Annotated in this window: 189 protein-coding genes, 1 tRNA gene and 8 pseudogenes (2 of these 198 cut by a window edge); 119 read left to right on the forward strand and 79 right to left on the reverse strand. The window is 39.7% G+C overall.

Annotated features, from left to right (window positions below; genetic code table 11):
• A pseudogene (locus KZC02_RS19950) lies at nt 1-71 on the forward strand (heavy metal translocating P-type ATPase); it begins 2181 nt to the left of the window's first position.
• 138 nt (nt 72-209) lie between these two features.
• Here KZC02_RS19950 and KZC02_RS19955 read toward each other — a convergent pair.
• From KZC02_RS19955 to KZC02_RS19970, 4 genes are read right to left on the reverse strand one after another with little or no spacing between them, the layout of a single operon-like run.
• Nucleotides 210-1064: a hypothetical protein gene (locus KZC02_RS19955; RefSeq protein ID WP_221390306.1), complete on the reverse strand. Its 855-nt coding sequence runs from the start codon at nt 1062-1064 to the stop codon at nt 210-212.
• Nucleotides 1061-4729 (reverse strand): ATP-binding protein, encoded by a 3669-nt coding sequence (locus tag KZC02_RS19960; protein WP_221390307.1) that lies wholly within the window; start codon nt 4727-4729, stop codon nt 1061-1063. Before KZC02_RS19960 ends, KZC02_RS19955 begins: the two co-directional genes overlap by 4 nt.
• Nucleotides 4713-5282, reverse strand: a complete 570-nt coding sequence (locus KZC02_RS19965; protein WP_221390308.1) for a condensin complex protein MksE — start codon at nt 5280-5282, stop codon at nt 4713-4715. Before KZC02_RS19965 ends, KZC02_RS19960 begins: the two co-directional genes overlap by 17 nt.
• A gap of 6 nt (nt 5283-5288) precedes the next feature.
• A complete protein-coding gene (locus tag KZC02_RS19970) occupies nt 5289-6488 on the reverse strand; it encodes a hypothetical protein (RefSeq protein ID WP_221390309.1) in 1200 nt (399 codons plus the stop codon).
• Nucleotides 6489-6833: 345 nt separating this feature from the next.
• On the opposite strand from KZC02_RS19970, the gene KZC02_RS19975 reads away from it, so the two are divergent.
• The 10 genes from KZC02_RS19975 to KZC02_RS20020 all read left to right on the forward strand — a co-directional run bounded on the left by KZC02_RS19975 (nt 6834) and on the right by KZC02_RS20020 (nt 17516).
• The gene (locus KZC02_RS19975; protein WP_221390310.1) at nt 6834-7424 is read left to right on the forward strand and encodes a Uma2 family endonuclease; all 591 of its coding nucleotides are present in this window, start codon (nt 6834-6836) and stop codon (nt 7422-7424) included.
• 96 nt (nt 7425-7520) lie between these two features.
• Nucleotides 7521-8672 carry a hypothetical protein gene (locus KZC02_RS19980; protein WP_221390311.1) on the forward strand — a complete coding sequence of 384 codons (1152 nt, stop codon included), beginning with the start codon at nt 7521-7523 and terminating at the stop codon, nt 8670-8672.
• Nucleotides 8673-8771: 99 nt separating this feature from the next.
• Complete coding sequence (locus KZC02_RS19985) at nt 8772-8981, forward strand: heavy-metal-associated domain-containing protein (protein ID WP_221390312.1); 210 nt, start codon at nt 8772-8774, stop codon at nt 8979-8981.
• Between the two features lie 79 nt (nt 8982-9060).
• The gene (locus tag KZC02_RS19990) at nt 9061-9507 is read left to right on the forward strand and encodes an HYC_CC_PP family protein (protein ID WP_409014268.1); all 447 of its coding nucleotides are present in this window, start codon (nt 9061-9063) and stop codon (nt 9505-9507) included.
• 90 nt (nt 9508-9597) lie between these two features.
• A complete protein-coding gene (locus KZC02_RS19995; protein WP_221390314.1) occupies nt 9598-11826 on the forward strand; it encodes a TonB-dependent receptor domain-containing protein in 2229 nt (742 codons plus the stop codon).
• Between the two features lie 90 nt (nt 11827-11916).
• Nucleotides 11917-12489 (forward strand): helix-turn-helix transcriptional regulator, encoded by a 573-nt coding sequence (locus tag KZC02_RS20000; RefSeq protein WP_221390315.1) that lies wholly within the window; start codon nt 11917-11919, stop codon nt 12487-12489.
• A 57-nt stretch (nt 12490-12546) separates the two neighbouring features.
• A complete protein-coding gene (locus KZC02_RS20005; RefSeq protein WP_221390316.1) occupies nt 12547-12789 on the forward strand; it encodes a heavy metal-binding domain-containing protein in 243 nt (80 codons plus the stop codon).
• Between the two features lie 102 nt (nt 12790-12891).
• On the forward strand, nt 12892-13233 hold the full coding sequence (locus KZC02_RS20010; protein WP_221390317.1) for a heavy-metal-associated domain-containing protein: 342 nt from the start codon (nt 12892-12894) through the stop codon (nt 13231-13233).
• 83 nt (nt 13234-13316) lie between these two features.
• Nucleotides 13317-14735, forward strand: a complete 1419-nt coding sequence (locus KZC02_RS20015; protein ID WP_221390318.1) for a hypothetical protein — start codon at nt 13317-13319, stop codon at nt 14733-14735.
• Nucleotides 14736-15002: 267 nt separating this feature from the next.
• A complete protein-coding gene (locus KZC02_RS20020; protein WP_221390319.1) occupies nt 15003-17516 on the forward strand; it encodes a phosphocholine-specific phospholipase C in 2514 nt (837 codons plus the stop codon).
• 94 nt (nt 17517-17610) lie between these two features.
• On the opposite strand, the gene KZC02_RS20025 is transcribed toward KZC02_RS20020, so the two are convergent.
• Both KZC02_RS20025 and KZC02_RS20030 read right to left on the reverse strand, forming a co-directional pair.
• Nucleotides 17611-17994 (reverse strand): hypothetical protein, encoded by a 384-nt coding sequence (locus KZC02_RS20025; RefSeq protein WP_221390320.1) that lies wholly within the window; start codon nt 17992-17994, stop codon nt 17611-17613.
• Between the two features lie 174 nt (nt 17995-18168).
• Entirely contained in the window at nt 18169-18372 is a 204-nt protein-coding gene (locus KZC02_RS20030; RefSeq protein ID WP_221390321.1) for a hypothetical protein, read from the reverse strand.
• A gap of 131 nt (nt 18373-18503) precedes the next feature.
• Here KZC02_RS20030 and KZC02_RS20035 point away from each other — a divergent pair, with 131 nt between their 5' ends.
• Nucleotides 18504-19271: a class I SAM-dependent methyltransferase gene (locus tag KZC02_RS20035; RefSeq protein WP_229253690.1), complete on the forward strand. Its 768-nt coding sequence runs from the start codon at nt 18504-18506 to the stop codon at nt 19269-19271.
• Here the strand turns inward: KZC02_RS20035 and KZC02_RS20040 are convergent, their stop codons facing one another.
• The 4 genes from KZC02_RS20040 to KZC02_RS20055 all read right to left on the reverse strand — a co-directional run bounded on the left by KZC02_RS20040 (nt 19272) and on the right by KZC02_RS20055 (nt 23489).
• Complete coding sequence (locus KZC02_RS20040) at nt 19272-19781, reverse strand: DUF6691 family protein (protein WP_221390322.1); 510 nt, start codon at nt 19779-19781, stop codon at nt 19272-19274.
• A 23-nt stretch (nt 19782-19804) separates the two neighbouring features.
• On the reverse strand, nt 19805-20380 hold the full coding sequence (locus tag KZC02_RS20045) for a YeeE/YedE family protein (protein WP_221390323.1): 576 nt from the start codon (nt 20378-20380) through the stop codon (nt 19805-19807).
• A gap of 133 nt (nt 20381-20513) precedes the next feature.
• Complete coding sequence (locus KZC02_RS20050; protein ID WP_221390324.1) at nt 20514-21896, reverse strand: rhodanese-like domain-containing protein; 1383 nt, start codon at nt 21894-21896, stop codon at nt 20514-20516.
• A 207-nt stretch (nt 21897-22103) separates the two neighbouring features.
• Nucleotides 22104-23489: an MATE family efflux transporter gene (locus KZC02_RS20055; RefSeq protein WP_221390325.1), complete on the reverse strand. Its 1386-nt coding sequence runs from the start codon at nt 23487-23489 to the stop codon at nt 22104-22106.
• A 332-nt stretch (nt 23490-23821) separates the two neighbouring features.
• On the opposite strand from KZC02_RS20055, the gene hflX reads away from it, so the two are divergent.
• Both hflX and KZC02_RS20065 read left to right on the forward strand, forming a co-directional pair.
• Nucleotides 23822-25063, forward strand: a complete 1242-nt coding sequence (hflX, locus tag KZC02_RS20060; protein ID WP_221390326.1) for a GTPase HflX — start codon at nt 23822-23824, stop codon at nt 25061-25063.
• 104 nt (nt 25064-25167) lie between these two features.
• Nucleotides 25168-25242: transfer RNA gene (locus KZC02_RS20065), tRNA-Arg, on the forward strand.
• Nucleotides 25243-25371: 129 nt separating this feature from the next.
• Here the strand turns inward: KZC02_RS20065 and KZC02_RS20070 are convergent.
• Nucleotides 25372-26907 carry an IS1182 family transposase gene (locus tag KZC02_RS20070; protein WP_221389638.1) on the reverse strand — a complete coding sequence of 512 codons (1536 nt, stop codon included), beginning with the start codon at nt 26905-26907 and terminating at the stop codon, nt 25372-25374.
• Between the two features lie 94 nt (nt 26908-27001).
• On the opposite strand from KZC02_RS20070, the pseudogene KZC02_RS20075 reads away from it, so the two are divergent.
• Nucleotides 27002-27580: pseudogene (locus KZC02_RS20075) on the forward strand (amidohydrolase); the annotation flags it as partial.
• Nucleotides 27581-27651: 71 nt separating this feature from the next.
• Here the strand turns inward: KZC02_RS20075 and nhaA are convergent.
• Nucleotides 27652-28830 carry a Na+/H+ antiporter NhaA gene (gene nhaA / locus KZC02_RS20080; RefSeq protein WP_221390327.1) on the reverse strand — a complete coding sequence of 393 codons (1179 nt, stop codon included), beginning with the start codon at nt 28828-28830 and terminating at the stop codon, nt 27652-27654.
• A 322-nt stretch (nt 28831-29152) separates the two neighbouring features.
• Between nhaA and KZC02_RS20085 the strand changes: the two genes are divergently transcribed.
• On the forward strand, nt 29153-29386 hold the full coding sequence (locus tag KZC02_RS20085) for a hypothetical protein (RefSeq protein WP_221390328.1): 234 nt from the start codon (nt 29153-29155) through the stop codon (nt 29384-29386).
• A gap of 201 nt (nt 29387-29587) precedes the next feature.
• On the opposite strand, the gene KZC02_RS20090 is transcribed toward KZC02_RS20085, so the two are convergent.
• From KZC02_RS20090 to KZC02_RS20135, 10 genes are all read right to left on the reverse strand, one after another.
• Complete coding sequence (locus tag KZC02_RS20090; protein ID WP_221390329.1) at nt 29588-30889, reverse strand: DUF5690 family protein; 1302 nt, start codon at nt 30887-30889, stop codon at nt 29588-29590.
• Between the two features lie 3 nt (nt 30890-30892).
• Nucleotides 30893-32263, reverse strand: coding sequence for an aspartate aminotransferase family protein (locus KZC02_RS20095; RefSeq protein ID WP_221390330.1), 1371 nt, complete (start codon nt 32261-32263; stop codon nt 30893-30895).
• Nucleotides 32264-32394: 131 nt separating this feature from the next.
• A complete protein-coding gene (locus KZC02_RS20100; RefSeq protein WP_221390331.1) occupies nt 32395-34059 on the reverse strand; it encodes an alkaline phosphatase family protein in 1665 nt (554 codons plus the stop codon).
• A 147-nt stretch (nt 34060-34206) separates the two neighbouring features.
• Nucleotides 34207-35751, reverse strand: a complete 1545-nt coding sequence (locus KZC02_RS20105) for a SusD/RagB family nutrient-binding outer membrane lipoprotein (protein WP_221390332.1) — start codon at nt 35749-35751, stop codon at nt 34207-34209.
• 18 nt (nt 35752-35769) lie between these two features.
• On the reverse strand, nt 35770-38658 hold the full coding sequence (locus KZC02_RS20110) for a SusC/RagA family TonB-linked outer membrane protein (protein ID WP_229254407.1): 2889 nt from the start codon (nt 38656-38658) through the stop codon (nt 35770-35772).
• Nucleotides 38643-39161: a carboxypeptidase-like regulatory domain-containing protein gene (locus KZC02_RS20115; RefSeq protein ID WP_221390333.1), complete on the reverse strand. Its 519-nt coding sequence runs from the start codon at nt 39159-39161 to the stop codon at nt 38643-38645. The genes KZC02_RS20110 and KZC02_RS20115 overlap by 16 nt, the downstream gene beginning before the upstream one ends.
• Nucleotides 39162-39318: 157 nt before the next feature.
• Nucleotides 39319-40446, reverse strand: coding sequence for a TIGR03364 family FAD-dependent oxidoreductase (locus tag KZC02_RS20120; RefSeq protein ID WP_221390334.1), 1128 nt, complete (start codon nt 40444-40446; stop codon nt 39319-39321).
• Nucleotides 40447-40470: 24 nt separating this feature from the next.
• Nucleotides 40471-41181, reverse strand: coding sequence for an HAD-IA family hydrolase (locus KZC02_RS20125; RefSeq protein WP_221390335.1), 711 nt, complete (start codon nt 41179-41181; stop codon nt 40471-40473).
• 333 nt (nt 41182-41514) lie between these two features.
• Complete coding sequence (locus KZC02_RS20130; protein ID WP_221390336.1) at nt 41515-42093, reverse strand: helix-turn-helix domain-containing protein; 579 nt, start codon at nt 42091-42093, stop codon at nt 41515-41517.
• 365 nt (nt 42094-42458) lie between these two features.
• On the reverse strand, nt 42459-44132 hold the full coding sequence (locus KZC02_RS20135; RefSeq protein WP_221390337.1) for a hypothetical protein: 1674 nt from the start codon (nt 44130-44132) through the stop codon (nt 42459-42461).
• Nucleotides 44133-44469: 337 nt separating this feature from the next.
• Here KZC02_RS20135 and KZC02_RS20140 point away from each other — a divergent pair, with 337 nt between their 5' ends.
• The 5 genes from KZC02_RS20140 (at nt 44470) to KZC02_RS20160 (ending at nt 51803) form a co-directional block, all read left to right on the forward strand.
• Nucleotides 44470-45054 carry an RNA polymerase sigma factor gene (locus tag KZC02_RS20140; protein WP_221390338.1) on the forward strand — a complete coding sequence of 195 codons (585 nt, stop codon included), beginning with the start codon at nt 44470-44472 and terminating at the stop codon, nt 45052-45054.
• A 232-nt stretch (nt 45055-45286) separates the two neighbouring features.
• Complete coding sequence (locus tag KZC02_RS20145) at nt 45287-46141, forward strand: FecR family protein (RefSeq protein ID WP_221390339.1); 855 nt, start codon at nt 45287-45289, stop codon at nt 46139-46141.
• Entirely contained in the window at nt 46098-46274 is a 177-nt protein-coding gene (locus KZC02_RS33375) for a DUF4974 domain-containing protein (protein WP_409014209.1), read from the forward strand. The genes KZC02_RS20145 and KZC02_RS33375 overlap by 44 nt, the downstream gene beginning before the upstream one ends.
• A 167-nt stretch (nt 46275-46441) precedes the next feature.
• Entirely contained in the window at nt 46442-50005 is a 3564-nt protein-coding gene (locus tag KZC02_RS20155) for a TonB-dependent receptor (protein ID WP_221390341.1), read from the forward strand.
• A 19-nt stretch (nt 50006-50024) separates the two neighbouring features.
• The gene (locus KZC02_RS20160) at nt 50025-51803 is read left to right on the forward strand and encodes a RagB/SusD family nutrient uptake outer membrane protein (RefSeq protein WP_221390342.1); all 1779 of its coding nucleotides are present in this window, start codon (nt 50025-50027) and stop codon (nt 51801-51803) included.
• Between the two features lie 67 nt (nt 51804-51870).
• Here KZC02_RS20160 and KZC02_RS20165 read toward each other — a convergent pair whose 3' ends face one another.
• The 3 genes from KZC02_RS20165 to KZC02_RS20175 all read right to left on the reverse strand — a co-directional run bounded on the left by KZC02_RS20165 (nt 51871) and on the right by KZC02_RS20175 (nt 53289).
• A complete protein-coding gene (locus KZC02_RS20165) occupies nt 51871-52233 on the reverse strand; it encodes a hypothetical protein (RefSeq protein ID WP_229253691.1) in 363 nt (120 codons plus the stop codon).
• Nucleotides 52234-52333: 100 nt separating this feature from the next.
• Nucleotides 52334-52951 carry an EamA family transporter gene (locus KZC02_RS20170; protein ID WP_221390343.1) on the reverse strand — a complete coding sequence of 206 codons (618 nt, stop codon included), beginning with the start codon at nt 52949-52951 and terminating at the stop codon, nt 52334-52336.
• A 26-nt stretch (nt 52952-52977) separates the two neighbouring features.
• Complete coding sequence (locus KZC02_RS20175; protein WP_221390344.1) at nt 52978-53289, reverse strand: EamA family transporter; 312 nt, start codon at nt 53287-53289, stop codon at nt 52978-52980.
• Nucleotides 53290-53380: 91 nt separating this feature from the next.
• Between KZC02_RS20175 and KZC02_RS20180 the strand changes: the two genes are divergently transcribed.
• A complete protein-coding gene (locus KZC02_RS20180; protein WP_221390345.1) occupies nt 53381-54019 on the forward strand; it encodes a CGNR zinc finger domain-containing protein in 639 nt (212 codons plus the stop codon).
• Nucleotides 54020-54072: 53 nt separating this feature from the next.
• The gene (locus KZC02_RS20185; protein WP_221390346.1) at nt 54073-54567 is read left to right on the forward strand and encodes a hypothetical protein; all 495 of its coding nucleotides are present in this window, start codon (nt 54073-54075) and stop codon (nt 54565-54567) included.
• A gap of 120 nt (nt 54568-54687) precedes the next feature.
• On the opposite strand, the gene KZC02_RS20190 is transcribed toward KZC02_RS20185, so the two are convergent.
• Nucleotides 54688-55860 (reverse strand): TolC family protein, encoded by a 1173-nt coding sequence (locus KZC02_RS20190; protein ID WP_221390347.1) that lies wholly within the window; start codon nt 55858-55860, stop codon nt 54688-54690.
• Nucleotides 55861-56401: 541 nt separating this feature from the next.
• Here KZC02_RS20190 and KZC02_RS20195 point away from each other — a divergent pair.
• Both KZC02_RS20195 and KZC02_RS20200 read left to right on the forward strand, forming a co-directional pair.
• Nucleotides 56402-57271, forward strand: a complete 870-nt coding sequence (locus KZC02_RS20195) for a cation diffusion facilitator family transporter (RefSeq protein ID WP_221390348.1) — start codon at nt 56402-56404, stop codon at nt 57269-57271.
• 157 nt (nt 57272-57428) lie between these two features.
• Entirely contained in the window at nt 57429-57935 is a 507-nt protein-coding gene (locus tag KZC02_RS20200; protein ID WP_221390349.1) for a DUF6934 family protein, read from the forward strand.
• 266 nt (nt 57936-58201) lie between these two features.
• Here KZC02_RS20200 and KZC02_RS20205 read toward each other — a convergent pair whose 3' ends face one another.
• From KZC02_RS20205 to KZC02_RS20225, 5 genes are all read right to left on the reverse strand, one after another.
• Nucleotides 58202-59068, reverse strand: coding sequence for a GDSL-type esterase/lipase family protein (locus tag KZC02_RS20205; RefSeq protein ID WP_221390350.1), 867 nt, complete (start codon nt 59066-59068; stop codon nt 58202-58204).
• Nucleotides 59069-59225: 157 nt separating this feature from the next.
• Complete coding sequence (locus tag KZC02_RS20210) at nt 59226-59876, reverse strand: DUF3885 domain-containing protein (RefSeq protein WP_221390351.1); 651 nt, start codon at nt 59874-59876, stop codon at nt 59226-59228.
• 6 nt (nt 59877-59882) lie between these two features.
• The gene (locus KZC02_RS20215; RefSeq protein WP_221390352.1) at nt 59883-60506 is read right to left on the reverse strand and encodes a DUF4304 domain-containing protein; all 624 of its coding nucleotides are present in this window, start codon (nt 60504-60506) and stop codon (nt 59883-59885) included.
• 77 nt (nt 60507-60583) lie between these two features.
• Nucleotides 60584-63727 (reverse strand): DUF3427 domain-containing protein, encoded by a 3144-nt coding sequence (locus tag KZC02_RS20220; RefSeq protein WP_221390353.1) that lies wholly within the window; start codon nt 63725-63727, stop codon nt 60584-60586.
• Between the two features lie 32 nt (nt 63728-63759).
• A complete protein-coding gene (locus tag KZC02_RS20225; protein WP_221390354.1) occupies nt 63760-64017 on the reverse strand; it encodes a hypothetical protein in 258 nt (85 codons plus the stop codon).
• Between the two features lie 209 nt (nt 64018-64226).
• On the opposite strand from KZC02_RS20225, the gene KZC02_RS20230 reads away from it, so the two are divergent.
• Complete coding sequence (locus KZC02_RS20230) at nt 64227-65012, forward strand: murein L,D-transpeptidase catalytic domain family protein (protein WP_221390355.1); 786 nt, start codon at nt 64227-64229, stop codon at nt 65010-65012.
• On the opposite strand, the gene KZC02_RS20235 is transcribed toward KZC02_RS20230, so the two are convergent.
• Nucleotides 64964-66166 (reverse strand): L,D-transpeptidase family protein, encoded by a 1203-nt coding sequence (locus tag KZC02_RS20235; RefSeq protein ID WP_221390356.1) that lies wholly within the window; start codon nt 66164-66166, stop codon nt 64964-64966. The two genes, KZC02_RS20230 and KZC02_RS20235, sit on opposite strands and share 49 nt — an antisense overlap.
• Nucleotides 66167-66399: 233 nt before the next feature.
• Between KZC02_RS20235 and KZC02_RS20240 the strand changes: the two genes are divergently transcribed.
• From KZC02_RS20240 to KZC02_RS20255, 4 genes are all read left to right on the forward strand, one after another.
• A complete protein-coding gene (locus tag KZC02_RS20240; RefSeq protein ID WP_221390357.1) occupies nt 66400-67047 on the forward strand; it encodes a phosphoribosyltransferase in 648 nt (215 codons plus the stop codon).
• Between the two features lie 96 nt (nt 67048-67143).
• A complete protein-coding gene (locus KZC02_RS20245) occupies nt 67144-69816 on the forward strand; it encodes a hypothetical protein (protein WP_221390358.1) in 2673 nt (890 codons plus the stop codon).
• Between the two features lie 12 nt (nt 69817-69828).
• Complete coding sequence (locus tag KZC02_RS20250; RefSeq protein WP_221390359.1) at nt 69829-71403, forward strand: T9SS type A sorting domain-containing protein; 1575 nt, start codon at nt 69829-69831, stop codon at nt 71401-71403.
• A gap of 41 nt (nt 71404-71444) precedes the next feature.
• Nucleotides 71445-75698 (forward strand): T9SS type A sorting domain-containing protein, encoded by a 4254-nt coding sequence (locus KZC02_RS20255; protein WP_221390360.1) that lies wholly within the window; start codon nt 71445-71447, stop codon nt 75696-75698.
• A 39-nt stretch (nt 75699-75737) separates the two neighbouring features.
• Here KZC02_RS20255 and KZC02_RS20260 read toward each other — a convergent pair whose 3' ends face one another.
• Both KZC02_RS20260 and KZC02_RS20265 read right to left on the reverse strand, forming a co-directional pair.
• Nucleotides 75738-76451: a YqjF family protein gene (locus tag KZC02_RS20260; RefSeq protein ID WP_221390361.1), complete on the reverse strand. Its 714-nt coding sequence runs from the start codon at nt 76449-76451 to the stop codon at nt 75738-75740.
• 254 nt (nt 76452-76705) lie between these two features.
• Nucleotides 76706-78157: an IS1182 family transposase gene (locus tag KZC02_RS20265; RefSeq protein WP_221390362.1), complete on the reverse strand. Its 1452-nt coding sequence runs from the start codon at nt 78155-78157 to the stop codon at nt 76706-76708.
• Between the two features lie 196 nt (nt 78158-78353).
• On the opposite strand from KZC02_RS20265, the gene KZC02_RS20270 reads away from it, so the two are divergent.
• Nucleotides 78354-79889 (forward strand): IS1182 family transposase, encoded by a 1536-nt coding sequence (locus KZC02_RS20270; RefSeq protein WP_221389638.1) that lies wholly within the window; start codon nt 78354-78356, stop codon nt 79887-79889.
• Between the two features lie 104 nt (nt 79890-79993).
• Here KZC02_RS20270 and KZC02_RS20275 read toward each other — a convergent pair whose 3' ends face one another.
• The 3 genes from KZC02_RS20275 to KZC02_RS20285 form a co-directional block, all read right to left on the reverse strand.
• Nucleotides 79994-81058, reverse strand: a complete 1065-nt coding sequence (locus tag KZC02_RS20275; protein ID WP_221390363.1) for an amidohydrolase — start codon at nt 81056-81058, stop codon at nt 79994-79996.
• 182 nt (nt 81059-81240) lie between these two features.
• The gene (locus KZC02_RS20280; protein WP_221390364.1) at nt 81241-82470 is read right to left on the reverse strand and encodes a multidrug effflux MFS transporter; all 1230 of its coding nucleotides are present in this window, start codon (nt 82468-82470) and stop codon (nt 81241-81243) included.
• A gap of 392 nt (nt 82471-82862) precedes the next feature.
• The gene (locus KZC02_RS20285; RefSeq protein WP_221390365.1) at nt 82863-83075 is read right to left on the reverse strand and encodes a hypothetical protein; all 213 of its coding nucleotides are present in this window, start codon (nt 83073-83075) and stop codon (nt 82863-82865) included.
• A 420-nt stretch (nt 83076-83495) separates the two neighbouring features.
• Between KZC02_RS20285 and KZC02_RS20290 the strand changes: the two genes are divergently transcribed.
• From KZC02_RS20290 to KZC02_RS20310, 5 genes are all read left to right on the forward strand, one after another.
• Nucleotides 83496-85658, forward strand: a complete 2163-nt coding sequence (locus KZC02_RS20290; protein ID WP_221390366.1) for a TonB-dependent receptor — start codon at nt 83496-83498, stop codon at nt 85656-85658.
• A gap of 80 nt (nt 85659-85738) precedes the next feature.
• A complete protein-coding gene (locus tag KZC02_RS20295) occupies nt 85739-86395 on the forward strand; it encodes a hypothetical protein (RefSeq protein WP_221390367.1) in 657 nt (218 codons plus the stop codon).
• A 65-nt stretch (nt 86396-86460) separates the two neighbouring features.
• Entirely contained in the window at nt 86461-87645 is a 1185-nt protein-coding gene (locus KZC02_RS20300; RefSeq protein ID WP_310590331.1) for an ATP-binding protein, read from the forward strand.
• Between the two features lie 13 nt (nt 87646-87658).
• Nucleotides 87659-88723, forward strand: a complete 1065-nt coding sequence (locus tag KZC02_RS20305; RefSeq protein ID WP_221390368.1) for a sensor histidine kinase — start codon at nt 87659-87661, stop codon at nt 88721-88723.
• A gap of 179 nt (nt 88724-88902) precedes the next feature.
• A complete protein-coding gene (locus tag KZC02_RS20310) occupies nt 88903-89655 on the forward strand; it encodes a LytTR family DNA-binding domain-containing protein (RefSeq protein ID WP_221390369.1) in 753 nt (250 codons plus the stop codon).
• A gap of 116 nt (nt 89656-89771) precedes the next feature.
• Here the strand turns inward: KZC02_RS20310 and KZC02_RS20315 are convergent.
• Nucleotides 89772-93078: pseudogene (locus KZC02_RS20315) on the reverse strand (HEAT repeat domain-containing protein).
• Nucleotides 93079-93466: 388 nt separating this feature from the next.
• On the opposite strand from KZC02_RS20315, the gene KZC02_RS20320 reads away from it, so the two are divergent.
• The 4 genes from KZC02_RS20320 (at nt 93467) to KZC02_RS20335 (ending at nt 95973) form a co-directional block, all read left to right on the forward strand.
• Entirely contained in the window at nt 93467-93829 is a 363-nt protein-coding gene (locus KZC02_RS20320) for a hypothetical protein (RefSeq protein WP_221390370.1), read from the forward strand.
• A gap of 49 nt (nt 93830-93878) precedes the next feature.
• A complete protein-coding gene (locus KZC02_RS20325) occupies nt 93879-94127 on the forward strand; it encodes a hypothetical protein (protein WP_221390371.1) in 249 nt (82 codons plus the stop codon).
• Nucleotides 94128-94251: 124 nt separating this feature from the next.
• Nucleotides 94252-94497, forward strand: coding sequence for a DUF1456 family protein (locus tag KZC02_RS20330; RefSeq protein ID WP_221390372.1), 246 nt, complete (start codon nt 94252-94254; stop codon nt 94495-94497).
• A 171-nt stretch (nt 94498-94668) separates the two neighbouring features.
• The gene (locus KZC02_RS20335) at nt 94669-95973 is read left to right on the forward strand and encodes a hemolysin family protein (RefSeq protein WP_221390373.1); all 1305 of its coding nucleotides are present in this window, start codon (nt 94669-94671) and stop codon (nt 95971-95973) included.
• Between the two features lie 19 nt (nt 95974-95992).
• On the opposite strand, the gene KZC02_RS20340 is transcribed toward KZC02_RS20335, so the two are convergent.
• From KZC02_RS20340 to atpA, 7 genes are all read right to left on the reverse strand, one after another.
• Nucleotides 95993-96682, reverse strand: a complete 690-nt coding sequence (locus KZC02_RS20340; protein ID WP_221390374.1) for an SDR family NAD(P)-dependent oxidoreductase — start codon at nt 96680-96682, stop codon at nt 95993-95995.
• 90 nt (nt 96683-96772) lie between these two features.
• Nucleotides 96773-97639 (reverse strand): UTP--glucose-1-phosphate uridylyltransferase GalU, encoded by an 867-nt coding sequence (gene galU, locus KZC02_RS20345; RefSeq protein WP_221390375.1) that lies wholly within the window; start codon nt 97637-97639, stop codon nt 96773-96775.
• A gap of 214 nt (nt 97640-97853) precedes the next feature.
• A complete protein-coding gene (locus KZC02_RS20350; RefSeq protein WP_221390376.1) occupies nt 97854-98849 on the reverse strand; it encodes a mevalonate kinase in 996 nt (331 codons plus the stop codon).
• Between the two features lie 167 nt (nt 98850-99016).
• Complete coding sequence (locus KZC02_RS20355) at nt 99017-99544, reverse strand: YceI family protein (RefSeq protein ID WP_221390377.1); 528 nt, start codon at nt 99542-99544, stop codon at nt 99017-99019.
• 159 nt (nt 99545-99703) lie between these two features.
• Nucleotides 99704-100435, reverse strand: coding sequence for an outer membrane lipoprotein-sorting protein (locus KZC02_RS20360; RefSeq protein ID WP_221390378.1), 732 nt, complete (start codon nt 100433-100435; stop codon nt 99704-99706).
• A gap of 191 nt (nt 100436-100626) precedes the next feature.
• Nucleotides 100627-101511, reverse strand: a complete 885-nt coding sequence (gene atpG / locus KZC02_RS20365; protein ID WP_221390379.1) for an ATP synthase F1 subunit gamma — start codon at nt 101509-101511, stop codon at nt 100627-100629.
• 100 nt (nt 101512-101611) lie between these two features.
• Nucleotides 101612-103186: a F0F1 ATP synthase subunit alpha gene (atpA, locus tag KZC02_RS20370; protein ID WP_221390380.1), complete on the reverse strand. Its 1575-nt coding sequence runs from the start codon at nt 103184-103186 to the stop codon at nt 101612-101614.
• A 288-nt stretch (nt 103187-103474) separates the two neighbouring features.
• On the opposite strand from atpA, the gene KZC02_RS20375 reads away from it, so the two are divergent.
• The 3 genes from KZC02_RS20375 to KZC02_RS20385 all read left to right on the forward strand — a co-directional run bounded on the left by KZC02_RS20375 (nt 103475) and on the right by KZC02_RS20385 (nt 107113).
• Entirely contained in the window at nt 103475-104254 is a 780-nt protein-coding gene (locus KZC02_RS20375; protein ID WP_221390381.1) for an FKBP-type peptidyl-prolyl cis-trans isomerase, read from the forward strand.
• A 12-nt stretch (nt 104255-104266) separates the two neighbouring features.
• Nucleotides 104267-106384 carry a carboxy terminal-processing peptidase gene (locus tag KZC02_RS20380; RefSeq protein WP_221390382.1) on the forward strand — a complete coding sequence of 706 codons (2118 nt, stop codon included), beginning with the start codon at nt 104267-104269 and terminating at the stop codon, nt 106382-106384.
• Between the two features lie 138 nt (nt 106385-106522).
• Nucleotides 106523-107113, forward strand: a complete 591-nt coding sequence (locus KZC02_RS20385; protein ID WP_221390383.1) for a GNAT family N-acetyltransferase — start codon at nt 106523-106525, stop codon at nt 107111-107113.
• Between the two features lie 213 nt (nt 107114-107326).
• Here the strand turns inward: KZC02_RS20385 and KZC02_RS20390 are convergent, their stop codons facing one another.
• The 6 genes from KZC02_RS20390 to KZC02_RS20415 all read right to left on the reverse strand — a co-directional run bounded on the left by KZC02_RS20390 (nt 107327) and on the right by KZC02_RS20415 (nt 113500).
• The gene (locus KZC02_RS20390) at nt 107327-107923 is read right to left on the reverse strand and encodes an HmuY family protein (protein ID WP_221390384.1); all 597 of its coding nucleotides are present in this window, start codon (nt 107921-107923) and stop codon (nt 107327-107329) included.
• Between the two features lie 77 nt (nt 107924-108000).
• On the reverse strand, nt 108001-109395 hold the full coding sequence (locus tag KZC02_RS20395) for an HmuY family protein (protein ID WP_221390385.1): 1395 nt from the start codon (nt 109393-109395) through the stop codon (nt 108001-108003).
• A 33-nt stretch (nt 109396-109428) separates the two neighbouring features.
• Nucleotides 109429-111693 carry a TonB-dependent receptor gene (locus KZC02_RS20400; RefSeq protein ID WP_221390386.1) on the reverse strand — a complete coding sequence of 755 codons (2265 nt, stop codon included), beginning with the start codon at nt 111691-111693 and terminating at the stop codon, nt 109429-109431.
• A 350-nt stretch (nt 111694-112043) separates the two neighbouring features.
• Nucleotides 112044-112496, reverse strand: coding sequence for a YceI family protein (locus KZC02_RS20405; RefSeq protein WP_229253694.1), 453 nt, complete (start codon nt 112494-112496; stop codon nt 112044-112046).
• A 77-nt stretch (nt 112497-112573) separates the two neighbouring features.
• Nucleotides 112574-112912 (reverse strand): n-acetylglutamate synthase, encoded by a 339-nt coding sequence (locus KZC02_RS20410; RefSeq protein ID WP_221390387.1) that lies wholly within the window; start codon nt 112910-112912, stop codon nt 112574-112576.
• A 21-nt stretch (nt 112913-112933) separates the two neighbouring features.
• Nucleotides 112934-113500 carry a DUF1003 domain-containing protein gene (locus tag KZC02_RS20415; RefSeq protein WP_221390388.1) on the reverse strand — a complete coding sequence of 189 codons (567 nt, stop codon included), beginning with the start codon at nt 113498-113500 and terminating at the stop codon, nt 112934-112936.
• A 309-nt stretch (nt 113501-113809) separates the two neighbouring features.
• Here KZC02_RS20415 and KZC02_RS20420 point away from each other — a divergent pair, with 309 nt between their 5' ends.
• The 3 genes from KZC02_RS20420 to KZC02_RS20430 all read left to right on the forward strand — a co-directional run bounded on the left by KZC02_RS20420 (nt 113810) and on the right by KZC02_RS20430 (nt 119434).
• Nucleotides 113810-114664, forward strand: a complete 855-nt coding sequence (locus KZC02_RS20420) for a cupin-like domain-containing protein (protein ID WP_221390389.1) — start codon at nt 113810-113812, stop codon at nt 114662-114664.
• Nucleotides 114665-114744: 80 nt separating this feature from the next.
• Nucleotides 114745-116763 (forward strand): excinuclease ABC subunit UvrB, encoded by a 2019-nt coding sequence (gene uvrB, locus KZC02_RS20425; RefSeq protein WP_221390390.1) that lies wholly within the window; start codon nt 114745-114747, stop codon nt 116761-116763.
• Between the two features lie 229 nt (nt 116764-116992).
• Entirely contained in the window at nt 116993-119434 is a 2442-nt protein-coding gene (locus KZC02_RS20430) for a M12 family metallo-peptidase (RefSeq protein ID WP_221390391.1), read from the forward strand.
• A 25-nt stretch (nt 119435-119459) separates the two neighbouring features.
• Here KZC02_RS20430 and KZC02_RS20435 read toward each other — a convergent pair whose 3' ends face one another.
• Nucleotides 119460-120044 carry a 5' nucleotidase, NT5C type gene (locus KZC02_RS20435; protein ID WP_221390392.1) on the reverse strand — a complete coding sequence of 195 codons (585 nt, stop codon included), beginning with the start codon at nt 120042-120044 and terminating at the stop codon, nt 119460-119462.
• Between the two features lie 118 nt (nt 120045-120162).
• Here KZC02_RS20435 and KZC02_RS20440 point away from each other — a divergent pair, with 118 nt between their 5' ends.
• On the forward strand, nt 120163-120912 hold the full coding sequence (locus KZC02_RS20440) for a DeoR/GlpR family DNA-binding transcription regulator (protein WP_229253695.1): 750 nt from the start codon (nt 120163-120165) through the stop codon (nt 120910-120912).
• A 13-nt stretch (nt 120913-120925) separates the two neighbouring features.
• Here KZC02_RS20440 and KZC02_RS20445 read toward each other — a convergent pair whose 3' ends face one another.
• The 3 genes and pseudogenes from KZC02_RS20445 to ileS all read right to left on the reverse strand — a co-directional run bounded on the left by KZC02_RS20445 (nt 120926) and on the right by ileS (nt 125965).
• Entirely contained in the window at nt 120926-121705 is a 780-nt protein-coding gene (locus KZC02_RS20445; protein ID WP_221390393.1) for a 3-hydroxyacyl-CoA dehydrogenase, read from the reverse strand.
• Between the two features lie 211 nt (nt 121706-121916).
• A pseudogene (locus KZC02_RS33380) lies at nt 121917-122363 on the reverse strand (DUF6934 family protein).
• Nucleotides 122364-122506: 143 nt separating this feature from the next.
• Nucleotides 122507-125965 (reverse strand): annotated as a pseudogene (ileS, locus tag KZC02_RS20455) (isoleucine--tRNA ligase).
• A 170-nt stretch (nt 125966-126135) separates the two neighbouring features.
• Between ileS and KZC02_RS20460 the strand changes: the two are divergent.
• The 3 genes from KZC02_RS20460 to KZC02_RS20470 all read left to right on the forward strand — a co-directional run bounded on the left by KZC02_RS20460 (nt 126136) and on the right by KZC02_RS20470 (nt 129260).
• Nucleotides 126136-126921 (forward strand): AAA family ATPase, encoded by a 786-nt coding sequence (locus KZC02_RS20460; RefSeq protein ID WP_221390395.1) that lies wholly within the window; start codon nt 126136-126138, stop codon nt 126919-126921.
• A gap of 495 nt (nt 126922-127416) precedes the next feature.
• Nucleotides 127417-127770, forward strand: coding sequence for a hypothetical protein (locus KZC02_RS20465; RefSeq protein WP_221390396.1), 354 nt, complete (start codon nt 127417-127419; stop codon nt 127768-127770).
• A 317-nt stretch (nt 127771-128087) separates the two neighbouring features.
• Entirely contained in the window at nt 128088-129260 is a 1173-nt protein-coding gene (locus tag KZC02_RS20470; protein ID WP_221390397.1) for a PepSY domain-containing protein, read from the forward strand.
• Between the two features lie 12 nt (nt 129261-129272).
• Here the strand turns inward: KZC02_RS20470 and KZC02_RS20475 are convergent, their stop codons facing one another.
• Nucleotides 129273-130097, reverse strand: a complete 825-nt coding sequence (locus KZC02_RS20475; protein ID WP_221390398.1) for a family 16 glycosylhydrolase — start codon at nt 130095-130097, stop codon at nt 129273-129275.
• A gap of 281 nt (nt 130098-130378) precedes the next feature.
• Here KZC02_RS20475 and KZC02_RS20480 point away from each other — a divergent pair.
• The 9 genes and pseudogenes from KZC02_RS20480 to KZC02_RS20520 all read left to right on the forward strand — a co-directional run bounded on the left by KZC02_RS20480 (nt 130379) and on the right by KZC02_RS20520 (nt 137774).
• Nucleotides 130379-131331: pseudogene (locus KZC02_RS20480) on the forward strand (bile acid:sodium symporter family protein).
• Between the two features lie 27 nt (nt 131332-131358).
• Nucleotides 131359-131982 (forward strand): DUF4230 domain-containing protein, encoded by a 624-nt coding sequence (locus KZC02_RS20485; protein ID WP_221390399.1) that lies wholly within the window; start codon nt 131359-131361, stop codon nt 131980-131982.
• A gap of 56 nt (nt 131983-132038) precedes the next feature.
• On the forward strand, nt 132039-133400 hold the full coding sequence (locus KZC02_RS20490; RefSeq protein WP_221390400.1) for a glutamine synthetase family protein: 1362 nt from the start codon (nt 132039-132041) through the stop codon (nt 133398-133400).
• A 40-nt stretch (nt 133401-133440) separates the two neighbouring features.
• Nucleotides 133441-134214, forward strand: a complete 774-nt coding sequence (locus KZC02_RS20495) for a glucose 1-dehydrogenase (protein ID WP_221390401.1) — start codon at nt 133441-133443, stop codon at nt 134212-134214.
• Nucleotides 134215-134288: 74 nt separating this feature from the next.
• Nucleotides 134289-135683, forward strand: coding sequence for an aldehyde dehydrogenase family protein (locus KZC02_RS20500; protein ID WP_221390402.1), 1395 nt, complete (start codon nt 134289-134291; stop codon nt 135681-135683).
• 210 nt (nt 135684-135893) lie between these two features.
• Nucleotides 135894-136604 carry a glutamine amidotransferase-related protein gene (locus KZC02_RS20505; RefSeq protein WP_221390403.1) on the forward strand — a complete coding sequence of 237 codons (711 nt, stop codon included), beginning with the start codon at nt 135894-135896 and terminating at the stop codon, nt 136602-136604.
• 53 nt (nt 136605-136657) lie between these two features.
• Nucleotides 136658-137176, forward strand: coding sequence for a phosphoribosyltransferase family protein (locus tag KZC02_RS20510; protein ID WP_221390404.1), 519 nt, complete (start codon nt 136658-136660; stop codon nt 137174-137176).
• Between the two features lie 48 nt (nt 137177-137224).
• Nucleotides 137225-137458 carry a hypothetical protein gene (locus KZC02_RS20515; RefSeq protein WP_221390405.1) on the forward strand — a complete coding sequence of 78 codons (234 nt, stop codon included), beginning with the start codon at nt 137225-137227 and terminating at the stop codon, nt 137456-137458.
• Entirely contained in the window at nt 137448-137774 is a 327-nt protein-coding gene (locus tag KZC02_RS20520) for a type II toxin-antitoxin system RelE/ParE family toxin (RefSeq protein ID WP_221390406.1), read from the forward strand. Before KZC02_RS20515 ends, KZC02_RS20520 begins: the two co-directional genes overlap by 11 nt.
• A 37-nt stretch (nt 137775-137811) precedes the next feature.
• On the opposite strand, the gene KZC02_RS20525 is transcribed toward KZC02_RS20520, so the two are convergent.
• The 3 genes from KZC02_RS20525 to KZC02_RS20535 form a co-directional block, all read right to left on the reverse strand.
• Nucleotides 137812-140019 (reverse strand): alpha-galactosidase, encoded by a 2208-nt coding sequence (locus KZC02_RS20525; protein ID WP_310590332.1) that lies wholly within the window; start codon nt 140017-140019, stop codon nt 137812-137814.
• A 98-nt stretch (nt 140020-140117) separates the two neighbouring features.
• On the reverse strand, nt 140118-142064 hold the full coding sequence (locus KZC02_RS20530; RefSeq protein WP_221390407.1) for a KUP/HAK/KT family potassium transporter: 1947 nt from the start codon (nt 142062-142064) through the stop codon (nt 140118-140120).
• A 93-nt stretch (nt 142065-142157) separates the two neighbouring features.
• Nucleotides 142158-143507 carry an Nramp family divalent metal transporter gene (locus KZC02_RS20535; protein ID WP_221390408.1) on the reverse strand — a complete coding sequence of 450 codons (1350 nt, stop codon included), beginning with the start codon at nt 143505-143507 and terminating at the stop codon, nt 142158-142160.
• Between the two features lie 243 nt (nt 143508-143750).
• Here KZC02_RS20535 and KZC02_RS20540 point away from each other — a divergent pair, with 243 nt between their 5' ends.
• The 11 genes and pseudogenes from KZC02_RS20540 to KZC02_RS20590 all read left to right on the forward strand — a co-directional run bounded on the left by KZC02_RS20540 (nt 143751) and on the right by KZC02_RS20590 (nt 155944).
• On the forward strand, nt 143751-144413 hold the full coding sequence (locus KZC02_RS20540) for a metal-dependent transcriptional regulator (protein ID WP_221390409.1): 663 nt from the start codon (nt 143751-143753) through the stop codon (nt 144411-144413).
• Nucleotides 144414-144512: 99 nt separating this feature from the next.
• On the forward strand, nt 144513-145595 hold the full coding sequence (locus KZC02_RS20545) for an LptF/LptG family permease (RefSeq protein WP_221390410.1): 1083 nt from the start codon (nt 144513-144515) through the stop codon (nt 145593-145595).
• 244 nt (nt 145596-145839) lie between these two features.
• Nucleotides 145840-146799 carry a glycosyltransferase family 2 protein gene (locus KZC02_RS20550; protein WP_221390411.1) on the forward strand — a complete coding sequence of 320 codons (960 nt, stop codon included), beginning with the start codon at nt 145840-145842 and terminating at the stop codon, nt 146797-146799.
• A complete protein-coding gene (locus KZC02_RS20555; protein WP_221390412.1) occupies nt 146783-148219 on the forward strand; it encodes a DUF6056 family protein in 1437 nt (478 codons plus the stop codon). Before KZC02_RS20550 ends, KZC02_RS20555 begins: the two co-directional genes overlap by 17 nt.
• Nucleotides 148220-148295: 76 nt before the next feature.
• Entirely contained in the window at nt 148296-149915 is a 1620-nt protein-coding gene (locus KZC02_RS20560) for a hypothetical protein (protein WP_229253696.1), read from the forward strand.
• A 75-nt stretch (nt 149916-149990) separates the two neighbouring features.
• Nucleotides 149991-150935 (forward strand): glycosyltransferase family 2 protein, encoded by a 945-nt coding sequence (locus KZC02_RS20565; protein ID WP_221390414.1) that lies wholly within the window; start codon nt 149991-149993, stop codon nt 150933-150935.
• A 4-nt stretch (nt 150936-150939) separates the two neighbouring features.
• Nucleotides 150940-152408 (forward strand): annotated as a pseudogene (locus tag KZC02_RS20570) (MBOAT family O-acyltransferase).
• A gap of 106 nt (nt 152409-152514) precedes the next feature.
• Nucleotides 152515-152895 carry a co-chaperone GroES family protein gene (locus KZC02_RS20575; RefSeq protein WP_221390415.1) on the forward strand — a complete coding sequence of 127 codons (381 nt, stop codon included), beginning with the start codon at nt 152515-152517 and terminating at the stop codon, nt 152893-152895.
• An 86-nt stretch (nt 152896-152981) separates the two neighbouring features.
• On the forward strand, nt 152982-154004 hold the full coding sequence (locus KZC02_RS20580) for an aldo/keto reductase (protein ID WP_221390416.1): 1023 nt from the start codon (nt 152982-152984) through the stop codon (nt 154002-154004).
• 95 nt (nt 154005-154099) lie between these two features.
• On the forward strand, nt 154100-154576 hold the full coding sequence (locus tag KZC02_RS20585; protein WP_221390417.1) for a hypothetical protein: 477 nt from the start codon (nt 154100-154102) through the stop codon (nt 154574-154576).
• 45 nt (nt 154577-154621) lie between these two features.
• The gene (locus KZC02_RS20590; RefSeq protein ID WP_221390418.1) at nt 154622-155944 is read left to right on the forward strand and encodes a DEAD/DEAH box helicase; all 1323 of its coding nucleotides are present in this window, start codon (nt 154622-154624) and stop codon (nt 155942-155944) included.
• A gap of 43 nt (nt 155945-155987) precedes the next feature.
• Here KZC02_RS20590 and KZC02_RS20595 read toward each other — a convergent pair whose 3' ends face one another.
• On the reverse strand, nt 155988-156344 hold the full coding sequence (locus tag KZC02_RS20595; protein WP_221390419.1) for a DUF2752 domain-containing protein: 357 nt from the start codon (nt 156342-156344) through the stop codon (nt 155988-155990).
• Between the two features lie 31 nt (nt 156345-156375).
• Entirely contained in the window at nt 156376-156831 is a 456-nt protein-coding gene (locus tag KZC02_RS20600) for an RDD family protein (RefSeq protein ID WP_221390420.1), read from the reverse strand.
• Between the two features lie 158 nt (nt 156832-156989).
• On the opposite strand from KZC02_RS20600, the gene KZC02_RS20605 reads away from it, so the two are divergent.
• On the forward strand, nt 156990-157919 hold the full coding sequence (locus tag KZC02_RS20605; protein WP_221390421.1) for a polysaccharide deacetylase family protein: 930 nt from the start codon (nt 156990-156992) through the stop codon (nt 157917-157919).
• A 122-nt stretch (nt 157920-158041) separates the two neighbouring features.
• On the forward strand, nt 158042-159469 hold the full coding sequence (locus KZC02_RS20610; protein ID WP_221390422.1) for a DUF4153 domain-containing protein: 1428 nt from the start codon (nt 158042-158044) through the stop codon (nt 159467-159469).
• An 82-nt stretch (nt 159470-159551) separates the two neighbouring features.
• Here KZC02_RS20610 and KZC02_RS20615 read toward each other — a convergent pair whose 3' ends face one another.
• Nucleotides 159552-159743 carry a cold-shock protein gene (locus tag KZC02_RS20615; RefSeq protein ID WP_131958299.1) on the reverse strand — a complete coding sequence of 64 codons (192 nt, stop codon included), beginning with the start codon at nt 159741-159743 and terminating at the stop codon, nt 159552-159554.
• A gap of 283 nt (nt 159744-160026) precedes the next feature.
• Here KZC02_RS20615 and KZC02_RS20620 point away from each other — a divergent pair, with 283 nt between their 5' ends.
• From KZC02_RS20620 to KZC02_RS20690, 15 genes are all read left to right on the forward strand, one after another.
• The gene (locus KZC02_RS20620) at nt 160027-161079 is read left to right on the forward strand and encodes a YheT family hydrolase (protein WP_221390423.1); all 1053 of its coding nucleotides are present in this window, start codon (nt 160027-160029) and stop codon (nt 161077-161079) included.
• A gap of 87 nt (nt 161080-161166) precedes the next feature.
• Nucleotides 161167-163071 carry a phosphoglycerate dehydrogenase gene (gene serA, locus KZC02_RS20625; protein ID WP_221390424.1) on the forward strand — a complete coding sequence of 635 codons (1905 nt, stop codon included), beginning with the start codon at nt 161167-161169 and terminating at the stop codon, nt 163069-163071.
• 92 nt (nt 163072-163163) lie between these two features.
• Nucleotides 163164-164234, forward strand: a complete 1071-nt coding sequence (locus KZC02_RS20630) for an aminotransferase class V-fold PLP-dependent enzyme (protein ID WP_221390425.1) — start codon at nt 163164-163166, stop codon at nt 164232-164234.
• A gap of 228 nt (nt 164235-164462) precedes the next feature.
• Entirely contained in the window at nt 164463-165092 is a 630-nt protein-coding gene (locus KZC02_RS20635) for an RNA polymerase sigma factor (protein ID WP_229253697.1), read from the forward strand.
• A gap of 80 nt (nt 165093-165172) precedes the next feature.
• On the forward strand, nt 165173-166291 hold the full coding sequence (locus KZC02_RS20640) for a FecR family protein (protein WP_221390426.1): 1119 nt from the start codon (nt 165173-165175) through the stop codon (nt 166289-166291).
• 240 nt (nt 166292-166531) lie between these two features.
• Nucleotides 166532-170041: a TonB-dependent receptor gene (locus KZC02_RS20645; protein ID WP_229253698.1), complete on the forward strand. Its 3510-nt coding sequence runs from the start codon at nt 166532-166534 to the stop codon at nt 170039-170041.
• Between the two features lie 19 nt (nt 170042-170060).
• Nucleotides 170061-171986, forward strand: a complete 1926-nt coding sequence (locus KZC02_RS20650; protein ID WP_221390427.1) for a RagB/SusD family nutrient uptake outer membrane protein — start codon at nt 170061-170063, stop codon at nt 171984-171986.
• A 27-nt stretch (nt 171987-172013) separates the two neighbouring features.
• On the forward strand, nt 172014-172715 hold the full coding sequence (locus tag KZC02_RS20655) for a DUF3823 domain-containing protein (protein ID WP_221390428.1): 702 nt from the start codon (nt 172014-172016) through the stop codon (nt 172713-172715).
• A 202-nt stretch (nt 172716-172917) separates the two neighbouring features.
• Nucleotides 172918-176460, forward strand: coding sequence for a PVC-type heme-binding CxxCH protein (locus KZC02_RS20660; RefSeq protein ID WP_221390429.1), 3543 nt, complete (start codon nt 172918-172920; stop codon nt 176458-176460).
• 74 nt (nt 176461-176534) lie between these two features.
• Entirely contained in the window at nt 176535-177275 is a 741-nt protein-coding gene (locus tag KZC02_RS20665; RefSeq protein WP_221390430.1) for a ThuA domain-containing protein, read from the forward strand.
• A 158-nt stretch (nt 177276-177433) separates the two neighbouring features.
• A complete protein-coding gene (locus tag KZC02_RS20670) occupies nt 177434-178552 on the forward strand; it encodes a Gfo/Idh/MocA family protein (RefSeq protein WP_221390431.1) in 1119 nt (372 codons plus the stop codon).
• 151 nt (nt 178553-178703) lie between these two features.
• Nucleotides 178704-179552, forward strand: coding sequence for a sugar phosphate isomerase/epimerase (locus KZC02_RS20675; RefSeq protein WP_221390432.1), 849 nt, complete (start codon nt 178704-178706; stop codon nt 179550-179552).
• A 14-nt stretch (nt 179553-179566) separates the two neighbouring features.
• Nucleotides 179567-180637, forward strand: coding sequence for a family 43 glycosylhydrolase (locus KZC02_RS20680; protein ID WP_229253699.1), 1071 nt, complete (start codon nt 179567-179569; stop codon nt 180635-180637).
• 155 nt (nt 180638-180792) lie between these two features.
• Nucleotides 180793-181953 (forward strand): cellulase family glycosylhydrolase, encoded by a 1161-nt coding sequence (locus tag KZC02_RS20685; protein WP_221390433.1) that lies wholly within the window; start codon nt 180793-180795, stop codon nt 181951-181953.
• A 288-nt stretch (nt 181954-182241) separates the two neighbouring features.
• Complete coding sequence (locus tag KZC02_RS20690; RefSeq protein ID WP_221390434.1) at nt 182242-183513, forward strand: sugar MFS transporter; 1272 nt, start codon at nt 182242-182244, stop codon at nt 183511-183513.
• A gap of 104 nt (nt 183514-183617) precedes the next feature.
• On the opposite strand, the gene lysA is transcribed toward KZC02_RS20690, so the two are convergent.
• Nucleotides 183618-184841 (reverse strand): diaminopimelate decarboxylase, encoded by a 1224-nt coding sequence (gene lysA / locus KZC02_RS20695; RefSeq protein WP_221390435.1) that lies wholly within the window; start codon nt 184839-184841, stop codon nt 183618-183620.
• Between the two features lie 48 nt (nt 184842-184889).
• On the reverse strand, nt 184890-185717 hold the full coding sequence (pyrF, locus tag KZC02_RS20700; RefSeq protein ID WP_221390436.1) for an orotidine-5'-phosphate decarboxylase: 828 nt from the start codon (nt 185715-185717) through the stop codon (nt 184890-184892).
• Nucleotides 185718-185825: 108 nt separating this feature from the next.
• Here pyrF and rfbC point away from each other — a divergent pair, with 108 nt between their 5' ends.
• Nucleotides 185826-186374 (forward strand): dTDP-4-dehydrorhamnose 3,5-epimerase, encoded by a 549-nt coding sequence (gene rfbC / locus KZC02_RS20705; RefSeq protein ID WP_221390437.1) that lies wholly within the window; start codon nt 185826-185828, stop codon nt 186372-186374.
• Between the two features lie 53 nt (nt 186375-186427).
• Here rfbC and KZC02_RS20710 read toward each other — a convergent pair whose 3' ends face one another.
• From KZC02_RS20710 to KZC02_RS20730, 5 genes are all read right to left on the reverse strand, one after another.
• Complete coding sequence (locus KZC02_RS20710) at nt 186428-187108, reverse strand: type 1 glutamine amidotransferase domain-containing protein (protein WP_221390438.1); 681 nt, start codon at nt 187106-187108, stop codon at nt 186428-186430.
• Between the two features lie 236 nt (nt 187109-187344).
• Nucleotides 187345-188001, reverse strand: coding sequence for a response regulator transcription factor (locus KZC02_RS20715; protein ID WP_221390439.1), 657 nt, complete (start codon nt 187999-188001; stop codon nt 187345-187347).
• Between the two features lie 5 nt (nt 188002-188006).
• A complete protein-coding gene (locus tag KZC02_RS20720; RefSeq protein ID WP_221390440.1) occupies nt 188007-188867 on the reverse strand; it encodes a sensor histidine kinase in 861 nt (286 codons plus the stop codon).
• The gene (locus tag KZC02_RS20725; RefSeq protein ID WP_221390441.1) at nt 188854-189552 is read right to left on the reverse strand and encodes a hypothetical protein; all 699 of its coding nucleotides are present in this window, start codon (nt 189550-189552) and stop codon (nt 188854-188856) included. The genes KZC02_RS20720 and KZC02_RS20725 overlap by 14 nt, the downstream gene beginning before the upstream one ends.
• Before the next feature lie 22 nt (nt 189553-189574).
• Entirely contained in the window at nt 189575-189979 is a 405-nt protein-coding gene (locus KZC02_RS20730) for a hypothetical protein (RefSeq protein ID WP_221390442.1), read from the reverse strand.
• Between the two features lie 461 nt (nt 189980-190440).
• Between KZC02_RS20730 and KZC02_RS20735 the strand changes: the two genes are divergently transcribed.
• The 3 genes from KZC02_RS20735 to KZC02_RS20745 all read left to right on the forward strand — a co-directional run bounded on the left by KZC02_RS20735 (nt 190441) and on the right by KZC02_RS20745 (nt 191967).
• A complete protein-coding gene (locus KZC02_RS20735) occupies nt 190441-190716 on the forward strand; it encodes a SelT/SelW/SelH family protein (protein ID WP_221390443.1) in 276 nt (91 codons plus the stop codon).
• A 266-nt stretch (nt 190717-190982) separates the two neighbouring features.
• The gene (locus KZC02_RS20740) at nt 190983-191405 is read left to right on the forward strand and encodes an Hsp20/alpha crystallin family protein (RefSeq protein ID WP_221390444.1); all 423 of its coding nucleotides are present in this window, start codon (nt 190983-190985) and stop codon (nt 191403-191405) included.
• 223 nt (nt 191406-191628) lie between these two features.
• Entirely contained in the window at nt 191629-191967 is a 339-nt protein-coding gene (locus KZC02_RS20745) for a hypothetical protein (RefSeq protein ID WP_221390445.1), read from the forward strand.
• A gap of 57 nt (nt 191968-192024) precedes the next feature.
• Here the strand turns inward: KZC02_RS20745 and metG are convergent, their stop codons facing one another.
• Nucleotides 192025-194082 carry a methionine--tRNA ligase gene (metG, locus tag KZC02_RS20750; RefSeq protein ID WP_221390446.1) on the reverse strand — a complete coding sequence of 686 codons (2058 nt, stop codon included), beginning with the start codon at nt 194080-194082 and terminating at the stop codon, nt 192025-192027.
• Between the two features lie 388 nt (nt 194083-194470).
• Between metG and KZC02_RS20755 the strand changes: the two genes are divergently transcribed.
• The 13 genes from KZC02_RS20755 (at nt 194471) to KZC02_RS20810 (ending at nt 208262) form a co-directional block, all read left to right on the forward strand.
• Nucleotides 194471-194971, forward strand: coding sequence for a hypothetical protein (locus KZC02_RS20755; RefSeq protein WP_221390447.1), 501 nt, complete (start codon nt 194471-194473; stop codon nt 194969-194971).
• A complete protein-coding gene (locus KZC02_RS20760) occupies nt 194968-195168 on the forward strand; it encodes a helix-turn-helix transcriptional regulator (RefSeq protein ID WP_221390448.1) in 201 nt (66 codons plus the stop codon). The genes KZC02_RS20755 and KZC02_RS20760 overlap by 4 nt, the downstream gene beginning before the upstream one ends.
• 117 nt (nt 195169-195285) lie before the next feature.
• Entirely contained in the window at nt 195286-195840 is a 555-nt protein-coding gene (locus tag KZC02_RS20765; RefSeq protein WP_229253700.1) for a hypothetical protein, read from the forward strand.
• A 339-nt stretch (nt 195841-196179) separates the two neighbouring features.
• Nucleotides 196180-196737, forward strand: a complete 558-nt coding sequence (locus tag KZC02_RS20770; RefSeq protein ID WP_221390449.1) for a carboxymuconolactone decarboxylase family protein — start codon at nt 196180-196182, stop codon at nt 196735-196737.
• Between the two features lie 34 nt (nt 196738-196771).
• Entirely contained in the window at nt 196772-197005 is a 234-nt protein-coding gene (locus tag KZC02_RS33005; protein WP_310590333.1) for a carboxymuconolactone decarboxylase family protein, read from the forward strand.
• Between the two features lie 13 nt (nt 197006-197018).
• Nucleotides 197019-197339, forward strand: coding sequence for a hypothetical protein (locus KZC02_RS33010; protein WP_310590334.1), 321 nt, complete (start codon nt 197019-197021; stop codon nt 197337-197339).
• Nucleotides 197340-197365: 26 nt separating this feature from the next.
• Entirely contained in the window at nt 197366-200137 is a 2772-nt protein-coding gene (locus KZC02_RS20780; protein WP_221390450.1) for a TonB-dependent receptor, read from the forward strand.
• Nucleotides 200138-200153: 16 nt separating this feature from the next.
• Complete coding sequence (locus tag KZC02_RS20785) at nt 200154-202400, forward strand: FG-GAP-like repeat-containing protein (RefSeq protein WP_221390451.1); 2247 nt, start codon at nt 200154-200156, stop codon at nt 202398-202400.
• An 8-nt stretch (nt 202401-202408) separates the two neighbouring features.
• Entirely contained in the window at nt 202409-203665 is a 1257-nt protein-coding gene (locus tag KZC02_RS20790) for an MFS transporter (protein WP_221390452.1), read from the forward strand.
• Between the two features lie 156 nt (nt 203666-203821).
• On the forward strand, nt 203822-204967 hold the full coding sequence (locus tag KZC02_RS20795) for a DUF3179 domain-containing (seleno)protein (protein WP_221390453.1): 1146 nt from the start codon (nt 203822-203824) through the stop codon (nt 204965-204967).
• 44 nt (nt 204968-205011) lie between these two features.
• Nucleotides 205012-205578, forward strand: a complete 567-nt coding sequence (locus tag KZC02_RS20800) for a carboxymuconolactone decarboxylase family protein (protein ID WP_221390454.1) — start codon at nt 205012-205014, stop codon at nt 205576-205578.
• A 97-nt stretch (nt 205579-205675) separates the two neighbouring features.
• Complete coding sequence (locus KZC02_RS20805) at nt 205676-206674, forward strand: SDR family NAD(P)-dependent oxidoreductase (RefSeq protein ID WP_221390455.1); 999 nt, start codon at nt 205676-205678, stop codon at nt 206672-206674.
• Nucleotides 206675-206855: 181 nt separating this feature from the next.
• Entirely contained in the window at nt 206856-208262 is a 1407-nt protein-coding gene (locus tag KZC02_RS20810) for a lipopolysaccharide assembly protein LapB (protein WP_221390456.1), read from the forward strand.
• Between the two features lie 19 nt (nt 208263-208281).
• On the opposite strand, the gene KZC02_RS20815 is transcribed toward KZC02_RS20810, so the two are convergent.
• Complete coding sequence (locus KZC02_RS20815) at nt 208282-209412, reverse strand: glycosyltransferase family 1 protein (RefSeq protein ID WP_221390457.1); 1131 nt, start codon at nt 209410-209412, stop codon at nt 208282-208284.
• A gap of 90 nt (nt 209413-209502) precedes the next feature.
• Here KZC02_RS20815 and KZC02_RS20820 point away from each other — a divergent pair, with 90 nt between their 5' ends.
• From KZC02_RS20820 to KZC02_RS20830, 3 genes are all read left to right on the forward strand, one after another.
• Nucleotides 209503-210792, forward strand: coding sequence for a pitrilysin family protein (locus KZC02_RS20820; RefSeq protein ID WP_221390458.1), 1290 nt, complete (start codon nt 209503-209505; stop codon nt 210790-210792).
• Between the two features lie 55 nt (nt 210793-210847).
• Entirely contained in the window at nt 210848-211240 is a 393-nt protein-coding gene (locus tag KZC02_RS20825; RefSeq protein ID WP_221390459.1) for a GxxExxY protein, read from the forward strand.
• 166 nt (nt 211241-211406) lie between these two features.
• Nucleotides 211407-212381 (forward strand): glycosylase, encoded by a 975-nt coding sequence (locus tag KZC02_RS20830; protein ID WP_221390460.1) that lies wholly within the window; start codon nt 211407-211409, stop codon nt 212379-212381.
• 100 nt (nt 212382-212481) lie between these two features.
• Here KZC02_RS20830 and KZC02_RS20835 read toward each other — a convergent pair whose 3' ends face one another.
• Nucleotides 212482-213720 (reverse strand): pitrilysin family protein, encoded by a 1239-nt coding sequence (locus KZC02_RS20835; protein WP_221390461.1) that lies wholly within the window; start codon nt 213718-213720, stop codon nt 212482-212484.
• 144 nt (nt 213721-213864) lie between these two features.
• On the opposite strand from KZC02_RS20835, the gene KZC02_RS32020 reads away from it, so the two are divergent.
• Nucleotides 213865-214329, forward strand: coding sequence for a hypothetical protein (locus KZC02_RS32020; RefSeq protein ID WP_229253701.1), 465 nt, complete (start codon nt 213865-213867; stop codon nt 214327-214329).
• A 5-nt stretch (nt 214330-214334) separates the two neighbouring features.
• Complete coding sequence (locus tag KZC02_RS32025; RefSeq protein ID WP_229253702.1) at nt 214335-214982, forward strand: hypothetical protein; 648 nt, start codon at nt 214335-214337, stop codon at nt 214980-214982.
• Nucleotides 214983-215149: 167 nt separating this feature from the next.
• On the opposite strand, the gene KZC02_RS20845 is transcribed toward KZC02_RS32025, so the two are convergent.
• Both KZC02_RS20845 and ispF read right to left on the reverse strand, forming a co-directional pair.
• Complete coding sequence (locus KZC02_RS20845; RefSeq protein ID WP_221390462.1) at nt 215150-216286, reverse strand: amidohydrolase family protein; 1137 nt, start codon at nt 216284-216286, stop codon at nt 215150-215152.
• A gap of 24 nt (nt 216287-216310) precedes the next feature.
• Complete coding sequence (gene ispF, locus KZC02_RS20850) at nt 216311-216817, reverse strand: 2-C-methyl-D-erythritol 2,4-cyclodiphosphate synthase (RefSeq protein WP_221390463.1); 507 nt, start codon at nt 216815-216817, stop codon at nt 216311-216313.
• Nucleotides 216818-217083: 266 nt separating this feature from the next.
• On the opposite strand from ispF, the gene KZC02_RS20855 reads away from it, so the two are divergent.
• From KZC02_RS20855 to KZC02_RS20860, 3 genes are all read left to right on the forward strand, one after another.
• Nucleotides 217084-217410, forward strand: a complete 327-nt coding sequence (locus tag KZC02_RS20855) for a Dps family protein (protein WP_255636934.1) — start codon at nt 217084-217086, stop codon at nt 217408-217410.
• Complete coding sequence (locus KZC02_RS32555) at nt 217373-217555, forward strand: ferritin-like domain-containing protein (protein ID WP_255636935.1); 183 nt, start codon at nt 217373-217375, stop codon at nt 217553-217555. The genes KZC02_RS20855 and KZC02_RS32555 overlap by 38 nt, the downstream gene beginning before the upstream one ends.
• A gap of 141 nt (nt 217556-217696) precedes the next feature.
• Complete coding sequence (locus KZC02_RS20860) at nt 217697-218830, forward strand: MBL fold metallo-hydrolase (protein WP_229253703.1); 1134 nt, start codon at nt 217697-217699, stop codon at nt 218828-218830.
• Between the two features lie 69 nt (nt 218831-218899).
• Here the strand turns inward: KZC02_RS20860 and KZC02_RS20865 are convergent, their stop codons facing one another.
• Together KZC02_RS20865 and KZC02_RS20870 are read right to left on the reverse strand one after the other, a co-directional pair.
• Nucleotides 218900-219373, reverse strand: a complete 474-nt coding sequence (locus KZC02_RS20865) for a hypothetical protein (protein ID WP_221390464.1) — start codon at nt 219371-219373, stop codon at nt 218900-218902.
• 12 nt (nt 219374-219385) lie between these two features.
• A complete protein-coding gene (locus KZC02_RS20870) occupies nt 219386-219844 on the reverse strand; it encodes an RNA polymerase sigma factor (RefSeq protein WP_221390465.1) in 459 nt (152 codons plus the stop codon).
• A gap of 357 nt (nt 219845-220201) precedes the next feature.
• On the opposite strand from KZC02_RS20870, the gene KZC02_RS20875 reads away from it, so the two are divergent.
• The gene (locus KZC02_RS20875) at nt 220202-220858 is read left to right on the forward strand and encodes an HAD family phosphatase (RefSeq protein ID WP_221390466.1); all 657 of its coding nucleotides are present in this window, start codon (nt 220202-220204) and stop codon (nt 220856-220858) included.
• 46 nt (nt 220859-220904) lie between these two features.
• Here the strand turns inward: KZC02_RS20875 and KZC02_RS20880 are convergent, their stop codons facing one another.
• The 3 genes from KZC02_RS20880 to KZC02_RS20890 form a co-directional block, all read right to left on the reverse strand.
• Entirely contained in the window at nt 220905-222563 is a 1659-nt protein-coding gene (locus KZC02_RS20880) for a hypothetical protein (RefSeq protein WP_221390467.1), read from the reverse strand.
• On the reverse strand, nt 222560-223780 hold the full coding sequence (locus KZC02_RS20885; RefSeq protein ID WP_221390468.1) for a hypothetical protein: 1221 nt from the start codon (nt 223778-223780) through the stop codon (nt 222560-222562). The genes KZC02_RS20880 and KZC02_RS20885 overlap by 4 nt, the downstream gene beginning before the upstream one ends.
• Before the next feature lie 376 nt (nt 223781-224156).
• Nucleotides 224157-224705 carry a C40 family peptidase gene (locus KZC02_RS20890; RefSeq protein WP_229253704.1) on the reverse strand — a complete coding sequence of 183 codons (549 nt, stop codon included), beginning with the start codon at nt 224703-224705 and terminating at the stop codon, nt 224157-224159.
• A gap of 248 nt (nt 224706-224953) precedes the next feature.
• Between KZC02_RS20890 and KZC02_RS20895 the strand changes: the two genes are divergently transcribed.
• From KZC02_RS20895 to KZC02_RS20920, 6 genes and pseudogenes are all read left to right on the forward strand, one after another.
• Nucleotides 224954-225565 carry a fumarylacetoacetate hydrolase family protein gene (locus KZC02_RS20895; RefSeq protein ID WP_221390469.1) on the forward strand — a complete coding sequence of 204 codons (612 nt, stop codon included), beginning with the start codon at nt 224954-224956 and terminating at the stop codon, nt 225563-225565.
• 54 nt (nt 225566-225619) lie between these two features.
• On the forward strand, nt 225620-227590 hold the full coding sequence (locus KZC02_RS20900) for a M23 family metallopeptidase (protein WP_221390470.1): 1971 nt from the start codon (nt 225620-225622) through the stop codon (nt 227588-227590).
• Nucleotides 227591-227595: 5 nt separating this feature from the next.
• Nucleotides 227596-228057: a thioredoxin-dependent thiol peroxidase gene (gene bcp, locus KZC02_RS20905; protein ID WP_221390471.1), complete on the forward strand. Its 462-nt coding sequence runs from the start codon at nt 227596-227598 to the stop codon at nt 228055-228057.
• Nucleotides 228058-228155: 98 nt separating this feature from the next.
• Nucleotides 228156-229014: pseudogene (locus KZC02_RS20910) on the forward strand (transketolase).
• Between the two features lie 45 nt (nt 229015-229059).
• Nucleotides 229060-230013 (forward strand): transketolase family protein, encoded by a 954-nt coding sequence (locus KZC02_RS20915; RefSeq protein ID WP_221390472.1) that lies wholly within the window; start codon nt 229060-229062, stop codon nt 230011-230013.
• Nucleotides 230014-230247: 234 nt separating this feature from the next.
• Nucleotides 230248-230686 carry the 5' portion of an RNA polymerase sigma factor gene (locus tag KZC02_RS20920; protein ID WP_221390473.1) on the forward strand. Its footprint extends 104 nt past the window's final position, so only the first 439 of its 543 coding nucleotides appear in the window; its start codon is at nt 230248-230250; its stop codon lies beyond the right edge, outside the window.

Raw genomic sequence — 230686 nt, forward strand, 5'->3', positions numbered from 1 at the left:
GCGCTGCGATGGCTCTAAGTTCAGTATCTGTTGTGACGAACAGTTTGAGGCTACGGAGTGTGAAGTTGTAGAGATGTATTTTTAATTGTTACGCAATCGACTTCATAAGGACGTTTCTTCGGTAGCAAAATTTAGCAGATTTTGAAGCAATGGCGTTCCATTGGAACGGTTAGTAAAAATGCAATAATAATGAAGCCAGTTATAAAATATCACCTGCCAATCATCAGTGCTTCCTGTTCAAGCCCTTTTTTGTATTTATGAAGCAGCGAAATAAGCAACTGAACGTTATCTTCAATCTCATCTGAAACATTGAGCTGCTGCTGATCGTACAATTTTCGGTTACCATATTTTTCGATCAGCTGTTCAATATTCTCAGGAATAAAAAATGAGGCTTTATTACCTAAATGCTTTTTGTACTCCTGAAAATAGATATTGATTCCTGCAAAATCATAGTCGCCAAAATGCCGGTATCCGTTAGGAATATTTTGCAGCCATCTGATCAGATCTTTGCTTTGGCCTTGCGGATAACGGCTCACAAACAATGCTTTTACATCTGGAAATAAGTAACGCTGTTTCTCAATAGCGCAAAAATTCTCTGCATTTTCTACTCCGATAATGACCACATCTGGTGCAGGAATGAATTTTTCAAAATCATAAATAAACTGGAAAATGCCAGGTGTAGGATTAACACTAAAAAAGCTGCTATTTAAAAACGCATCAATCGGTTCATAACTATTTACCAGAAAGCCTTTGAACGTTCTGCGGATAATCGTTTTTGAATCCGCTGCAACCTGCACCAATGCTGCCCGTGTAATTTCTGCATTTCGTAATACTTCAATATACTCCTGTAAATCTGAAATTGAGAATTTATTAAGTAAATAATCTCTTAATGCAGCCGAATTTGTAACATGTAACATACTTTTGGTACGTCCCGATCGCCTGTCTGTTATGATTCCTTCTGCAATTAAATCGTTTACGAAAGCATGTTTTACACTACTTGCCGAAAGCTGTCCGCCTTGTGCAAGTACAAGCAGTTTTTCGGCCAATGGAAGGGGAAGTGTCATAAATCAGTTCCTTTTTTAATAAGCCGTTTGATATTGGTAATACTTCTGCTGTCTTTGGATAAAAGATATGTATAACGGTAATCGCTTGCATTATAAGAAGTTGGAGAGCTATTGATAAGTAATATATTCCGGTCATTTGCAAATTTCAAAATTCCTTTGACATTGTTCGGATGCAATTTGCCAATTTCATCCATCATACAATGCAGCCTGAAATCCTTAAATTTTCTGGATGCATTATCCTTAAAAACATTCAGCAGCATAATATTGATCATCGCTTTCACCAGAATATCTGTTCCTTCCGAACCCACATTGGCAAGTTTTTCAACCCAGCCGCTGTCGTTATCATTTTCCACAATGCGGAATTGCAATTCAAATGAATCGGAAAGGCTGATCTCTTTTTCTTTCCTGTTCATGATTTCTTTTGCAAAATCTTTCAACAGATCAATTGCCTTTTTATTTTGAACATCGCTGTCAACCGTTGAAAACAAATTAGCTGCGCCAAGGCTTAAAGCATGTTCGTCATTGAAGTTTTTGATGGCCAGTAACAAAGTCACAATTCTATTCTGACTGCCGGAAAGCCGTAATTTTATACTTTTGATAACACCGGCAAAATTGCGATCTTCAAAATCACCGTTGATATCCGTAATTACTTTTTGAATCTCACCTTCTTTGGAAACCAGTTCCGTTGTCTCCTTGCCAATTTGCCTGATTAAAGTTGCAAAGCGCTCATTGACACGCTTTTCATATTGAGAAATTTTATCTTCTTCCAGAAATTCATATAGCATTTCGGCAAACGTTATAAATTCATCCCTGTCACTCAGGTTTGTTTTAAAATCAAAAATATTATTGGGAGAAAAATTACTTAGAAACTTATTTCCTGCTGCCTGCAACTCGCTGAACCGGTTTTGTAAGGTATATATTTTAGCGTTTATTAAATCAATCAGCGCTTTAAGGTCCGGCCTGTCTTTTACAGGTTTTTGTAGTTGAATACTGTACATGGATATCTCTGTGTAATTTTCAGTTAGCCGGAATTCTTCAAAAGTTTTGAGGCCATCTTTAATAGTGGAAATCCGGCTTTTCAAGCCATTCAGAACAATATTTAAATTATCAATATCCAGTTTTAATTTTTTTCGCTGCAATTCATATTTTTCCTTTTCTGTTTCCAACTGGCTTTCTTTCAGTTTCTTGTCTGCTTTAAAACTGTCCACATTATCAAAAAGCTCGCGTTTGTCTTTATTGTATTCCGCTACTATATCCCTGTTTGCTTCTATATAATCAAGTTCTTTTTTAATGCTATCCAGTGCATGATCAATTCCGGAAATACGTTCCGTTTCAGCTCCGCCACGTTTCAGATCATCATTTTGCTGTTGTTTTAACTCCGCTATCCTTTCAGCACTTTGTTTCTTTTTTGTTAATATTTCAGCGTTTAATTCTGTAATTTTTTCTGCTATCAGTTGTTCTTCTGCAAATACTTTTTTCTTCTGTTCCTTCTCCTTGTTATCTATTTGCTTCTGGACATTCGATTCAATATTGTTATAATGCGCCTGTTCTTTCAATAATTCTTCTGTTGCAATTACCAGATCCTGCTCAATTTCCTGAATAACTTTTGCTTTTTCGGTTGTGGCTTTTGTTATTAATCCGGTAAGGTTTACTTCATTTTTCTGTAAATCATCTTTTGATTTTTCCAGCTCATATTCTGCCTGATAACCTGCATCTTTCAGTTCCTTTATTTTTGGCTGGTATTTTCTTTTCAACTTATCCGCGTCCTCCTTTTTCTGCTCATTCAGTGCATTCAGACTAATACTGTTCGCTTCTGATTTTTTCTGAACCTGAGATTTTTCACGCTGATAATCAGCAACTGTTTTAACTGTTTTGTTTATTTCATCCAGGTCTATCTTAATACCGAACATGGAATCATTCCCCGATACCAATTCCGGCGAAAGCCCGGTTTGAAACAACACTTTTTCTTCATCTATTACCTTCCCTATTGTCAATTCCCAGCCCGGTACATTGTCGCTCAGCCAGCCGTATAATGAATCTTTGTCCTGTGCCAGTTTAATATCAATAGCAGCAATAGCCATTACAAACTGATCTGCTTCCTGTTTTAGTTTTCCTGCTTTTGTGCCAAAAATAAGTTCTTCCCTTTTCGTATCCAGTTCCCATTGCTTTTGGTATGTTTCTACCTGTTTTTTATAATCAGCAATATCTACAGAAGCAGCTTTAATTTTTTGTTCTAACGTGCCGATCTCAGCTTTCACCAACTCTGTTTCTTTTTCAAAATACCGTTCTAACTGCGCTTTTTGCTTTTGAAGTTTCAGTTCCTGAATAACCTCTTTCTTTTGATCTACCGTATTCAAGGCAGTTTCCAGCGCTATTTTATTCTGCTTTCTTATTTCCTCAAATAGTGCCCTGTATTGGTCATTTATATCATTTTTAAATTGTAGTAATGAGGTTTGCAATCCATGTTTACGGGCTTGTATTTCATTCTCAAAACCCGCAAGCGCATTATTCTGCTGCGTTATCAGTGCATCATAACGATTGCTTATTTCCCTGAATTTTAAGGAAAGCAATTCCTTTTCGTCCAGTAATCTTTTTTGTTCCCGTTCCGAGTCCTGTTTTTTGGATACGCGTTGAATAATGCCGGTTATGTTTAATCTTTCATATTCATCTGCTTTACGTTTTGCCTTTTTCAGGTCGCTGTCCAGATAATTGATAACTTTTTGGATATCTTCTCTTTTTGTTTGAAATCTATCTGCAAGTTCTCCGGCTTTTTTGGACAATATCTGGAATTTAGCTTCTTCACCTGATAATTGTCTTTCCAGTTCCGGTAAATCCTTTTGCTCACCTTCATAGGTCTGAAACAACTGAATAGCAGTTTCCTGTTTTTCCTGATTTAAAAACCTGATTTCCGCATGTAATCGGGCAATTTTTTCAGCCTGCTTCCTTACCGTTATATCACCCGCCTTATTTTTCTCAGTCCACTTGTTAATATCGGCGAGTTGCGTGTCAAAATTGCGGAGATGCAGGTCGTAATTGTCAAGCGGGATCTTTACATCTTCTTCATTCAGAGACATAATGATGGTTTGCTTGATAAACTCGGCATCCAGTTTGGAGTTCAGAAATACATTTTGAATAGTACGCGGAATATTCTGGTACTGGCGGCTTTCTATCAGTGCAAACTTCCTCAGTTCCGAATCCAGGCCTTTGTTGTTTCCATACAAAATGTCGCGGTATTCTTCATAGCGATCAATTTTTCTTGAATAATGGCTTCCATTACGCGTCAGGCTGTTACGGATACTTTCCCATTCCCTTGGTGTCCTGTTTTCATCTATAAAATTTTCCATTTTAAAGGCTCCGTCCAGAAACCGGAAACTTGCTCTTCCCTGCGATTTGTACGCAAGAATGCAATAAGGGCCGGTTTCGCGCATCACTTCGTAAATAATGGAGGAGTTGCCTTTTGGAAAATAATATTCATCAAAAGAATCCTTACTCTTTTCAATGCCCAGTTTCATTTTATCGGCATTGTAGAAAAACAAAATCGCCCGTAATGCTGTGCTTTTTCCAACTCCTTGTGTACCAATAAAATGGACATTTCCATCTATCGCCACTTCGGCATATCTGACTTTGGCACTTTCAATAAAAATGATTTTATTCAGGAATCTCATTGACTACCGTTTCGGGAATGTTGATGGATAATATTAATTGCTCCATGTAATTGAAAGAAGCAAGAGCTTTGTAAGAAGTGGATATTTCGTTTTCAAGATCAATAAAATTGTCTTTTTCCAGAATATCAAGGATCTTGTCAATAATGTCAGCGTGTTTTTCTTTTCCTGGTGTGTACTTTTTCAAGCCTTCCAGTTTGATCTTTAAATCGGCATCAACAGATAATTTTACCAGAATATCGGATGGTGAAAACCGGTAGCCTGAGCCAAAAGAATTATCAAAGGTTTTGAAAAAATCCAGGATATCTATCCATTTGAAAGCGGCTTCCAGTTTCCGTTCCAGATCCGTTTTATTCTCCTTTCTGGTAAACATGAAATACTCGTCACCTTTTTCCAAAATGAAATTGATGGCGATAAAATAATCATATAGATCATCAAAGTTTTCATCGATCACCGTATATAATTTTCGCAGCTTGTCATCCGTACTATTGGAACATATAAACTGCCCCTTGTTCATTAATTCGAATATGTCGGAAGTCTGTTTGGGTAAATGCATGTTCATTTATTTGGGATAAATCATGGCAAATTCTGTATCCTCTCTGCTATTATAAAGATCCGTAATTTTAAATAACGCGTCATATTGAGAAACCATCTGGCAATATATCGTGATGCGCTCATCAAAACTCACTTCTTTGTCAAAATTGTAATTCAAAACGAAGTCGAAAAGATTATTGCTTCCTGCCAGAAATCCATTTTTAACTTCATCCAGATTGATCTGAAATTCTTCTTCAACCTGTGTTTCCAGGTCTTCGTTGGAAATACTACCGGCAAGTGGCTGGGTTACTTTTATGCCCGTCCGGATCCGTTTAGATATTTTCCCGATCAGATCCGGTATTTCATTGTCTGTTTGTAAAACTTCCAGTGATATTTTGAGTGGATATACCGGATTAGGTTCAAAAATTACCGCATTGTTCACAGCCAGTATTTCCTTAATGTTGGTCTTGCTTTTCAGCGTAAACTGATCTTTCAGATATTTTATCTGTCTCAGTTTTTCTATCACACCACTGTGGTATTTGATACGGTTAAGAAATTCTATAATTTGTTTTTGAATGTCGATCAGGTTATGCAGGCATTCATTCAGCTGTAATCTGAGTACGATAATAATGCGGTTTAATTCTTCATCCGCGGCTACTTTAAAGAACGTTTGCTCCTCTTCGCCGGAAATCAGCTGTTCCGTTTGTCCGATCAGCGCATAAATATCATGTCGCTTATCATCCAAATGTTCCAGCTTAGCTTTTTTGATCTTATAATTAGGTTCGTGTTTGAACGTATTATCAATATTCCGGTTCAGGTCAACCACATTTCTCAGGGCAATAATACCTATTTTTCTAAGCGCGTTTTTGACCTGGCGCAGGTAGCCATATTTTCGGGTTTCACTGTTTTCCTGCAAATAATAAAGAATACTGTGTTTGATATTCTGAATATGCTCATTGATATAAGACACATTGATTTCCTCATTTACTTCCAGTATCTGCTCAAAAAATTGCAGAAACTGGTCGTCCAGTTCTAGGTTGTTGCCGTTCTGCCGGATTACAGAATAATGGATCAGCGTTCTTATTTTATCTTCATCGAAGTCAACCAGTTCCAGTGCATGATCATATTTATAAGCAAGGCTTTTCCTTTTTTCAAACAGCGCTATAATTAGCTTGTGCTCGCGGTTGAGTACTACTAACAGTTCCTTAATGGAAGAGAATGTTTTCATATATGGCTATGGCTGCGATAAAAATTAGACATGCAATTTATTGGTTCTTCTTTAAAATTATTGGAAATGAGGAAAGGAAATGAAAATCGCGGATCAGAATCTATGATGTCTGCTAGTGTTAAGTTAAGCATGAAATGGCATTTTCCACCGCCGGCGGACAACTAGGGCACAAATCCACTAAGATTCTTATTTCCAATTTATTATACTTTGTATCTTCGTTTCTTTGTGGCAAACCTCATTTCATTCTTAACCTAACTCGTGGTCAGGAATTGTCACTTTGCTGCTTGGATAAAATGGATAAAAGCTTAAATTTGATAAAACACTATACACAGCTAAACGCCATTCATGCAAACAACAACACTTGTGACCCGCGAAGAATACTTTGATTTACTGGCAAAATCTGATGTGAAACTTGAATATCATTCAGGTGAAATAATTGCTATGGCTGGTGCGCAACCTGCTCATAACCGAATTTGTATAACATTGGCAAGGGCACTAGAAAATTGTTTAGAGTCAGGTAGTTGTATGATTTTAAACAGTGATCAGTTAATTAAAATAGAAGAATGCCAAAAATATTCGTTTCCGGATTTAGTAATTGTGTGCAAAAAGCCCATCTACGAAAAATCGCCGCAAGGAATAGATGCGCTCGAAAATCCTGAAATTATCATAGAAGTTTTATCCGATTCAACGGAAAGCTACGACCGGTTAGAAAAATTTGATTGTTATAAAACAATCCCTTCTTTTCGGGAATATGTATTGGTTTCTTCCAAAAAGAAGAAAGTTGAGGTGATTAAGAAATTAAGCGATGCCGAATGGCTGAGCCATACGTATACGGAAAAGGATGAGAAAATATTGATCAATGAATGTTATATTTTGCTTGCAGATATTTATAACAAAGTAGAATTGCCCGGTCAGGAAATCATTCCCGCTTCATAGAAAAATCCGGTTAATAAGTATGTAACAAACACGTAGGATATCTCTGGTAGTTTTAGAAAATTTGGTGACAATTTGTTACCTAAATTCTTCATTTTCATGAATATGAGCAATGTGTCAGTTTTTCTGGATGTAGCACTTTCCCTAACATTCTTTTACCTGATCGCGAGTATGTTCGTTTCCGGGATCACGGAATTTATCAATACCATTATTGAGAAACGTGCGGCACTTTTGCGCGAAGCATTAAGCAAACTGGAAAACGCATGGGGTGCAGGTGCGGCCGGTTCTATTTTACAGAATCCTTTGATCAGTGTTTTTAAAAAGCAAAACAGCAAGTTATGGTCGGAATCCCTTTCCTACATTCATGCCAATACTTTCGTAAGTGTAATACTTGATAAATTATCAGCAAAAGGCTATCCCGGGAATCTGGATGCACTGAAAATTTCAATTCGCGATTTGGCGAATGGTACTGAATTCAAAGATATTTTAACCTCGATAGGTAACGAGTCAAAAGATATAGATGATTTTAAAGAAAAACTTTCAGAATGGTTTAACCAGTACATGTCTCAGGTTACCGATTGGTATAAGCGCTATAACCGGATTGTGGTTTGGGCAGTAGCTGCATTGGTTTCCATTGTCCTGAATCTTGATTCGATCATTATTGCAAAACGCCTTTACAATGATCCGGTTTTGAGAAATGCGATGGTCGAACAGGCTTTACAGGCGGCTCAGAAAAAAGATTTCAATTCTTTCGAAAAAGATAATCAGCAAAATTTTTTAAGTTATCTCAACAAAAAAGATACGAACCTTGTTAACACAGCCGCCCGGATCAAACCGCAATCAAAGGCAGATTCAAATGCAATTGATACTTTGTTTAAAAAATATGCCGGATTTGAAACCGCTAAAATACAGCCCGAAGACTGGACAGACGCGAAATTTATTAACTATGTCAGGTTAAAGAAACCTTATTTTGTAAAAAATCAATTAGCTATTGTTTCAAAAGAAGAACTCGATCTGTTAAAAGTCAAAGAGGAATATGCCTCTTATCTGCAACGGAATATCAGTACGCTTGGCATTCCTATGGGTTGGAATAAAGGTGCCTGGCATTCGATGAGTTTATTCTGGGCATTCGTAGGCTGGGCATTAACGACCGCCGCACTTTCTTTTGGAGCACCATTCTGGTTTGATCTTCTGATAAAACTGGTTAATATCAGAAACGTAGTGAAACCTGCAAATACAAAAAGTGAGTAATGCAGTAAATCCAAAAACTCTGTAAAACCGTATCTGAATTCTGTAATACTTTCAGTGATTTTGTGCCGATATTTGCGATGAAGTAAAAAACAGAATTACATGGAGACGTTGAAATTCAAAACCAATATAAAATGCGGCGGCTGTATTGCAGCTGTAACACCATATTTGAATGCCGACGAGAATATCGAAAAATGGGGTGTGGATCTGGAAAGTGCTGACCGCATCCTGACAGTTGAAACGGGTCATTCTGCCGGGGAAGTAACCGGACTTTTGAAAAAAGCAGGTTACAACGCAGAGGAAATCGCCTGATAATAAGTAACTTTGATTTAATAGGTCCGGAAAAGCAGTCCGCCGCGAGGCTAATCATTAAAAGCTCAATGCAAAAAAAATCCATCAATCACTCACCATCTTTATGGCCTTTCTGATACTGCTGAGCAGTACCGGATTCGGGCTTATTGAGCATGCGTGTATGATGCGTGGAAAGTCGGTAAAATTTGTTACTGAAAACAAAACCGATACAGTGAAAGCGGTTTCTTCCTGTTGTGCTAAAAGTAAAGCGCTGAAAGAATCTAAAGGTACTATTTTCAAAAAGACCAGTTGCTGTAAAGAAAACCAGAAATTTGAAAAGCTGGATGTAACATCTTCTTTTTCCCAAATGCTAACTAAGTCATTCAAAGCGATGACGGACGGCGTTCTTTGGTCTTCAAAAGCTTTTGTTTTTATTATTTCGGAATGGATTCTTCCATCTTCATTTGAGTCTACCCGGGCTATATCATTTTCTTCGCTTTTTCATGGGCGAAGTATGCTCTCTTTTATACAGTCTTTTTTAATATAAACCGTTGATAATTAGATTTTTGATTCGTGTTTGACTCGCGTCGCGCAGTCAGTTACGCTTAAACTATTCTATCATCGATTTATATTACTGATGACAAAATATCTGGCAGGAATATTATTTTTCCTGATTTCTTCTTCTATTTCAGCCCAGCGTTTAACCGGTTCGGTTAATGAACAGGTTGCAATTACCAAAGCCCTGAAACCGATTACCGGTGCCAATGTGTACTGGTCGGGCACTACACATGCTACGTCTACTGACACAAGCGGAAAATTCACTATCCCCAGGATTACACAGACAAGTTTACTGATTATCAGTTTTGTAGGTTTTAGGAATGATACGATTAAAATCGGATCGGAAAGTGATTTGCAAATTGTATTACGGAATGACCAGACCTTGAATGAAGTTGTAGTTCGAGGCAATTCCACGTCCATTGACCGGCTTTCCCCGCACCAGACTGAAATTATTACTACCCGTGCATTGGCCAAAGCGGCCTGCTGTAATTTATCTGAAAGTTTTGAAACCAATGCTTCCGTGTCCGTATCATACAGTGATGCGGTGACCGGAGCAAAGCAAATCCAGATGCTGGGTTTAAGCGGCACTTATATACAGACAAATATTGAAAATATACCCGGTTTACGCGGATTGGCTTCCACTTTTGGACTGAATTTTATTCCCGGAACCTGGATACAATCCATTGATGTGGGAAAAGGAGCCGGATCTGTTGTAAATGGCTACGAATCCATGACCGGGCAAATTAACATTGAACTGCAAAAGCCGGATTCACGCGAAAAACTGTATCTGAATACGTATGTCAATAGTTTTGGCAGGGCAGAGGCCAATCTGAATCTGGCTCACCAGCTCAATGAAAAATGGAGCACAGCATTGCTGACACACGGAAGTACGCTGCAAAACCGTATGGATAAAAATAAGGATGGATTTCTGGATTTGCCTTTATATACACAGTTCAACGGGATTAACCGGTGGAAATACCAGAGTGAAAAAATGATGGCGCAATTTGGTGTCAAAGCTTTGTACGAAGACAGGCTTGGCGGACAAAATGATTTCCGGCGTGAAATGAAAGGAACTACGCAAGCTTATGGATTTGGCTCAAAAGTGAACCGATATGAATTCTTTTCCAAAATAGCCAGGCTGTTTCCTGACAAACCGTACAAAGGATTAGGCTTTATCGTGAATGCCGCTTTACATGATTCCAAATCGTATTTTGGACTAAATAATTATAATGGCAAACAGGAAACAGTATACGGAAACCTGATATACCAATCTATTATTGGCAGCACGAACCATTCTTACAAAACGGGCATCAGTTATCTTTTTGATAATTATAATGAGAAATACAGGGATATAACGATGCTAAGAAAGGAATCCGTGCCGGGTGCGTTCTTTGAATACACGTATAATAATCTGGATAAATTTGTACTGGTGGCCGGTGGCAGAGTCGATTTTCATAATCTTTACGGAACCCAGTGGACGCCAAGATTGCACTTGAAATACAGTCTCACCAGTAATACTACACTTCGCGCTTCGGCAGGAAAAGGATTCAGGGTTGCTAATCCACTAGCAGAATATTACGGCAACTTGGTGAGTGTAAGAACGGTAGTTTTTCTTGAAAAAATTCGCCCCGAGGCTTCCTGGAATTATGGTGCAAGCCTGACACAAGAATATAAACTGGGAAACATGAACGGAAATCTGATCATTGATTATTACCGTACAAATTTCCAGAACCAGCTGGTAGCAGATTTGGAAAATCCCAGATACATCCGTTTTTATAATTTGAATGGGAAAGCATTTGCCAATAGTTTTCAGGCCGAAGTGAATCTGACTCCTGTTAAACGTTTTGAGCTGAAACTGGCTTACCGGTTGTTTGATGTAAAACAAACGGTTTATGGTGTGAATGACGAAAGTGTTTTGATCCCAAGAATGATGGTAAGCCGGGATCGTGTACTTTTTAACGCCGGATATGCTTTGCCTTATGATAAATGGAAATTTGATTTTACGCTGCAATGGAACGGAAAACGCCGCTTGCCTTACATGGGAATGACCAGTGAAGATATGGGCCACGAAATGGCTATGCCATCTGGTATGTCGCCATCGTTTTATAATCTGAATGCACAAATTACGCGTACTTTTCCAAAGTGGGATATTTATCTGGGTGGAGAAAACCTGAATAATTTTCGTCAGAGAAATCCGATCATGAATGCGGATAATGCATTTGAAAAAGGATTTGATGCCGGAATGGCATGGGGGCCTGTAAGCGGGCGAATGATTTACGCAGGAATGCGTTATAAGATAGTTAGATAATAAAAGGGGTTAAAGGAGGAAGGGTTAAAAGCAAAAGGGCATTATTAATTTACGACGCCGGCCGCCCGGCATTAACAATTGACAATTAAAATGAGGCTGCATATAAAGAATATGGTTTGTGACCGGTGCAAGCGCGTGGTCGGAGAAGAACTTATCAGGATTGGTGTAACACTTACGCATATTGAGTTAGGTGAGGTGGAAACAACAGATATGCCCGATGCTGATAAACTGAAAGAGATCAAATCAGTTTTGGAACAAAACGGGTTTGAATTACTTGATGACCGGAAAGAAGCATTGGTCGAAAATATCAGGACTTTGGTCATTGAAGAAATCCAGTATTTGAAAGGTCACAAACCGGTACAGCAGAATTTTTCCGATTATCTGGCACAAAAAACCGGTTATGAATATTCATACATCAGTAACCTTTTTTCATCAGAAACAGGACAAACCATTGAACAGTACATCATCGCACAAAAGGTGGAGAAAATAAAGGAATGGCTGTCCTACAATGAATTATCACTGAGCGAAATGGCGTGGCGGCTGTCATATAGCAGTCCGGCTCATTTGAGTAACCAGTTCAAAAAAGTTACCGGAATTACACCCGGAGAATTTAAAAGGAGTACGCTTTTACCCAGAAAAGCCTTGGATAAAGTGGGCAAGTGACAGATTTAAAATACATTTAACAAAAAACAACCGAACTTATACAAATCTCTAATTGATATGAAAAAATTATTTTTTGCCTTTTTGATCGCTTTTTGTGCTGCATGTTCCGGGAATACTGATAAATCAGTGAAGGAAGACACGCCAGTAAAAACGGAATTAGTAGCTACAAAAGAATTTGCCTGTCCGATGCAGTGTGAAGGAGAAAAGACATATACAAAAGCAGGGGAATGTCCGGTTTGTAAAATGGATCTGAAGGAAATAGCATTGGCAGAAACCGATTCAACAACACACAAACATTGATTTTAAATTTCCTGGAATGGCTACCTGTTTGTAGAAATGAAAGAATTATATAAACCAAGGCGTGCCGTAGGCACACAACTTTTAATCTAAAATCTAAAAATTATGAAAAGTATACTGATCCCGTTTATTGCCTCATTGCTGTTGATATTCAACATGGCAAAAGCCGAAGACGACAAAGTAGTTAAAATCAGAACCACAGCGGTTTGTGAAATGTGCAAAGCACGCATTGAGCGTACTCTGGGGCTTTCAAAAGGAGTAAAAGAATCCAATCTCGATTTAAAAGACAAGGTGGTAACCGTAGAATACAATCCTAAAAAAACAACAGCCGAAGAGATCAGAGCAACGATTATTAATACCGGTTACGATGCAGACGATATGCTTGCCAATCAAAAGGCACACGATAGGTTACCAAACTGCTGTAAAAAAACGGTTGCACCTCACTGATCACCGAGACTTTCCAAGACTAGGCGTCCCCGACTGGGCGTCCCCGATCCAAAACTTGGAAAGTCTAAACCTTACTAAATTTTATGAAAAACACATTCAGTATACTGGCTTTTGCCGGTATTATAGCTACCGCTTTGCCCGTTGTTGCACAACACGAGCATCATCCCGAACCTGCAAGGGATACGACAAAACACGAAATGCATCACATGCAGGAACATGAAATGAAAGGTCATAACCTGGAAAAACACGAAATGCAGGGCATGGAACACAAAGAGGAAATGCAGCATGCCATACATATGACGCATAATTTTTCACTGAGTTTGCCTATGAACAGAAATGGATCGGGAACGGGATGGCAGCCGGATGCTACGCCCATGTATGCCTACATGAAACATAAGAACCAATGGAATTTTATGTTACACGGAAGTTTGTTTGTGCGGTACACTTCCCAGAATTTCAACAATAAAAATAAAAGAGGTTCGGATTCAAAGCTTAGTTTTCCCAACTGGGTAATGGGAATGGCACAGCGGCAGGTTGGGGAAAACGGCCTTCTGGCAATTCGCGGCATGGTTTCTCTTGACAGGCTTACTGATGGCGGAGCCGGATATCCTTTGCTTTTTCAATCGGGCGAGACCTGGAACGGAAATCCTTTGATTGACCGGCAACATCCGCATGACCTGATTTCGGAACTGTCGGTAGGTTATACCCAGCGAATTAATGATAAACTCGATCTGACGGTTTATGCCGGTTATCCGGGCGAACCTGCTCTTGGGCCAACTGCTTTTATGCACAGAATGTCGGCTTTCAATAATCCGGATGCAGTTTTGGGGCATCACTGGCAGGATGCAACACATATTACTTTCGGCGTTGTGACAGCAGGAGTACGTTATGGAAAATTCAAGCTGGAAGGATCTGGTTTTACCGGTCGTGAACCGAATGAAAACCGGTTTAACTTCGACAAACCGCGTTTTGATTCTTATAGTTACCGTTTACTTTTTAACCCTTCCTCCAATTGGGCTTTGCAGGTTTCCAGAGGATTTATAAAAAGTCCGGAAGCCGGTCATCATGACGAAAACGTGAACAGGACAACTGCATCGGTACAACACAGTAAAAGTTTTAATACTAAAAACCGCTGGATATCCAGTTCGCTGGTTTATGGATTAAATGATTCCGGAAAAAACCACAGGGAAAATTCTTTGCTCGCAGAATCAAATCTGCAATGGGATAAATGGGCATTTTATGGACGTTACGAATGGATTCAGAAAAGTGCAGAAGAATTGGGTCTGGTCTGGTATGACGAAGTGCCGAAAGACAAATTTCCTGTTTCAGCATTTACTTTAGGCTTAAACCGACAATTATTTTCGTTTTCAAATACATTACTGCAAGCCGGAATTCAAGCCAGTTTTTATGCCATTGACAAGAATTTGCAGCCGGTTTATGGAAGAAGTCCCGTTTCTGGCCAGGTTTATTTAAGATTTACTCCGGCCATCATGAGGATGTAATCGACTTTCCAGATATATGTTTCACATTTTGATAACATAACCAAAACATCCACGTAACCTGGTAATCTTAATTTTGCATCCTTAATAATCCACTTATAGGATACGAAATTAAAATTTACGGATAACTATTTATTTTGTTGGTTTTCTTTACACCCGATAAAATAAGTATAAAGCTGTCTTCTGAATTGAGGCAGCTTTTACTTTAAATAGTGTCCAAACTCAGATCAATTTAAATTTCATTACGAAATAAAAAACATCTCAAACACCATGGATTCACGTAGAGACTTCTTAAAAAAAGCAGCACTTTTATCAGGCGCCGGTGCGATGGCTAATATGCTGCCGCCGGTTATTCAGAAGGCTTTGGCGATTAATCCGGAGTTGGGCAGTACCTTTTATGATGCCGAACATATTGTGTTTTTAATGCAGGAAAACCGTTCGTTTGATCACCAGCTCGGTACTTTGCAGGGCGTTCGCGGTTACAATGATCCACGTGCTATCAACCTTCCTGATAAAAATAAAGTATGGCTGCAAACAAATAAAGAAGGTGAAACGTACGGGCCGTTTCAATTAAATGTAAAAGATACCAAGGTGGCCTGGATGGGCTCTATTCCACATGGCTGGTCGGACCAGACAGATGCCATGAACAATGGAAAATATGATAAATGGCTGGACGTTAAAAAAGCGAGAAATAAAGATTATACCAAAATACCATTAACGATGGGTTATTGCGATCGGTCCGATTTTCCGTTTTACTATTCTCTGGCCGATGCGTTTACCGTTTGTGACCATAATTTTTGTTCGAGTATAACAGGCACGCATCCGAACCGTCATTACTGGATGACAGGTACAGTGCGTGAAAAAAATGAGGTAGAATCCGTAGCGCATTTGTGGAATGTAAGCAATTATGAATATCCGGAACTCGACTGGAAAACATATCCTGAGCGCCTTGAAGAACACGGTGTTTCCTGGAAAGTGTACCAGAATGAGCTGACGATGGGATACGGATTAAAAGGAGAAGAAAGTGCGTGGCTGAGCAATTTCGGAACCAATGTGCTTGAATATTATAAGCAGTACAACGTAAGATTGCACGAGGGCGGAATCGCTAATTTGCAAACTAAAAAGGAAAGCATTTTACAGCAAATAGCCGAACTCGAAAAAAAGCCTTCGGATGATAAAGTAACTATGCGGCTGGCTGCTGCAAAAAAAGTACTGGCCAATATTGAAACTGCACAAACAAGATTCACCAAAGACAGTTACAATAATCTCTCCGAACAAGGCAAGGAGCTGCATAACAAGGCATTCACTACCAATATCAACGACGAGTTTTATCATGAACTTGAAATGTTGAAATATGATGATAATGGTACGGAAAGGGAATTGAAAGTACCTAAAAGCGATGTTTTTTATCAGTTTAGGGAAGATGTAAAAAATGATACTTTACCAACAGTTTCCTGGCTGATGCCGCCTGCACATTTTTCTGATCATCCAGGACAGCCATGGTTTGGGCCGTGGTATGTAAGTGAGGCAATGGAAATTTTATTGCAAAATCCGGAAGTCTGGAAGAAAACCATTTTCATATTAACCTACGACGAAAACGATGGTTATTTTGATCATGTTCCACCTTTTGTAGTGCCCAATCCGTACAAAGAGAACACAGGGAAAGTTTCCAAAGGAATAGATCCGAAATTAGATTTTGCAACCCGCAGCCAGCAAACCAATCCTTCGATGAACGAGAGCAGCATCCGGGAAAGTGCGATAGGACTAGGCTTTCGGGTGCCTATGATTATTGCTTCTCCGTGGACGCGGGGCGGATTTGTGAATTCGGAAGTATTTGACCATACTTCGTCTTTACAATTTTTAGAAAACTTTTTAGAAAAGAAATTCAATAAGAAGGTAAAAGAAGAGAATATCACCGAATGGCGCCGTACGATCTGTGGCGACCTTACTTCGGTATTCAGGCCCTATAATGGCGAGAAGATAAACAGCCCTGAATTTTTAAACAAAAAACCCTTTATTGAAGGAATCCATCAGGCACAATTTAAAGAAGCACCAGCCAATTACAAACAGTTAACACCTGCTGAAATTGAACAGATTAATACTGATCCTGCACAATCCCCTTATTTTCCAAAACAGGAAAAAGGTGTGAGATCTGCCTGTGCTTTGCCTTATGAGCTATATACAGATTGTGTTTTTGATAAAAGTAAAAACAGTATCGGACTTTCGTTTAAAGCAGGAAACAAAGTATTTGGCAATAAGGCAACCGGATCGCCATTCAGGGTTTATGCCATCAATCCGTATCAGAAAGAAGAGTTGAAAGCATGGGATTACAGCGTCGCAGCAGGAGATATGTTGCAGGACGAATGGAAAGTTGAAGATTTTGAAAACAGCTGGTATCATTTCAGAGTTTATGGCCCAAATGGTTTTTATCGTGAATTCACCGGAAATGAAAAAAATCCTTTGGTTAAAATCACGTGCAGTTACGAGCCAACCAGACTGAATTCTTCAAAACTGACCGGTAATATGATTGTTACCATAATAAATAAGGATACGAAGGCACATAGTTTAACTCTTTCCGATAACAGTTATAAAACCGGAAATCAAAGCAAAACGATTGCCGCCGGCGCTCAGACAAGTATTGTTTTGAACTTGTCAAAAACATACAACTGGTATGACTTCAGTGTAAAGTTAAAGGGGAATGAAACTTTTGAAGAACGCTTCGCCGGACGTGTGGAAACGGGAATGGTAACAAAGACTGACCCGTTGATGGGTGGAGTGGTTTGATGTTTTAAAAAATCAACTTTACAGAAGTCAACTTTTTAAAAGTTGACTTCTGTAGCTTTTAGAAAGTTGTCAAATCTACCTTATCGAATCTAATTTATGCTATTTCCAAAGGTCGTTCACCAATAAATTTTTTATATAATATATTAAATGAATCATCGTCAATTGGCAAACCGACAGGTTTAGGAGCACCAAATTGCAGAACACCTTGACTATAGCGGTTTAAATATGTAATATAATCAGCTGAAAACAGGGCAACGGATTCTTTTGAAGGGTTATGAATCCGATTTTCTATCAGGTGAATGATCTGTTTAAGCATAGTTTCATAGTCTTTACCACAAAGTTGTTTAGCAATGTCTAATTTGAAGTCTGATGCTTTAAACCAAATTCTTTCATCAGATACAGCCAATAAGCCACCCGCCAGGTTTTCCCCTGAACATGAACTGGTCTGAAAACTTAAAATTGAAATAAATGATTTCATAAATTTTGAAGTTGATATAGTGCTAATTGGCGAACTAATTCAATCCTTTTTGAATCTAACAAAAAAGATTCTATTTTAGGTTGCAACCGTGAGAAAACTTTCCAATCTGATGGGACTTGTTCAAAAGCCGATAAAATATCTTGTTCTAATTGATGAAAATTATTTACCAAAGCTTCAATTAATTCCAGACATATTACCAAGAGATTTTAATAGATTATTACATACCACTTCATAAATTAAACAGTCTAGCTCTTCTAACTTATAATTTACTCGGTATTTGCAGTAGTAAATATTATTATCGCTGCAAACAAATTTCATAGGACTATGACCATCCGTTGGAATTTCTCCTAAAAAGATATTTTCTTTAACTTGGTTCATATATTTATTTTTTATGAAATGCCTCGTTTGCAACGTTATGATAAAATACAACAGCACTTTATTCAAAGCTAAGTAAATGCTTTTTGACCTCACTTTTTCCCATTTCTAACTACTTTTGCACAAGGTTTAATTTGAACCGGATAGATTTAGAGACATTGGCCTGGTACCATACTTATTTTAACGGACTTCCTCAGCGTGCCTGGAAACTGCACCAGGATGAAGAATATACGGAATATGAAGTTGATTTTCTTCGTGATGTTCTTGAAATTCAGGAAGATAATAAAGTGCTTGATCTACTTTCAGGATACGGCCGCCATGCAATTCCATTAGCTAATGAAGGGGTTGATATGACATGTATTGATATTTCAGAAGAATACTGTGATGAACTTCAATCCATTGTCAATAAGGAAAAATTGCCGATCGAAGTAATTTGTGATGATGTGCTGTATTATGATTTTGGCAGTCAGCAATTCAATGCGGCGTATTGTTTAGGAAATAGTTTCAGCTTTTTTCCACGTACCGATTTGCAAAGGCTAATCCAGAATGTGGCTGATGTGCTTATTCCGGGCGGGCACTTTGTAATCCATACCGAAAATCTGGCTGAAAGTATTTTCCCGAATTTTCAGACCAGAAACTGGATGCCGGTTCGGGAGGACATCATTTACCTGACCGAAAATGTATACAATGCCGAAGGCGGGTATATAGAAGCAGAGCAAACCTTCATTTCCGGTTCGGAAAAAGTAACGTATTCGGTGCGACAGCACATTTACACGCTTTCCGAATTGTGTACTATGTTTGTACGTGCAGGTTTTGAAGTTACAGCTACTTTTGCGAATCTGGAAGCTGAGCCCTTTGTGCTGGGCGATGATAATGTATATTTACTGGCAAGAAAAATCTGATCAGTGAGGGAGCTTTGGGCGTAATAACCCGTACGTCCAGGTTCCTGCAATGGCGCTTAGCAGGGTAACAATAATCGCCAGAAATCCACTGCCAATCTGTGCAAACAGCGGCCCCGGGCATGCACCCGTAATTGCCCATCCGATTCCAAACAGGATTCCACCGTAAATTTGTCCTTTATCAAAAGTTTTATCCGGAACAGAAATGTGTTCGCCTTGCAAAGTATCGATTTTGAAGCGTTTGATAATCTGAACGGAAATTAATCCTACTACCACTGCTGAACCGATTACTCCATACATGTGGAAGGAATCGAGCCGGAACATTTCCTGAATGCGGAACCAGGAAACAATTTCTGCTTTCACAAACACGATCCCGAAAAGTATACCTACAATCAGGTATTTAATGTTTGAAGCAAAACTTTCAGGGCGTTCCTGTTGGTTTGTGCCGTCAAAGCCATCGTCTTTAATAGCGAAATTATCTTTTGGTAATAAATCGGTATTTGAATCACTCATGTTATTCACTTAATTTTTGAATTTCATTTTACCAATTGAAGTAAAAACGGAAGCAGTAGATGCGTACATGCAAAACCGCCGGCCATAAAACTGATTGTGGCTACGAGAGATGGCCATTGTAAATTAGACAACCCCATAATCGCGTGACCGGAAGTGCAGCCACCGGCATAACGTGTTCCAAATCCTACCAGAAAACCTCCCAAAACGAAGAATATCAGCCCTTTTAAAGTAAAGATATTAGCTACTGAAAATATATCCGAAGGCATTAACCCGGCAAAATCTGTAATACCTAATGTAACAAGAGAGGTTTGCGTAGCTTTTGAAATGACGATCGTATCCGGATTAGCAAGCCAGAAAGTAGCAACGAAACCACCAAGCGTAATACCGGCAACAAAGAATAAATTCCATGCTTCTTTCCGCCAGTCGTATTTAAAAAATGAAATATTGGCAGGAATAACCGCCGCACAGATATGGCGCAGAGAAGAAGATATGGCAAAGGATTTATTACCCAAAAGCAAGAGTATCGGAACAGTAAGCCCGATCAACGGCCCTGCAACATACCACGGCCATGGTTTTCGGATAAATTCAAGAATTTCCATTATAACAACGTTTTCTATTATACCCAACCGCCCTGAAAGGGCCTCATATCTCAGCCAGGGGCATCGCCCTTGGAATCCATCCAACGGAAACGGAATCCTATTAAAACGGAATCCAAAGCATACGTATTATTATCTATTCAACCGCCACATCCGTTTTCGAAACAGCACCAAATCCGCCTTCAATATTGACTACATCATCAAATCCTCTGGATTTTAATATAGAAGCGGCGATCATAGAACGGTAGCCGCCGGCACAATGAACATAAAGTGTTTCATTTTTCGAAAATTCATCCATCAGCTCATTGATATTGTCCAGAGGTAAATTCGAAGCCCCTTTAATATGTCCCTCTTCAAATTCATCAGGTTTTCTTACGTCAACGATTTTTAGCGTTCCGGTTTTATATTTTTCCGCAAATTCAGCAGCATTGATTGACTGGATTGTGTCCGTTTCTTTTTCTGATTTTTTCCAGACATCAAATCCACCGTTCAGGTAGCCGATCGTATAATCATATCCAACCCTTGCCAGTCGGGTTACTACTTCTTCTTCCTGGTCAGGCTGGGCCACAATCAACAGATTCTGTTTTAAATCAGGAATTAACGCACCAACCCACGGAGCAAAACCGCCGTCAATGCCAATGTTTATTGAATTTGGAATGAAACCTTTTGCAAAATCAGCTGCATTTCTGGTGTCCAGTATCAATGCCCCTGTGTTATTTGCTTTTGCTTCAAATGCTTCGGCGGATAAAGCCTGATCTCCACGTTCCAGAACCTGGTCGATACTTTCCACGCCGTCACGGTTCATTTTTACATTTTCCGGAAAATATTGCGGCGGTTCAGCTAATCCGTCAGTAACTTCCTGGATAAACTCTTCTTTCGTCATATCTGCCCGCAGCGCATAATTGAACTTCTTCTGATTGCCAAGCGTATCCGAAGTTTCCTTGCTCATATTCTTTCCACATGCAGAACCAGCGCCATGTGCCGGATATACGATCACATCATCGGGCAAAGTCATAATTTTAGAACGCAGGCTATCATACAAAATTCCTGCAAGGTCTTCCATAGTCAGGTCACCTTTTTGGGCTAGATCCGGGCGGCCGACATCACCAATAAAAAGCGTGTCGCCACTGAATAATGCAGTGGGTTTTCTATTTTTATCAAGTAATAAATAACTGGTCGATTCTAAAGTGTGCCCCGGCGTATGCAGCGCTTTAATGATTATTTCACCAACTTGAAATTCTTCATGATCTCTGGCAACATGTGCTTTAAAACCTGTTTTGGCACCCGGGCCATACACAATAACTGAATCTGTTTTTTCAGAAAGGTCCAGATGCCCGGATACAAAATCGGCGTGAAAATGGGTTTCAAAAACGTATTTGATTTTAGCACCAACTTTTTCAGCCTTTCTGATATAGGTCTGTACTTCCCGCAACGGATCAATAACGGCTGCTTCACCGTTCGAGAAAATAAAATAAGCTCCCTGAGCCAGACAGCCCGTATATATTTGTTCAATTTTCATTCAGAAATTCTTAGATGTTTGATTGTCATATAGGTGATTAGTATATAATGACCGTTTATTGTTGCATCCCTAACAGGATTTTGGTAAAAAGAATATTTTCAATCCCGTCAGGGATATAACAACATTACATTCACTACAAACCAACAAAAAACGTCTTTTAGTTTCTGCTGGTTCTCTTATCTCATTCTTTAATACAAAATGGAGATTCTAAACCTGGATCAATTTCCATCCGCCAATCCTGAACCGCCAGATTCCCAGTAATGCAAGAATCGATTCAGCAATAGGAACCGCTGCAAATACGCCAACCGGGCCAAAGTTCAGTACCATTGCCAACACATAAGCGACCGGAATCTGGATCATCCAGAAACATATCAGGTTCAGGACTGTCGGCGTTTTGGTATCTCCTGCGCCATTCAGCGACTGGATAACCACCATACTATATGCGTAAAAACCATAACCAAGACAAACCACTCTCAGTGCCAGCTTTCCGGTTGCTATCACATGAGCGTCAGTCGTAAACCAGCCCACAATAGCTTCGGCCCAAATGAACATAAACAGCGAAATACCTACCAGAAAAATCAGATTGAACAAAGCACAACGCCACACCGATGCTTCTGCGCGTTCAGGTTGTTTGGCACCCAAATTCTGCCCGACCAATGTTGCTGCCGCATTCGCCAGTCCCCATGCTGGTAATAATGTAAACATAATGACGCGGATGGCAATGGTGTAACCCGCCACCACATCGCTTCCAAATTCTGCCAGAATACGTGTCAGGAAAATCCAGCTCGCAGATGAAACCAGAAATTGCCCTGTTCCACCTGCTGCCACTTTGATCATGGTTCTGATCGTTTCCCTGTGCGGACGAAGGTCTTCCCAAACCAGCGCCAGTGTTTTATTGACTTTCGCAAGTGAATAAAGCTGGTATGCAACACCGATTGAACGTCCCATGGCAGTTGCCAGAGCGGCTCCGGTTACACCCAGTTCAGGAAAAGGTCCGACGCCGAAAATCAGTAACGGGCCAAGGATCATATTAAAACAATTGGCAATAATTAATGAACGCATGGCGGTTGATGCCAAACCTGCGCCACGTAATGCACCGCTCAGTGAATACAGTAATATCACCACCGGGCTGCTTAGAAACTGGATCCTTGCAAAGTTTGTCCCCGTTTTAATTACTCCGGAATCTGCTCCCATAATCCGCAGAATATCACCCGCGAAAGTGGTGCCGATTACCGCCACTACCGAAGATATGGCCAAAGAAATAAGAATAACCTGCCCGATCGCACGCCTTGCCTGTTTGGTATTGCCTTCCCCGACACGCCTTGCAATGGTTGCGGTAGCAGCAGTGCTCAATCCGATGGCCACGGAATAAACCAGTGTGATAACCGATTCGGTAAGCCCGACAGTTGCAACAGCTTCTATACTGACTTTGGAAACAAAAAAGATATCGACAACGGCAAAAAGAGATTCCATGACCATTTCCAGGATCATGGGTACTGATAATAAAAATATAGCGCGATTGATGCTCCCTTCCGTAAAACTTTCCTCGGAGCCACTAATAGCCTGTCTAAGCAGTTGAAACCACTTTTTCATGGGTGAAATAATCTGTTTGAAGTATAAAAAAGATAAAACTGCAAACGTAAGCAGTCTGCAGAAACTGAGTCCTGTAAAAGGACCGGAATGACGGATTGGCTATGATTAGCCGAGGATGACCACCAACATAGGCTTAGAATTTTGGCAAAGATACAAAACTGTTTTTTTAATATTCAAACAAAAAAATGGATTTATATAAATGGAAAATGTAATTTCACCACACAGGCGCATGAACTTTTGGGCGCATTAAACCGTTGCCAATCTACGCTTTGAGGTAAATACAGGCAGGAATTTGCCGCTTTGCCGTCATTTAAGAAAATAAAGATTAGTGCATGATAGAAAAGAAAAAGTCATATTCAACTGCCGTAGAGCAGGAAACAGCTATTCTGGTAGCTGTCAGTACACAGAAACAATCAGCCGAAAAAACAAAGGAATACCTGGAAGAACTTGAATTCCTGGCCACTACACTGAATGTTAAAACAGTTAAAACCTTCACACAGAATCTTGAACGTCCTGATATAAAGACTTATACTGGAAAAGGTAAACTGGAAGAAATTTCCATTTTCGTTACTGCAAATCCGGTGGACATGGTCATTTATGACGATGACCTGAGCCCGTCGCAGGTACGTAACCTGGAACTTGTTTTTAAGGATATTAAAGTGATCGACAGAAGTTTGCTGATCCTGGATATCTTCGCTATGCGTGCCCATACTGCCCAATCCAAATTGCAGGTTGAGCTGGCGCAATACCAGTATATGTACCCGCGTCTGACACGTTTATGGACTCACTTAAGCCGTCAGTCAGGGGTAGGAGTAGGGATGCGCGGTCCGGGTGAAACCGAGCTGGAAACGGATAGGCGTATTATCAAGGAAAGGATCGCATTCCTGAAAGAGAAACTTGAAAAAGTAGACCGCCAGAGTTCAACACGTCGTAAAGAGCGTGACCGTCTGGTGCGGGTAGCCATTGTGGGATATACCAATGTTGGAAAATCCACACTGATGAACAGCCTGTCCAAAGCGGATGTATTTGCAGAAAATAAACTGTTTGCTACCGTGGATTCGACTGTTCGTAAAGTGAATATGGAAAATATTCCTTTCCTGCTCACCGATACCGTTGGATTTATACGCAAACTGCCAACCATGCTGATCGAGTCGTTTAAATCGACATTGGACGAGGTACGTGAAGCGGATATTTTATTACACATTGTAGATATTTCCCATGTTTCTTTTGAAGAACATCTGGATGTTGTAAATAAAACGCTGGTTGAAATTGGCGCTGCCGATAAACCAACAATCCTGGTTTTCAACAAGATTGACCTTTACAAGCCAGCTCATCAGGATGAAGAACTGGAAGACGAAGATCAGCCCGTTGCGACTGCACAAAGCATTCTGGAACAGCTGAAAAAGAGTTATCTTGTTGACAAGGCAGAAAAAGTTGTATTTATTTCAGCCCAGAAAAAGGAGAATATTGATGAGTTACGCAGCGTAATTTTCAAGATGGTAAAGGAAAAACACTTTGCTATTTATCCGAATTGGCTTGATCTGGGATATACTCCTGTAGAAACAGAAGATTAAGTGTTTGTAATTCAAACGAATTTTCACGAGTTTTGCACCCCGATTGATGATTAAGCCACTTTAAGATAGCTATCGCAAATCGTGGATTAAACGTTGAAAATTAAGACTGCGTAGTTCAACGGATAGAATAGGAGTTTCCTAAACTCTAGATATGGGTTCGATTCCCGTCGCGGTCACCAAGAGGGCGTCTCAAATTCAAATTGAGGTGCCCTCATTCGTTTCGATTTTCTTGTATTAGGATTTGGTGGTTTGGTAGCATTGTTAAAGCTAACAAGGCTATATAACAGAATATGACGAAAATAGGACCTTTATGCAGCCCTTTTTCTAATATTCTGTGCTATTGCAAGCAATCCCCACTCAATTTCGACCTTGTGCTTACCACGAAGCATAAACCGGCGGAATCCGTGGTTATTTTTAATATTACCAAAGACAGGTTCTACATCAAAACATCGCTTCTTTCGTTTTTCAATACCTTCTTCACTTTTCAAAAGTTCGTCTGCTTTCTTTTTCTGTCGTTCCAAATTCACATTGACCTGAATAATCCTTTCACTTTTCGACTTGTGACAGACACCGTTTAGTGGACATCCCTGACAATTGATAGCCTTGTAGAGTTTGGCTGTCTGCTCAAAACCCGTGACTGTTTTGCGTTTGCTGTTACCAATGTAGCGCATCTTCTGGCCCATTGGACAGATATAATGATCTGCCGCAGCGTTGTAAAAAAGCTTATCAGCACTGAATGGGTGCTTTTTATTGTAGGCGCGATTTTGACGCTTATCAAAGAGGCTATACTTTACATAAGCAGTTACATTTTTCCCTTCCAGCAAAGTATAATTTTCTTCCGAGCCGTAGCCAGCATCGGCAGTCAAACATTTGGGTGATGCACCAAAACTGTTTTCATGTTGTTGAAGATGCTCTGCAAGTGTGTTGGTATCAGTCGTATTAGAATGGATCGTGTAATTGACAATAAACTGGTTCGAAGTTGATATTTGCACATTGTAGGCCGGTTTAAGCTGACCATTTTTCATGTGATCTTCTTTCAGACGCATAAATGTGGCGTCAATATCAGTCTTACTGTAACTATTCCGCTCGCCTAAAATAGCCTCCTGCTTTTCGTAACGTTCGATATTGACCGGATAATGTTTGGTAACATACCCCAGTTTGGCCTTCATCTTCTTGTCTACATTGTCTTTTCCAGCCAGCACCTGATTGAGTTTATCAACAGTCTGCTGGACTTTTTCTTTATTGATCGTAGTCAGGTCTGGTGGATCTGGTAGGTTATCTTCACTGGCAGCAACACTCTGAGCATATTCCCAGATATGGGCCAGCTGCTTTTTCATCTTTTCCTTATTGGTCGTAATCGCCTTCTTCCACACAAAAGTATATTTATTGGCATTAGCCTCGATTTTCGTGCCATCTGTGTACACTTCTTCAATACTCAAAAATCCTTCCAGAGCAAGCAGCTCCACCACCTGCTCAAAAACAGCACGCAGTGCATTTTTCAAACGTACGCCCCGGAACCGGTTAATTGTGTTATGATCAGGATAGCTCATCGAGCTCAGGTACATAAAGTAGATGCTCTCCTTGCAAGCTGCTTCTAACTTCCTACTCGAATAAATGTTGCTCACGTAGCCGTAAACCAAGACTTTCAATAGCATCTGGGGATGATAACTGGATGAGCCTGTTGTATGATAAGCAGCATTCAACGGCTCTAAACTGATCCTGTTTACGATATCATTAACCACACGACAAGCATGATCTTTGGGTATCAACTCATCTAAACTTGGGGGTAAGAGCATCAACTGATGTTGATGATAAGGTTTGAAAGTAGGCTGTCGGCGTCCCATTTTTCCTGATTTGCTTATACCTAAAGATAATCAATTTCAGAAAAATAAACAACTCAATAAACATGAAAAAAGACTGCCTTTTTGAGACAGCCTCGACTCAGCAAACAGGCTGGTTTTGAATCTTTACGGTAAGTACCTGAAAGGCAAAAATGATCGTCGCTGGCGGATTGAACACGCACAGATAGTATCACCCGAGGACATTTCAAAGTTTGGAAAATTCAGTGTTATTCCTTCCGTACAACCTACGCACGCTACTTCGGATATGTATTGGGCGGAAGCAAGGCTTGGAAAAGAAAGAGTGAAAACCGCGTATGCCTTTAAGGATTTGCTCAAACAAAATGGGAATATAGCTTTCGGAAGTGATTTTCCTGTGGAGCATTTCAATCCATTATTTGGTTTCAATTCGGCAGTGGCCAGAAAGGATGCAAAAGGATTTCCTCCGGGTGGTTTTCAAATGGAAAACGCAGTGAGCCGGGAAGATGCTTTGCGCGGCATGACGATCTGGGCTGCTTATGCCAATTTTGAAGACAAAAACCGTGGAAGTATTGAGAAGGGTAAATGGGCGGATTTCGTAATTCTTGAAAAAGATATTATGAAAGTGGCTGAGAACGAATTAAGAGATATTAAAACGTTGCGGACGGTCATTGCCGGGGAGACGGTTTTTCGTAGGTAGTAGGTTGCACAGAGAACCACTGAGTAAAAAAAGAGAGCCACAGAGTTTTTATATTCTTTGTGGCTCTCTTTTTATCTCTGTGAATCTCTGTGTAACCTCACCAATACTACATATCCCAAAACTCCCGATAATATTGAACCGCAAAGTATTGAAAACTTGGCTTCTGCCAGAATCAAATGCATGCCCGGAAATGACAACAGAGCAATAAAAACGGACATTGTGAAACCTATACCACCCAGCATCCCAACACCGATGATCTGACTCCATTGTGCACCGGTTGGCTTACTGCAAATTCCTGCTTTTACACTAAGCCAGGAAAGTAAGGAAATCCCCAGAGGCTTACCGATTACAAGTCCAAAGATAATTCCCAATCCCAAAGTCGTAGTGAGCCCTCCAATCATTTCAGGTTCAAAACGAATGTTTGTATTAGCCAGTGCAAATAGTGGCATAATAACAAAATTCACAGGGTTTACCAGAATATGTTCCAGTTTTTCTAATGGAGATTCCTTGGCATCAGGCAAAGTGGGAATAGCAAATGCAGTCAATACACCAGCAATGGTGGCATGCACACCCGAATGATGAATAAAATACCAAATAAATAGACCTGGAATAAGATAAGCCGCCAGATTTTTGACGCCAATTTTATTCATTACAAGCAATGCAGCAAAAATCCCTCCTGCATATATCAAATAAGTATAATGCAAGTTGGAAGAATAAAATATGGCAATGACCAGAATAGCCATCAGATCATCCACAATGGCCAGCGCTGCCAGAAATATCTTTAACGACGCAGGTACCCTTTTCCCCAGCATGGTAATAACAGCAATAGCAAAAGCAATATCCGTTGCCATCGGAATACCCCAGCCAGCAGCAGTTTCGGTATTTCTATTGAGAATGAAGTAAATTGTAGCCGGAGCAATAACTCCTCCCAGTGCAGCAAAAATCGGTAATGAGGCTTTTTTAAAAGACGACAATTCACCTTCAACCAGCTCACGTTTTATTTCCAGCCCAACCATCAGAAAAAAAACAGCCATTAAGCCGTCGTTGATCCACAACAAAACGGGATATCTCAAATGAACGCTTTCTGAATTAAATCCAAGTTCCGTTAATAGTAATTTTTCAAATGCAGAACCCAACGAAGAATTTGCTATGATAAGAGAAACAAATACACATGCAATCAGGATAACTCCTCCTATTGACCCGGATTGTAAAAATTCCTTAAAGGACTTTAAATTAATGCTTCTGACCATATAGGTAAAAGTAAGTAAAAGACAATTGGAAGCATTAAATAATTGGACAATAAAGCATTTGGCAAATTTTCATAACACATGGTGAACGGAATACGAAATATTGCACTTTTTTAATATCCTCCTGTCATCATTTCAAACCTATATACGACAAAACTTCATGATAAATAAAAATTAAAAACACTTTAAACACCTCATCATCAATAAAAACCATTCATATAAACAATCGTTCGTTCATTCACATTTGTTTACATCAGAATGAGAAAAGCAGTTAGATTTGTAACGTCAAATAAGACAAAGACAAGAATCATAAATATATAAAGCCATGAAAAACTCAATCACAACATTCATTTGCGCAATGGCGCTTACTACAACTTTTGCATTTGCTAATACAGAAGATAAAGCAGTTTCAGTAAAAAATTCATTACCCGCATCAGTGCCGGTAATCGAAAGCCCTGCACCACAAAATGTAAAATCCGCAGGCGCTTATAATAAATATACACCTGCTCAGAAAGCCTCAATTGTAGAGCTTAAAGTAGTAAAGACTTCGAATAAATAATTAATAAGGTTAAGTTGGGATTAAAAGGGAGGGCTTGTGTAGCTTTCCTTTTTTTATGCATTATCTACTCCACATTTGGCAATTGAAGTAGGATCATAAAAATCTCCCTTTGACGGCCATCTATAAACCGGAATCCGTTTCTATCATAATAGCCATCTTCTTCCGGCATGATACGGACATGCCTGATAGCATTTATAAAAATCAAATTGCAGAAAATGGCAGATCAACTTTTTCCTGCTTTTTGCCACTGCGCCGCCGTTCAAAATAGATATTACCCAAAGTCAAAAGTAACAGGCCAATACCAAATTGCAGGTAAGAAAACTGCATCAGCACTTTTGCCCAACTCATGCTTTTCATGAAAAATTCTTTGTATAGCAGCAAAACTGCGCTACCCAGATAACCAATACTTTCGCAGATATAAACAAAAAAACCAGCATTGGCCTTCATTCTGAACAAGGCAATCATACGTTCAAAAACCACACTTTGAAGAATTGTGTAGGACAAAAACATTCCCAGTCCTATCAGTAACATCCAGTAAAAGCCATCAATCAAAGCTCTTTCGAATAAAAAAGTAGCCAGGCCAGTAATACACATCCCTGAGAGCAGAATTACATTAGTAAGACGAAATCCAATGAGATTATCTCTTACAAAAGCCAGGCTTCCTATTACGACCAAAACGATAATTGCCGTAATCATTTCCGTTGTGGAAAGTACGCTGCTCGCCCAGTTCGCATCCAGTTCGTTCCAGATCTCAATGGTAAAATTGTCCCTGAAATCGCGCCCAACAACGAGTATGGCATAACACACTACAAGACAAATAATCGGAAACCCGAATTCTTTCATCACCGTACTTTTGTTTTCCCCGGTCATTGGCGTTCTTTCCGTTCTTAAATTAATGTCTTCCTGTGTAGGTGCCGGAATTACTGACAGCATCCAGACAAACAATAAAAACAGCGGTAAAAATAACAGGCCCATAAAAAAAGGCATCCAGAATTCTGATATAAACGGCAGCAGTTTATGGACTTCAATGTAAGTGGTTTTCAAAATACCAGATGCTACTACCACGCTTATATTTAATCCCATAGCAAGCATTTCGGTAAATCTTCTCCCTTCCAGAAAACTAAACACAACACCATATACCATTCCCAACGGCAGACCATTGATAAACAGAAAGATGAAATTATACGGAAAAGGAACGAGTCCAAAAAACAATAATGCGATTTCTGCTACGAGTATCAATGAAATAATCAGCTTAACTCTTGAACTGTGTTTTAGCTCAGAAATGACCTTGATTCCTGCAAATTTGGAGAGCGTATATCCTGCAACTTGGGAAATGATCAGGATTGTTTTATAACCAATATCCCATAGTTCCAGTCCATGATACAAACCGGCGTTGAAAGGCTTACGGAAAGCATACATACAAAAATACGCACCAAAAGATGCGATAACTGCCCAGGTTATGAACAGTACATTTGATCGTAGAAGCGCCTGTTGTAACCGCATAATTTAACTTTTAAGTTCAAACAGAGATGAAGCTATTTCCAGAGCATTGTTTAATATCCCTAATGCAGTCGTCAGTTCTTCTCTTGTGATCGTCAGTGGCGGCGATAGCTGAACTACATTACCCTGCGAAACTTTAAAACTCATGCCATTTTTCAGGCACTCGTACATCACAATTTCGGCTTCTTTAACTGCCTTTTCCTTTGTATTTTTATCTTTTACCAGTTCAATTCCCCAAAGCAATCCAACACCCCTGATATCTCCGATCAATGGAAATTTTTCTTTTAATTTGTTCAGTTCATCAGCCATGAAAAGCGCATCTTCCTGCACTTTTTCCAAAATTTGATTTTGTTCGATAAATTCAAACATAGCCAGCGCGGCCACACTGCCTAACGGACTTTTTTCATGGGTAAAATGCCCTAGCGAAACGCTTTGTGCCACATTATAACTGTTTCTTGCTACAATTGCCGCCATTGGCATTACGCCTCCGCCCAAACCTTTTCCCAGACAAATAATATCAGGTTCGATATCGTAATGTTCGAAGGCAAACATTTTTCCGGTACGGCCAAAGGCAATCGGGATTTCGTCAAGGATCAGTAAAACTTTATGTTTTGTACAAATTTCACGCACTTTTTTCCAGTACGCTTTTGAAGGAATCTGGACATCAGTATTACGTATTGTCTCAATGATAAATGCACCGATATCCCCTTCTTTTTCAATCACGTATTCCAGATAATCCGAGTAAGCCAGATCACCGTTTCCGGCAGATACAAATGGGCCACGATACGTCATGGGCGGCGGAATCCGTTCAACTCCTGGCATCATAGGGCCCATATCTTTCCGGAAATCCAGCTCACCACCAGCCGAAATTGCATCCAGCGAAGCACCGTGAAAAGAATCCCAAAGTGATATGATTTTATGTTTACCGGTAACAACACGTGCCAGTTTGAGCGCCATGCTAATGGAAGAAGTACCACCGGGAGCAAACAAAACGCGGCTGAGGTCACCTGGTAAAAGGCTTCCTAATTTTTTTGCCAGTTCAATGGCCGGAACATTGGTATATCGTCTTGGAGAAAAGGGCAGGATATCGAGCTGTTCCTTTATTTTGTCAATAATATAAGGATTTCTGTAACCTAACTGGTGCACATTATTCCCATGAAAATCCATATAGCGCTTTCCGCTGATATCTGTCAGATAAATACCTTCACATGAAGCCAGCACATCCAGACAAGGTGTAGAAAGTGACTGATGCAGGAAATGTTCAGCATCTTCTTCCAGGTACGAAAGTGTTTCGGGATCAGTAATCACCGTATACCAGTCGCGCCGTGCAGATGATAAATTAATATCACCTTCTGTTCTGTTGTGTACTTCTGTCATTAGTATGGCCTTAAGCGTAATTTAGAGAAAATAGTTTGTCTGAAATGACGTTAGTGTTCAACCAATAAATGGCCGAACACTAACGTCATTTTTAATCTGTACAACACATTTATGAATTTAGGAATAGTCATTTACTTCACAAAAAGTTTGTCAGCCGGAATCAGTTGTTTGGCCATACCAGGCGCTTTATAAAAAGCATCAAGCCAAAAACCACCGTCATTATTATAATATTCCACGCGGATCGGATGTTTGCCAGCTGTAAGTTCAATCGAACCGGTTTCCTCCAACACACCATGATTTCCATCATTATCCACTACTTCTTTACCATCAACAAACAACTTACTGCCATCGTCCGATTGTGTGGAAAATGTGTATTTGCCCGCTTTGTCAATCTGAATAAAACCCTCAAATTTTAATGCAAAACTCGAATTACCTTTTTCAAGCAATGCATTCAACTGATCCAGATTGATATTAAATTCAGGGCTGATCCAGGATGAACCTTGTTTCATTTTAGCAAAAAAAGGAATCTTAGTCAGGGCATTTCCCTGATAAAAAGTTGTCGTCAGTCCATTTCCCAGCCCAGATTTTACAAGCCTGAAATATGCAGTTGAAAGTAAACTCGCATTGCCTTTTTCATCAAATGACCTGGCTTTTACAACAGTACTTTTATCCAGTGTAAATGGTGCTTTGTAGATTTGGGAAGAACTATCCGGATTACTTCCGTCAGTTGTATACCTCGTTACGCTTTTATCTGCTTTTCCTGCAATTGTAACAGTTGCCGTTTTGTCTACGTACAATCCTCCCGCCTGCTGATATAGCTTTCTTTCGGGAAATATGACTGGTGAAGCAACTGTTTTTTCTCCGAGCCATAAATTTTCAGGTTCGGAAAATCCCTCAAATACGGGTTTTACCGGACGACCGATCCAGGCATAGGGTTGCTTGATATTCAATGCAAAAGCAATGGTTGCAGCGAGATCGTACGTATACACCTGTTGTTCAATCTTGTATCCTTTTTTAACATCCTTGCCATAAAATATTCCTGCAATTTCTGCTTCCTGAGGTGTGGCGCCACCGTGTCCGTAACCTATTCCGCCATGATCTGCCCAAATGATGACCAGCGTATTTTCTTCCATCCCAGCGTCTTTAATACCAGTCAGGATTTTCCCGATCATTGAATCAGTTTTGGCTACCGCCTGATAATATTCGGGGGAACCATGGCCGCCATGGTGGCCGGCATGATCGACATGATCGAAATGAACGAAACCTAATGCTGGCTTTTTTTCCTTGATATAGCGGATAAAATCAGTTGCAGTGGAATCTTCTGTGGAAAGACGCTTGTCGTAATTCAGGGCATTTTTCTGAAATAATCTTCCGAAACCATCCCAATGATACACCGTTCCGATTTCAGCTTCTGGTTTTTCTTTGTGGAGGATACTGAAAATCGTTGGAAAACGGCCATCAGGTTCCTGCACGATTGGAGGCAGCGTATGGTCATCCATTTCCCAGTCGTTGTTAATAACGCCATGCTGCTCAGGGCCTGCACCCGAGATCATTGACATCCAGTTCTGGCTGCTGCTCGAAGTGAGCACAGTTCTCACGTTCCATTTTACACTACCGTTAGCAATCATACTGTCAATCACCGGCGTATTAGCTTTTTGAATACCATCCGGGCTTAATCCGTCCACACCAATGACAATTACATGTTCAATACCGGAAGGATATTCTTCTGAACTTTTTGTACATGATGTCAGTAAAAAACCAGCAATCAGTAAAATGGACAGGGCTTTTGTAAGCATAATTTTTAAAAGGGTTAAAGGATTAATGGTTAAGGGTAAAACGGTTAACGGTTAAGATGCGAAGAATGAATTGGTTACCAAGCTACCGGTTACCCTCAATGAACCCTTCGCCATTTAACCATTAACCATTTAACCCTCTACCCAATTTTAATTATCCCACCAAACGTGCGTTTTCAGATCATCGGCTCCTCCTAACAAGGTTACGCCTTTGGCATAATTAGCCTCGTTGATCCGTAGCTCGTCGGCTGGATAAAACATTCTTCTTGGCACATAACCAGGTCCAACCGGGCCAACCGGAATTGCTGGAATACCTGTTCTTCTCCATTCTGACCATGCTTCGTAACCGACCATATATAATGAAATCCATTTCTGAACAGCTATTTTTTCGAGCTTCTGTGCTGCGGTCCCGGCGTAAGCGACTGTACTTTGTTTGAAATAGGTGTCATCAGCTGTAATGTCTGCTGAGGTCAGTTTCAGATAGGATGTTCCAAGATTGGCAGGAATACGCGATGCATAATAAGCAAACTGATCTTTGATCGCATTGGTATAATAAGTGCCCGCAGCCGTACTTCCACCTGAAATATATCCTTTTTCAGCAGCTTCTGCCAGTGTAAACTGTACTTCGGAATAGCTGAGCATGATTCCTTTTCCTGCTTTTGATGACGCCAGATCCGGACTGTACTGAATTGACATCCATAACATTCCTGCCGGTGAAGTTACATTGTTATCAGGGAATGAACCAATACCGTTCAAATCTCCCATGTATATAAATTTCGATGGATCAGGACGGTTTCCGTTTGCATCAATTGCGCTGCTTGCCGGCGTTGGAAGTGCATACACATAGATCCGTTTATCATTCATTGTTTTCAGATAATCCACCAGTTGCCTGGTTACTTTGGTATCTGTTCCACCATTTCCTGACCTGTAAAACGGAGATTCATTGGCAGGAATGTCAGCAAGATATTCAAGCGCGGCCTGATCTGCATTGGAAGCAAAGAGCGGATAAGTTGTTGGGTCATCCACAATTTTTTTCATTGCTGCCGATGGATCAACTCTTTTAGACTGGCGCATTAATAAACGCAGTGTCAACCCATTTGCAAATTTCTTCCAGTTACCTGTATTTCCGGCATACAAAATATCGCCCGTTACCGTTTCGCTTCCTGTACCAAGAAGGCCGTTCGCTTCTGCAAGATCCGAAAGTAATCCTGCATACACTGCTTCCTGGGATTCATAGGCTGGCGTACTGATTCCTAAAAGTTTGGCATTCGCAGCTTCACGAAAAGGGATAGGGCCGTAAATGTCAGTCAGGTTCTGGAACATCCACGAACGCAGAACCAATGCTATTCCTTTGTAATTTTTCAGATTCTGTTCTTCTGATAATGCAATTACCTCATTCAGGTCCCGGATATAATCATAGTAACTCCATAAAAAATAACCGCTCGCATCGGTTCTTGCCCAGTTGCTGAAATTACTTGCGTAATCGGAAGCCAGTAAATTGGCAGCAATACTTCCGCGGTCGTACGAACTTTCGTAGTTTCTGTTAACAGCTGAACGAATTGCATTTGGCAAAAGCAACCCAACGTTGGTTACTTTATCAGGGGAATTCGGATTGGTATTTATTTCCTCAAAATCTTTTGTACAGCCAGCAACAAGCAGCAATATCAAAATTGGTATAAAACTTAACTTTTTCATGATTTCAGGTTTTGCCGTTTAGAAATTCAAATTCAGACTGATACCCATTTCCCTTGTAGAAGGCGTGCTCATGTTTTCAAATCCAGGGATCAGCCCGCCGCCGTCTGTGGCCGTAGTAACTTCCGGATCAAAGTGTTTGTTGCTTTTAGGTGTGATCAAAAACAGGTTTCTTGCTGTTACCGATATTTTCACGTTTTTAACAAACTTGCCATTTGCAATCCATTTTGAAGGCAGCGAATAGCCGATTGACAGCTCACGCAATTTGAAATAAGTAGAGCTGAAAAGCTGTGCTTCCGAAATATGATCCAATGGTTTTTTGATAAAATACCTTGCATTGGTTCCGTAAACTCCCGCACTGTACGTTCCGTCTGTACTTGTATTATTCGGCTGGTAACTTCCGTCGGCCATTTGAGCAGCACCTGGAATGTAGTAAGGCGCATCATATTCCGTTCCGGGAGCTCGTGCTCCACGTCCCAGTGCACTTTCTTCCAGCTGGCCTGCACCGGCTGCTTTGTTATAGAAACGGGATACAAATTTGCCACCAAACTGTCCGCCGAACATAAAGTTCAGGCTCAAACCTTTGTATGTTAGCTGATTGTAAATACCGCCGATCCAGTCAGGATGGTAATTTCCCAGATAAATATCCTCGGTAGTTCCTCGCGGATAAGAATCGTTGAAGATGATAACCTGCCCTTTCATCGGCCCTTCGTCAGTAACTCTTTGATAACCTGGCCCCCAGATTGAGCCCATTCTCTGTCCAACCCTTGCCTGAATAGAAGCATCTTCACCCGGAGCCGCCTGAACAATTTTATCAACCTTGTCTATTCCGTCGTCAACAAGAGATATTAACCTTCCTGTATTATGCGACCAGTTAAGCGTTACATTCCACTTGAAATCAGCTGTTTTAACCGGCACAATGGTAACTACGGCTTCAACACCTTTGTTTCTGATTTCACCCGCATTGATCTGTCTGCTGCCGGCTCCTGAACTTTGAACAGTAGGCAAACTGATGATCTGGTTTTTAGAAAGCGCATTGTAATACGTAACGTCGAAGCCTAAACGGCTATTGAAAAAACTGAAAGCAGTTCCGATCTCGTAAGTCGTGATAATTTCCGGTTTCAGGTTCGGGTTCAATAATCCGCCAGTTCCTACGAGCGCATAATTACTACCCCATGGCGAAGCATAATTGTATGTATTTTTCAGCGCATAAGGCCCTGTATCATTTCCAACTTTCGCCCAGCTTCCTCTCAACTGTGCCTGACTGAATACTTCCGGCAGATTAAATATACTTTTCAGGTTACCGTTCAAACTCACCGAAGGATAGAAATAAGAGTTGCTTCCTGCAGGTAACGTACTCGACCAGTCGTTACGTGCTGTGATATCCATGTACACGTAATCTTTATAATTCAGGTTGGCTGTTCCATACAAACTGTTAATCCGCTTTTTGAACTGGCTTGAACTTCCCGTTAAAGCTGTACCTGTGTTGCCAATGTTGTAAACTCCCGGAATTAACAATTGAGGAGCCGCCACATCTTCACTGTGCCCTGAGTTATCAAACCGGTTGCCACCAACTGAAAGATTATAACCGAAATCTCCGTTTCCGGCCGTATTGTTATAGGTCAGTAAAAAGTCTGCATTGCGTTCTTCATTTTTGATCTGAACAATTTCATAACGCCCGCTTTCATAATCTACCGTACTTACTGCCCATTGCATCGGCCTGAAATCGTTGTAAAAATCGTCGGCAACCCTTGCTTTTAATTTCAAATGATCATTAAATGCATATTCCAGGGCAATGTTTCCATACACACGATCTTTGTTCTGCCCCTTTGTATCCTGATATTGCAGGAAGAACGGGTTATTATGATTTTCACCGTAGTTATACTGAAACTGACGGATTCCTTCCAAACCCGGCTGCCAGTAACGTTTAAGACTGTTTATATTTACATTTCTACCCATCCAGGTAAAAAAGTACATAAACGTGTTACGTCCGTAACCGTTATCGGGCCTGTTATCGCTGGTTTGCCTTACATAATTGATATTAATGGAAGAAGTCAGTTTTTTGGAAAGCCTGTAACTGCTGTTCAGGTTTACCTGATAACGGTTCAGGTCATTATTTGGAATAACCCCTTTTTCGTTTAGCGAAGTAAGCGAAAGCCTGTAATCGCCATGTTCGTTACCACCCGAAAAAGCTAAATTGTTATAATACTTTTTACCTGTCGTAAAGAAATCTTTGATATTATTTGGCTGAGAAACCCATGGAGACTGAATGATGTCGCCACGATTATTTACAGCAACGTCGCCTCCGCGGAAACCATTAGTTGTCGGAGAGTCAAATTGTGCCCTCGTTGTGCCTATATCCATTCTTGGGCCCCAGCTTTCATCATAATCATCATTATTTCCACTCGGATAAGCCGACCAGCTTGCACCAAAGTTGGAGCCTTCGTACTGTCCGTTATTTCCTTGTCCAAACTGGTTCTGGAATTTCGGCAGCCTGCCAACTTTCGTCCCAAACATATAGGTGTTAAAGCTTACGCCTACTCCTTTTCTGTTCGTACCTTTTTTGGTAGTGATCACAATAGCACCACGTGCAGCACGTGAACCATACAAAGCAGCCGCAGCCGGGCCTTTCAAAACGTTAACCGACTCAATATCAGCCGGATTAATTTCAGAAGCACTGTTACCGTAATCGGCTGATCCCGTGTTACTTGTACCATCATTTCCAACCGGAACACCATCAATAATGAAGAGTGGCTGGCTTTGCAGGCCCAAAGATGATTCCCCGCGGATCACAATCCTGGCCGAAGAACCAACACCACCCGCTCCGCTGATATTTACACCGGCAATTTTTCCGGAAAGGTTATTAACAAAATTCGTTGCCGGAGATTCGTTAATTACATCACCTTTAATCTGTTGTGTAGAATACCCGAGTGTTTTTTCTCTCTGCTGATACCAAGTGCCGTAACCACAACTTCATTCAGTACATTGGTGTCTTCCTCCAAAGTAACTGAAATCTGTTTCTGGTTTCCAACCGTAACCTGCTGTGTTTTGTAGCCAATAAAAGAGAAAACCAGGATGTCCGACTCAGTATCAACACTGATTGAAAATTCTCCGCTGGCATTTGTAGATGTACCTTTCTGCGTGTCTTTTACAATAATATTAACACCCGGCAGCGACTGGCCTTTACTATCCGTAACTTTACCTGTTACATCATAAGCCAGCTTGCTGCCAGCATATGCATAGTCAAAATTCTCTCCTAACGGTTTACTATTATACGTGACCTTAACTAACTTATTCCGATTCTCCGTTTTGCCAGTTTCGGCAAGAAGCGTTCCATGGGTAGCGGCTAATACACCAAAGGCAATTAGTCCATACCTCATCAACAAAATGGGTTTGGCAGACGTAGGCTTCATACTATATTGGGTTAATTGTTTTCTGGTTCGAAAACCCGGAATTATTACAATTGCAATGACATCCGGGCGCTGTTCAACTGAATATGAATTGTTGTCAAAAACGCATCAATATCCCTGCCCCGCTCCGCTATAAATAATATAAGTATGCTGTGTGTGCTTATTCTGAATATGTTCCGGCTATTATTTCATCACAAAGTCCAAAAGACAAAGTCATGCCGTTTCCGCCCAGGCCATTAATGATAGTTACTCCGTCCTCAGGATAAATGACTATTTCATTTTTTCCGTTTTTCAGTTTTGGATAGATTCCGTGCCATGACTGGCTTATTTTAGGTGACTTAAACTGAGCAAAAGTTGCCAGATAATCCAGTATCATTGTATTGATAAATTCCCTGTCGAATGGATCGAACGTCAATGCGTATTCGTGCGAATCGCCTATTGTTATTTCACCCAAACCGTTCTGAGAAGCCATTACATGAATTCCCCACTTCAGGTATTCGCTGTATTGTTCTTCATAACGTGCTTTTAATTTGGGTAATGATGCTGCCGCTTTAAAGCCATGATAATGTATCAGGGACAAACCTCCGCACAATGACGGGCCGATTTTCCAGTCATCTGGCTGTGCTTCCAGGCGTAACATCTGTAATTTACATTTCGTTAGTGGCGCAGCTGAAAAGTGTTCAGGATAAAGTGTTTCAAAGTCCTGCCCGCTGCAGACATAAATCTCGTCTGCCGACCAATCTTTTAATCCTGAACTTACATTGGGGTAATTAATTTGGGAAACAGCAGTGTTCCAAACGAAGGTTACACCGAATTTTTCGGTGAGATAAGCAGGCACGGCAGCAATCGCTTCCCGCGGGTCCACAATCATTTCATCGTCGGAGTACAAAGAACCCAGCAAGCTATTTCCATTAACGGCCGGTGATTTTGCCAGCGTTTCCTGTGCACTCAACATGTTTACCGGGCGATATGCGCTTACTTCTGCAAACTGCTGAAGTACTTCGAGTTCATCCTGCTCATATGCCATATGTAAACTTCCGCCTTCATGAAACCAGCACTTGGCTCCGGTCAGAACTTCCTTCCATATACTTTTGGCATGCAAAGCTCTTTCATATAATTTCCCTTCCGGCTGACCAATGGGCCATATCATGCCAAAATTGCGGATTGAAGCACCTATTGCCTTTTCGGACCGTTCGATCACAGTCACTTTATAACCTCTGGAGGCCAGAGCACGGGCCGTGGCCAAACCAACAATACCTGCGCCAATAACAATTGCAGATTTACTCATGAATCACTTTCTTAAAGTTGAGTACTATTCCCTTTCCTGCGTTTTGTAAGCACGATCTGTTACGACAATATTCAGTATCTCTGAAATATTGTCGATAATATGTGTCGGTTTGTAAGGCAGTAATTCTTCACGGGTAAATGCGCCGGTTGTTACCCCGATCACAAATTTACATCCGGCGTTAATTCCCTCGTTGATATCTACTTCCGTGTCTCCCACCTTGGCAACATTTTCAGGAGAAGCAATATTTAATTCCTGCATAATTTTCCTGATCATGTCAGGATAAGGACGACCGTTGGCTACTTCATCACTTGCAACCAAAAAATCTATTTTATCTTCCCAGCCCAAACGGCCAATAATAACATCAGCTATATCTCTGGAAAACCCTGTATTGAGCGCAATTTTTACACCCGCCTCCTTTAAGGTACTGAACGTCTCTTCCACATCCGGCAACGGCGCAATCTCAGTGGTTGTACTGTAAAATTCAATCATTCTTTCTACGAATTCTGAATGGATTTTACTTATTAAATCAGTCGTAATTTTATCATTGGCAGACTCATGTTTTTCGAGCATCATTCTGATTGCCAATGGTTTTTCATAACCCATGATCGGATTAATTTCCTCTACGGCAACTTCATAACCATGAGATTTCATTGCTTCATGAAATGCAATCCCGACATAATTTTTGTCTTTGACAGTTGTGCCCGCCATATCAAAAACAACAAGTTCTGTTAACATTTATAATTTCTTATGATTGGTGAACTAATACTAAACTTTTAGGAAAAGGTAAGGATTTAGGAATTGTATTGTATATAAAAATTAACGTTGAGTAAAACTTAACCTGGCATCTCTGATTACTACCATAAACTACTGTTTGACTTCATAAAAATATTACGTATTTTCCTAATCACCAAATAAAAGTTCACAAATATTTAATTATTGAAAGAACTTAAACATTCTCTCCAACAAAATTAAGTACGATAAACGAGAAGTATATTATCTAAATGTTAATTAATACTGAACTTATGATAAAATTGGGATCAAACATAAGTTATATTTAAAAGTATGCGATTACATGGCCTCATTGAAGAAGTAGATAACGAGAAGCAGAACCTCATCGCCGTCGATACATTTGGGGTTATGTAGTTCGTTGGCATCAAAAAACATGGAATCACCCTGGTTAAGAATGTATTTGTTTTTCCCGACCGTATATTCCACAGAGCCTTTTAAAACATATTTAAATTCATAAGCATTCGTCTTGACCATTGGCCGGCGCGCATCCTTTTCGAGCCTTAACAACACCACATCTATATGATTGTCTTTAAACTGTTTGCTGAAAATCCTTTGATAAAAGAAACCTTTGGCGTTTTCCTTTGTAAACGGCTGGTAATCTTCCTGTCTGCGAATGAGCACATTATCACCGGGAGCTTTTGAAATTATGTCTTTAAAGAAGGCATTGAGGTCAATATCCAGCGCCTGGATCAGGCCAAGCATTACGGGCAGGGAAGGAATCGTCCGGCTGTTTTCAATCTGGGAAACAAGGCTTTTGGTCACGCCGGCTTCATTGGCAATTTCCTGAAGGGTTACGCCTTTATTTTTCCTGACTTCTTTCAGTTTATTGCTAATCTGAAAAAGGATATCTTCCTGCATAATGCTGTAATTAATAATGATGAGTAGTCAAAATTCAAACTATGATCATACAAGGTATAGCATATTTTGAAAATATGAAGGTTCAAACAACACCAAACCAGCAAAAAACACTGTAATTATTCCTGAACTGACTATAAATTACAGTGAATTTGATCAGCTCCCGGATAGTTAAACGTGTTGCTTACCTGACGGCACGCCGGAATAATTAACACTTTTTATGCAACAAACAGGTTGTATATAAGACACATTGTGGAAATCTAAATTGCCGTAGTATTCATATTTCCACATGTTCCATAAGAGCAAAATGTTTGTAGCTACAAGATAACCAACACATTTCCGGTAATGCCTCGTAGAAGCTACCCTATCTATTGCGGCATTTTAAAATTTTTAGCAATCAGCAGACTTTTGGGCACATTATTAACCGTCCAGCAAAGAGCAACATCATAAAGCTTGTCCGGCATTTTCTTAGGAAATGTTACAGAAAAGGAATTTACCAAAGGGTCCTTGTGCAACAACTCACTAAACCAGCCCTTATTTTGTCCCTGAATTGCAATTAAAAAAGGCTTACCCGTTTCACCTGCATTAAATAATGCCAGATAGATATTTTTTCCCGGGACATAAGATGGCAAATTCTTTATTTCATAATGAACTACCGGATAAATACAGCCTTCAAATTCCGGCAAATTAGGTTCAAGAGCGCTTGTAGCAGATACTTTGGATAATTGTTTTTGCTGTTTGGCTTGCTCTGCCCATTCAGCCATCTGGTTTTTAAAGTAATTGGGAAAACTGTAATTTGAATACAGCTTATAACCCGGGTCAGCAATTTTGAAATACTGATGAATAAAAAGTGAATGGCTCGAATAATTATAGGCATCTGCTTTCAGCTTATCCGTATGAAAAACAATGGCATTGTGATACTTTACATAAGATAATAAATTGAGAACTACCGCGCTGCACAAAAAACCGCTAAAAAATAAGTGCGCATATCGTTTGTTTTCGAGGCTACTTAAAACAAATAAGTAAAACATGATAAAAATACCCACTGAATAAATTTGAAATCGTACGGCAAACATACTTCCCTCTGCATCGCCAGCTCTTCCCAGAGCAATCATGAATGCACAAGCGAGTAATTTGAGAAAACATATTTCAGGAAAACTGATAGAGAAGCCCTTATGCTTCAACCTTGCATAGCTAAACTTCATTGCAATTATTACAGCGTATACAAGCAGTATAAATCCTCCCAGAATTGCAGACAATAAATTTACATGAGAATCTGAGATCACCTTTGTGATAGAACCGGTAAAACCAGTAAAACCTTTTAATACAATAGGTATTATTTGTGGAAAATGAGGGAAGACCGAAGATGAGGATAAATGAAAATCAATAAAAAACAGGTATAAATAAATGGTTGAAAAAATGCCAAAAAGCAGGCTTTCTTTACTTCTCCTTTGTACAATGAGCCAGACAAGCGCAATAGGTATCACACTCAGCCCATCCAGATTTGACAATGTTGCAGCGATAGCCAACGGAATGGAAAAATACCATATCCGGCGTTTTTCAGATTGCAAAAAGTAAAGGCAGTATAATGAGAAGGTGATAGCTAATGTCTGTTCAAAAGCAGTAATACTCCAGATATGGGTAGCATATACAATCGGAGAAAATAATAAAATAGTTACCGGGATAAAGTATAGGATGTTTTTATTAAAAGATTTAAATATCAGAAAAAATGCATGTCCTAGAAGAATCAAATTGAAAAATCCGGATATAATCATAATCCTGAAATCCATTTGCCCATTCAGAAAGTCAATGGTAAAACTGGCAAGGCGGGAGAAGAAAATCCGGTGATCGTTGTGTTGCTGTATTAAAGTCTGAAAAAAATAATCCGGAGAATTATGTATCTGATTGATCGTATGTAACAAGCCTTCATCGTCATCATAAGGCACATTTACTGCATGAGCGAACAAATAGGCCCCAAAAGTTAAAACGGGAAGAAACAACAAAAACAAGTATAAAAATAATCTCTGGGAAAAACGAAGCATAGAAAATTTGTGGTAAAGCACCGCAAACTTACGGAAGATATAGAATATCGTTATGCATACATTGATAAGTTTTAACGGTAAAACAGGCAAACAAAATGAAAAAGGAATTTCAAACAGGTGATTTAAAGAATGGAAAAATGAAAATAAAAAGAGTAAAACAGCACGATAATCTCTCAAAATAAAATATTGCTATTTTTAGTAAAAATGTTAAAATAATACACATATTAATCATTAAGCCAATTTTAGTACTGCGATAGTTAATATTCTCAACACAATCATATTTTTTTATCTTATATTTGATAAAGAGATTTAAGAAATTATAATCCTTTACTACGTTATGAAGAATTACCGCAGCTGCTCGGATGAGGATCTAACCTCCCTGGTGAAAAACGGGGAGGAAGCTGCATTCGATGAAATCTACAATCGATACTGGGATAAATTGTATTACACGGCACATCGCATGATGAAGTCGTCGGAGCTTGCAGAAGAAATCACGCAGGATACTTTTATGCTTTTCTGGATTAAAAGAGAGACCTTAAATATCCAGTTGCTTGGCCCCTATCTGGCAGCCATGCTTCGGTATGAAGTTTACCGTGCACTTGCTAAATCAAAGCAAGCGCTGGAACTGGAAAAGAATATTAAAGAGCAATCTGTTTTTTCGGTTTCCATAGATGAGGAGATTGAGAACAAATTATTGCTGGAAATTATTACCGATCTTACCAATCAACTGCCCGAAAAATGCCGTTTGGTTTTTCAATACAATAAACTGCAAGACAGATCATTACCTGACATTTGCCAAGAGTTGAATATTTCCCAGAAAACGGCAGAAGCACATCTGACAAAAGCACTAAAAGTTGTCAGAACGAATTTTAGTAATGTGGCTTATCTTCTTTTGCAAATATTCCTTTTTTCCGGGCACTGAAAGTCCAGTTACATTGCAACGTGATTGTGGATTCTACTTTATTCTATCGTTTCTGCCGATATCACATCGCTATGCGATTTGAGTTATTTTTCCAAAATGCCGTCAGGCATGTAACTTTTATCAAGCTACAATTTATTACACCGCAAACTCCCTGAAAAAAAAATTCTGCAACTAAGGGGTTTTGTTTAAATCTCTACTCTATATATAACAAAGGGCAAATCCCCGCTTTGCAATGACACAGGAGCAGATAAAACAATTGGCACAAAAGTTCCTGGACGGAACAGCAACTGAAGAAGAAAAGAAGTTGCTGCACGACTGGTACGACGGACAGAACCCTGCCGTATCAGAACCTGAAACTGTGTTTACAAAAGAGGAGGAAACAGAGGAGGATTTAAAATTCCGTATGCTGGCTAACCTGAAAATATTGCAGCAACCTGTTTCGGAAAGAAAAGCAATTCCGTTTACATGGATCAGAACATTTACAAAATGGTCAACGGTTGCTGCCGCCGTTGTGATACTTGGTTTTTTCTTTTGGGTAGATAAAAACAAAACAAACACTCCTGAAACTAACACCATTTCCGTACACGCACCATTAGGAAAAACATTAGCCATAAATCTCCCCGACGGGTCGCATGTGTGGCTCAATGCAGGTTCCAGCATGACTTATCCAAAGTCATTTACAGCTAAAACCAGAGAAGTTATTTTAAAAGAGGGACAGGCATTTTTTGATATTGTCCACCAATCAAAGCGGCCATTTATTGTTCATGCCAAATCCCTGGACATCACTGTATTGGGAACCTCATTTGATGTAAAAGCTTACAAAAATGATCCTGACATAAAAGTAACGGTAAAAACAGGAAAGGTAGGAGTAACATTAATTGACAAACCCAACCAGCCTGCTATGATGCTCCTGCCCGCAGAGCAGGTGACAGTACCTGAAAAAACCGCCAAAATACAGATTACCGAAATCAGCAAACCTGCAATTGCTCCGTGGAAAGAAAATCGACTGGTATTTGAAGACGAAATGCTATCGGAAGTTTTTCGTGTCCTTGAGGAGAAAATACAATCAGCATATTATTGTAGATAAAGAAGGATTATCATCAGAAAAGATTTCGCTTACACTGGACAATCAACCTATGACGGATGTTCTGAAAGTTTTAAGCTTTTCGAAAAAATTTAATTATTCACAACTAAACGACAGCACGATAGTAGTCAGATAAAAACTAAAAAAACGGGCCGGTTTTCAAGGAAAGCAGGTTCACAAAAAACCGGGAACACGGCAAATGTCCCCGGCCAAAGATTTCCTTCTGCTAAGACATGCTTCGAACCATAGATAGCAGGAAAGGAAGAGAGTTTAACAGGTCAACCATTAAACATCAAAACAAATATGGTGAATAATTACCATAAGGGATTCCCCTTACTCAAAAAATGTATGCGCATTTCTACGCTTATTTTAGGTATAAACCTGCTTAGCACGGCCCTGTTGATGGCCGGCACGAGCGAGGCGCAGCGTCTTACAATGGATATCAGGCAAACAAGGGTAAAAAATGTTTTCAAACAGATTGAACAACAAGCCGGAGTAACTTTTGCCTATGATGAAAAACTGATCCGCAATGCTCCGCAGGTCACACTTTATGTAATGGGATTGCCAATACCTGATATTCTGGAACTTATCGAAAAACAGACTTCCCTGGAATTCAGGCAGGTTGGCAAGATGATTGGCGTTACTGAAAAATCCAGAATGGAGAAAGACAGGGAAGCCAGGGAACCGGTTGTCCATACAGTTCTTCGCCCGGTAAAAGGTAAAGTGACCGATGAAAAAGGTGAGCCGCTGCCTTCTGTTTCTATTCGGGTAAAAGGAACAACCGGCGGAACAATGACGGATCTGAATGGCGATTTCATTATTGATGTCGCAGGTGATGAATCCATTCTGATATTCAGTTTCATTGGATTTGTAGCTCAGGAAATCATGGTCGGTTCACGTTCATCTGTGGAAATTCAGTTGCAGCCGGATGTATCGACACTATCCGAACTCGTTGTGACCGGTTACAGTTCTCAACGCAAAAAGGATTTGATCGGGGCCGTTTCCGTGGTAGATGTGGATCAACTTAAGCAAACTCCCGACGGGCAGGTAGCCAACCAGTTACAGGGACGTGCTTCCGGTGTTACCATTTCAGGATCAGGACAGCCTGGCCAGCCGCCACAGATCAGTATACGCGGCTTAAATACTTTTGGAAATAATTCGCCTCTTTATGTTGTTGACGGAGTACCAACACTCAGTATTGCAGATCTGAATACGAATGATATTGCTTCCATGCAGGTATTGAAAGATGCCGGATCAGCTTCCATTTACGGTTCAAGGGCGGCAAATGGGGTTATCATTATTACAACGAAAAAAGGAAAAGACAAAGTAAAGGTCTCTTACAGCGCCTGGTATGGTATGCAAACCCCTCCGGGTGGAAATGTATGGAATACGCTGAACCCGCAGGAGCAGGCACAATTGAAATTCAACGTTCAGAAAAATACCGGATCGGCCGTTGGTGACGATCAGTATGGCTATGGCACTACACCTGTTCTTCCTGATTATATATTGCCAACCGGTGCCAGGGAAGGCGACCCGGATACTGATCCTTCTTTGTATTACGTCAATCCGAACTATACTTCTGTAGATGATTTCAACACTTTTAACCAGATCGTTAAAGCCAATAAAACAGGTACGGACTGGTTTCACGAAATATTCAAAAAAGCACCATCAACCAGTCACAACATCTCATTAAGTGGCGGCAGTGACCAGGGTAGTTATATGTTCTCAATGAACTATTTCAATCAGCAGGGTGCTTTGACGAATACGTATCTGAAACGATATACTTTACGTTCCAACAGTCAGTATAATATTGGAAAGCATATCAGGATTGGCGAAAATCTTGCTTATTCTATTTCTGATAATCCTAAAACTGCTGTATCAGACGGTGGTTCTGCTATTGCATTTTCATTCCGGATGCAGCCTATTATTCCGGTTCATGATATTATGGGAAATTATGCAGGAAGCCGTGCCACGGGAATGGGTGATGCATTTAATCCGGTTGCTATGCGTGATCGTACCCGCTATAACAAAGGACAGGACAACAGGTTATTTGGGAATGTATTTGCAGAAGTTGACCTGTTTAAATACTTCACTTTACGTACCAGCTTAGGAGGAGAAAATTATTCAGGAAGATGGAGTTCTTTTGATTTTCCAAGTTATGAAAACAAGGAAAATACCAATACGAATACGTACAACGAAGGGTCTTCATCGGGCTTCAACTGGACCTGGACCAATCTTGTTACTTTTCATAAAACTTTCCGGAAACATGAACTGACTGTTATTGCAGGAACTGAGGCATATAACAATAAAGATTACAGCGTTGGAGGAAGTACGCAAGGTTACTTTTCCTTTGACCCTAATTATATGACTCTTGGAACAGGATCGGGAACCAGATCCAATTATAGTGACCGTGGATCTGATGCTTTATTTTCCTTAATTGGCCGTGTCGATTATATCTATAATGACAAATATTTATTTGGTGCTACCATAAGAAGAGACGGAGCTTCAAAGTTCATTAACGAGCGATACGGTATATTTCCGGCAGTAAGTGCTGGCTGGCGTATTTCCCAGGAAAATTTCATGAAAGGAATAAGCTGGCTGGACGACCTGAAAATACGAGCGAATTACGGTGTAATGGGAAATCAGATCAATGTCAGTACAGGTAATCCATTTACAACTTATAGCTCTAACCGCCGCAGTTCTTATTACGATTTGAACGGAACCGGAGGCTCAGGCGCTGTTGAAGGTTTTGAGAAATCACATATAGGAAATCCTGATGGAATATGGGAAAAAGATATTAGTACCAATTTTGGTATAGATGCTACTTTCTTTAAAGGCAAACTGGACGTGATCGCCGATTATTACATTAAAGATATTAAGGATCTGCTATTCGCTCCGTCATTGCTCGGAACGGCTGGCGGCGGAGCGCCTCCATCTGTGAACATAGGCCGGATGAAAAATAAAGGAATTGATTTACAAATTAATTCCAGGATTGATATTACAGGGGATTTAAAATTGAATGCAACACTGACCTTTACTTCTTACAATAATAAAATCCTGAAAGTAACCAATGGCGCTAATTATTTTGATCAGGATGGCCGTGGATTTGACGGTGCTTCTATTGTCAGAAATCGCGTTGGAAATTCAATCGGACAGTTTTTTGGTTATAAAGTAATTGGTTTCTGGAATTCTGAGGAGGAAATAGCCACTGCTAATGCACTCGCTGTGGCACAAACCGGAGACCCGAATGCAGTGTTTCAGGATGGGGCAGCACCCGGACGTTTTCGATATGAAAATAATAGCGGCGACGGACAAATCACGTCCGCCGACCGTACGATGCTGGGCAATCCGAATCCGGATTTCAGCTATGGCTTAAACCTTGGCTTTAATTACAAACGATTCGATTTCAGTCTATTTATGTATGGTGTACAGGGTAATGAGGTCTGGAACCAGACACTCTGGTGGAGCGATTTCAACTCTTCACGTTCTGGTGCAAAAAGTAAAACAGCACTTTATAATTCCTGGACCCCCGAAAATCACAATGCCAAAGCACCGATTCAGGAAAACAACAGTTCATTTAGTACGATCAATGTTCCCAATTCTTATTTTGTTGAAAACGGATCGTACCTGAGAGCTAAAAATATCCAGATCGGCTATGCTTTTTCACCCGCATTTCTGAAAAAAATCAAGACCCAGCAATTGCGTGTTTACCTGCAGGCCACTAATCTATTCACTATTACAGGTTATTCCGGACTTGATCCGGAAATCAGTAAAAATACGGACGGACCTCAAACCGTATTTGGTATAGACGAAGGTTCTTATCCTGCTTCCAGACAATATACAGTTGGGCTTAATCTTACATTTTAATTTTCCAAAGAGACATAATATGAAAAAGTCAATTCAATATATGGTCGTTCTTTGCATGATGACCTGTCTTCCGGTTTTGCAATCCTGTAAAGATGATTTTTTGGATAAACCGGTTCAGGGTGCACTGGGCGATGGTGTACTTGCCAACGAAAAAGGAATAGACGCACTTTTGACCGGAGCTTATGCAGCACTTGACGGCCAGGGCGATTTTACAGGCGGAAGTGGCTGGGAATCAGCTCCTGACAACTGGATTTATGGAGCCATAGCCGGCGGCGATGCGCACAAAGGAAGTGATGGTGGTGACCAAACCCCGATTAATGCCATTGCTACATTCAGCACAGGAGGCGATAATGGTTTTTTTGATACTAAATGGAAAGCTTTATACGAAGGTGTTGCCAGGACAAACAGTGTGTTAAAATTACTGGCTACACTTACAGAGATGCCGGAAGCAGATAAGAAAAACGTTGAAGCGCAGGCCAAATTCCTGAGGGCACATTATTATTTTGAATTAAAGAAAATGTGGAATATGGTTCCCTGGATCGATGAAACGACTACGAACTATAACCAGTCAAACGATCAGGATATCTGGCCAATGATCGAAGCGGATTTCAAACTTGCTTATGAAAATCTGCCCGCAACACAATCGCAGGTTGGCCGGGCTAACAAATGGGCGGCAGGAGCATATCTTGCCAAAACCTATTTGTATCAGCATAAAGACGCTTTGGCTATTCCTGTTTTTACCGACGTAATTACAAACGGTGTAACAACAAACGGGTTGAAATATGACCTTGTTGCTTATAAGGACAATTTCGATGCGGCTACTAAAAACAATGCTGAATCCGTATTTGCGATACAAATGGTTGCGAATGACGGAACGCTCGATATTACCAATGCCAATCAGGGCGGAATGCTGAACTTCCCGTATGGAACCGGTGCTCCGTTTGCCTGCTGTGGATTTTACCAGCCTTCGCAGGTTTTGGTTAATACATTCAGAACAGACGCCAATGGCCTTCCTTATCTGGACGATTACAATGCGCATGCCGTAAAAAGTGATAAAGGGCTTAATTCTGAAACAGCATTTACACCGGATGCCGGAACGCTCGATCCGCGCCTGGACTGGACAGTTGGCCGTCGAGCCATTCCTTACCACGACTGGGGATTGTTTCCGGGAATGGATTGGGTACGTGATCAGTCTTATGCAGGGCCATATGCACCTAAAAAGAATATCCACAGACAAAAAAACCAGGATATTTATGCTGATTTGAGTTCCTGGGGACCGGGTAATGCGATCAATGTATTGGTCATCCGTTTTGCAGATGTGTTATTAATGGCCGCCGAAGCAGAAACGGCAGCAGGAAGTGTGGCAAAAGCGGAAGAATATGTAAACCGTGTAAGAAACAGGGCCGCGGATAAAACGGGATGGCTTTACAAATATATCAGTGACGCCAATCCTTTAGGCGGATTTTCGACTACACCAGCTGCTAACTACACAATCAAACCATATCCTGCGGGGTCTCTTGCTGCAAAAGGAAAAGATTATGTGCTGAAAGCAATTTATTATGAGCGTGATATTGAACTTGCGATGGAAGGCCACCGGTTTTTTGACCTGGTTCGCTGGGGAATTGCTGAAAAGCAGCTGACTTCATTTTTCGGATACGAATCAAAAGTCACGACTGACCTTGCAGGAGGTAAATTTATTACCGGGAAGAATAATTATTATCCGATTCCTCAGGCAGAAATCGACAGAAGTGTGGAGAACGGAGTTGCAAAGCTAAAACAAAATCCTGGGTATAACTGATTGCGTTTTTCTTTTGTTCGCTGTTCGCAAATCGCGAACAGCGAACAAAATTTTATGACTTTCATGATCAGATCACCCTCAGGCTTTCATCATAAAACCCCTTCCATACATCTACAATTTCTTCCATAGTCTCCGGCGGTTCGGCCAGATAAGCCTGTATTTTAACAAGATTCTCCGATCTTGAGCCCGTTTCGGCACACTTTACAAGATCTACCAGCAACTTATCAATTTCTACGGAATCTTCCAGCCAGTTTTTGCTGTATTTGGTATACCAGTTTTCGTTTAAAAAAACATAACCATCATATCTGTAAGCATCCGAAACACCGTATTTGTCGATAACAATTGGTTCTGTCGGTCTTTCCTTATCTAAATCCTTATCACTGAAAAGCTCTCGTCCATCACCAATCAGGGCTATAAATCTGTTCGTCATTGTCATAATCTCAGGGTTTATTTCGGGTAAATCGTTCTCTGGCAATGATCGTAAATTATCATGCCGACATAACGGATTTCGTTTCGTATCAGTGTAATTTTCAGTTTTTTCCAATTGATAACCAACCTTTTCCAAATATCCTGAGTTCTTTATATTCTTGTATTTTCGTCAGAAGAACGCCGAAAAGAATGACTGCAAGTCCGATTACCTGCATGGTCGAAAATGTTTCACCAATAAATAACCAGCCAGCAAAAACAGCGACAACCGGATTTACATAAGTATGCGTCCCTACCAATGCAGGCGGACGAATAGTTAGCAACCATGTAAATGCCAGAAAAGCAACCATTGAACCCATGGTAATCATATAGGCCAGACCACCCCAGGCTTGCAGTGAAATATGATCAGGAGAAAAACGGCTCCACTCGCCGGTTGGGAATGCCAGAAATGCGCTGAATATTCCCGCAGCTATCAATTGGATACTCGTAACCATGGTATTCGAATAAGCTTCCGTATTCACTTTCTTTCCATATAAAGAACCGCCAACCCACAAAACGGCACTTAAAAGCAAAACCAGGTTTCCAATCAGTTCCATACCATTTGTTTCCGTATGTGATGCGGAAGAAGAGGAAAACAGAACAAGCCCGGCAAAACCAATGCACAAACCGGCGATAATTAGTTTTTGAGAAAAATAAAACCGCCAGAGTTTTCTTTCAAACAAAATATATAAAAATGGTTCGCATGCAATTACTGTTGCTGCATGCCGCTTCCAATATATTGTTCAGCCCAGGTAACCAGGCCAGAACCGCCAACCAATGCAACCGTACCGCTTATGGCCGATGGAACAACAATATCCAAAGGCGGAACTTTATATCCTTTTATTTTACAATAAGTAAAAAGTAAAATTCCGGCAATGAAAAAACGGAAAGCCGACAATACAAATGGAGGAAATCCCTGTAAAGTGTATGCAATAGCCAGGTAGGTTGTTCCCCAAACAATGTAAATGGCTATAAAAGCCATCGTTACTTTCCATTGCGGTATGGTTTCCACTTGTACCATTTTTGAATTTTTTACGTTCTAATTTTAATATGATAGTAAAAATATATTAATTTTATTACTATCAAAAATTATTTAACTAGTTATAATAAAAATGTCAATACTGCGAACTCTTGAAACAATGACTCTGGACGGCGGTGCTTTGCCATTTCATTTTATCAATACGGTCCGGGACAGAAAGGTGGAGCATGTCCACAATTACCTTACCAGCTACCAGGATATTATCACATGGTGCCGGCGACTGAAATTGATGGAAGAACCTGAGCTGGAAAAATTAAGAAATTACGCTTTGAACAACAACGAAGAGTCCGAAAAAGCATATAATAAAGCCATCGGCCTGCGTGAAATTATGTATGATCTTTTTTCAGCCATAGCTGCCAGCCAAAAACCTGATGCTGCAATCCTGAAAAAATTCAATGGTTATTTGTCAGAAGCTTTGTCAAAAATCAGCCTTACGTTTGATCATGAAAAGTTTCCTTTTGAGATTGATCGTGTTACTATTCAGCTGGATAAACCAATTTGGATAGTATTAAAAGATACGTATAGGCTGCTCAATGAAGACGACAGAAACAGAATGAAAGAATGCAAAAAGTGTGGCTGGATTTTTCTGGATCACACCAAAAACAATACTAAATTATGGTGTAATCCACTGATCTGCGGAAGTACGTCAAAAGCAACACGATATTACCACAATAAAAAACGTGGATCGGCAGATGCGAAAATTAAGATTTGATGCATCTGAAACAGAACAGCTGGCGATTGTGTTATTGAAAATAAATTACTAAAATGATCAGAATCTCCACTTTGCCCCTCATCACAAACGCTGAACAATTTCATGCTGCAAAACAGATTTTGCTGGTTGATGTCCTGTATGTTGGCGATGCGCCACGGGCCATGCGTGAATTTGTCAAAGCCAATCACGGAGGATTTGTTTATGAAAAAAATACGTATCTGCCGATCACGCTCACAGGCAATCCCGATAGCCTGATTGCCAATGCAGAAAAAGGAATTCTTTTTAAATTTGACAAAGGTTTTCAAAGTTTGTATACGCTCGAAAAGAATCTGGATGCCGCCATCTGGCATAAGAAATTGTACGATCTGTCGGATTATGCCGGTCAGCAGGAAATTGGTTTTGAGCAGGAAGTTGATTTTATAATTGGCAGGTATTTGTCGGGGTACAAAGAATATCCGAAACCTGAAACAACACTTTTGAAGGTACCTGCAAAATTACCGGTTATCGGAACAAAGGCAATGAAAGGGCTTAGGCCGGTTGGGAAATGACTTTTTTATTCATATTTCAATTTTCATATATATAATTTCCCCGGAATTCATTCCGGGGAAATTATAATGGACGGTGCAATGGTTTTTTTATTTGGCAGGAACCCTCTACTTACTCTGAAATCAATACTGACCACTAACTTCTTCAATCCTGATCAGGTTAAAATCGTAATCCAGTACATTCAGCAGGTATTCTTCCTGAACCTGATAAGCCTGTTGAATAGCCGCAAAAAATTCAAGATAACCCGCTTCACCATTTCGGTAAGACGATAATGCAGTTTCCCGAATCAGTTCGGCCTGTGGCAATGCATAAGACTGGTAATAATCCAGATTAGCAGATAAATTACGTTGCCTCTCAGCCAGGGTATTCAGTTCGGTTGTAATTTGCTGACTTGTATATTCGAGCGTCGTTTGCTGGATATGTTCCTGAATTTTCAAAGCCTGGATTTTAGCTTTCTGCGCTTTGGTAAAAATATTGACCGAGATGCCTGCATGTACAACATTATAATTGGAAGACTTCGCAATCGACTGATTGACATAACCGATGCGCCAGTCGGGTAAGCCGCTTTTTTGCTGCAATTTCGTCTGGATCTGACTGTTAGTGATATGTTGCCGCAATAAACCAACTATTGGATTATCGTCGGTATTTAGTGTAGCAATTGCGTTGGCGGCAGAGATTCGTTTGAAAACAGTTCCCGTATCAATACGTATACTATCATTGGTTTGTAACAAAAGACGCAACGAAGCATAATGTATGAGTTGTTCACGCCGTGCATAACGGATTCGCTGTAGCATTTGCTGGTATTTACTTTGGGCGGATACAGATTCAAGCCGGTTCGTTTCACCTGTTTTAAAACGTATATCAGCGCTTCTTGCCGATTCTGCAAAAAGAACGCTTTGCTGATCCAGAATGGTCAGAAGTTTTTGATCATAAATCAGCTGGTAATAAGCACGTTTCACTTCATTGGAAAGACGCAACCTGTTCGAATTCAGTTGATATTCACTTGTTTTTACATTTCCTTCTGCCAGTTGTTTTTGGGTTTTGTAAACACTTAACGGAGAAAAAGACTGAATTGCAGTAGCTGTGTAATCATTTTGCCTGGCCTGAGTCTGTCCATATTGTACGTCAAGCGTAGTTTTGGGTGGATCAAAAGAAGCAGAAATCAAAGCTTCCTGCTGACTTACCTGCTGCTGTCCGGCCCTAATCAGTAAATTTTGTTTAGCCGCTTCCTCAACCGCCTGATCCAGAGTCACAATGCGCTGTGCCTGAACCGAAATGCGAGGAACAAAGAACAAAAATATACCAGCAAAAAAATCCTGGCCGGCCGGGAACTCATTTTTAATCCTATTCTGATTTGCCCACACAAACTACCCATATCTTCTTTTTTCAATTGATTAATATAACTGGTGAGTACCCTATCATTCATCATTGTCGAAGCACAAAGTGCAACAAACCCGGCCACGCTTGAATGATGTAAATTTTCAAACTGTCTTTTGGCAAAGAAACATACATTTCACGAATATCTTTTCAGCTCATTCTTACATATACATTTCGAATCACATCAACGCTATAGTCCTACGGTCAGGCGATCCTACGGTCAGGCGACCCTGCGGCAGGCGATCCTGCGGCAGGCGATCCTGTCTGAATATTGACCAACGAAGTTATCAATCCCAAAACTAAAACCCTTATCAACGTTCTACACGTAAACCTTTTCCCCTTCCCAGCATAGTATTTTTTTCAGTTACCACCAATCATAACTTAACACCTGCTATTTTTAGACAGTATTACAGGATTAAGATCACACAGCAGAAGAGAATCAACACTTCAAAATCAATAATGACCAACGAACAGACAGCGATTAAAGCGACCTATTTCAGTATTATTGGCAATACAGTATTAGCAATTATCAAGGGACTGGCCGGTTATTTTGGAAATTCTTACGCATTGGTAGCCGATGCCATTGAGTCAACCAGTGATATTTTTGCGTCTTTCCTGGTCCTGTTCGGGATTAAATATTCAAACAAACCGGCAGACGAAGATCATCCGTACGGGCATGGACGTGCAGAGCCCCTGGTAACATTTCTGGTCGTTGGTTTCCTGATCACTTCCGCCATCATCATCGCCTACGAAAGTATCCAGAACATCCGGACGCCTCACAAATTACCGCATGCCTGGACGCTGGCCATACTTGGAGCCATCATTGTCTGGAAAGAAATGTCGTACCGGCTCGTATTAAAAAGGAGCATAGAAGCAAATAGTTCATCCCTGAAAGCAGACGCGTGGCACCACAGGAGCGACGCTATTACATCCGTTGCTGCATTTATCGGTATTTCCATTGCACTGGTACTCGGCAAAGGTTACGAAGCAGCAGACGACTGGGCAGCACTTTTTGCCGCAGGATTCATTCTTTACAATAGTTATGGTATTTTTCGTCCGGCATTGGGCGAGATCATGGACGAAAACCTGTACGACGACCTTATTACTGAAATCAGGAAAGTATCGCTGGAAGTAGAAGGCATTACTGGTACAGAAAAGTGCCTGATCCGGAAATCCGGCATGATTTACCACGTTGACCTCCACGCCAATGTAGACGCCGATATCACCGTAAGACAAGGTCACGTAATCGCCCATCGCCTCAAAGACACATTAAAAAAAAGAATTCCGGAACTTGGAAATATATTGATACATATTGAGCCGGATGAGTGAAGTTTTATTCAGATACCTATTTTTTTAAAGGAGATTTCTTAGTTTTTCTTATTCCGATTTATTGATTCTCAATTGTGGCAAAACGTTTAGAACGCCGTCTTACTTTAGTTAAACAATAGATGGCAATAAGAGGTAGAAATCTGAACTTTGTAATGGAATGAAAACCAAAAAATACACCACTAATCAAATAAGCCCTGATTCATATCAATTTTATAAAATAAACCAAAATGTAGAAATAATCGACTCTTATACATTTTTCAGTACCGGACCAAAAGGGAAAATTGAGCTTCGTATATTAATTACCATAGACCTCTCCGAATCAAACATCGGAATATACAATTTAGCTTTTGGAGTATGGGATCCTGTTTTAAAAGATCTTGACGATAGAATAGAAACTAAAAACAATGACATGGATCAAATACTTGCTACAGTAGGAGAAACAGCTATCAATTTTGTTCTAAAAAACCCCCTGGCTTATTTATATGCTCAAGGGAGTACTTCAATAAGAACTAGAAAATATCAAATGGGTATTCTAAAATATTTCCCCGAAATCCCTCTAAACTTGGGTATTTATGGAATTATTAATAATAACTCAGGCACAATGACTCTTGAAAACTTTCAAGTTGGAATAAATTACCATGCGTTCTTGTTATACAGCAAATGATTTGTAAATTTGATCATATAGTAAATTTAATTATATGTCTGTAACAACCTCAAAAGATAAAAGTAGCAAGCAAACTAAATCTGCTTTGACATATACTGTGGCAGAAAGAATTACTACGGTAGAAAAAAAATAAACCAAATGAGAGAAACTTTAAAAAAGCTTTCTTTTCCACTTGAATCACTTCGTAAATAAATACAGCTCTGATCGTCTGATTTCTTTTAAAACCTCTGGCTCTACTCGTTTCCTATTTCCTTTTGGCTAAATTACTATTTATCAAAATCCACTTTCCCAATCGCCTTCCCCCAATACTTCCCTAAAACACCCACACCTTCTTCATTAGGATGCAGATAAAATGTCCCTGCCTGACCATTTTCAGGCTTAAATAACCGAACAGCATGCTTTTTGAAGTATTTAAAAGCCTTCGTATCCCCTTTAAAAACCCGCCCGGGCTCCGATTTTTTATACTCTGAAACCAATTCATCAATTTCCGGAATATAGCTTTTCATCCTTTCCAGCCCCTCCTTCAAATATTTCGAACTGTTATAAGTATTCTCACTATACCAAATCGGATGATGAATGATCACCTTGCTGCCCGGATATCTGATAAGCAATTCTGAAATAATGGTTTGCATATTTTTCTTGTACTGCTCCTTGGAAACCGGTGAACCATTTGGCCCTTCAATCGCGCTGTCATTCGTGCCCAGTTTCATCGAAAACAGCAATTGATGATCCTTTTGAGCATATAAACTGTCAGCAGCTTTGGTAGCCAACACAAACAATTTACCACCATTTGTCTGGCGCGACCCGGTCTGGCGCGACCCGGTCTGGCGCGACCCGGTCTGGCGCGACCCGGTCTGGCGCGACCCGGTCTGGCGCGACCCGGGAAGCCAATCGACCGTAGTCGAACCACTCCTTCCCACATTTACAAAACTTAAATCCCCAACTTCCTTTTGTTCTTTCAAAAAATTAACCGCATGCGTTGGAGGTGGAAGTCCCTTGTCACCGCCTTTGCCCTGCGTGATGCTGTTGCCAATAAACACAATGGCGAGGTTGGTTTTGTTCTGGGCGTTTGTGAGCGTGGTAAGAGTTAGAAAAAGAAGGGAAATGAAGAAAGTGGTTGTTGTGTTTTTCATTGGATGTTGGGTATATGTTTGGTTCAGGAAATTGTTGTTTGAAATTACGGGATTAATTGTATTGAATGGTTTGAGGGAGGAACTTTTGATTGTCTGCGGAGAATAAGTTGGTTAATCTCCGCAAATTTGCGGAGATTAGGTTCTAAGAGATATGTAGTTAATTAAAAGCAATGTTCATATTTTGATCAATACTCGCGCGATCAAAATCTAGAATCCAATCATTGTACGTGTCGTAAATAGGCAGTAGCGTTGCCTTATCCGATGCTATAATATCTAGTCCACGATCATCGTACATATGAAATATGATTTTTTTATTAATGTTTAAAAAAAACACCTGCTTACTTGATAAAAATCCGTAGCTAGGCTTTCTTGGAGGAAAATCTACATGAGAAATAGCCGTCAAAATATTTTTGTAATTGCATCTATCGACTGATAACCGCACAATAGCTTGATTTCGAATATCCGCCAGGTCTTCTGATTCGTAAAACCACTTTATTTTGGAATATGCAACCTCCTTCTTTTGTAAATTCTTTATTTGCTTAAAACAGTAATTAGGGAAACGGATCTTCTTCCGTTTGTATTTAAAATCCAGCAAGACCAAGTACACCTCATCAGTTTGACTGAATGCTGCCTCAAACAGTGCTGAAGCCCGCCTAACACATTCTATAAAGTATTCGTCTGTGTCAGTTGCTCCCACTTGCAAATCAAATCTTAAACCAATATCCCAATTGTAGAATAAAGGTTGCCGGATTTTTAGCCCATTGAAATTTGCATCGAGGAACTCTATGCATTCTTGTTTTATAGTCATAGTTTTTTAATTCAAAGCATTAATTATACCATACTTTGCCCCGTATTCTTTCACTGTCTGTCGAAAGGCCGGAGTTATTCTAGAAGCCAACAATTTCACATATTCTTCTTTGGCCTTTTCATTCAAATTATACTCTCCATAAATAATAATCCGAGCCAACGGGGACGACACAATATCTTCTTTATCCAAATTATGGATTAAATTTTCCCTTGTTGAAAAGCTCTTAAAGTAAGGCAAAATATAGTCTCTGAGGTTTTGACGCATTTTATCGACAATTAATTCCTCCATAGTCTCTTCATTTAACTCAAACCAAACGTCTCCTTCGCCTGTCAAGCTACCAATTCTCTTTCTTATTGCACATACAAGCTCAGTTGGAAAACTTGGAGTATCGTCATCGTGATAATTGTACATAATATTCCAGTACTCAGGAATGAAGATGCCTACATTAGTCGTAAAACTGATGTGATCCTTTGAGGAAAAAGAACTCTTTTGAAGATTCACAATGTGTCCAAAATCCTGTATTTGAAGATAGAAATTATTTCCTTTCTTCTTAAAACCCAATGGTTTCAATATCTCTTGGAAGCCTGATTTAACAATGCGCTCAAACTTCATTTGTGTCTCCGTTTTCATACTTTACTGACTTAGCCATTTAGATCATGAAGTTTAAATTAAAGATTGGGAAAGGATCAACAATACCTTCTCCTCACTCACCCAACCGCCATCTTAGCCGTCTCCTTCCACATATAATGCGGAATCGGTTCCTGCAATTCCCAGTGAATGCTCATTGGTTTCGAGCCGTAATGATCCTGGTAATTTGCCAACCCCAAGAATACAAAAGCGATCGTATTTCCAAATTCATCCTTGTTTCTTTCTCTTACACATAACAAAATTGATTTGTCAGTTTCCCGTTGCCTGATGTATGAAAGCCCCTTCCCCATTTCAGGACGAGCTTCATTTTGAGATTGCCAATGGAACAACTTTTCACTTACCGCATAATCGTCATATAAAGTTGTCGGTGAATAGTTTTGTTCCGTTTTTTCCAATGTCACAAAAAGCAGTTCGGTATTCTTATACGGCAAATTTGCTACACCTTCCCTGTTGCTTGACTTCCTCTCAAAGGTGTTATCTCCAAATGCAGCCAAAATCTGATCTTTTGTATACCGGCTATGTACTTTTAAAGGCTGCGCATATGGCAAATCAATTTCTACTTCGAGGTGAGCGATTTTGTCAATAAGAAATTCCAGAACTTCGATAATCTCGTTTACCAATGTTGGATTTTCTCCGATCTTCTTAATACTATCTTGAAGATTTTCTGCTCCTCCGCTGGTTTGCCAAACGTCATAATGCAACATGGTGAGCATTAGGTTTTCCGATTCATTGAAGTCAGTTACATTAATCTGAAAGTTGTTTCTTGCCAGTTTTAGGATAAATGACAAGTAGCTATAAGAATTGCAACAAAGCCACTTCCTTTCAATCGCGCGTTTTATTTCTAATTCATTTACGGACGAAAAGTCTGCGATTTGATTTGCAAAAAAACATAACCTACTCCAAGTACCTCTTTTATAAATGGCCTGAATGGGAATATGATAAAATTCCGTAAAGTTTTTTAGTGTTAAAGGTAATGTCGTTTGATGCTTGTAATTAACTATTTTGTTGACCAACTGTTTGCTATTGAGCTGTGTAGCCAATTTAATATTTTGCAAAATAAATTCTTTGGCTTTCTTTTCCAGGACAATAGAGCAACCCAATGGCAGATGTGGAAAATCGCGTTCCAACTCTTCCTTTGTGGAAGTATTGGTTTTGCCAATCAGTGCTCTGAATTTGCCTTCGAAATCATATTCTGGTCTCGCGTTACCTACAAAATCCAGAACTGTCAGACATTCTTTTCCTTCGGACAGACGCAATCCTCTTCCTAATTGTTGCAAAAATACGGTTAAGCTTTCTGTTGGTCTCAAAAACAAAACGGTGTCCAGTTCAGGTATGTCTACGCCTTCGTTGAAAATATCAACCACGAATAGATAATTGATTTCTTTTTTCAAGAATTTGGATTTAATTGTTGACCTCAACTCTTCTCGCTCATTTCCGCTAACCAAATATTCTGCCTTCAATCCGGCGAGTAAAAACTTCTCTGCCATGTAAGAAGCATGTTCTTTTGTGATACAAAATCCTAACGCACGAACATCTTCATAATCAGTTAAATAATTTTTACAATGATTAATTATTTCCCCAACTCTTATATCGTTGTTTGTGTAAATTTTGGTGAGCTCACTCGGCAAATAACGTCCATTTTGCCAAAAAGCACTGGAAAGATCAATGCTGTCGCTTATTCCGAAATATTGAAACGGACAAAGCAGTTTCCGATTTAATGCTTCGGGAAGTCGTATTTCAGCTGCAATGGTATGACAGAAATCGTCAAGTATATCCGCACCATCCATCCGTTCTGGAGTAGCAGTTAGACCTAACAATATTTTAGGCTTGAATTTATCCAGAATTGGCCGATAGCTTTTTGCTGCAATGTGATGCACTTCGTCAATAATGATAAAGTCATAATAACTTTCAGAAAGTAAAAGATCTTCAATTTTATTATTCAGCGTCTGAATAGAAGCGAAAACGGCTTCGTAACGATCCGGTTCTTGTCCATCTACCCAAAATTCTCCAAAATTATTATCCCGTAGAATTCCAGCAAAAGTTGCTCTCGCTTGTTGTAAAATTTCCTTTCGATGTGCTAGGAAAAGCAGTTTCGCATTGGGCTTTGATTTTAAAAATCTTTTGAAGTCGAATGCAGAAATGACGGTTTTACCTGTTCCAGTAGCAGCAACAAGAAGATTTCTGTTCCTGTTATGAATGGATCGCTCCGTCTCTAATTTTTCCAAAATCTCTTCCTGAAATGGAAAGGGCTTTAAATCGAAAAACGATGCAGGACCATTTAGATCTTTATTCTTTTGTCTCTTTAATGCGATTTTGAGTTTTTCATTATGTTCACCCAGCTGAAAATTTTCAAATTCACTATCCTGCCAATACGTTTCGAAAGTCTTTGCAAACTTGTCAATGATATGACCCACTTCTTGGGTAGTGACTTTCAGATTCCATTCCAAACCGCTTGTTAATGCACTTCTAGACAAATTGGATGAACCAATATAGCCGGTGTGAAATCCCGTATCTCGGAAAAACAAATAGGACTTGGCATGAAGCCGCTCGTTTTCGGTGTTGTAGGAAATCTTTACTTGTGTATTGGGCAAACCTGCTAAAAACTCAACGGCTTTGAGGTCTATAGCACCCATGTAGGAAGTTGTGATTACTCTTAACTGATTACCTCGACGGGTAAATTCTTCAAGTTCTTTTTTGAATATTATAATCCCGGTCCATTTGATAAATGAAACCAGAAAATAAATTTTATCTGCTGAAAGGATTTCTTTCCTTAATTCGCTTTCCATTGAAACACCCACATTGGATCCCGTGAATAGTTCGCTTTGTCCCAGACATGTGTAAGGTGTAATCTCTTTAAGATGTTTGTCAAAGTCAGAGAAAGAAGCATCAATTTTAGAAAATACCGCATTTAATATTCTACCGTTTACCTCAATTAAATTGTCTTCAAATTCAGTATTACTAAGTTCTTCACGCAGTAACCGTATGATTTTATTCGCGAGTTCAATCTGGCGTTCAACTGCACCTTCTCCATCGATCGACCTTAATGCAATATTGATCACTCCGCCCACATACTGACTTAAAACTTTCGCTACCTCACTTTTTTCAACAATAGTTTCTTTAATGAAAAATTGCTGTTTATCAATACTTTCTAATTTGGACGAAATCAGTTTGGTGATGAGTTGTTCGTAAAGTCCTTGTTGCATGAATTAGAAGGGGAAATTTTGGAAGCCAAAAGCTACAACAAATTCACCCCAAAGCCAACCCAATATACGCCAGATGATGCTTCACATGCCAGATGGACGAGGTCAAGGCTTGTTTTTGGTTGAACCAAATTTTCCGGACCGGGTGAAAGTAAGTGATATTCGGTAATTGCTTTCTTCATCCGGAAATACTGAACAAACAGCATGTCAGCCACGTGGTGTACAATATAGCTGAAAAAGTCTTGCCACGAATACACTAATGTGCACGAACAATATCCAAGAAATTCGGACATTCGTTGCAAAACTTTTCAGCCAAAATTATAATTCATTATAAGCTAGTAATCAACAAGTTAACAAACATATCTGGAAGACTCAAAACCCACTCCCGGAACCATTTTTGGTTAACATGCTGTTAGTCAATGTACCTTCGGAAGATTAATTTCTTCCACCTCCTACTTCATAAATTAGTGAACCGTAAAAAGTCTCAATTAAACGATTCGTAATGACAAAAGTTCAGGTTGTATTAGTGGCCGTAATAGCGATTATCAGTGCCTCTTTCGGCTTTCAGCAAATTAACACACTTCCCCATTCTATATCCGTTCAGTCAGATTCTTTAACAAAATCCGATTCCATTGTTCGTCCCGAGTGGGCGGTTCTTTATGATTCTCTTCACCTGGAAGAAAAGGGATTATCCGAAAAAGCTTTCCGTTATGCCTGGTTTGGTTTCCAGAAAATGAAACTGCATAATCCAATTCTGGCTATTGCAGATTTCAGCCAATCGTCACGTAACAAGAGATTATATGTGATTGACCTTCTGAAGAAAAAAGTCCTGATGAATACTTACGTCGCACATGGAAGAAATTCGGGCGAGGAGTTTGCCAGGAAATTTTCCAATAACAATTCTTCCTTTGAATCCAGTCTTGGTTTTTACAAAACATTAGGCACTTACCAGGGGAAACACGGACTTTCGCTCAAACTGGAAGGCGTGGAAAAAGGGATTAACGACCGCGCTTTTGAAAGGGCGATCGTGATGCATGGTGCTGATTATGTGAGCGAATCGTTCATAAAAAATACCGGAAGACTTGGCAGAAGCCAGGGTTGTCCTGCGGTATCAATTATGGACAGCAAAAAACTGATCAATATGTTATATGATGGTGCCGGCCTTTTCATCTATTCCATGGACCAGAAATATTTTAAGTCCTCGCAATTATTATCTGGTTTAACGCCTTTGGAGGAAAATCATACTTTGGGTACACCTGATCCGGCTTTGTATACATCTTCAAAATAAAGTAAATCACCTTTTTCATTGCAATCGGCTCCCAGATAAAGCAGGAATACCGGAATCCTTCTTTTCAGTTTATGCCATTTAGGAGGAACAGAAACGGTATCAGGCTCAGTCAGAAAATCACTTTTCAATAATTCGGTACCTGCCATAAAATTGGCAAGCTCTGTGGGATGTTGCACACGCACACAGCCATGGCTTCTCCAACGGTTGTTTGTACTAAAAAGGTAGCGTGCGTTAGTGTCGTGTAAATAAATAGCAAGCGGATTTTTGATCTCCACTTTCAGCAATCCGAGCGAATTATCCTCCCCTGTTTCCTGACGAAAACGGTATGGAAAGTTTTCTGCTGATAGTTCATCCCAATCAATTTCTTCCGGATCGACGGCTTCCCCTTTTGAATTGATTAGTTCAATCCGGTTATTAGCCATATAGTCTTTACTCGCCTTGGCTTTTGGCAGAATCTCTTTGATGGCAATGCTCTTGGGAACATTCCAGTATGGATGCGTAACGATACTTGTGGCGTAGGTATCAATCGTAGGCGTAGGTGTATCGCGTTTTCCCACAACAGTCCGCATGGTAATGGCATTGTTTCCGGAGGAATCCATCCCGGTAAGATAAGCGCCCCTGATATTGACCATCACCAGTCGCGGGGCATCCTTTGACTGCCTGTGTATCCAACGGTACGCGTTCAGTGATTCGGCCACAACGGCGGCACTGTCTTTTTTGTTTTCCTTCAACAAACGTGCGTAGTGTATTTTGAGATTTCGGTAAACCGGATAAGCCGGTTCAAGCAATTCGAGCACTTTCTCTATGGATTGTCCTTTTACAAGTTCTTCCGCAGCCGAGCGCAGCACGGCAGTATCTGCCTGAATCTTCTTTTCCGTATATCTTAATGATGGTTTATGGCCATACGCGGCTTCTTCCAGTAGAGCAAATACGGGCGCGTTATCCTTTTGGACAGCGAATTTGTCGGTATTGATTCCTGCTGCTAAGGCGTACTCAAGAATCTTCGAATAATTTTTTTCCTGACTCAGAGTTGCTGTCAATTCCTCACGGCTCATCTGCTTCGGATCCTTTTTACAGGACTGGATAATGGCAAGCGAAAACAAAATTAACAGGGGAATATATCTTGATCGGCCAAGGCCTGATAGCATTTGCATTTTAGAGAGTTTTTGGTCTGTGCCGGTATATATAAAATTGTTGTGCTAACCACTTTGCAAAACGCTAAAAAGAATTAAAGTGCTATGAAATAATACATTATTATAATTTATGACGAATAAAACAATGACAGGATCGTTATAAGTGTAGAAATAATTGAACAGAGTTTAGAACGATTGTATGATAATTCCTCTAAAAATATCATTAACTTCATTCAACAAAACTTTAAGAAATCATGCACAAGAGCAAACCTTTTATAGACCGCAGAGATGCCGGCTTTGAACTTGGAAAACTTTTAGAAAAAAAATACAAAGGAAAAAATGCTTTGGTATTGGGAATTCCCCGCGGCGGGGTTGAAGTTGCCTATGATATTTCTAAAATATTAGACGCCGAACTTTCCGTAGTAATCAGCAAAAAACTGCCTCACCCCGACCAGCAGGAATTTGCTGTTGGAGCTGTATCCGAGGACGGATCATTGTTTATTAATTCGGCAGGCAGAAAGCTAAGCGAACATACATTGCAAAGGATCATTGATGAACAGTTTAAGGAAATCAAAAGCCGGATCCAAAGGTTCCGGAATGGCCAGCAATTGCCATCCATGCTGAACCGTTGTGTCATTATTGTGGACGATGGCATTGCAACAGGTTCTACCATTGTACCAGTGTTAATGCTTTGTAAAAACAGGAATGCCGCGAAAGTGATCGTCGCTGCACCGGTATCAGGTTTAACCTATGTAACAGAAATAACATCTCTGGCTCATGAAGTAATCATTGCAGAAAAGCCAGAAGATTTTTATGCAGTCGGTCAGGTTTACAGGGATTTTCACGAACTGAGTGATGAGGAAGTATTGCTCTTACTGTCAGACGAATATATAAAAAGCTAATGGCCAATACACCTACCGTTATTTAGAATTTATTCGATATTAAGATCATAGATTGGATTTTATTTCAGCTAATTTTGAGGTAAATCTAAATCCTCTATGAAACAAAATTACTGCGTTTTTATATTTCTGCTTCTTTTATCATTACGCGCTATAGCTCAAATCCCATCCATTACTAATGTTTATCCGGAAACCGCCTGTCTGGGGGCAGTTCATAAGATCCAGATGTCGGTTAACGGCGAATTTGCTAAAGACAATCAATTTACCGTACAGGTAAGGCAGAATGAAACTTCTCCGATCGCCTACACAATTCCTGGTATGCTTAAAGATGGCAAACTGGAAGTTGTTCATAAGGATTCGACCTTATCACTATATCAGAATGTGCAGTTAAGAATTGTATCTTCTTCGCCCAAGGTTGAAAGTGCGTGGGTTATTTTCACAATCAATTCCAAAGGATTTATACAGCTTACTCTGGCTGATTCCGATACAATAAATGCCGGCGACGACCTTACAATTAAATTCACCACATTCAGTTCAAGCAGTGTTCAGGTATTGCTGAATAACGGCTCTGAATTCAGCATATCATCCTATGCCGAAGGTACTTTTGAGACTTATCACCAGATAGGCGCCGATAAATCAGATCCTTTTTACATTGTTCAGGCTAATAATATTTGCGGGGCCATGAAAACCAGCGGACAAGCAATAGCAGTTATTAACCCGGTTTCCCTGCGTACCACATCTGTATATCCCTCCTCCACCTGTGAAGACGGGGAAATCAGGGTTGGATTTTCAGTTTTAGGTACGGCTTTACCGGCACAAACCAAATACAGACTGAGATTTACCGTGTACGACAGTGATCTGGGCAGCTTCAAAATAGCCGAAGCGCCTGCTGAATTAAAAGGAAATGCATTGGTAGCGAGGTTTCCCCAAACTTTAAAAATCACCAGCCGAAGTGTATATAAAATTAAGATATTAGCTGATAATCCGGCCGTTTCCGGTGCTTACACAGATTATGACTTTTATGTTTACCCCAAGGCAACAGCACTCTTTAACACGCCAGGTAAATCGATTAATGTTGGTGAAAAAGCTACAATTGGTGTAAGTTTTACAGGTTTATCGCCCTTTTCAGCCGAATTGCAGGACGGAACAACCATCTCAACAAGTTACAGCAGAGACTACATGGCCGATGTAAGGCCTGATAAAACAACTACCTATACCATCAAATCATTCACATCTGGCTGCGGGCAAATCACTCCGCCTGCGACACAGAAAATGGTAGTTACGGTGAATCCGGGGATTTTCCTGGAAACCGATGGCGGACCGGAAATATTTTGTGCGGGATCTGTGGTAAAAGTAAAAATGGCTGCCAATGTTGACCTGAACGCCGCCACTTTTACTGTCAATGCAATTTTTGCCAATGAAACTGCTTACTCCTTCCCTGCCAAACGATCCGGCGATTCCCTGGAATTTACAATCCCTTCTCTTCCTGCCAATACTGACCCTTTACTTAGTTATGACGGAATAATTGCATGGAACATCACCACACTAAATCCTGCGTTAAAATCAAATAATTCAGATAAATATGTGGTACAAAGCATGCCGGGAATGACACTGCTTGAACACAGTAAACTGAACTATAATACACCGTCCCAGGCTTCGTTCGGCTATGCTCTGAATGGAAAAGGGCCATATAAAATTGAAGATGCGGATAAAATTATCTACGATACGGAGGGTTACGAAATATGGTATCCTTCCATTTATGTTAACAGAACAAAGGATTTTAAATTAAGATCAATCAGCAATTCATGCTTTAAAAACGAAACCTTGCCAACAGTCCGCCTGACGCTGGATGTTTCAGACACGCCTCCGGGATTATATATGGAGCCGCTGAAACCAACGATTTGCCGTCAGGACAGCCTCGAAATTACATTTGCAAAAACAGGCAGTTTTACGAATGAAAACGTTTTTAAAATTGAAGGATACATTGACTGCTGTACATTTCTGACCCTGGCAACGGTAAATACGGAAGGGAAATACAAAGTAAAAATTCCGGCCAGCCAGTTTCATTCCGCTTATGTTACTTTCAGGATATCCTCAACCAGCCCGGAGGTTTTTAGCGAAAGCTTTCAGGTAAAGATCGAGTCTTTACCTGCTAACTTTAAAATAAAACCGGTCGGGACTGCCCTGTTGCCCATAGAAACCTGGCAGGATACAGAGGTTGATCTGTCAATTTCTTCTGATGGCGCCGGCATAATTTCTTCATTTATATACTCTGACGGTATTTCGGACAAAACAAAGAATTTAAAATCCTATGAGAACAGCGTAAAGGTTTTACCACCAGTTGGGACTACAACCGCCTACACAATTAAATCAGCAACAAATGAATGCGGAACTGTACCGGTTAACCTCACCACCTATATACGAACGATACCTTACCGGATTATTATAAACGCAGCAGAAAATGCCAGGACATCCAATTTTTGTCCCGAAGGCAGCCTGGTCATTCCTTTTGTTACCATTGGCAGAAAAGAAATAGATCCGACCTTTTCTTTACAAGTAGCAAAAGAGAAAAGCACTGAGTTTATTACGCTGGTCAGGGATCAGTCATCCCATCAGTTTATCACTACGGTTCCTGCCACACTTGAACCGGGCAATTACCAGCTCCGGGTTATATCTTCTGATGGTGCCTTTTCAAACATTATAAATATACAAATAGGAGCAATTCCCGGCGCTACCATTACCTCAGACCAACCGCAGCCAATTACGCTATAGTGGGGACAGTCCTTGCCTTTAAAAATAAATTTTACAGGCTCCGCACCCTGGACGGTCGTTTACGAAAACAGTACCAGGCTGACAACCTCGAATAATCCGGAAACGAGATCGGTTTATATGGACAGAGGGCAGGAATATTCAATAAAAACGGTTTATAATAGCTGTGGTTATGGTACAGTTTCAGGAAAAGTACTGGTAAAGGTTACACCGCAGATCAGCTTTTTTTCGGATGTTCAGCAAGTATGCGATGGTGCCGATCTGACGGTCCGGTACCAGGTTTTGGGAGATGCAGTCATCGGTACTGATTATCTCCGTTTTGAATTGGTTAATACACAAAACCAGAAAATTACTGTTCTTGATTCAACACGAAACCAGTCAGGCAGCATTTTACTTAAAATCCCAACCGGCCTAAAAAATAATGATTATCAGATAAGGGCAATCATCAGAAGTATTAATCTGGCGACCGTTCTGAAAATGGATTTTAACACGAAACCAAGTGTTACGATCAGCGGGAATACGACAATAAACAGCGGGGAAAATGCGCAGTTGCTTATTCAAAGCAACAGTTCAGTAAATGAAGCCATAAATTATAAACTTTCTAACGGCGTTGCGGGTACTTTTTACGGAGGGTCGGGTAACAGTGAGTATTTTATTAAGGTAAATCCTGCCACAACAACCACTTACACGCTTGCTTCTGTATCTAATGTCTGTGGTGAAGGAAAAACTTCCGGCAACGCAACTGTGGAGGTAAATCCAGCCAGCGAAAGAACTATTACAGTAACCGGCTTATCGTCGGTAGACAATTTTGGGTTGTGTTTGGGAGATACAATTTTAATAACCTACTCACAGAAAGGCAATTTTACGGCAGCCAATATCATGACCGCTCAGATCTCGGATTCGACAGGTAAAAATTTCAGGCCTGTTGTTACAGTCGGAAACATATCACCTTTGAAAGCCGTAATTCCAACCGACCTGTTTATTGGCAAAAAATACCGGATACGCGTAGCAGCCTCAGATGCCGGAACAGGAAGCGGTGCTTACGAATATCCGATCACCGCAAGTCCGAAAGCAAAAGCCCGTTTCCCGTCTGAATCGGTATTGTATGACGGAATAACCAATCCTAAAATAATAGTTTTACTCGAAGGAGGAGATTACTGGCAATATGAATTTGGTACAGATTTAAACATACAATCAAGAAGTACTTACAATTCTTCTGATACCATTACACTGTCCAAGGCAGCACCAAGCCAGTTTTTCAAATTATTCAGTGTTTCCAACCAATGCGGACCCGGGATTATCGAAAATCCGTTTATCGTAAAAGTGGAAGTTATTACCGGTGAGCCGGCATTAATAGAGTCAGGAGTCGTTATTGCACCCAATCCGGCTCAGGATTATTTAATGTTAAAATTTGATCATGCATTACCAAGGAACATCCGGATGGTCAATATGTTTGGCATTCCGCTTATTTCTAAATCCACCAAAGCAAAAGAAGATTCCGTAGATATAAGAAATCTGTCAGCAGGAATTTACATCATTGAAATAGAGTATAATGGCAGGAAGTCTTCTTACAGAATTATAAAAAGGTAGTATCATTCCTCCGGTTTTATTGATCTGATAAAATAACCCTCATGAAAAAAATTTACCTGCTTGTTTTTATTCTTTTATCGATACCATTCATTGCCCAAGCCCAAAACCCTGTCATTGTTGTTGGCTATCCCGAACTGGCATGCCTGGGCATAACACATAAAATTCCGGTTACAATAACTGGTGAATTCAAAGCAGAAAATAAATTCGTAGTGCAGCTTCGCCAGGAAACCTCCCAGGCCGTTTTGGCCGAATTGCCTGCTGTATTAAAAAACGGGGATATGGAGGTTACGTACCGCGATTCAAGCCTGTCTGTTTACGGTATGCTGCAATTTCGTATTTTATCTTCCTCTCCCAGGATTGAAAGTGCATGGACTAATTTCAAAGTCCACAGTAAAGGTATTATCCGGTTGGAAGCGGCTGTTTCAAACAGGGTCAATGCCGGGGAAGAAATGCCTGTTAAATTCACCACTTTGAGTTCTATAGAGGTAGATCTTAGTTTAAGCAACGGGGCAGAGTTTGAAATAACTTCTTATTCTCAAAATCCATTTACAACCTACCATCAGGTTCCGGTCAGCAGTGAAGAACCGCTTTTTATTAAAACCGCGGTCAATGCATGCGGGCCTATGCAGAAAATCGGACAAATCAGCCCGGTTATCAATTCCACTTCGGTAAGGACAACCTTCGTGAGCCCCCTTAATGTGTGCGAAGATGGGGAATTGAAAATAGCATTCTCCACAGCGGGTGCACCTTTTACGCCAGAAACCAAATACAGTGTAAGGTTCAGCTCCATAATTGTTACCACACGCGACAGTTTATTTACAACAGAAGTTCCGGCAGAATTAAAAGATGGCGTCCTGGTTGCCCGGTTTCCACAGACTCTGAACCTCAAAGCTAAAACACAATTTAAAGTAATCATACTGGCTAAAAATCCGGAAATAACGGGTGCTGCGGGCGAAGCGATTGTAACCGTGTATCCTAAACCAGCCGTTGATTTTTATACGCCTGATATCACAGTCAATGTTAATGAAGAGGCCACAGTCGGGGTTATTTTTAAAGGCATTCCTCCTTTTTCTGCTGATCTGGGCGACGGATCAACGATAACGGCTGATTACTCAGGTGAAGTGTATGTGTATAAAATGCCCGAGAAAACGACTTCCTACACCATTAAAACATTTTCCTCTGGTTGTGGAATAACTGATGTAACTTCTCCTCAGAGTATGGTGGTTACAGTCAATCCGGGAATTGCTGTTATACCGGAATCAAATCCACAGATCCTGTGCGTTGGCAGCACTTCGAAAATACGTATCAAGACAAACGGGAATTTTGGGCCGGCAACATCTTATACGGTTCATGCTTTCCTAAGCAGTATATACGAGTACACATTCCCGGCTAACAGAAATGGAGATTATCTGGAATTTATTATCCCTGAATTACCGGAAAATACGGATCCTTCCCGTATGTATGATAACCTGAACAACCTTTATGTTACCACTGACAATCCCGGCTTTGAATCTAAACCCTCCTACATTTACACCATTCAGAGTAAGCCGGTGATGACTTTGTACGAAAACAACAAGTTTAGCTATGATGCGCCGGGTATTGTCAGCATTACCTATAATTTGTATGGCAAATGGCCTTTCAGGATTGAAGATGAGCAAGGCAAAATATTTACCATTCAGAACAACTGGTGGGCACCGGAATTTTATCTTGACAAAACGAAGGATTTCAAAGTAAAATCGGTTAGTAATGCTTGTTTCAAAACAGAAAACCTGCCTTCCACACGTGTAACTTTGACTAATACAAACCTGCCGGGACTTTATCTGGAGCCTTTACAAGCAAGTACGTGTTATCAGGACAGCATTAATGTTACCATTGTAGCTCCCGGAATTTTTCAGGATGATAATGTTTTTAATATTGAAGCTTATTCTGATTGCTGCAATTTCACGACCGTAAAAACGGTTCGTCAGGGTGGTTCTTACAAGATAAAAATCCCTGCCAGCCAGAACAATTTTACTTATCCGGCAACTGTGCGTGTTACATCCACCAATCCGTTGTTTATCAGTGAAACTTATCAGCTAAGAATAGATTCTCATCTCACCAATTTTAATGTCAATCCCGTTGGGACGGAGCTTCAACCCGCTTTGATGCTGAAATCTGATGAGCAGACCATAAATTTTAGCGCAACGGGAGGAGGGGTTACCTCACTTACGTATTCGGATGGAACCTCAGATAAAAAAGCGGATTTTGAAAATCCGGATAACCTGAGTATTAAAATTTCCCCGGCTGCCGGCCAGACTACCACTTATACACTCAAGTCGATAACCAATAACTGCGGCACGAGTCAGGCTAATATTTCAACATATATCAAAACGCTGCCATACCAGATTAAAATAACGGATTTTGAACCTTATACCAATATTTTTTGCAGTGGCAGTCCGGTCAGTATTCCTTTTGGTATTTCCAATGGCGATGCCGGAAATGCTACATTTTCTCTTCAGATAGCACGGGAAGGCGATCTGGCCTTCACAAACATAACGAGCGGAGAAACGACAAGAATGTTCAAAACTATAATGCCCGCGAATTTAACAGAAGGATATTATCAGATGCGGATTATTTCTTCGGACGGGGGAGTTTCTAATATTGTCAGATTTGAAATTAAAGTAATTCCTTCTGCCAGACTTTCCGTTAACCTGCCCGAACCTGTTCTGGTTGCCGCTGGTCAGGCCGTTGACTTTAAATTAGACTTTACCGGCTCTTTTCCATGGACGGCCATTTATGAAAACAATACCAGTCAGACTACGTCGATAACGCCCGATATCCGAACCGTCCGCCCAACAACCGGCCAGGATTTTTCAATAAAAGCAGTTTATAATACCTGTGGTTATGGAATAGTATCAGGTGCTGTGGCTGTTCAGGTTCAGTCCGGGCTAAATACTGATTCCGATGATTATGCAGCATGTCCTGGCGGAAACTTCACGGTGTCTTACAGCCTTTCCGGTGACGCCGATTTGACCAGTGATTATATCCGGTTTGAATTATTTGATGTGCAAAGCCGGAAGGGTATTTATCTGGATTCAACCCAGATCAGACAGGGCAGAATTACGTTAAAAATTCCATCCGTTTTATCCGGTACTGAATATCAGATACGCAGTACGGTCAGGAAATCCGGGCTTGAATCCATTATGGGCATAAGGCTTACCGTACCGGCGAACGTTATGCTGAGCGGAAATACTACCATTAACAGCGGAGAAAGCACTCAATTGATCATTCACAATAATAATATTATTGCCGAACGGATTAGTTATCAATTATCCGATGGAAAAAAGGGTTTTTTTTATGGAAGCGAATCCGATTCGTTTATTGAAGTAAGCCCATCTGAAACGACGACTTACACGCTTACTTCTGTATCAAACAGCTGTGGGGCAGGAAAAGTATCGGGCAGTGCATTGGTGGAAGTAAATCCGGCAAGTGAGCGATCCGTTAACGTTACAAGCTGGTCGGCCTTAGGAAGTTTGGGATTTTGTCTGGGAGATTCAATTGCGGTTTATTACGCACAGCAAGGCACTTTTACGGCAAGCAATATCATGAGTGTTCAAATCTCGGATTCAACAGGCAAAAATTTCACGACAATACCTACCGTTGGAAAAATCTCACCTTTAAGAATAGCTATTCCGGCAAACCTTATTCCCGGCAAAAAATACAGATTACGCGTCGCAGCCTCAGATCCCGGAACAGCAAGCGGCGCATTTGCCTATCCGATGACCCCGGCAAAAAAAGCAATAGCCCGCTTCGCCTCGGAATCGGTATTGTACGACGGGGTTACCAATCCGAAGATCGTTGTTTTGCTTGAAGGTGGAGCCTACTGGCGTTATCAGTTTGGCACAGACCAGAACTTTCAAACGCGAAGTACCTATAATTCTTCTGATACAATTACATTGAACCAGGTTTCTCCAAACCAGGTCTATACATTATTTAATGTGATTAACGAATGCGGAGCCGGGATTATAGGAAATCCATCATCCGTAAGAGTGGAAGTGATCACGGCTGAGCCTGCGAAAATACAGTCAAAAATGAGCGTAGCGCCAAATCCAACACAAGATTATATTCTGCTCAGATTTGAAAGCGTTTCACCAAGACATTATACATTGTACAATTTGCAGGGAATCAGCATTCAAAACCGGCCGATAAGAGAAAAAGAAGAACAAATTGATATCAGGAATATCCCTTCCGGAATCTATATTTTACAGGTTGAAGAGGCAAAAATGAAAACAGCATTTAAAATCATCAAACAATAAGCAAATTCCGAAATATTGGTGGAAACGAGATAAGGAATACTATATACGATTTCGTTTCCACTTCACACTTATCAAAGAACCCTCTGCAAGCATGACCGAATCTGGCTCCGTTCCTTTCAGAAAATCAAAGTCCTTGCCATACATCGCAGCAAAATTGCAGTTGATCTCATAATTTGTCACATCATTTACAAGCCAGCGGTCATGGTGAATATTGTATTCTTCTGTTGCTGTATCGTCTATTCTGGTATAACCGTAATAGTGCTCGAATATAAACTCTTCAATACTGCCAGCCTCCATGGGTTTGCCTTCCGCCCCAGCCTCAACTGAAATAGCGTTCCATTCCCTGTTGATATTCCACTCAAATCTGATCTGCTTCGTTTCCGGATTGATATTGTAAGTATGGCTCGTTGGAATAGAAACATAATGCTCTTTGTATAAATAATTAGCGACCCACGCCACCAGTTTGCTCGGAACGGTTTCATTAATAAACACAACGCCACGTTTTATCTCATTCCCAACTTTGCGTGTTACATAAAAGCGCAAATTGACTTCTTCAAAAGTGCCGAGAATGGGAATAGGAACACCAAAGATCCTGGTATCCCTGAAAAGAAAACCCACCAGGCTTACATAAGTTTTCCCCTGATAAAAATCCAGTTCAACGCCTTTTGGAAGGTATGGTGCTAGTACTTCGGGGGGAACAGCATAGTTGGCCATGATCAGGTTTTCCCATTGGGCGGTTAGGAAGTTGGTCATGGGGTGTGAAGTGGTTAGCTTATGGCTTTGAGTTGTGAGATGAAAGAGTGCTTTCTCAATGTGCAATATATAAAAAAGAGGCTGTCTCAAAAGAGGGCACTGAAAAAGCTTCTCAATTATAGGACTACCCAGAGCGGTCAGGTAAATTTTATTTACTTGACCGCTTTTGTTGTTTAAATGTGATCTGCAAATGGACTACCGTCCCAAAATGTTCGAATTTAGGTTTATCAGTGTTTGTCTTTAGTTTTGCGAGCCTAGTTGGTAAGTTTGATAATTCTTTTCAGATTTACTGCGAAGATGGCTAATGCTCCCTGCATCTGCATATTTTCAATTCCATAAGATGTTGCGCGGCCATAGCCATGGACATTCTTTAATTCACTGTTTTTTGCTTCGATCTTATACCGATGTTTTATTTTCTGCTTGTAATAGTCAGTTTCCTGAAAGGCTGTCTGTTGGAGGTGCGAGTCCGATTTTATGCTCACTGAATAGGATTTCGTTTTGGCCCCCCGCTTATAACAGTTCTCACTTAAGGGACAGATTTTACACTTCTCGACATCGAAATAGTAGGTATAGGTCTGATTTGTCCCCACATTCTTCCTTCCCTGACGTGCCTTTCGAATGGCCAGATGCCCGGCCGGGCATACGAACATGTCCGCATCTTTGTTGTAATCGAAGCGGTCTTCATTCTTTCTGGATCCTTGGGTAATAGAAGGGTTCAGCTTGGCAACCACCTTGATATCCTGCTCACTGGTTAGTTGAAGATTATCCTTTCCCGAATAGGCTGAATCGCCGATGATCGTGTCTACTTCAATGCCGTTGTCCTGGCTGATCTGCAAAAGTTCAGGAAGTTGTGGACCATCTCCCTTTTCTCCCGAGGTGACCACTGCGGCGGTAATAATACGTTCTTCTGTCATGGCAATATGGGTCTTGTAGCCAAAGAACTTGCTGTCAGACGATTTATGGCCCGTCCTGGCATCGCTGTCTTTGGAGAGCGTATAGTTCTCCAAAGTATCCTCCATTGTTTCCTTTAACAGGTTTAGTTTTTCCTTGATCGCAGGGATATAGATCAACGTCTGATCCGATTCTATACACTTCGCAAGCTCATTACAATAGGCAAGCTCCTTTTCGAGCTCGCCCGAATCATTCTTTTTAGGCATACGCTCTTTAATGTCAGCATCCACAGCATAAACGGCTTTGCGTAAAAGCTTTGAATGCTCCCTAAGCACCTTAAGGGCTGAATGTGGATTAGATCTGGAAAGCGAATGGGTAGCATCTACGATAATGGATCGAGAGCAAACAATACCCTTTTCAATCGCTATGGAGACTGTTTTGCCTATCAACAGCTTCAATAAGTCGGCATCTTTCAAACGCAATTTTCTAAACTTTGTCAAAGAGCTCGGATTGATGACTTCATCCTCGGGGGCCATGCCAAGGAAATACTTGAAGGACATATCGTAGCGGGAACGTTCGACTACATCTACGTCTGAAATGGTGTAGATTGTCTTCAGCAACAGGAATTTGAACATCCGTACGGGGCTCTGTGCTGCACGTCCGTTATCAGAACAATATTTACCTGCAAGCTCATCATAAATGAAGCTAAAGTCGATCAATTCATTAATCCTGCGAAGAAGATTGTCCTTGGGAATGATCAGGTCATACAATCCGGCGAACGCAGTAAATTGAATTTTTTGTTGGTGAATTAACATCTGAATCCCTTTCTAAATCCACCTTAAGATACCAAAAAAGGAGCAGAAAAACTTAATTTCCTACTCCTTTCTCTGACTCAGATACAAGAGGACTTTTTCAGTACCCTCGTCTCAAAAAGGCAGTCTTTTTTCATGTTTATTGAGTTGTTTATTTTTCTGAAATTGATTATCTTTAGGTATAAGCAAATCAGGAAAAATGGGACGCCGACAGCCTACTTTCAAACCTTATCATCAACATCAGTTGATGCTCTTACCCCCAAGTTTAGATGAGTTGATACCCAAAGATCATGCTTGTCGTGTGGTTAATGATATCGTAAACAGGATCAGTTTAGAGCCGTTGAATGCTGCTTATCATACAACAGGCTCATCCAGTTATCATCCCCAGATGCTATTGAAAGTCTTGGTTTACGGCTACGTGAGCAACATTTATTCGAGTAGGAAGTTAGAAGCAGCTTGCAAGGAGAGCATCTACTTTATGTACCTGAGCTCGATGAGCTATCCTGATCATAACACAATTAACCGGTTCCGGGGCGTACGTTTGAAAAATGCACTGCGTGCTGTTTTTGAGCAGGTGGTGGAGCTGCTTGCTCTGGAAGGATTTTTGAGTATTGAAGAAGTGTACACAGATGGCACGAAAATCGAGGCTAATGCCAATAAATATACTTTTGTGTGGAAGAAGGCGATTACGACCAATAAGGAAAAGATGAAAAAGCAGCTGGCCCATATCTGGGAATATGCTCAGAGTGTTGCTGCCAGTGAAGATAACCTACCAGATCCACCAGACCTGACTACGATCAATAAAGAAAAAGTCCAGCAGACTGTTGATAAACTCAATCAGGTGCTGGCTGGAAAAGACAATGTAGACAAGAAGATGAAGGCCAAACTGGGGTATGTTACCAAACATTATCCGGTCAATATCGAACGTTACGAAAAGCAGGAGGCTATTTTAGGCGAGCGGAATAGTTACAGTAAGACTGATATTGACGCCACATTTATGCGTCTGAAAGAAGATCACATGAAAAATGGTCAGCTTAAACCGGCCTACAATGTGCAAATATCAACTTCGAACCAGTTTATTGTCAATTACACGATCCATTCTAATACGACTGATACCAACACACTTGCAGAGCATCTTCAACAACATGAAAACAGTTTTGGTGCATCACCCAAATGTTTGACTGCCGATGCTGGCTACGGCTCGGAAGAAAATTATACTTTGCTGGAAGGGAAAAATGTAACTGCTTATGTAAAGTATAGCCTCTTTGATAAGCGTCAAAATCGCGCCTACAATAAAAAGCACCCATTCAGTGCTGATAAGCTTTTTTACAACGCTGCGGCAGATCATTATATCTGTCCAATGGGCCAGAAGATGCGCTACATTGGTAACAGCAAACGCAAAACAGTCACGGGTTTTGAGCAGACAGCCAAACTCTACAAGGCTATCAATTGTCAGGGATGTCCACTAAACGGTGTCTGTCACAAGTCGAAAAGTGAAAGGATTATTCAGGTCAATGTGAATTTGGAACGACAGAAAAAGAAAGCAGACGAACTTTTGAAAAGTGAAGAAGGTATTGAAAAACGAAAGAAGCGATGTTTTGATGTAGAACCTGTCTTTGGTAATATTAAAAATAACCACGGATTCCGCCGGTTTATGCTTCGTGGTAAGCACAAGGTCGAAATTGAGTGGGGATTGCTTGCAATAGCACAGAATATTAGAAAAAGGGCTGCATAAAGGTCCTATTTTCGTCATATTCTGTTATATAGCCTTGTTAGCTTTAACAATGCTACCAAACCACCAAATCCTAATACAAGAAAATCGAAACGAATGAGGGCACCTCAATTTGAATTTGAGACGCCCTCTTGAAAACTACTTTTTGCTATTCTTGAGATATAATTTTCCAGATCTTTTGGATTGGTCAGAAGGAAACCGGAAGTTTTTGCATCTGCATAAGGTTTCAGCAAACACGCACCTCTTGAACCCAGCGCACCATCAGCATAGATCTTAAAACTATGAACAGTAAGCCGGTCAGTAGAAAACGGCCCTTTTGGTAAATAATAATCGAGATTGGCCGGACTAACGCTGATCATGGCATAATCACGGATTTTTAAGGAACCGTTTTTATGCATTTTATCAATCAGTTCAATATCTGCACGATCCAACCCGGCATCAGATATAGTTGTTAATCCGACAGATAAACAAGCAGTTTCCGCATTTTTGATTTGTTTCTGTTTTTCCTGTTCGGTTGCTTCAGGAATCACACGATATACCAGACCCATTGCATTATCGACCAAAATTCCCGTCGGCGTTCCATTTTTAATTTCCACCAAACCACCTTCTGCTTTACTATTGCTGGTAACATTTGCAAGTTGTAATGCTTTGGAATTGGCAACAGCTGCATGGCCATCTATTCGTGTAAGTAGAACAGGTAAATCCGGAAAATTTTTATCCAGTAATTCTTTGGAAGGAAATGTTTTATTTTCCCAATCATTCTGGTCCCAGCCACGACCGATCAGCCAGGATTTATCCGGGTTTTTTTGCCTGAATGTTTTCAGGCGTTCAATGATTTCCTGAAATGATTCTGTTCCGGTCAGGTCTGCTTCATCAAACAACTGGCCCAAACCCAGAAAGTGGCTATGAGGATCAATAAAACCTGGATAAACTGATTTGCCCTTGGCATCAACAACTGAATCTGATTCATATTTACCCAAAATATCAGCAGAAGTACCTATTGCCAGAAATTTCCCGTCTTTTACCGCAAATGCTTCATAAGTACGGAATGAAGAATCGGTACTGTAAACCAAAGCATTGTGAATAATTAGATCAGCGGGAGAATGGTTATTACAACTAATGAAAACAAGGAGACTTAGAAAGAACGGGAGTGCCTGGTGAGTTCTTGACATAATATCAGATCAATTTTATTACAAGATAATATGGATTTAACTGGCAAGTTTACAAGATTAGGCAATGTACGAAACGTTCCGATGGAACGACGATTTTATCCGTTTCTGTTAAATTTTTCTAATTCTTATCTGTATTAAAACAAATATTATTTTGGATCACAAAAAACATCAAAACCTTCCATCTAATGCAATCCGCCAGCTGTCGCACCTTCCTGCACTTCTACCTGTTCCGTAATTCTTCGTCTGCCAACGACCAGAACTGACAAAGCAAGAGTAGCCGATGTGGCCATTGCTGCTACCATCGGAATGGCGGAAGGGACTTCAAACATACTGATCGCAACGGATATAATTGTTCCCATTCCCATTTGAATAGCGCCCATCATGGCTGATGCACTTCCTGCATTTTTGCTGAAAGGGGCCAGTGAAAGAGCTGCCGCGTTGGGATAAGTAAAGCCGATACTGCAAAGGAATAGAAACAAAAATGCGATTGTGATGTATAAAGTCAGCATTCCGTTTAATGCAACCGAAAGGAATGCCAAACCTACAATGACCTGGCATATCAGCGCAATATTTATGATCTGCTCACTTTTATATTGACGAAGAAATAACGTGTTCAGTTGACTGGAACCAATAAAACCTACCGAAAGGAATGCGAATATCCAGCCGTAAACTTTTTCATCGGTATGAAATACTTCCATAAAAACCAGCGGCGAGCCGGATACGTATGCAAATAAACCAGCGAAAGCAATTGCGCCGGTAAGAGCATATGTATAAAACTGCGGTTCGCGGAGAACTGACCAAAAATTAAGCAGAATAGGTTTTGGTTTTAGGGATAACGTCTTATCCGGTACATAGCTGTCTGGTAACCATAAAGCTGTTGCAAGCAAAATTGCTGCTCCCATTCCGGTAAGGATCAGAAAAACGGCCTGCCATCCGAAAGCTGCCGTTACGTATCCGCCAACGGTTGGGGCGATCATGGGTGAAACACCTACAACAAGAAGTAATAAAGAAAAAACTTTGGCATTGTCTTTCACCGGAAACAGATCACGAACCATAGCCACGGATGCAACCGCTGATGCGCAGCTCCCGATAGCCTGAATTATTCTCAGAAAAATAAGAGCTTCAATCGTTGTTGCATATGCGCAGCCTGCGGAAGCAATAATATACACAACAAGGCCAATGAATAACGGTTTTTTCCTTCCAAAACGGTCCAGCAACGGGCCGTACAAAAGTTGCCCCAATGAAATTCCAATAAAAAATCCTGATAAGGAAAGTGAAACTTTGGCGGCTGTTGTGTGAAGATCTTTGGCAATAGCCGGAAACCCGGGCAAATACATATCAATTGAAAAAGGGCCAAGTGCAGTCAAACTGCCTAAAATTAAAATCAGGAAGAAATAAGTCTTTTTAGACATCAGGAGTGAATATTGTATGATAGTAACTGAATGCGAATAACAGCAATTGCCGGAAGCCGGTTCGTATAAAATACAGATTAACACCAAATAGCGGTATTTAACAAAAAAAGAGATGCAGGATTTAAATCCGGCATCTCCGTTATATGTTATTCTAAAACAGATTCAGAACTTATTACTAAGCTAATTTCAGTTTTTTATAAACCTCACGCTCGCTCTCGCTAACAGTATAAGGAACCTTATTTTTTAGATAAATAATACATCCACGGCCTTTTTTGATTGGAGATATTTTCACAACATCTTCTCTGTGGATAATTATATTAATGAGTTTTTGACCCAATAGCTTAAATGTAACTGATTGTACCATGCTTGTTTTGTATCTCGGATTTAGTACTTTATGCAACACCATGTAACGAACTTCCTGACTTAAGATACAATAAGAAATAGTCCTTTGAAATCAGAAAGTAACCCAAATCATCTCGCTTACTCAATTGTAAAAAATTAGCCACTTCTTTTTTCGCGTCGGATTCGTCGTGTGCGCCAGTAACTGTTAAAACTGCGCCAGGCTTTAATGTAATTGCTGTGTTGTTACTTAATGTTGATACCATTGTAATGTTAATTAAGGTTCAGTCCGGTTGAAGAATTATGTTTTGACAGGATTAAATAAATAAACATGCCAGACATGAACAGGAGTGAGCTTATAACATTTTCAGGGCAATCATTTAGTCTATCGGTTGATGAATATATGTAATTAATTAATTGATTACAAGGTATTTATAAATTTGTTATAAAAATTTATAAATAGTATTAGAATAATATAATAAATAGGATAATTCTCTTATAAATAACTCTGAAACCGGGAATCTCATTTGGGGATTTTACAAAGATTGAAGCAGAAAAGCCACAGGTCATTTTCCTGGTCTTTCGTACGCTGCACTTCATCCTGTAAATACTGCACTTCGGTAAACATCAATTTTACAAAATCTGGTTTCTGTTCAAATTTGATATATACAAAATCAAAGGGCAGCATGAAAAATTTACTGACAGCACTTATTTTATTATTTGCAATGGCAGCAGGTGCTCAAACACAGATTACGGGCAAAGTCACTGATCGTAAAGGAGTTTCAGTTCCCGGAGCCAATGTGTATATAAAAGGAACTTACGACGGAACTTCATCGGATGCGGAAGGTAATTTTCTGTTTAGCACCAATGAAAAAGGAAAACAGGTCTTAACTATTCAATCTATTGGTTTCAAGGTTGTTGAAAATGAAATTGATTGTTCGGGGCAACCGGTTGTAATGAATACTTCTTTATCCGAAAGCATCAACTTGCTGACTGCCGTTACAATTACAGCCGGAGCAATGGAAGCCAGTGATAAAAGTAAAGCAGTGGTATTGAAACCCCTGGATATTGTAACAACTTCGGGAGCCATGGGTGATATTACCGCGGCATTTCTCACTTTACCCGGAACTTCAACCGTAGGAAACGACGGAAGATTGTTTGTCAGAGGTGGCGATGCTTCTGAAACAGCCATTTTTATTGATGGTTTGCAGGTTGGAAATGCTTTCGGCAGCACTGTTTCCAATGTACCTACACGCACACGTTTCAGTCCTAATCTTTTTAAAGGTTCATTTTTCAGTACCGGCGGATATTCGGCGGAATTTGGCCAGGCGTTATCATCCGCATTATCGCTTAATACGATTGATCTGCCTTTGAGAAGTCAGGGCGATTTGAGCATAATGTCTGTAGGCGGAGGTTACACACAAACACTTGCTGGAAAAAATAATGCACTTACCGCTTCGGCCAATTATTTCAATCTGGCACCTTATCAGGGATTGGTAAAACAAAAATTTGACTGGGAAAAAAGTCCGTCAGGTTGGGATACAGAGGTATCATTAAGGCAAAAATGGGGAAAAGCAGGTTTTATCAAAGCGTACGTACACACGGAAGGTGGCGGAATGACGATCTGGCAAAAGGTAGCCGGACAGGACGGAAGAGGCCAAAGGGTAGAGCTCAGCAACAGGTATTCATATGGAAATCTGTCGTTTCGCCAGGTTGGTAAGAACGACTGGTTTTTCTCAGGTGGGATTGCGTTTTCACATAACCGTGATGCAATTAGCCTTGATACGACGCCGGTTCGCCAGGTTACCCAACTTGTTCATTCCAAATTTGTGGCAACCAAAGATTTTAGTCCTCAGTTTTCGTTAAAAAACGGATTGGAATGGTATGTGAAATCTTATTCTGAGGCTTTAATTATTGATAATAAAAAACGAGATATAACTGATAACCAGTTTAATCACTTTATCGAAGCTACTTACTATTTCAGTAACAGGCTGATTGCTGTTGCAGGATTACGAAGTGGATACAGTACAGCAGCAAACCTGTATTGGCTGACACCGCGTGTTTCGGTTGCTTATAAGCTGAATCGGGGACAGTTTTCTATTGCTGCCGGGAGATTCAGGCAATTGCCGGACGAAAAGCTGCGGGTGTTACAAAACGATTTGAAAAACACAGAGGCGACCCATTATATTCTTAACTATTTTCTTGCCAATTATAACCGCACCTTCCGTGCAGAATCATTTTACAAGATTTATCATAATCTGTTAACATACAAAGGTGAGATTGGTAATCCACAAGGAATTGCGCTCCATGATCTTACTCTGTCAGGTTCAGGTTATGCAAGAGGTGCTGATTTTTTCTACCGGGATAAAACGACATTGAAAGGAACTGATTTTTGGGTCACTTACAGCTTTGTTGACAGCAAAAGAAAATTTGCCACTTATGAAACCAAGGTACAGCCTTCTTTTGCGCCAAAACACAATGGCTCGGTCGTAGTCAAACGCTTCGTGAGTACGCTGAAATCCCAGCTCGGAAGTTCCTGGTCCTGGAATAGCGGTTATCCGTTCAATAATCCCAATCTGCCAGGAGAAATGCAGGGGAAAACCAAAATGTACAGCGATCTGAGTGTAAGCTGGAGTTATCTGCCCAGGCCGAATATCATTCTGCATGCAGCTTGTTCTAATATTCTGGGAACCTCAAATGTATTCGGATATAAATATGCAAGTCAGCCGGATGAAACGGGAACATTTGCAAGCTTGCCAGTGGGACAAGGAGCGAAAAGATTTGCGTTCATTGGTTTGTTTATTACACTTTCCAAAGACAAAAATGCGAATCAGCTGAACAATTTATAATAAAAGAGAAGTCAGGTTTTAGAAACTTGACTTCTCTGAACCTTCCAAAAATCATTTCCAACCAATAAAATCCATCCAAAATGAAAAAGCTATTATTAATTATCGTCGTTTCCTTGTTTGCCATTTCCCTTACAAATGCTCAGGATTCTCAATATCAGAAAGCTATAAAAAAGGAGATCGCCAAAGTAATTGAAACTGATTCACTTCCATTATTACAGGAATCGGCGAATACATTTGCACGTATTGCCGCCATGAACCCAAAGGAATGGCAGCCACTTTATTATGGTTCACTGGCTTATATTTTTCAGGGATTGAATAAAACGTCGGAGCTAAATGTGAAAGACGAAGCTTTGGCAAAAGCAGAAGAGCTGATAAAAAAAGCGGACGCTATTTCTCCGGATAACGCAGAGATTGTAACGTTACAGGGTTTTATTTTAATGGCAAAAGTAAATGCAGATCCGTCAAACCGCGGTCAGAATTTATCAGGACAGGTAATGGCTACTTATGGAAAAGCGTTGTCTATTGATAACAAAAATCCAAGGGCACTCGCATTAATGGCACAAATGGAATATGGTATGGCGCAATTCTTTGGTTCAGGAAGCGAAAAAGCATGTAAATTGGCAAAACAAAGTCAGGCGATATATGCAGGACAGGATGAACAGGCATTGAAAGCAGGGATTTTACCAACCTGGGGTAAAAGTATGGTGGATAACTTGTTGAAAAAGTGTAGGTTGTGAGTATTAATTTGATTTACTCAATGTATTGAGTAAATTTACTCAATACATTAAGTAAACTATAAATCATGTACGAAAGATCTGAGTTACAGGAGATTATAAATAGAAGTAAAGAGCCAAGACGTTTTATTCAGGTTTTAATTGGCCCGCGACAAGTAGGTAAAACAACACTCATATTACAATTGATCAAAAAGATCACTATTCCTACTCTTTTTGAGGCAGCAGATCTTGTACCAGTCTCAGGTTCTGTGTGGTTGGAACAGGTTTGGGAAAACGCCCGGTTTCAAATGGATCGCCAGAATACTAATGAGTTCATATTGATCATTGACGAAATTCAAAAGATTGGTAATTGGAGTGAAATTGTTAAACAATTATGGGATGCAGACACACGTGCAGGCAGAAATATGAAAGTGATTCTTTTGGGTTCATCGCGGTTGTTAATTCAGCAAGGACTTACAGAATCGCTGGGTGGCAGGTTTGAAACTACTTATCTGGGACACTGGAATTACACAGAAATGAAGGACGCCTTTGGCTGGACTGCCAAACAATATGCATGGTTTGGTGGTTATCCGGGTTCTGCCTCGCTGATAGAGGATGAAAAAAGATGGAAAAACTATGTGTCTAATGCATTAATTGAAACAAGTGTATCTAAGGATATTTTAATGCTGACCCGGGTAGACAAACCGGCTTTAATGAAACGTCTGTTCGAAATTGGTTGCTTGTATTCCGGCCAGATTGTGGCTTTTATAAAATTGCAGGGCCAGTTAAAAGATGCAGGAAATACAACAACACTATCACATTATCTTACCTTACTGGACACAGCAGGGTTGTTAGGCGGACTAGAAAAATATGCCGGTGATACTATTCGGAAAAGATCTTCCAGCCCTAAATTTCAGGTTCATAATACTGCCTTGATCAGTGCACAACGCAACGAAACATTTGACGAAATTACGCAACGTCTTTCAGACTGGGGACGAATCGTGGAATCGGCAGTAGGAGCACATTTGATGAATTTTTCATTGATTGAGGGATACGGTTTACATTATTGGCGTAATGGCGACAAAGAGGTTGATTTTGTTCTGGAAAAAGGAGGGAAGCTGATTGGTCTTGAAGTCAAAAGTGGTTCCGGAAATAATACAGCTGGAATGGAAGCATTTAAAAAGGATTTTAATCCGGATAAAGTACTACTGATTGGGAGTAACGGTTTGCCCTGGGAAGAATTTTTAGAAATAAATCCTGTACAACTTTTTTAGAAATAGAAATCCTATGACTGGTTCAATCTCCGGAACAAAGCAGAAATTCTGGAATTTCTCCCCCGGTTTTTTTCTGATCAATTTTTTAATAGCATTTGGCATTACCTTTTCTTTTTGCCCTGTTTGTTATTCAAGCCTGGACGGTTTGAAACAAATCTGGGAGAGCTTTTTCATTTCCTTTATCATTTCCATGACATTAAGTTATGGGAGTTCCAGATTCGAAAGATATTTTGACAAGCAAATTCCATGGATCCATTATCCTGCGAAAAGGATGATCCTGGAAACACTTTCTTACATGACCTATGCATTTTGTTCAACCTATGTCATCATTGTACTTTTTGTATTGCTGAGAAACCGGAGCTATACTTTAAACAATCTCCCATGGAAGGAGCTCGTATCAGACACGAAAATGCCTATGATTCTGGCTTTTGTAATTAGTGCTACTTTTATCAGCCGTTCATTTTTAATCGAATGGCGTAAAGCAGCTATTGAAACGGAGCAACTCAAAACAGAGAGATACGCCCAGCAATATCAGTCACTGAAAGATCAGCTGAATCCGCATTTTCTTTTTAATTCACTAAATGTGCTGAATAATCTGGTATATGACAATCCGGATATGGCTTCCAGATTTATTGGGCAGCTATCTAAAATCTATCGTTATGTGCTAGATGTGCAGCAGGAAGAGCTGGTTGAGCTGCAAAAAGAACTTGAATTTGCGGAAAACTATTTATCGTTACAAAAAATACGTTTTGAAGAAGGATTACAGTACAAAATTCAGGTTGATAAAAATAAAACAGGTTTTTTACCTCCACTTTCTTTACAATTGTTATTGGAAAATGCGATCAAGCATAACATTGCTTCCATGGCAAATCCACTTTACATTGACATCATGTTAGATGGAAATTTTTTGATTATAAAAAATAATCTGCAGGTTAGAAGCAGCCTGCCAGAAGATTCAGCAGGAATTGGATTGCCAAATATCAGAAAGCGATATGAATTATTGAGCAGCGAAAATATGTCTGCCGAAGATGTGAATGGTTATTTCGTAGTTAAACTGCCACTGTTGAAATTGTCGTAGTGAGGAGAATCTTATGTAGCAGCGGGAAATTTGAGTATAATCGTTTTTCTGCAAACAGCTAGCTGCTCCGTACCAAAAAGATAGTAAATCAATCACAGCAATGCTCCTTAGAAGCAACCAGTTAGAAGCAAATCAATCATAAAATATTTATTAAAGTCCCATCACGGCTTCCCGACACCATGCAGATCCTGATCATTGAAGACGAAAACCTGGCTGCGAAACGCCTGATAAAACTGTTGAAAGAGCAATTACCGGATTCAGTAATCCACGGTAATCTCGATACGATAACTGCTTCCGTAGACTGGCTTAAAAGCAATCCTGAACCCGATCTGATTTTTTTGGATATTCAGCTTGCTGATGGCATTAGTTTTGAAATATTTGAAAAACTAACAATCAATTCACCAATTATATTCTGCACCGCTTTTGATCAGTATGCCATTAAAGCATTTAAATTAAACAGCATTGATTACTTGCTGAAACCTGTTGATCCGGAAGAACTCAAAAATGCTTTAAACAAATTTCAATCTGGTAGAAAAGCGCCTGCTATTACACTTGATCAAATAAAAAACCTGCTTCATCCCACTCAGAAAACCTTTAAAAGCCGTTTTTTAGTAAAACTTGGAGAACGGATTCAAACTGTTGTTATACAGGATATTGCCTTCTTTTACAGTGAAGACAAAGTAACTCTTTTACAAACAAGACAAGGGAAAAAATACATCATTGATTATACACTCGATGAAGTGGAGGAAATGGTAGATCCACAATATTTTTTTCGGTTGAACAGGAAATACGTTAGTGGGATCAATGCTATTAAAGAGGTTTTTACATATTCAAACAGCCGCCTGAAAATTCACCTGGAAAATTGTAATGACAATGATATCCTTATCAGCCGGGAAAAAATGGGTCTGTTCAAAAGCTGGCTCGGGCAATAGTTATTGACATTTTTTGATGTAAAATTGATTGCTAATTTAGACTGCAGGAAAGGATCAGGTCAAAAAAAATCCGGACGCTACCGCCCGGACTAACTTTATAATTTTGCAAAAAGCTTCTATTTTTTCAATCCTGACAAAAATTCAACTACGTCGCGGATTTCTCTTTTTGACATAATACTTCCCATAGGAGGCATACTGGATGGTACATTATCACGTTTGGCAATTCTTGCTACCGGAATTTTCAGTGGTTCTGCTTCCGAGGTTTTAAGTACCAGTTCATGATCATTTTCAGCAGTAAGTATTCCGGCTGCGGTTTGTCCGTCTTTTAACGTAAGCATAACCATACCGAATCCCGGAGAGATACGTGCACTCGGTTCTACCAATGCCTGGAGAATTTGCTCACGCGAAAGTATGTTACCAATATTAGAAAGATTCGGGCCTACTTCTCCGCCCTGTCCGCCAATGGAATGGCATCTAACACATTCAGCCGCAGAGTTGGTCATAAAATAACGACGGCCTAATTGCGCATTTCCGCCAACCAGAGCATCCTGAAAATCAGCAACAGTTTCTCCGTTTGAACGCATAGGAGCCAGTTTGGCAATTAAAGAAGTTGACTTCGTTGAATCTACCGCTTCGCCCAGGTCTAATGCAAGACTTTGAGGAAGTTGTTTCCCAGACAATTTATCGATCAGGTTAACAAAAATTGTTTCTGTTTTGTCAACGGGTAAAGTTCCTAAAACGCGTAACATCTGCTGTTGCTCTTTAACGCTTCCTTTATCAAAAATTGTTTTTGAAATATCGGATAAAGCTTCTTTTGACATGGTCACACTTCCTACCATTCCAAGAGCCGCCGTGCGTACATCGGCATCGGCATCAGTCATGCCCTTTTTCATAACCGACTCCATGTCCGTATATTTCAGTTCGTTCAATGCAGTTAACATCGCAGCACGTACTTTCGGATCTTTATGGTCATTCAAAATTTTGGCAAGTGCTGTATTATTGTCCGACATCCCCAAATTGGTAAGCATCTGAGACGCTGCAACCAAAATAGTGGCATCATCATCAGCCAATAAGTCACTGATAATAGGTTGGATTTTGTTTTTCACAACAGCCGGATTTCTTTCAATCACACCTCTGTAACGTCCGTCCACACGGTCCATTACCGAAGGGCTGGCCCAGGTTCCGAGTGCAGCCAGTGCTTCTGCTCGAACGCCTTTTTCAATATCTTTCCTTTTAGCAAATGAAACTAAATCATTTAATTGCTGATCTCCGCCTACTCTTAAAGACGCATTGATAGCACGTCTTAATAATGGCTCGGAAGTGAATCTCTTTTCATTTAAAGTAGCAGCAAGTGCTGGTAAAGCACCAGGAATGGACAGGTCGTCATTAATTGCGCGTGCAGCTTCTGTTGCAATGTATTCGTCTTTATCCTGCAAAAACAAGCTTACTTTTTCATTCTTCAATCTGCGTAAAACAAGAACAGCAGCTATACGAAGCGATTTGTTTGGATTATTTGCAAGAGCAGCGATAGGCTCAACTTCTCCGATCCGTGACAATGCCAATACGGCGGCGTGTCTTAGATAAACATCCGTGTCATTGTTGGTTTTGATCATTTCCAGCAACGGAGCAACAGCTGTTTTTTCCTGAATACGTCCCAAAGCCTGCGCACCAAAAAACTGTACACGCGGGTTTTTGCTGGATAACATAGGTATCAGCATAGGGCCTGCTTCTGCTATTTTTTCGTCACCTAATACTTTGGCAGCCTGTGCTGTAATTTCTTCATCCGAATCTTTCAAAAGAGCCAGCAATGCATTTCCATAGGCTTTATCCTGCCTGGTAAGCTGGCCCATTCCCCAAATGCCATGAATCCTGGCCAGTTGGTTACCGGTTTGTGCGATAGCTTTGCTGAATACTGCTGCACCTTTTGCGCCTCTCGTAGCCAGTTCAAACTGGGATTTAAGCCTGATCCGCATATCAGGATTTGAAAGTAATGTCAGTAACATATCCTCAGCTTGTACAGTATAATTAAGCTGCATCAAACGTTTGGTCTCAATTCTTAATTCTTTCAGGTCATTTTTATTATCAGCCACATCCAGTTTCCATACACGCCCGTAATTTTTAGTATCCCAGCCGTTGATCCAGTCGGCTACATATAGTGCGCCATCCGGCCCGAAACGGATGCCAGTAGGTAATATTCCGCTCAGAATATTTTTCTCGCCATCAAGTACAAATGATGCACCTTTTGATTTTAATCCAAATGACCAGATCGGCGAACGTGCAGGATTTCCTACGAATTCAACCAGAAAAAATTTGTTTTTCCATTCCTTACCCAAAGCAGTTCCGGGATTATACTGCATACCAGTCGGGCCGTTATGGAAATTCTGGATAGGAGGAATAATGTACGCAGCCTGTCCATCCCAACGCGGTACATATAGTTTTTCATCCATCCATACTTTATAACTGTTATTCTTTGGATCCGTGTATTTACCATACTGCCAGTTGGATCTCCATCCTGCGTCAGATCCTTCCACAACGTGTACAAGTCTTTCACTTTCGCCCGGATGGTCACCATCATTATCCGAACTGATCAGATTGCCAAATTCATCAAAAACAAATTCGTGTGTATTACGAAGCCCGTCGGCGAAAATTTCAAATTTGCTGCCATCCGGGTTCGATCTTGCTATAACACCAGAGTTGGGATGTTCGTGTTTTATACCTTCTGCATCGGTAATGTTGGCACCAATGTCACCAATGTTCCAGTAGATTTTTCCATCTGGCCCTTCTGATCGGATTAGACATTCCGTGACCGCCAAAGCCAATGTGAACGCCGTAACCATGGCTGATTGATGTTTTTTTATCATAAATCCCGTCATTATTCGTATCGGTAATTCTCCAGAGGTCAGGAGCAATGGCTACAAATGCATCTTTAGCACGTACGAGAACTCCACCTGCTACATCCGATATTTCCTCAAAAAAATCACTTAAAACGCGTACAGAAATATCTGCAATCCCATCATTATTAGTGTCTTCCAGTCGCCATACCTCGTCTTTTTCAACGGCTAAGTCATGCCAGTCATGCACACCATCACCGTTCAGGTCTTTTAACCAAGAATTTTCCTTGCTTTTTTCGGGTGCAAAAGTACTGCGTAAAAATGCGCGGCGGTCTTCAACAGTTTGCATTGCAATGGATTGCGTCATCCAGTTACGATGTCCGCGGATATCAAATTCTGAATTTTTCTGACGATTGGTCCTGTTCAAATAAACTCTTCCCATATCATCAATTGTAATCGCAACCGGATCAGGAGCCAGGGAATCAGATGCCCAAAGATCCAGTTTTAATCCGTCTCCAAGTTTTATGGCAGTTTTCTCACGTATTTCTTTGGCTCTGACTTTTCCAACAGCCGCATCTTCCTTAATAACCATAGCTGATTCAAGAATTTTGGAGGTATTGGAAGGGGCCATTTTCATACAGGATACTACCGCAATGGCAACTATTCCTGTAATAATAACGGGTTTTCGGAAAAAGGTTTTTGGGGTCATTTAATTAAGGTACTTTTTAACGCAGAATAATAACTTGGTGTATTTAATCCTAAATGTACTAGAGAAAAACTTAAAGAGATTGTAAATACTGATTTTTACTGTTGTGAATTAAAATTAGCGGTTTACCAGAGAAGTCAACTTTTTAAAAGTTGACTTCTCTCTTTCTAAATAAAACGTAATTAATTAGTCAAATCGTTTTTAATAATAATTGGTTTGACTAATTCAAAATTCATTTTATCTTGTTAACCTATTCATCAACAAACTATTAAAAATGCCAATCAATGAGAAATATCTTGAATCATTTTCAGAAAATGAATTCATGCATGTAACCTGCCGAGCGATCAGTAATGTCTTATTGTTTAGAAATGATGAAAATCTCCGCTATTTTTTAAAAAAGTATGCGGAATATAGCAACGGGTATTTGCAGACTTATAGTTATATATTGTTGGATAATCATGTTCATTGGCTTGTAAAAACAGTTAGTAGTGAATTGCTATTTGACTTTATCAACCACATACCCGTAAAGGATCAGAAATCACACCAGAAAAAATTTATAAAGAAAGAAATCGGTTTTGAAGAAGCTGTTGAATTTCAATTCAGAGATTTTTTTATTGCATCCGCAATGGGCATATAACAAACGGTTTGACCGATCAGGAGCGTTGTTTTTAAATCCTGTCAGACGAGTGAAGATAGAAGATGAACAACATTTTACGCAAATTGTTATTTACCAGCATGCTAATGTGGTAAAACATGGAATACTTAAAAGTTTTGTGGGATATCCATGGTCTTCTTACAATTCATTATTGTCAGTTAAACCAACAATTTTACAAAGAGACGAAGTATTGGAATGGTTTGGAGGCAGAGAGGAATTTATTCGGATACATCGGGAGCAAACAGAATACTTTTATGATATTTTTGTTTCTGTTGATTAAATATGAAAAATAGAGAAGTCAACTTTTCAAAAGTTGACTTCTCTGATATACGTAAATTGGATCCACTTTTTGAAATTTCACAGGATATTGGCAGCTTGCAGGATAATTGACAATAAAATAAAATATGACTAATAACGATATTCTTAAAAAGCTTCGTGTAGCGCTCCATCTTCGTAATGATGAAATAATAGCAATTCTTGCCTTAGTAAATTTTAAAGTGACCGCCAGTGAACTGGGAGCCTTGTTTCGCAAAGAAGGGCATGAAAATTACAAACCATGCGGAGACCAGTTACTACGCAATTTCCTGAATGGCCTTATTATTCATATGAGAGGCCCGCTGGAAGAAGGTGCAAAGCCGCACGAAGACTAAACAATTACCGTTTATACTTGTTTTTATAGGCTGATTGAGCCACTTACAGTAGCTTAACAGCATTTAACCTTTCTGATCTTTCTTTTTTATCTATCTTTGGTTTTAGCCATTGCTTTTAGCTTTATGGCCTACCACCTAATATAAATCAGTTTAGTTTCATACCAAAATCAAATGATAACCCAGGTTATAATTACATTAGTACTTGTCTTTCTTAACGGTTTTTTTGTTGCTGCCGAATTTGCCATTGTAAAGATCAGAGCGTCACAGCTCGAACAAAAAGCACAGGACGGCAATGCAATGGCTATTTTATCAAAAAAAATTGTAGGGAACCTGGATGGATATCTTGCTGCTACCCAGTTTGGGATTACATTGGCTAGTTTGGGTTTGGGTTGGATAGGGGAGCCGGTTGTTTCCAAAATCCTGATAAGCGGAATGGAATTGGTAGGTATTAGCCTTGAACCCGAACTTGCGCATCAGATTGCTTTACCGGCTGCATTTGCTATTATTACTGTACTTCACATTGTTTTTGGTGAGCTTGCTCCAAAGTCAATAGCAATCCAGCGTCCTGAGGCCACAACTTTATTTTTATCATATCCTTTACATGGCTTTTACCTGGTTTTCAAGCCGGTTGTATGGTTGTTGAATGGTATTGCAACTTTCATTTTAAAAGGTGTTGGCATCACACCCACACATGGAAGCGAAGTACATAGCAGCGATGAATTGCGTTATCTGGTGCATCAGCAAAAGGAAAGCGGCATGATTGAAGCAGCTGATTACGATCTGATAAAAAATGCATTTAACTTTTCTGAACGTCTTGTTAAGCAGGTAATGATTCCGCGCCCGCAAGTGATTGGAATTGATATCAATGATTTTAATGAAACCAAACTTGAAAAAATCATTGAAGAAGGTTATTCAAGAATTCCGGTTTATGAAGATACCCTGGACCAGATTGTGGGTGTATTACATTTAAAGGACTTGCTTCTTCAGATGCGAAAAGGAAATGAAATTGTGTTGCAGGAATTAATCAGGCCTATTTCAACCGTTCACGAGTCTAAACCTATCGGTGCCTTATTGAGGGATTTTCAGGTAAACCGTCAGCAAATGGCCGTGATTATTGATGAATATGGCGGTGTTGATGGAATTATTACAATGGAAGATATTCTGGAAGAACTGGTTGGCGAAATTCAGGATGAATATGATAACGAAGTGCCGATTGTAAAAGATGAACATGATAACACTTACACCGTACTCGGATCAGCTTCCATTACAGATGTTAACGACAAATTACCTCACGATATTTCCACAGAAGGAGACTATGAAACTCTGGCTGGTTATCTGATCTGGAAATTTGGCCGGATTCCCGCAGTTGGTGAAAAACTTAAAACGAAACATTATGAATTCATTGTTTTGAAAAAGCAGCGCAGTACAATTACGCAGGTGAAAATTATTTCATTAGATAATAAGGAAGTCGTTTAAGATAAAAGTGCTCATAATTTCAAGCCTGATTATAAAGTTTAATTACGGTTTGCCTCATTTTTTTACCTGTTTTGCTTAATACAAAAGCAATTCCTTCTGCAATATCTGTTGTCGGAATCCATGTAGTAAAATCAGCTTCCGGCATTTCATTCCGGTTTGCAGGCGTATCTATGGTGCTGGGCACAATTACCGTCGCTGTAATATTTTGTGATTCACCCTCAGCATTGATCATTTCTGCCATTTGAAATAGCATCGATTTTGATAAGGCATAAGCGAAATTTCCTGCACCTTGTTTGGCAACTAAAGCCGGCCTTGCGCCAATAAACACAAACTGGCCTCCGCCTTGTAATTTAAATTGTGCCATGAGTGGTTTTACCAGGTGAAAAGCAGTGAAAAAATTAAGCTGAATCATCTTTTCAATATCCGCTGCATCAGTTTCTGCAATCTTTCCTGGTGCATAACCTCCTACTAAAAATATACCGGCCTGAACAGAACCGGTATATTTTATTGTATCAGCTATGAAAACCGAAGCAGCATCTTTATCCGTTAAATCAACAATTTGGGCATATACATCAGGAAATTCATTGAAAATATCAGTGCTGTGAGAACCGGTTGTTACAAACAAACGGTAGCCAAGACCTGAAAGTTTTTGTACAACATCTTTTCCCAGATTTCCTGATGCACCGGTGATAATGATGTTTTCCTGCATGTGTTTGAGATTAAACCTGTTCTAAAAAAAGAGTTGTCAATTTAAAAAAATGACAACTCTAAAATAACAATTTTTTATTAATTCAATGTTTTAATTAGCCGCCAGAAGTTCTATAAGGAATTTTCTAAATGGTTCTGCAAATTCCTTCCTTTTCAATGCAAATTCAACTGTTGTTTTAAGATAATCCAGTTTATCACCAATGTCATGACGTTTTCCTTCAATGCGGTGTGAAAAAATATTTTCACGTTTTAGTAAGAGAAGCATTGCATCAGTAAGCTGGATCTCATTGTTTTTTCCTTTTGGCGTTTGTTCAATGGTCCTGAAAATTTCCGGGGTCAAAATATAACGACCTGCTATGGCTAAGTTGGAAGGTGCCAGATCAATTGCTGGTTTTTCAATAAGCGTTGTCAGCTCCATAATTGTATCGCTTAATGTAGTCCCACCTACAATTCCATAGCGGTTTACTTTATTGGCAGGTACTTCTTCAACTGCAATAATAGAACCGCCATATTGTTCGTAGGCATCCATCAACTGTTGCGTAACCGGAATCACAGAATCCATAATAGTGTCGCCCAGCAATACTGCAAATGGTTCATTGCCAACATGATGTCGCGCATAATAAATTGCATCACCTAATCCATTAGCTTCTTTCTGGCGAACAAAATGAACATTGGCCATATCTGCCAGTCTACGCATTTCATTGAACCACATCAGATCCTCCTTTTCTTCCAGGCGGCTTTCCAGTTCTACATTACGGTCAAAATGATCCTCAATGGCGCGTTTTCCTTTTCCTGAAATAATTAATATATCTTCAATACCGGAGTCCACTGCTTCCTGTACTACATATTGAATAGTGGGAATGTCTATAATCGGCAGCATTTCCTTTGGCATTGATTTGGTCGCTGGCAGAAATCGGGTTCCAAGTCCGGCAGCAGGTATAACAGCTTTACGAATCATAAGTTTTGGCTATCAGCTATCGGCTGTCGGCTTTCATACCAACGGGTCCTTTAGCAATGTGAATGAATTAATTATCGGGCTTTGGCTTTGCAGTCCTAAGTAAAAGCGTTTAACCCTTGTTTGAATTTTTTATTTGACAGTAAAATAATGTTGCTTATCTCAATAAATTGACATCGAATTAAGAACTGATTGCTGAAAGCCGATTGCCGACGGCTTACACAATAAACGGCTTAATCACCCTCGCATTATGCTTTTTCAGCTCGACAAATAACTTATTGAGCATATCATCCCCATGATAAATTCCTATAATCGTGCCTCCTGAACCCGCAAATTTAGCTGATGCGCCACAAGCTCTCGCTGCATTGATCAGTTTTTTATTCGATTCAGGAACATTATATATCTTACATCTCAGGTCAAAATTCTCATTCATTAATTGATGCAGATCTTCCGGGCGGCCTTCCAGTAATGCTTTTTGCCCGTCTTCTGCTTTTTGCGCAATGGCCGCCAATGTGTCAATTATGTCTTTTTCACCGCGGTCATAACGGGTTCTCACATCGCTGTGAACTTTGCCAGAGACTTTGCTAAGATTGGTATTATAGGCAACGTATAATTTAGGAAGTAAGGCAGGATTTATTTTTTCATATTTACCATAACCCTGATCCTGGATTAGTTTCTGGTCAAAATCCATGTAAACACACCCTTCGTAACACTGGATAACCCTGTCCTGTAAACCAGCCGTAATTCCGAGTTCCTCGGTTTCAGTCACCATTACAAGTTGCGGAAGATATTCGATTGGAATTTCTACTTTATAAAACTGCATCAGTGCCCGGAATAATGCGACTACAATCGCACTCGATCCTGACATGCCAACCTGGCGTGGAATGGAAGACCTGTACCGTACAGTGAAGTTTCTGTTTGGCAGTTTGATATTATTTTCTTCACAATAATCTCCAAACTTTTTGATACCCGCTTTAATTAATGGTATTCCGCCATTATAACCAAGCATACTTACAGAATCACGGAGATGGAAAATACTCCGGAATGTGCTTTCATCCTGTGTTTGCGGGTCAATATGTAGTTCAGGAGATTCGTATAAAGAAATGGAAGCACCGAAATTTCTAACAGAAATAGATATCGTTTTCCCATAAAAACCATCGGAAGGATTGCCTAATAACCCGGCGCGGGCATAAGCTCTTGTTTCAATTATCAAAGTGAAGTTTTTTTTGTCAAATCTAATAACAAATTGACGACAGATTCCACTTTTGCCCCTGAATTTAGAAATTACGAAATCGAAAGTTCAGTAACCGGGAATAAAAAAAGCAGAACCCGAAATGTTGCCACTTCGGGTTCTGCTTTTAACAATATATCGGATTTATATTATTGTTTTATCAACTGGATATTAGCAATGATTTTTACATCGTCGCCCACTACAACACCACCTGCTTCGGTAACTGCGCTCCACGTCAGGCCAAATTCTTTACGGTTAATTTTACCTGTAACTTCAAAACCCGATTTATTCTGGCCATAGAAATCAGTCATATTACCGCCATATTCCGCTTTAAATTCAAAAGGTTTGGTAACATCTTTTACAGTAAGATCACCTTTTAGTGTGTAAGTATCATCATCAGTTTTAACCGAAGTACCAGTAAATGAAAGCTTAGGGAATTTTTCAGAATCAAAAAATTCAGCCGATCTCAAATGCTCATCACGTTGTGCCTGGTTGGTATCAATGCTCGTTGTATCAGCAGCGAATGTTATTTTGGCGCCGTCGAAATCTTCTGTTTCTGTTTCAGCTGATCCTTCAAAAGTTTTGAATGAACCCGTTACAGTTGAAATTACAAGATGTTTAACTTTAAATTGAACTTCGGAATGTGTTGGGTCAATGACCCATTTTGTAGTTGCCATATCAGTTTTAAAATTTTATGTATTTACATTTAATGTATATACATGTAATTTATAAAAATGGTTTCATTTTTATAAAAAAAATCTCAATCATATTTGATTGAGATTTTAAGAAGCCAATTTTTTATTGATGACGTTCAAAGCTTGAAACTTTGAACTCCATTAATTCGGCATATCAAAAATACTATCGTCAATTTTAGGGTTGATCTCAACGGATGCGATCTTGTTGACCATAGACATACCTGGCATCGCAGTAGTTGTTACCTCCGAGGAGAATGGAAATGTTATTCCGTCAATCTGTTTAAAATCGGATTGTAAACTTTCCGTTTTTATGTCTTGGCCATTCATAGGAACTGTTGCAACTATTTTCAGAATATAGAACGTATCTTTTGATATGTAATTTTCCTGCCTGATACCATTTTTTAAAGTCATCACGACTTTATATGTTTTAGCACCGGCAATATCCTGTTCACCTTCCAGAGCTAATGTGTATCCTTTTTGTTTGTAGTTGTATAAGCCGGTAAGATCAGTTTGTGAAACCATAGTCTTCACAACATCTTCCGGCAATGCCGTAGCTTTATCCTGTCCGGCCATTGGATTGATCATCCATCCTGTATTTCCATTCACAGCCTGTACGATCGTCATTCCCTGTGCCGTGGTTTCTGTCCTGAAACCTTTGTCCTGTACAATTGTAGTTGTTACCGGCATTTCCATATTCATCACTTCCATATTAGCAGAAATTTTCACACTTTTCAGCTTTGAAAGTTTATCTGCTCCACCCATGGCCGTAATGTGTTTTGCTACGATATCGTCTAATGATTGTGCATAAGATACATTCACAAATCCGGCGATAAGAATGATAACCAGTAGTTTAAAATATTTGTAATGGCGCATATCAGTTTATTTTTTGATAGGTAAAACTATGGATTTAAATTTTAATTTTTCAAACTAAGCTACATCATATTAATAAAGTCATAAAAAAAGCGGACAGAAATAATTCTGTCCGCTTCATTTCTATCTGCAATGTTTTTTTCAAGCTCTTGTTTATATTGTAAACTTTGAACTCCCTGTTACAAACCTTTAAATTAGTTTTTCAAAGCTTCTGCTCCACCAACAATTTCAAGAATTTCTGTTGTAATAGCAGCCTGACGTGTACGGTTATAAACCAGTTTCAGTGCTTTCAAAAGCTCCTGGGCATTTTCAGTTGCTTTCTCCATAGCTGTCATACGCGCGCCCTGCTCTGATGCATTCGATTCAAGAACAGACCTGTATAGTTGTATTTTCAACGATTTTGGAATTAACTCAGCCAGAATCTCTTCCTCAGTCGGTTCAAAAATATAGTTAACTTCTGACGTTTTGGTTTTTTTTACCGTTGAATCAGAAATAATCGGAAGATATTGATCCGTATGTATAATTTGAGTAGCTACATTTTTGAATTCATTAAATACCAGGTCAACAGCATCGTAGCGGCCTTCTGAGAAATCTTTCATGATGATTTCAGCAGCTTGTTTGGCCACAACAAAACTTAACCGGGTAAATAAATTGGTGAATTCAGTATTCACTTTAAAACCTCTGCGTACAAATGCTTCCGCACCTTTTTTCCCAATTGCGAATATCTCAACATTGCCTTTTTCAGCTTGCTGGGAATATTTTTCCTGGATAAGCAATAAAGTAGCTTTTACTATATTAGTATTAAAAGCGCCGCATAATCCACGATCGGAAGTTATTACGACGATCAATACTTTTTCAATTGCACGAACCGTTTTTAACGGGCTGTCGGATGAATTTTCTGTTCCTGCGGATACAGTCGATAGCATGTCACCAAGCTTTTGGGCATAGGGACGCATCTGGATAATGTTATCCTGGGCTCTGCGCAATTTTGCAGCGGCCACCATTTTCATGGCCTTCGTAATTTGCTGAGTAGAATTAACCGATACGATCCGGTTACGTACTTCTTTTAAACTTGCCATTCTTTAAGGAAGTCTGTAATTATAGTCTTTAAGTTAAAAGTTTAGAGTTCAAAGTGTAGCTATACCCTGAACTTTGAACTTTTAACTAATAATGATTAGCTTAATATTTTGCTGCTATTTCTCTTGCTACTTTATCAATGACGTCGGTTACACTGTTATCCAGCTTACCCGCACGAAGAGAGGCCAAAGTATCTTTATACTGTACTGAAAGAATTGTCAGAAATTCAGTATCGAATTCTTTCACTTTTTCAACAGGTACTTTATCCAGCAAACCTTTTGTCGACGCATATACCGTAGCAACCTGCATTTCAATAGGAACAGGAGCATACTGAGGTTGTTTCAAAACCTCCTGATTGCGGCGTCCGCGGTCAATAGCAAGTTTGGTAGCCGCATCCAGATCTGAACCGAATTTAGCAAAAGCTTCAAGTTCACGGAATTGAGCCTGATCAAGTTTCAGTGTTCCTGAAACTTTCTTCATTGACTTGATCTGAGCATTACCACCTACACGGGATACCGAAATACCTACGTTGATCGCAGGACGGATACCAGAGTTAAACAAGTTAGATTCCAAGAATATCTGTCCGTCGGTAATCGAAATTACGTTGGTAGGAATATAAGCAGAAACGTCACCAGCCTGGGTTTCAATAATAGGAAGAGCAGTTAAAGAACCACCACCTTTTACGATATCTTTCAACGAAGGCGGAAGGTCATTCATATTAGCTGCAATGCCATCGTCATTGATAATCTTCGCTGCACGTTCCAATAAACGGCTGTGCAGATAAAACACATCACCCGGATATGCCTCACGGCCGGGAGGACGACGTAATAGCAAAGAAACTTCACGGTAAGAAACCGCTTGTTTTGAAAGGTCATCATAAACAACCAATGCCGGACGACCTGTATCACGGAAATATTCACCAATCGCTGCACCTGTAAATGGAGCATAAAACTGCATTGGAGAAGGATCAGATGCTCCTGCCGCAACAATTACCGTGTAATCCATTGCACCATAACGACGAAGAGTTGCTTCAATACCTTTAATGGTAGAAGCTTTTTGTCCGCAGGCTACATAGATACAGAATACAGGTTCACCTTTTTCAAAGTATTCCCTTTGATTGATGATAGTATCAATGGCAACAGCAGTTTTTCCAGTCTGGCGGTCACCAATGATCAGCTCACGTTGTCCGCGTCCGATAGGTATCATTGCATCAATCGCTTTAATTCCTGTCTGAAGAGGCTCCGTAACAGGCTGACGGAAAATAACACCGGGTGCTTTACGCTCCAGTGGCATTTCGTACAACTTTCCTTGTATAGGGCCGTTTCCGTCGATAGGTTCTGCCAGTGTATTTACAACACGGCCGATAATCCCTTCACCAACTTTTACAGAAGCGATTTCTTTTGTACGCTTCACGGTGTCCCCTTCTTTTATTTCACTGGAATCACCAAGCAAAACTGCTCCGACGTTGTCTTCCTCAAGGTTGAGAGCGAGCGCCTTTAAGCCGTTATCAAATACAAGCAGCTCACCTGCCTGAACTTGAGAAAGGCCGTAAATACGGGCAACACCATCACCAACCTGAAGGACTGTTCCTACTTCTTCGAGTTCCGCTTCAGATTTAGCGCCTGCAAGTTGTTCACGCAGGATGGCCGAAACTTCATCCGGTCTAACAGATACCATAGTATAATTGACTTATTTAGAGTATAGTAGTAAGATATTGAAATCAGCCGCAAAGGTAGGGCTAATTTCGGTAAAAAAAGAATGTTTAATCCAAAAACAATAAGATGAAATTAGATTTTTCCAAGTTTATGTATTTCCTGTGCTTTTGCTTAAATAATTGACCGCTCATCATTCATTCCGAACGTTTTTAAAACTTTTTTAGGTACTAATTGTGTTTTTGTTGTAATTGAGTTCGTTAATAAAAATTACAGATCAATAATTAAATTTACTTACCATCTTTTAAGTAGAATGTACAAATTAGAAAAAACCATTTTAGCTGTTGTAATATGCGGAATTTTCACAACATCACAAAGTATTGCACAGACAACTAAAAAACCTGCCGCAGCTGTTCGTACTGTTAAAAAAGCTCCGGTAAGTGCCACAAAAACAGCTGTTACACCTGTTTTATTAAAAAATGAGATGGACTCTTTATCCGCTGCAATAGGAGTAAGTTTTTCGAATTCTCTTTCTTCTCAGGGTATAAGCAATATTAATTCAGAAATACTTACCAAAACCATTAATACTTCTCTTAAAGGTGGTAAAACTACTTTCTCTGCTGAGGAAGCAAATAAATTTATAGGAAATTATTTTCAAAAAATAATGGGAGAAAAACAGAAGATTGACGAAAAAAATGGTGCTGTTGTAAGAGAAGAAGGGGAGAAATTCCTGGAAGAAAACAAGAAAAAAACGGGTGTTGTAACCACAGAAAGTGGCCTGCAATATGAAATTATAAAGGCAGGCGATGGTCCAAAGCCGACTGCAACAGATAAAGTTAAGACACATTACCATGGTACATTAATCAATGGAACGATTTTTGACAGTTCAGTTGACCGTGGCGAACCAATTGAATTTCCGGTTAATGGAGTTATTAAAGGATGGACAGAAGCACTTCAGTTAATGCCGGTAGGTTCAAAATGGAAATTATTTATTCCGTATCAGCTTGCGTATGGCGAACGGGCAGCAGGCCCTCAGATCCCGGCTTATTCGGCTTTGGTGTTTGAGGTTGAATTATTGGAAATAGTTAAATAGGAAAAGTGAACGATGAAAAAGTACTTAATTACTCTTATTCCGGTTATATTGCTAGGTTGGCAACGTGGTCCCGTTCAGGAAAAAGAAACGGTCGCTGTTACACCTACCTCGTTAGAAGAAGACATCAAGCCAATTCCTGCACAACAAAAGGCTGAGGAACTAACCACGCGTATTTTATCAAGTTATCATTATCGTAAATTAAAGCTCAATGATTCATTGTCTGCTGCGATTTATGATAAATATATTGATGGTATAGACCATGGCCATTTGTATTATCTGGCTTCGGATCTTGCGGAATTTGAGAAGTACAAATTATCGTTTGATGATTATTTACAGAACCGGGAACTTGATGTTCCTTTCAATATTTATAATGTTTTCAGAAAACGTTATAAAGAACGCAGTGACTACATTCAGACACTTTTGAAAGATGGTAAGCCATTCGATTATTCTGTGGATGAATCAATTAATACAGATCGTGAAAAGGCACCTTGGGCGAAAAGTACAGCTGAGCTGGATGATACCTGGAGGAAGTATTTAAAAAGTGAGGCATTGGACCTTAAACTTGCCGGAAAAGCTGATACTGCTGTTGTTTCTACATTGCGCGACCGTTATAAAAACAGGGACCGTGCATTGGGACGTATCCGTACTGAACAGGTTTTCCAAATGTTTATGAATGCTTATGCTGAATCTATGGATCCGCATACAAGTTACTTCGCACCAACTGATGCTGGTTTGTTTAAACAGGAAATGAGCCAGTCTCTGGAAGGAATCGGAGCAGCACTTGGGGAACAGGATAACTACATTGTAATTAAAGATATTATTCCGGGTGGGCCTGCCTTTAAGGGAAAACAACTCAAAAAAGAGGATAAGATAGTAGCCGTTGCCCAGGGTGATGAAGGTAAAATGGTGGACATTGTCGGCTGGTTTGTGAGTGACGCTGTTAAATTGATAAAGGGTCCAAAATCAACTGTTGTGAGATTACAGATCGTTTCTGCTGACGCACTTTCGGGCAGTACTCCAAAAGAATATAGATTAGTCCGGGAAAAAATCAAACTGGAAGACCAACGTGCAAAAAAGGAAATTGTATCAATTAATTCTGGTAAGAAGGATTACAAAATTGGTGTAATTGATATCCCAATGTTCTACCGTGATTTTGAGGGTGCACAGCATAAAGAAAAAGAATTTTCGAGCACAACCCGTGATGTACAAAAAATAATTACTGAACTGCAGGCTGAAAATGTTGACGGTATTGTAATCGACTTACGTAATAATGGCGGTGGATCACTAACAGAAGCTGTTTCGCTGACTGGTTTATTCATTAACAGAGGGCCGGTTGTTCAGGTAAAAGAAGGCCCGGGCGAAGTAGAAGTTCAATCGGATAATGATCCTACTATCGCTTATGATGGTCCAATGGCCGTATTGGTTAACAGGTTCAGTGCCTCTGCTTCTGAAATTTTTGCGGCGGCAATCCAGGATTACAAACGCGGAATTATTGTAGGTGAGCAAACTTACGGTAAAGGAACGGTACAAACCTTGATTGACCTGAACCAGTGGGCACCAAAAGAAACGGATCAGCTAGGACAGGTGAAACTGACAGTTGCTAAATTTTACCGGATCAATGGTAGCAGTACACAGCTAAAAGGTGTAATGCCGGATATGGAACTACCAACAGCGTTCAAAATCAATGAATATGGTGAAGGTTCACAGCCAAGTGCTTTGCCATGGGATCAGATTGCTTCATCAAAATATGAGTTAACAACGCATGTTAATGATAAAGTAATTTCTCAGTTGCATGATAAATACAATCAGCGTCTTAAAACAGACGAAGAATTGAAATCTTTAGTAAAAACGCTGGATGAATTTAAAAAAGCACGTGAGAACAAAATTGTTTCTTTACAGGAGTCGATACGTAAAGTGGAACGTGCTGATGCTGAGAAGAAAAGAGCTGCATTGAAACAGTTAGGTGAAGAAGGAGATGAGGACGAGGATGAACTGGATACTAAAACCACCGCAACTCCAAAAGAAGTAAAGAAGAAAAAGGATATTTACATAACAGAAACCGGGCGCATGCTGGCGGATCTGATTGTAATTTCTAAGGAGCCAAGCCTGGCAGGAGCTAAGAAAAAATAATTTGATATTTGTTTTAAAGATTAAGGCGCGGGGTAGATCATCTACTTCGCGCTTTTTACTTGTACATTTTGTAGAATGACTGGTAATTCTTTCAGAAAATTATTTTTAGTTTATAAAAAACAGAATGTATATTCGGGAATGAGAACATTTACAATACAAACCGCACGCTTTATCCTCACCAAAATGATTGATGGTGACCAGGATAAATATTATAGTTTGTGCCGTAATGAAAATGTAATGAAGTTCGTGACAGGCCATGCGCTATCACGGGAAGAATCTGATAAAATGTTCCGGGAATTTTTGATTGAAAATAAAAGCGATAATTATTTTGGCAGATATTTCATAGAAGAACGTTTCACCGGCGAATTGATCGGCGCAGTCAAACTGGATAAAATATGGAATGAAATTGAAATTGGCTATCGAATTATGGAGGAGTATTGGGGCCGGGGAATTGCGACTGCAATAGCCAAGGATTTAATTTCTTTTGCCCGGGATACCCTCAATGCAAAAAGGGTAATTGCTTTTGTGAATGTTGAAAATGCCGCTTCTATCCGTGTCCTGGAAAAAGCTGGCATGGATAACATTGCAACTATTAATGATTTTACTGAAGTTAAATATAAATTCAGCTATTCAACTCAAAAAAGTACTGTTGTGAAAAAACTGGTGGATGCTACTGTGGAGTTGGTAGAAGGTAGTTTGAAAAACCTGAAAGAGATTTTAGAAAAGTAGTGATTGGAGCATAAACTAAGGCTTTCCAAGTTTTTAAGTCGGGGACGCCTAGTCGGGGACGCCTAGTCGGGGACGCCTAGTCGGGGACGCCTAGTCGGGGACGCCTAGTCGGGGACGCCTAGTCGGGGACGCCTAGTCGGGGACGCCTAGTCGGGGACGCCTAGTCGGGGACGCCTAGACATGGACGCCTGGTCCTGGAAAGTCTGAACTACATCAAAACTTACCATTCTCATCTGCAAGAACATACCTGAAAGTAAAATAGCTTGATTCTTCTGTTGGCACATCTTCCGGCGCACCTTTATAATAACTGATAATCTCAATTTTGGCAAATTTCCCTTCTGCCGTTTTCACAACAATAGTCCTGCCAACAATTGGTAAAATAGCATGAACACTCATGTCGTATTTATACCATGAATTTCCACTGCCTCCGGGAATAGCATTTCCAGCTTCTCCATCCATTTTATAGCCGTCTTTCGGTGCATTTTTAATCATTTCAAATGGCTGTTCCAATACCTGCGCTGCTCCCTGGCCTGGCCCGCTTGTACCTCCATTTACTGCAATGGTAGTTTTACTGAATGCCAGGTCCCATTTTGTCGTTTTGGCTTCGTCGGCTGTTACGTCTTTACCCGTTTCAAGACTGAAATAAGCGTAAGGTTTTGTATTTGCATTCAGATCTTTTATGACAATAATTTCGGATGCAAAAGGGGTATATACAGTTACAGGATCAGATATATTTTTCAGGCCGAAAGATGGCTTTGAAATGACCGGATTTAACAGAGTCAAAACAGGAAGTAATATTGATATAAGCATTTTTTACGTCTTTGAAATTTAAAAAGTCAGGAAGACAAGTTTTTACCATGTTCTTCCTGACTTAAAATAATTGAAAATTAAACTCCTTTTTTAACCAGTTTGTATTCCAGTTTTGGTTTGCCTCTTTCTCCGCCATCACTCGCATGGAAGCTCAGGAACCGAAGTTTGTAAACATTCCCGGCAGAATCTTTAATCACATAAAAACGATCCGTTTTTACACCAACTGTGCCACCTGATGTTACTCTCCATTTTGAACCTATCAGATCACGATCCGCAGTAAATGTAACTGCTGCAATGTTGCTTTCAGCAAAAGCATCGTATGTTGCTGTTGTTGTTAATATTTCCGCTGCAGTTACACCAGCCAAATGATTGATGAAAACAAGGTCAGAAAATCCGTAAGGAATATTTTCTGTTCCTGTGGAAGTAAAGTACATGCTATATCCCCATACAATATCCCAACGTGCTTGTGCAGGTTGAACATTAACGGCAGCGCCTGTCACAAGTGAAACAAACTGGAAATTGTATGCCGGATCTTTTGTAATATCAATTGATTTGAATGTTGTATCATTCAGTAGTGCGTATTGTAACGTGTAGCCTGTCCCTTTACGAACTATACGAATTTTGTATATCTGTTCAACTGGCAATACTGTTGCTGAACCACCTTTACGGTTAACTATATACACTTTGTTGTCTGTATCCGTTGCTGAGATTTCCTTTATCAGCGTTTCTGAAAGATTACCTGTTATGCCGTCCGATAGCGCAAGTGTACCTTGTCCCTGTCCCAATGCAAGTTTGGTAAGGTCTATATCGGTGGCGGATACTGCGTTGAGATCAGATTTGTTAATTTCTATTGCCGAAGCACCATTCGTAGTATTGATAATTACTCTGAAATCAGTACCACTGTTAAAGCCTAAATCCCAGCTATCGCGAAGTACAGGTGTTTGCGTATTTGCACTTAAATCCAGAAATACAGAATTTGCAGCACTTGAACCAGCTTCACTTCCGGCAATTCCGTTTAATTGGATACTTGTCCCATCTGAAATAATAGCTTTGAAACTTAATTTTAGCTCTGTGTTGGTACCAATGAGTACGGGTGCTGTTACAGAAGCTATTTTAAATTGAATGCTTTCGTCTCCATTCAAAAGAACACCTGTTTTTTTATTTATTTTAAAAGAAACTCCGGTTGCTCCGGCAGGAACTATTAAAGCTATGCTGTTATTGGTAGCGGCTGGTTCAGTAGTAAATTGCGTGTCATACGTTAGTAGAGTAGGTGTGAGCGAAACAGTGATCGGGATAGAGGTTTCTGCTGCTCTGCTCAATGTGATTTTTACTTCAGCCTGCTCTCCGTCAAAACCTTGTGCAGTGGATTCAAATGCAGCCAGATTATCTGGTAATGGCGGTTCGTCATCCGAGCAGGCACTGAATATTCCTAGAAATGCAAAGACGAGTAAAGGTTTAATTAACTTGTTCATAATTGTTTGATTTAATGGAAACGGGTAATTTTTTTATTTTTTAGACCAGTTGATATTCACACCGAAAAAATAGGAACGGCCATTGAAACCTGGTCCGCTTGCATCATGTCCAGAACCTATTGTGGTGTTTCTTATAGAGGTAAGGTTGAAAAGATTTTTTGCCCCGCCAATCAGATTGATATATTTTCCGACGGTTTTGGTAACAGTAAGATCAGCCATATTGTAACTGCTGATTTGTCTCAGGCTTGCTGTGACGGGTGTTGAATTGATTATAGCGTAGGCAGGTTTTTTACCCGTAAATTTGTAAAACAGATTGATACTCGTACCAATTTTTGGGAAAGTGTAAATGATATTGGCATTTATTTCAGGCGACCAGACAAATTCAGGCAATGATGCTACATCTTCTGCATCTTCAAGAATTTCATTGTAAGTTCCGATGTAAGTTGCTCCGAGCGTTGCCTGTAAGTTTTTCCAGTAAAATTTATTATCCAGACTGAATCCGGTCGTTTTAAACAAACTGATATTCAGATAAGTGGTTTGAGTAGGATTTGTCGGATCAAAACCTGTATCAATCCGATCATGAAATATATTATAAAACCCTCCCAGTGTTGAAGTGATTTTAAGAGAAGATTGCTGTAAAGCGTGCCATACGAGAAAAGCATTGAAACTATTTGAATACTCCGCTTTCAGATTGACGTTGCCATTAATGGAGTGCGATGCATCATGAAAGTTAAAATATAATTCACGTAATGCCGGTGAACGGAAACCCCGTGCATAACCCATCCGAAAGTCGAGGGATTTATTGAGAGTAATTTTAGCATTGACGGACGGGATCGCCGGAGGAGCATCATAGACCGAGTTTTTAATGAAACGCAAGCCCGGACTTAGCTTAATGGCTGGCGTTAATTTTAGCTCTGAGGAAACGAAAAATGCATATTCATTAATAGTTGGCGAACCCAAAATACGCTGTCCCGTGCTATGGTTATTGTTAATTTCAATTCCTGGCAGCAAAGTCACATTCGGAGAAACTTTATAAAGTGCAGTTCCCCTGAAAAATAGAGTTGTAAACACGGATTTATCCTGTGCGCCAGCATCAAGCGAAAGTGTACGTTTTCCTGTATTAAAATCTATATTGGTACTAAGTGTTTTTCGGCTGTAATCGGTATAGGAAAGCGCGCCTGTAAACCCCAATTTATCACTGATCTGGTATTCTCCCTGAGCCTGGTGAAACAAACGTTTCGTGATATAATCTTTGTCTCCGGCTGTTTTCAGCAAATTGATATTTCCAAGATATTTAATGGTTTCATCTGTTCCGTTGAAGCGGTACCATGCATTCCATTTTTCTTTTCTATATCCCAACCCACCGCTGTAAAGCATTTGTTCTTTGGGCATCCAGGCTTTTAACCTGCCCGTGGAATCTCCCTGCCATCCGCCAAAATTATTTCGGGTAACATTTCCAAAAAGCTGAAATCCATTCTTTTGCCAGGTTACACCAACATTCTCATTATGGGATCCTTTTTTAGTAAATGCATTATATTCATCACTGACAGTCTCTTCCTGAATGCGCGCTGAAACTGTAAGATTGTCGCTTCCGTCTCCTTTTTTAGTAATGATATTAATTACACCAGCCAGTGCATCAGTTCCATAAATTACCGACATAGGGCCTTCTACGATCTCTATGCGTTCAATTGTATTGATATCAATTTGCCCTAAACTTTCACGCGTTGCACCGCGGTCGACCATGGGAACACCATCCAGTAATATTTTTACGCTTTGGCCAGTCATGCCCATTAACTGAATATCTGTTGTACCCAGTGTAGGATCATTTGAAAAGCGTATGCCCAATTCTGTATTAAGTACGGTTTGTATGCTGGTTGCACCTCGGAGCCGGATACGTTCGCTGTCAATCGTCCTTACCTGATACACAGAATTACGAATGGATTGTTTCCCAAACTGACCGGTAACGACAGCGTCTTCCAGCGAGATTCCTGTTTCCTGAAGTTGTATATTTTCAAGGATGGTCGTTTTGCCGGCATTTATTGTTACCGACACTTCTTTTTTTGCATTCCCCAAAACACTTATGATCAATGTATACAATCCTTCCGGTGCTTTTAAATGAAATTTCCCTTCTGAATTTGTAGTATTTCCGTATTTCGTGCCTTTCAATGTAATATTTGCGCCTTCAAATGCCTTGCTGTCCTGCGCTAAAATCTGTCCCCTTATTTCGCCGTTCTGTGCCGCTATTTTTTGTGAGCCAAGCAAAATAAGAATCCAGATGAGTGTAACAATAGATTTCATCAGGAGGTTATGTCAATTTAGACCAATTATATTTTGCAAAGAAAATCTTATTTAGACTAAATACAAACATTAATTAAATAAATATTTGAAACAGGCAGGAATGCTTACCTTATTTCAGAAGTACAGACAGAGATTGGAAAGGCTAATAAAAGGAGATAGGTACAAATTGAATTGTACCTGAGGAGATAAATCAAGAAGGATTCAGCATAGGTTATTCATTTTATTAGTAGTCTCTATGCTGAATAATTCAGAGACAATAAGCGGTATTTATTTTATTACAGCTTTCAAATCAACCGTTACAACATCTTTTAGTTTGAAATCTTTTTCACCCAATTTATAATCCAGCCGGTTTATTTCAAATGAACTTGATAGTGCATAACTCCCGTCAGCATTTTTTTAGCTTCAAAAGGCAGGGTTACCGTTTTAGAAACATCTCTGATTGTCATTGAACCCGTTGCCTGAAATTTATCACCTTTCTTCTCAACTTTGGTCGATTTAAAATGAATTTCAGGATATTTTGATACATAGAAATACTTCTCACTTTTCATGTCTTTATCCCGTGTATTATTGCCGGTTTTAAATGTATTAGCCGCAATTGTCAGATCGAAAGAGCTACTCCCGGGATTTTTCTCATTAAATATTGCACTTCCTTTTGGCGCGTCAAATGTGCCGTGGCAGGTTCCGAATATGAATTTTACACTAAAATCCGTAGAACCGGACACAATTTTTGAGGTTTGGGAATAACTTTTTTCCGTTGTTAAAACGAAAGTGAGAAGGAGCAGTATTTTAGCAAGAATGTTCATCGCGGTTTATTGATATGTATAATTTATTGATTAATCAGAACTACGATGGATGTCAGATAAAGGTTGCCTGACGATTTTTATTGTTCTTCCAGAACCGATTCACCTTCTGAAAAATCGCCGGCAGTCCACTTCCATTTTTCATGCAGGCGTATTTTTCCATTATATAAAATTTCAGGAGTAGACCGGCATATTCCTGTCATAATTTCTCCTTGGATGTTTATTTGGTGATAACGCATATCCAGGCAGCCTTTATCGTCAACAAGTGCGATCAATTGTCCTGACCGGATTCGTCCTCCGGAATAAGTACAAGTCACTATATTTCCGGATTGTTTGTAGACAAATTGCATACTCAGATCCACCTCGCCATTTTCAGAATTAGAGATCGGATTGAAAATTATATTATTGTAGTTAATCATATCATCATTGTAAATCTGAAATTAAACTGATTTTCTGGAACAGAGGTCGTCAAGACTTGCTCCCAGTTTTTTTAACATTTCAACTTGTTTCGCCTGGATTTCAAACAGGGTTTTGATTTGTTCTTCCAGCAAAAGATCAACTTTCTGATGCAGGCTGCGGACTTCGAGTTCAGCTTTTAAATTAACCATATAATCGTTTTCGGCCCGCATTCTGTCTTTTTCCTCCGTCCGGTTCTGGCTCATCATAATGATCGGAGCCTGTAATGCTGCCACACACGACAAAATAAGATTCATTAATATAAATGGATATGGATCAAAACGCTGAGCCTGGGGAAGCGTAGAATTGTAAATGATCCATACAATTAGTATTACCAGAAAAGTAATGATGAAGGTCCAGCTTCCGCCAAATTTTGCAACTTTATCCGACACTTTTTGTCCGGGAGTTACTTTTTCGGCAGGAGGATGCAGCAGGTTACTCACCAGAATATCTTCTTCTTTGATGGATTGCAAGACGATTTCATGAAGTTTTTTTATTTGTGCATCCTGTACATTCAGGATATCATTAATTTCCTGCTGATCAATGTCCATAAGTATTTTTTGTTGTGAAATTACAAATTTGCGCGGCTATTTACGTATACCTTAATCTGGAAAGCACTAAAATACTTAATCTATAATTTTGACAGAGAAATGGGCTCTACTTTAAAAATTTCTCTTGTTTGTCAATACTCTTTAATAAATTTGAAGTGTAAATCAGAATTAACATTATTTCAGAACTAATGTACTCGTGGCTAACGTTATGCAACACAACCAGAACGGAAGTAATAGTTGTGGTTTAACACACCGGTATACTTTAATAATATTTTATTCAGTAGCTTATAATTATCCTCAGTTCCTGTTATGAAACTAGTGCCCATAGAGAAGCGTAGCGGACTTACCCGCGAAGAATTCATTGAAAATTATTTAAAGCCTAGTCGTCCCGTTGTTTTCACCGATCTGGCAAAGGATTGGCCGGCAATGAAAAAATGGACTTTTGAATGGCTAAGAGAAAATCACGGACAAATAGATGTGCCTCTGGTTGACAACCATATGCACGATGCTGATAAATATTTTCAGGTGGCCAAAACGATGAAATTTGGCGACTATCTAAGTTTAATTGAAGCAGGGCCAACCGATTTAAGGCTTTTTTTGTTTGATATTTTTAAAAAAGCACCTTCGCTGACAGCCGATGTTAATTTTCCGACTATCATGGACGGATTTTTAAAATCTTACAAATTTGTATTTTTCGGTGGCCAGGGTTCCATTACCAATCTGCATTATGATATGGATTGTTCAAATGTATTTTTGACCCAATTCCATACCCGTAAACAAGTAATCTTGTTTTCTCCTGAGGAAAGTACAAGGCTATATCAGCATCCGTATACGGTGATGAGCAAGGTAGATCCATTGAACCCCGATTATGAGCGTTTTCCTGCCATGAAAGGAGCAGTGGGCCATGAAACCACTTTATTACATGGAGAAACTATTTTTATTCCATCACTCTGGTGGCATTATATCCGTTACATCGATGGCGGTTTCAGCCTGGCTTTAAGAGCAAATAACTCGGTATTTACAGCTGTTCGCGGCGGAATGAATATTGTACGCCATACTTTTGTGGACAAAGGAATGACATCACTTCTGGGCATCGGATGGCAGCACTGGAAGGAGAAAAAAGCAGTTGAGAAAGCCCAATTATTAATTAACGAAGAAGCTTAAAAGGTACAGAAAGACGCATATCGGGGAAACTATTTTATCTTTGATATGCGTTGTTTTTTGTATGCACTTTAAGCTTTGTTATGGATTTTGAACTTACTTCTGAATACAAACCTACGGGAGATCAGCCCGAAGCAATAAGACAACTTTTACAGGGAATTGCAGCAGGTGAACCAGCCCAGACTTTACTGGGAGTAACCGGCTCAGGAAAGACTTTTACAGTTGCCAATGTGGTAGCTGAAATTAACCGGCCTACTCTGGTATTAAGCCATAACAAAACTCTGGCAGCTCAGCTTTATGGTGAGTTCAAGCAATTCTTTCCTAAAAATGCGGTTGAATATTTTATCAGTTACTACGATTATTATCAGCCGGAAGCATTTATTTCAAGCAGCAATACGTACATAGAAAAGGATCTGAAGATCAATGAGGAAATTGATAAACTTCGGTTGCATACGGTTTCTTCTCTTATGAGCGGACGCCGTGATGTGATAGTTGTCGCTTCGGTTTCCTGTATTTATGGTGCCGGTAATCCTAATGAATACAAGAAAAGCATTGTCAGCGTTAAAGTTGGCGATGTGGTCAGCAGGAATCAGTTTTTATTCCGGCTGGTTGAAATTCTGTACAGCAGGACCGAAGTCGAATTCTCACGTGGTACTTTTCGTGTAAAAGGAGATACAGTTGATATTTTTCCGGGCTACGCCGATTTTGCCTACCGTGTGATTTTCTTTGGGGACGAAATTGAAGAAATACAGCGCATTGAACCTGACTCTGGGAAAAAAATATCAACTGACCGCGCAGTAGCAATTTTTCCTGCAAATTTGTTTGTAACAGGGCGTGATGTTTTAACACAATCTATTAAAGAAATACAGGATGATCTGACACAACAGATCAAATATTTCGTAAGCGAAGGCCGGCTTGCAGAAGCTGAACGTGTGAAGGAACGGACTGAGTTCGATATGGAAATGATGCGGGAACTGGGTTACTGTTCCGGCATTGAAAACTATTCGCGCTATTTTGACCGGCGTTTACCCGGTCAGAGGCCTTTCTGTTTGCTCGATTATTTTCCCGAAGATTTTTTGATGGTTGTAGATGAAAGCCATGCAACTATGCCGCAGATAAGAGCCATGTGGGGAGGTGACCGTTCGCGTAAGGAATCTCTGGTAGAATATGGTTTCCGTTTGCCATCGGCTATGGATAACCGTCCGCTTACATTTCAGGAATTTGAGGATATGACACCACAAACTATTTTTGTAAGCGCCACGCCAGCCGATTATGAATTGCGCCGTTCAGAAGGTGTTGTAGTTCAGCAGATTATCCGCCCGACTGGTTTGTTGGATCCTGAAATTGAAGTACGCCCAAGTTTAAACCAGATTGATGATTTACTGGATGAAATAACGATCCGTATTAAACAGGGAGATCGTGTATTGATTACGACATTGACTAAGAGAATGGCTGAAGAGCTGAGCAAATACCTGGATAAAGTTGGTATTAAATGCCGCTACATTCACTCGGAAGTAAAGTCTCTGGATCGCGTTGAAATTTTAAGGGAATTAAGATTGGGCATTTTTGATGTTTTGGTTGGTGTCAATCTGTTGCGTGAAGGACTGGATTTACCCGAAGTTTCTTTGGTTGCCATCATGGATGCTGACAAGGAAGGATTTCTGCGCGATGTCCGTTCTATGATACAAACCATCGGGCGTGCTGCCCGAAACGACCGGGGGAAAGTACTCATGTATGCGGATGTGATGACAGGTTCGATGCAACAGGCTATCGAAGAAACAAACCGACGCAGGAGTATTCAGCTAGAATATAACCGCGTCAACGGAATAACGCCGACTACAATCCTGAAATCTAAGGAAGCCATTATGACACAGACTTCGGTGGCGGATTCCAAGGTTCGGAAAGTATATGTGGAACCAAGCGAAATACGTATTGCAGCAGATCCTGTTGTGCAGTATATGGGTAAAAATGACCTTCAGAAATTGCTAGCGGAAACCCAAAGAAAAATGGAAGCCGCAGCGAAAAATCTTGACTTCCTGGAAGCAGCCAGATTACGTGATGAGTTATTACAATTGAAGGAAAGAATAAAAGAAAAGGTTTAAAAACAGGCTGTTTTTACGATATAAGATCAAATAAGCTGGCTTTACCATTGGTAAGGCCAGCTTATTATTTTTTTAATTACAGTATCAAACTAATTTTATAAACTTTGGTGTCTATGATTCATGTATGCTATCACTAGATGTACATGATTTTGTTATAATAAATTTTGTTACTTTCCATATGAAAGAAATTTGCTTACTGGGATTTTTGTTGTTTTTGTCTTTTGTGACAATGGCTCAAAAAAGAATCAATTTCAGCGTTCCCAAAATTACGAACGGAGCAGATCTTCATGTGAAATTTAAAAATTACCAATTGATCAAAACCGATCTGGAAAGTGTTTTTTCCAAACTGAAACATGAGCTGGACGGGCAGGTGGAACTGGCATTCTCTGATCAGTTAAGATGGACTTTTGATGTTACGGAAAATACTTTACTTTCTTCAAAGTATTTTGAAACGGTGGCTTCGAACAATGGTTTGCGCAAAAGAATTAATCCCACGATAAAGACATTTTCTGGTGTATTAAAAGGCGGACAGGGAAAAATTTCTCTCACCGTTGATCATGGTTTTTTTACTGCAGTTATCACCGAAGGTGCACAAACCTGGTATATTGAACAGGCTCAACACATTAATGGTGAAACAGATCAGGAAATACTGTTGTTATACAACACAATAGATGTAATTGATAGCCAGCTATTTCGTTGCGGCGTTGAGGATGATAGAAATAAGGCAAATGAATTCCGTTTGCCTGATACCGGGATGAGAACATTTGCTAATTCTTGTAAAGTAGTAGAACTGGCAATAGCTTCGGATGCCAGTATGTTTACAAAATTCGGAAGTTCAAGGGCAGTATTTAACCACAATATTGCTGTGATGAATAATGTGGCAGTACTATACAGGCACGAGTTCACGGATAATATCGAGTTTAGTATAGTTACCCAGTATGGAAGTGAGGGTTACACCAATGACCCTTTGTTCCCAAATACAACTTCTACTTCTCCCGGTATTGTATTATCTGCGTTTACAGCATGGGGTCAGACAAGAAACTTTGGAACTACTTTCGATATCGGGCAATTCTGGACTAACCGTGATTTTGATGGAACAACCGTCGGGCTGGCTTATCTTGGAACGGTTTGCAGTAGTTATAAATACCATGTTCTTCAGGATTTTTCATCCAACATTTCGTCTGTTTCCGTAATGACTGCACATGAAATTGGCCACAATTTTAATGCAAGTCATGACCCGCCCGGTTCACCAACTATTATGGCTCCATCTGTTAACATGACAAGTACCTGGTCATCAAATTCAGAAACTGATATAAGCAATCACATTACTTCCAGAACCTGTTTAAGTGATTGCGATGGAACGGTGAATCCTGTTTTTTTAGCTATACCTTCTGCCGTTTGCGTAGGAGGAACTGTAAAATTTAAAGACAAAACGATTAACGGTTCCAACCGAGCCTGGATTTTTCAATCAGGTAGTCCTTCGACTTCTACTGAGGCACAGCCAGCAATTACCTATTCAAATGAAGGAACATATGATGTGAATCTCTCTGGTAACGGAACCGCAAATTTGTTTTCAGATAACTATGTGATAGTAAACAATCCGGTTTTGAATACATTTTCCTGCCCGTTGCCAAGTGGCACGCCGGGAAATGCTGGTATTAAATATTTTTCTCTGAATTCTATTAGTATGTCGTCCGGAAATGCAGTTTCGGACGGGGATAAATATGTTAACAGATCGTGTACACAAATTACTGATTTACAAACAAATACTTCTTATGATGTAATTGCCAGTATTGGGAATTATGACAGAGACGTGACACCCACTTTATATGAGCGCATTAAAGTATATATAGACTATGATAATGACGGTCTTTTTAATGAGTCGAACGAACTGATTGTTAATTCTGATGCTTCGTGGGCAGGATACCTGACTTATGATCCTATCAGCAGGCCCTGGCTAAGATTTTCGACACCTTCAAGCGTTACTAAAAATAAAATATTGAGACTGAGAGTTATTACAGATACATCTAATCCCAACAGTGCCTGCTACAATACGGTTGATGGCCAGGTTGAAGATTATGGTGTTGTTTTTCATGACAGTAATATATCGTTACCTGTTGACCTGATATCATTTTCTGGTAAAAAAGTAAATAATTATAATTTGCTTGAATGGAAAACGGTGAATGAAACAGAGATGCGGTCCTATACTTTGGAAAAAAGCGAAAATGGATCCGGATTTTCTGATGTTGGTACAGTTTGGTCCAATAATACAGGTAAAAACCAATTTAACTATCAATGGAAGGATGATGCAATATCTAATTATACAGGAGGATATTATTATAAGCTCAGGATGGAAGAACTGGATGGAAAAGTCAGTTTTAGTAAGATCATATATATCAAAAATCCTGATGTCAAATCAGGACTGACTTTACAAAACTGCCAGACATTGATCGGTGAAAATATAACTTATGAATTAGTATCAGACATTGACCGGCCTGTAAATATTACATTGTACAACATGATGGGGAGTCGTGTAAAAAACTGGAAAAAAATACTTTTTAAGGGAACCAACCAGATTAGGGATGAAATGACAAATTTAAATTCAGGATTGTTATTCCTGAGTATACAGACAGATAACCAGCCAGTTATTGTTCAAAAAATATTAAAATAAAAGCAGTTTATAATAAATGGGGTTGTCAGATAGTTTTGGCAGTCCCGTTTAACAATTCATTCAATAAATTTTTATCAGATTTAATTGAATCTTTCAACAATTTCAGGGCTTCTTGCCAATTATTTACCCTTGTGTGCCTTGTTACATTTATATTATGCCCGGCGGTAAAAAGTATGGGCATTCCTTTGCAAAAATCCAGATTTTTTAGGTGGTCATCAATAAGAAAATCAGTATCAATTACACTTTTGTCTCCACAAAATATAATATTTTTCCAGGAGATAAATGGAAAATGCTCGTTAAGCCAGTCATATTTTTCTGGCAACGAATTCGGAAATTCCATGGCTGCTGAAACGATGTATACCTCGAAATCATTTTGTAATTCAAGTAACGCTTCCTGTGCTCCGGGCACAATGGGTGCATGACGGAAAAAACCAGGTTTGTATAACAAACTTCTGGCAGCTGCCGGATCGGGAAATGCTTCGTCTTCGGGTTTGCCCAATAAATCCGCCTTTTCAACTTTTATACCAAATTCTTTTTCATATAAATTAATCCAGTTTGTTTCAATGTCTACAATAACATTGTCCATATCGATTGCGATTGTCTTCCTCATTTCCAAAAGTTGTTTTTTAATATTTGCTATATGTTGCAACAAATTTACATTAATATTGCAATATATAGCAAATATGTAATAAAATATTTCTTAAATTTGCGTAATATTGAAACAAATTATGCTAAAAGAAGAAAGATTTCAGGTTATATTATCTCAGCTGAACCAGGATCAGAAAGTACATCTTGCAGATTTAAGCCAGATTTTAAAGGTTTCGGAAGATACGGTTCGGCGTGATATTAAGGAGCTTGCAGATCAGGGGCTTTTAAAATCAGTAAGGGGAGGAGCAGTACCTCATTCACCGGGGCCGCATCGTTTTCATGACAGAATTGAATATGGCAATGAGCAAAAAGAAATCATTGCCAAAAAGGCACTGGATTTTTTAAGAGACGGACAGGTTGTGATTTTTGATGGCGGCACATCAGCCATGCTTATTGCACAGGCATTGCCAAAGGATATCCGGCTTACAGTGGTAACTAACAGTTTTCCGATTGCGAATATCCTGGAAGTACATGAAAATGTAGAAGTACTGTTTGCAGGTGGAAGGCTTCTTAAAAATTCATTTGTTACAATTGGAAATGAAACCATACGGTTTTTTAAGAAATTCAGGGCAGACATTTGTTTTCTGGGAATTTGCAGTATCCATCCTGAACTGGGAGTTACAGGGCCAGACTATGAAGAAAGCGAAGTGAAAAAAACAATGATCGAATCTTCCAGAGAAATTATTGCACTCGCTACGATTGAAAAACTGGAAACAGCAGAAGCGTATTATGTTTGTCCAACCGGCCAGTTAACAGCCATCATTACAGATCAATCCAACGATTTTCCTGAGTTTGAAGTGTATAAAAAGATGGGAATCAAAATGGTATAACAATTGCTTTTACTTATTTTGGCCCCATTCGGATTGCTCCGTCCAGCCGGATTACCTCGCCGTTTAGCATAGGGTTTTCAACAATAGATCTGGCAAGCCAGGCATACTCGTATGGTTTTCCGAGGCGGGATGGAAACGGGATTTGCTGTCCAAGGGAAATTCGGGCTTCTTCGGGCAATCCCATCATTAAAGGTGTTTCAAACAATCCGGGTGCAATAGCCATTACGCGAATTCCGGATTTTGCCAGATCGCGTGCAACAGGTAACGTCATGCTTACAATACCTCCTTTGCTTGCTGCATAAGCAACCTGTCCCATTTGCCCGTCATACGCTGCAACTGAGGCTGTATTGATGATAACTCCCCGTTCGCCATCATCATTCGGTTCATTCTTTTCCATGGCAAAAGCAGCTAACCGGATTACATTAAATGTACCTATCAGGTTTACTTTAATTGTTTTTTCGAAAAGATCCAGCGAATGTGGGCCATAAATACCTTCTGATTTTCCAACAGTTTTGCGAACGGGAGCAATACCGGCACAATTCACGACAATTTGAATAGTACCAAATGTTTCCAATGCCAGATTGATTGCATCATGCACATCGTTTTCACTGGAAACGTCGGTTTTTATGAATTTAATTTTTGAAGAGAATTCTTGTTCCAGCGCCTTTCCGGCAGTTTCGTTGAGGTCAAGAATAATTACGTTTGATCCATTGGCAGCAAAGTATCTTGCAGTCGCTTCACCTAAGCCGGATGCGCCTCCGGTAATAAGGGCCGTGGAATTTTTTAGTTGCATAGCGTGAGGCTAATTCCTTTTGGTTACCATTTCAGGTTTTTCGGAATAGGATGTTTTTCTAAAAATTTACGAGCCTCCTCTATTTTTTTCAAAGCTGCCGGAGGAGTTCGGAAATTATTTAAAGATTTGTCAATACTAACCTCTCCGGATTTTGACTTTGGATTAACTATTTTTTTTCTAATGTCTCCATATCAAAATGGGTTAATAATCTCTAAGTTATTGTTCTTTTACCAATTAAAAAACTTTCAAAGGATATGTTTGGTGCAAAAGGAATCCATTCACTATTTGTCCAAAGATAGATTGTTAGATTCGTTTTAAATTCAGGATAAATTTTATTTATTGCAATTTGATAAAGCCGCGTGCGTGATTCGGTACTTCCCTGGAATTTGACCTTTCTTTCAGGATATTTATCAAAAAAAGGTAAAATTACTTACATTATAGTAGCTAATACTTCCAGCATGTCACCATTATCAATAACAAATACATCACTGTATTCGTGAGTATTTAAATCATAATCCATTAAAGCCAGATTGTAATTTTCTTCCAATAGTGGCCTTATTAAAATAAGCTTATCGAAAATACCTCGCTTCCCTACACTTTGGATATGGAAGCTGGTATACTCTTCATCAGATTGAAATATATACGGTTCGTGATCCATAAAATATTCTTAACCACGTTAGTCATTTTCAATAGGACTTTCAGAATAGTTTAAGTCACTCAGCCCCAATGCATAAAAAGAGCCAAGAGATATATTTATCTCTGTGGCTCTCTTGTTTTCTCATTTATCTCTGTGTACCCTTCCTATACCACCTCAATCTTCACTTTTAATAAAAACTCATCCATTTCAATCTCACTGGCAGTCCCGTTTAAGTCGCCAACCAGGCTTAGATCTAGTGCCTGAACTTCCTGACAAATGTATTCTTTGTTGGCAGTCACAGCGTTTGCCAGCAATTCATCATTATTCTGCAGGGTAATTTTTATTTTGTCCGTTACTTCAAAACCACTGTCTTTACGCAAGTTCTGAACACGGTTTACAAAGTCACGTGCGATTCCTTCCAGTCGAAGTTCATCTGTAACAGTAATATCAAGTGCTACGGTAAGTCCGTTTTCACTGGCCACCAACCATCCCGGAACATCTTCGGTATAGATTTCCACTTCTTCAGGCAGGATCTCTCCGAGCGTTTTAGATTCTGTATCAACAAGTGAATAGGTGCCGTTCTTTTCTAATTCATCAATTTCTTTGTTATCCCAAAGTTTGATCAGCTCACCCACTTTTTGCATTTCTTTACCAAACTTTTTACCCAAAAGTTTAAAATTTGGTTTTGCTTTTTTATGGAAGAATCCGGTGTTATCATTAATCGCGTGAACTTCTTTCACATTCACTTCTGATAAAATTATAGCTGAAACCTGATTAACCTGACGGTCAGTTTTTTCGCTTAAAGCAGGAATCAAAACTTTTGATAGAGGCTGACGAACTTTGATCTTGTGTTTTTTACGTATTGAATGCACCAATGAACTGATAGATTGTGCCAGTTCCATAGATTCTTCCAGATCCAGATCAACGGCGCTGCTTTCGATTTTTGGCCAGAATGTTAAGTGAACAGAATCATATTTGTAATCTGTTTCATTAGCTTTCGATGCTTCACGATCACCATCGGTCAGGTTTTTATATAACCATTCTCCAAAAAACGGTGCAATGGGTGACATTAACTGAGAAACTGTAACCAGGCAATGCTGTAAGGTTTCGTAAGCAGCTTGTTTGTCTTCCGTTAATTGGCCGGCATCTTTTTCCTGTGAAGGATTCCAGAAACGGCGGCGATTTAGGCGGATATACCAGTTTGAAAGCTGATCCGTTACGAAATCCTGAATCAAACGTCCGGCTTTTGTCGGATTATAGTCATCAAATTGCTCACCAACTTCTTTGATCAGCGTATTCAGTTTAGATAAAATCCAGCGATCCAGTTCAGTGCGTTTTTCAACCGCAACTGTCTTACTCTCATGATACTCGTACCCATCCAGGTTTGCATAAAGTGCAAAGAAATTGTAGGTGTTGACCAGCGTTCCGAAAAATTTACGCTGTACTTCTACAATTCCATCCAGATTAAATTTCAGGTTATCCCATGGTTCTGCATTGGTAATCATGTACCAGCGCGTTGCATCCGGGCCATATTTGCCTAATGTTTCAAAAGGATCCACTGCATTGCCCAAACGCTTGGACATCTTATTGCCATTTTTGTCCAATACCAAACCGGTGGAAACAACATTTTTGAAGGCAATGGAATCAAACAATAAAACAGAAATAGCGTGTAAGGTAAAAAACCAGCCGCGCGTCTGATCGACACCTTCAGATATAAAATCAGCAGGATAACTTTGGTTAAAAGTCTCCTGATTTTCAAAAGGATAATGCCATTGTGCATATGGCATCGCACCGGAATCAAACCATACATCTATCAGATCCGGTTCGCGGTGCATCAGGTTTCCTTGGCTGAAACCAATACAATCGTATCTACATAAGGACGGTGAAGATCAAAATCACCATGCTGAAGTTTCAGCAGATATTCCGAATTGTGTGCAGCTTGTTCTCTCGAAAGATGCTCGGACAGGATGGCTTCTTCCAAAAGGTCTTTCAATTGTTCAATGGATCCAACACATACTTCCTCACCATGCTCGCTACGCCAGATTGGTAATGGCGTTCCCCAGTAACGTGACCGGGAAAGGTTCCAGTCAACCAGATTTTCAAGCCAGTTTCCAAAGCGGCCGGTTCCTGTACTTTCTGGTTTCCAGTTGATCGTTTTATTTAATTCAACCAACCTGTCTTTTAATGCAGTCGTTTTGATAAACCAGCTGTCCAGAGGATAATAAAGCACAGGTTTATCGGTACGCCAGCAATGCGGGTACGGGTGTTCATATTTTTCAACCTTGAATGCTTTGCCTTCTTCCTTTAATCTGATGGCAATCAATACATCCGTTGCACGAAATTCAGGATCATTTTGCTCTTCTTCTGAATAATATTCAGGCTTTACAAAGCGGCCAGCATAATCTGTAATTTCTTTTACAAAACGGCCACGGCGATCTACAATCGGTACTTCTTTACCCGTTTCATCTTTCACCATGATTGAAGGAATTCCATTGGCTTGGGCTACCCGGAAATCGTCCGCACCAAATGTTGGAGAGGTATGCACAACACCCGTACCGTCTTCAGTCGTTACAAAGTCGCCAATAATCACTCTGAATGCAGGCGTATCGGGCTGAACATAAGGCATCAATTGCTCATATTCAACGCCTTCCAGATCTTTACCTTTGAACTCTGAAACAATAGACCAGGGTAAATGTTTCTTGTCGCTTGCCTCAAAACCTTCTGAAATCACCATCCTGGTATTTTTCTGAAAAATATTTGCCAACTAAATCCTTTGCCAATACAACCTGAACCGGTGCATAAGTGTAAGGATTAAAAGTTTTTACCAATACGTAATTGATATTAGCTCCAACGGTCAGGGCCGTATTTGCAGGCAAAGTCCAGGGTGTTGTTGTCCAGGCAAGAATCCGGATATCTATGCTGTTTAGACCTTCCAGACTACGAGTCCCGGTCTTAAAAACCTGGAAGGTCTCAGGCGCCTTTACCCTAAACATTGCCACAATTGTCGTATCCTTCACATCTTTATACGTGCCCGGCATATTCAGTTCATGCGACGAAAGTCCGGTTCCGGCAGCAGGCGAATAGGGTTGTATTGTATAACCTTTATATAATAAACCTTTGTCATACAGCTTTTTAAGCAGGCTCCAAAGGCTTTCGATATATTCATTTTTATAGGTAATGTATGGATCGTCAAGATCTACCCAATAACCCATTTTTTCAGTCACGTCATTCCACTGGTCAGTGAATTTCATCACTGTCTGGCGGCACTTTTCGTTGTAATCAGCTATTGAAATGGTTTTTCCAATATCATCTTTTGTAATGCCAAGTTCTTTTTCGACCTGCAATTCAACCGGCAGACCATGCGTATCCCAGCCGCCTTTCCGTTTAACCTGAAAGCCCTGTAAAGTTTTATACCGGCAAAAAATATCCTTAATCGAGCGCGCCATCACGTGGTGGATACCAGGCGTTCCATTGGCCGATGGCGGTCCTTCATAAAATGTAAAAGAGGGCGATCCTTCACGCGTTTCTACGGAAGCTTCAAATATTTTATTCTCTTTCCAGAATTTCAGAACATCGTCTGCTACGCCCGGATAGCTCAGGTTTTTATACTCGTTATATTTCATATTTGGCTTTTGGCTGACAGCATTGAGCAATTAGCCTTTGGACTACAACAAAATTCGTGCTCTTTAAATTTTTAAGACCGCAAAATTACGGATTTTTTCGCTGAAAGGGAGGAGATGATTACAGCGATTGAAGGGTAGATTATGTAATATTGTGAAAATACGAGACTAAAATGGCAGATAAACTGATAGTAAGGGATTTTGGTCCCATCAAAAACGCTGAGCTGGATATCAAGAAAACGACTGTTTTGATCGGACCACAAGGTAGTGGTAAAAGCACGTTGGCGAAGTTGGTGGCAACCTCTACAAACATTAGTTGGCATTATGGATTGCAAAAAGATTACGATTTAAATCTTCATTTTTCCGAATACGGAATGAATAATTATCTTAAGCAGAATAGTTATTTCAAGTATTATCATGCACCATATGAAGTAGTTTTTAATAATAAAAATGGTGATTCTAAAAAAAGCAGCATTGATTTAGTTGGTAAATTCAATGTGCAGAATTCAGATCTTGATAAAATAAATATTGCTTTTAACAATAATGAAATCACAAACGAAGAGAGAAATCGTAAAATTTCACAATTGATTTATAGATCTATATATATTCCGTCTGAAAGGATGATTTTACCAATTGTTAGAGAAGCGGCTCTTAGTATGCAACTTAATAGAATTCCATTGCCTATGGCTCTATTGTATTTTGGAAGTGAATTTGAACAAGCCAGAAAGAAGATATTTACATTAAAAACATTGTTAGAAGGAGTTAGTTATGAATTTGCTAACGGAGAAGATTTGGTTATTTCAAAAGGTGGACATTTTAATCTTTCAGAAACAGCTAGTGGTTATCAAGCTATAATTCCTATGCAAGTTATTGTTGAACATATTTCTTCTGAAAATAGGCGAAACTTTATAGTTGAAGAGCCTGAATTAAATTTGTATCCACCAACTCAAAAAAATTAGTAAACTATTTAGTTGCACGCTGTGCAAAAAGGGATAATCAACTCTTAATCACTACACACAGTCCATACGTTCTTTCATCATTAAATAATCTTCTTTTTGCATTCAAGACAGCCCAAAAACATCCAGAACAAATCGAAGAAATAGCTAAAATAATTCCCCAGGAATCCTGGTTAAATCCTGATGAATTTGCAGCCTATTTTGTAAATAATGGAACCGTCAAATCAATCGTTAATTCTCAAACGGGTCTTATAGCTGAAAATAAATTAGATAGTGTTTCAGAGGATATTGGGGATGAATTTGATGAATTAATGGAAATTTACCGTCTTTCTAAATGAAAAAAAATTAGAAAACTCTTTTCCCAAAATAATTACTGGTGGATGTCTTGAAACCAAAACAGATATCATCTTTCATATTTATGATAATTTAAATGAGCCTAAACGTTGTTTTATAAGGAATAAAGATGAAGACCCATTGCATTTTACAGTAACCAACCCTTTGCAAAAGGAAGTACACTTTTTGGCAATTGACAAATGTGTCTTAACTGATTCTGATAAAACACATTGCGATTGTGCAATTTTTGATAATAGTCAATTTTTATTTGTAGAAATCAGTGATTCCAAAAAGTTGCATCGAAATGCGAAAAGAAAAAAGGCAAAAGCCCAATTGTCTCAAACTATAACTCATTTCCGCGAAAATGGTATCAATTTTCCCGATAATCTTAATGCTGTTATTTGCTTCGTCGGGAAGAAAGTTTTTCCTGTTAGACTTGCTTCAACGGATCAAGCAAGCCTAGCTTTTTTAATTGAATGGGGAGCTGTACTACTTGAAGGCAATGAGCGTAAATTCTAGGTACTTTCAACGATATTTTGCTATCAAGATAGAAATAGTTTTAAAATAAATTACCCAACATTAATTTTAAACTCCAAGACTGCATTCAGACCAATATTAGTAGAAATAAATGTAGTGTCAAGAAATCCACATGTAGGAATCACAAACCCGATCATTCAAATTCCAACAAAAATCATAGCGGAAGTAAGTTGCAAATATAATTTTGAATAAGTGAAACACTTTTCACCAGCGGGTTTAAGGTATTTACGTTTTGTTATTTAGAATTGGTATATTTATATTTGCTCGATTCACCATTGGAACACTGTAATTCTTTACTAATGACCTTCAAAAAACTGATTGGGAAACTACACCTCTATCTTGGACTTACATCCGGAATAGTGGTATTTATGGTATCCCTGACAGGATGTATTCTGGCATTCGAACAGGAAATTAAAAGCTTTACACAGCCTTATATGTACGTGGTGCCACCGGCCGATGCACGTGTATTGCCGCCGTCAGTTTTACAGGCAAGTGCGGAAAAAGCGCTTCCGGGGAAACAAGCGAATGGGGTTTTGTATGGTGTTCCGACAAGAAATGCTGAAGTGGGTTTTTATAATTTTGATCCGGAATATTATTATGTGGTTTACGTAAATCCGTATACTGCCGAGGTTCAGAAAGTCTGGAACGAGGATGGTGATTTCTTCCATTTTATACTGCACGGTCATTATTATTTATGGCTGCCCGAAAAAATCGGACAAGTTGTTGTAGCATCTTCTACGCTGATATTTCTGGTGATGCTTGTTAGTGGATTGGTATTATGGTGGCCAAAAAACAAATCAGCTGCAAAACAGCGTTTTTCTGTTAAGTGGGACGCAGCATGGCGCCGTAAAAACTACGATATGCACAATGTGTTTGGTTTTTACATGATGTCTATTGGTTTCATTTTTGCAATAACCGGTTTGGTTTGGGGTTTCCAGTGGTTTTCCCAGTCGCTTTATACCGTTACAGGCGGAAAAGGCTCTGATGCATATTATAACCCGACTTCTGATACTACCGCTTTATCTGTTGTTTCCAAACCCATTCAGGCAGTTGATAAAGCCTGGCATATGTTACAAAAAGAATATCCGGGAAATAAAGGAATTAATATTTCGATTCCGCATTTGAAGTCAGAATCCATTTATTCATATGTAAATTTTCGTGCAGGAACCTATTACAAAGTAGATTATAATTACTTTGATCAGCATACCTTGAAACGGATTAAAGCAGTTGGGCCATATTCCGGGAAGTACAATGAAGCGAATTTTGCCAATACTTTAAGGCGTATGAATTACGATATTCATACTGGTGCTATTCTTGGTCTGCCCGGAAAAATCCTTGCATTTTGTGCAAGCCTGATTTGCGCAAGTTTGCCGGTAACAGGATTTATAATTTGGTGGGGAAGAAATAAAAAGAAGAAACCGGTGAAGAAAACTTATAAGACCATGAAACCGGATCTTGTAAATAAGATTTAAACGCAGGCTTTATTACTTCTGATAAACCCTGACATAATCTACTTCAAATTTTGCAGGAAAAGTGGTCTGGGATGGATCGCCGCCGTTGTCTCCGCCAATTGCCAGGGTAAGTAAAATATAATGCGGCTGACGAAACGGATTTGTTTTTGGGCCTTTTGCATTATAGGTTTTTTCAAGATCTATGGAGTTCATCAAAGAATCATCAACATATAATTTGATTGATTTTTCATCCCAATCCATTCGCCATATATGGTATTTATCTGACCAGCCAGGATCGTTAAATTCAGCAACCGGCTTTTTTTTAGTATTCCAAATTCCCTTCCATTTTTCCATTGAACCCCATACCGCATTGGCAAGAATGGTCCCGCGATAATATTCCATAATATCAATTTCACCGTTTTCGGGCCACTCTCCATGTTTTCCTAAGGTCCAGAATGCCGGCCACATCCCTGAACGAATGTCTATTTTTGCCTTTATTTCAAAGCGCCCATATTGCCAGCTTTGCTTCCCGGCAGTAATTATACTGGACGAAGTATATTCGGAATATGCCCGGTTTTCTTTCCAGTTTGTGCTGTTAGCAACAAATCCGGGATTCTTTACTTTTTCCCGTTTTGCTTCAATAATCAGCTTTCCATCTTTACAATATGCATTGTCATCCTGAAACCACTGATATTCATGATTACGTACAAAACCCTGTTCAGCTTTCCAATTTTTAGGATCAGGTTTGCCGTTTACATTGAATTCATCTGCCCACACCAATTTCCATTGTGCTTTAACAGGATCTGAAGAGACCAATACGAGTAGAAGTAGTAATAATTTTTTTACGATTAAAAGCATTTATAGAAACGTTTAACCTTTTAATACGAAACAGACATTTTATAGAAATATAAAGAGAAGCATTATATCATTCTACCTGAGTATGGATTTTATGAACAACGATAATCCAGAAAACACACTTTTTAGATTTTATTTGCCATTCTTTTAGCTTTCTTTTGTGTCTGTACAACATACTTTCCAAGACTCAAAGTCTTAGTCAAAAGCTAAACAAAAACATGAGTAAGATTTTAGATACAGCAAAAAAAGCCGGTTTGGATGGTTTTATGCTGGCTTTGCTGAGTATGATCGGACTGGCTTATTTGTGGCCTTTTCCGGGAATGCCGGAAAGCCCGGTTCCACTGGCCGAAATTTCTTCATATGCTGTATCCATCATTTTTTTCTTTTATGGCTTACGGCTAAGTACGGATAAACTTCGCGCAGGTTTGGTCAACTGGAAATTACACGCAATGGTACACATCTCTACTTTTGTGCTGTTTCCACTATTGGCATTGGCTTGCCGGCCTTTATTTAAAGGAGAGGAACACCAGATGATGTGGCTGGCTATTTTTTTCTGACCACTTTGCCTTCCACTGTTTCCTCTTCCGTGGTAATGGTTTCCATAGCCAGAGGTAATATTCCGGCTGCTATATTTAATGCAAGTATTTCAAGTTTAATTGGCGTTTTTATCACTCCACTTTGGATGGGGCTGGTTTTGGACACAAATTCCGGACATTATGATCTCATGTCAATAGTCGGAAAGCTATCTTTACAAGTATTATTACCGGTAACGCTCGGAATATTAATGAACAAAAAATGGGGCGCATTTGCAGAAAAATATAAAAAATATATACGTTATTTCGATCAGTTCTCAATATTACTGATCGTTTATACATCATTCTGTGAATCATTTGGCGGCCATCTTTTTAATGAATTTGAACTAAATGATATCTTGTTTCTGGGACTGGGTATGCTCGTTTTGTTCTTTACAGTTTACTTTTTACTGACATCATTATGCCGGTTATTTGGTTTTAATCATGAGGACGAAGTAACTGCTGTATTTTGTGGCTCTAAAAAATCGTTAATTCAGGGTGCTGTTATGTCAAAAGTCCTGTTTTCAGGAGCACATGCCGGAGTAATGTTATTGCCAATTATGCTTTACCACGCTTTACAATTAATTTCAGCGAGCATTATCGCCCAAAGGATGGCACGGAAAGCAGATGCCCAATTAATAGAGCAGGCTGAAAAAGAGATATAAGGTGATTTTTTGTTTAAATAAATTGATATGCGATTGCTTTCCTGGCTGATACGTTTAATCGTGTTAGTACTTTTATTGGTTGGAATGCAAACTCTTTGGAGTAATTTCCGGAGAGGGGAGTGGTTTCCAGATTTTTTTGGCGGGGAGGATAAAACCGAAACCATGCATACCCTGGTTCTTCAGGAAATTACCTCTATGGGAAAACTTGAACTGGTCAAATATAATTTCAAAGATGTAGTGGAGCAGGAAATAGTTAAAATGTGGCTGCCTAATGCAAAAGCAGTTTTAATTGTACAAGGCGAAGCAATCGGCTGTGTAGATCTCGCAAAAATCAATATTGCAGACATTACTTCTGAACAGGAAACACTGGTAGTTCACATGCCTGAACCAGAAATGTGTGTTTTTAGAATTGATCACGAAAAATCCAAAGTTTACAATACGGAATATGCCTTCACAGAAGAAGCAAAACTGGTAGACGAGGCATATAAACAGGCAGAAAAACAAATTCAGAAATCTGCTTTGGATATGGGGATTTTGAAACAAACGGAAGAAAACGCAACCAAAATATTAACACCCATGCTGGAAAAGGCTTCGGGTAAAAAAGTCTTGCTGGTATTTCCAATGACTGCCAAAATTGATAAATTACGTTGATCTGATACTTGACTGATCCTAAACTGAGTACATAAAGCTCTTCCTAACATACAAATATGCTGACATTAGAAGGATTTGAACAATTGGTAAAAGATGGTTTGCTGGAAACAGTAGTGGTTGCTTTTACAGATCATTATGGCCGGTTAATGGGTAAGCGGGTTGATGCCGAGTATTTTCTTGATAGTGTTGTAAAATCGGGGACGCATGGTTGTAATTATCTGCTGACTACCGATATGGAAATGGATCCTGTACCTGGTTACAATTACGCTAACTGGGAACTGGGTTACGGCGATTTTCACATGGTACCTGATATGTCGACGCTTCGGTTAGCAGACTGGCTCGAAAAAACTGCTATGATCATTTGTGATCTTCATAATGAAAAAACGCACCAGGCCGAATCTATTGCACCACGTTCAATTCTTCAAAAGCAGCTTGAAATATTGGGAGAAGATAACCTGAAATGTTTTGCTGCATCGGAACTAGAATATTATTTACTCGAAAATACTTACAGACAAGCTTTTGAGCAAAATTATCAGAATCTGAAACCGGCCGGTTATTATCTGGAAGATTACCACATTTTGCAGGGAACACGCAATGAAAAATTTACGTCGGTCGTACGCAGGCATTTGAAAAAATCCGGTATTCCTGTTGAAACTTCAAAAGGGGAATGGGGAGTCGGGCAGCATGAACTGAATGTGCGGTATTCCGAAGTGCTTCCTATGGCCGACAATCACGTTGTTTACAAACAATGCATGAAAGAAGTTGCTGATGCAATGGGTTTGTCAGTGACCTTTATGGCTAAATTTGCGACGGATCAGGCGGGATCAAGCAGCCATATTCACATGAGTTTATGGAAAGATGGTAAAAATGCTTTTGTAGGTGATCAGGAATTTGGCCCGGTGAAAGGCTCGGACCTTTTCCGTTGGTTTCTGGGCGGATGGATCAAACACGTTCCGGATGTAATGCCATTTTATGCGCCAACAATTAATTCGTACAAACGTTTTGTAGACGGATCCTGGGCTCCAACGCGGTTGGCATGGAGCTATGACAACCGTACGGCGGGTTTTCGGGTAGTTGGAAGTGGTTCTAGTCTGCGTATTGAGTGCAGGATTCCGGGTGCTGATTGTAATCCATATCTGGCTTTTGCTGCCTCTCTTGCATCGGGGCTGGACGGTATTAAAAATAAAATTGAGCCCCCTGAAATATTTGTGGGTGATATTTATGCAGCAGCGCATTTGCCGAGAGTACCTTATACACTGGCTGAAGCAACGGCACTATTTGAAAATAGTGAATTTGCAAAAAATACATTTGGAAAAGAAGTGGTTGAACATTACAGCCATTTTTTTAAAAATGAACAACGGGCCTATGATAAATCGGTAACGGATTGGGAGCGGAAAAGATACTTCGAACAGATATGATGAATGGAGGCAGATTAACTATTAAAACACAAAACATAAAATGCGTTTAGAAAATAAAGTTGCTCTTATTACTGGCGGAAGCGGTGGAATTGGCCGCGAAACGGCTTTGTTATTTGCAAAGGAAGGTGCCAAAGTCGTTGTAACAGATGTAAACAACGAGGCCGGACAGGCAGTTGCTGACGAAATTATCGCTAATGGCGGTGAAGCTTTTTTTATTCATTCGGATGTATCGAAGGCGGCTGATTGTGAAGCAGCAGTTGTTTTTGCAGAAGAGAAATTTGGAAAGCTGAATATCATTTTCAACAATGCCGGTATTATGCATAGCGATGATGATAACGCCATGACCACTGAAGAATCTATCTGGGATTTGACAATGAATATCAATGCAAAAGGGGTTTTTCTGGGTTGCAAATATGGAATTCCAGCTTTGCAGCGTGCTGGCGGCGGTTCAATTATTAACACCGCATCTTTTGTAGCAATACTTGGTGCAGCAACTCCGCAAATTGCCTATACAGCAAGTAAAGGTGCAGTTTTGGCGCTAACGCGTGAATTGGCAATTATTCATGCACGTGAAAACATACGCGTAAATGCATTATGCCCGGGGCCATTGCGTACCGAACTTCTTATGAAATTTTTAAATACAGAAGAGAAAAAACAGCGCCGTTTGGTTCATATTCCGATGGGCCGTTTCGGAGAAGCGAAAGAAATGGCTTTTGCAGCACTTTTCCTGGCATCCGATGAATCTTCATTTGTAACAGGAACAGATTTTCTGGTAGATGGAGGAATCACTTCCGCATACGTAACTCCGATTTGATAATGGGCTTAGGGAAAAGGGCATGGGTATTGAAATCCTCTGCCCTGTGCCCTGAACCCTATCCCCAAAACCCCATGACTCAAAAAACAATAAGTCCGATAGATGGCTCGGTGTATGTGGAGCGTACATTAGCTGACGCAGATGAGGTAGAAGCAGCATTACTTAAAGCTGTTTCTGCACAAAAAGAATGGCGTAAAACAACATTAAGTGAGCGTGAAGTAATTTGCCGGAAAGCGGTAGAATATTTCCTGAATAATGCAGACGAAATAGGACTGGAATTGACCTGGCAAATGGGCAGGCCAATCCGCTATACAGCCAACGAAATTCGTAAAGGGTTTAATGAGCGCGCAAATTATATGATTTCTGTTGCTGGAAAAGCTCTCGCAGATGTGGAAGTGGAAGAAATTGCTGGTTTCAAAAGATTTATTCGCCGCGATCCGTTGGGTGTTGTGTTTGTGGTAGCTCCCTGGAACTATCCATATTTGACTTCCGTGAATTCGGTCATTCCGGCAATTATGGCTGGAAATGCTGTAATCCTGAAGCATGCACAGCAAACACCGCTTTGTGCAGAACGTTATGCTGCAGCTTTTGAATATGCAGGTTTACCCATAGGCGTTTTTCAGTATTTGCATCTGAGTCACGAACAGGTTGCTACCATAATTGGTGACGAACGTGTTGATTATGTTGCGTTTACCGGTTCAGTAGAAGGCGGCCATGCTGTTCAGGATGCTATCAATAAAAGGTTTATCATCGGTGGTTTGGAATTAGGTGGAAAAGATCCTGCTTATGTTCGCGCAGATGCAGATCTTCCTGATGCCATCGAGAATCTTGTAGATGGGTCCTTCTTTAATTCGGGACAATCCTGTTGTGGAATTGAACGCATTTATGTGCACGAAGATGTATATGATAAGTTTATTAGCGGTTTTGTTGCCATGACAAAAACGTACACATTGGGAGATCCGCTGAGCAGTGAAACAACTTTGGGGCCAATGGTTAGAACTTCTGCGGCTACTTTTACCCAGAAACAAATAGACGAAGCGGTATCACAAGGTGCAAAAGCATTGATAGATCCGGATCTGTTTCCGGCTAATAAACCCGGCTCTCCTTATTTGGCCCCACAGGTTTTAGTCAATGTAAATCACTCTATGGACGTTATGAAAGAAGAAACTTTCGGGCCGATTGTGGGAATTATGTCAGTAAAAAGTGATGAAGAAGCAATTCAGCTAATGAATGACAGTCAGTATGGTTTGACTGCGTCTATCTGGACAACTGATATAGATGTCGCACTGGAAATAGGAGATAAGGTTGAGACAGGAACCTGGTTTATGAACCGTTGCGATTATCTTGACCCGGCGTTAGCATGGACTGGTGTGAAAAATTCGGGACGGGGCTGTACCCTTTCAACAGTTGGTTATGAAGCTTTAACCAGGCCAAAATCTTTTCATTTAAAAATAGGTAACAGCTATTGAGAAGTTAAGCGTAATGTAGCCACGAAGCCACAAAGAAACCAAATGTATTTTTTGAAAATAAGCTCATTTGTAGCTTTGTGTCTTCTTAGCAATAGTCATTTCATACTTTATTCAACACTAGTGGTTTTCTATAAAGAGTAAAAATACACTTCGGTAATATTAATGGCACTTCTAATCAACCATCAAGCTAATAGCCACAGCTTAAAAACCATGAAAATCGGACTTTTAGAATGTGACCATGTACGGGACGAATTAAGAAATATTGCAGGTGATTACCGGCAGATGTTTCCCGCATTGTTCCTGCAAGTCGCACCAGACTGGGAATTTGTTTTTTATGATGTTTGCAATGGGTATTTTCCCGAATCTGTCGAAGAATGCGAAGTTTATATTTGTACAGGTTCTAAAAATTCGGTTTACGATGATGAAAAATGGATTGAAAGGTTAAATGATTTTGTCAGAACTATTTATCAGTCCGGCCAGGGTTATATCGGCGTTTGTTTTGGGCATCAGATTTTAGGCGAAGCATTAGGAGGAAAGGTTCAAAAATCGCCAAATGGCTGGTGTGTAGGTGTTCATTCCTTTGAGCTGTTAAAAACTGAGGAGTGGATGAAGCCGCCTCAACCGGATTTTAATCTTCTTATGATGTGTCAGGATCAGGTATTAAAATTACCACCTGATAGTACATTGCTGGCGCAAGCTTCCAATTGCCCACATGCGATGTTTCGGGTTGGTAATAATATGCTTGGAATTCAGGCTCATCCCGAGTTTTCAAAAAACTATGACAAAGCTTTGATGGAACTACGGATAGACCGGATTGGAACTGAAAAAGTTGATTCAGGAATAACCAGTCTTGTATTGCAAACGCATGAATTAATAATAGCAGAATGGATCAGGAAATTTGTGGGTCAAACTGTGGAGTAGTTACCGTATGTATTGTTAATTTTACCAAAGATTGATATAAATAATACTTTTAGATGACCGATAACAGCACTACATCAAGACGCCAGATATTAAGTTCTCATCAGACCAGTCAGAAAATCCGGCGTATCGCTTTTGAGATTTATGAAGAGAATTTCGAGGAGACAGGAATTATTCTGGCAGGGATTGCGGGTGAAGGTTATGAATTTGCAAAACGTCTGGCGAACGAACTAAATGATATTTCTCCGTTAGATGTGCAATTGATTGAACTCCTTTTTGATAAAAATATACATCACCAAAGCCCAATTCTTTTTAACCAGGAAACACAGGTTGAAAATCAGGTTGTGGTAGTAACGGATGATGTATTAAACACAGGCAGAACGCTGGCTTTTGCCCTGGAACCATTCCTGAAAGTCCGAATGAAAAAAGTACAGGTAGCCGTAGTTGTTGATAGAAGCCATCATTTATTTCCGGTTCATGCTGATTATGTTGGTTATTCGTTAAGTACCACCATCAGTGAGCATGTTGAGGTAATTTTAAGCCGGGAAGAGGAAGAAGGGGTTTATCTGAAGTAAAAGTGAATAGAATATTTATGTTAATTTTGAGCATTAAATTAATAAACCATGAGACTTCAGGTGATTCAAGATGGGAAGGGCAAAGCAACCGGTGTTTTTATACCTATCAATGAATGGGATCAATTAAAAAAGAAATACAAAGATTTGGCTATTTTAGAATATGATGGGCCTTCCGAGGTAAACTTGTTGGAAGAAATCAAAGAAGCACTCATTGAATTAAAATTAGTAGAAGAGGGAAAACTTATTACCCGTCCAATTCAGTCGTTATTGGATGAGTTATAAATTATCTTCCATTCCTCTTTTTGATAAACAGGCTAAACGGTTAGCTAAAAAATATCCATCTTTAAAAACGGATTTAATTGAATTGTTCAAAACGCTTTCAGAAGATCCCGAAAAAGGAACAGCTTTAGGTAATAATTTTTATAAAATTCGTTTAGCAATTTCTTCAAAGGGCAAAGGGAAATCCGGAGGTGCAAGAATAATAACTTATGTTAAAATTTTAGAAACAACAGTAATTCTTACTTCAATTTACGATAAATCTGAAAGGAGTAATATTTCTGAAAAAGAACTTGAACAAATTTTCAAGGAAGTTTCCTGAATAAATATTACAATTATATTGTCTTTTTTAGGTCAACTTATTGTGCCTCCATTATCTCCATAATTACACTGGTTCTCCTCGTATTTACCATAGGATTAAACCCGACTGTCATCAAATAATCTCCAGAATAAGTTTGGTCTTCTTTAATTGCTGTTTTTGTTTCGGGATACAGATTCAGTTCTTTTATTCTATATTTTTTAGATGCTTCGAGTCCCTGTAATCTGAATGGAACATCGGATCCTGCTTCATAACGGTTATTGACAAGATATGAAAATAATACTGCACGTTTTTTGTCTTTTGAACTAAACATTAACGCTGCATAATCATTCTTTTTTGGATCAACCAACCGGAACAAATCACCATGCCAAACAATATCTTTAATTGAATTGTATGTCGAAACTGCTTGCTTACTGAATTGCAGATCTTTTTCATTAAGATGACTTATCACAATATCATAGCCTAATTTTCCCATCATGGCTACATCAGTACGGAATTTTAATGGTTGCTTTCCCCAGTCTGTTACGTGGTTACTCTGGGCAAGTGCAGGAAAAAAGTATGAATATTCCCATTGCATAAATATCCTTTCCATTGGATCCGTATTATCGCTTGGCCAGAATTCTGTGAAATATTTCAACGCTTCATAATCAACGCGCCCGCCGCCGCCAGAGCATAACATCATTGGAACTTTTGGATATTTTGCCCGGAGTTTTTCCAGAACTTTATAAAGCCCGCGAACATAATCCACATATAACTGGGATTGTTTTTGCTTGCTTTTTTCAAGATATGGAGAATAAGCATTGAAAGTAATCGCATTACAATCCCACTTGATATACGCTATTGCAGGATTTTCTGTAAAAAGTTTGTCTATAACGCCAAACACAAAATTCTGAACTTCTGGATTTGATAAATCGAGAGGCAGCTGGTTGCGCATATAATGTTCCGGCCGGGCAGGTTGCTTTATTACCCAATCAGGATGCTTTTCGTATAATTCGCTCTTTGGATTGACCATTTCAGGTTCTACCCAAATGCCAAATTTGATACCCGTATTTGTTGCTTCTTTTACCAAATGACCAATTCCATTTGGTAGTTTTTTAACATTTTCCTGCCAGTCTCCCAATCCGGCCTTATCATTGTTACGTTGGTATTTATTGGCAAACCAGCCGTCATCCAGTAAGAATAAATCAACTCCTAATTTTTTGCCGTCTTTAAAAAGGGCTGAAAGTTTTTCCTCATTAAAATCGAAATAAGTGGCTTCCCAATTGTTAAGCAGAGTTAGCCTGGAACCTTCGCCATCCAGGATCCTGTATCTTCTTGCCCAGTTATGTAAGTTACGACTGGCTTCACCTTTGCCGTTTTCCGAATAAGTGTAAATGAAAGAAGGCGTTTTAAAATCCTGCTTTGATGCAAGAGGATATTCTGAAGCATAATTATTGATACCGGCAATTAAACGAAGGTTATGATAAGAATCCACTTCAAAGTCCATTCTGAAATTTCCTGACCAGGCGAGTGTTCCAAGCAAAACTTTACCTTCAGTTTCAGAAGCAGGCTTGTCAAAGGATAGTAAAAAACTTGGTGGCTGAAACAAGTTTGCTCTCGTTCCTAATTTTGAATCCAGTACACGTATTCCCGCCGTGAGCTGTTCTTCTTCGGGCTGCATCTCCCTGGCCCAGGTTCCGTTATAATGTGTCAGGTAATAATCTTTTGCGATAAAATAAAGGTTCGAAGAAGCATATTTCTGCAGTATTATTTCACTTTTTTCGTCGCTGTGGATATTACTCCATTGTTCTATTACATTTTCATTGGAATAAATTTTGTAAAACAATGTTACTTCAACCTGATAAACGGGATCTTTTAAAATAATACTGGTAACACTGATATTGTCATTCTCTTTGGTTGTTTTATGACTGACATAAACCAGATCCGAAGATTTGTTTCCGTCGGCATGAGTAACCTGAAGGGCAGGTTCCGAAATACTCCATGTACCAGAAGGTGTATAAGCTGAATTATGTATTCCCGAATTATCATCATGTTGCGTGCTTTGCGCAGGTATTGACTGATATTCAGAGGTCTGACTAAGTTTTTTGCCAAAATAAATAATAAATAAATGGTTGTCCGCATCCGTTTGCATGACCAAAGCATTTTCCCTGGTTTCAATGGGAATGGTAATAATATTTTGGGCAAATACATGATTTCCTGCAACAGCAAACATGAATAACGCGATTATCTGAATTTTTTTAAGAAACATAATGGATGATTATGGGAGACTCACAGATAAACAAAAGGATCAATAACACAAAGTATACTTTGCATTATTGATCCTGACTTTAAATTTCAATTCAATAGTTAACTGTAAATCCGGCGCAGTTTTACGTTTTCAACCGGGCGGATAATAAGTGGTACCTTTTCCACTTTCACAGAACTGCTGTCAAGGCCAAACCATTTGTCTTCTGGTGTGGTAAAATCTTTTACGAAGAAATAAGTTTTCATAACCAGCTGTTCAACCAATGGGAGGTCATTTTCAAAAGATAGAAAACGCTCCAGAACGACAAAACGAAAATCCCCGGTTATATTCTGACGGTTCAGTGATTCATAGCGACTGGTAATATCAACTTCCTTATTCATCACCATATCTTCCACCACCTTACGGAAAAACAAGTTAATTCGTTGTTCAACACGGAAACCAAGTTTGAAATTAATTTTGATCACATTGTCGTCATCATCATCGTCAGCCATTACTTTGTATTCCATTGTGTAGGGATCATCTGTGGTATCAACGTGTAAAAACCAATAGATATCTGCCCTTTTCGGGCGTTTTTGGAAAATAGAATAAATTACCTTGGTTTCAATTTCCGTAGCACGGGAAGCATTGGTCATAAAAACCAGGTGCGTTGCGTATTTTGGAATACTGATATCACGGCTTAATTCATGCAATGCAGGAATAAATTTATCCAGTTTGGTATATTCTGTCAAACGTAATTTGATATAAAATGCTCTTAACCAAACTGTCATTAAACCTGCAACCAAAACGCCCACCAGAATTGTAAACCAGCCTCCATGTGTAAATTTCAAGAGATTAGCTCCCAGGAACAGCCCTTCGATGAAGAGATAAAGCAGCATAAAAACTATAACGATGTAGAGGTTGAGCCGTTTCATATAAAGATAATATGAAAACAGGATCGTCGTCATGATCATGGTTAGTGTAATGGCTAGCCCATAAGCAGCTTCCATATTGGACGATTGCTTGAAATAAAGAACAACTCCGGTACAACCAAGCCATAACAGCCAGTTAATACTTGGAACATATAATTGTCCTTTTTGATCACTTGGGTATACCAAACGAACTTTTGGCCAGAAATTTAACCGTATAGCTTCGGAAATTAATGTAAAAGAACCTGTAATAACGGCCTGGCTCGCAATAATAGCAGCCAATGTGGCGATGATAACGCCCGGCAGCAGCCACCATTCGGGCATAATTTCGTAGAATGGTTTGCGTGCATCAAGCAGGTTGCCAACTTCTGAGAGTAACCAGGCTCCTTGTCCGAAGTAATTCAGCAACAAACATATTTTTACGAAAATCCAGCTGATACGGATATTTTCACGGCCGCAATGTCCCAGATCAGAATAGAGCGCTTCTGCACCAGTGGTACAAAGAAATACTGCACCGAGCATCCAGAAACCACCAGGATGTTTCGTGATCAGATCAAAACCGTATTTTGGATTGAAGGCCTTTAATATTTCAGGATGTTCCATGATCTGGAAAAGTCCCAGCACGCCAAGCATGATAAACCATGTAACCATAATTGGCCCGAAAGCTCTTCCCACAACCTTCGTTCCAAATGCCTGGATAACGAATATCAACGTTAAAATGCTGATAACGATTGGTATAGTCTGGATGTTTGGGTAAATGAGCTGTAATCCTTCAACCGCGGATGATACTGAAATAGGGGGAGTAATGATACCATCTGCCAGCAGAGTACTACCTCCGATCACGGCAGGTACAGTCAGCCATTTTGCATGTTTTCTGACCAGGGCATATAGAGCGAATATACCTCCTTCACCCCGGTTGTCAGCACGTAAAATTAGAATTACATATTTTATTGTTGTTTGTAAAGTTAATGTCCATAGGATACATGAGATTGAGCCGTAAATTATTTCCTCTGTAATTCTTTCGTGAAGAATGATTGCCTGCATTACATAGAGTGGCGAAGTACCAATGTCTCCATATATAATGCCGAACGCAACGAGTATGCCGGCAGCAGATATTTTGTCTAGTTTATGCTTGGATTCCATTTAATTATTTTAAAAAAACGGCGAAAGGTAGGAAACCAATAGCAAAGTATAAACCTGAATGTGAAAAATTAATTTCGAAGTAGTATATAATGGTTAAAATAGCGTCCGGTAAAGCAGAATAACGTTTAAACTAATGATCACCAATGTGATTAGCCAGCTTAATCCGGTCATTATCTTAGAATTAGCAAACTGCCCCATGATCTTTTTGCTTGAAGTGAAAAGTACAAGTGGGACTATAGCAAAACTAAGTTGCAGCGAAAGTATAACCTGACTGAAAACCAACAGTTCAGCAGTGCCTTTTTCACCATACATTGTAGCAACGATCAATGCAGGAATTATTGCTATTCCTCTGGTTATAAGTCTTCTGAGCCAAGGTTTAAGTCGGATATTCAGAAATCCTTCCATCACGATCTGACCTGCCAGCGTACCGGTAAGTGTAGAACTCTGACCGGAAGCTAACAATGCAAGAGCAAAGAAAACCCCTGCGAGGCTAACCCCAAGTATAGGATCAAGCAGATGATAAGCGTCTGTAATATCAGCAATTTCAAAATGCCCGTTGAGGTGAAATGCCGTAGCCGCAAGAATTAATATGGAGCCATTTATAAAAAATGCAAGTCCAAGGGAAAATGTAGAGTCAATGGTTGCAAATTTAATTGCTGATTTTTTTCCTTCATCATCCCGTTTGAAAGCGCGTGTCTGTACAATGCTTGAATGGAGATACAGATTATGGGGCATTACTGTGGCTCCCAGGATACCAATTGCGATGTATAACATTCCGGGGTGCGTAACGATTTCGAGCTTAGGAAGCAGGCCACCGGCAATTCCCGAAAGAGAAGGCTGTGACACGATCATTTCGTATAAAAAGCTCAAAAGTATAATACCCATCAGGCCCGCCACTATACTTTCAATAATACGGAATCCTTTTTGCTGAAAATATAAAACGATCAGTACGTCAAATGCTGTAAAAACAACGCCAATTGGCAATGGTAAGCCAAATAGCAGGTTTAAAGCAATCGCCGAACCAATTACTTCAGCAAGATCTGTTGCTGCAATTGCGATTTCTGACAATACCCAAAGTACCATGGAAACAGGCCGGGAGTAATTATCCCGACAAGCCTGGGCCAGGTCTCTTCCGGAGGCAATACCCAGTTTTAAAGACAAATGCTGTAAAAGCATTGCAAACAAATTGGATATCAAAATGACTGAAAGCAATGTGTAACCGAAGCGTGAGCCTCCTTCAATGTCTGTTGCCCAGTTGCCCGGATCTATATAACCAACTGACACCATTAGCCCTGGTCCGGCAAAAGCCATCATTTTTTTCCAGAAACCTGCACCTTCTGGAATAGCAATGGAAGAATGTACTTCGGATAAGGACGCTAACTGATTTGGCTGGTCGGAGCTATCTATTTTTTCTGAATATTTGGCAATAAAATTTTCTAACATTTTATGAATGTCTGAAATAAACAATTCGATTAATTGAAAACAAAGATATATAATAATTTAAATATATTTTTAGGTTAGTCTAAATTTTTTTAATTGTAATTTGAAATTGTACTTTTGCGCTATTGTTAAAGTATTAAGAATAAACAACGGATCATTGGTTTATAAATAAGTATCCGCTGGTTGTTAAAAGCATTATTTTATTACGCAAATAGCTAAAAAGCTTATCGCTCCTAGCTAACAATTATGCAGAACTCCTTCACAGAAGAAAATTATTTAAAGATCATTCACGCACTATCAGGCCGTGAAGGTTTGGAGGTCAGTACCAATGCCCTGGCTGAAAGCACATCTACGCGTGCTGCCTCGGTTACAGATATGTTACGTAAACTGGCGGAAAAAGGATTAATTCATTACAAAAAATATCAGGGCGTAACGTTGACCGGGAAAGGAGAGAAGGTTGCAATCAACGTAATTCGCAAACACCGGTTATGGGAAGTGTTTCTGGTTGAAAAACTAGGTTTCGGCTGGGATGAAGTGCACGACATCGCCGAAGAACTGGAACATATCCCTTCTGAAATACTGGTGGAAAAGCTGGATACTTTTTTAGGGCATCCAAAATTTGATCCGCATGGCGACCCGATACCTGATTCAAAAGGAAACCTAACTGAACCTGATTATCTTATTCTGACTGACGTCAATATTGGCGAAAAAGTCTTAATGAAAGGTGTTATGGACCATGCTCCGTCATTTTTACAGCACCTGGACCGATCGGGCATTACATTGGGGTGTGTTTTGGAATTAACAGAAATTAACGAATATGATAAGTCGGCATCCGTACGGATCGACAACAATCAAACGTTGTTCATTAGTCTTGAAGTTTCTAAAAACTTATTAGTTCAGCGTCTTTAAGACCAGGGTCAGGTTTATAGCAGACATGGCGTAGTGGCAAATATTTGACTTATTAAATAATAGCCGTCAAAGTAAACATGACTTGACATTAGCCCAATAATGAGATTAAAAATACTCGATCGTTACCTGATCAAAAATTTCCTGATTACTTACGTTTTTGTCGCTTTTGTGATCGTACTGATCATTTGCATGATTGACTATACGGAAAAGGTTGACGATTTTCTGGATAAAAAAGCGCCGTTACGTGCCATTATAATAGATTATTATCTCAATCTGATACCTTACTGGATCAATTATATCAGTCCGCTGATGGTATTTATTGCCACAGTATTTTTTACATCCCGTATTGCTGCCAGGACAGAAATTATTGCAATCCTGAGCAGTGGTATCAGTTTTGGCAGATTATTACTTCCTTATATGATCGGTGCGGGAATCTTAGGAGCGCTCACATTTTTACAGGTAGGCTGGATACTGCCAATTGCAAACAAAGTCAGAAATAGCTTTGAGAAAAAATATGTAAAACAGGAGTTCTATTTCAGTGGAAGAAATGTACACATTACCATTGCTCCGGATGTGTACGCTTACCTTGAAAGCTATAATACAGCCTCAAAAACGGGTAACAAGTTTACCATGGAAACGATAAAGGGCAATGAGCTTAAACAAAAATTTTCAGCAGAAAAAATTATTTGGCAGCCTAAAAAGGGAAAATGGAACCTTCAGAATTATCAGATAAGGACATTGGATAGCCTGGGTGAAAAAATCACAACGGGCGCTGAAATAGATACAACGATCAATCTTTCACCAAAAGATTTTGAAAGTGATTATAATTTGTTTGAAACCTTCACCTTGCCTGAACTCAATAATTACATTGACCTGCTCAGAAGCCGGGGTGCAGACGGACTAGAGGTATATCTAATTGAAAAATACATTCGGTTTACCCAACCTTTTGCCATTCTGATACTGACCGCAATCGGGGTTATTGTATCGGCACGCAAAAGCAGGAAAGGTGTTGGCTGGCAAATTGCGCTGGGTTTCATGCTGGCCTTCGTTTATATCCTGTTTTTCCTTTTATCCAAAGGAGTGGCAGAAGCTGGTACCATCAGTACATTGTTTGCAGTCTGGCTTCCAAATATTGTTTTCTCATTCATTGGATTGGTTTTGTATAAAACATTGCCAAGATAAATCTGTGTTTTCATTTCATGTTTTATAGCTGGTTTCGGTACCATGGCATTATTTAACGTAATTCAAAGATTATGATGAATTCAAATTTTGAAAACGTAGAAGGCTAATATTGAATTCATTAATACTTCCTTGTGTAAATTTCTCGTACAGTTTAAAAAAGCACGATTTTTGCAGGAGAATCGGTGTAAAATCTGAAATCAAATAATAACTGCTATTTTTGTCGATTCACACAAACTAAGATTAAATGAAGCCTTCCCGCCTGCTTTTGGTTATACCATGTTACAATGAGGAAGCAATTTTGCGTTTAACCTATTCTGCATTAAAGGTTTATTATGATGACATCAAAGCAAAAGGGCTGATTTCACCGGATAGTAAATTTTGTTTTGTTAATGATGGCAGCAGGGACAAAACCTGGGAAATTATTGAAGAATTAAGCATTCTGGATGAAGATGTGGTAGGAGTGAAGTTGTCGAGAAATTTTGGACACCAGAGTGCAATTATGGCCGGGTTGGAAAAAAACATAGACGATTTCGATTGTTTTATCACCATCGACGCCGATTTGCAGGATGATATCAATGCCATTACCTCAATGATCGAAAAACACAGGGAAGGGGCAATGGTCGTTTACGGCGTTCGCGGCGACAGAAGTTCTGACAGCTGGTTTAAACGCTCAACAGCCGAAAGTTTCTATGTAATTATGCAAAAAATGGGCGTTCCGGTAGTATTCAATCATGCTGACTTCCGGTTGATGGACCGCAGGGTTTTGCAGGAACTGGGCAATTTCAAAGAAATTAATTTATTTCTGCGTGGCGTTGTTCCATTGATCGGCTTTAGAAATGATAAGGTTTTTTACAACCGGCTGGAACGCCAGGCCGGTGAAACCAAGTATCCTTTAAGTAAAATGATACTTTTTGCATGGAACGGAATTACTTCGTTTTCTACCTTTCCCATGCGGCTGGTACTTTATTTTGGTGTTTTTAATTTTGTCGTTGCCATGGCCATTGTGGTCTATATCCTTTTCTCCTATCTGGTAGGTTACACAGTTCCTGGCTGGACGTCCACCATGCTTCCGCTTACATTTTTTAGCGGGTCAAATATGATGGCATTAGGATTAATCGGCGAGTATATTGGTAAGATTTATGAAGAAGTAAAAGGCCGGCCACGTTATATAATCGAAAAAATTGTCAATGAACAGATTTTATAAGAAGTACAGAAGTTTAGGAAATGGGGTGAATATCATATTATTGATAAGCGTTCTTGTGCCCTTGCTGGCATTATCCTATTATAATCAGCCGTCTCCGGCAGATGATTATTGCTATATAGACACCGTTTTTAAATTCGGCTGGCTTGAAGCAATGAATTATTATTATTCGGGCTGGACAGGGCGATATTTTGGCATATTTCTCAACCACACCAACCCACTGATATTGCACTGGGTAAATGGTTTTAAGGTTTTGCCTGTGATTCTGCTCTCCGGATTGATCTACGCATTATATACCTTGTTCCGGCATCTGACTCCAACCTTATCCCGGATTGCACATTTGGGTTTTGCCGGTGTCGTCTTCTTTTTATACATCCTTCAAATCGGCAGTATTGCTGAGGCTTTTTACTGGATGGCGGCTTTCGTAACCTATACTATTCCCAATATTCTGACTTTACTCTGGATCGTTCTAGTATTACGGTGGTATCGCCAGGATACGCAGCCGGGGCGGATTTTATTCGGAACTATGTCTGGTTTTTTAATTTTTGCAGTAATTGGAAGCAGTGAAACCAATCTTTTGGTCATGATCCTGCTTATTGCGGCATGGTGGGTTTACCGGATTTTGTTCCATAAAAAGGTGGATGGTTTTATGATTACCATGCTGATCATCGCGGCTGGGTCATGCTACTTGTTTTTCAGTTCACCCGGGAATGCAGCGCGTATCGGCGGTAACCCTTTAAGCGGAAACCTGGTATTTTCAGTTACCTCATCATTCAAAAAACTGGCAGAACTAAGTAAAAACTGGTTTTTACAAACGCCATTATTGCTTTTCTCCTTTGCCTGGCTTGCTGTACTGACACGCTTATCTACCGGTTCGCGTAACTATTTTTCAGTGCCTGTATGGTTTGCCGTTTTATTATTTATCGGTGTACTTTCGGCCCAGTTATTCCCCTCGTATTACGGTGTAGGCATTGACCCAACGCTACGAGTAATCAATTGCGTTTACTTTTTCTTCCTGATTGGTTGGTTTTATATCATTGGAGTAGTCTATCATTATTTCAGGCATCTGAACTTTTCAAAAGCCCCATTTCAGCTTTCACTGACGAAATACACGATTCTGTATCTTGTATTATTTTTAACAATAGGTTATTCATTTTATAAAAGTGCCAATGTTCGTGTGATCTATACCGACCTGCTGAAAGGAAAAGCGGCGGCTTTTAACCGGCAGAACAAGGAGCGTTATGCTTTGATCAATGATTCAAAAGATTCTGTGGTTTATCTTCCGCCAATATATACGCAGCCTGTGTCTCTGTTTGTGGAAGATATAAAACCGAATAAAGATCATTGGTGGAATAAATGTATGGCCGGTTATTTTGGTAAAGAAGCCATTTACCTGAAAGAGGAACATAGTGGGCAAAAATAGACGAATTTTTCTAGGGGCAATTATGCTCCTGCCCGTTGTTTTCTGGATATTCATTATTCTTAGGAACTCAGTTAATGTGCCTTGGTTTGATGATTTTGACCCTTTTCCGGATTTTTTACGGCAATGGATCAACAGCGGCTCTTTTACTGAAAAGTTAAAGCTGCTATTTCAGCCGAATAATGAGCATCGCATGGTCATGGGTAAACTCGTTACTCTTGGCTATTACAGGATTACCGGCCAGCTTAATTTTACATTTCTTCACATTGCCGGAGCCTGTTTTACACTCGGTACTTTATACTTATTCTGGCAGTCGTTTAAGGCCAGCAGAATAAACTGGTGGTATTTCTTACCTGTTCCCTTTCTGTTATTCCAATTACAATATCATCTGGTATTTCTTTGGGCAATTTGTAGCCTCCAACATCAGCCGGTTGTATTTTTTGTAAGCCTATCCATGTTTTTATTGTCAAGAAACCGATTTGGCTGGGCAGTTCTGGCTGCGGTTTGTGCCACTTACGCCATGAGCAATGGGATTTTTGTTTGGGTTTCGGGTGCTGTAATATTAATATTAAGGGCTAATTATCGTTTTCTGATTATCTGGTGTCTGGCAGGCGCAGCTGCTATTGGCTTTTATTTTCATGGCTTGTCTGCCCAGGGTAATGAATCAAGTATTGCCTTTTTTATAAAAAATCCACACCTTTCTGTTTTAGGCTTTTTTGCTTTTTTGGGTGGCTTGTTTGATCTGTTACCTGAAAAAACAATTCTGGCAAGATCTGTATTACCGGTTATTATGGGATTTTTAGCCATGATCTGGATATCCGTCTGGCTGCTAACGTGGGTATTGCCTTGGGTTAAAACAACTTTAAAACTATCATTTAGAATACCGGACTTTGTACAAAAATTTACACCGGGAAAAAGGGAAGGAAAACCATTTCAGGAATTTTTGCTCGGTATCCTTATTTTTCTGCTTGTCAATGCGCTGGTTATTGGTTTGTTAAGGCCGCGTTTTGGTTTTTTTGTCATGATCGTAAGCAATTATAAACTGTATCCTGCTCTGTTTTTGATCATTGCATACCTTTCTTTTCTTTCTTCCGGGGTCAGTGTTAATTTTCAAAAAAACGGGTTTCGTTTTGCGCTGACCATAAGTGTTCTGATCTGGGCAATTTCAATTTACAGCTATCTTCCTACAATAAAAGAACGCAGAAAATATCTTCTTGTAAGTGCTTATAATCAGGAATTCAACGGATATGGTCTTGGCCATATGCCTTTTTCTCCGGCAGCTAAATATGTCGATACGCTCATGAAGGATATGGTAACTTCGGGCATATATGTTTACCCGCGTGAAACGGATTGGCTCATATCAAAGATAAGACAAATCAACAAACCGCTTTCTACGGATGCTGAGATATCGGCGACTATCGAAAACGGGGTGATCCTCGTAGATGATTCGTCTGTTTCACCAGATTTTGACAGAAGTTCCGGACAATATGCTTTTGTGAAAAATAAATCAAAAGTCTATATTTTTAAAATGAACCAGCATAAGTATTCAGGCAGGAATTTATTCCGTCAGTACGACAAAGGTTCAGATGTTGAAATCCCATTGTCTTCGCTGGAACCCGGAAAGTACGATCTGGGAACAGTAAGGGTAACTGACAAGCGTACCCGATGGAAAATTCTCAGGAGTATCATAGTTCCCTAAATAAGCGCCGTTTTCTATAATACACTGAAAGCTGTATTTTTGCCGCTGATAGTCTAATCGTTTAATTGAAATATATTGAAAACCCCTCAAATATCTATTGTTGCCCCGCTATATAATGAGTCGGAGTCGTTTCCTCTTTTGGTTCAGCGTATCAATGCTTTAATGGATTCCAGCCCGCTGGACATAGAAGTTGTACTGATCGACGACGGCAGTAAGGATGATACCGCATTACGGATTCGCCAGCTCGCACTTACAGATGATCGTTATCACGGTGTTTTTTTATCAAGAAATCATGGTCACCAGCTTGCCCTTACAGCTGGAATTGCATCGGCACGTGGCAGTGAAGGGTTATTTGTTATAGACGGAGATTTACAGGATCCTCCGGAACTGCTTCCTGAGTTTTATAAATTATTACAGGAAGGAAATGATGTTGTTTATGCAGTAAGAAAAAAACGCAAAGAAGGCTGGATAAAAAAAACAGGCTATCATCTTTTCTATCGTTTGCTGCGTTCAATTTCTTATGTTGATATTCCTTTGGACAGTGGTGATTTTGCTTTGATCAGCCGGAGAGTGGTGGATGTCTTAAACAAAATGCCGGAAGAGAGCCGTTATCTGCGTGGAATGCGCTCATGGATAGGTTTTCAGCAGGCGGGTTTTGAATATGAAAGAGATGCGCGGGCAGCCGGCGAGTCCAAATATTCTTTCAAACAATTACTGGGACTTGCCTATAACGGGATTTTTAATTTCAGTGAATTCCCAATCAAATTTATGAGCAGAATGGGAATTCTGGCAATCCTGATCTCCCTTACTTATTTTATTACCGTAGTCATTAAAAAGCTGTTTTTTGTTCAGGTTGTGGAAGGTTTTACAGCATTACTTTTTGTGATCATTCTGTTCAGCGGTGTCCAGCTTCTGGCATTAGGCATCATCGGGGAATATGTGCTCAGGATATTTTTTCAGTCTAAAAACCGTCCTTTGTACATCATAAAAGAAGAGATTGTCAATCGCGAGTTTATCTGATCCGATGCTTTTTAATTCAATACAGTTCATCATCTTTTTTATTGTAGTTACGCTGGCTTATTTCAGCTTGTCGTGGCGCGGGCGCTGGATATTGCTTTTGGCATCCAGCTGCTATTTTTATATGGTTTTCAAGCCGGTCTACATACTGATCCTGTTTGGAACTATCGTTATTGACTATTACGCTGGGATTTGGATTGCTAAAACAGAGGACAAAAAACAGCGGACTTTGCTTCTTATTATTAGTCTCATTTCTAATATTGGCATTCTTGCTTTTTTCAAGTATTACGATTTCGGGAGAGATTCAGTCAATAATATCCTGAACGCACTACATCTGCGTTCCATTATTCCCCCTTGGAAAGATTAATTCCAACGATGATTTCCCAATGGATGGTCAATGGTGCGGGCCAAGTGATTCTTCCGATAGGCCTGTCGTTTCATACGTTTCAGGCTATGAGTTATACTATTGAGGTATACAGGGGAAACCAGGCTGCCGAAAAACATTTTGGTATTTATGCACTCTATGTGATGTTTTACCCTCAGCTAGTAGCCGGGCCTATCGAAAGGCCGCAAAATATGCTCCATCAGTTTCATTCGTATTTTAAATATGATTTTGAACTGGTAAAGGCCGGGTTGATGCAAATGGCGTTCGGTATGTTTAAAAAAATTGTGATCGCTGACCGGCTGGCTGAGGTCGTGAACCATGTTTATGATAATCCCGGACAGCAAAATGGTATATCCCTTTTAGTCGCCACAGTATTTTTTGCTTTTCAGATATATTGTGATTTTTCAGGTTATTCCGATATTGCTATTGGTGCTGCCCGTGTTATGGGTTTTGACCTGATGGATAATTTCCGTTCTCCTTATGAGTCCCGTTCCATATCCGAATTTTGGGGAAGATGGCATATTTCGCTTTCTACCTGGTTTCGGGATTATTTGTATATTCCGTTGGGAGGAAACCGGAAAGGCGAATACCGGAAATATATGAATCAGTTTATTGTCTTTATGGTCAGTGGGTTATGGCACGGAGCAAGCTGGAATTATGTGATTTGGGGCGGTTTGCACGGCACGTATCAGGTTACAGCCTCCTTGCGTGATAAATGGATGAAAAATGCAGGTATTTCTATTCCTAAAAATGCTTTTACAAGCCTGTTTGGGACGATATTTACATTTATTCTGGTTACCATTGCCTGGGTATTTTTCCGGAATAATCAAGCGCCGGTTCAGCGCTCATTTACAATTTTGCATAAAATGGCCACATTATCGTGGAGTGAACCTTTGAATACACCTTTTAATCATATTGAAATGTGGTTTTGTGTTTTCCTGATTTGCTTTCTATTGACGAAGGAACATTACTTTGAGAAAATAGCTACAAAAAATACATCTGTGTTTTATGCACTTTTTAGCCTGATCGCTTTTTTGACCTATTTTTTAGGTGTTGTGACAGAAAATCAGTTTATATACTTTCAGTTTTAATAAATCACTGGTGCAAGACAAAAACATTTGTTTGCAAATTTTTGTTATTTCAATTCAAAAGGCAGCTGATATAGTAGCTTTTAAATTATAATTTAGTCTAATAATTATGTACGAAGTTACATCTGACAACCGGTTAAAAAGTCTTATAGTAGTAGGTGACCGCGTTTTGATCCGGCCCAAAAATCCGAATGAGCGTACTAACAGCGGCTTGTATCTGCCGCCTACAGTTACTGAAAAAGATCAGGTTCAAAGCGGTTATGTAATTAAAGTAGGGCCAGGTTATCCTATTCCTGTTGCTACCGAAGATGAGCCATGGAAAGAAACAGAAGAAAAAGTAAAATATATGCCTTTGCAATCCAAGGAAGGGGATATTGCTATTTATCTGCAACGCAGTGCTATTGATCTGGAATACGATGGTGAAAAATATGTGATTGTTCCGCAGGCTTCTATTTTAATGCTCGAACGTTCGGAAGATCTGTTTGATTAATTTCTGATTCTTAAACAGTTATAAATCATGGCTTTATACTTAGCCAAAAAGGTTAATCGCTAAAAGCCAATACCTAACCACAGAAAATGAAATATAAATTTCTTGGAAATACCGGCGTACTGGTTTCCGAGCTTTGTTTTGGCACCATGACGTTCGGAGGCGATGGTTACTGGGAAGCTATCGGAAAGCTGCAGCAGGAAGAAGGTACTGCATTGGTGAAAACGGCCTGGGAAAGCGGCATTAATTTCTTCGACACTGCTAATGTTTATTCCTACGGAAAGTCGGAGGAAATTCTTGGCCAGGCAATCAAAGATCTGAATATCAAAAGAAGCGAAGTAGTAATTGCTACCAAAGCAAGAGGCCGGATGGCGGCTGGTGCAAATCAGATCGGGTTATCAAGATTACATATCATGGATTCTGTAAATGAAAGTCTGCAAAGGCTGGGAACGGACTATATTGATCTGTTTTATATTCATGGTGTTGATAAGGAGACATCGCTTGAAGAAACAATGCGCGGCCTGGAAGATATTGTCCGTTCCGGTAAAGTAAGATATCTGGGTGTGAGTAATCATGCTGCCTGGCAAATTATGAAAGCGAACGGAATAGCTGATAAAAATGGCTGGACTCGTTTTGTGGCTTGTCAGCATTATTACTCTATTGCCGGCCGTGATCTGGAAAGGGAACTGATACCAATGATGCAGGATCAAAATCTGGCGTTAATGCCCTGGAGTCCGCTGGCAGGTGGCTTTCTTTCAGGAAAATACACACGGAATAATGAAACGTCTGGTGATAACCGTCGCGATAATTTCGATTTTCCTCCTGTTGACAAAGACAAAGCATACGATATAATTGAAGTAATTCAGCCTATTGCCGAAGCTCATTCAGTTTCTGTTGCACAAATAGCCTTGGCATGGCTACTGCATCAGAAAGCCGTAACAAGTGTAATTATCGGTGCTAAAAAGCCTGACCAGCTAACCGATAATATTGCTGCCACTTCGGTGGTGCTAACGGAAGAAGATCTGACAAAATTAAATGGAATAAGTGCTCTGAAAGCAGAATATCCGGCCTGGATGCTGGAGCGCCAGGCCAGGGACAGGATACCGCAATAGTTTGAATGATAGGAAATTATTAGATTTTACTATTACAAAAAGCAGCTGAATCTGGCTGCTTTTTGTTTTTTGAATACATACTTTAAAGCTTGGCAATGATATATTTTATATGGTCTCTTCTAAATTTGGGCGCACTGGTCTGGTTCCTCTTCATTTGTTTTAGTATTCTGAAATTGGTCAGGGAAAGTCTCGGGATGATATCTACGGTGCTTTTTATCATATGTTGCCTGTCATTTATCAAAGGATTGGTCGCTAATAAACAACAGGAATTTTATGCAGATCCGGAAGTAAAAGGTCAAACCGTAGAAACTGAGAATATTCAGACAGCACTGTTTTATAATACCGATCTGCTTTACGTTTACGCCAAAGATTCCCTTTCAAAAGAAGTAAATGCGGTTACTGTAAAAAACGGCCTTGTTATTGGACACGACTGGAAACCAGTTCTCACCAAGATGTATTTTAAAGACGGGAAATTCCATTATACGGCAAGTGGAATTCATGAATGGCAGTTTCTTGGATTAACATTGCATAGCGTTCCGGAGGAATTCAAAGGAACAATTCAAACGAAATAATTTGTGTGGCAATGAATTAGCCATGGAACCCAGTACCTTTGCAAAATGTCAAATCAGGAAAATTTAGAAACTACCCTTTCGGCGCTTGGAATTACTGCACTAAATGAAATGCAGCAGCAAGCCAATACAGCGATTCAGGATAACAACGAAGTATTATTACTTTCACCAACAGGATCAGGCAAAACGATTGCTTTTTTGTTGCCTATATTATCTCTTTTAAAAGCAGATGTTGATCAGGTGCAATGCCTGATTATTGTTCCGGCAAGAGAGCTGGCATTGCAAATTGAGCAGGTGTGGCGTAAAATGTCAACTGGTTTTAAAGTAACGTGCTGTTATGGAGGACACGATATGCAGACTGAAATCCGAAGTCTTTCTGAACCGCCTGCTTTGTTGATCGGAACACCGGGACGACTTCTGGACCACATGCACAGGCAGTCATTTTCATACCGAAGCATATTTACACTGGTGCTCGATGAATTTGACAAATCCCTGGAATTGGGTTTTCAGGAAGAAATGGAAGAAATTGTCAACAACCTCCGTAACATAAAAAAGAAAATTCTGGTATCAGCAACAGCCGGCCCAAAAATTCCTGGATTTGTCAGGTTTCAGAATCCGGCTGAAATTGATTTTATCACAAACCGCAATGAAAAGAGTGGTCTGACTGTTGTTCAGGTTTTGTCTGAGGACGGTGATAAAATGGATACACTTGTCAAGCTTCTGAGTTATCTGGGCAATGAATCTACCATGATTTTCTGTAATCTGAGAGATTCAGTTGAGCGTATCAGCGCGGTTTTAAAAGAAGAAGGAATTGAGTGCGCATTTTTTCATGGTAAACTGGAACAGGAAGACCGCGAACGTACATTGATCCGTTTTCGCAATGGTTCTGTATTGTTTCTGGCTGCAACCGATCTGGCTGCAAGAGGATTGGATATTCCTGATATGAAACATGTGATCCATTTTGAGTTGCCAATGAAAGGGGATGAATTTACACATCGCAACGGCCGTACTGCACGTATGCTTACTGAGGGAACCGCGTATGTTCTGATGAGTAATGAAGAAAGGTTGCCGGAATATATCAAACCGAAACCTCAGATACTTGAACTTCCCGGCAGGCTAAAATTGCCGCCAGCTTCGGTCTGGACTACAATTTATATCAGCGGAGGAAAGAAAAACAAGCTTAATAAAATGGACATTGTAGGTTTTCTGATACAAAAAGGAAAACTGGAAAAACAGGACCTTGGCCTGATTGAAGTAAAGGATAATATTTCTTTTGCTGCCGTAAGTAAAAGTAAAGTAAAACCGATGCTGAGCCTGATCGCAGAAGAAAAAATGAAAGGGAAGAAGTTTAAGATTGAAGTAGCAAGATAAGTTTGCATCAATAGTCCGGGGTTAAAATTCCGGGCTATTGATATTAAACAATATTTCTGAAAATCGTAAAACTTAATACGATTATCGCAGTACTGATCCTGACATCATTTCTGCGAAGCCATTGATAGGAAGGCTGCTGTTGGGATAACTCAGAAAATAAAATATATCCAAAAAGTAAAACTACCGGAAAAACCAAGGCATTTAAATGCAACGCTTGCCGGAAATTCCCGTGCAGCAACTGATGGAATGCACGCTGCCCTCCGCAGCCCCAGCAATCCCAACCGGTCGCCGCCTTTAACAAACAGGGCAGGCCAAAGTTGGAAATGGTTGGATCAATCACATAATAAACCAGGATTAATGCTGATGCTACAAAAGCAATAAGTCCGTTTTTTATTGACATTATCGTGTTAAATAAACAGCATTCATTGTTATCAGCTGCGAATTACAAAATCCTTTACAGCAAGATCATGAAGAGCCTGTTCCTTGTCGTTAAATAAAGGCCATAGCCATAGCAGGATACATAATTGGGACGATACATATTTTATCAGCGTCCTGCCGATTGCAGCACCTAATGTCAATCTTAGTCCGGCTTCATCCACGACCTTGATTTTCATCAGCATTTTTCCAAATGTAGCCTGCTTTGCAGAACTGATCATTAATACTTCGTATACAACCGGCCCTACAAATGCAAACAATAGAAGGGGCAAAATGGCCAGACCGGCAAACAATGCACTGATATCACTGGGGTCGTCCACGTTCATACCGGAGAAAATACTAAAACCAAAAATGGGCATTGCAATGATGGATACGGCAAACCCGACAATAATGACATCAATAATCTGGGCAATGATTCGATTGCCATATCCGGCGAAGGTAAAATTGAGCATTGTGTAAGTATTTAAGTAGTGAAGGATTGATTGTCTGTAAATTAAGGATAAAGGTTTAATTTTCAAGAACCTAATAGCTTATCAAAGAATATATTTAAATTTTTTTCAGTGCGAAATGACTAGGTTCGCATTTTAAACCCATGATTAGTAATCTTAATATGAAAAACTTCCTCATTTTGCTCACGATGATTTTGATAAGCCACATTTCTGTTGGCCAGAAAAACGTGTCAGTAACCATTGATGATGTGCCAAATGTGTGGTTGTACGAATCTGATGGTTATTCCTCCGGCTTACTTAAAAAACTCGATTCCCTGCATTTGCCCATTGCAATATTTATCAACGAAGGAAATCTTCAGCAAACGAAAGCAGTTTCAAAAAATGAAGAACTTCTGAAAGAATGGATTCTGAAAGATTACATCACGGTCGGCAATCACAGTTATTCTCATCAAAACTATGGTGATATCGGGTTTGAAAAGTTTACAGACGATGTATTAAAAGGAGAAAAAACAACGAAGCGGTTTTTGAAAGGCTCAGGAAAAACAATGGAATATTTTCGGTTTCCATTTAACAGTTTGGGAAAAGACAGCCTTGAACATGAACGGATACTGCAATTTTTAGCTGATAAAAAATACATTTCAACTCCGTTTACTGTAGAAAGTGAAGATTGGATGTATGCTGAACTATATAACAGGGCATTAAGAGAGAAAGACAATAAATCAGCTGAAATGATCGGCAGCCAATACGTAGAAATGACAATAAAGTTTTTCGATTACTTTGACAGCCTGGCTATTGGTATATACGGACGGTCTGTAAGTCAGATATATTTGTGTCATGACAGCAAATTGAATACAGATTACCTACCTGAAATAATTCAAAAACTAAAAGAAAAAAAGTACCGGTTTGTAAGTCTGAAAGATGCTATGAGCGATTCGGTTTATAAATCAATAGATTATTTTAAGGGAAATAATGGCATTTCATGGTTATACCGATGGATGAAGGATGCTGAAAAGCGACGTGCTGCCATGCGTGCTGAACCTTCGAATCCAAAGATTCATAAGGCTTTTGAAGAAATGAATAAGGTTAAATAAGATTATAAACATATTCATATCTGACATTTAACCGGCTACATTAAAATTTTTCGTCAAAATTAAAATTTAATGAGTTTTATTAATTTACTTTGCAGTACAAAGTACTTTTAAATAATAACTCTATGTCCCGATTTCGCACATCTTTACTGTGGATTACATTAACTTCTCTGCACACATGGTTATTTTATAATCAATCGCTGGGTTTTAACGGATTGATTTTTTCTGTTATTATGGTAATTCTGATAACCTGGCATCATGGATTACAAAGTAAAAGGATGTGGAGGTTCGGTGCAGGTATCCATTTAATTACGGCAATTGCTGTTTTTTGGCACGGTACGCCTATGTCAATCATTCTTTACAATTTTTCAGGCTTTGCCTTAGCAGGATTTGTATTCATGTTACAAAGCAGTCTACTGGTTGTATTTTTAAATGGATTAGCAGGAAGTTTTGCTATCGGTTTTTTTGTACGTCTTGCAGCATTTTTCAGTAGTTTAAAAGCCAACAGCTCGTTATTACCCTTTTTATCAGGTTTTACGTTAAAAAGAGCTTATTTATATGTTGCTCCAGCCACGGTAACAGCAATATTTTATTTTTTCTATTGTATCGCAAACCCGGATTTTTTCCTGGATTTAAGCTTTCCTGAAACAAAAATTGACTTTGACCTGATCTTATATGCAGTCTTTGGAAGCATTATTTTATGTCCCTTAATTTTCCCCTGGGGATTCAAGAAAATTACAGAATGGGACCTGAAAAACCCTGATATACTTAAAAGAATACGAGTGAAACGAGAAGGCATCAATAAAATGGGGCTTATGCATGAAAATTTCCAGGGCGTGATTATGTTTTTCATGCTTAATATACTTATTCTCTTCTTCATTTGTTTCAACACACTTCAGATCTTTATTCCTTCACTGACTAAATACCAAAGCAATCATTCCGAGCAGGTACATCAGGGATTTGATATGCTGATAATGAGTATAGTAGCTGCTATTTTGCTCATAATGTATTATTTTCGGGAAAACCAGAATTTTTACAGCCGTAAAACGCGTCTGGTAAAATTGGCAACTGCCTGGATTGTATTAAATAGCTTTCTGGCAATGCTAACTTGTTATAAAAACATCCTTTATGTTGGCGCATTTGGTTTTACTTACAAACGTATCTGGGTTTTTATTGGTCTGATACTTATTGGAATTGGTTTGTACCTGACTTTAATGAAAATCAGACACCTGAGGACCAATTGGTACCTCATTCGTCAGAATACCTGGATACTTTATTTTACGCTTACCTCTTACAGCCTAGTGGACTGGGACCGTTTTATCACGTGGTATAATCCAAATTACGCCCAGGAATTAGATTTTAGATATATTGCCGATTTGGGAAAGACGAAACTTCCATATTTGAAAGAATTAGCAGAGATGGATGGCTCCCGGGTTGAAAGTTATAAAGTAGAAATTAACAGCATGGTCAAAGCAATCGATTTTCCTGTTCAAACCTGGCAGTCTCAGACTTTGGACAATCAATGGCTGAAAGGAAAACTGATTGAACCCTGATGTAAGATCAGGAGCTAATGTATACAAAAAAAGCATCCCGCTAGTGCAGGATGCTTTCGAAATGTCTTATTATGACTTAAACTTAGATAACTCTTACGTTAACTGCATTTAGACCTTTTTTTCCATTTTCTACGTCGTAAGACACTTTATCATTTTCACGGATATCGTCTTGAAGACCTGAAACGTGAACGAAAATGTCTTTTTCACCATTTGATGGTTGGATGAATCCAAATCCTTTGGAATCATTGAAAAACTTAACTGTGCCTTCTGCCATTAGTATTGATCTTATATTTTTTAAAAGCCAAATGTAAATAGAAAATAGAGATATACAAGGTTTCAGTTAAAAAATGTTTAGAATAATTCTATTTTATTAAGTGTGAGTTCGATATTATTTTATCGTAAAATGCTGTTTTATAGGCACTTCGCAAAATATTATTTTTCTTATTTAAATATAAAAAAACTTTTATTTGCCGAACAGATTGTTTTGGTTGAATGAATTTTTATCTGTTAAAAAGCGTAAATGTCTATTTTTACGAAGACTTTTGTAATCATTTTATATGCCAATTCTAAAAAACTCCGGCTTTATATCACCATTCTGGCTTCCAAATGGCCATTTACAAAGTATATATCCGGCGCTTTTCAGAAAAATTTCCGGTATAAAGTACAAACGTGAACGTATTATTACAGCTGACCACGATTTCCTTGACCTGGACTGGTCTTATGCCCGGCAACAATCTGATAGATCTAAAAAGCTGGTTATCCTGTCGCATGGATTGGAAGGAAACAGTACACGGCAATATATCCTTGGAATGGTACGCTTGCTTAATGCGAATGGATATGACTGCCTTGCCTGGAATTTTCGCAGTTGCAGTGAAGAAATGAATAAAACATTACGGTTCTATCATAGCGGTGCTACTGAGGATCTGGATTTGGTTATAAACCATGCGTTTGTTCACGGTTATGACTGTATCAGACTGATCGGATTTAGCCTGGGTGGAAACCTGACCTTAAAATATCTGGGAGAAAAAGGAATTAATATAAATCCGGCTATTAAAAGGGCTGTTGTATTTAGTGTTCCAATGGACCTTAAGGCATGCAGCCTGGCTATCATCAAATCTGAGAACCGGGTCTACATGCATCGTTTCCTAAAAACACTCAGGCCGAAGGTTGATGCCAAGTCGCGCCTTTTTCCTGATAAAATAAGCTTAAAAGATTATGGTAAAGTCCGTACCCTTTACGATTTTGACCACATTTATACCGCGCCTTTACACGGCTTCAATAGCGCAGATCATTATTACGAAGCATGCAGCTCAATGCATTTTGTACAAAATATTTCTGTTCCTACACTGATCATTAATGCTGTAAATGATCCGATCGTACCATATTCGAGTTTGCCATTGGATATAATTTCCTCTCTTTCCGGCGTTTGGCTGGAACCTAGTACGCATGGCGGACATTGTGGATTTAGGCCGGCAAATCTTACTGACGGTATTTATTGGTCAGAAAAAAAGCATTGGAATTCATCGAAAATGATGATTTGCACGAATATCTTCAATAATAAAATTCATCTGCTGCATATTTTGTTAGCGACAAAGGAAACAGATTCGTAATTTTGTGGCTTAATTCGCTAACCGCGGGTTAAGTCGTATTGATTTATTTACCTTTAAATTGATAATCATTCAGTTATCTGCCGCTTCATGCCCACATTAACACTTAGTAGCCCGTACATTATCATTGATTTTGACAGCACTTTTACAAAAGTAGAAGGTCTGGATGAGTTAGCTGCAATCGCCCTTGCCGGGCATTCTGACCGTGAAAAGATCGTTCAGGAGATTGTTGACCTGACAAATAAGGGAATGAATGGAGAAATGTCTTTTGCAGAAGGACTTCGCCAGCGTATTGATCTGTTAAAAGCAAAACGCTCCCATATTGATGATCTGATCGTTTTGTTAAGGGGTAAAGTTTCAGATTCTTTTAATCGCAATAAACTTTTTCTGACTGAAAACAGGGATAATATTTTTATTATATCCAGTGGTTTTAAGGAATTTATCGTTCCCATTGCAACTGAACTGGGAATTCGTGCAGATCATGTATATGCCAATGAATTCCGTTTTGATGAAGACGATAATATTATTGGAATCGATGAAGAAAATGTATTGTCGATGGATGGTGGCAAAACAAAATTGCTCTCTTCGCTAAACCTGACGGGTGATGTATTCGCCATTGGAGATGGTTATACGGATTATCAGTTGAAAGAATCCGGGCTTGCCAACCGTTTTTATGCTTTTACTGAAAACGTAGAGCGTCCACGCGTTATGGCAGTTGCAGATCATATTGCAACTTCATTTGACGACTTTTTATATGATAATAAAATGACCAGGAGCCAGTCATATCCTAAGAGCCGCATTAAAGTGCTGTTGTTGGAAAATGTGCATCCGGTCGCTTTGCGCGCTTTTGAAGAGCAGGGTTTTAATGTAGAATTTGTGAAAGGCGCCCTGGACGAGGACGAACTTTGCGAAAGAATTAAGGACGTTTCTATTATCGGGATCCGTTCTAAAACGAATATTACCAAACGTGTCCTTGAAAATGCAAACCGTTTGAAAGCAATTGGTGCTTTTTGTATCGGGACCAACCAGATTGACCTTGAAGAAGCGGCTAAAAAAGGTATCGCCGTTTTTAATGCACCATATAGCAATACGCGTTCTGTAGTAGAGCTTGCCGTTGGTGAAATGATTTTGCTGATCCGGAATATTGTTACGAAAAGTAACCAGATGCACGCAGGGATCTGGGATAAATCGGCTAACGGAAGCTTTGAAATACGCGGTAAAAAACTCGGTATGGTGGGCTACGGAAGTATTGGTACACAACTTTCGGTAGTAGCAGAAGCTTTGGGAATGGAAGTCTATTTTTATGATGAAGTGGAAAAGCTGTCATTGGGAAATGCACGGAAAGTAACTTCTCTCGATGAACTGCTCGGAATTTCGGATGTGATCAGCATGCACGTTGACGGAAGAAAAGAGAATAAAAACCTGATAGGAAAGCGCGAGTTTGATCTGATGAAAAACGGTGTTATTTTCATGAACCTTTCCCGTGGACATGTAGTCGATATTGCGGCCCTGGCTGATGCTGTAAAAAGTGGTAAAGTTGCAGGAGCAGGCGTGGATGTATTTCCTAAGGAGCCTAAAACCAACGACGAAGTTTTTGAAAACGAACTGCTTGGACTTCCGAATGTGATATTAACCCCGCATATTGGAGGAAGTACAGAAGAGGCTCAGGAAAATATCGGGCATTTCGTGCCGGCCAAATTGCTTGAGTTTATGAATAACGGTAGTTCCTACGGAAGCGTTAATTTTCCGGAAGTACAATTGCCAAAATTGAAAGACTCACATCGTCTGTTGCATATACATGCGAACGTACCGGGTGTACTGGCAAAACTGAATGCTATTTTTGCAAAAAATAACATTAATATAACAGGCCAGTATCTTAAAACAAATGAGAATATCGGTTACGTTATTGTGGATATCGCAAAGGGTTATACCGAAGAATTTATTCAGGAAGTGAAAGAAGTAGAAGGTACAATCCGTTTCAGAATGTTGTATTAATTCTCGGAATTTCAACAGCTCCGGGCAAAATCCGGAGCTGTTGAAATCACATTTATAAACAAACTACTCAAACTCCTGTTATTACAATCAAAATGCAAACTTTTTTTACTCCGGGTCCGGCGCAGCTTTACCCTACTTTCGAAAAGCATTTACAGAATTTCGTCAGCGGGCAGCTTGGGTCTATTTCACATCGCAGTCAGCAGTATCGTGATCTTCATCGCTTTACGGTCGAACAGGTGCGTATACTTTTAAATGTTCCTGAAACGCACGCTATTCTTTTTCTGGGATCGGCATCGGAAATATGGGAGCGAATCCTGTTCAGCTGCGTGGAGCTTGAAAGTTTTCATTTGGTGAACGGCTCGTTTTCTGAGAAATTTTACGATTACGCACATGGCCTGAACAAATACGCCCATAAGCTGGAAAAGCCAATGGGTGAGGGTTTTACCGCCGCCGAAGTAACCGTTCCGGAATATGCAGAACTGATATGTACTACGCACAATGAAACCAGTTCGGGTGTGCAAATGAATGTGGCAGAAATCCATAAGCTGAAACAGAAAAATCCGGATAAGCTGATTGCAGTTGATATCGTTTCATCGGCACCCTATCCTGACCTGGATTTTAAGCTTATTGATACGGCATTCTTTTCCATTCAAAAAGCTTTTGGATTACCGGCAGGTTTGGGTGTATGGATTGTGAATGAAAAATGCCTTAAAAAAGCAGAATCGATCCGTCAGCAATATTCAATCGGAGCACATAACAATTTGCCGACACTTTGGAAAAACAGCTTAAATAATGAAACGCCTGCAACACCAAATGTGATGGCGATTTATTTGCTGGGTAAAATAGCCGAAGATTTTAATCAGATTGGTGTAAAAACATTACGGAAAGAAACAGAACAAAAAGCACAATTGCTTTATAAATTTATTGAAAAACATAAAGGATTTTCGCCGTTTGTAAAGGAAAAGGCACATCGTTCGCAAACGGTAATAGTTGCTAATACAGAATTGCCCTCAGCTGATGTTATAAAAGCTGTGAAGGAGAAGGGAATGGTCATTGGTACCGGTTATGGTCAGTTTAAATCATCGCAATTACGCATTGCAAATTTTCCGGCTACTTCTGTGGAGCAGGTCCAGGAATTGATCAAAGTACTGGAAACGGTATAAAATGGCATAAAATTTAAAACAACAAAAGTGGTGATCTGTGGCACGGCTGATCCATCAGGTTTTTCACGAAGCCCGATGGATCAGCCGTGCCATGTGTTTATCCCCAACTTCACAGATCAAAATTATATAGCATAGATTTTTGATTTTGACAATTATTATCCATTCTGAAATAGCATTTTAAGGATAAATATTTAGCTTTATGCTTCACTAACAAAAACGCAAATAGTGGTGATCACTCTTGATGCTTTTAAGACTGATAAAACGGATCAGGAACTGTGGACAGGGATCAGGCAAGGGGACGAGCTCTGTTTTACTATCATTTTTGACCGTTATCATGGGACTCTATATAATTATGGCTGTAAATTATCCGCCAACTCTGCCATTGTTGAAGATGCGGTCCAGGATGTATTTATTGATATCTGGAGACTGAGAAATAATCTCACTGATAATATTATTTCCATCAAATTCTATTTGTACCGTGCTTTACGGCGCCGGATAAATGTCAGTCATGATAAGTTTCCGGTTACCGAAGAAATTACTATGTTACAGGATCAGGAAATGCCTGCTACAATTTCTAATTCGGAAACGATGCTGATTGAGGGAGAATCTACTTCCATTATGGCGAAACGGATACAGGAATTAATTTGCCGGCTTCCCGAACGGCAGGTTGAAGCATTAACTTTAAGATATTTCGACGATTTCAGCATCGGAGAAATTGCCCGGATTATGGGAGTTAATGAAAAATCGGTCCGTAATTTTATATACAAAGCACTTACTTCTCTTCGCAGTTATAGCGAATTTTTGATCCCACCAGTACTGGTTTTCTTCGTTTTAGATTTTTATAGAATTTTTTTATAAAAAAATTTCATTTTAAAGAGGTCATTTTTAGAATTCTTCGCTCTTTCTATTTGAAAGACTAACTAATTGTTTTCCGAAGAATGAAACATGATCCTTATTCGCTCACAGAACTGATCAGAAATGATGATTTCATTGCCTGGGTAAGATTTCCGGATGCAGGTAATGAAACCCGCTGGCAGCAATTTTTAGCAGACTATCCTGAAAAAAATAATCTGGTAGCAACTGCGAGAGGTTATGTGAAGCTTCTGGCAGAAGATACAGGAAAAAATAAACCGACAATTGAACAAACCAATAAAATGTGGAGTGTGGTGGAAAGCCATCTCCATATTGAAAATGTCGCTGAGGTAATTCCTGACAAAGTAATTGTTAATTGGAAATGGGTTCGCTTTGCGGCGTCAGTTGCCTTAGTATTGGGCATCGCATCTATGAGCTATCTGTACTTTACCAAACAACCCGGAAAAAGCAAAGAATTATCTAGTATAGAATCTCAAAATAATTCTGACTGGATAGAAAAAGTAAATAATACTGACAAACCCATGACCGTCCTATTGGCCGACGGGAGTTCGGTAGTATTACATCAGGGTGGACAATTAAGTTATTTAAGGAAGGCAGATACGAAAAGACGTGAAGTAACTTTAAAAGGAAAAGCATTTTTTGAAATTGTTAAAAATCCGGAAAAACCATTTCTGGTTTATACGGATGGCATTGTTACAAAAGTTTTGGGAACCAGCTTTTCAGTTGATGCGCCTGAAAATGGTGAAGAAGTGAATGTAGAAGTTAAAACAGGAAAGGTGTCTGTTTTTTCTCTTGGCAAAAATACTTCTGAAAATGTTGATATAAATAAACCTGAATTAAAAGGAATAATCTTAAATCAGGATCAAAAAATTGCAGTGTCCAGACAAAGCGGGAAGCCAGTTAAAACTATGGAAACCAGTATTGTTGCACCGGACGCACAGGATATTTCCCAACTCTTATTTGTATTTGACGAGACGCCGGCATCGGAAGTTTTCAGGGTGTTGGAAAATGCGTATAATATCAAAATCATATACGACGAGCCACTCTTAAAAAATTGCCCGCTTAACGCTACGCTGATCGGACAGCCATTTATTGAAAAACTTACTGTGATCTGTGCCGCCCTGGATGCTGACTTTATAGTTAAAAATAATGAGGTAACTATTACCGGCCGGGGCTGTAAATAAATTTTTTATCAAAGATAATACAAGCCTGAAAATGATATTCTTAACTTAAACAAACTACTAATTTATGGTAAAAGCATACTTAAGCTAATAAAAAAGATCAGCCATGTTGCAGCATGACTGACCTCAAAGATTTCCCTGAATGCCCTCGTAAGATGACATTGTGCATATCCGTTTTTCAATGGATGAATGGGAAAGATTTCGTTGAAAAATATCTAGTTAACCAACAAATCATTCAAAAATATGAAAAAAGTTCGACGAATTGATGACTTACTATTTACACTCATGCGTATAACAGTCATTCAATGTTTTGTGGCTTGTCTGTTTGCAGGCATGTCACTGGCACATGATGGAAGAGCCCAGTCAGCATTGAATCAGAAAGTTACCCTGAATGTAGAAAATCAGGATGTCAAGAAGATACTCAAGCAACTGGAAAAGCAGACCAACGTAAGATTTGTTTTCAGTTCCAAACTGATACAATCCGATAGAAAAGCAACTGTAAAAGCCCAGAACAGCCAGCTTTCAAGCGTACTGGATGAATTGCTTAAGCCATTGCAACTTCAGTATTCTGCCACTGATGACCTTATTGTAATTAAGCCAAATCATCCGTCGCCTGATCCGAAACCAGCTTCGGGTGCGATAGATGGCCAGCCAGATGAAACTGTTATACAAACGATCGACAGATCCATTACAGGAACAGTAAAGGAAGAATCTGGTGCAGCGTTGGCCGGTGTAAGTATTGTTGTAAAAGGAACCCAGATTGGTGCATCTTCTGATACTGACGGTAAGTATACCGTGACCGCACCAAACGGAGAAGTTACATTGGTTTTTTCTTTTGTTGGATTTCTGTCCCGGGAAGTTGTTGTATCCAACAGCCAAAGCGTTGTGGATGTGGCGCTTAAAGTAGATGACAAAGCTCTTGAAGAAGTAGTAGTGGTTGGGTATGGTACACAGAAAAAAGAATCGTTAACAGGTGCCATAGCCACAGTAACCAGCAAAGACCTGGACCGGGTTCATGGTGGATCTACTGTGAGTTCGGGTCTGGCAGGAAAAATTCCGGGTGTAACATTCCGGATGCCGGATGGACGGCCGGGAGCCAGTGCAACTGTTCAGATACGAAATATGGGAAATCCTTTATTTGTCATTGATGGTATTCAGCAGGATGTAGGCCAGTTTAATAATCTTTCACCTAATGATGTAGAAAGTATTACCGTTCTGAAAGATGCTTCTGCTGCAATTTATGGTGTACGGGCTGCAAATGGTGTGGTAGTTGTGACGACAAAAAGAGGGAAAAATGGTACGAAAAATACTGTAAATCTGGATGCTTATACAGGATGGCAAAACTGGTCGCGGTTTCCGAACGTCGTTAATGATTCATACCAATGGATGGCTGGCAGGGCAGAAGCGGAGATGAATCAATACGGACAAACTTCCATTACGCAAGCAGAACTCGATAAGTACAGAGCCGGGACAGAACCAGGCTACCAGACGTTTAACTGGAAAGATTTTATTGTGAAGAAGAATTCGCCCTTATCTTCTATTAATCTGAATATCAATGGAGGTTCGGATAAAATCAGTTACTATATTTCTGCAACAAGGCTGAAACAGAATTCCGTACTGGGCCGCGAATTTACTTTTGCAAGAAATAATATCCAGAGTAATGTAGATGCCAACATTACCGACAACCTGAAAATTGGCGTACAGATCAATGGCCGGATTGAAACCAGAGATCAGCCAGGTATTCCTGGTGGTGATGATTACTGGCTGCCCCGATTTGCGATTTTACGTAATCGCCCTTTTGAACGACCGTATGCGAATGACAATCCGCTGTACCTGAATGACATCAAACACAACGAAACTAACTGGGCTTACAATAATAAGAAACTGGGAGGTTATCAGACCGATATCTGGCGTGTTTTGCAAACAAACATGACAGGTGAATACAAAATTCCGGGTGTGAAAGGTTTGGCAGTCAGAGGTATGTATTCTTATTATATTGGTGATCAGGTTTTGAATGGCCATGAATATACCTATCAGGCATATACTTACAACGCCACAGATGATACTTACAAAGTAACAGGAGGAAGTACAAATCCATGGCGTGAAAGGCGTACCCGCAAAACAATGCGGAATGTATATCAGGGACAAATAAACTATAACAATACATTTGGCAAAAATACCATCGGTGCCACGTTTGTAGCTGAGCGCCAGGAGGAAAGAGACCAGGAACAATGGGCACATTCGGTACCTTCTACCAATGTTTTACCACTAATGTATTTTGCTACAATGGACACCTATAACGACCGGGATGATCAGTGGGCACGTATAGGGTATATCGGTAGGGTTAACTATGATTATGCCAATCGGTATTATATTGAAGTATCGGGTCGAAGGGATGCTTCCTGGAAGTTTGCACCTGACAGGCGTGTAGGTTATTTCCCTTCGGCATCTGTTGGATGGAGAATAACAGAAGAGTCATTTATTAAAGATTTATTAGGCTCGCACAGCATTCTGGATGACCTTAAAATACGGGGATCATACGGGATTTTGGGAGACGATAATATTTTGTTTAACAATGATCCTAATAGTCCGTTAAGTCCCTATGCGTATCTGCCCGGGTACAATTACAATCAGGGAAACGTAATTTTAAGTGGGAATGCGGTAGTGACCACGCGTGATAAAGGCCAGCCTATCAATAATATATCCTGGTTCAAAAGTAAGATTACTGACGTTGGAGCAGATTTTACATTACTTGGAACAAAAATTACCGGTTCGGTTGATTATTTCTACCGCCTCCGGACAGGATTGCTTGGTCGGAAATATGACATATTGGTACCAAGTGAACTGGGTTATAGTTTACCTGATGAAAATGTGAACAGTGACTCGCAAAGAGGCTGGGAAGGCGCACTGACCTATAACGGAAAATCGGGTAATGTCAGTTATTCGGTTGGTGGTAATGTTTCCTTCTCAAGAAGCAAATTTGTGTCATCCTACAAACCAATCTTTAACAATTCCTGGGATCGGTTCCGTAATTCATCGGAAAGCCGTTACAGTAATATTTTCTGGGGGTATGAGTGTGTCGGGCAGTTTCAGTCTCAGCAGCAGATTAACGAATATACGGTTAATATCGACGGACAGGGAAACAGGACTTTACTTCCGGGAGACTTGATTTATAAAGATATTAACGGAGATAATATCATCAATGATCTGGATCAAAGGCCAATCGGATACACAACAAGCGGGCAGCCAAGTATCAATTTTGGGTTAAATCTGTCGGCAAGCTGGAAAGGGATTACATTCAATGCTGATTTTTCCGGAGGTGCTATGTATTCCTGGAACCAGAACTGGGAGCAAAGATGGGCATACCAGAATGATGGTGCTTTGAATAGTATCTTTCTGGACAGATGGCACCGCGCAGATCCTTTCGATCTGAACAGTGAATGGATTCCGGGAAAATACCCTGCCTTGCGGTACAACGACGGCGGACATAGCAACTACAACAAAAACTCTACCTTCTGGCTGCATAATGTGAAGTACATCCGCGCCAGAACGATTGAGCTGGGATATTCTTTACCAAAATCTATACTGGAAAAAATAAAAATGCAGCGTGCAAGAGTGTATATCAACGGTTATAATCTATTCTCCATTGACAATCTGAAAAAGTTTGGTATCGATCCTGAAATTGCTGATGATAATGGTTTGCAATATCCTCAGAACAAGTTTGTTAACGTAGGGATTAACCTGTCAATCTAATCGTATTAAAAATATCAAGATGAAAAAAATATTTTATATATCAATGATTGTAATGCTCACGCTGAGCTGGTCCTGTAATGATGATGATTTTCTGGATCGGCCGTCGACGAGTATTCTCACCGAGGAACAGGTATGGGCTGATGAAGGCCAGGTATTATCGGTACTGGGAAATTTATACAACCGGTATGTGGAGATTGCCAATTTCAAAGATTTCCCACGAACCGGCGGTTTGTCGACACTGCCGGGATGGACGAGAATGGCTGATTTCAATGAGGCTTTCTGGTCTGAATCCGGACGGTACAACGAATTTCAAAATAGTGGCTGGGATTATAATACGTGGTCAATCTGGGATTATGGTTATATCAGGGAAATGAACATGTTTATCCAGAAATGTACAGCAGCGGAAAAATTATCTCCCGAAATTAAAAGCAGGTTTTTGGCAGAAGCCAGATTTTTAAGAGCATCATATTATTTCGAACTCGTGAAACGAATGGGTGGTGTCCCGCTCATCCTGGAACCTATGACGTACGATTTCAGTGGTGATCCCTCATACCTACAATATCCAAGAGCAAAAGAGTCCGAGATATACGATTTTGTAATTAAGGAAGCTGAGGAAATCAAATCAACTTTGCCGGTAAATGCAGGTGAGAAATCAAGGGCAACCCAGGGAGCAGCTTTGGCAATGCAGGCGCGGGCCGCTTTACATGCTGCTTCCATTGCAAAATACGGAGTAAATACACCTCAGGTTTCTTTACCGGGAGGAGAGATAGGTATTCCTGCTGCAATGGCAACAGGTTATTATACCAAAGCATTGAGTGCAGCAAAGGCAATCATCAGCGGAAGTGCAGGTGCTTATGCTTTGTATAATAAAAAACCCGATTTATCTGAAAATTTCGCGAGTATTTTTTATGACAAGGCCAATAATTCAGAAGTCATTTTTGCGGAAGATTATAAATTAAAAAGCGGTAAGGTCCATTATTTTACAGGTTGGAACCAGCCTCGTTATGGTGCCGAAGAGGAAGAAGGTGGCCGTATTAATCCTTCCCTGAATCTGGTAGAGTCATTTGAAAAACTGGATAATACTTTTGCACCTATTCCAACTACCAATGCAGCCGGTGCTACTTTATATTATACCAATCAGGCAGATATTTTTGCGGGACGTGATGCACGTTTGGGTGGAACTGTCATGCTGCCGGGTACTACTTTTAAAGGAAGGGCTGTGGATATATGGGCGGGCTTTCAGCTGGCAAACGGATCCATCATCAGCGGTGATGACCGTGGTGCACAAAAGACTTTACCGGGCAAAACAGTGCCGGAACAGGTTGTGGGTTTTGATGGCCCGATCGACGGCTTTGAATTTACGGCACAAACAGGTTTTTATCTGCGTAAATATTTGGATCCTGTATTAGGTTCTGGCCAGCGTGGTGTAAATAGCGAGGTTTGGCTGGTGCGGTATCGTTATGCAGAAGTTTTGTTAAATGCTGCCGAAGCTTCGTTTGAACTTGGAAATTCTACGGATGCAGCCATGTATATGAACCAGGTAAGGGCACGTGCAGGACTGGTCATTCCATTGAAGCCATCAGAAATTACTTTCGACCGGATAGCGCATGAACGCCGGGTGGAACTGGCTTTTGAAGGGCATTATCATTACGATATAAAACGCTGGCGGATTGCGCATCTGATCATGGACGGCAATGCAATTACTCCTGCCGACCTTACTGCAAATCTTGGAAAAGCTACCAAAAGAAATACACAGCCCTGGGCTTTGTGGCCCTACAAATTGTATGACCCGGCATCAGCTAATAATGGCAAGTGGCTTTATAAGGTAGTTAAATTAAGCCGCGTTACCGGTGCTGACCGCTTTCAGCTGGGAAATTATTATTCTTCGATCAGTGATGAAGTTGTTAATAATAACCCGAAAATCGTTAGAAATCCTAATCAATAGATGATCACATTTAAACGAAAAGATATTATGAAAATCAGGTTTCATTTTATGCATTTTCTGGCACTGGCTGTCCTTTTTGTTTCTTGTGAAAAGGATAACTTCACGGCGCCGAAATCAATATTATCCGGCAGGATTGTTTATAAAGGAGAGCCTGTCGGTGTGGAATACAATCAGGTCAGATTACAATTATGGCAGCCTGGGTTTGGTAAGCTTGCAGCTATTGACGCGCCTGTATCCCAGGATGGTTCCTATTCGGCTGTGCTTTTTGACGGTAATTATAAAATAGCATTTCCGAAAGGAGAAGGGCCTTTTAAAACCGTTGAAAAAGATGCAGTGGCTAAGGATACAATATTTGTAAACTTTTCAGGCGGCCAGACATTGGACGTGGAGGTAATGCCATATTACATGATCCGGAACGCTCAGTTAAGTGGAGCGGAAAACAAGATTTCGGCTGTATTAAAACTGGAAAAGATCATTGCCGATACTACAGGAAAGGATATCGAAAGAGTTTCGCTTTATGTCAATAAAACAGAGTTTGTTTCAAGGGCAACCAATATTGCGGTGTTCGATATCGCAGGGACTGATCTGAAGGATCTGAATAATGTCAGTTTAACAGCCACAGTTCCGGCTCTTGTTCCGGCTCAAAACTATGTTTTTGCGCGTGTAGGTATAAAAATAAAGGACGTGGAGGACATGGTATTTTCTCCTGTTCAAATGGTGCAGCTATAGATATTTGAATCTTTATTTGTGCATAAGGGTGCTATCTGCTACACTTATGCACAAATAAATTTACACCTGTCCTGGCACAAAGAGTAAGTAATCTTTGAAGTCACCGGACTTTAATAATAAGTAAATGCAATAATATTAAGTTTTGCGGTCTAAAAACAGCAGAATATTTCATGCCAAAATATTGATTTAAATGAATGGATTAATGAGGAAATACATTGTCGTTTTGTTCATCGGCTTACTTGCAATTGGTTGTGCACACAACAAAATGAATTCAACCGGCAGTAAAACCGGTGGTGCAAAAGTGGAAGGACGAAGGGCAGAAGTTCTGTTTTTAGGCCATAACAGCAAGCACCACGATTCAGGAAAATATGCTCCCTGGCTCGGCATTAAGCTTTTTCACAGCGGTATTAACATGACTTATACCGTTGACCTGAACGATCTGAATACTGAGAACCTGGATAAATATGATGGCCTGATCATTTATGCAAATCACGATTCACTGTCTGCTTCACAGGAAAGTGCTATGAAAGCATTTGTGGAAGGCGGTAAAGGGCTGATCCCGCTGCACTCGGCTTCGGGCTGTTTCCGCAATTCCGAATGGTATATTAAAACCATCGGCGGGCAGTTTGCTTCCCATAAAGTTGATACTTTCAAAAATATTATCCTGAAAGCCGATCATCCGGTGATGAAAGGAATTACAGATTTTGAAACATTTGATGAAACTTACGTACATAAAAATCTGAATCCTGATAAAATTATTTTGGGAGAACGAGTGGAAGGCGATCATCACGAACCTTATACCTGGGTTCGAAATGAAGGAAAAGGGCGGGTTTTTTACACGGCTTATGGTCACGATGATAGTACCTGGACTAATAAAGGTTTTCTTGACTTGGTTAGAAACGGTGTTGTATGGGCAATGGGAGACAAGGTTCAGAATCAGATTGCTGCACTGAATATTCCTGATCCGGATATTTACAATTCTGATACGATTTCACATTATACCAAACGGCACGTGGTGGCCAAAATGCAGGAATCTTTATCACCATTGGAATCCAACAAGCTGACCCAGATCCCGGCCGATTTTGAAATAAAGCTTTTTGCGGCAGAACCCGATATTACCAATCCGATTGCAATGGCCTGGGACGAACGAGGGCGTTTGTGGGTGGTAGAATCAGTGGATTATCCCAATACGTTTAAAGAAACTGACGGAGCAGCCAATGACCGGATCAAAATATGTGAAGATACGGATGGAGACGGGAAGGCGGATAAGTTTACAACTTTTGCTGACAAACTGAATATTCCAACCAGTATGGTATTTTCCAATGGCGGGATTATAGTTTCCATGGCACCCGATTTTGTGTTTATGAAAGATACAAATGGTGACGACGTGGCTGATGTCAGAGAAGTGATCATCACTGGCTGGGGTAAAAATGATACGCACGCAGGGCCATCCAATTTGCTTTACGGATTTGATAACAAAATCTGGGGCGTGAATGGTTATTCGGGATTTAAAGGCTCTATTAATGGCAAACCGTTTAATTTTTCACAAGGCGTTTATAATTTCAAACCTGACGGAAAAGAATTTGCTTATCTGGGAAGCAGCAGTAATAATACCTGGGGATTGGGCGTAACGGAAGATAACAATGTTTTTCTTTCAACTGCCAATAACACGCATAGCGCATATTATTCCATGCCTGCCAAATTTCTTCAGCGTTCGGTAGAAGGAGAAGAAAATGCGATACAATCTGTTCAGAAAATAGATGGCCACTATGATGCACACTCCATGACGCCCAATTTGCGGCAGGTGGATGTGGTAGGAGGGTTTACTTCCGCAGCCGGACATCATTTTTATACCGCAAGAAATTTTCCAAAGGAGTACTGGAACCGCATTGCTTTTGTATCAGAGCCTACTATTCGTTTGGTACATAAGTCAATCATTGAACCGGATGGAGCAGGTTTTAAGGAAAAAGATGGCTGGAATTTCATGGCAAGCTCTGATGAATGGTTTGGGCCGGTTCAGGCAGAAGTAGGGCCAGATGGTGCAGTGTGGGTTTCGGATTGGTACAATTTCATTATCCAGCACAATGTATTCGTTCCAGCTCAATCACCTGCCGAATTTATCATACCATTCAAAGAACAGCCTCATGGACCCGGGAATGCGTTTAGTAGTCCGATGCGGGATTTAAGCCATGGCCGTATTTATAGGGTTGTGTATAAAAATGCAAAAAAGAATACGGCACTTAAACTTTCCAAAGACGATCTGCCGGGATTAATTGCGGCTTTGGAAAATGACAATATGTTCTGGAGAATGACAGCCCAAAGACTACTGGTTGAATCGAAAAAGCTCTCTATAGTTCCTGATTTATACAAGATCATTAACAATCAGAAAGTTGACGAAATCGGATTAAATGGTCCGGCTATTCATGCGTTATGGACATTGCACGGGTTAGGCGTTCTTGACGGTTCCAATGCGGAAGCTTTGCAGGTCGTAAACAAAGCGCTGACTCATCCGGCGGCAGGTGTCAGAAAAGCGGCAGCCGGTGTTTTACCTAAAAATGGTCAAAGTTTTGGTTCGATTCAGCCATTGATGAAAGATCCGAACCTGAACACACGTTTGTCAGCTTTTGTCGCATTGGTAGAATTACCAACATCTGAAAAAATTGGTGAAGCGATATATCAGGCATCGCTCGATGAACAAAATGCAAAAGATGGCTGGTTGTCAAAAGCAATACTGGCTGCTGCGATTACACATGAAAAGGGGTTTTTGGCTGTGTCCGAAAAAGCATCTTTAAAATCTAAATTCAGCGAACAGATTGCTTCGGCGTTACACAAGGAAGTATATCCTTTGGGCAGGAGGAATTCTTTGCAGTTCCCTCCTGATGTAACCGGAAAAGAAATAACAATTAAGGCGAGTGTTACCAAATCGAAGGACAAGCCACTGCGTGGTTTTATTGCCGGACAGGGTGGGAAAGACGGGGGCTATGCCTTGTACATTCAGGACGGAAAGCTGATCATGATGGTGAAACAACATGGTATGGTAAGCCAGGCAACTACAGGCGAGCCGCTTCCGGACAAGTTCGATGTAACAGCAGGTTTATCAAAAACAGGTAAAATCAGTATTGATATTGATGGAAAGAGGGTTGCAGAAGGCAAAGCACATATGCTATTTATGGAGCCGCTTTCTAATACAATCCGTACCGGTGAAGATGTTGAAGGCGAAGATAAACTGGGAAATTATGAGGGTAGATTTGGTTTTGACGGCAATTTTCAAAAAGCTGTCCTGGAACTGAACCGGCCCGATGATAGCAATACAGAAACTCCCGAAGTCAGGAAAGAAAATACGTCTGTATCTTCAAAATCGGCTAATGCAATGATAATTGAGCTTAGAGTAGAAAAAGAAATTATGCAGTATGATAAAAAACTGATTAGTGCAAAAGCAGGGCAGAAAGTAATGATTAACCTGGAAAATCCTGACGGTATGCAGCATAATTTTCTTTTGTTGAAACCTGGTACATTGCAAATAGTCGGCAAAGCAGCCGATGAAATGTTAAGCGATCCCAAAGCGGCTGAGAAACAATATGTGCCCAAAATTCCGGAAGTGCTGTATTCTACCAAACTGGTCAATTCAGGAGAAACGGTTACGCTTGAATTTACTGTGCCAAATACACCTGGTGATTATCCTTACGTTTGCACATTTCCAGGGCACTGGCGTGGGATGAACGGAATATTGCGTGTAACAAAATAGGCATAAACGACCCAAGCTTTTGTAACAGCCTAACTTCTTTATTCTTTAAATACTTAAAAAACTACATCTGAAAAATGCTAAATCCCATTTTAAAAACCTGTCTGGCTTTTTTATTCCTGATCATTTTTGGAGTTACCAGTGCACAAAGTGAGACTGTCAATCCAATAAAGAAAAAGGCGATTCGTGTACTGCTCGTCGGAGGAGGATCATCGCATGATTTTGACCGTTGGTACAAACAGGAAGATGTAGAAACACTTCAGAAAGACGGCCTGGCAAGTGTTGAATACACGAGCGACCCAACCACTATTTTATCCAAACTGTCTGATATTGATGTCCTGTATCTGGCCAATAACCAGCCAATTAAAGATGATGCAACAAGGAAAGCCATTTTTGACTTTGTAGATTCCGGAAAAGGATTGGTTCTTGCACATCCAGCACTGTGGTACAACTGGGCGGACTGGCCTGAATACAATCAGAAACTGGTGGGTGGCGGTTCGAAAGGGCATAACAAATATGGTCCGTTTGATGTAACGATTACAAATACCAAACATCCTGTTACCAAAGGTGTTCCAGCCACTTTCCATCTGGATGATGAGCTTTATTATTTCATTGCCGATGCGGCAGGTACACCTATTGAAGTACTTGCAACGGCCAAAGCAGCAGATTCGGATAAAGTATTTCCAAGCCTGGTTATCGTAAAATATCCAAAAGGCCGTATCGTCGGTATTGCGCCAGGACACGATGCTGCATCGCATACGATAGAACCGTACAAAACCATTTTAAGAAATTCAGTAAAATGGGCCGCCGGCAAATAGGATAAAGAATTCAACCGCCCTGAAAGGGCTAAATACCTCAACCGTGGGTACCGCCCACGGAATCGCCCCAGAAGGGCTAATGGAATCGCCCTGAAAGGGCTAAATACCTCAACCGTGGTACCGCCCACGGATTTAACTAATCAATAAAAACAAATACTATGAGTCAGAAGCAAATTACAGTCGTTATTGTAGGTATGGGTTTTGGGAAAGAATTTATCCCTATTTACCAAAGTCACCCGAATATTAAAGCCGTAGGAATTTGTACGCGCAGTAAAGAAACCCGTGATGAACTGACTGCCAAATTCAATCTGGACAAAAATCTGGTATTCGAACATTTTGAAGACATCCCACAAAGAGAAGATGTAGACGCAATACATGTCGTAACACCAGTTCCGGAACATGCAAAAATGACCCTTGCTTCGCTCAATGCAGGAAAACATACAGCCTGTACAATTCCAATGGCAATGACAGTGGAAGATTGTACGGCCATTGTTGAGGCAAAACGTAAAGCCGGAAAAGTGTACATGATGATGGAAACTGCGCTTTACACACGCGAGTTTTTATATGGTTTGAACCTTGCCAAAAGCGGGCAGCTCGGCAGGATCCAGTTCGTTCGCGGCTCACATATTCAGGATATGAGCATGGAAGGCTGGGGCGAATACTGGAAAGGTTATCCGCCGATGTTAAACGGGACTCATGCCATTTCCCCGCTTTTAAAAATTAACGATACTATTGCAGAAACGGTTGTTTGCCACGGTTCAGGCAGGCTTTCAGAAGATCTGGCAAGCCGTTACGGTTCACCTTTTGCAGTGGAAACGGCCACTTTCACACTAAAAAATACGGATGTTGTTGCAGAAGCAACACGTTCATTATTTGATGTAGTGCGCCAGTATCGTGAAAGTTATGATGTATATGGTACCAAAATGTCATTCGAATGGGAACAGTTACAGGACGAAAGCCATATTATTTTTGACGGTGGTGAAAATGCAAAACGCATAGATGTGCCCGATACGGATGAATTGCTGATCGAGCCTATCAAACATTTTACCAAACGTGAAAAAATTGATGATCCGAACCACGTATCTTTTTTACAGGGAGCAGGCCATGGCGGATCACACCCGCATTTGGTACAGGAGTTTATAGCAGCCATTGTTGAAGGAAGAGATTCGGCAGTTGATGCAGCGTTGGCGGCAAATTATACCTGTGCCGGCATTTGTGCACATGAGTCGGCAATGAATGGTGGGATTAGGGTAAACGTGCCAAGCTTCGCGGAGTAGGTTTTAAATGCAAGTCTCATGCAATTGCCCAACGGGCTCTTATACCTTAGCCACGGGCATCGCCCATGGTTATTAACATGCACGATAAATATCGCCAATGGTTGGGCACCGCCCATGATTACCAACGAATTAAAATCATAAATACCAATTCATGTTATTCGGAGCAAGTACATTTATATGGGTCTCTCCATTTTCGTCTGCAAATGTCGGTTTGCTTACCAAAGTGAAAAGTATGGGCTATGACATTATTGAGATAGCCGTAGAGGATACCAATATTATCGACTGGAAATTAATTAAAGACACAGCAAGTGATCTTGACCTGAAAATTACCATCAGCGGTGCATTTGGAGCTGAAAGAGATATTTCGAGTACCGAACCACATTTCCGTGAACTGGGAAAACAATATATTATTGATTGTATCAAAATTGCAGAAAACGTTGGAAGTCCTATTTTTGGAGGCCCGGTTTATTCAGCAGTAGGTAAAACCCGGTTGGTTTCAGACGAACAGAAAAAACAGGAAAGAGCCTGGTGTGTAGAAACATTAATTGAAATCGCGAAAATTGCAGCAGATTCCGGCATTGTCGTTGGTTTGGAACCCTTGAACCGTTTTGAAACAGACATGGTCAATACGGTTGATCAGGCACTTTCTATTGTACATGAAGTTGCAAGTCCAAATCTGAAAATTGTTTTGGATACCTTCCATTCAAACATTGAAGAAAAGGACATTCCGGCTTCTATCCGCAAAGTTGGTAAAGAACTGCTTTGTCATGTTCAAGGAAATGAAAGTGATCGTGGAACTCCCGGAACCGGACATTTGGAATGGCAGGGAATCAAAGAAGCGCTGGAAGACATAGGATATGATGGTGCAATAGTCATTGAAACTTTTGGACAGCCTTCAAAAGAACTCGCCAAAGCTGCCTGTATCTGGCGTCCATTGGCCAATAGTGCTGATGAGCTTGCCAGTGAAGGCCTGGATTTTTATAAAAAAATGTTTTCCTGAAAAACCGGCGAATCATGAAAAAGGTGCTTTCAATTCTTGCATTATTTATTGTATTTACTACCTCAGATTCATGTAAAAAACCTTACAACGGATCTAAAATGTCAGGAATTAATCAGGATTCGCTTATTTATACAAATCCTGTTTTTGAGCCAATCCTGGCGGATCCGACTGTAATGAAAGCAAATGACGGCTGGTTTTATGCATACGGAACAATGGATGACTGGGGTGACGGTAAAGGCGCACATCTGGTTCCGGTAATCCGGTCGAAAAATCTGGTTGACTGGACCTATGTGAAAGATGCTTTTCTGACAAAACCTGCGTGGAAAGAAAAAGGCGGGATTTGGGCACCTGATATTGTGCAGGTGAACGGTAAATATTATTTGTATTATGCTTATTCAACCTGGGGTGATCCAAATCCGGGAGTAGGGCTGGCCATTGCTGATTCTGCCGCCGGGCCATTTACAGATACCGGAAAGTTATTTTTAAGTAAGGAAGCAGATGTTCCCAATTCAATTGATCCGTTTTATCTGGAAGCGAACGGGAAAAAGTATTTGTTTTGGGGAAGTTACAGTGACGCACCTACGCAAGGGACTTTTGGTGTAGAATTGGCAGAGGACGGTAAATCTGTTCTGGACATCACTAAAAAATTTAAAGTGGCTGCCGGAGATTTTGAAGCAGTAATGATCCAGAAAAAAGGAGAGTATTATTACTTTTTTGGTTCAAAGGGCGGATGTTGTGAAGGTGCTAAAAGTACATACAATGTCCGGGTTGGCCGTTCGAAGAATATTCAGGGGCCGTATCTGGATAAAGGAGGAAAAGATCTGAAAGAGCGAGGTTCAGGTTCTGTTTTGTTGCATGGGAACGACCAATACGCTGGTCCTGGGCACAATGCACGATTAATTGCCGATAATGCCGGGACTGACTGGATGTTGTATCATGCGATTGATAAAAGCAAGCCCAATGTTCCAACCGGAGCAAACAGGCGTGTTTTAATGCTGGATAAAGTAATATGGCCAAACGGATGGCCTGAAATAGTAAATTCTCAGCCGGGTTTAAAAAGTCAGAAAGGGCCAGTTTTCAAGTGAAGAAAAGAAGCTTTCACGGAAAGGCCGCAAAGAAAGGAGCCTGGAACGTAAAGATTTCTTAACGGTCTTTGTTTTAACTTTTTACTTTGTTAGGCAGGCGATCTTGTGAAAATAAATATTGCGAATCTAAAATCTAATACCAAAATTCTTACTAAATGAAATTTTTAAAAACGACACTTTGGGCAGTACTGATTTGCCTTTCTTTTCAAAACTGTGCCAAAAAAGCAGAAGATAAAAAAGAAGAAGATAGTACCTCACAAACATCCGCAAGAGAAATCTGGACGAAGCAACAGGCAAAAGACTGGTATGCCAAACAAGGCTGGCTGGTCGGAGCTGATTTTTTGCCAAGTACGGCGATCAATCAATTGGAAATGTTTCAGGAAGCGTCATTTGATACGACGACTATTAACCGGGAACTGGGCTGGGCCGCAGGTATTGGTATGAATACTATGCGTGTGTATTTGCATGATTTACTATACGAGCAGGATTCAGCAGGATTTTTCAAAAGGTTGGATGTATTTCTTGATATTGCTTCCAAACATAAGATCAAGCCGGTTTTAGTATTATTCGATTCCTGCTGGGACCCATTTCCAAAGTTAGGTAAACAGCCTGATCCAAAACCTGGCGTGCACAATTCCGGCTGGGTGCAGAGTCCGGGATTAAATGCTTTAAAAGATAGCACGCAATATCCCAGACTGGCAAGATATGTAACAGGTACTGTGGCTAAATTTGCAGATGACGATCGTGTTCTGGCATGGGATATCTGGAATGAGCCTGATAATCCAAATACGAGTTCATATGGAAAAGTTGAACTGCCGAACAAAGTGGATTATGTATTGCCGCTGATGAAAAAATCTTTCAGCTGGGCGCGTTCTGTTAATCCTTCGCAGCCGTTGACAGCAGGAGTTTGGGCGGGAGACTGGACATCACACGAAACCCTGAAACCAATAGAAAAAGCTAGTATTGATGAATCGGATGTTGTTACTTTCCACAACTACGACAAACCTCAGGACTTTGAAAAGCGTATTAAACAATTGCAGCAATACGACCGTCCGCTTATTTGTACCGAATATATGTCCAGAGGAAACGGCAGTTTTTTCGAAGGGTTTTTGCCAATTGCGAAAAAGTATAATGTGGGAGCAATAAACTGGGGATTAGTGAATGGGAAATCCCAAACAATATATCCATGGGACAGCTGGAAGGTTACTTACACCAGCGAACCGAAACTCTGGTTTCATGATATATTCCAGAAAGACGGGAAACCATATCGTCAGGCCGAGGTTGATTTGATTAAAAACCTGACAACGGCTAAGTAAGGCTTCTAAGACTAATCTTTTTTTGCCACGGATATACGAATAAGACACTAACGCTAAATTAAAATAGTATTAGTGTCTTATCCGTGAATCCGTGGCAACATTGCTTTAGGCCGTATCGATGGCTCTTCTTTGATTATTAATATTTAACTATATTTTATAAATAAATTACTGAACAATTGTGACCGCATGGAATAGTTACGTCTAATTCATCTGATGCCAAAAATAGCGGTGTTTTTGACATAAGATAAATTAAATATTAAGTTAACTAATTCTAATGTTTGGTCTTTTATGAGTACCTGGAAAATTAAGCTCTCCATTTTTATTAACTATTTTATTTTTGCCATTTTACTCAATAGCGTAGGTACAGTTATTCTTCAGGTGCAGGCTTCTTATGGAATAAATGCTTCTTCTGCGGCTATTCTGGAAGCATGTAAAGACCTAAGTATTGCAGGTATGTCATTTTTTGTAGCATCATATCTGAACCGGATCGGGTACCGGAATGCTATGCTGATTGCCCTGGGAACTGTGGCTGTTACATGTATTATGATGCCGCTCGTGAATACTTTCTGGATGACAAAATTGTTATTTGCAGCAACAGGAGCAAGTTTCGCGCTTATTAAAGTATCCGTTTATGCTACAATAGGATTAGTTACCAAAGACCAGAAGGAGCATATCAGTATGATGAATTTTATCGAATCATTTTTCATGATCGGTATACTTACGGGTTATTTCATATTCAGTGCTTTTATTGATGATAAAAATCCTCAGGCAACAGGATGGACGAAGGTTTATTTTTTACTGGCCGGATTAGCTATTTTGGCGTTTTTACTGTTGTTGAGTACACCCATTCATGAAAATGAAATGGGCGATACAGAAAAAATAGAAAGTTCACATGTGGGATTAACAAAAATGTTTCAACTCACTGTGATGCCTATTGTGATGATCTTTGTTGCAAGCGCATTTATATATGTTTTAATCGAACAAAGCATTATGAGCTGGCTGCCGACCTTTAATAATAAAGTACTACATCTTCCAACAGCTCTAAGTATACAAATGGCCAGTATACTGGCTGCTTCCACGGCATTTGGCCGCTTTGTTGCGGGAATCGTATTAAAAAGGTTTTCCTGGATTATGGTCCTGATCTGCTGCATTCTGGCATCTGCTGCTTTGGTGGTTTTTGCCTTGCCACTGGCCAAAAATGTTAATGGCAACAATATCACAGGATGGAGCAATGCTCCTATGGTAGCCTTTATGTTTCCGCTCATCGGGTTTTTTATAGCACCGATTTATCCTGCTATCAATTCCATTATTTTAAGTGCATTGCCCAAACAACAGCATGGAATGATGTCAGGGCTGATCGTTATTTTTTCGGCTTTGGGAGGAACAACCGGATCATTAATTACCGGCCACATTTTTGAAGCTTACGGCGGTCAGACCGCATTCTACTTTTCTCTTATCCCCATGGCATTACTCGTAATTTGTCTTGTGTTTTTCAAAAGATTACAAAGCAAACATTATGGGAATGTGGATTTCAGCGAATTAAGCGCCGGAGGGCATTAATAGGTTACACGGAGTTACACAGAGGAAAAAAAGAGGGCCGCAGAGTTAATTTTTTTCTCTGTGGTTCTCTTTTTTCTCCCATAAAACTCTGTGTAACCTAACAACTACATCTGAGTTCGTAAAAGATCTTCCAATGTTTCTCTCCTGCGGACTAATTTAGCTTCTTCATGATCTACCAGTACTTCTGCCGGACGAAAGCGGGCATTGTAATTTGAACTCATGGTGAAACCGTAGGCTCCTGCATTCAGGAAAGCGAGGATATCTCCCTGGCTGACTTCGGGCAACTTACGATCGGTAGCAAACGTGTCGGTTTCACAAATATATCCTACCACATTATATAATTTCTCTTCACCCGCCGGATTAGAAGTATTCAGAATGTGATGATAGGAACCATACATCATCGGACGGATCAAATGATTGAGGCCGGAATCAATATGTACAAAATTTCGCGCCGGATCTTCTTTTACTACTGTTGAGGTTGTGAGCAAATAGCCGGATTCGCTTACAAGAAATTTACCGGGCTCGAACCAAAGTTGTAACTCGCGGCCATATTCGTCACAAAAGTTTTTGAAACGTTCAGAAATTTTATTTCCCAGTAATTCCATGTCGGTCACGGCATCGCCTGGCTGATAGGAAACCTTAAAACCGCCTCCCAGATCAATAATTTCAAGGTCAGGAAAATGTTTTGCAGTTGCAAAAAGAATATCTGCAACCTGTAAAAATGGTTCCGCGTCTTTAATATCTGAACCTGTATGCTGGTGAAGGCCGATAATTTTGAGATCGTATTTTTTAACAACTGCTAAGATCTGATCAATCAGCAATACGGAAATACCAAATTTGGAATCTGCATGAGCCGTCATGATCTTGATATTACCACCAGCAGCTACGTTTGGTTTAATGCGTATCAGACAAGGCTTGGTGTTACCATAAGTTTGTCCGAACCATTCCAGTAAAGGAATGCTGTCTACATTCACAATTGCTCCTGCTTCAACTGCCGCCTGTACTTCCGCAAACGGAACACCGCTGGGTGTGAATGTAATCTGGTTGCCTGCATAACCGGCTAATTTCCCCATTTCGAATTCTCCCGGTGATACCACATCCAGTTCAACCCCGATTTCACGCATCAGCCGTAAAACGGCAAGATTGGTATTGGCCTTGCAAGCATATTTAATTTTCATATTCACGCCGGAAAATGCGTGTTTAAGCTCATTTACTTTGCGTCTTATTGTGCCTCCATCATAAACATATAGCGGACTGCCAAATTTTTCAACCAGTTCAGCCGGCTCAATTCCTTGTATCGTGTATTTATTTTGTTCGGAAAGTTGCATTACCTGTTAATAAAAGAATTACGAATTTGTGAATATATGATGTTACTGTTAATTACAGTATTTGTCCAGATAAAGAGCCATTTCCTGTTGAAGATGTTTAGCTTCTTGTTCTGCTTTCTTTGCGAAGTCTACACCGTTGCTGGCATAAATAATACTCCGTGAAGCGTTGATCAGCAAGCCACAATGTTTGTTCAATCCATACCTGGAAACTTCTTCCAGGCTGCCACCCTGAGCACCTACTCCCGGAACGAGCAAAAAGTGATCAGGAACAATACTGCGTATATGTTTCAGATCCTGTGCCTGCGTTGCACCAACCACATACATCATCCGGTCTGCACCTGCCCATTCCTGTGATTTTATCAGAACCTGTTCAAAAAGCGGCTTGCCTTCTGATTCAATGCGTTGAAAATCTGAACTGCCTGAATTTGATGTAAGTGCCAGCAGAATAACCCATTTGTTTTCAAATTCAAGAAAGGGGATTACGGAATCGCTGCCCATATAGGGTGCAACGGTAACGGCATCAAAATTCAGGCCGGAAGAAGCAGGATCAAAAAAAGTTCGTGCATAGAGCCCGGAAGTATTTCCAATATCACCTCTTTTTGCATCAGCAATGGTGAAGTGGCTTTGGGGTATATATTCTATTGTTTTTTGCAAACTTTCCCAGCCTTTCGCACCCAAGGCTTCGTAAAAAGCAATATTAGGTTTGTAGGATACGCAATAATCCAGTGTCGCATCAATAATTTGTTGATTGAATGCAAATACCGGATCTTTTTCCTTTAATAAATGAGACGGTATCTTACGTATGTCTGTATCCAGGCCTACACACAAATAGGATTTTTTATGAAAAATGTGTTCAGATAGTATTTTATGTGTCATGATTTTGGAAATATTGCGCCGAAATTACAACGTCTGATAATAGATTCATAAATTTGCTGACATATTAAACAGCTGTTTGCCAAACCATCGTACCATAAGTAATGCACTATGCAAATTAGAGAAACATCTATAAAAGGTTTAGTTGAAATTTTTCCACGTATTTTTGAAGACGATCGTGGCCTTTTTTTTGAATCTTACAATAAAACAGGATTTAAAAAGCTGGGACTTCCAACCAATTTTGTGCAGGATAATCAATCTTTTTCCAAGAAAGGTGTTGTCAGAGGGCTTCATTTTCAAAATGCGCCATTCGCACAGGGCAAACTGGTAAGAGTAATTTCAGGCCGGGTTTTGGACGTTGCAGTAGATATTCGTCCTGAGTCTCCGACATTTGGTAAATATGAAATTTTTGAACTGAGAAGCGATACCAATAATATGGCTTACGTTCCCGAAGGTTTCGCCCATGGGTTCGTAGCATTAGAAGATTCAGTATTCAGTTATAAATGTACTAACGGTTATAGCAAAGAATCCGAATCGGGAATATTATGGAATGATCCTGATCTGAATATTGACTGGGGTATAGAAAATCCTATCGTTTCTGAAAAAGACGTAATACTGCCTACTTTCAAATCTCTTTTTGGTGAAATGGGGGTGAAGTAAGAAAGAATTCACGCAGTGTAAAACTCCCTAACTCTGCGTGAATCCTTTAATGTTTATTTTTCGAAGAGTTCCTCCAAAGCCTTGGAAGCTACTTTTCTTGCGGAATTTGGATTTTGTCCGGTGATCAATCGCTCATCCAGTTCTATAAATTCGATAAAGGGGATCATAGATTTCGTATAATGTGCACCGCTCTCTTTTAATTTGTCTTCAAGGTAAAAAGGTACTTCGGTAACAAAGCTCATCAGCGCTTCTTCCATATTTGAAAACCCTGTCAGGTATTTGTCTTTTATAAGCAGCGAACCATCCGACAACTTCACGTGAAGTAATCCGCAAACACCATGGCAAACGGCAGTAACCATACCGTTATTTTCATAAATTGTACGTGTAATATCTTGCAATTCAGTATTTTCTGTCAAATCCCACATTGCTCCGTGGCCGCCTGCAAAATAAATGAGACGGTAATCATGGGCGTCAATTTGTGAAGGAAGCAACGAATTTGTAATTTTTAACTGAAAAGCGTTGTCGTCCGAGTATTTGAGATTCACCTCATCTTTTAAATCCAGGCTGCGCTCATCAATAGGGATTTTTCCTCCATTCGGACTGATAATATCAACCAGTACTCTTCTTTTTACCATCACATCATAAAAATGAGTTAGCTCGCTCAGCCATAAACCGGTCTTTCCTGATTTGGTCGGATACGTATCATGATTTGTGCAGACGATAAGGATTTTCATAGCTATATTGTAAAGAATACTTCGGGAAAGATACTACAAAATCATAGCAATTTCCTGATGACGCCGGACAAGTGAGTATCATTTATGGCAATACAACGCGGGAAGAAACCGGGCTTGAATTATACTTAATGCTGGAGCTAAGTCAGTTTTGCCTGATTATTTTGGATAGGAGAAATTGGGAGTTGAATGTTTTTTTAATCTATGAACACTGCAAACGGTTTACTCTGTTTAATTTTTTAGAGTAACTGATTTTTGTAGGCGAAAGCAACAGCTGCTGCGGTTGTTTTTGTTCCGGTTTTTTCAAGAACACGCAAACGGTGCCCCTCCACGGTGCGGATACTGATAAATAACTTGTCACTGATTTCCGAAGTGGAAAGCCCGTCACAGATCAATTGTAAAACCTCCTGTTCTCTTGGAGAAAGTGCAACATTACATGCGTTTGGGAAAAAAGGATGCTTATTTGGTTGCCGGTTCACCATTTTACGGTGCATGGCTTTTGATACAAAATCATTGTAATAGAAACCTTCATCAGCAACCCGTCGTATGGCTTTTTCCACTTCGTCAGGACTGGTATCTTTTAGTAAATATCCCTGTACGCCTTTTTCCAGCATGTGTATCACAAACCGGTCCTCATTATACATTGAGACCACAATTACTTTGATGTCAGGGAAACGCTCAAAAGCAGCTTCGGTAGCCTGAATGCCGTCCATGACCGGCATTTGAAGATCCATAAATACAATATCGGGTGTATTGGCAGGCAATTTATCCAGAAGCTCCTGCCCGTTCGCAGCTTCCAGAATGAATTCGAAGTCAGGAATTCCACTCAGCATAGAAATAAATCCTTTTCTGAACAGTTCATGATCGTCGGCAATACCTAATTTTACGGTTTCCATATAGTTTAAAGATTCACACGTTCACGACGAAAAGGATGTAAAGGCTCTGGTTTACTGTCTATTACAGGAACAACTGGTATTTGAGCGAGTGCATTTGAACCATTATTTTCCGACTTGCTGAATTCTACTGTACCATCCACGATCGAAAGCCGGCTTTGTATCCCCAGCAGGCCAAGCCCTGCCAGGCTACTTTCTTTAATCAGATCATGATCAAAACCAATACCATTATCGGTTACACGCAGGCTGATATACTTACTGTTCGTTTCCAGGCTAATATTGATTTTCGAACAGTTTGAATGTTTGATCGCATTGTTAACCAGTTCCTGCATAATACGGTAAAGGGTCAGTTCCACTTTTGGTGATTGCCTGGGAAGTTCTTCCGTACTGTGCTGAAAAGTGATTTTTAAATTATTCCCATCTTCAAGTTTATGAATAAATTCGTCAATAGCCTCTGCCAGGCCAAAACGCTCCAAAGTAGTGGGCACCAATTCCCTGGTGATACGCCTTACATGTAAGATCGTTTCCTCAACCAATGATTGCGCCCTTCCCATAATCTGCTCTTCTTTTTCTCCTGTATTACCAATGATCTTGGCTAACTGATTTAAGCTGAGTTTTGTCAGTGAAAGCATGGTGCCGATATCATCATGCAGATCCTGTGCTATACGTCTCCGCTCTGTTTCTTCGGAATTAAGTGCAGTATCAAGTAAAAGGCGGCTATGTTCTTTTTCGATATCATTTATTCGCTTCTCCTCTTCAAATTTCTTTTTTTGGTAATACATGACAAACAGGATCACAAAAAATGCCATAATAAGCATTGCAAGTGTAGCAATAAGTAATGCCCATTTTAATTGATCACTGTCTTGCATAATTTTCTGCTGAAAATTGGTAAATACCGATACTAAACAAAAGAGCACATATGATTTCAAAAATATATGGTATCACGCGGGTTATACCTAAATCTATCACACTATTCCAAGTAGCAGTATAATGCAACAGAGGTGCGATAAAAATAAAACTGGAATAATATAATAGTAGTCCTGAACATATCCAAAAGAATGGGAAAACTAAGAGATCGGGAATCTTCAAAGATTTAATAAGTTCATAAAAATACAGAAGAACCAAAATAATAATTAATACACCTTCAATAGTTTTCGAAAATAAAACTGCTCTATGATTATGAAAATCTGTTATTCTGCTATTAGAATGGAAAATATCCCATATTGTAAATACTACTAATGCTACGGTCGAAATAGCAATTCCTTTTTTATAAATTTTATTATCCAGTTTTTCGTAGAACATACTACTAAGTAATGCATAATAAATAGGAATGCTTAAATTAAAATAAATAATATTGTTTTGATGAATGGACGCTGAACGAATCATTAAAAGATCTATTATTAATTTGAATGTTAGATAAATCAGTAGAATTTTGAATGCTGAATCCAAATATGCTTTTTTAACTAAAATTAAAATTAATGGTAACAACGATATGAAAACAGCTGTACATGGAATAGGTTTCTTGAAATAGTATGTAATGAATGTTTCCAACATTATTTAATATTTTAAAATCATTTTAACATTCGTTTGGACAAAGAGGTCCTTTACCCAAGGCAAACTTTTTGGCAGCTACGCTTCTGTTTGTTGAAATATTAGTGATACTTGTTAACTCAGTACCATGTGTATCAACTGGAACAATAATTAATCTAGGTGTTGGTTTAATATTTTGATCTTGTTTTGATTTTATATTATCTCCTTCTTCGGAGGAATTTTCGTCAGACAGTCCATAATAAATTCTGAAACCAACTGCTTTACCTTCACATTCGTCTAACAGATTTTTGAAAATATCCAACCCAAAAAATTCCGCTTTAACGAATTGTCGCGTTTGATCTTTTTCTGCAAATTGGCAGTGCTTTTCAATCATCTCTTCGGCCATATTTTTTAGGATAAATTCTCCTTCGGTTCCTACATACTTTGACATAACTGTAAATGATTTTGGATTTTAACTAAAAAATTATTTATGTGTAAAATTAGAGGTAACAATACGAATTGCCAAAAGATTGAGATTCTATTGAGTAAACGGTTGTTATATTAAATATCTGATAATTAATCGTTTATAAAAAATTTTGATTTTAAAACACGTAATAGTACGTATAGGAACACGGACATTTACGAAGTGGTAAATTATCAATTACGCATTTTAAAAATCAGGGATTTTAACTCTAAAATCCAAGTCTGGCAGCTATTAACTTTGTTATACGTTAAGAAAGACTTTTAGGGGTTTTCTTATTGAGATTAAGGGGTTAGGTTAATATTTGAAAACCGCGATGGATATCCGTTGCGGTTTTTTGCCGTTTGGTGGAATTTTAAGTGGTTATTTGAACTTTATAAATATCTTGATATCATTCAGCTGCCATAAGGCAATTATAACATTATAAATTTATGAAACCGACCATAACCATTGAATATTGCCCGAAATGCGGCTGGCTTTTGCGGTCTGCGTGGATGGCTCAGGAGCTGCTTACTACTTTTGCGGAAGATCTGCATGCTGTAACGCTGGTTCCTTCCGAAGTTGCGGGAAGATACACCATTCATGTTGGTGAAACCATACTTTGGGACCGGAAACGGGAAGGCCACTTTCCTGAACCTAAAGAAATCAAACAAAGAGTACGTGATGAAATTGCTCCGGAACGTAACCTCGGACATAATGAGAGGTAAAATGTATGATTTTGGTATTATCTACCAATTTTGTAGACATATTGTCACCCAGGCAAAATTATCTACTGAAATTATGGCATGCTATAATTTTGATTTTAGTAAATGCTTTTTGTTTAAATACTGGTCAGGGAAACCTGAGATTGCTTTTTGAAGGTATTACTTATCTATGCAGGTTAACTTTTTTATACCTCGTTACATCTAAATGTGCTAATGGCACGTAGTTTTTAATAACTATGTAAAAGCAAGAACCTAAACATACGATTGCCATGGAAAGCAAGCTGAAAATACCACAGGAAATGTTAATGAATATTGATTTTATCAATACAATTAACGGTGGAATGAGTGAGCCGGCCATTCAACTTGAAAAAGGATCGGATGGTTTTGAGGTAGTTGTGAAAGTTCCTGGCATTGAAGTTGAGGATCTTCAGTTAGAAGTTGTAAGAGGAAAAAAGAATTCCACTAATTTGAAGTTATACCACTTATTGCCAATTTTTTCACAGGATAGCCTTACTGAAGAAGAACAATGGAAAACGGTCCGGTTCATTAATACATTTGTTATACCCAACGGAGTGGATATTGAAAATATCTCTGCCAGATACGATGATACATTACGCCATCTGATATTACACTTACCATTTAGTGACGAAAAAGGAGATTACAGAAGAAAAGTTGATATCAGCCGTTATTAGGTCAAAATCATTATCCTGTTCTTAACCTGCAATAATCAGATTGCAGGTTTTTTTATGCCAATTTAAATCTTTCCTGAAAAGGTACCAGTTTCCGAAAAAAATTTCATCCTGCCAATAGATTGTATTAAAATATTGTAAACCTTTGATACAGTGTGCGGAATGGATAGTCATATTTGTATTTTAGCTGTAATAACAGAATTTACATCTCCACAATCTCTACGTTATGAAAAGGTCTAATATTTTTGCTTACATAGAACTCTCAAAATTGGTTGGAGAGCTTCAAATGGCGGGCACATCAGAAAAGCTGAAAGAAAAGTTAAAATCACAATCGGCATATTTCAGGATTCTGGAACCTAAATATTTTTCCGATTCTCTGACCAAGGACTGGGAGGGAATCCTTCACGTGGTTCAACAAAACGGGGTGAAGGTAAATGTAACAGGAGGCAAGCCACTCTCAAACGCATTGTACAATACAATCGAAGGATTCACTTATTCAGAATGCCAGATATTAGCAGAGCAGATTTATGCTGTTTTTGAAAAAATGAAACAGGAGTTCATTTAAAATTTTACCAATGAAAACCAGTTTTAGCTGGTTTTCATTGGTAAAATATACTGAGAATTAATTGACAGTTCCTCCGTTCCAAATCTCTTTTCCGGGCTGTACAAAAGCCAGGCTTCCATCCCTGTCTTCTGCCATCAATATCATTCCGTGGCTTTCCATTCCCATCATTTTCCTGGGGGCCAGATTGGCCAGGTATAAAACCTTTTTGCCAATAATATCTTCTGGTTTGAAATGCTCGGATATTCCGCTTAAAACCATCCTTTGTTCACTGCCAATGTCAACTTTTAATTTAAGCAGCTTTTTGCTTTTAGGAACATTTTCAGCTTCTACGATAGTTGCAACACGGATATCCATTTTAGCAAAATCGTCAAACTGGACTTCGGGTTTAACCTCGCTCACTACTTTTCCTTCCAATTGATTAAGCCGTTTGGCATCAAGTAGTTTCTGGATTTGTTTTTCAATAACATGATCCTCGATTTTTTCAAAAAGAAGGCTTGCTTCTTCAATAACTTGTCCCGCATCAAGCAGATCAGGTTTGCCGGCATCAGCCCATGTTTTATTTTTAACACCTAGTTGAGTAATGATCTTTTGTGCTGTAAACGGGATCACCGGCTCAGAAACAATAGCAAGGGATGCAGTAATCTGCAATGCAACATTCAGGATTGTATTTACACGGTCAGGATCAGTTTTGATAACATGCCATGGCTGCGTATCAGCCAGATATTTGTTTCCTAATCTCGCCAGATCCATAATAAAAGTCAAAGCTTCACGAAAACGATAATTTTCCATCGCTTCCCCAATACGGATTGGAAAAGCAGCCAGTTCGCTTAAAACTTTCTGGTCAATTTCCTGCAATTCTCCGGCAGCGGGTACTTTTCCATTAAAAAACTTATGGGTAAGTACAACAGCACGATTGATAAAATTGCCAAAAATGCCTACCAGTTCACTGTTATTGCGGGTTTGGAAATCTTTCCAGGTAAATTCACTGTCTTTGGTTTCAGGTGCATTAGCTGCAAGTACATACCGCAATACATCCTGTTTTCCAGGAAGCTCTTCAAGATATTCATGTAACCATACGGCCCAGTTTCTGGAAGTGGATATTTTGTCTCCTTCCAGATTCATGAATTCATTAGCCGGAACATTATCAGGCAAAATCAGATTTCCTTCGGCAATAATTGTTGCCGGAAAAATAATGCAATGGAATACGATATTGTCTTTCCCAATGAAATGTACCAGTTTCGTATCTTTTTCTTTCCACCAGTTTTCCCAGCCTTCGTCAGTTCCGTTTTTCTGAATAAGCCAGTCTTTCGTTGCAGATATATACCCGATTGGTGCTTCAAACCATACATATAATACTTTTCCGTCGGTACCAGGCAATGGTACAGGAATTCCCCAATCCAGGTCGCGTGTCATAGCACGGGGTTTCAGGCCTTCTTTTAACCATGACTGACATTGGCCCAATACATTGGTTTTCCATTCAGGATGGCTGTTTACGAAAGCTTCAACCTGAGGCTGTAACTTGTCCAACGGCAAAAACCAGTTGGTAGTAGCTTTCATAACCGGTTTTGCACCAGAAAGCATGGAGTGTGGTTCAATCAGTTCAGTCGGGCTCAGAGCAGAACCGCAGCGTTCGCATTGGTCGCCGTAAGCATTTGGATTAGCACACACAGGACAAGTACCTACGATATACCTGTCGGCCAGGAATTGCTGTGCCGTTTCATCATAATACTGTTCAGTGGTTTCTTCAATAAAAACCCCTTTGTTATAAAGATCAGTAAAAATTTCCTGCGAAGTCTGATGATGGATTGGTTTGCTAGTACGGGAATAAACGTCAAATGATATACCGAGTTCTTTAAAAGCACTATCTATTTGTGTATAATATTTATCAACAACTCCTTGCGGAGTCAATCCTTCTTTTTTTGCACGAATGGTAATAGGCACACCATGTTCATCAGTGCCGCTAATGAATGCGACATCTTTACCATTGGAGCGCAAATAACGAACATATATATCGGCTGGAACATAACAACCGGCTAGGTGACCAATATGAATGGGGCCATTTGCGTAAATAAGTGCCGCTGTAACGGTATATCTTTTTGGATCGGTGATTGCCATCAATTTTTTACTCTGAAAATGTATAATGCAGCAAAGTTAATGAAATCGTTGTGAGAGCGGTTGGTTGAGCGAATCAAGTTTTGTGATCGGTGAAGTCAAGGTATATTTTGGAGAAGTCAGGTTATGTGCCAGAGAAGTCAAGTTTTTGAAACTTGACTTCTCTAAATCAGCAAAACCCACTATTTGATATCATCAGGTGTGCCTCTTTTAAAGCTTGTTAAATCTGTAACACTTCACTTCTCTATTTTGGCCAAAATAAAATACAAACAAGCAAAAACAATCAGTTAAGTATGTTACGTTTGATAAAATGTAAAATATATTTGTCATTTATTAAATTATACTTTACATTTAAAAAATTAAATCTTCTCTTTCAAAACAAATATTATCTATGAAAACAAAAAACTTATTATCAAATGCCTGGCGGCCTTTTGGATGGGTATTAATTATCATTGTTATTTTAATGCATTTATGGGGAGTTTTTATGGGAGAGCAGTATCCACTAAATTTTGGTATAGAGATCCCGTTACCTTTTAATTTTGGAGGATTTGATTTATCTGAAAATCATTTTATAATACAGGGTAAGCTTCATCTTCAGGCTTTGGAAATAATAAGTTTGCTGATGATTGCCGGTTTAATGATCGTTGGCTTTTCAAGATTGAAAATTGAAGATGAAAGAGTTGCTCAAATCAGGTTGGAATCTTTACAATGGGGTATTTATGCAAACTATCTGATATTGGCTTTGTGCATACTACTTGTTTACGGCGGTGCATTTTTTATGATTATGACTTATGCAATGTTCACGCCACTTCTCATTTTTCTATTACGATTTTACTGGTTACTTCTGATAGCTCCTGCAATTGAAGCAAATAGAGAAAGGAATTTAGCATGAAAAACAGAATCAGAATCGAACGTGCCATATTGAACATTACCCAGGCTGATCTTGCTGACCGGTTGTCAGTATCGCGGCAAACCATTAATGCTATTGAAGCAGGAAAATATTCGCCTACACTGGCATTGGGTATGAAAATCGCAAGAGAATTTGAGAAAACGGTGAATGAGGTTTTTGAATTGGACGAAGGGGATTAACAAAAGATTTGTTAAATTTTACAAAGTTGTCAAATCTAAACTGAATCTAATACTTGCAAAATGTGCCTATTTTAATATATTTGTAACATTGTAAGTAATTTTTATACTATTAGAACATTGAGCCGGCTTCTATCCATCATTTTGCTGGGGCTTTTACTTTACAACATGATTGGCTATTCCGTAGTCTATTTGTTGGAAGAGAAGTATGCCATCAGCGATAGCGGAAGTCATCATTATATTGAAAAAAATACAGCTTCAAGGGATATTGTTATTAAAGTTCCTGTAACTGTACCTTATCAGACCAACTGGGATGCTCCTGAACCCGTCGAGGGACAAATTGAACATCAGGGACAGTTTTATAAAATGGTTACTCAGCAGCTGATCAATGATACACTGTATGTTCATTGCGAATATGATCAGAATGCAAGGGATCAGTTTATGGATCTGGCTTCAAAAATTAATGATCAGGTGGGCGGCAATGATTCTGAATCCCATAATCAATCTCACGCTAAGATCCTTAAAAGTTTTCTGAAAGAATATATGGCCACCACAGGCAAACATATATTTTATATTTTTGAATGGCCTGCATCTGTTAGCTATGAACAGATTTATAATGCAATGTTTACCGAATCTCACCTGAGTATTCCATCACCACCGCCAGATCTGGCTTAATTACACATGGGATTTTCCGAAAATTCAATTTAGTCTTTTCTTGCAATTTGAACCGGTTGCTTACTGTAATCCGGAAAGCTTAACACGCATTTTAAATTGTCAATTGCCTGATTGTGAATTTTCATATACTTCCTGCTGTATTGCATATTGTTTAATTTCTGGCTTATGTCATTGATTTTTCTTGTTAAGAAATTTCAAATTATAATGTGTCAGACTGTTTATTCTGTGCGTCAATTTTTTTCCATTTTAGCAAAATTGGTTTTCCAGCAAGCTGCTGTGGTTTGTTAGCTTCGGGCAACAAATTACTGTGTGGCTGCATTCAAAGTTACGTCCAACCAAATGGCACATATTAAATTACCCAACGAAGAACTTCCCGGAATTGTAGGACTGTTCGATTTCCGGCCTGAAACAGCAGCGCCCTTACGATTACTCGCTGAAACATTATTAAGAGGCAATTCAACATTAAGCAGTGGTGAAAGAGAATTAATTGCTTCTTATGTATCCCATTTAAACGATTGCCACTTTTGCCATACTTCACATGGTGCTGCTGCTATTGCACATTTAGCATGTGACATCAGCCTGATCGACGATATTAAAGAGGGATTTCAAACGATTCCTGTTTCCTCAAAACTTTCTGCTTTGTTAAATATTGCTTCAAAAGTGCAAAGAGGGGGAAAACATGTTCTTCCGGAAGATATAGAAAGTGCAAAGCTGGAAGGTGCTTCTGATGAGGAAATTCATGATACTGTACTGATAGCCGCATCTTTTTGCATGTTCAACCGCTATGTGGACGGACTTGGTACGTGGGCTCCTAAGGAAAATGAAGCTTACCGTGACATGGGAAGAAGGATGGCATTTGCCGGTTATTTGAGACCAGAAGTGAAACCCGTCGCATAATCGCAATTCTAACTTTGAAAATTCTGTAATTACAATGCCACATATACCACTTCCATCGCATTTGCCGGGAATTACCGGTTTACTGGAATACAGAAAAGATACAGCAGCTCCAATCAGAGTGCTGACGCAGATTTTACTTCGTGGAGAATCAACACTTACACCCGGGGAAAGGGAATTGATTGCTACGGTAGTGTCACATAACAATGAATGTACCTTTTGCACTTCGGCCCATACTGCGGCGGCCGATTTACTTTTTAGGGGAATCTGAAACCTGCGAAATAATGAAACAGGATATTGATTCTACACCAGTAAGTGATAAAATGAAAGCGTTACTGAAAATAGCAAAACTTGTTCAAAAAAGCGGTAAAGCTGTTACTCCGGATGCAATAGAATTAGCCAGGACTCATGGTGCAACTGATCTGGAAATCCATGATACAGTACTGATTGCAGCTTTATTTTGTCTTTACAACCGCTATGTAGATGGCCTGGCAAGTGTTACTCCAGCCGAACCGGAATTTTACCAGTATCTGGGTGAACGGATTGTTAATCACGGTTATAACCGTTTGCCACAAGGATACGATCACCTGAAAAATCAGTTATAAAACCGTCTTTAAATTGCAATTACTCTATGAAAAGAAAATTACTTCTCCTGATAGCCCTGCTTCATCTTTCATTTGCACACATTATCATAGCTCAAACCAGTAAAATTACCGGCACTGTACATGATTCTGAAAATAGCCATGCACTATCCGGGGTTTCTGTTTCTGTAAAAGGAAAGAATTCCGGTACTGTTACTAATTCGGACGGAAGTTTTGAATTTCAGACTTCTATTTCTGCTACACTCGTTATTTCTTTTGTTGGATACAGCCGCCAGGAAATAAAAGTTACCGGTACCGAACCTCTTAAAATCAGTTTGGTACAAGCTACCGAAGAACTGAACCAGGTTGTTATTTCGGCTTCAAGAATTGAAGAAAACATCCTTCGTTCACCCGTAAGCATTGAAAAAATGGATGCACGTGGTGTGCAGCAAACTCCTTCCGCTAATTTTTATGATGGTTTGGTGAATATGAAGTCTGTTGATATGGTAACCAGCAGTCTTACTTACAAACAGATTAATACCAGAGGATTTAACAGTACAGGTAATAGTCGTTTTTTACAATTGGTAGATGGTGTTGACAACCAGCCTTCCGGGCTTGGTTTTGCCATGGGTAATTTATTCGGCCCACATGATCTTGATGTTGAGAGTGTTGAATTAATTCCGGGGGCAGCATCTGCGTTATATGGCCCAATTGCATTCAATGGCATGCTGTATACAAGAACTAAAAATCCGTTTGATTATCAGGGATTGAGTGCTCAGACAAAATTTGGTATCAATCATATCAACGACGGAACCGGTATGGGTGCAAAACCTATGTATGACATGGCAATCCGTTATGCCAAAGCATTTAATAATCGTTTTGCATTTAAGCTGAATGCTTCGTATCTGAAAGGAACAGATTGGTATGCAACTAATTACACGGATGTTGACCCGAATACACCGGAAGCTAACCGGGGGCCAAAAAATCCGGGCAGAAATGCTTTAAATATATATGGAGACGAAGTTGCACAAACTATTCCGGGCATTGGAAGGGTATCGCGTACCGGATATAAAGAGATGGATCTGGCTACGTATGGCGTTTATAGCCTGAAATTAAACGGGGCACTCCATTACAGGATTACTGATAAAATTGAAGCAATTTACCAGGGAAATTTTAATCAGGGAACGGCACAATACACGGGAAGTAACAGGTTTGTAATCAATGACTTTAAATTAATTCAGCACCGTTTGGAATTAAAGGGTAGCAATTTCTATGTACGGGCCTATTCAACGCACGAAAATTCTACAAACTCTTACAATACACGCGCGCTCGGCCAGCAAATTAACCGGACTTGGGTTAAGGATTTAGCGGGTAATGTAGTAGCACCATCAGCGGCGGATGCTACCTGGTTTCAGCGCTATACAGCGGCATATAACGGAACTATAAGCGGAATAGCAGGAAAAGATAATGATCTTGCGCGTTCGTTTGCTGATGAAGGAAGAACCCTGCCAGGAACTACTGCTTTTAATGATGCAAAGGAAAATCTGATTCAAACACGTGGATTGAATGGAGCAGGGATTTTAAGTAAGTCCAGTCTTCGCCATATTGAAGGGCTGTATGATTTTAGCTCTAAGCTGAGGGTTCTTAATTTACAGGTTGGGGGTAATTACAGGAAGTATTTTCTTAATTCAGAAGGAACGCTGTTTGATGATAAGGATAAGAAAATTACCAATGGTGAATATGGAATGTTTATCCAGGCTTCAAAGGCATTACTGGATAATAAATTAAAGCTGACCCTATCAGGACGATACGATAAAAACCAGAATTTTGATGGAAGTTTTACTCCACGGGCTTCTGCCGTATTTTCTCCACATGAAAACCATCATTTCAGAGCGTCCTATCAAACCGGATTCAGAAACCCTTCTATAAGTGACCAGTTTATCAAGCTGAATGTTGGGCCAATCATCATTTTAGGCGGAGCTCCTAGCAATTCGGTAGGTTTGAATGCGTATGAAAATTCGGTGACCATTGCTTCCTTTTCTGCTTTTGCAAGTGCTTTTAGTGAAGACTTACAAAAAGGTACACCTTTTCCGCAGGCCGTAAACAATAATAAGGAAAAGCTTGTAAAATCAAACGTACCGGCCATTAAATCAGAAAAAGTAAAAAGTTATGAAATTGGATACAAGGGCTTGATTGCTAAAAGATTATTATTAGATGTCAACTACTATTATAGCGAGTACACCGACTTTCTGATCAATGCAGTTGTAGCAAGAGCCAATGCAAATATTTTGCTGCCGGACGGAACAGTCAACCCGGTTGCAGCGACCGAACTTCTCGGGCCGGCCAGGCAACTTTTTCAGCTTTATACCAACGCAGCAGATAAGGTATCGATCCAGGGTGTAAGTGCAGGCCTTAACTATGCTTTTGAAAAAAACTATCGCTTAGGTTTTAACACAACATGGGCAGATTTCAATCTTAAAGAAGCTGATAAGGATAATATTCCTGCTTTCAACACACCCAAATGGAAAACTAATCTGACACTGGGTAATGCAAGGCTGACCGAAAAATTAGGATTTAATGTTGCCTGGCACTGGCAGAGCAAATTTGACTGGTACGGATCATTCAATGAAATGAGGCCCGGAAAAATTTCGGCGTATAGCCTTCTTGATGCTCAGGTTAGTTATAAAGTTCCTGGTCTGAAAACTACCGTAAAACTGGGGGCTTCCAATTTGACCAATAAATATATTGTACAGGCTTACGGCTCACCGGCAGTGGGTGGATTGTATTATGTAAGCCTGAATTTTGACCAGTTATTCAGATAATAAATCACACACAACTATGATCATCCGTAAATTAAAGGAAAATCTTCATATAAATGTTCTGGCATTTATGCTGGGATGTACAATACTGTCCTGTGGTAATGAAAAGGAAAATCATGAAAAAATGATTACGATCCTGGACGAAATCGACAAACGCAATTTTAACAAAGACAACCCTTTTTGTCCGGAGGCTGAACTTGCATTTTTCGCTTCCGTAAGCGCAGATAACAGAAATGCTTACCGGGCCTCCGTTGCCCAACATCAATCAGCAATTTCTTATTTAAAAATAGGAGAGGAACAAAAGGCCGTAAACATTCTCGAAAAACTGGTAGAAGATGGCCAACTTGACACGGATGCCCTTTTTGTCAAAGCTAGCCTGGGGATTGCAAATATGCGTTTGGGTGAGAGGCAAAATTGCGTTAAAAACCATACTTCAGAATCATGTGTCCTTCCAATTGTCAATACGGGTGTGCATCAGATCCGGACAGGTTCCAAAAGAGCGATTGAGATTTATTCAGAAATATTAGAAAAAAATCCAAGCGATTATGAGTCGCGCTGGCTGATGAATATTGCTTACATGACACTTGGAGAATATCCTGCAAGTGTCCCTAAAAAGTGGCTGATAAATGGTTTGACGCAAGATCCTACCGAAGTGAGTGTAAAACCTTTCAAAGATGTTGCATCCGGTTTGGGACTCAACAAACGTAATAAAGCGGGAGGTGTTGTTGTGGACGATTTCAATAATGACGGACTCAATGACATCATCACTTCCGATTGGGGATTGGATGGAGAAATGCACTATTTTCAAAGCCAGCCAAACGGGACATTTAAAGATCTTTCTGAAAAATCAGGCCTGAAACGTTTTAAAGGAGGATTGAATATGATTCAGGCTGATTTTAATAACGATGGTTTTGTAGATGTCCTGGTTCTGCGCGGTGCCTGGATGCGTGGCGATTTTGGCAAACAACCCAATTCATTATTCCGCAATAACGGAGATGATACTTTTACAGACGTTACGATCCAAAGCGGATTGTTTTCTTTGCATCCAACGCAGGCAGGCGTTTGGCGTGATTTCAATAATGATGGCTGGCTGGATTTGTTTATTGGAAATGAAAGCAGCAGGGATGGCGAGCAGCACGGAAGTGAGTTATATATAAGCAACAGAAACAGTACGTTCACCAATGTGGCTGAAAAAGCTGGCTGTGATATCAACGCTTTTATAAAAGGTGTGACAGCAGCAGATTATAATAATGACGGACTGCAGGATATTTTCATTTCAACGATGGCAGGTTATAAAGTGCTTTTAAAAAGCAGGGGGATTGTAAATGGAATACCGCTGTTTGCAGATGTAAGCAAGGCTTCCGGTGTTGAGAATATAAGGGTTTCTACTTTCCCTACCTGGTTTTGGGATTATGATAATGACGGCTGGCAGGACATTTTCGTTTCCGGTTATCAGGTGGACCGAACTCTTGCCAATTCAGTAGCGACTGACGCCCTGGGTATTGAAAACAAAGCCAGTAAAATGTACCTCTATCATAATAATCACGATGGTACATTTAAAGATGTATCTGAGGAAGCAGGACTTAATCACAGCATTTTTGCGATGGGTTCTGGTTTCGGGGACATTGATAACGATGGTTATCTGGACTTTTATCTGGGGACCGGTAATCCTGATTATACATCACTGATCCCGAATAAGCTTTATAAAAACATTGGGGGTAAAAAATTTGCCGATGTAACGATTTCTGCAAGAGTTGGTAACCTTCAGAAAGGCCACGGGGTCGCTTTTTCTGATATTGATAATGATGGAGACCAGGATATATTTATTGAAGTAGGTGGAGCATATAAAGGCGATTCCTACAATAATTCTTTGTATTTGAATCCTGGCCAAAATTCTAATAACTGGATCAAGCTGGCTCTTGAAGGAACAAAATCCAATCGCTCAGCCATAGGTGCAAAAATTAAAATCAGTTTTAAAGAAAACGGGATTCAAAGAGAAGTGTACCGTGATGTGAATTCTGGCGGCAGCTTTGGAGCATCTCCTTTCAGGAGGGAAATTGGAATCGGGCAGGCGACATTGATTGATGAAATTGCTATAACCTGGGGCCGTAACCAGCAACCGCAGGTCTTTAAGAATGTCAGGCCGAATCAAATGTTTAAAATCCTTGAAGGCAGCAATACCATGGAACCGGTCAAATTGACAAGGCTGAATTACAAGGTGAAAAAAGATGAAATTACAGTTTGTGGTATACCTAATTATATGTGATCAACGATATGAGCAACTTCAACGAAACCTTGACATTAGAAAATTCACTCTCACGAAAATGGCTCGTGTTTGCACTTTGTATGCTGAGCTATTTATTTACAGGCATGGTTTCGACATTGGTATCTGTCTATTTACCCGTTGCGGTTCCTGAACTGACAGGAAGCGAGCTGCCGGATAAAACGGTGACTGAATCCCGGCTGGGAGAAATCGGAGCCTATGTAAATGCCTCTTATTTGTATGGCTGGATGGTGGGAGGTTTACTTTTCGGGCTGATCAGTGATAAAATAGGCAGAGTACAAACATTAACTTTCGTAACAATTCTGTATGGTGCAGGCACATGCCTTGTAGTTTTTGTACCTGATTGGTATTCATTAATGGCTATTCGTTTCATTACCGGCATGGGTGTAGGAGGAGTCCTGTTGGTGTCAACAGTTTACATTTCGGAAGTATGGGAACCTGCCACACGACCGGTTATGCTTGGAGTTCTGGCCGTATCATTTCCGATGGGAATTGTAGCCACGGGTAGCGTAAACCTGATGTTTTCCTATTGGAGAGAAGCTTTTTGGCTTGGATTAATTCCGATTTTTCTTGGTGTTCTGATATTATTTCTTGTTCCCGAGTCCCAACAATGGCGTTTTAGCAAATCAGCAGGTGCCGTTAAAAGCGAAGGAATTTTTGATCAAACCAACCGGCCTAATCTAATTATCGGTTCTATTATTTTCGGAGCCGTTTTGATTGGGCTCTGGGGGATATTCTCATGGCTGCCAACCTGGGTTCAATCCTTATTGGGAAGCGGCGAAAACGGCCAGAAGGAGAGGGGATTAACCATGATTATCCTTGGAATGGGAGGAATTACGGGTGGTGTGTTGTCGGGTTTCTTAATAAAGGCAATAGGCAGCAGGCGAACACTAATATTAACTTTTTCTGGATGTATCCTTATGTGTTGCATCCTGTTTTTGACTAATCATCATTTTAGTAAAATTATTTATGCTGAAGCAGGGCTTTTATCGCTTTGTTTTGGTGTAAGCCAAGGCTCATTATCGAGCTACATTCCAGGTTTGTTCCCGGTTGTTGTCAGAGCAACTGCAACTGGTTTTTGTTTTAACATAGGACGGTTTTTTACCGCAACAGCCGTTTTTTTTATCGGATCACTTGTGGCCGTTCTTGGTGGTTTTGGAAATGCACTTCTGGTTTTTTCAATTCCCTTCCTCCTCGCCTTAGTGATTACCTGGTTTAGCCGGGATCCCCAAACAAGTATAAAATAGGTTAATTATACAGCAAACGGGCTTGTCAATTGATAAGTCCGTTTCTTTAAAAAATTGTTAATTTTATATAAAAAGCGGTTTTCCGCTGCGGTTGCTTACTGAGTACTTCTGCAACACAAAGCTTTCGTTATTACATAAATCCTCATACGTGTTAAAATGAAAAAATTTTTTTACATAGGGATCCTGGGAATCATCTTTTATGAAATTGCAAAAGTATATTTAATTATGCCAATGCCAGGTAGCCAGCGCATGAACAGCATTGATGTTGCTTATTTTCTTCACAGCACGCGTTGGGCATTCCGGATTTTCTTTTGGTTACTGATCCTGATTGGTGCGTTTTCAGCTTTCCGAAATAAACGAAAGATATTTCCTGCCATTTTACTGTTGCTGGCCATTGGTGTAACGTATGGAACCAACTATGAAATGGCTGCTGATACGATGTTTTATCAGCCCAGGACACTTGTCCTGCAAAATGTCTCAGCAAATAAGGTTCAAGATGACCGGATTGTAATTGGCGTGGAAATCAATGGCGAAGCAAAGGCATATCCAATTCAATATATCGGTTATCATCATCAGGTCAGGGATGAACTTGGAGGAAAACCGATTATAATAACATATTGTACAGTTTGTCGTACTGGCCGCGTTTTTGAGCCATTGGTCGGGGGTAAACCTGAATTTTTCAGGCTTGTTGGCATGGATCACTTTAATGCTATGTTTGAAGATGAAACCACACACAGCTGGTGGAGGCAGGCAAATGGAGAGGCCATTGCCGGGCCTTTAAAAGGCAAGATGTTGCCGGAACTTCCCAGTACACAAACATCACTTGCACAATGGTTTACTCTCCACCCCAATAGCAGGATAATGCAGCCTGATCCGGATTTTCAGGCTAAATATGATTCAATGAGCCGTTACGAAAGTGGAAAAGGTAAATCTGAACTGACTCGCACGGACTCACTTTCCTGGAAAGATAAATCCTGGGTGGTAGGAATTGCACTGGATAAACACAGCAAAGCATTTGACTGGAACCGTTTGAAAAAAGAAAGACTGATCAATGACAGTATTGGCAGTATACCGGTTGTACTGGCTCTGGCAGATGATAACAAAAGTTTCTTTGCCTTCAAACGGATCAATACAAGTGATACTTTTTTTATCAGGCATGATACTTTGTTCCAGAATAAACAGGCTTATAATCTTCTGGGCCATGCACTGGTAGTGAACAACAAAAATCTGAAACCAATTAATGCTTATCAGGAATACTGGCATAGTTGGAAAACATTTCATCCGGCTACGGATAAGTATTAAAATTAAAACGGGTTTAAAGTTCAGAGTATAAAATTTGATGAAATATGGCTTACATCGTACTTCCGGAAGAAGATAATTTACCGGGAATAAGAGGTTTAATGGCTTTCCGGCCAGAAACCTCTGCTCCGTTAAATGCATTGGCAGAAGTTTTATTGCGGGATGATAATATTCTTTCCCGAGGAGAAAGGGAGATGATAGCGGCTTATGTATCATATCTGAATGATTGTTTATTTTGCCAGAGTGTTCATGGAGCCGCCTCAGAATGTTACCTTGGAGATGATGGCAGCCTGATTCGTCAGGTAAAAGAAGATTTTCGCAGGGCTTCTGTTTCCGATAAAATGAAGAGCTTACTTTCCATCGCAGGAAGTGTGCAAAAGGGTGGAAAACATGTAACATCAGAACAAATTGATGCGGCTAGAGAAGCTGGTGCACAAGATATCGAAATACATGATACAGTTTTAATTGCTGCTTCATTTTGTATGTTCAATCGCTACGTGGATGGCCTGGGAACATGGGCTCCCGTTGGACATGATAAGTATGTATCAAGCGGTATCAGGATCAGAGATGAAGGATATGCAGGATTTGACCCCTTGAAAAGTATTCGGAAGTGATAGTTCGAATTTATAAAAGAACTAAATTAAAGACTTCCATAATTGCCTGTGCGGATTATAAGGGCGAACTTTGACTTTGTATCATTTGCCCAAATACATGAAAATCCTCATTACAGGTGCTACAGGCTTGGTTGGAAGTAAAGTTGCCCGCCGGTTCCTTTCCGAAAATCATAACGTATTTGCATTATATCGTTCCGGGTCCGACAGGAGTTTGTTGCAGGATGTGGAAGACTCAATCCAATGGGTTGAAGGCGATATACTGGATATCAGCTCATTGGAAACGGCTATGAAGGATATTGATTTTGTGGTACATACAGCCGCCGTGGTTTCATTTGTTCCTCGCGACCGAAAAACGATGTATACTGTTAATATTGAGGGTACTGCAAATATTGTCAACGCTTGCCTTAAATATAAAGTCGGGAAACTTTGCCATGTCAGCAGTATCGCTGCGCTTGGAAGACCTGATGCAAGAAAGCTAATTCCCGGCCAGGATGTAGTGTTGGATGAAACGCAGCGCTGGGAAGATTCTCCTGAAAATTCTGAATATGCAAAAACGAAATATCTGGCTGAACTGGAAATCTGGCGTGGTATTGCGGAAGGACTGAATGCAGTGATCGTTAATCCGACGCTGATATTGGGAGAAGGTGACTGGAGTAAAAGCAGTACACAGATTTTTCGATATGTGTTTCAGGAAAAGCCTTTTTATACCGAAGGAATAGCCAATTATGTAGATGTCAATGATGTGGCCGAGATCATATATCAACTTCTTTTTTCAGATATTTCGGCCGAGCGTTTTCTACTGAATGCGGGAAGTATTTCTTACCAGAATTTGTTCAATACTATTGCGGATTCGATGCATAAAAGGAGGCCTGGATTCAGGGTAGGGGCAGGGCTTGCCTCAGTAATATGGCGGATAGAAGCGGTAAGAACTTGGCTTATGGGGACTAAGCCATTGATTACCAGGGAAACTGCACAATCTGGTGCAAGAAAGATCAGATACAATAATGAAAAAATAAAAAATGCATTAAAATTTAAATTTCAGCCAATTGATAAAACCATAGCACGTGTAAGTGAAAGTTTACTTCGCAAGATTTGATTAACGAGGAATTATTTTTAACTTTCTTTCATTATTAATGACAGTATTTTGGTATGACTACTACTAAATTGATAGTATTATTTAAAAGTGAAATTTGAAAATCATGACGATAAGCTATCAATGAACCGTATACTTATTTGGTTGGTGTTATAATTGCCTAACCTCTAACCTACTTGCGTGTATGATGGAGAAAAATTTCGGGGAGAGAAAAGATTATATGAAAGAAACCTTGCTCAGGTTTGAAAGAATGATTAAAACCAATGAGCCCGTGTTTTTTGATTTGGAAACATACGAAAAAGTTACGGCTCATTATATAGAAAAAGGGGATTGGGAAAAAGCTTTTCAGGCATGTGAACTGGGCCTCGCAGATTTTCCGTATTCACTGGATCTTCTTTTAAGTAAAGTACAGCTTCATGCCAACCGCGGTGAACATGATATGGCAATGGAAATTTTAGAGCGTGCAGCTCTTTTTCATCCCGGTGATGTGGAAATATCTTTTATGCAAGTGGGTATTTCTAATATGATGGGTGAGTATGAAGAAGCGCTGGAAGTATTGGAAAACCTCTTGCAGAGAGTAGAAGATAAAGATGAAATTTATTTCCAGATAGGACAAACTTATCAGAACTGGGGGAAATATGATGAAGCGATTAAAAATTATAAAAGGTCGCTCAAAAATAACCTGAATAACGAAAGTGCATTGTATGAGCTTGCCCATTGCCTGGACCTTGTTGGGCAACTGGAAAGCCATTTAGGATATTATCATGAACTGGTAGACCGTGATCCGTTTTCCCATCACGCCTGGTATAACCTCGGAATAGCGTTCAGCAAGCTCGAAAGATATGAAGATGCAGTAAATGCCTACGAATACGCTACGCTTGTAAAGGACGATTTTGCGTCTGCTTTTTTTCAGCTGGGCAATTCATACATGAATCTTGAAAAGTATGAGGATGCCAAAAATCAGTATCTCAAAGCAATGGAACTGGAAGGAGAGCTTCCTGAAACTTGCTGTTGCCTGGGAACATGTTATGAAAAACTTGGGGAATTTGAAACGGCTATTAAATATTATCGCCTGACCGTAAAGCTTGATAATCAGTGGGATGATGGCTGGTATGGATTAGGAATATGTTTCAGTGAATTGGGACGTTGGTACGAAGCAGCAGGCTTTATCCGAAAAGCAATCCAGATTACTGAACTCAATCCTGATTATTGGCTTGCATTGGCAGAAACTGAGTTTAAGGTTGGAAATGTAATATCAGCTTTTGAAGCATTTGAAAAAGCAGCAGAAATTGAACCTTCTAATCCGGATATATGGCTGAAATGGTCGCATGTGCTTTTTGAACAGGGAAATTATGCACGCGCCTGTGATCTTTTACAAGCTGCAATTGACGATATGCCGGAAGAAGCGGATCTTTATTATCGTATGGCAGTTTACCAGATTCATTCAGGGGATTATCGCGAGGCGCTGATCAATCTTGAAGTGGCACTTACCCTTGATTATGACGCGCATATTCAACTATTTGATTTCTTCCCTGATCTGGAAAAACAAAAAGCGTTGTACAGGATAATCGAACAATACCGCGAAAAATAATATTTTGGAATTATACACCTTACAGGTTATGCCTGTCTATTTTGGTGTATAATTCCAAAAGCTGATGAGCAATTTGTTTGCCTGTAAATTTTTCCATATGTTGCTTTCCAAGTTCTGCCAGCGATTTTCTCAGTCCGGGATTATCAAGTAACTTTTGCAGCTGATTAGTAATATCATCCAGATCATACGGATCTGCATATAAGCCGCCGGGCCCGCCCGCTTCTTCCAGACATGATCCTTTTGCTGCAAGTACCGGTGTCCCGCTATTCAATGCTTCCAGAATAGGTATTCCAAAACCCTCATAAATAGAAATATAAGCGAAAAGCTCCGCTTCCTGATACAAGGCGGGAAGATGATCCGTTGGAACATTTTCTAAAATCAGAATCTGGTCAATCAGGTTATTTTCCGCAATAAAATCGTGGATTTTCTGTGTATACAAAGTTTGTTTCCCAACCAGGACCAATTTGAATTCTTTGTTTTTTATTCTGGTAAAGGCTTGTACCAATCGCAACTGGTTTTTTCGCTCTTCAATTGTTCCGACACAAAGAACATATGGCGCATTGATTCCATATTCTTTGTTTATTTCCAGTCTTTTTTGAAGATCGACAGTCTTTTTGAAAACCGGATTACAATCCTGGTAAATGACATGAATTTTGTTCTGATCGACACGATAAATGTCGATCAAATCACCTTTTGTTTGTTCACTTATGGCAATTACCGCATCAGCTCTTTCACAGGCAGATTTAAATTTATGACGATAAATAGCACGGTCAATCGCTTTATAATGTGAAGGTAATTTTTCAAAAATGAGATCATGGATGGTTACTACTGAGGCGATATTTGCCTTTGCAAGTCCCCGCGGTATTTCATTACTTAATCCATGAAATATAGAAACCCGGTCTTTTTGAAGCTGGGTTGTAATAGACGAGTATCGCCAGTAAGCTGACAGTTTCCGGTCAAAAAAAGTTTTAGGGAAAATCACTGATTTCTGAGGGAAATCAGGAAAAAGATTCTTATTGTTTTTCGGAGTGTATGCTATGAATTCATGCCCTTTTTCATGATTATACAGAGAATCAAGAACAAAACGGCTGTAATTTCCAAGTCCTGTTTTGTTGGCAAAAGCTCTTTTAGCATCAAATCCGATACGCATAAATAATACTATATAAGGGTTTCAGGCAAAAGTCTGTAATTTTGTGCACACTGCCGAAAATTATTGGCGTGTATTTTGTGTTAAACAGGAATGAAGAGAAACAATATCCGCAAGAGCGGAAGCCCAAACGCTACCTCACTATTAATTACCGAAGATTATCAATTACATACGCTTTCCAACGGAATACGTATTGCTCATAAACAAGTGCCTCATACACAGATCGCCCATTGCGGAATTATGCTGGATATCGGCAGTCGTGACGAATTGCCGCATCAGCAGGGACTTGCACATTTCTGGGAGCACATGGCTTTCAAGGGAACGGAAAAGAGAAGCTCTTTACAGATTATCAACCGGCTGGAAAACGTTGGCGGTGAATTGAATGCTTACACTACCAAGGAAAAAATATGCTTTCATGCTTCCGTTTTAGACGATCACTTTGAAAAGGCTATTGATTTGCTCGCCGATATAACTTTTCATTCAGTTTTCCCGGAAAAACATATTGAAAGAGAAAAAAATGTTATTCTGGAAGAAATGTCTATGTATGTAGATTCGCCTGAGGATGCGATCCAGGATGATTTTGACCAGCTTGTTTTTGCAAATCATTCATTGGGAAGCAATATTTTAGGAACTGCCGATACAGTTAATTCTTTTGACCGTGATCAGCTATTCCAGTTCATCAATGATAACATGGATACGGAGCGGATCGTCGTTTCTTCGGTGAGCCGATTGCCTTTTTCAAAAGTAATTCGCGTTGCCGAAAAATATTTGGGAGATATCCCACAGCGTACAGCTAAGCGCGTGCGTACTGCCCCAGGTATTTATACGCCTGTAATTGATCAGAAAGAGCGTTCTATTTCTCAGGCGCAATGTGCAATGGGCCAGCCTTCCTATGCTTTACTTGATGATAAAAGACTGCCGTTTTTTATGCTGATCAATTTGCTGGGTGGGCCTGGAATGAATTCACGGTTCAATCTTTCTCTTAGGGAAAAATATGGATTTGTTTATTCCATAGAAGGAAATTACACGCCATATCTGGATACTGGTTTCATGGGTATTTTCTTTGGAACGGAATCCAAACAGCTTGCAAAAAGTATTGCCCTGATCAATAAAGAGCTGAAAAAAGTGCGTGAAGTTCCGCTGACAACATTGCAACTGCATATGACCAAAGTACAGTTAATGGGACAATTGGCCATGTCGGAAGAAAGTAATATGAGTTTTATGCTGATGATGGCAAAAAGCTTACTGGATACCGAAAAGGTAGATTCTCTGCCGGAAATATTTTCAGAAATCCAGAATATTACTTCTTTACAATTACAGGACATAGCACAGGAAATGTTTAATCCTGATAATTTCAGTTACCTGACTTTTCTGCCGGAGTAGGGAAATGAGAAAAAAAGTGTAGTGTCTTAGTATCTTAGTGGCAAAAATAACTAATATGGAGTATACACCACTATCAGAAAGTATTGAAGAAATTGGCAATGCAATAGTAAATGCAGCCTTTAAAGTTCATAAAGAATTAGGTCCGGGTTTACTTGAAAGAATATATGAAGCCTGTATGGCGCACGAGCTTATTAAAGCAGGATATTCCGTAAAGCGGCAGGTTGAAATTCCATTTATTTATGATAATATTATTTTTGAAGAGGGATTGAGATTAGATCTTTTAGTTAATAATTCAGTAATTATTGAACTCAAAGCAGTAGAGTTGGTCAATCCTGTTTGGAAAGCTCAAATAATCAGTCATTTAAAACTTACCGAGTTACCATTGGTGCACTTAATCAACTTTAATGTTCCTTTGATTAAGCAAGGAATTAGCAGATTTAGAGTATAAAGGAATTGGCCACAAAGTTGCGAAGTCACAAAGTTTAATTTGGCATTAATGATATATAAAATCTAAGTAATTATTTAATAAAATGGGATCAATTTATGTTACGGCATTTATTGATCCTGTTTTTTGGTAGGCATGATATTTAAAATAGTCGCTTTGAGGTCATCACATGTACTATGACAAATTCATTCTCGAAAAAGGTATGTCTGTAAAATATCAATTGCTGGTTTTATTATTTCCTGTAATATTCATTGGTTGCAATTCTTCAAACCAGAAAATTAATGAAACCCAAAAAGCAGATCAACCAGAATTTCCATCTGAGCTGGTCAATTTCAAGTCGTATGAAGCTAATCCCGTTTTTAAAGGTACGGGAGACTCTGCTAAATGGGATGAAAAGATCCGGGAACGTGGGTTTATTTTAAAGGAAGACAGTACTTATTATATGTGGTATACAGGCTATACCAACAAAACCGGTGAGGAAATGAAATATCTGGGACTCGCCACTTCTCCAGATGGTTTAAAATGGACGCGATTTCCACAAAATCCTATTCATCAATCTCTATGGGTCGAAGATGTTTTTGTACTCAAATCTGATAGTACCTATTATATGTTTGCCGAAAGCCGGGGCGATTCAGCTCATTTGCTTACTTCCTCTGATAAGCTTAGCTGGAAAGACCAGGGAGCATTGGATATAAGGCTTAAAAATGGAAAACCAATTGAAAAAGGCCCATACGGAACGCCAACGGTTTGGAAAGAAAATGATCTCTGGTATTTGTTTTATGAACGAAATGATGCGGCGGTTTGGCTTGCAACTTCAAAGGATTTGAAAGTATGGACTAATGTTCAGGATGAACCGGTGCTGAATTGCGGTCCTGAAAAATATGATCAGTATGCTGTTGCTTTCAATCAGATTATTAAATATATGGGGTTATACTATGCTTATTACCACGCATCAGCCTTCAAAAAATGGCATGACTGGTCCACAAATATTGCAGTTTCGAAAGATCTTGTTCACTGGAAAAAGTACGAAAAAAATCCGATTCTGGGAGGTGATACTTCTAGCGGAATTGTAGTGAATGATGGAAAGCAGTTTAGATTATATGCTATGCATCCGGAAGTGCGGGTTTATTTTCCGAGGAAATAAACCTATTTTTTTGATAAAATTATATTAGTTGAAAATCCGTGGCACGGCTGAGAAACCAAGCTTGATACTGGCTTTGATATCTCAGCCGTGCCACGGATGGTTACGCCTCAGCTCTATAATAAAGTGTCGAACCATTTTCTGGCTTCAAAACTTTTCTTGCGGCTTCATTTATATCTTCTTTTGTAAGATTTCTGATAATTCCTGCATCGTCATTAGCCCAATCCACATTACCGGCGTTGGCTGCAAAAGCAAGATTCATCGCACGGTTCAGTAATTCAACTTCTGAGAATGCCAGAGTTGCCTCTGTCTGGTTTTTTACCTTAGTCACTTCATCTGCTGTGGTACCATTTAATACCATTTCATGCAAAACTTCTTTTACAGCTTCGTCAGCTTCTTCAAGCGAAATACCAGGATTCAGATTGCCCTTTATTAACAACAATCCCGGATCAAGAGATGAGGTAACACTGGCACTGATGCTGTTAAAAAGTGGCTTGTCTTTTAACAGAGCCTGGTACAAACGCGAAGATTTTCCTCGTCCCAATATATCACTGATCAGATCGCTTGCGTAAAAACCGTTTTCATAACGCCCCGGCATGTGAAAAACCTTGACCAGCGAATTTAACGGAACAGCAGCGGATGTTTCCAAATGTCTGGCTTCTGTTTGCAGTGGTTCCCTTGGGATATTACGAACATAAGGTGCCCCGGCTGGAATACTGTCAAACCATTTTTTTGCCAATTCTTTAATCTGGTTAAATTTTACTGCACCAGCTACAACCATGACCGCATTATTCGGGCGGTAAAAACGGAAGAAAAAGTTCTGGACATCGTCCATTGTGGCGCGTTCAATGTGCTCAATATCTTTTCCTATTGTTGCCCAGCGATATGGGTGCTCCTTATATGCCAATGGCCTTAATTTTAGCCACATATCGCCATAAGGCTGGTTCAGATAGCGCTGTTTAAATTCTTCAATTACAACTTTTCGCTGTACTTCCAGCACATTCGGATCAAAAGAAAGACTAAGCATCCGGTCAGATTCCAGCCAAAAAGCCGTTTCTACATTGTCGGCAGGCAACGTAATATAGTAATTGGTTATATCAGGTGACGTAAAAGCGTTGTTTTCTCCCCCTACATTCTGTACAGGAATGTCGTAACTGGGGATATTTTTTGAGCCCCCAAACATCAGGTGTTCAAAGAGATGTGCAAATCCAGTCCGTTCTTCATCTTCGTCCCTTGAACCCACATTATATAGAATATTAACCGCAGCCATGGGTGTTGAAAAATCTTCGTGGACAAAAACTTTCAGGCCATTATCCAACGTAAACTGCTCGTAGCGAATCATATTATCAATCAATAAGTTATTGTAAATTTCAAAGATCCCGGAAATTATGGTTTTATAGAAACCACGCTTTAAATTTTGGGGTTATAAACAAAGCTAATGTTCAGTTGGGATACCACCAAACCATTTTGATTTTATAGCAAAGCCATGAAGTGTATTTTGAAAGTCTTTTATGTAACTATTTTGTTTTTTTCTATTTCGGGTTTTGCCAAAGCGCAGGTACTGAATGATGCGGGAACAATGAAGCTGATTCAAAACAGTCTGGATCATATTTATAACTACGAATTTGACGAAGCCGATGTCATTATCAACCAGGTAGAAAAAAAATACCCTAACCATCCTGTCACGCATATTTTGGGTTCTTTTATTTACTTCTGGAAATATCTGCCTATTAAGGACAATCCTGTAAAATCGAAAGAATATATTCTGAAACTGAATAAATGCCTGGAATCCATTAACGTAAAATATGGCAAAAATAGTAATGATCCGGAAGCGGTATTTTATACTATGGCCGCCAGAGGTTACATGGCTATGATGTACAATTACCAGGGAGAAATGCTCAGTGCGGCAGGTGAGGGAAAAAAGCTTACAATGCTTTTACAGAGGGCTTGAAACTGATGAGCAAGAATTCAGAATTCTATTTTACTTCCGGCATGTATAATTATTATGTGGAGCTTTATCCGGAACTGCACCCGATAGTGAAACCCGTTATGTTATTTTTTAAAAACGGAAATAAAACTCTGGGCCTGAAACAAATAGATACTGGTACTAAATTAGGCACAATTACAAAAGCAGAGTCGTGTTATTATCTGGCTCATATTTACTTGAAATACGAATCCAATCCTGCAAAAGCCCTGCTTTACACAGATAAACTGGCAGATCTGTATCCGAAAAATCCGATCTATCTGATGAAAAATATTGAAGCTTTATTACTCTCGGGTAATTACAGTGCGGCAGAGAAAAATAACTTAATACTCAAACGGACTACAACCGGCTTTTTTCCCGCTGCATGGCACACATTTCAGGGAACAACTTTGGAAAAAGATGATAAAAATGACGCATTGGCGCAAAAAGAATATTTGCTGGCATTGAAAACGCCACACGATGATCAGTATACCAAGGAATATCATGCAATGTCCTATGCAGGTTTGGCAAGAATAGCCAATCGTGCAGGCAATAAGGCCAAGGCAAAAGAATACTACAAAAAATGCCTCGAAAAAGCAGAATATGTATCTGTAATGAAAGAGGCGAAGAGCTTTAAATAGGTTTATAGATTTTCATAGGGTGTTACCCTATGTTGAGGTATTCCGCCCTTTCAGAGCTTTTTTTCTATGAAAAAGAATTTATAGAAGCCCTGAAAGGGCAAAATACCTCAGCACAGGGTAACACCCTGTCAACTGTAAACGATGAAAATGATGTATATTCAAAAGAATTATTTAGGAAACAAAGTTTTATCCAGCCCCGGAATAATCCGCAACGCATTTTTATAATATAATTTCTTCAAGACCTCATCAGACAATCCCATCCCATACATACGCCAGAATGCGTGGTATTTTTTATGATAAGGGAAATATTCGTCTTCGGTTTCCAGCACCCTGAAATAGGTGGCATATTCGGAAGGTACCCAGCTGTCTTTCCCGAATAGAACACGATCCTGATATTTATCAAAAAACTTTTTAGCCGTACGAGGCTGCCGTCCCAATTCAGCAATGACAGCGCCTATTTCTACATACATGTTCGGAAAAGCGATCATAAGGCTATCCAGTTTTTTTAAGTTGTTGGGATACCAGCCCATGTGTGCATTAATGAAAATAGTTTTAGGGTTACTCTTAAAAATGTGATGTTGCTCAGCGATCAAAGAATCAAATGGAACCGGATCATTTGGCCCGCGGCGACGGTTTGGATGTGTTTTTAATTCCAGCCACCGTTCGTTATAACGATCCATCGGATCCCAGAAGGAAGGTACATCGGCCGTATGGATCAATACCGGGATACCAAGTTCGCCACATTTCTGCCATACAGGTTGCAAACGAGCGTCGCTTACTGCTACACGGTTTCCTTTGTCATCTTTGATTCCGCTGAATCCAAGACTTTTATAAATTTTAAGGCCTTTGGCTCCCATTTTTACATCTTCTTCCAACTGTTTTACTGCTCTTGCAGACCAGTCCTTTTCACCAAAACCTTTAAACTGGATATTGGTAAAAACCGCAATCCGTTTCGGCTCATTTTTTGCCACATTTTCTAATGAACCTTTCAGAGTTGCCGTTCCTTCACTCCATTCCTGAGACCAGCCGCGTCCGCTCAAATTGACCATAATACCCATATTCAGGCTGTCCATAGTTGCCACCAATGCTTTCAGGTCCTGAGTAGGCATTTGGTACTGATGATTATGCACATCTATAAATGGGAACCTGGCTCTCCTTAAAACATGTTCTTCCACTTTTAAAGTAGAAATAGGATCATATTCTTCAAAACCAAGCGGTTGTGTAACAGAAGAAGGCTCCTGTGCACAGGCATTATACGTAATGCTGACTGAAACAGAAAGGACGAGTAGTTTTAAGAATTTCATTTACAAAAGTTTAGAAAGTATAATTTAACGACTAAGTCCGGCGGCAGTTTTTGGATTATAAATCAAAGCAACGCAATGAGCTGCAATTCCTTCTTCTCTTCCCACAAATCCCAAATGCTCGGAAGTAGTTGCCTTAATTGAAATATCTTCTTCTGATATACGCATGACCTGGGCCAGACAGGCTTTCATTTCAGGAATATACGGATTCAGTTTTGGTTCCTGTAAAATGATTGTAACGTCCAGATTTCCAACTTCAAAACCTTTTTCACGAATCATTTCCAGTACTTTTTCCAAAAGAACTTTACTATCAACTCCCTTCCATTGCGGATCTTTGTCCGAAAAATGAAAACCTATATTGCGCATATTAGCAGCTCCCAAAAGTGCGTCACAAATAACATGGCAAACTACATCCGCATCCGAATGTCCCTTAGCCCCATGTGTGTGAAGAATTAAAATACCTCCAAGCCAGAACGGCCTGTCGTCTACCAGCTGATGTACGTCGTAACCTTGTCCTATACGAAAGGGGAACATGTTGATTAGTTAAATGTGAACCTTATTTGCAAGTTGGTGATTGGAATCGGGAAAGACAATTGAAGAGGTAAATAAAATTGGACAGACGGTGAAACAGTAACGTCTGATTTTTAATGATTAGTTAATTTTGCGTCCGTAAAAATCGTTTAAGTTTGTGCGAAAAATAATTTGGATAAATTTTAATCTAAACAACCTTTTCCTGCTAAAATACGGTTAGCTAAATAGTTAAATTATTATTTTTTCATCCTTCCATGTTTTAAAGTACTATGAAAACAAATATTGGGATTTCAGACAGCAATACAGAAGCAGTTGCTTTTCAACTCAACAAATTATTGGCTAATGAATTCGTGCTTTATACCAAAACACGTAGTTACCACTGGAATATAAAAGGTATGCATTTCTTTGAATTGCATAAATTGTTCGAAGGCCAGTATGAGCAATTACAGGTGATTTTGGATGATACTGCTGAGCGTATACGTGCTATTGGGCACTATTCTGAAGCACGTCTGGCCGACATCCTGAAACTAACAGATTTGCTGGAGCAGGATTATACAAATGACGAAAAAATACAGCTTCCAGAATTTACTGGATGATCACGAAACAATCATTCGCATCCTGCGTAACCTGATTACAGAATTTGCAGATACGTACAAAGATCTTGGATCGAGTGACTTTGTAACGGGATTGCTGAGAGAACATGAGAAAATGGCCTGGATGTTGCGGGCATTTTTGAAATAGTATAATGATTACCGGATACACTTATCCGTGAAAAAAACTGAGGATAATATCCTAAATTACCGGTCTCTTTGGATGCCGGTAATTTTTTTATTTAAATAACGGTTGCTTTTCAGCTCATCTTACGAAAAAGGAATTGATTTCATGACAAAAACTAAACGTATTTTTAAAAGCATAATGCTCACCTTCCTCGCAATAATTGTTATCGCGGCCATTGCCATTTTTATATTTTTAAAACAACCGTCTTTTGGTGCTGATCCGAGTGGAGCGCGTTTGGAACGGATTAAAAAGTCTCCTCATTATGTAAATGGCAGTTTTGCAAATCTTGTAGATACGCCGGTTATGGCACCCAATACCAATTACTTCAAAATGGCATTGGAATATTTTAAAAAAGTGGACAACGTCGAACCAAACTTTACACTTCCATCCATCAAAACTGATTTGAAAGCGGCACCACCTGCCAGGCCAACATTAACATATTTTGGACATTCGGCATATATGATCCAGATTGATGGGAAAAATATTTTAATGGATCCGGCAATGAGTGAGCGGATTTCTCCTGTTCAGTGGGCTGGTAGTAAAAACTATGCGGGAACGCATGTATTTGAAGTAGAAGACCTGCCGGCTATTGATTTTATTATGCTGTCCCACGATCATTACGATCACATGGATTATGAAACGCTGAAGAAGTTTGCAGGAAAACCAACCAGATTTATTGTTCCGCTCGGAGTAGGAGCACACCTTGAACACTGGGGGATTGCACCGGAAAATATTACAGAACTGGACTGGTGGGAAGAAACGAATGCAATTAACGGTATACATGTAACAGCTACACCGGCCCGTCATTTTTCGGGTAGGGCTTTGAACAGAGGCAAATCGTTATGGGCATCGTATGTACTACAAACTGATAAGTACAAACTTTTCCTGGGAGGAGATTCGGGTTATGAAAAACACTTTGCGGCCATCGGAGAAAAATTTGGCCCGTTTGATCTGGCTGTTCTGGAATGCGGGCAATACAACGAAATGTGGCCGGACATTCACATGATGCCGGAACAAACTGCTCAGGCAGGGATAGATCTGGGAGCGAAAGTTGTGTGGCCGGTTCATTGGGGGAAATTTACGCTGGCGCTGCATCCATGGAATGAATCACCAAAACGGATTTCGAAAAGAGCCGAAGAATTACGTTTAAAATTAACAACGCCGGTTATTGGTGAGCAAATTATTGTGGGAACTACTTATCCTAACCGAAACTGGTGGGAACTTCCGGAAGGAAAATGAATTTTGGTTTATCATAAAAACAGCCTGAAAATCAATGCGATATTCAGGCTGTTTTTATATAATATCAGATTACTTTATTTGCTGGATTTCTGTTTTAAGCCTGACAACTTCCTCTGTAAGGCTGGTTGTTTTGAAGTAATAATAGAGTCCGGCGATCAGGAATATTTTGGATAGAATGAAAATTGCAATAAATGCGGGCCGCCAGTATTTATGCACTTTAATATAGGTATCGTTGACTTCTATATCCAGATATTCATTCTTATTTTCATTCTTTTCTTTCGATGTCTGATTAAAAACAAACTTCTTCTTTTGAATATCTGATTTAATATTTCTTAACTGAATAACTTCCCTTACATCAGGCGGTGGCGGGACCTGGTTCTGATTGAAGTAACTTTTTATTTCCGATTCCAGATCAGTCACATAATTGGAAATGTCCTCATTTTCCGAAATCATATACTTGATATATTCCTTTTCTTCCTCGGTTGAGAATCCTAATGCATGTGATTCTAAAATTCCACTCTTTATAAAATCTTTCGTGTCCAATTGTTTTATGGGTTAAGAGTTACGGTAAGATTTGAAAAAATCATGAAACGCTTTTAGTACCTCTAATTTAGAAATATTTAACTTCATTGCCACTTCTTCCGGTGTATATCCTTCCCGAAATGCAAGATTAAAAATCAACTCAGGAGACTGATCATAATGGTTTAAATCATTTTCTGGATTATGCGGAGCAATTGACATCAGTTTTTGCTTTGCTTCAATTGCTTTTGCACGCGCAAGTTTTATTACACACACTGCAAAACTAAACGGATAACTATTGCACGATTGCAGAAGGGGTGACGAAAAGACGTTTACCAATACTTCCTGTGCCAAATGTGGCTGAGGTAAGATCTGCAATATTATTCCATAAGCCATGGCTCCATACTTATCATATATCTCAACTGACGTTAACTGACTTGTTTTTGTAACAGAGCGAAGATCAACGCCATTGTTAGTTCGTTCTAACTCATTCATATAGCTGTCCTAATTATAAAATATTGTGCAAGGATGATTGAGAAGTTTTACCTGAAGAAAATATAACCTGTACTAATGAGGTATTGTAAAATATTAATAAAAATGCTAGAATTAATATTACAATACTACATTTATTAATTTTAATTTAAAAGAGGAATAAATATTTTTCATTGTAAAATGTATGTAGTAATTGATAATGGGCAATGATATCAAAATACAATAATATCAAAAATGTTTGAAATGCAAGCAGTATGATCATGAAGGAAAAGGCCTGTATAAAACATTATATAATAACAATTTACTAATATACTACTCATTTAACTTCTGTGTAGTATTGTCAATGATTAACTTTGCAATATGAACAAAGAAATTGCTGTAATTTTTGACATGGATGGTGTCATTTGCCATACCAATCCTTACCATTCCAAAGCCTTTCGCGAATTTTTTTTCGTAAGAAACCTGGCTCCGACTGACGAAGAATTTGCAGAACATATGTTTGGCAAAAGCAATAGTTACATTCTCAGTCATTTTTTGAAAAGAACTATTGAAGGTGAAGAACTTTTACAGCTGGAAGATGAAAAGGAAAGCCTTTTCCGGAAAATTTATGAGCCTTATATTGAGCCGATTGCCGGAATTGAAGCCTTTATAACGGATCTGAAAACCAATGGAGCGAAGCTCGGTGTTGCCACATCGGCTCCCTATGCCAATCTTGAACTGATTCTAAGCAAAGTGGCCATTCGTGAAAAATTAGGATCGCTCATGGCCAGTGAAAATGTAAAAAAACACAAACCAGATCCCGAGGTTTATCTGACTTCTGCAATGAACCTTGGTGTTTCACCGGATCGGTGTGTGGTTTTTGAAGATTCATTTTCAGGTATTTCAGCTGCTTTAAATGCGGGAATGCGTGTAGTAGGAGTACTTAGTTCCCATACTAAAGAAGAACTGCCGCCTTGTAACTTTTATATCGAAGACTATACAAATATATCTTTTGAAACAATTAAGAGTTTGTTTTAAAACAAGTAGAGTAGGGCTTAGATAGAAATCCTGAGCCCTACTTCCATTATAAAGTAGTCGTATCTCTCACTTTCACATCAAAAGCCCCAGTTAAAACCTTTTCATTACGTTTAACCTGTAAAAAAATCCTGTATCGTCCTTCTTTGGGAAAAGAGTAAGGAAAGGAAATTAAATTGCTATGCTCCATACCCATCATTCCGTTTTCATTGAGATCATACATGCCCATTTCTTTCATTAAAAAAATCTCTCTTTCAATAACCGGCATAGCTTTAAGCCTTGCCAGATAATGATTGACACTGTCTTTAAAAACGGCTGGCAATGAGGGTGCTCTTTTTATTTTTGTTGTATCTGTCAACCTGTTTTTAAATAACTGTTCGGCGGACATAGGAAACGTTCCGGTTGGATGCAGGTGAATATAAACCGACCCGTCAGACCGTACAATGGCTACGTGCCCCATCATGCCCAGATATGGTTCGGGCAAACAGGGACTGCCATCAGGATTGAAAATTTCGAAATTAAGCTGATATGGCTTTCCTGCTTCAAGTATTTCGCCTGCTTTTCCTTGCCAAACGGCATAAGAGCCATCTTTAAAAACAGTTTTGGTTCCTGGTTTACCACAAATAACGACGTTTTCGGCCACCGGGACTTTTCCGGGAGCATTTATCGGATCGGTAATTGCATATGTATCTTCATCCGCAGTTACTTTTAATTCCTTTACTTTTTGATTTTGTTCAGGAATATCAATGGTGTCTGTTATTGTTTCAGCAAAACCAGAATACCGTACAATATCGGCATACATCAGATATTTACCGGCAGGTAAGTCGGGGAGATATGCTTCAAAGGTTGTACTGTCTTTTCTTTCAGGGTGTATATGTGCAAATGCGTCAAGTCCGGGAGTACGTATCAGGAACGCGTGCATTAGTTTTCCATGATCAGGAATTAATGTGCTCAACATACTTCCCCTTCTTTGGGCAAACCAGTTGGTTGTATCAATTTTTAACTGAAATACACGCTGATCATTTTCGATCTGGATTGTGGACACACCCTGTATCGGTTTGTACATATACTTTTTATAATCCGCTGCCCAGCCGTCCCACCAGCTGCTTCCACCATAAAGAATAAGTGCGCAAACGATCGTTGCGATACCCATCTTGATCCATTTTTTTCGCTTCTGCGAGGCTGACAGAACTGCTCCTGAAGGTAATAATCCATCACTCACACTAGCGCCGATCGTTGTGATCATCAACAAAAAAAGTATTATGCCCAATATACTTAATCCAATACCAAGTCCTTTCGGCATAGCTCTTTGCGCAGTAGAAATAGCCATGATCGGGACAATCAGTTCACCTTTGCCATTATCGCCCTCAATCTGGATCTGGACACTTGACGAACCATCCTCCATAAGCCAGACCTGGCCCTGAAACTGGCCGGATTGACCCTTAACTGCTAATATTTCATCCGATGAAGGTGCGCCTTTATCACCGGAATAAAAATAAATTGGCCTTGCAGAAATCTTTTGGGCCTGTCCGCTCTCAATGAAAATAGAAATGTTAGCTGTACCAGGAATAACATCGGGAGGCTGTATGCTGACCAAAACTTTATAGGGGCCGGCCTGTCCCTGCATTTGAACACCGAAACTTCCTACATGGGCCCTGGCGACCTGACTCCATACCAGAATCAGCAGAAAATAAATGAGTTTTTTCATCTTTGAATTTTATGCATCCAGTTTCCCCATGATAAACCAATCCTTGTAGAAATCAGAGATGCGACGAAAGCAATACCCAGTCCTTTTACGAATTCAGATGTATTTTCTAACATCCACGGAGCATATTTATATCGGTATTGCCAATTAGGGTCATTTCCAAAATACCAGTAGTGGCTGCCAAAGAACCAGTTCCGTGCATAAGGTGATTCCATTAGAAATCCACCGAAATACCAATGTACTCCAAAAAAGATGAGTAAAAAGCTAGTTCCAAGAATCAAGGTTAATTTCCAGTCGTTGAAGTATGCAAATCTGTTTCGGAGTAAATCAAGAAAGATTGCCGGAATAATAAGCAGAAGAGGAAATTGAAATCCCTGATAATGTGTGATGTGGTTTAAAATTGGGCCAAGTTTTGGTTCGGCAGGAAATAATGGAATAATCCAGAATGTAAGTAACATCATAGCAGTATAAACTGCTGCAACAGCTGTTATCGTCCATTTGTGTTTAACGGATTTACTAATTGCCATTAAAAGGATAGGAAATGCAGATGCAGCAACGATATAAAAACTGGAACGGTGTGTTTGCATTCTCCCAAGTTCTTCAGAAAGAAGTGCGAACCAGATCGTTAGCAAAAATCCGCCAGAAAGTGCAAATAACCAGAAAAACTTTTGGTCAAGACTTTTTCTCAAATCATTTGAACGCTGTATTGTGAGTTTTAGCTGGTTTTTTATAGCAATTACACTGATCATTGCGCCAAACTGAATACCAATCATTCCCAAAATCAGAACTGTATGCGGCGGAGAAAGAATGGTTACGTCCAGGCCATAAGTATTGTGCCACCAATCATCAAAAGGAGCCGAGGTAAGCATGGCCAGTGCACCCCAAACGCAGAATAACGCGCCCAATGAACTATAAAAGAAACCCCAGATTTTTACGTTGGTTAATTTTTCAGAAGCACTTCCCCAAAAAGTTTTCCGAAGAATTTCATATCCCGAAAACAACCCCGCTACAACCGCACCCAGATAAATTACCAGATGAGGAGCCGAAAAGAGCCCGTCACGACCTATGCTGATATGCCAGCAAATGTCCCAGATGAGACCTGTAATTACACAAAACGAAGAAAATACAATTGCGATAATGTAAATAGGTATGCTGGTGTATCCTTGCGGAGATACCACACTTTCGGTACGGACCAGTGGCGGGCTAATCTTAGTTTCCATAAGGTTTAGTGAAGGATTGAAATTAAAGAATAGTTGAGGTAATTATGTAAATAAGACAGCCGAATCGTGCAAAACCACTAATCCGGTAAATAAGCAACAAATGATTTTATACTGATAAAGCATAATTGGTCCTTAATCCACTCATTTTGAATTGTTTATTATTTAAATAACAATTATGAAATTAATAAAAAGGAAAAATGAAACATAACACTTTTGTGAATATTTAACGAACGGCATATCCAGGTTAAACCGATAATTGGCAATCGGTCAGAATGGGCGCATGGCTTTTACAAACCTTCCTTTAAAGTAAGACGAAAAAAGATTGTCTTCACGTACACCCCTGGACGTAGAAGCGTGGATAAAAATGATCTCATCCTTATTTCGCACGTCCGTTACAATTCCTTGCGTGTGAAACATATCCTTCCTTTCCTGCTTCCGGAACGAAAAATACCCAGTCTCCCGGTTTAAGTTCTTTTATGCTGCCAACTTCCGAACCAAACTCGGATTGCTGCCATGAAATCCGCGGTACTTTTACGCCGATTTCTAAATATACGGAGCATATCAGACCTGAGCAGTCAATACCATTTTTATCATTTCCTCCCGATCTGTAAGGAGTTCCGGAATAGGTTCTGGCTACTTCAACTACTTTTGGGACTTCGGCACTGTAAGAGCCTGACAGACGAGTATTTAATGGTTTGCCGGATGCCTGCGGTTTAGCCCGGGATGCTACTGGTTTTTTTGCTGAGGTGCGGCTGGCCGGGTGGCGTGCAGCATTAGCACGGGAATTAGATGAACGGTTAGGTGAATTTTTGTATCTTGATTTTGAGGACGATTCAGAAGGGCTCTTTCTTAACGTATCACAGGAGAAGGTGAATACTGAAAAAATAAACATACAAATAAAAGAAAAGGAAATATGCTTATTCATGCGCAGAATTTTGAACGGGAATGATTTTAATTATACAAATAACGATACTTCTTTGAAAAATTGTAAGGCAAAAAGAGGAAAAAGAAAGTATAATAATTTGTAAGCAAAATGATAAGAGGAGCGTTTGAACGAAAAAATGACATAAAAGATGATGTCGCTGACCGCTTTGTCAGTAGTTTTGCCATGAAGCTGATTCGTCTGTTCCGACAATCGTTTAATTTGTAGTTTTAAATTTAATGTCCTGATAAATGAAAATTATTTGTGTAGGCCGGAATTACGCCGATCATATAGCCGAACTCAATAACGAACGCCCGGATTCCCCTGTTATTTTTTTAAAACCGGAAACTGCACAGGTACGCCTTGGTGAACCATTTTTTTATCCTGATTTTTCCAAAGACATCCACCACGAAGTAGAACTGGTTATAAAAATCAATAAGGTTGGCAAAAATATTGAAGAAAGATTCGCACACAAATATTATGACGAAATAGGAATCGGTATTGATTTTACCGCCCGGGATCTGCAATCTGAGCTGAAAAGCAAAGGTTTGCCCTGGGAATTGGCCAAAGCATTTAACGGATCAGCTCCTGTTTCTGAGTTTGTTCCTGTTTCTGATTTTGCAGACATCCAAAACCTCAATTTCAGTCTGGACATTAACGATGAAACCCGCCAGAATGGAAATTCTTCAATGATGATCTACCGGATAGATTACCTGATTTCATTCGTTTCTAAATATTTCATGCTCAAAAAAGGCGATCTGATATTTACAGGAACGCCCAAAGGTGTATCGTCTGTAAAAATCGGGGATAAATTAACTGCGTCTATTGAAGGCAAGAAGATGCTTGAATTGTACGTTAGATAGTTAATTCATTTTGGACCGGTCGTTACCTGGTTCGTTTATTCTGATCATTTTTTCATGCGTAATTACATTCGGGCATTTGTCCGTTTTACTTTATTTTTAGCAGGGTTTACAGGTGTTTTTTCTCCTCTATTTGCTCAAAAGCAATCTTATCCAAAAGGATATTACCAGTTCCCAATCCGGCCTGGATTAGCCAATTCGCTTGCAGGAGGCCTGGGAGATCTGCGTTCCAATCATTTTCATGCGGGCCTGGATATCAGGACTGAACAAAGGGAAGGATTGCCCGTTTATGCCGCTGCGGAAGGGTATGTATATAAAGTTGCCGTACAACGAAGCGGTTATGGTAATGTTATTTTCCTGCGTCATAGCAATGGGCAAACTTCTGTCTACGGGCATTTACTAAAATTTAATGATCCGCTTGCCAGTTATGTTCGGAGTGAACAGTATAAAAAGCAAACTTTTGAGATAGACCTATTTCCAAAACCGGGTGAGTATACTTTTCAGAAAGGAGAAGTTATTGCACTTTCCGGTAACACTGGTGGTTCTGCCGGTCCGCATTTACATTTTGAAATCCGTGACTCAAAGGATAATTATCTGAATCCGCTATATTTTGGGTTCAACGAAATTAAAGATGTTACTCCTCCCAAATTTGTAAACCTGGCAATCAGGCCGTTGGACATTGATGGACGGGTTAATGGCCAGTTTGACAGAAAGGTATTCAATCCGGTGAAATTAAAGGATGGTACGTATCGCATTGCAAACCCAATTTCAGCAACGGGAACGATTGGTATTGACCTGGTTGCTCATGACCAGATGACCGGAACCGGATTCAGATATGGTTTACAATGTATTGAGATTAAAATGGATGGGAGAGAGGTGTTCTCCTATAATATGGAAATTTTTCCAAATGCTTCTACACGGGATTACAATAACCTGATTGATTATGAAACGGAGCAGGAAAGCGGACAGCGTTATTTAAAATGTTACGTTCCGGATGGTAATAATTTCAATCTTTACAAAACTGATTTATACAAGGGCAAACTTAATATTACGGACACACTTACGCATGAAGTAAGCATAACAATTTCAGATTCATATGAGAATTCGTCCGAATTGTTATTCTCTATAAAAGGAGAAGTTCAAAATCCCGGGTTGCAGTTATATGAAACTGAGGTAAATCCTGAATGGGTTCAGACAGAAATCTCGGAAAATGTATTGCAGGTCAGGGCCAGATATTACAGGAGTGCCAATCCATTTGCCACTTATTATTCAGAAGGGAAAGAAAGCAGGAAACAACCTGACTTTTATTCAAATGAATCAGCCATTTTTTTGACCGATTTACGCGATTATATGCCTGATTCAATAAAAATTGCTAATTCAATTGTAAGAACTTACCTGAGAGGGAGCATTGCACCAGGTCAGAAAACTGAATATACCGGCAAAAACTGGGATATTAAATTCAACGAAAACAGTTTGTTTGATACACTTTTTATTGTTGGACAACAAAAATTCAATTCGCTTATTATTAATAGTAAAGGTGTTGCTTTGAAAGATTATGTCTCCATTTCATTTACTCCTGAAAATATTCCTGTCAATAAGGAGAGGAGTAAAGTCTTTCGATATGTAGATGGCGATTACCGGTTTGTAGGAGGAGAATGGAATGGGGATAAAATTTCGTTCGAAACACGTGAGCTGGGTACTTTTATGATTCAGACCGACACCATTCCTCCAAAGATCCGTTTACAGGAACATAGCAAAACAAGGATTACAGCAAATATATGGGATGGTTCGTCAGGGATTGACCATTACAGGGCGATGATAAACGGAGAGTGGATTTTGATGAATTACGATTCAAAAAGAGGATATATCTGGTCGGAAAAAGTAGACCCTGGCTTGCCATTTGAAGGAGAACTAACCCTAGAAGTTACAGATAGGGCAGGAAATAGTACTATCTTGCATACTGAATTGTCAGAACCTGTTATTAAGGTAAAAAAACGGGTTGTAAAATCGAAAAAACGAAAAGGATAGTATATATGGGACTTCAAGCAGGCGACTCAGCACCTGGATTTTCTTCAAAAGATCAGGATGGTAAAGTGATTAATCTCTCCGATTTCAAAGGCAAAAAAGTAATTCTTTATTTTTATCCAAAAGATGATACGCCGGGTTGTACCGCTCAGGCCTGTAATTTGAGGGATAATTATGATGCACTTTTAAGCAAGGGTTATCAGGTTCTCGGCGTGAGTGTAGACGATGAAAAATCACACACTAAGTTTATCAAAAAATTTGACCTTCCTTTTCCTTTATTAGCTGATACTGATCATTCCATTGTGGAAGCTTATGGAGTTTGGGTCGAAAAAAGCATGTATGGCCGTACTTATATGGGAACTGCACGTACAACTTTTGTGATTGATGAAAATGGGATTATTGAAGAAATAATAGAAAAAGTAGATACCAAGAATCATACTGATCAAATTCTTAGCAAAACTGCCCAATAAATAGTTATTTTTAAAGTCGGGATCATGCGAAATTTACAGCCGTCCTGAGCAAGTGTTTTTATATTAAATTTGAGAAAGTCCAATAGAAAATAGAAAAAATGGAAATTGAACAATTAGAGAAGGTTGCATCACAAGTTCGCAGAGATATCGTCCGCATGGTTCATGGTTGCCAGTCAGGGCACCCTGGTGGATCTTTGGGTTGCGTTGAATTATTTGTTGCATTGTATTTTGAGCGTCTGGAAGCTTAAAGAGGAAGATGGAAAGCCTGTTTTTGATATGGATGGTAAAGACGAAGATCTTTTCTTTTTATCAAACGGGCACATTTCTCCGGTCTGGTACAGCACATTAGCACGCCGCGGATATTTTCCGGTTCCGGAACTGGCTACTTTCCGTAAGCTGAATTCAAGGTTGCAAGGCCACCCGACCACACATGAGCATCTGGAAGGAATCCGTATTGCTTCGGGTTCATTAGGACAGGGAATGTCGGTTGCTATTGGTGCTGCTCTTGCCAAAAAACTGAATGGTGACAAAGGATATGTTCACGTACTAATGGGTGACGGTGAACAGCAGGAAGGACAGGTTTGGGAAGCTGCAACTTTTGCTCCGCATCATGAAGTGGATAACCTCATTGCATTCATTGACCTGAACGGACAGCAAATTGACGGCCCTACGCTGAAAGTGATGAACAACCGTGATCTGGGTAAAAAATATGAAGCATTCGGCTGGGAAGTAATTTCTATCGAAGAAGGTAATGATATGGCTGCTGTTTTGAAAGGCCTTTACGAAGCCAAAAGCAGACTTGGACATGGAAGGCCGATTATGGTACTGTTACATACAGGTATGGGCTTTGGTGTAGACTTTATGATGGGAACCCACAAATGGCACGGTACTGCACCAAATGATGAGCAATTAGCAGCAGCATTGGCGCAGTTGGAAGAATCAATGGGAGATTATTAAAAATTTAACCGTTTACGGTTTTCAGATATAGACATTTATACAATAATGAAAAAATACACGTTCACTGAAAAGAAAGATACCCGTTCAGGTTTTGGAGCAGGAATGCATATTCTGGGACAACAAAATCCTAATGTAGTTGCACTTTGTGCTGACCTTGTTGGATCTTTAAAATTAGAACCCTTTATTAAAGAGAATCCGGACAGATTTGTTCAGTGCGGAATTTCAGAAGCCAATATGATCGGTATGTCTGCCGGTTTGACGATTGGTGGTAAAATACCTTTCGCAACCACTTTTGCAAACTTTGCAACAGGCCGCGTTTATGACCAAATCCGTCAGAGCGTTGCTTATTCAAATAAAAATGTAAAAATCTGTGCTTCACATGCCGGACTTACATTAGGAGAAGATGGAGCAACACACCAAATTCTTGAAGATTTGGGAATGATGAAAATGCTTCCAGGCATGACAGTGATCAATCCTTGTGATTATAACCAGACCAAAGCTGCAACCATTGCGATCGCTGATTACGAAGGCCCGGTTTATCTTCGTTTTGGACGTCCTGTAATCCCTGTATTTACTGATGCTGACCAGGTATTTGAAATTGGTAAAGCATGGATGGTGAATGAAGGTACTGACGTAAGTATTTTTGCAACCGGCCACATGGTTTGGGAAGCGATACAAGCCGGTGAACAACTGGAAGCAGAAGGTATCAATGCTGAAATTATTAATATTCATACAATCAAACCTTTGGACGAGGAAGCAATTCTGAAATCTGTTACTAAAACGGGCTGTGTGGTTACTGCGGAAGAGCATAACCGTATTGGTGGTTTGGGTGACAGTGTTGCACAGGTTCTGGTTAAAAACAAACTTGTTCCTCAGGAATATGTTGCTGTTGATGACAGTTTTGGGGAAAGTGGTACACCAGCTCAGTTAATGGAGAAATATGGTTTGACAGCCAAGGATATCGTTGCTGCTGCGAAACGTGCCATTGCCAGAAAATAATTTGAGAATGATCTGCGGCCATATTTTGTGGTAAGTAGGAAACGTTTTTTTTGAGTCTTGTAGAAAGCAAAATCATTTTTGCCTTTTACAAGACTCAAATGTTATTTGCCCTCAATGGAAAAATAAATTATTATAGATTTGCGTTGAGAAATCCTGAATTATTGCAGATTTATAGCAAGAATATTATCCCTTCCGGTTTTAACCTGTAATCAACCAACAGGTTCGTGTTTATAAATGTCTGACGAAGAATTATTAGCCTTATTTGAGAACCCCGAAACGCGTAGAAACGCTTTCAATCAGCTGGTGCGGAAGTATCAGCAAAAAGTATATTGGCTTGTGCGTAAAATGGTTGTGGATCATGACGATGCCAATGATATTACCCAGGATACCTTCATTAAAGCATGGACCGCACTGGAAAAATTTCGTGGTGATTCTAAGTTTTATACCTGGCTGTATCGTATCGCAAGTAACGAAGCAATTAATTTTTTAAATAAAAAAAGAAAGCGTTTTTTTATCCCGATTTATGATATTGAAAATGAACTGAGTGAAAAACTGGAAGCTGACCCGCTATTAAGCGGAGATGTGATACAGCTAAAATTACAAAAAGCTTTATTGAAATTACCCGAAAAGCAAAGACTGGTATTCAACTTAAAATACTTTGAAGAACTGCCTT

The sequence above is a fragment of the Dyadobacter sp. NIV53 genome, from assembly GCF_019711195.1.
GTDB lineage: Bacteria > Bacteroidota > Bacteroidia > Cytophagales > Spirosomataceae > Dyadobacter.

Bases quoted from the DNA above. Each gene is read 5' to 3' on its own strand.
- KZC02_RS19955 (WP_221390306.1), bottom strand. From the start codon at position 1,064: ATGACACTTCCCCTTCCATTGGCCGAAAAACTGCTTGTACTTGCACAA.
- KZC02_RS19960 (WP_221390307.1), bottom strand. From the start codon at position 4,729: ATGAGATTCCTGAATAAAATCATTTTTATTGAAAGTGCCAAAGTCAGA.
- KZC02_RS19965 (WP_221390308.1), bottom strand. From the start codon at position 5,282: ATGCATTTACCCAAACAGACTTCCGACATATTCGAATTAATGAACAAG.
- KZC02_RS19970 (WP_221390309.1), bottom strand. From the start codon at position 6,488: ATGAAAACATTCTCTTCCATTAAGGAACTGTTAGTAGTACTCAACCGC.
- KZC02_RS19975 (WP_221390310.1), top strand. From the start codon at position 6,834: ATGCAAACAACAACACTTGTGACCCGCGAAGAATACTTTGATTTACTG.
- KZC02_RS19980 (WP_221390311.1), top strand. From the start codon at position 7,521: ATGAATATGAGCAATGTGTCAGTTTTTCTGGATGTAGCACTTTCCCTA.
- KZC02_RS19985 (WP_221390312.1), top strand. From the start codon at position 8,772: ATGGAGACGTTGAAATTCAAAACCAATATAAAATGCGGCGGCTGTATT.
- KZC02_RS19995 (WP_221390314.1), top strand. From the start codon at position 9,598: ATGACAAAATATCTGGCAGGAATATTATTTTTCCTGATTTCTTCTTCT.
- KZC02_RS20000 (WP_221390315.1), top strand. From the start codon at position 11,917: ATGAGGCTGCATATAAAGAATATGGTTTGTGACCGGTGCAAGCGCGTG.
- KZC02_RS20005 (WP_221390316.1), top strand. From the start codon at position 12,547: ATGAAAAAATTATTTTTTGCCTTTTTGATCGCTTTTTGTGCTGCATGT.
- KZC02_RS20010 (WP_221390317.1), top strand. From the start codon at position 12,892: ATGAAAAGTATACTGATCCCGTTTATTGCCTCATTGCTGTTGATATTC.
- KZC02_RS20015 (WP_221390318.1), top strand. From the start codon at position 13,317: ATGAAAAACACATTCAGTATACTGGCTTTTGCCGGTATTATAGCTACC.
- KZC02_RS20020 (WP_221390319.1), top strand. From the start codon at position 15,003: ATGGATTCACGTAGAGACTTCTTAAAAAAAGCAGCACTTTTATCAGGC.
- KZC02_RS20025 (WP_221390320.1), bottom strand. From the start codon at position 17,994: ATGAAATCATTTATTTCAATTTTAAGTTTTCAGACCAGTTCATGTTCA.
- KZC02_RS20030 (WP_221390321.1), bottom strand. From the start codon at position 18,372: ATGAACCAAGTTAAAGAAAATATCTTTTTAGGAGAAATTCCAACGGAT.
- KZC02_RS20040 (WP_221390322.1), bottom strand. From the start codon at position 19,781: ATGAGTGATTCAAATACCGATTTATTACCAAAAGATAATTTCGCTATT.
- KZC02_RS20045 (WP_221390323.1), bottom strand. From the start codon at position 20,380: ATGGAAATTCTTGAATTTATCCGAAAACCATGGCCGTGGTATGTTGCA.
- KZC02_RS20050 (WP_221390324.1), bottom strand. From the start codon at position 21,896: ATGAAAATTGAACAAATATATACGGGCTGTCTGGCTCAGGGAGCTTAT.
- KZC02_RS20055 (WP_221390325.1), bottom strand. From the start codon at position 23,489: ATGAAAAAGTGGTTTCAACTGCTTAGACAGGCTATTAGTGGCTCCGAG.
- hflX (WP_221390326.1), top strand. From the start codon at position 23,822: ATGATAGAAAAGAAAAAGTCATATTCAACTGCCGTAGAGCAGGAAACA.
- KZC02_RS20070 (WP_221389638.1), bottom strand. From the start codon at position 26,907: ATGGGACGCCGACAGCCTACTTTCAAACCTTATCATCAACATCAGTTG.
- nhaA (WP_221390327.1), bottom strand. From the start codon at position 28,830: ATGGTCAGAAGCATTAATTTAAAGTCCTTTAAGGAATTTTTACAATCC.
- KZC02_RS20085 (WP_221390328.1), top strand. From the start codon at position 29,153: ATGAAAAACTCAATCACAACATTCATTTGCGCAATGGCGCTTACTACA.
- KZC02_RS20090 (WP_221390329.1), bottom strand. From the start codon at position 30,889: ATGCGGTTACAACAGGCGCTTCTACGATCAAATGTACTGTTCATAACC.
- KZC02_RS20095 (WP_221390330.1), bottom strand. From the start codon at position 32,263: ATGACAGAAGTACACAACAGAACAGAAGGTGATATTAATTTATCATCT.
- KZC02_RS20100 (WP_221390331.1), bottom strand. From the start codon at position 34,059: ATGCTTACAAAAGCCCTGTCCATTTTACTGATTGCTGGTTTTTTACTG.
- KZC02_RS20105 (WP_221390332.1), bottom strand. From the start codon at position 35,751: ATGAAAAAGTTAAGTTTTATACCAATTTTGATATTGCTGCTTGTTGCT.
- KZC02_RS20115 (WP_221390333.1), bottom strand. From the start codon at position 39,161: ATGAAGCCTACGTCTGCCAAACCCATTTTGTTGATGAGGTATGGACTA.
- KZC02_RS20120 (WP_221390334.1), bottom strand. From the start codon at position 40,446: ATGAGTAAATCTGCAATTGTTATTGGCGCAGGTATTGTTGGTTTGGCC.
- KZC02_RS20125 (WP_221390335.1), bottom strand. From the start codon at position 41,181: ATGTTAACAGAACTTGTTGTTTTTGATATGGCGGGCACAACTGTCAAA.
- KZC02_RS20130 (WP_221390336.1), bottom strand. From the start codon at position 42,093: ATGCAGGAAGATATCCTTTTTCAGATTAGCAATAAACTGAAAGAAGTC.
- KZC02_RS20135 (WP_221390337.1), bottom strand. From the start codon at position 44,132: ATGCTTCGTTTTTCCCAGAGATTATTTTTATACTTGTTTTTGTTGTTT.
- KZC02_RS20140 (WP_221390338.1), top strand. From the start codon at position 44,470: ATGAAGAATTACCGCAGCTGCTCGGATGAGGATCTAACCTCCCTGGTG.
- KZC02_RS20145 (WP_221390339.1), top strand. From the start codon at position 45,287: ATGACACAGGAGCAGATAAAACAATTGGCACAAAAGTTCCTGGACGGA.
- KZC02_RS20155 (WP_221390341.1), top strand. From the start codon at position 46,442: ATGGTGAATAATTACCATAAGGGATTCCCCTTACTCAAAAAATGTATG.
- KZC02_RS20160 (WP_221390342.1), top strand. From the start codon at position 50,025: ATGAAAAAGTCAATTCAATATATGGTCGTTCTTTGCATGATGACCTGT.
- KZC02_RS20165 (WP_229253691.1), bottom strand. From the start codon at position 52,233: ATGACGAACAGATTTATAGCCCTGATTGGTGATGGACGAGAGCTTTTC.
- KZC02_RS20175 (WP_221390344.1), bottom strand. From the start codon at position 53,289: ATGGTACAAGTGGAAACCATACCGCAATGGAAAGTAACGATGGCTTTT.
- KZC02_RS20180 (WP_221390345.1), top strand. From the start codon at position 53,381: ATGTCAATACTGCGAACTCTTGAAACAATGACTCTGGACGGCGGTGCT.
- KZC02_RS20185 (WP_221390346.1), top strand. From the start codon at position 54,073: ATGATCAGAATCTCCACTTTGCCCCTCATCACAAACGCTGAACAATTT.
- KZC02_RS20195 (WP_221390348.1), top strand. From the start codon at position 56,402: ATGACCAACGAACAGACAGCGATTAAAGCGACCTATTTCAGTATTATT.
- KZC02_RS20200 (WP_221390349.1), top strand. From the start codon at position 57,429: ATGAAAACCAAAAAATACACCACTAATCAAATAAGCCCTGATTCATAT.
- KZC02_RS20205 (WP_221390350.1), bottom strand. From the start codon at position 59,068: ATGAAAAACACAACAACCACTTTCTTCATTTCCCTTCTTTTTCTAACT.
- KZC02_RS20210 (WP_221390351.1), bottom strand. From the start codon at position 59,876: ATGACTATAAAACAAGAATGCATAGAGTTCCTCGATGCAAATTTCAAT.
- KZC02_RS20215 (WP_221390352.1), bottom strand. From the start codon at position 60,506: ATGAAAACGGAGACACAAATGAAGTTTGAGCGCATTGTTAAATCAGGC.
- KZC02_RS20220 (WP_221390353.1), bottom strand. From the start codon at position 63,727: ATGCAACAAGGACTTTACGAACAACTCATCACCAAACTGATTTCGTCC.
- KZC02_RS20225 (WP_221390354.1), bottom strand. From the start codon at position 64,017: ATGTCCGAATTTCTTGGATATTGTTCGTGCACATTAGTGTATTCGTGG.
- KZC02_RS20230 (WP_221390355.1), top strand. From the start codon at position 64,227: ATGACAAAAGTTCAGGTTGTATTAGTGGCCGTAATAGCGATTATCAGT.
- KZC02_RS20235 (WP_221390356.1), bottom strand. From the start codon at position 66,166: ATGCAAATGCTATCAGGCCTTGGCCGATCAAGATATATTCCCCTGTTA.
- KZC02_RS20240 (WP_221390357.1), top strand. From the start codon at position 66,400: ATGCACAAGAGCAAACCTTTTATAGACCGCAGAGATGCCGGCTTTGAA.
- KZC02_RS20245 (WP_221390358.1), top strand. From the start codon at position 67,144: ATGAAACAAAATTACTGCGTTTTTATATTTCTGCTTCTTTTATCATTA.
- KZC02_RS20255 (WP_221390360.1), top strand. From the start codon at position 71,445: ATGAAAAAAATTTACCTGCTTGTTTTTATTCTTTTATCGATACCATTC.
- KZC02_RS20260 (WP_221390361.1), bottom strand. From the start codon at position 76,451: ATGACCAACTTCCTAACCGCCCAATGGGAAAACCTGATCATGGCCAAC.
- KZC02_RS20265 (WP_221390362.1), bottom strand. From the start codon at position 78,157: ATGTTAATTCACCAACAAAAAATTCAATTTACTGCGTTCGCCGGATTG.
- KZC02_RS20270 (WP_221389638.1), top strand. From the start codon at position 78,354: ATGGGACGCCGACAGCCTACTTTCAAACCTTATCATCAACATCAGTTG.
- KZC02_RS20275 (WP_221390363.1), bottom strand. From the start codon at position 81,058: ATGTCAAGAACTCACCAGGCACTCCCGTTCTTTCTAAGTCTCCTTGTT.
- KZC02_RS20280 (WP_221390364.1), bottom strand. From the start codon at position 82,470: ATGTCTAAAAAGACTTATTTCTTCCTGATTTTAATTTTAGGCAGTTTG.
- KZC02_RS20285 (WP_221390365.1), bottom strand. From the start codon at position 83,075: ATGGTATCAACATTAAGTAACAACACAGCAATTACATTAAAGCCTGGC.
- KZC02_RS20290 (WP_221390366.1), top strand. From the start codon at position 83,496: ATGAAAAATTTACTGACAGCACTTATTTTATTATTTGCAATGGCAGCA.
- KZC02_RS20295 (WP_221390367.1), top strand. From the start codon at position 85,739: ATGAAAAAGCTATTATTAATTATCGTCGTTTCCTTGTTTGCCATTTCC.
- KZC02_RS20300 (WP_310590331.1), top strand. From the start codon at position 86,461: ATGTACGAAAGATCTGAGTTACAGGAGATTATAAATAGAAGTAAAGAG.
- KZC02_RS20305 (WP_221390368.1), top strand. From the start codon at position 87,659: ATGACTGGTTCAATCTCCGGAACAAAGCAGAAATTCTGGAATTTCTCC.
- KZC02_RS20310 (WP_221390369.1), top strand. From the start codon at position 88,903: ATGCAGATCCTGATCATTGAAGACGAAAACCTGGCTGCGAAACGCCTG.
- KZC02_RS20320 (WP_221390370.1), top strand. From the start codon at position 93,467: ATGCCAATCAATGAGAAATATCTTGAATCATTTTCAGAAAATGAATTC.
- KZC02_RS20330 (WP_221390372.1), top strand. From the start codon at position 94,252: ATGACTAATAACGATATTCTTAAAAAGCTTCGTGTAGCGCTCCATCTT.
- KZC02_RS20335 (WP_221390373.1), top strand. From the start codon at position 94,669: ATGATAACCCAGGTTATAATTACATTAGTACTTGTCTTTCTTAACGGT.
- KZC02_RS20340 (WP_221390374.1), bottom strand. From the start codon at position 96,682: ATGCAGGAAAACATCATTATCACCGGTGCATCAGGAAATCTGGGAAAA.
- galU (WP_221390375.1), bottom strand. From the start codon at position 97,639: ATGATTCGTAAAGCTGTTATACCTGCTGCCGGACTTGGAACCCGATTT.
- KZC02_RS20355 (WP_221390377.1), bottom strand. From the start codon at position 99,544: ATGGCAACTACAAAATGGGTCATTGACCCAACACATTCCGAAGTTCAA.
- KZC02_RS20360 (WP_221390378.1), bottom strand. From the start codon at position 100,435: ATGCGCCATTACAAATATTTTAAACTACTGGTTATCATTCTTATCGCC.
- atpG (WP_221390379.1), bottom strand. From the start codon at position 101,511: ATGGCAAGTTTAAAAGAAGTACGTAACCGGATCGTATCGGTTAATTCT.
- atpA (WP_221390380.1), bottom strand. From the start codon at position 103,186: ATGGTATCTGTTAGACCGGATGAAGTTTCGGCCATCCTGCGTGAACAA.
- KZC02_RS20375 (WP_221390381.1), top strand. From the start codon at position 103,475: ATGTACAAATTAGAAAAAACCATTTTAGCTGTTGTAATATGCGGAATT.
- KZC02_RS20380 (WP_221390382.1), top strand. From the start codon at position 104,267: ATGAAAAAGTACTTAATTACTCTTATTCCGGTTATATTGCTAGGTTGG.
- KZC02_RS20385 (WP_221390383.1), top strand. From the start codon at position 106,523: ATGAGAACATTTACAATACAAACCGCACGCTTTATCCTCACCAAAATG.
- KZC02_RS20390 (WP_221390384.1), bottom strand. From the start codon at position 107,923: ATGCTTATATCAATATTACTTCCTGTTTTGACTCTGTTAAATCCGGTC.
- KZC02_RS20395 (WP_221390385.1), bottom strand. From the start codon at position 109,395: ATGAACAAGTTAATTAAACCTTTACTCGTCTTTGCATTTCTAGGAATA.
- KZC02_RS20400 (WP_221390386.1), bottom strand. From the start codon at position 111,693: ATGAAATCTATTGTTACACTCATCTGGATTCTTATTTTGCTTGGCTCA.
- KZC02_RS20405 (WP_229253694.1), bottom strand. From the start codon at position 112,496: ATGAACATTCTTGCTAAAATACTGCTCCTTCTCACTTTCGTTTTAACA.
- KZC02_RS20410 (WP_221390387.1), bottom strand. From the start codon at position 112,912: ATGATTAACTACAATAATATAATTTTCAATCCGATCTCTAATTCTGAA.
- KZC02_RS20415 (WP_221390388.1), bottom strand. From the start codon at position 113,500: ATGGACATTGATCAGCAGGAAATTAATGATATCCTGAATGTACAGGAT.
- KZC02_RS20420 (WP_221390389.1), top strand. From the start codon at position 113,810: ATGAAACTAGTGCCCATAGAGAAGCGTAGCGGACTTACCCGCGAAGAA.
- uvrB (WP_221390390.1), top strand. From the start codon at position 114,745: ATGGATTTTGAACTTACTTCTGAATACAAACCTACGGGAGATCAGCCC.
- KZC02_RS20430 (WP_221390391.1), top strand. From the start codon at position 116,993: ATGGCTCAAAAAAGAATCAATTTCAGCGTTCCCAAAATTACGAACGGA.
- KZC02_RS20435 (WP_221390392.1), bottom strand. From the start codon at position 120,044: ATGAGGAAGACAATCGCAATCGATATGGACAATGTTATTGTAGACATT.
- KZC02_RS20440 (WP_229253695.1), top strand. From the start codon at position 120,163: ATGCTAAAAGAAGAAAGATTTCAGGTTATATTATCTCAGCTGAACCAG.
- KZC02_RS20445 (WP_221390393.1), bottom strand. From the start codon at position 121,705: ATGCAACTAAAAAATTCCACGGCCCTTATTACCGGAGGCGCATCCGGC.
- KZC02_RS20460 (WP_221390395.1), top strand. From the start codon at position 126,136: ATGGCAGATAAACTGATAGTAAGGGATTTTGGTCCCATCAAAAACGCT.
- KZC02_RS20470 (WP_221390397.1), top strand. From the start codon at position 128,088: ATGACCTTCAAAAAACTGATTGGGAAACTACACCTCTATCTTGGACTT.
- KZC02_RS20475 (WP_221390398.1), bottom strand. From the start codon at position 130,097: ATGCTTTTAATCGTAAAAAAATTATTACTACTTCTACTCGTATTGGTC.
- KZC02_RS20485 (WP_221390399.1), top strand. From the start codon at position 131,359: ATGCGATTGCTTTCCTGGCTGATACGTTTAATCGTGTTAGTACTTTTA.
- KZC02_RS20490 (WP_221390400.1), top strand. From the start codon at position 132,039: ATGCTGACATTAGAAGGATTTGAACAATTGGTAAAAGATGGTTTGCTG.
- KZC02_RS20495 (WP_221390401.1), top strand. From the start codon at position 133,441: ATGCGTTTAGAAAATAAAGTTGCTCTTATTACTGGCGGAAGCGGTGGA.
- KZC02_RS20500 (WP_221390402.1), top strand. From the start codon at position 134,289: ATGACTCAAAAAACAATAAGTCCGATAGATGGCTCGGTGTATGTGGAG.
- KZC02_RS20505 (WP_221390403.1), top strand. From the start codon at position 135,894: ATGAAAATCGGACTTTTAGAATGTGACCATGTACGGGACGAATTAAGA.
- KZC02_RS20510 (WP_221390404.1), top strand. From the start codon at position 136,658: ATGACCGATAACAGCACTACATCAAGACGCCAGATATTAAGTTCTCAT.
- KZC02_RS20515 (WP_221390405.1), top strand. From the start codon at position 137,225: ATGAGACTTCAGGTGATTCAAGATGGGAAGGGCAAAGCAACCGGTGTT.
- KZC02_RS20520 (WP_221390406.1), top strand. From the start codon at position 137,448: ATGAGTTATAAATTATCTTCCATTCCTCTTTTTGATAAACAGGCTAAA.
- KZC02_RS20525 (WP_310590332.1), bottom strand. From the start codon at position 140,019: ATGTTTCTTAAAAAAATTCAGATAATCGCGTTATTCATGTTTGCTGTT.
- KZC02_RS20530 (WP_221390407.1), bottom strand. From the start codon at position 142,064: ATGGAATCCAAGCATAAACTAGACAAAATATCTGCTGCCGGCATACTC.
- KZC02_RS20535 (WP_221390408.1), bottom strand. From the start codon at position 143,507: ATGTTAGAAAATTTTATTGCCAAATATTCAGAAAAAATAGATAGCTCC.
- KZC02_RS20540 (WP_221390409.1), top strand. From the start codon at position 143,751: ATGCAGAACTCCTTCACAGAAGAAAATTATTTAAAGATCATTCACGCA.
- KZC02_RS20545 (WP_221390410.1), top strand. From the start codon at position 144,513: ATGAGATTAAAAATACTCGATCGTTACCTGATCAAAAATTTCCTGATT.
- KZC02_RS20550 (WP_221390411.1), top strand. From the start codon at position 145,840: ATGAAGCCTTCCCGCCTGCTTTTGGTTATACCATGTTACAATGAGGAA.
- KZC02_RS20555 (WP_221390412.1), top strand. From the start codon at position 146,783: ATGAACAGATTTTATAAGAAGTACAGAAGTTTAGGAAATGGGGTGAAT.
- KZC02_RS20575 (WP_221390415.1), top strand. From the start codon at position 152,515: ATGTACGAAGTTACATCTGACAACCGGTTAAAAAGTCTTATAGTAGTA.
- KZC02_RS20580 (WP_221390416.1), top strand. From the start codon at position 152,982: ATGAAATATAAATTTCTTGGAAATACCGGCGTACTGGTTTCCGAGCTT.
- KZC02_RS20585 (WP_221390417.1), top strand. From the start codon at position 154,100: ATGATATATTTTATATGGTCTCTTCTAAATTTGGGCGCACTGGTCTGG.
- KZC02_RS20590 (WP_221390418.1), top strand. From the start codon at position 154,622: ATGTCAAATCAGGAAAATTTAGAAACTACCCTTTCGGCGCTTGGAATT.
- KZC02_RS20595 (WP_221390419.1), bottom strand. From the start codon at position 156,344: ATGTCAATAAAAAACGGACTTATTGCTTTTGTAGCATCAGCATTAATC.
- KZC02_RS20600 (WP_221390420.1), bottom strand. From the start codon at position 156,831: ATGCTCAATTTTACCTTCGCCGGATATGGCAATCGAATCATTGCCCAG.
- KZC02_RS20605 (WP_221390421.1), top strand. From the start codon at position 156,990: ATGAAAAACTTCCTCATTTTGCTCACGATGATTTTGATAAGCCACATT.
- KZC02_RS20610 (WP_221390422.1), top strand. From the start codon at position 158,042: ATGTCCCGATTTCGCACATCTTTACTGTGGATTACATTAACTTCTCTG.
- KZC02_RS20615 (WP_131958299.1), bottom strand. From the start codon at position 159,743: ATGGCAGAAGGCACAGTTAAGTTTTTCAATGATTCCAAAGGATTTGGA.
- KZC02_RS20620 (WP_221390423.1), top strand. From the start codon at position 160,027: ATGCCAATTCTAAAAAACTCCGGCTTTATATCACCATTCTGGCTTCCA.
- serA (WP_221390424.1), top strand. From the start codon at position 161,167: ATGCCCACATTAACACTTAGTAGCCCGTACATTATCATTGATTTTGAC.
- KZC02_RS20630 (WP_221390425.1), top strand. From the start codon at position 163,164: ATGCAAACTTTTTTTACTCCGGGTCCGGCGCAGCTTTACCCTACTTTC.
- KZC02_RS20640 (WP_221390426.1), top strand. From the start codon at position 165,173: ATGAAACATGATCCTTATTCGCTCACAGAACTGATCAGAAATGATGAT.
- KZC02_RS20645 (WP_229253698.1), top strand. From the start codon at position 166,532: ATGAAAAAAGTTCGACGAATTGATGACTTACTATTTACACTCATGCGT.
- KZC02_RS20650 (WP_221390427.1), top strand. From the start codon at position 170,061: ATGAAAAAAATATTTTATATATCAATGATTGTAATGCTCACGCTGAGC.
- KZC02_RS20655 (WP_221390428.1), top strand. From the start codon at position 172,014: ATGAAAATCAGGTTTCATTTTATGCATTTTCTGGCACTGGCTGTCCTT.
- KZC02_RS20660 (WP_221390429.1), top strand. From the start codon at position 172,918: ATGAGGAAATACATTGTCGTTTTGTTCATCGGCTTACTTGCAATTGGT.
- KZC02_RS20665 (WP_221390430.1), top strand. From the start codon at position 176,535: ATGCTAAATCCCATTTTAAAAACCTGTCTGGCTTTTTTATTCCTGATC.
- KZC02_RS20670 (WP_221390431.1), top strand. From the start codon at position 177,434: ATGAGTCAGAAGCAAATTACAGTCGTTATTGTAGGTATGGGTTTTGGG.
- KZC02_RS20675 (WP_221390432.1), top strand. From the start codon at position 178,704: ATGTTATTCGGAGCAAGTACATTTATATGGGTCTCTCCATTTTCGTCT.
- KZC02_RS20680 (WP_229253699.1), top strand. From the start codon at position 179,567: ATGAAAAAGGTGCTTTCAATTCTTGCATTATTTATTGTATTTACTACC.
- KZC02_RS20685 (WP_221390433.1), top strand. From the start codon at position 180,793: ATGAAATTTTTAAAAACGACACTTTGGGCAGTACTGATTTGCCTTTCT.
- KZC02_RS20690 (WP_221390434.1), top strand. From the start codon at position 182,242: ATGAGTACCTGGAAAATTAAGCTCTCCATTTTTATTAACTATTTTATT.
- lysA (WP_221390435.1), bottom strand. From the start codon at position 184,841: ATGCAACTTTCCGAACAAAATAAATACACGATACAAGGAATTGAGCCG.
- pyrF (WP_221390436.1), bottom strand. From the start codon at position 185,717: ATGACACATAAAATACTATCTGAACACATTTTTCATAAAAAATCCTAT.
- rfbC (WP_221390437.1), top strand. From the start codon at position 185,826: ATGCAAATTAGAGAAACATCTATAAAAGGTTTAGTTGAAATTTTTCCA.
- KZC02_RS20710 (WP_221390438.1), bottom strand. From the start codon at position 187,108: ATGAAAATCCTTATCGTCTGCACAAATCATGATACGTATCCGACCAAA.
- KZC02_RS20715 (WP_221390439.1), bottom strand. From the start codon at position 188,001: ATGGAAACCGTAAAATTAGGTATTGCCGACGATCATGAACTGTTCAGA.
- KZC02_RS20720 (WP_221390440.1), bottom strand. From the start codon at position 188,867: ATGCAAGACAGTGATCAATTAAAATGGGCATTACTTATTGCTACACTT.
- KZC02_RS20725 (WP_221390441.1), bottom strand. From the start codon at position 189,552: ATGTTGGAAACATTCATTACATACTATTTCAAGAAACCTATTCCATGT.
- KZC02_RS20730 (WP_221390442.1), bottom strand. From the start codon at position 189,979: ATGTCAAAGTATGTAGGAACCGAAGGAGAATTTATCCTAAAAAATATG.
- KZC02_RS20735 (WP_221390443.1), top strand. From the start codon at position 190,441: ATGAAACCGACCATAACCATTGAATATTGCCCGAAATGCGGCTGGCTT.
- KZC02_RS20740 (WP_221390444.1), top strand. From the start codon at position 190,983: ATGGAAAGCAAGCTGAAAATACCACAGGAAATGTTAATGAATATTGAT.
- KZC02_RS20745 (WP_221390445.1), top strand. From the start codon at position 191,629: ATGAAAAGGTCTAATATTTTTGCTTACATAGAACTCTCAAAATTGGTT.
- metG (WP_221390446.1), bottom strand. From the start codon at position 194,082: ATGGCAATCACCGATCCAAAAAGATATACCGTTACAGCGGCACTTATT.
- KZC02_RS20755 (WP_221390447.1), top strand. From the start codon at position 194,471: ATGAAAACAAAAAACTTATTATCAAATGCCTGGCGGCCTTTTGGATGG.
- KZC02_RS20760 (WP_221390448.1), top strand. From the start codon at position 194,968: ATGAAAAACAGAATCAGAATCGAACGTGCCATATTGAACATTACCCAG.
- KZC02_RS20770 (WP_221390449.1), top strand. From the start codon at position 196,180: ATGGCACATATTAAATTACCCAACGAAGAACTTCCCGGAATTGTAGGA.
- KZC02_RS33005 (WP_310590333.1), top strand. From the start codon at position 196,772: ATGCCACATATACCACTTCCATCGCATTTGCCGGGAATTACCGGTTTA.
- KZC02_RS33010 (WP_310590334.1), top strand. From the start codon at position 197,019: ATGAAACAGGATATTGATTCTACACCAGTAAGTGATAAAATGAAAGCG.
- KZC02_RS20780 (WP_221390450.1), top strand. From the start codon at position 197,366: ATGAAAAGAAAATTACTTCTCCTGATAGCCCTGCTTCATCTTTCATTT.
- KZC02_RS20785 (WP_221390451.1), top strand. From the start codon at position 200,154: ATGATCATCCGTAAATTAAAGGAAAATCTTCATATAAATGTTCTGGCA.
- KZC02_RS20790 (WP_221390452.1), top strand. From the start codon at position 202,409: ATGAGCAACTTCAACGAAACCTTGACATTAGAAAATTCACTCTCACGA.
- KZC02_RS20795 (WP_221390453.1), top strand. From the start codon at position 203,822: ATGAAAAAATTTTTTTACATAGGGATCCTGGGAATCATCTTTTATGAA.
- KZC02_RS20800 (WP_221390454.1), top strand. From the start codon at position 205,012: ATGGCTTACATCGTACTTCCGGAAGAAGATAATTTACCGGGAATAAGA.
- KZC02_RS20805 (WP_221390455.1), top strand. From the start codon at position 205,676: ATGAAAATCCTCATTACAGGTGCTACAGGCTTGGTTGGAAGTAAAGTT.
- KZC02_RS20810 (WP_221390456.1), top strand. From the start codon at position 206,856: ATGATGGAGAAAAATTTCGGGGAGAGAAAAGATTATATGAAAGAAACC.
- KZC02_RS20815 (WP_221390457.1), bottom strand. From the start codon at position 209,412: ATGCGTATCGGATTTGATGCTAAAAGAGCTTTTGCCAACAAAACAGGA.
- KZC02_RS20820 (WP_221390458.1), top strand. From the start codon at position 209,503: ATGAAGAGAAACAATATCCGCAAGAGCGGAAGCCCAAACGCTACCTCA.
- KZC02_RS20825 (WP_221390459.1), top strand. From the start codon at position 210,848: ATGGAGTATACACCACTATCAGAAAGTATTGAAGAAATTGGCAATGCA.
- KZC02_RS20830 (WP_221390460.1), top strand. From the start codon at position 211,407: ATGTACTATGACAAATTCATTCTCGAAAAAGGTATGTCTGTAAAATAT.
- KZC02_RS20835 (WP_221390461.1), bottom strand. From the start codon at position 213,720: ATGATTCGCTACGAGCAGTTTACGTTGGATAATGGCCTGAAAGTTTTT.
- KZC02_RS32020 (WP_229253701.1), top strand. From the start codon at position 213,865: ATGAAGTGTATTTTGAAAGTCTTTTATGTAACTATTTTGTTTTTTTCT.
- KZC02_RS32025 (WP_229253702.1), top strand. From the start codon at position 214,335: ATGAGCAAGAATTCAGAATTCTATTTTACTTCCGGCATGTATAATTAT.
- KZC02_RS20845 (WP_221390462.1), bottom strand. From the start codon at position 216,286: ATGAAATTCTTAAAACTACTCGTCCTTTCTGTTTCAGTCAGCATTACG.
- ispF (WP_221390463.1), bottom strand. From the start codon at position 216,817: ATGTTCCCCTTTCGTATAGGACAAGGTTACGACGTACATCAGCTGGTA.
- KZC02_RS20855 (WP_255636934.1), top strand. From the start codon at position 217,084: ATGAAAACAAATATTGGGATTTCAGACAGCAATACAGAAGCAGTTGCT.
- KZC02_RS32555 (WP_255636935.1), top strand. From the start codon at position 217,373: ATGACGAAAAAATACAGCTTCCAGAATTTACTGGATGATCACGAAACA.
- KZC02_RS20860 (WP_229253703.1), top strand. From the start codon at position 217,697: ATGACAAAAACTAAACGTATTTTTAAAAGCATAATGCTCACCTTCCTC.
- KZC02_RS20870 (WP_221390465.1), bottom strand. From the start codon at position 219,844: ATGAATGAGTTAGAACGAACTAACAATGGCGTTGATCTTCGCTCTGTT.
- KZC02_RS20875 (WP_221390466.1), top strand. From the start codon at position 220,202: ATGAACAAAGAAATTGCTGTAATTTTTGACATGGATGGTGTCATTTGC.
- KZC02_RS20880 (WP_221390467.1), bottom strand. From the start codon at position 222,563: ATGAAAAAACTCATTTATTTTCTGCTGATTCTGGTATGGAGTCAGGTC.
- KZC02_RS20885 (WP_221390468.1), bottom strand. From the start codon at position 223,780: ATGGAAACTAAGATTAGCCCGCCACTGGTCCGTACCGAAAGTGTGGTA.
- KZC02_RS20890 (WP_229253704.1), bottom strand. From the start codon at position 224,705: ATGAATAAGCATATTTCCTTTTCTTTTATTTGTATGTTTATTTTTTCA.
- KZC02_RS20895 (WP_221390469.1), top strand. From the start codon at position 224,954: ATGAAAATTATTTGTGTAGGCCGGAATTACGCCGATCATATAGCCGAA.
- KZC02_RS20900 (WP_221390470.1), top strand. From the start codon at position 225,620: ATGCGTAATTACATTCGGGCATTTGTCCGTTTTACTTTATTTTTAGCA.
- bcp (WP_221390471.1), top strand. From the start codon at position 227,596: ATGGGACTTCAAGCAGGCGACTCAGCACCTGGATTTTCTTCAAAAGAT.
- KZC02_RS20915 (WP_221390472.1), top strand. From the start codon at position 229,060: ATGAAAAAATACACGTTCACTGAAAAGAAAGATACCCGTTCAGGTTTT.